We start from the raw sequence: 225,902 nt of genomic DNA on the forward strand, positions 1-225,902 counted from the left end.
AAGCCCCAAGCCCCAAGCCCCAAGCCCCAAGCCCCAAGCCCCAAGCCCCAAGCCCTACTGCCTTGAGCCCCGCCCCATGCCTGAACTGCCCGAAGTCGAAACCGTCCGCCGCGGCCTCGAGCCCGTCCTCGTCGGGGCGCGGCTGACGGCGGTGCGCCAGAACCGGCCCGACCTGCGCTTTCCCTTTCCCGAACGGTTCATCGCGCGGCTGGACGGGGCCACCGTCCTGCGCATCGACCGCCGCGCCAAATATCTGCTGGCGGCCCTGTCGACCGGCGAGACCTGGGTCACCCATCTGGGCATGACGGGACGCTTTACCCTTGGCGGTGCTGTTCCCGGTGACTTTGCCCAGTCCGCCCCGGTCACCGGCAAGCATGAACATATGAGCCTCGACGCCGTCGCCGGTGCCGTCGTCACCCGGGTCGGCTACACCGATGCCCGGCGCTTCGGCTTCATGGGGCTGATCTCGGCCGGGGCGCTCGACACCCATCCGTGGTTCGCCGGTCTCGGCCCCGAACCGCTCGGCAACGGCTTCTCCGGCGTGCATCTGGCCGAGGCCTTCGCCGGTCGGAAGCCGTCGATCAAGGTCAGCCTGCTGGATCAGCGCCATGTCGCGGGTCTGGGCAATATCTATGTATGCGAGGCTTTGTACCGCGCCCGGATCTCGCCCCGGATCGCGGCGGGCAAGGTCAGCCGCCCCCGGCTGGAACGGCTGGCCGCCGTGGTCCGCGACGTCCTGACCGAGGCCATCGCCGCCGGTGGCTCGACCCTCAAGGATTTCGCCAATGCCGAGGGCGGCCAGGGCTATTTCCAGCATCGCTTCGACGTCTATGGTCGCGAGGGTCAGTCCTGCCTGTCCGACGGCTGTACCGGCACGATCACCCGCATCGTCCAGGGCGGTCGCTCGACCTTCTTCTGTCCCGTCTGCCAGAAAGGCTAGGTGACTGAAATAGAAGGGGAACGAATATGGGGAGGGCTTTTCCTCGCCGTCATTTGGTTCCGGGCGGGTATTTTTTCTCGCTAGAAATCTCTAACAGTTCTTGAAATGGAGCATTTTTCCTCGTTCGAATTCTAGACGAATACATTTCTTCTCGCTTGCGAAGAAAGATTCATACGGCAAACTGAGAGCGAAAGGAGACAAGCAATGAGCAATCCCAAGCGATCTCGTGGCCGGCCCAGAGGGTCAGGTATTGACGACAGCGCCTCCCTGAATTTGGTGGCTGATATGATGCTCAAGAATCCTGGGCTGCGGGCCACAACCGCGATGAAGCGCCTTTCTCCTCCACCAAACGAAGCCCTCATCCGCCGACTTCAGGAGAAATGGAAAGTGGACAAGGGCGTCTTGATGAAGCGCGCAGAGGAACGGCTTGAGGATCAAAGGTCCGACGCGCGCGCTCGGGCGTCTGAAATGGCGAGCGGAGGTGGTGCCGGTTGGGCCGGACTTGATCGGCAAATGCGACTCGTGGATGAGGTGCAGCGTAGGACGAGGGCTACTGACGCAATCGACCGGCATATCCGGGCGATTGATCAGATGTCTTCCATCCTTGAGGGCCACAAGTCGCTTGCAGACTACAATTCTCCGACCATGAAGTTGATGCGTTCGATCGAAGAGAATCCTGCAGTAAAAATGGCCCGGCAGCTTGAAGAAAGCCCTACGCTCAGGGCTATTCGGCAGTGGGAAATGATGCAGAAGCGCTTGGGTTTCTGAGTTCACCCTTGCACCATCGCATCATCCTGTTCCGCGGCATGAACACCGGCGGTATCCGCTGGCCCGTGGCCGAGCAGCGCGCCATGGCCACCGACATGGGCCTAGCCAATCCCCGCACCCTGCTCGCCAGCGGCAATCTGGTGGTCGACAGCGATGCCGATCCGGCCGAACTGGAAACCAGACTCGAAGCGGGCATCGCCGCCCGGTTCGGCCGCCCCATAGAGGTGATGGTGCGCACGCCGGATCAATGGACCGCCCTGATCGCCGCCAACCCCTTCCCGGATCAGGCCGCCGCCAACGGCAGCCGGCTGCTGGTCATGGTCATGAAGACGACCGTCGCGCCGGGGGCGATCGAGACGCTGCAGGGGCTGGCGACCGGCGATGAACGGGTCGCCGCCGTCGACGACGCTCTCTATCTCTGGTGCGCCGACGGGATCGGCCATTCGAAGATGGCCGAAAAGGCCGTGCCGCGCCTGACCGGCACCGGCACCGGGCGCAACTGGAACACCGTCCTCAAGCTGGCGGCGATGGTCGGGCTCGCCCCGGTGTTCCCGTCAGACGACTGACGCGCTAGACGTCGCCCCCGACCCAGAGGAGCACCATCATGTCTGACAGCTATTCCACCCTGCTGATCGAACGCCATGCCGACGGCTATGCGCTGGTGACCCTGAACCGGCCCGAGGCGCTGAACGCGCTGAACTCGACCCTGTTCGCCGAACTGGCCGCCTTCCTCGATACCGTTGAGCAGGACGACAGCGTCCGCTGCCTGATCCTGACCGGTTCGGGACCCAAGGCCTTCGCCGCCGGGGCCGACATCAAGGAGATGGCCGACCAGACCTATGCCCAGATGTATACGGGCAATTTCTTCGCCCTCGGCCACGACCGCATCGCCCGCTTCCGCAAGCCGATCATCGCCGCGGTCAACGGCTTCGCCCTCGGCGGCGGCTGCGAGCTGGCCATGCTGTGCGACTTCATCCTCGCCTCGGACAAGGCCAAATTCGGTCAGCCCGAGATCAACCTCGGCGTCGCCCCCGGCATCGGTGGCTCCCAGCGCCTGACCCGGGCCGTCGGCAAGTCCAAGGCGATGGAGATGGTCCTGACCGGCCGGATGATGGATGCGGACGAGGCCGAGCGTGCCGGCCTGGTGTCCCGCGTCGTCCCCGCCGACACCCTGCTGGACGAGGCCCGCGCCGTGGCCGCAAAGATCGCGGCCCAGTCGATCCTCGCCGTGATGGCTAACAAGGAAATGGTCGGGGCCGCCTTCGAGACCACCCTGACCCAGGGTGTCCAGTTCGAGCGTCGCCTGTTCCACTCCCTGTTCGCCTTCGAGGACCAGAAGGAAGGCATGTCGGCCTTCGTCGAAAAGCGGAAGCCGAATTTCACAGGGCGCTGACTCGCGTTGACCCCCTCCGCCCTTTCAGCTATATCCGCGCGCTCTTGAGATTTCACGCCGTGGACGCTTGGTCTGCGGCGTTTTCCGTTGAAGGTTTTTTCAGATGGCTAACAACCCCGGCGCCCGGAAGGCGGTCCGCAAGATCGCGGCCCGTACCGAGGTCAACAAGGCGCGACGCACGCGAGTTCGTACCTTCCTCCGCAAATTCCAGGAAGCGATCACCTCGGGTGACGCCTCCGCCGCCAAGGGCGCCTTCATTGAGGCCCAGTCCGAGCTGATGCGCGCGGTCTCCAAGGGCGTGGTTCACAAGAACACCGGTTCGCGGAAAGTGTCCCGTCTGGCTGCCCAACTGAAGAAGTTGTCGGCCGCCTGACTTAACACGTCTCCGGACGGCCCTTCGCCGGACCGTCATGCGAAAATTTATGGATTTCAACGGCGAGGGCGCAACCGCTCCCTCGCCGTTTCCATGTCCGCGGGTAAGTCCCCCGCGAGGATTCGGCGCTCGCCCGAACGGGGAATTGAAGTTTTCCTCAACGCTGCTTTGGCTTTAGCGGAGTCAAACAATTTACTTGCTGTTTGAGTCGCGAATCAGCGTTGACCCAACCCGCCGTGAGGGTAAGTTTTGGGCTCTAACGCACCGTCATCCCGAAACGGATGAAGGCAGCGCGGAACCTGTGTATCGCGTCGGCGTAAGACGTCATTTCGAGAGTATGACCCCGCCTGCAAAGCACCACGCTTTGCGGGGCAGGAGAAGTCGTCCTCGGTTCTGGCGACGATGAAGTGCCTTCTGTTTGTTGGATTTAGTTTGGTGGGTGATTGATATGGCGGGGGGCGTGGCAATGGCGAGCATGACGGATCCGGATCGCATCTGGACCGAGGCAGCGGGTCGTCTTCGTACCGAAATCGGCGAAGGTCCGTTCAGCTCCTACATCGCCCCTTCGGCCGTGCGGGTCGACGGCGCGGGCCAGCTGATCCTGGTCACCCCGACCGCCTATGCCCGTGACTGGGTGCGCAAGAACGCCCTGCGTCGCATGAACGAGCTGTGGCTCGGTCTCGACGGCCTGTCGCGTCACCTCGACGTCCGCTGCCGCGCCGAGATGAGTTCGACCCCGCCCGCCTCGGCCGTCAGTGCCGCCCGCGGTGAGCTGGCCGCCGTGATGCCGATGCCGCGTCCGACCGTGGGACCGGTCGCCGATGGTGCCCGCGCCGTGCGCGCCGCCGGCCTGCAGGACCGTTTGACCTTCGACAGCTTCGTCGAGGGCCAGGGCAATGCCTTCGCCCTGGCCATCGCCCGCCAGGCCGCCGGCTGGGCCGACGGTCATTTCAACCCGATCTTCTTCTGCGGTCCCTACGGTTACGGCAAGACCCACCTCCTCAACGCCATCGCCTGGGAGGCCCAGCGCCTGCGCCCTGACGCCAAGGTCGTCTACCTGACCGCGGAACGCTTCCTGTCGACCTTCGTGCGCGCCATGCAGGACCGTTCGACCGCCGCCTTCAAGGACAGTCTGCGCAGCGCCGACATGCTGCTGATCGACGACGTCCAGTTCGTCGGCGGCAAGGCCTCGACCCAGGAAGAGCTGCTGTCGACCCTGACCGCCCTGATCGAGGACGGCAAACGCATCGTCCTGTCGGCCGACCGTCCGCCGATGGCCCTGACCGAGGTCGAGCCGCGCCTGCGCAGCCACCTGGCCTCGGGTCTGACCTGCCCGGTCGAACCGGCCGATCGCGTGCTCAAGCTCGCCGTGGCCCGCAACCGCCTGGCCGCGCTGGGCCGTCTCGGCGTCGTCTCCGGCGACGTCCAGCCCGAGGTGCTCGAACATCTGGTCGACCGCACCCCCGGCTCGATGCGCGAGCTCGAGGGGGCCGTGAACACCCTGGCCGCCGTGGCCGGAGCCCGCCTGTCGGCCCTGACCGTCGAAGAGGCCCAGGTCCTGCTGGGGGCCGCCCTGCGCGGCGGACCCGAGCGCCGCATCACCGTCGACGAGATCCAGAAGACGGTGGCCGAGCATTTCAACATGAAACAAGCCGACCTGCTCAGCGAGCGGCGCACCCGTTCGGTGGCCCGGCCGCGCCAGATCGCCATGTGGCTGTGCAAGCAGCACACGACCCGCTCCTATCCGGATATCGGTCGCCGCTTCGGCGGGCGCGATCACACCACGGTCCTGCACGGTGTGCGCAAGATCGAGGAACTGATGCCGCAGGACGATCAGATCGCCCGCGACGTCGAGGCCCTGACCCGCAAGCTCAGGGGGTAGGGCGTAGGAATTAGGGCCTGGAGGGGGGGGCGTTTACGCGATTATCCCCACCTGCCTGTCGGTCCCTCCTGAGCCCCCAGCCCAAAGCCCTACAGGGTTCCTTGCCCCGCGCCGCCAATCCGCTAGTGTCCAAGGCCTTCTATTCGCGGCGACGATCCTGAGTCGTCGCACCCCGGGCGAGACGACATGCAGCTGACCATCGAACGATCCGCGCTCCTGAAGGCCCTCGGCCATGTGCAGAGCGTGGTCGAACGCCGCAATACCATTCCGATCCTGTCGAACGTCCTGCTCAGTGCGGGTCGCGACAAGCTGGCCTTCGCCGCCACCGACCTCGACATGGAGATGGTCGACGAGGCCGAGGCCGTGGTCCAGGTCGAGGGGCAGATCACCGCCCCGGCCCACACCCTGTACGAGATCATCCGCAAACTGCCCGAAGGGGCCGAGGTCTCGCTGACCTACAACAGCGACGATCCGCGCCTGACGGTCTCGGCCGGTCGCTCGAAATTCAACCTGCCGGTCCTGCCGGCCGGCGACTTTCCGGTCATGTCGACCGACACCGGCGGCACCCGTTACGCCGTGGCCAAAGACGACCTGGCCCGGCTGATCGACAAGACCCGGTTCGCCGTCTCGACCGAAGAGACGCGCTATTATCTGAACGGCCTGTATCTGCACACGGTGGCCGAGGGCGGCGTGCCGCTGCTGCGCGCCGTGGCCACCGACGGCCATCGTCTGGCCCTGGCCGAGACCCCGGCCCCCGACGGCGCGGCCGGCGGCCCCGGCGTCATCGTGCCACGCAAGACCGTCGACCAGGTCCGCCGTCTGCTCGACGACGGCTCCGGCCCGGTCGAGGTCCAGGTCAGTCCGCAGAAGATCCGCTTCGAATTCGGCCAGGCCTCCCTGACCTCCAAGGTCATCGACGGGGCCTTCCCCGACTATATGCGCGTCATCCCCAAGGGGAACGACAAGCGCGCCGATATCGACAACGCCACCTTCAAGAACGCCGTCGACCGCGTCGCCACCATCTCGGCCGAGAAGAGCCGCTCGGTGAAACTGGCCTTCGAACTGGATCGCGTCACCCTGACCGTGCGCAATATGGAGGCCGGCCAGGGCGTCGAGGAGGTCGAGATCGGCTATTCCGAAGAGCCGTTCGAGATCGGTTTCAACGCCCGCTACCTGCTCGACGTCGCCGGCCAGATCACCGGTGAGAACGCGACCTTCATGTTCGCTGACCCCGCCAGCCCGACCCTCGTCCTCGATCCGGGCGATCCCGGCGTCCAGTATGTGCTGATGCCGCTGAGAGTCTGATGCAGACATTCCTCCCCCATCGGGGGAGGGGGACCATGCGCAGCATGGTGGAGGGGGTCGAACCTGCGCTGCGCTCAAGCCCCCTCAGTCCGCTTCGCGGACAGCTCCCCCAGAGGGGGAGCAATACGCCTTGATCCAGTCCCTCACCCTCACCGACTTCCGCTCTTATGCGAGCGCCACCCTGCCGGTCCCGGCGGGGCCGGTGGTGCTGTACGGGCCCAATGGGGCGGGCAAGACCAACCTGCTCGAGGCGCTCAGCCTGTTCACCCCCGGGCGTGGCCTGCGCGCGGCCACGGCGGTCGAGATGGGTCGACGTGAACCGGGCGAGGCCGGCGGTCGGGCCTGGGCCGTGGCCCTGACCCTCGATGCCGGTGACGGCGACGACGTCCGCCTCGGCACCGGGGTCCAGTCGGCCGGGGCCGCGCGTCGCATCGTCCGCATCGACGGCGAGACAGCCCAGCCGGGGCGACTGCTCGACTATCTGCGCCCGGTCTGGGCCACGCCCGAACAGGACCGGCTGTTCTCTGACGCCCGCGCCGCCCGGCTGAAATTCTTCGACCGGCTGGTGTTCGCCGCCGTGCCCGACCATGCGGCGGTGGTGGCCGGTTATGAAAAGGCCCTGCGCGAGCGGCTGCGCCTGCTGACCGACGGGGCTGAAGGCCGCGAGGCTGATCCCCTGTGGCTGGACGCGCTGGAACTGCGGTTGGGCGAGGCCGGGGCCCGCGCCGCCATGGCCCGCGTTGCGGCCCTGACCGTGCTCCAGGCCGGGATCGACGCCCGTGGCGACCGTCCCTTCCCTCAGGCCGACCTTGGTCTGACCGGCGAGGCCGAATCCATGGCCGCCGCCGGGGCCGAGCTGGACACCATCGCCGCCGCCATCCGCGAGGGGCTGGTGCGATCGCGCGGTCGCGACACTGCCGCCGGTCGCTCCCTGTTCGGTCCGCACCGTTCGGACCTGACCGCCCTGCACCGCGAGAAGAACCGCCCCGCGGCCGAGGGCTCATCGGGCGAACAGAAGGCTTTGGTGCTGAACCTGATCCTGGCCCAGGTGACCCGGCTGCGCACCGTCTCGGCCGTGCCCCCCGTCCTGCTGCTGGACGAAGCCCCGGCCCACCTCGACGCCCGCCGCCGCGCCGCCCTGTTCGAGGAAATCGTCGCTCTCGGCCTCCAGACCTTCCTGACCGGCACCGAAGCCGACCTGTTCACCGACCTCGCCCCCCACGCGACGTTCGTAAAGGTTGAGAGCGGCGGGTTCGGGTAGGACAAAAGCCCCTCTCCCGGCGGGAGAGGGGTTGGGGAGAGGGCTTACGGTGGCACCTGCGTCGCACCGTGACCCCTCACATCTTGACGCTTCGCGCCGCCCTTCGGATCGCGCTGGCGCTTCCTTCTGCTGTCGTCATCCTCCGGTAATCCGCGCTTGCGCGGCGCAGACCGGGGGACCCAGCGGCGCGCGGAGCGCGATCTGTTCAGGCACGGGCGGTGCGGACAGGTTTCGCCTTCGCTTCGCTGCGGTGCCGCTGGGTCCCCCGGTCTCGGCTGCGCCTCGCCGGAGGATGACGACAGCAGGAAAGTGCGAGGTCGTCGCCAAAAATCCGCCTATTGGCGCTACTCAAATCCCTTCCTATTCAACCCCTTCCGCTTTTCCATCCGCAATCTTCCCGCCCTGGTTCCATCCGCACCGATAATACCCCCTGTCCCGTCGCACGGGGGCTCGCTCGGCCGGCGATCCGCAGCGGCGGCGGGAGCGGATGGAGCGGGCGCAACCCGGAGCCAGACCCTGCGGGGTCGCTTGCCGAGGGGATGCGAGGTCGAGCCGGGTGGAAGGCCGGACGGCCGAGGGGGCGGGGAGGATACCCGCACCGGTCCAGGAGATGGTCGCTGCCATCCCTGCCCGCCGTGTGCAGAAGGACCCCTCGTCAACAGCGAGGCCCACGGTCCGCGCATGTGGAAGCCCGTCCGCGCGGAGCGTCTGACGTTCGCCGAAACACTATCCCCTACGGTCTCCGGGCGTTCGCCCGGCGCTCCGCCAAGGCTCCCCGTCACCGCGGCCGGACCGGCGCGCGGCGCCTGCGCGCGCGCGGCATGCCGCAGACCCGAGGCCCAACCCTGCTCTCCCGTATCTGCTCGCTTTTGCCGTGCGAATTCCTATATAAACAGCAGATCGGAACGGCTGGAATCGGCCCCCTTCCGAAAGCCTCTAACGGCGGGCCGGGTCCGGGATTCCAGACCCTACCGGTGCCCGCGTCTCCGGACGATTGAATGACCGACCAGAACGATACGGCGCGCAACGAAGACACCGCCGAAGAAGCCGCTTACGGCGCTGAATCCATCAAGGTTCTCAAGGGCCTGGATGCGGTGCGCAAACGGCCGGGCATGTATATCGGCGACACCGACGACGGTTCGGGCCTGCATCACATGGTCTATGAGGTGGTCGACAACGCCATCGACGAGGCCCTCGCCGGTCACGCCGACCTCGTCCAGGTCATCCTCAATGCCGACGGATCGGTCACCGTGACCGACAACGGTCGCGGCATCCCCACCGATATTCACGAGGGCGAAGGCGTCTCGGCGGCCGAGGTCATCATGACCCAGCTGCACGCCGGCGGTAAATTCGATCAGAATTCCTACAAGGTCTCCGGCGGCCTGCACGGCGTCGGCGTCTCGGTCGTCAACGCCCTGTCTGACTGGCTGGAACTGAAGATCTATCGCAACGGCAAGGCCCACCAGATGCGCTTCGAGCGCGGCGACACCGTCTCGCCCCTGCGCGTCATCGGCGACGCCCCGATGCGTGACAACGGCAAGGTGCTGTCCGGCACGGAGGTCAGCTTCTATCCGTCGGTCACCACCTTCGCCCACATCGATTTCGATCTGAAGACGCTGGAGCACCGGCTGCGCGAACTGGCCTTCCTCAACTCGGGCGTGGTCATCCGTCTGGCCGACCTGCGCGGGGCCGAACCGGTCGAGCAGACCCTGCACTACGAGGGTGGAGTCGAGGCCTTCGTGCGCCACCTGGACAAGTCCAAGACGCCGATCCTCAAGGACGTCATCGTCATCCGGGGCAAGAAGGAAAACATCGAGATCGACCTCGCCCTGTGGTGGAACGATTCCTACCACGAGACGATGCTGTGCTTCACCAACAACATCCCCCAGCGCGACGGCGGGACCCATTTGTCGGCCTTCCGCGCCTCCCTGACCCGGGTCATGGGGGCCTATATCGAGAGCTCCGGCGCCGGCAAGCGCGAGAAGATCTCCTTCACCGGGGAGGACGCCCGTGAGGGCCTGACCTGCGTGCTGTCGGTCAAGGTGCCGGATCCCAAATTCTCGTCCCAGACCAAGGACAAGCTGGTCTCGTCCGAAGTCCGTCCGGCGGTCGAGGGCCTGTGCACCGAGGGCCTGTCGCAATGGTTCGAGGAACATCCGCTCGAGGCCAAACAGGTGGTCAGCAAGATCATCGAGGCCGCTTCGGCCCGCGAGGCCGCGCGCAAGGCGCGTGACCTGACCCGGCGCAAGTCGGCGCTGGAAATCAGCTCCCTGCCGGGCAAGCTGGCCGACTGCCAGGAACGCGATCCGGCCAAGTCCGAACTGTTCATCGTCGAGGGCGATTCCGCCGGTGGCTCGGCCAAACAGGCCCGCAACCGCGAGAACCAGGCCGTGCTGCCCCTGCGCGGCAAGATCCTCAATGTCGAACGCGCCCGCTTTGACCGGATGCTGTCGTCAGAGCTGATCGGTACCCTGATCCTGGCGCTCGGCACCGGCATCGGCCGCGACGATTTCAACGCCGACAAGCTGCGCTATCACAAGATCATCCTGATGGCCGACGCCGACGTCGACGGCGCCCACATCCGCACCCTGCTGCTGACCTTTTTCTACCGCCAGATGCCGGAACTGATCACCCGCGGCCACGTCTACATCGCCCAGCCGCCCCTCTATAAGGTCTCCAAGGGCAAGCAGAGCCGCTACCTGAAGGACCAGGCCGAGATGGATTCCTACCTCATCGAGGAAGGGTCATCCGAGGCCGAGCTGGACCTGCCGACCGGCGAGCGCCGCACCGGCCTCGACCTGCAGTCGCTGGTGCGCGAAGCCAAGGCCTTTAAGGCCGGCGTCGACCGTCTTAGCCAGCGCGCCCCGGTGTTCGCCATCGAACAGTCGGCCCTGGCCGGCCTGTTCACCGACGACGGCACCGACATGGCGACCAAGGCCGCCGCCGCCGCCGCCCGCCTCGACCTCTATGCCGAAGAAGGCGACGGCGACTGGTCGGGCGTGCCCGGCGAACAGGGCGCGGTGGTGTTTGAACGCGTGCGTCGCGCCGTGTCTGAACGGGTCGTGCTGGAAGAGGCCCTGATCCGCTCGCTGGACGCCCGCCGTCTGGCCGAACGGGCCACCGCCTTCGAGGGCCTGTTCGACGCTCCGGCCGTGTATCGGCGCAAGGACAAGACCACGACGGTGCGCGGTCCCATCGACCTGCTCAACGCCGTGCTCGAGGCCGGCAAGAAGGGCCTGGCGATCCAGCGCTACAAGGGTCTGGGCGAGATGAATCCGGAACAGCTGTGGGAGACCACGCTCGATGCCAACGCCCGCACCCTGCTCAAGGTCGAGGTTGCGCACGAGGAAGACGCCAATGACCTGTTCGCCAAATTGATGGGCGACGTGGTCGAGCCGCGCCGCGAGTTCATTCAGGAAAACGCCCTCGACGCCGCCGTCGACGTCTAGGGAGCGGCCTTCCTAGCGCCGACTGCTGTCCACATAGTCGGTGATCGACGGCCACGAGCCCTCGCTCGATCGGGCCCCGTCGCAGGCGATGGCCTTGAGGAAGTCCAGATAGCTGTCGCGAACGACATCGTCCCAGGGAGCCTCGGCGTCATCGAACCGGTCGGTCTCGTCGCCGCCGGCCCCGTAGTCGATCGACAGGATCGACCGCACCTGGCCGGCCGCGCAGCGGAAGGTGAACAGATCGACCGAATGTGAATAGTTGCCGGCGGGGCCGGAACGCGGCACCTTGGCGGTGTGGATAGAGGTCACATCGCCTTCCACGCCGATACTGTCGACATCGGCCAGGTAGGCGGTCGTGCCGCTGTACGAGAATTTGTGCCAGTTTTCGGCGGCCGCAGGTCCGGCGATCAGCGTCACGGCCGCGAGCGCCAGCGATAGCAGGGTTCTCATCGGATCCTCCCCAAACGATGTTCCTCCCATGATCGCCCTCAGGCGCGAATTGGCAAGGGGTCCCGCGCTTGCCGCCCCTTCCCGGGAGGGATGACTAGCCGCCCAACGCCTGCAACACGGCCTTGCCGTAGCGATCCAGCTTGGTCTGGCCGACGCCCGAGATATGGCCCAGCGCATCGAGACTGCCCGGCTCGGCCAGGGCGATCTCCAGCAGAGTCCTGTCCTGGAAGATGACATACGGCGGCACCTTCTGCTCGGCCGCCCGCTCACGCCGCCAGACCCGCAGCAGCTCGAACCGGGCCCGGACGTCCGCGTCCATCGCCTCGACCGCGGCGTTGCGACCCGTGCGGGTCCGCTCCCGCGGCGCGCTGGCCCGCGTCGGCACCTGCCGGACCTCGATGACGCGTTCGCCGCGATAGACGCCGCGCACGGCTTCCGCCTCTCCCAGCCGGATCAGCGGCTTGCCCTCGTTGGGATCCTCGACCAGCAGCCCCTCGAACTGCAGATGGTCGAGGACGTCGCGCCAGGCGGGTCGCGACAGGTCGGCCCCGATGGCCCAGGTCGACAGCGCCGTCTCCCACGACTGCGGGTCCTTGGTCCCACCCAGCAGATGGTCGATGACCCGGTTGCGCCCGAACCGTTCGCCCAGTCGCTGCACCGCAGCCAGCGCCTTCTGGGCCGGAACGGTGGCGTCGACCAGGGCCGGCGGATCGCCGCAGATGTCACAGACGCCACACGGTCCGGCATCGGTCTCGCCGAAATAGCGACGCACCGCCTGCGGTCGGCACACGGCCCCGTCCAGCATGGCGAACAGCTGGCGGGCCTTGCGCACCTGCACCGCCTTGACCGCCTCGTCCATCGGTCGACTGTCCAGCCGCTTCAGCGTCCAGGCGATGTCCGACGGCCCGTACAGGGTGATGCCCTCGGCCGGTTCGCCGTCGCGTCCGGCCCGGCCGATCTCCTGCCAGTAGGCTTCCAGTGACCCGGGCGGATCGGCATGGATCACGAAGCGCACGTCGGCCTTGTCGACCCCCATGCCGAAGGCGATGGTCGCCACCATCACCGCCCCGTCCTCGGCGAGGAAGCGGGCCAACAGCCGGTCGCGCTCCCGGGCGTCCATCCCGGCGTGATAGGCGATGGCATTGGTGCCGGCATCGCGCAGCGCCCCGGCCACCCGTTCGCAGCCGTCGCGCGAGCCGCAATAGACCACCCCCGACTTGCCGCGCCGCTCACGCACCAGGGCGATGACATGGGCATCGGTCCGGGCCCGCGAGGCCGACTCCTTGCGCTCGGCCGACAGCTGCAGATTGGGTCGGGCGAAGCTGTCGACGAACACCCGGGCGTCGTCCAGCCGCAGCGATTTGACGATGTCCTCGCGGGTCCGGGCATCCGCCGTGGCCGTCACGGCAATGCGCGGCACGCCCGGAAACAGTTCGGCCAGACGGCCCAGGGTCCGGTAGTCAGGACGGAAATCATGACCCCACTGGCTGACGCAGTGGGCCTCGTCGATGGCGATCAGGCTCAACGGCAGCTCGTGCAGCCGATCGATCAGATGCGGCTGGGCCAGCCCCTCGGGCGACACATACAGCAGGTCCAGCTCCCCGGCCCGGGCCTGCCGCCAGATCGCCGACCGGTCGTCCATCGACACACCGGAATCCAGTCGCGCCGCGGCCACGCCCTGCTGTTTCAGCGCCTCGACCTGATCGGTCATCAGGGCGATCAGCGGTGACACCACCAGACCCAGACCGGGACGCAGCATGGCGGGAATCTGGTAGCAGACGCTCTTGCCGCCGCCGGTCGGCAGCACCGCCAGCACGTCACGCCCGGCCATGATCTCGGCCACAACGTCGGCCTGCAGTCCCCGGAAATCCGCATGCCCCCAGACCCGCTCCAGCGTCGCGCGGGCCGTCTCCAGCAGGGCGGTATCGGTGGCGGGCGGGGCAGTGGGCGAGTCGGCGAGCATGGCCGGGTTGTGCACGATCTGTTCCGGGGTGTCACACGCCTTCTGACCGGCCCCGGCTCAGGTCGGCACGGGGCCGTAACGGTTGGGCCCGGGCCGGCCCTTCCGCACGCCGATGTCGATGAAGCCCCAGACATAGAAGGCGAAGGCTGCCAACACCGCGACGCCGGTGGTGATGAAGACAGGCGATGACGGCTCCCCGGGAAGGCCTCCGTTCCGGGCGAGCAGGACACAGGAGAAGGCCAGCGGCGATGAGTAGATCATCAACCACCAGCCGCTGCGGCCGCGATCATGCAGGCGGCGAACGCCAAGGGCGATGCTGGCGACATAGACATACAGGATGGGCACCAGACCGACCGCGGCGGTCCACTGGGGCAGGGGGCTGACAAGAAGGCCCATCGCGAGGGCAATGCCCAGCATCAGGAACCAGATCAAGGCGCGTTGCGCGCGCCAGTATTTGAGGACCCCGGTGCGACCGGTGAAATCGAGCGACCTGTTCACATAACCACTCATGCGGGCCTCCTGCGTTTGCAGACCATCACGGGTAGAAAATGTCGTCAATCCCGCAGCAACTCGTTGACCCCGGTCTTGGCCCGGGTCTGGGCATCGACGCGTTTGACGATCACCGCGCAGTACAGCGACGGCCCGCCCTTCGGATCGGGCAGGGCCCCGGGAACCACGACGCTGTAGGCCGGCACCTCGCCGCGGAACACCTCGCCGGTGGCGCGGTCGACGATCTTGGTGGAGCCCGACAGATAGACGCCCATGGCCAGCACCGCCCCTTCGCGCACGATGACGCCTTCGGCGACCTCGGCGCGGGCCCCGATGAAACAGCCGTCCTCGATGATGGTCGGATTGGCCTGCAGCGGTTCCAGCACGCCGCCGATTCCGGCTCCGCCCGACAGATGCACATTTTTGCCGATCTGGGCGCAGGAGCCGACCGTGGCCCAGGCGTCGACCATCGAGCCCTCGTCGACAAAGGCGCCGATGTTGACGAAGCTGGGCATCAGAACGACGTTGCGACCGATGAAGGCCCCCTGACGCACGATCGATCCCGGCACGGCGCGGAAGCCGGCGCTCTGGAAATCAGCCGCGCCCCAGTCGCCGAACTTGTTGGGCACCTTGTCCCAGAACGGGCCGAGCCCGGCCGCATGATCGGACGACAGCGGGCTGGCCGGGCCGCGCTCACCGGCGCGCATGATCCGGTTGTCATTGAGGCGGAATGACAGCAGCACCGCCTTTTTCAGCCACTGGTGCGTGGTCCAGACACCGTCTGCGCCGCGCGAGGCGACACGGGCCTGGCCGGAATCCAGCAGGGCCAGGGCCGCGTCGACGGCGTGACGAACCGCGCCCTGGGTCGCAGGAGAGGCCTCGCCCCGGGCTTCCCAGGCGGCCTCGATGACGGCTTCCAGATGGGTGCGATCGGTCAGGTCGGTCATGGGGCAAGGTCTCCCGGCGTCAGGACGGCTGTGGCGAGAAAGGTATCGAGAGTCTTGGTACGATGGTCGACAAAGTCGGCCTCGACGTCCAAGGCGTGCGCGCCGACCAGGACGGTGGTCATGCCGACGGCCTTGGCAGGGGCCAGGTTTCTGACCGTGTCCTCGAAGAAGGCGGCACTGATCGGATCGACCCCGAACCGCTCCGTCATTCGCGCAAACGTACGCGGGTCCGGCTTCGGTATCAGATCGGCGTCCTCGAGGGCGAACAGGCCGTCGAACAGATCGGTCAGCTCCAGCCGCTCAAGCACCCGCTCGGCATGGGCGAGCGAGCCGTTGGTGAAGATCAGTCGGGGCCCCTCGAGACGCTCCAGCCCGGCCCGCAGACCCGGGTCGGGGATCAGGGCGTCCAAGGGCACATCATGGACCTCCGCGAGAAACTCGTGAGGGTCGACACGGTAGTTGGCCATCAATCCGGCGAGCGAGGTGCCATAGTCGCGCAGATAACCCTTCTGCACGACCATCGCGGCGTCGGATGCCATGCCGGATGTGCGCACGACATACTGATTGATGCGCGTCTCGACCAGTTTCATGAACTGGCTTTCGGGCGGATACAGGGTGTTGTCGAGATCGAAGATCCAGCTGCGGATATGGCTCAGGTCCGCGCTGATCCCGGGCAGCGGGACCGCCTGCCGGGCCGTCCCTGCCGTCACGCCTGCACCAGGGTCCCGGCCCCATGCTCGGTGAACAGCTCGACCAGCATGGCGTGTGGCCGTCGGCCGTCGAGAATGACCACGGCCCCGACCCCGGCCCGAACCGCAGCGACGGCGGTCTGCAGCTTGGGGATCATGCCGCCGGTCGCCGTGCCGTCGCGGATCAGCGCCTCTGCGTCGTCGATACTCATCTGGCGGATGATCTGGCCGTCCTTGCCCTTCACACCGGGCACATCGGTCAGCAGCAGCATGCGTTTCGCGTTCAACGATCCGGCGATCGCGCCCGCCACCGTATCGGCGTTGACGTTGTAGGTCAGACCGTCCTCGGCCACCCCGATCGGGGCGATGACCGGCACCCAGTCGGCATCACTGTCGATCAGCCGCACGATCAGCTTGGCGTCGACCTTGGTCGGCTCGCCGACGAAGCCGAGATCGACCTCATGTTCGATCATGCTGTCCGGGTCGCGGCGGGTCCGTTTGGTCCGCTCGACCGTCAGCAGGCCGGCGTCTTTTCCGGACAGGCCGATGCCGCGCACGTCGGCCTCCTTGCCTGCCACCGTGATCCAGTGGGCGATCTCCTTGTTGACCGCGCCGGACAGGACCATTTCGGCAACCTGCATCGTGTCCTTGTCGGTAACCCGCAGGCCGTCGACGAAGCTGGACTTGACCCCCGCTTTCTCTAGCATGGCGCTGATCTGCGGCCCGCCGCCGTGCACCACGACCGGGTTCACCCCCATCAGCTTCAGCAGCACCACATCGGCCGCGAACTGGCGCGCCACGGCGCTCTCGCCCATGGCGTGGCCGCCGTATTTGATGACGACGGTCTCGCGGTCATAGACCTGAATATAGGGCAGGGCCTCGGCGAGGGTCTTCGCCGTGTCCCAGCCGCGGTCTTCGGATTGGCGTTCGGTCTCGTCCATGATGGCGGCTCGATAGCGGTCGGGGGGGGCTCTGTCACGATCAATCCCTGTATCGTCGGTTGTCGGCGGGTTTCCGGCGCTGTCGCCACGAGAACGTGAGCGGGCCCGAGCCGCGCGAACCCTTGTCGTTTCGCCTCGGCACGCTAGGGTGATCGCTGTATTTTACCGACCGGGAACATCAACATGCTGGACACAGTCGGCGCCCCCTCCAGGAGTGGTAGCGCAGGATTTGTCGAGGGCGACAATGTCATCTCCGGTTCGGGCGGCGGTACGGTCTCCTATTTCGGGGACGTTTCCAGCTATGCGATATGCGGCTGCTGCGGCCGCTTCCATGCCGTTTCAGATGGTACGGGCGACGGCCAGGGCGTCCTGCTGAACGGCGATGACCGCGGCGGCTTCGGGCCCAACGGCAAGACGTCGTTCAGTGTAACCGATGCTGGGATCCAACTGACGCGTAACAGCGACGGCTGGTCCGGCGTGGTCGGTGGGGCCGCCACGGTGACCTTTGCCTTCCGCAACACGGCTCCGGGCACCATGCCCAGTGACACGGGCGGATTCTCCCAGTTCTCCAACCTGCAGATCAACGCCACCCTGCTGGCCCTGGCGGCCTGGTCAGATGTCGCCAACGTCACTTTCCAGCGCGTCAACGACGGTGCCGGCTATTCGAACAACGCCACGATCCTGTTCAGCAACTTTTCGACCGGATCGGACGGCGCGGCAGCCTTCGCCTATCTGCCGGGTAACGCGTCGACGTCCTCCAACTCCGGCGATGTCTGGATCAACAATACGCTGAGCTACAATGCTACGCCCGTGATCCTTGGCTACGGCCAGCAGGTGCTTCTGCACGAGATCGGCCACGCGATCGGCCTCAGTCACCCGGCGGCCTATAACGCCAGCGCCGGCGGCAGCATCACCTATGCCAACGACGCGGTCTATTTCGAGGATTCGCGTCAGTATTCGGTGATGAGCTATTTCAGTGAAACCAATACCGGTGGCGACTATCTAACCGGCGGCGGCACCCGGCAGTATGCCGCCGCCCCGATGCTCGATGACATCGCGGGGGCCCAGCGCCTGTACGGGGCCAATATGGGCACCCGGACCGGCGACACGGTCTATGGCTTCAACTCGACGGCCGGCCAGCCGTGGTTCAGCGCCAATACGACAAGCGCCCTGATCTTTGCCGTCTGGGATGCCGGGGGTACCGATACGTTCGATTTCTCCGGCTATGCGATGGGTCAGACCATCGACCTGCGCCAGGGAGCCTTCTCGAATGTGGGCGGTCTGGTCGGGAACGTGTCGATCGCCATCGGTGCGGTGATCGAGAACGCTATTGGTGGAGGTGGGTCGGACCTCTTTCGCGGCAATTCCGCCAACAACCGGTATACTCCAAACGCTGGCACGGACGTGGTCGACGGCGGCCTTGGCACAGATACGGTCGTGCTGTCAGGTGCCCGGTCCGCCTATTCAGTCACCTGGAGCGGCCAGACCGGCACAATCGCTGGCAACGGTCAGAACGTCACGGTGACCAATGTCGAATTCCTGCAGTTTACCGACCAGACGATCGCCGCAGCCCCGACCGGCGGGATCACGGTAGCCGGCGACGTCACCAGCGAGACCATCACCGGAACCGCCTTTGCCGACACCATCGGTGGCCTCGGCGGCAATGACGTCATCCACGGGCTCGCGGGCAATGACTATCTCGACGGTGGGTCCGGCAACGACACCCTGAACGGTGGCGACGGCGACGACGTCCTGGTCGGCGGCCTGGGCGACGATATGCTGAACGGCGGCAACGGCTGGGATATTGCCGACTACACCGGAGCTGGGGCGGCGGTCACCGTCAGTCTCGCCTCGGGGATTGCCTCCGGGGGTGCCGGTAACGACATCCTGGCGTTGATCGAGGAGATCCGGGGATCTGCCTATAACGACGTTCTGACCGGTGACGACAGTGCCAATATCCTGCGCGGTGGCGGCGGCATCGATACCCTCTACGGCGGTGCCGGTGACGACAGTCTCTATGCCGGCGCTCCGGGCCAGACCGGCGGTGCCCCGGATATCATCAAGGGACAGGGTACAGCCAACGCCAGCATCCTTTCCGCCGTGTCGCTCACGGGTGGCTTCGACCTGCTGGCTCGTCTCGACGTGGCCAACTCGACGACCATCCCCCATGCGACCGTGGTGGCGGCCGGTCACGGCGGCGTCGAATACTATGCCTTCACCGTTCAGGCGGGCGACACCGTCACCTTTGATATCGATGGCACAACCTTTGACAGTACCCTGCGACTGTTCACGGCCGGTGGGGTCGAACTGGCCAACAATGACGATGCCGGGTCTGACAGCGCCCGCACCGATTCCGGCCTGACCCACACCTTCACGTCCGCCGGAACCTATTACATCCAGGTCGCCGAATGGGTCGCTAACGTCGGCGACACCTTCACCAGCGGCGGGGTACCGTTGGGCGAACGTTACACCCTGCACGTCTCCATCCCCAGTGCGACTGTGGTGCCGCTCACCTTGATGGGGTCAACCCTGTTCGGCCAGGACGGGGCAGACACCCTGTACGGCGGGGCCGGCCCGGACACGCTCAACGGCGGGGCAGGCAACGACCATTATGTGGTCAGCTCCCAGTCCGCGGTTATCGTTGAGAGCCTCGGCGGTGGGCGTGACACCGTCACGGCGTCAGCCGGCTTCTACCTGTACGACAATGTGGAAGACCTCACCCTGGCGGTCGGCGCGGGCGATATCTACGGCGTGGGTAATGGTCTTGCCAATGTGATCGTCGGTAATGAGGGTCAAAACCTGCTGATCGGCGGCGGCGGCAACGATACGATCTCTGGCGGTGCGGGCAACGACTCCCTGTTCGGCGAAAGCGGCGACGACATTCTGAATGGTGACGCCGGTGTAGACTATCTGGTTGGCGGAGCCGGAAACGACACGCTGAATGGGGGAGCTGGTGCTGATGCCCTGTATGGCGAGGACGGTGACGACATCCTGATCGGCGGGCCCGATTTCGTGACGGATATTCTCGTCGGCGGTGCCGGCAATGATATTCTCCGCGGCGACTCGGGGCTGGGTGACTACGACCTGATGGATGGTGGTGCCGGCGACGACACCTACTGGGTGGATACTGGCGATGATCTCACCTTCGAAGCCGTGAACGGGGGGATCGACACGGTCCATGCCGATGTGCGCGTCCCAAACGGCGGGGTCTACCTCTATGCCAATGTCGAGAACCTGGTCCTCGAGGGCACCACGGCGTTCGGGGTCGGCAATGAACTCGACAACAGCCTGACCGGCAATGCGAGCAACAATTACCTGCTGGGTGGTGCCGGCAATGACCGTCTCAACGGCAAGGGCGGAAACGACGTCCTCTTCGGCGAGGGCGGTGCCGATATTTTCGTGTTCGAGATCGGCACGGGTGGCGATGTCATCGGCGACTTCCAGATCGGGGTCGACCGGATTGACCTCACCGGCTTCGGCTTTGCCAACTTCAGTCAGGTGGTGGTCAATTTCAGCCAGGTCGGCGCCGACGGTGCCATCAATCTGGGTGGTGGCGACTTCATCGTTCTGCACAGCGTGACAATGGCCAACCTGACCGCTGCTGACTTTATCTTCCCGGGTGGCGCTGCAGCATCCGCGCTCGCCGCGCCCCAGTCGGCTCCGGCGCAGCCCGAGGCCGGCACGAAATCGGCCGGCGACCTGCCTTGGGTGCTGCCAGGGCTGGATGGTGATGGCGATGACGCCTTCATTGAAGGGGTCTCGTTCAGCGGCGTTGCAGGGGAGGTATCCGACAAACACGGCGACCAGGCTCCGCTGGTGTTGCCGGCCCTGACCGATGACGAATTCCTGTCAGGCGTGGTCGACCAGGTGCAGGGCATCGTTCAGCCGATGATAACGACCGGGGCGGACGCGGACCATATGATCAGTGATGTCTTGCCGGGACTGGAGCATTGGCAGGCCGCTCCACTGCCCCATGGCGATCCGTTCCTGACTATGGCCGGTGGCAATGATGCGGTCACGCCCTGGGTCCACGATGGACACATGGGTGGCTGGGCGTTCTAGCGAGGGACGCCCGTCCCGATCATCCGTCCGGTAACCGGAAAGCGGCCTGGGTCAGGATTCAGCCACGGCAATGCCGGCAGGCACCTCCCGCGCCATGACGACATCACAGGCTGGAAGGGTCGGCATGTCGGCTGCCGGAATGCTGAGCAATGTGGAGTCGTACTGGATGCTCCAGTAGCGGAAGCCGAGGCTGGATAACCACTCGATCAGGGCCTGGACGTCGGCGCGAGCCGACATCTGCACCACGTCCCACTCCATGCAGACCACGATGTCCGGACGTTGCAGCAACCGCTCTGCACCGCGCAGGATCAACGGCTCCGACCCTTCGGCATCCATGCGGATGAAGCGCACGCCCTCGGGCGCAATCGAATCGAGTGTGACGGTCTCGACGGTGACCAGGACACTGTCCGGTCCCAGCGCCCCGGGCTCCGTCGAGATGGTACCGCCCCCCGCATTGCGTCGGGAGGTGGCGAAACTCAGGGTCCCGGCCTTGTCAGAGGCCGCCTTGGCAATGACCTTCACCGTCGGGCTGTAGCCATTGAAATGAACGGACCGTCGGACCAGATCGGCCAGTCCGGTGTTGGCCTCGAAGGCGAGAATCGACCCGGTCGGCCCGGTTTGCAGGGCCATGGCGACGGTATAGTAGCCGAAATTCGCTCCCACCTCGATGATGTGATCTCCGGGTTGGACAAGCGCGCAGACGACCTTGTGTATCCAGTTTTCCCAATAGCCGCGGGCGATCAGGTGCGCGGCAACGGCCTCGTCCATCGGGTCGACATAGAGGAAATGGCCATCCTGAAGCCGGGTGAGTCCCAGGTCCTGTCCCAGGGTGAAATAACGCTGCGGTTCGGCCGAACAGATCATGACCGGAGCGACGGCCGGCGGAACTTCGGGTGAGACTATGGCCGGTGGCAGAGGTGTTTCCGGCTCGGCCGGCATCTCCAACTCGGCCAGCGTTTCGGTCTCAGCTGCCGTTTCGGTCGAGACCTGAATGACACGCCAGTTTGCCGGCAGAACGGCATTGGCCAGGCCAGCCAGAATTGTACCCAAGCTCATGTAAACCTCGTCGTTGATCAGCCACCGTTATCAGGCCGCCCCGACGGCGACCAGAACCGGGGTCAGGCGATACGAACGACCGACAGGCCTGTGAAGGTAAGGGTCCCGTCGATGGCTCCGTCCGCAAGAACCAGCCGGACCTCGGCGGGCGTGGCGGCGGTCCAGCGGTAATCGATAGTCAACTCATAGAGCCCGGCTCGACCGGGCGTGAAGCGATGTTCCGTGAACGCTCCCAGATCGCCCCACTCCAGCCGATACCGATGACGCGCGCCGACGCTATCGACCGCAAATCCAATTCTGGCGCGCCACACGCCCGGCGGCAGGGCGATGTACGGCCCGTGGATCAGGATTCGCGGGGGGCCTGTCAGGTCCTGGACGGCAGGGGCGGCCGGGTCCTCTTCGCTACGTCGATCGAAGCTGAACAGGCTGGTCGGCCAATCCGCTGCGGTTCCGATGTCCGGCATTCCCGTGGCGTAGAGGCTTAGGGCCGAGGCCGCAGCATCCCTGCCGACGTCGTGTTGGTCGGGAACAGGTGCCCGGACCCTCAGCCCCGGGAGCAGTTCCAGGGGGTTCGACGACCTGCCGCGGTTCTCATCGGTCAGACGCGTCGCGTCGCCGGGCACCAGGCAGGCCCCCGCCAACAGGCGTGAAGCGACCCACACGCCCTGGCCAGGCGGAGTTTGGAACTGGGATTCTGCGGCGACCGCAGCGTTGGTGGTTCCGGTCGTGATGACCGCCCAGTTTCGCGGCTCCAGTGCCAGGGCGGCGACCGCGTCACTGACGATCACCGCCAGAAGTCCCTTGTGTTCTGCAGGGGGCGGCCCTCCACTCCAGTCCTCCACGGTCCAGCCCGCCTCCCGCGCGCCGGAATGTATCGCATCGACCCAGGCCTCACGCTCCAGAGACGGCGTCAGGACGATGCAGCCATCAATCCCATTCATGCAGCGCGCAACCAGGTATAGATCTCGACTGCCTCGTGAACGTCGTCGAACAGCTTGGCCTTGCCGCCCTCGATCACCAGGGCCTTGCGGCAATGGGCACCGATCAGGTGAACGTCATGCGAGGCCATGATGAAGGCGCGGTCGGCGCGCTGGGCGAACAGTTCCTCCTGGCATTTCTGCTGGAAGCGGGCGTCGCCGACGGCGACCAATTCATCGATCAGATAGCAGTCGAACTCGATGGCCAGGGACAGGCCGAAGGCCAGGCGCGCCCGCATGCCGGATGAATAGTGTTTCACCGGCCCGGTCAGCTGGTGGCCGAGTTCGGCGAAATCGTCGACCCGGTCCCGCAGCTCGGTAAAGTTCCGGTCGTAGAGGCGTGCCAGGAAGCGAATGTTGTCCAGACCGGACAGGCTGCCCTGGAAGCCGCCGCCAAAGCCGATCGGCCAGGAGGCGGTCATGCCCCAGTTGACCCGGCCGGTACTGGCCGGCAGCACGCCGCCGAGGATCTTGATCAGGGTGGACTTGCCCTGGCCGTTGCGCCCCAGAACCGCCAGCCGGTCCGTAGGCCCGAGCGCGAAGGCCAGATCCGAAAAGACCGGTCGGCTGGCCTTCCGCCAGGTCTTGCCGAGTCCCTCGACAATCAGGCCCGGCGCGTTCGGCGGCATCAGTCCTGACCGTGTTCACGCACCCCGGCCCAGACCATCCAGCCGATTCCATAGATCAGCAGGGTGCTGGCCAGAACGGTCAGCAGGGACAGCCAGCGACGCGGCTCAAGGGCTTCGTCCGGACGGCTCGGATTGACGACCCGCTCCAGATAAAGGGTCTGTCGTCGGGACTCCTGGCGCGCCATGACCAGGGCCGCGGCGGCCTCCGTCAGTTGCGCGCCGGCGAACTCGCGTTCCTGGACCAGATCCTCATAGGCGCTGACCTGGGGGGCCAGCGAACCGGCATCGCCGGCGATCTTGGCGCGTTCGAGCGCGATCTGCCGCTCGAAGGCGGCGATCCGGCTGTCGATACCCGGCAAGCGCGGGCTCTGGGGAGCCTCAGCGGCCAGTTGGGACCGGTCGGCTTTCAGGCTGGCCACAGTCGCCATCAGGTCACCGATCAGCTTGCCACCTTCGGCCGCCGTCCGGGCGGGATCGATAAAGCGCTCCCGGTTGCGAAAGGCGATCAGCCGTTGCTGGGCCGTGTCGAGGCGGAGCCGGGCCTCCGTCTGGGCCTGCTCGGCCGAGGCGACGGCATCGGTTGCTGCGCGGACGTTGAGCCGGTTGACCAGCCCTTCGCCGCCTTTCAGCAGCGCCTCGGCCATGCCCTGGGCCTCCTCGGGCGTGAAGGCCTCAACGCGCAGGGTGCTGATACCCGTGGTCGAGTCGTAGCCGACGGTGACGAAGCGCTGGTAGCCGCGATGCAGGCCTTCGAAGGTCCGGCTCTCCCAGGGACGCGGATAGCGGGACAGAATGTCGGTTCCCGGCCGACCCAGCAGGGCGGCGACGTCGTAATGCCTGCCCAGGTCCCTGAGGCCGTCTCGCGAACGGATATATTCGTGCACGGCAAAAGCGTCGGTCAGGGCACCTGGCAGGCCGACGCCCTGCAGGGCCACGCCGAGGGCGGACGGTTGGGCCTGGGCCGGCGCGCGCACGATGAACCGGGCTTCCGAGACATAGCGGGGCGAGGCGATCAGCAGATAGTAGATCGCCGCCAGCAGGGTCGGCAGGATAACCACCACACCAAACGGCCATGGCAGCCCGGTCAACCGCTTGACGAGCGAGGGGCGCGCACCCGGTTCCGGGCCGGGCAGGGGGCCGAGATAGTCAAGGCGCGGTTCGGTCATGTCAGGCGCGCATCCCGCAACTCGGTCTATTCGGCATCGATACGGTCCTTGGCCCCGGCCAGCAGGATCAGGCCGGCGAAATTGAATACGGCGCTCCACCCCAGGGCATAGAGCGCATCATAACGGGTAGCCACGAATTCCCCGAATACGCCAGCCCGGACCATCTCGATCGGGTGCGGGAACGGCAGCAGAAGATAGGCGTCCTGATAGGGAGCCGGTATCCACGAGACCATGAAGAAAACTCCCGAAACCGGGATCAGCGCATAGGTGAGCAGGGGGACGACACGCTCCATGACGTCGTATCGCAGGGCCAGGGCGCTGAGCATGATGGCCAGGCCCATCGACATCCACCCCAGAAGCAGCCAGCCGCCGTATAGCAGCAGCCAGTCATGCGGAGCCGAGACCTGACCCAGGCTGGCCAGGAAAACATAGACGATGACGAACGCGCCCGTGGCCCCACCGAATTCCAGAAGGTTGCGCGCGAGATATAGGTGCAGGACGGTGATCCGGCGGTGGTGAAGCAGTCCGATGTTCGCCTGGATGGCGGACAGGCTGTAGGAAATCTGGTGCCGCATCAGCAGCAGGGCCATGTAGCCGGTCATGACAAACGGGCCGAGCCGCACACCGTGTTCATAGTCGGGCTTGATGATGTGCCACATCAGCAGCACGCCCAGGCAGAACATCAGGGGCTCGCCGATCAGCCACAGGAAGCCGAGCCCTTCGCGACCGTATCGCGTGATCAGTTCGCGCATCATCAATGCGCCGACGATCCGGCCGTGTTGCGGAAAGAAACCGACGCTCATTTCACAAGTCTATCATGATCCAGGCGCGTTCCGCGACGTCCGGTCCATGGCTACCGAGTGATTTTGACCGGCACGGTCGGGCCGCCGGGTGACCCTTTGATGCATCCTCCGGTGAGCGAAAATTCCTCTGTATCTTCAGCGCCACGCTCCGCCGGGAAAAGAGAGGTGGGCCGCGTGGTTTCTCGACGATATCGACTTTAGGTGGTAGCGGTCCCGATGTGCGGCATGTCCGCTGGACTTCTCATTTCCTGCCTGCGGAGGGCTTCACCTATGCGCGTTAAGACTTTTATCCTCGCATCCAGCGCAGCGGCGGCTCTCGCCCTGTCCGCGGGTGCTGCGGCGGCCGAGCCGAACGGCTGGTACGGTGCGATTGACGCCGGCTGGCATCAGGCCGACGCCGAAACCGACCGCGGCGTCGACATCGAAACCGACGGCAAATGGGCGAGCTTTGCCCGCCTTGGCTTCCGGTTCGACCAGAACTGGCGCGTCGAGGTCGAGGGCGGCATGCGCAGAGGCCCGCTGGCCGATGTGACCCTGGCCAGCTCGGGCGCGGACTTCGCCTGCAACGTCACCCCGGCGGCCGGTGCCTGCCTCGCCCCCGAGGGCGAAATGGAAGCCGTCACCCTGATGGTTAACACCATCTATGATTTCGACTTCGGTGGCTCGGCCCTGCGGCCGTTCATCGGTCTCGGTGCCGGTGTCAACAAGGTAGACACCCGCATTGCCGGCACACTCGCCAGCAATCGTGCGCGTGGGTTCTCCACCAACGACACTTCGAGTGAACTGGCCGCTCAAGCCCTGGCCGGCGTGGCCTGGGCTTTCAACGATCGTGGTCACGTTGACCTGACCTACCGCTACCTCGTCTCGAACATGGCGTTCGATGCCTCGACCACCGGTCCGGCGACGACAGCTGAATACAAGGGTCGCTACACCGATCACTCGGTGACCCTGGGTCTGCGCTATGCGTTCGGTGCCTACGCACCGCCGCCGCCTCCGCCGCCGCCTCCGCCGCCCCCGCCGCCGCCTCCCCCGCCGCCCCCGCCTCCGCCGCCCCCGCCGCCTCCGGCTCCGGCTGCCCGGCAGTTTGTGGTGTATTTCGACTGGGATCGCTCGGACCTGACCAGCGAAGCTGGTGCCGTGATCACCCAGGCGGCGAACTACGCCAAGTCGGGTCGTCCGACCCGCGTGCTGGTTGTCGGTCACGCCGACACCTCCGGCTCGGCTGCCTATAACGTGGGCCTGTCGAACCGCCGTGCGCGCACCGTGGCTGATGCCCTGGTCGCTCAAGGCGTCAACGGCGGCGTCATCGCGCTCGACGGCAAGGGTGAAACCGCCCTGGCCCGTCCGACCGCCGACGGCGTTCGTGAGCCTCTGAACCGTCGTTCGACGATCGACATCAACTTCTAGGAACCGAGGCCAGGGGGTCCGTCAGCCGGACCCCCGAACCCCGGATCGGACGAAGCGTCGATCCCGACACACGATTGAACCGCCGGCCCCCGCAAGGAGGCCGGCGGTTTTCGTTTGAGGCCGGTACGCTTGCCAAGGCTGTGTCGCGCACCTTAGGAACGGTCGTCTGGCCAACTAGTCAAGAAGGGACCGGTCTTTGCTCGCCACGACCGATCCCCAGTCGACACCGCCGAAAACGGGTCGTCTGACCCTGACCGGGCGACGCTTCCTCATCGTTACCGCGCCATTTGGTCCGTTCGCCGGGCGTCTGGCGAACGCCATCGAAGCGCGCGGCGGAACGGTCGTCCGGATGATCTTCAACGCCGGCGATCTGCTGTCATGGCGACGGTCGAACGGACAGGTGTTCCGGGACGGCCCCGATGTCTGGGCGACACGGTCGGTCGCGCTCACCGCCGGGTTCAGCGACCTGATTATCTTCGGCGAGGGCGGGCCCTACAATCATGCGATTGTCGCCCTGGAGAAATCCACCGGGACCCGGGTCTGGGTCCTTGAGAACGGCTATTTTCGCCCTGACTGGATCACGCTGGAGCAGGGCGGGGTCAACGCCTGCAGCCGCCTGCCGCGCCGCCGCGCCGATTATGATGACCCGGTGCCCGAGGTGGTTCCCCCCCGGTCACTGGGACGCATCCTGCCCTATCACGTGCTCAACATCAGCCTGCACCATCTGGTCCAGGTGCCGGGTCGCATCCTGTTTCCGCGCTACGCACCGGCCTATACGGCCCCGGCCTGGCTGCAGTGCGCCGGTCACATCGGCCGCTATCTGCGGGGGCTGGTCGCATCGCGGCGCGCCTGTGATGCAGAAGAAATCGCCGCCCGGGGTGCCTATTTTCTTGTCTGCCTGCAACGCGAGGGCGACACCCAGCTGCTGCGCTATTCGCGCCTGCCCGACAATGCGGCCTTTCTCGCCGGGATTATGACCAGTTTCGCCCGCTTCGCGCCTGCGGACGCCCGACTCGTGGTCAAGAACCATCCGCTGGATCCGGGCCTGCTGGACCTGCGGCGGGTAACCCGCTCCCTCGCGGTCGAACGGGGTTTGGCGTCGCGGGTCGATTTCATTGACGGCGGGCAGCTGTCGGACCTGTGCCGGAGATCGCGGGGACTCGTGGTCAACAATTCCAGCGCTGCCCTGTCAGCGCTTGGTTTCGGCACGCCGGTCAAGGTTCTGGGGCAGGCTTTTTTCGATTTCGACGGCCTCACCGATCAGCAGCCATTGGATGGGTTCTGGACCTCGCCGACCGCCCCGGATCCGGACCTGTTCCACCGGTTCCGGGCCACGGTCATCGCTCGCACCCAGATCAACGGCAGCTTTCACGCCCCCGCCGCGATAAACGCCACCGCGGCAAGATTGGCGGAAATATTCGCTGGACGGGGAAACCCTGAACGCAACGGCACCTGACGCCCGATCCAGTGATCGTAGGGCTACCGGCCGCATGGCGGCACCCGAAATCGGATCCGTCCACCAGTGTGGCCTTCCGGTCACCCTTTGCTGTCGTCACATCACCGTCACACGACTGTCGCCGCAGCTTCCGACTGCCGCCGTAGATGGAACGTGATTTTGACAGGCTGCAGCTTGCCGCGGGCCTTAATGCCTTCACCATCTGGGGAAAGATGACAATGATGAACCGCAAACGCGTGTTCTGGGCGACGACCGCCCTGTTCACAGGCCTTATGGCCGCCGGTGCCGCTTCGGCCCAATCGACCGGTACGGAGGCTTTCGAGGCGTCTAGGGTTGATGACGTTGTCGTGCAGGGGCGTCGCGGTCCGTTGACGATCGAAGGCAACATCGTTGCCGAGAACGCCTCCAAGTCGCGCGCCACCATCACCGAAGAATACATTCAGACCCAGCCGGCCGGTCAGTCGATCCTCAACTCGATCAACCTGATCCCGGGCGTCAACTTCACCAACAACGATGCCTATGGCTCGTCGGGCGGCGACCTGACCATCCGTGGATTTGACGGTGCCCGCGTGTCGCTGACCGCCGACGGCATCCCGCTGAACGACACCGGCAACTACGCCATCTATTCCAACCAGCAGCTCGACCCCGAGCTGATCGAGCGCGCTACCGTCAACCTCGGTACCACCGACGTCGACAGCCCCACGGCCTCGGCCACCGGCGGCACGGTCAACTACAACACCCGTCGGACCCGCAGTGATTTCGGCATTATCGCCCAGCCGTCGATCGGCGAGGAAGACTATCGCCGTCTGTTCCTGCTGATGGACACCGGTGCGTTCGGCCCCTGGGGCACCGAAGCTTGGGTCGCCTATTCCAGCACCGAATACGATCACTTCAAGGATCCGGGTGGCATCAACAAGACCCAGTACAACGGCCGCATCTATCAGGCCCTGGGTGACAACGGCGACTTCGTCGCCCTGACCGGTCATTACAACCGTAACCGTAACAGCTTCACCCGTCGGGTGACCCTGGCGGACTTCAATGCAGGCACTGCTTTCGACGTCTCCAACTCGGTCGCTTCGTCCTACACGGGCATCAACCCGTCCAACACGGGCAACATCCGCGGCTCGTCGCGCTTCACCCTGTCCGACAGCCTGACCCTGACCGTCGACCCTTCGTTCCAGTACGTCCTCGCCAACGGCGGCGGCACCAGCAACTGGAGCGAGACCGACCGCCAACTCCGCGGCAACTCGGCTGCGGCCGGTGTCGACCTGAACGGCGACGGCGACATCCTCGACACGGTCACCCTGTACCGCCCCAACACGACCAACACCCACCGTTACGGCCTGACCAGCTCGCTGGTCTGGCGCCCGAATGACAACAACACGGTTCGTCTCGCCTACACCTACGACTACGGGCGTCACCGTCAGACCGGTGAAGTCGGCTACATTGAGGCTAGCGGTCGTCCCGAAAATCCGTTCGCGGGCCGCAACGGCACCCCGATCGCCCTGCCGGACGGCACCCTGCTGCGTCGCCGGGATCGCCTGTCCTACGCCGAGCTGAACCAGATCGCCGTCGAATACCGCGGCTCCTTCGTCGACGACGCTCTCAGCGTTTCACTGGGTCTGCGCGCTCCGTTCTTCAGCCGTGAGCTGAACAACTACTGCTACCAGCGCGACACCTTCAACGCCTACTGCACGACCCAGACCCCGGCCGTCACTAATGCCGACGGTACGGTCCAGTTTCCGGCCTCGGCCCTGAACTCGAGCGCGAACAATCGCTACCGGCCTCCGGTTTCGTTCGACAAGAAGTACGACGCTGTCCTGCCGAACGCGGGTGCCACGTGGCGCTTCGCCGACCACCAGTCGTTCTACGTCAGCTATGCCGAAGGCTTCTCGGCTCCGCGGACCGATGACCTCTATGATCGGGTCGACGTCAATCCGGAACCGGAAAAGACCAACTCGTACGACCTCGGCTATCGCTACCAATCTTCGGGTCTGATCGCGTCCTTCGCCCTGTGGCACACGGACTATTCGAACCGCATCCTGCGGACCTTCGATGAAGCGGCCAACCTGTTCCTGACCCGCAACATCGGTGAAGTCACGCTGCGGGGCTTCGACGGCCAGATCGGGTTCTCGCCGTTCGAGAATTTCAGCTTGTACGGCTCGGTCACCTACACCGACAGCGAAGTTCAGAACGACCTGCCGAACGGCGTGGTCGGTGGCGTTCCGGTGTTCCTGCCGACCGCCGGCAACCAGCTGGTGGAAACGCCCGACTGGCAGTACGCCATGCGTGCGGACTGGAAGCTGGGCGACTGGGACCTGGGCATCCAGGGCAAGTATGTCGGCGAGCGTTTCGCCAATGACATCAACACCGAGGTCGCCCCGTCCTACACCCTGTGGGACCTGGACGTCCGTTACACCTTCAACAGCATCGGTGCGCCGAACTGGTGGATGCAGGTCAACGTGACCAACCTGCTCGACGAAGAGTATCTGGCCGACATCTCGACCAGCACCTCGGGTTCGGCCCAGTACCAGCTGGGCGCGCCGCGCACGGCCATGGTCACCTTGCGGACGGCCTTCTAGGACCCGTCTACAGTTGTTCAATGAGGGGGCGGACCGGCAACGGTCCGCCCCCTTTGGCGTTTTGGTCCTCCGTTCGCCTTGGGGGCGCTGTTGAACTCCGGTGTCGCGGTGTCTATCTGGCCGGGCTGGCCCGCTTGGCCCCTGTCCGGATGTTTGCCGTCGCCATGACCTCTTCGCTCCCGCCGATCCCGGCCGAATGGACTTCGCACCGCGCCATGTGGGTGGGCTGGCCCAGTCATGCCGAGCTGTGGCTGGACCAGCTCGAGCAGGCCCGCGATGAGGTCGAAGCCCTCGTCCGTGCCCTGACGGGGCCGGGCCGCGAACAGGTGCGGCTGATGGTTGGAACCGACGGAGCGCTGGCCGAGGTTCAGGCCCGGCTTGACGGCGTCGACGGGGTCGAGATCGTGCCCGGCCGGTTCGGCGATATCTGGCTGCGCGACACCGGCCCGGTCTTTGGCCCGGGGTCGCGCACGGCCCATGCCTTCCGTTTCAACGGCTGGGGCGGCAAATACGACTTCCCGCACGACGATGAGGTCGCCGATCAGATCGGCACCGCCGCCGGTGTGCCCCTGACCCGACATGATTTCATCCTTGAGGGTGGAGCCCTGGATCATGACGGGGCCGGCACCCTGCTGACCACCCGCCAGTGCCTGCTCAATCCGAACCGCAACCCGGGCTGGAGCGAGGCGGCGGCCGAGTCTGCCCTGGGCGCGGCGCTGGGTGCCCGCAAGGTGCTGTGGCTGGGTGACGGCCTGCTGAACGACCATACCGACGGTCATGTCGACAACCTCGCCCGCTTTGTCGCGCCGGGCGTAGTCGCCTGTCCCGTCGCTTGGGGCCGCGGCGACCCCAATGACGACGTTTATGACGCCACGGCCCGAGCCCTGTCGGCGATGACGGACGCCGACGGGCAGCCGATCCGGGTGCTGCGCATCCCGTCGCCCGGTTTCGTTCCCGACGAGGATGAGAAACCGATCCCGGCCAGCCACATGAATTTCCTTATCGCCAACGGGGCCATTATCGTGCCGACCTATGGCGACGACCGCGCCGCCGATCTGGCCGGTCAGGCCCTGGCCACGGTGTTCCCGGACCGCGAGATCGTCCTGCTGCCGTCGCTCGCCATACTCAGCGGTGGCGGATCCTTCCACTGCATCACCCAGCAGGAGCCCGCCTGATGGCCCGCACAATCTCCGTCGCCGCCCTGCAGACCGCCTACGGTGAGGACATGCAGGCCAACATCGCCAAGACCATCGACCTGGTCCGACAGGCCGCCGCCCGGGGTGCGCAGGTGATCCTGCCGTCGGAACTGTTCCAGGGGCCCTATTTCTGCGTCACCCAGGAAGAGCACTGGTTCGCTACCGCCCATCCGTGGCGCGAGCACCCCTGCGTCACCGCCCTGGCCCCGGTCGCCGCCGAACTGGGCGTGGCCATTCCGGTGTCGATTTTCGAGCGCGAGGGGCCGCACTATTATAATTCGATGGTCATGCTGGACGCTGACGGCTCGCCGATGGGCGTCTATCGCAAGAGCCACATCCCCGACGGTCCCGGCTATCAGGAGAAATACTATTTCCGGCCGGGCGATACGGGCTTCAAGGTCTGGGACACCCGGTTCGGGCGGGTTGGCGTCGGCATCTGCTGGGACCAGTGGTACCCCGAATCCGCCCGGGCCATGATGCTGATGGGGGCCGAGGTCCTGATGTATCCGACCGCCATCGGCTCCGAGCCGCATGACAGCGAGCTGGACACCGCCCTGCCCTGGCAGCGCGCCATGCAGGGCCATGCGGTGTCGAATGTGGTCCCGGTCGTCGGGGCCAATCGTATCGGCCATGAGCAGGTCGCCGGGGCCGGGCAGGACTTCTATGGTTCGTCCTTCATCGCCGATCACCGTGGCGATCTGGTCGAAAGCCTCGGGCGGACCGAAGAGGGCGTGCTGGTCCACACCTTCGATCGCGACTTCCTCGATCGGCATCGCGCCGCCTGGGGCTTTTTCCGGGATCGTCGGACGGACCTCTACGGCCCGTTGGTCGCGCCACGTCCAGCCTGAGTCCGTCTACCGGGACTGAGCCGGGAACAGCCGGCGTTCGGCGGCACAGCCCGGGCTTTCCAGGCCCGGTGCACGGGCCGCGGCCACCTCGATCCGGGCCAGGGCGAGATCGGCCTGGAATTCCGGCGTCGCCGCCGCTGCGTCATGGACGGCATGGCCCAGCTGCTGGCCCGCCGACACGTCACTGGGCCAGTCCAGGGCGCAAACCGCGCGGCTGACGCCGATCTCCTGGCCGATCCTCTGGATCGCGTCTGACCGCGCCGGAACCAGATTGCTGAACAGGTCGCCATAGGCGGTGCCGACGGCCGCGGCGATCGACGGCCAGGAGGGGGATGTCCGCCCGGCCTCGGTCAGGCGCAGGCAGACGCGGCGCTGCGGATCGACTGCTGCTGGGCGAAGACGGGGACTCCGGTCCCGGGCGATGCTGCCCACGGCCACCGCATCAATCTGCAAACGGGTCATCAGCCGGGTCAGGGCCGGCATTGGCCGGGCCGTCATCCGGGCCCCGATGGCGCAGTCAAAATGTTGCGCGGCGTACGGGGGTCTCAACTCGGTATGGGTGATCGCCATCAGCCAGCGATCCCCACCTTCCAGCGCGCGATAGCCCTCGGACCCGGCGCGGTCCTGCGATGAGATATCGGACGGGCCCGGCAGCATGGTCGCTGCCAGTTGTTCGCTGATCGTATCCGGCAGATAGCCGGTCAGGGCCACCTCGGGCACGGGGGCCGTTTCAGGCAGGTTGGCACAGGCGACCAGCAGCAGCGCCGCAACCGCAAGGGTCGCGCCGCTCTTCGGAGTCACCGCCCGGTGCTCCAGGTCAGCTGGACCGACGTGGAATCGTCGTCGATGGGGTCGGCCACGACCCTCAGGCTCGTGCCCGCATTGTCGGCCGCCGCAGCGCCATAGGCGCGGGCCTTGCCCTGGTTCATGCCCATGATCGAAGACAGGCCCGCAGCTTCGGCCTTCTGGCGATACCAGGCGACGACGGTGTCCGGATCGGCGTTGGTCGTGAATGAAACAATGCCGCCGGAACCGTCCGGGCCATCCGCCACGGTCGGTGCGCCGGAGACCTGTCCCCCGGGATAGACGGCAGCGAAGGCGGGAACGTCGGAAGTCTTGACCGCCGGGGTCGGGGCTGCGGCCGCGGGACCGGCGGGTTCAGCGGTCACGGTCGCTGAAGTGATCGTCGCGGCGGAGGCTTCGGGCGCGCTCGGGCGCTCGGCCGACGCGTCGCCGTTTCCGCAACCCGTGAGCGAGGTTGCCATCGCCACGAAGGCGATTGCCGTGCTCCGCTTCATCCGCTGTACGCCCTTGAGACTGTTCTGATTATGAGATCACCGTGGCCCATCGATGCGGCGACGACAAGGCGGCACCGTGTCGTCGCTGATCTCACCCTGCGTCGTGATCCCGATCCGCAGCCGCCGCCTGCCCCTGTTTGGCCAGGGCGGCGTTGATCCGGTCCTGGTCCGGATCGATGTCCGAGCCGGAGGCCGAGCCACCGCGCAGGGAGCCGGCGCGGGTATCCGATCCGCCGTCGGAGCCGGAAAGCGCCAGGGTCAGCGCCTCTGCTCCCATGTCGGGTTCGGTGTGCGGGGCCGGCTGGTGGGCGGCGGGGCGGGGTGTGTCGGGCATGGTCAGTATCCTCTCGGGACTCTAAGCCGTCGCCGGTCGGTGAGTTCCCGATACAGAAAGGGCCGGAACAGAGTCCCGGCCCCTTGTATGGCGTACCCGGAGTTCGCCTCAGCCCTTGGCGAAAAGCTTGTTCCAGCGGCGCTTGTCGCGGTTCTTCCAGCTTCCCCGGTGATAGGCGTCCGAGCCGATCAACGGCACTACCGTGGTGGCTTCGGCGAAGACCATCTGCTCATGCGTGGTCTGGACCTTGCCCCAGGAGGCGGCCTCTTTCAGCGTCGAAGATGAACAGGCCCCGTCGCGCACATCGGCGACGGTGATCTGGACCGCATAGCGGTGCATCTCGGCCTCGACGCCGAGGATCTCGGCGCAAACCACGGTGTCCTGGGCAAAATTCTTCGGCACGCCGCCACCGACCATGAACAGGCCGGTGACGCCCGCCGCGATCTTGATGTCGGTCAGTTCGCGGAAATCGGCCACGGCGTCGATCATCAGATAGGGTTGTTTGGCCGCAATCCGCTCCTTCTGGTGCTTGACCAGACCGAAGCCGGCCGAGGAGTCGACGAAGGCCGGGCAGAAGATCGGCACGCCCTCTTCATAGGCGGTCTGGATCAGCGACCCTTCCTTCTTGGCGTTCCCTTCAGACAGCCACTTGCCCATCTCCCAGATGAACTCGCGCGAGGAATAACCGCGCGGCTCCAGCCGGTTGCAGATCTCCAGAATGGTGTGATCGCAGGCCTGGAGCTCTTCCTCGTTGATATAGGTGTCGTAGATTCGGTCGATATAGTTATCGCGCAGGACGTTGTCGTCCACCTCGCCGGCGGCCTGGTAGTGTTTGAAGCCGAGGGCCTCGAAGAAGTCCATGTCGACAATCGAGGCCCCGGTGGCGACCACGGCGTCGATCATGCCGAATTTCACCATGTCGCGGTACACGTGCATGCAGCCGCCGGCCGAGGTGGAGCCGGCCAGGATCAGCCACGGTGAGCAGTCCTTGTCCTCGATGGCCATCGAGAAGATGTCGGCGGCGCGGGCCGTGTCACGGCTCGAGAACGACATCTTGCGCATGGCGTCGACGATCGGCCGCGCGTCGAAGCTGGTGATGTCGATGTGCTCGACCGTGTTCTGAAGCAGCTGGGCCTTGGTGTTGGACTGGACGGGTGCGGTCATCTCGCGGGGTTCCCTGGATTTGAGCGCCCGTCTGAAAACTGCAGCGGCCCGGACGGAGCGACGGGCCGCTGCTTGGTTAGATAGCTGAGGGACGCTTACGCGTCAGCCTGGGATCAGCGTTTACGCTTGCGTACGCCGGCCTTGCCCTTGGGGCGCGACAGGCGAACGATCTTGCGGGCCTGCTCTTCGGCCGTGGTGCGCACGGTCGGTATGGAGCGGGGTGCGAGGCCGTAGAGCGAGGCCATCGGGGCGTCCTCGACCATGGCCAGCTCATGCTCGCCATAGCCGTTGAAACCGGTCGACATGGCGACGCCATAGGCACCCAGCATGCCGATCTCGATGAAGTCGCCTTCACGGATATCGGCCGGCAGCCAGAACGGTCCGGGCATGTGATCGATCGAATCGCAGGTCGGTCCATAGAACTGGAACGGCTTGAGATCGCTCGCGGCCTCGGCATCGCGCACCAGCTTGACCGGGAAGGGCCAGCGCGAGTGCGTCGCATCGAACAGCGAACCATAGCTGCCGTCGTTCAGGTAAAGGGCGTCGCCCTTGCGCAGGTCGACACGGCACAGGACCGACGAGGACTCGGCGACCAGTGCCCGGCCGGGCTCGCACCACAGTTCGGTCGTCTCGGACACCGGCATGTCGTTGAAACCGCGGTGGATGGCGTCGGCGTATTCGCTCATGTCGGGCGGAACCATGCCCGGATAGACCGAGGGGAAACCGCCGCCGACATCGACGATGTCGACGAACACACCGGCGCGGCTGATCGAGCGTCCGACCTGGGCCATGGCGGCCTGGTAGGCGCTGGGGCGCATGCACTGGCTGCCGACGTGGAAGCTGACGCCCATCAGGCCGTCGACCACAGCGCGACGCGTAGCCAGCAGCAGGGCGGGGGCCTGGTCCGGCGTGACGCCGAACTTGCCCGACAGCGTGTAGGCAGCACCGTCGGTGGCGACGGCCATGCGCACGATCAGATTCAGGTCCTTGGCACCACCGGTGGCGTCGAGGATCTTCTCCAGCTCATCATGGCTGTCGAGTGCAAAGGTGCGCACGGCCAGATCGAAATAGGCGCGGGTGATGGCGTTGCGGCTCTTGACCGGATGCATGAAGGCCAGACGCGCGTCGGCGCTGACCGAACGCACCAGTTCGATCTCGGCGAGCGAGGCGACGTCGAACGCGTTGACGCCTTCCGCGACCAGGGTCTCGATGACCCAGCGCGAAGGGTTTGCCTTCACCGCATAGAAGACGTCCGCTTTCAGATTGTCCTGGAACCAGCGCGCCGCTACGGAAACCGAACGCGGCCGCACAAGTGCGACGGGACGCTCGGGGGACCGCTCACGGACCAGGTCCAGGGGAAATGGATACGTGCGCAATTCACGTAAACCCCTGTAATTGTTGAACCCAGCCGGCGTTAGCAGCGCAAGATCAGACCACGGGGTCCGCCGGAAAGGGCCATGTAGGGTCGTGAGGCCGGAAAGTAAAGCGGCGATTTTGTGTTTCAGGGCCGGAGTCGACCCTCTCACCCTGTATAGAACCCTCCGTGTGCCGGCGCGTTCCCGTTGTTCCGGGCCCGTCGGAAAGGCGGCGTCGGGGCAGGGGGAGAATGATGAATCGTTGGCTGTTTGTCTGGAGACGTACGACCCAGGAGTTATGGTTTCGCGCCGGGCTCTATGCGGTGTTCGGCGTCGTCGCGGCCTTGGCTGCGGTCGTGGCGGCCCCGCTGGTCCCGAGCGAAATGGCGGATCGCTTCGGCGGGGAGTCGGTCGAGCAGGTCCTGACCATCCTGGCGTCGAGTCTGCTGGCGGTCGCGACCTTTTCGCTCGGGGCGATGGTCACGGCCTATACCGCAGTCTCGAGCGCCGCCACGCCGCGCGTGGCCTCCCTGGTCACCGGCGACGACGCGACGCAGAAATCGCTCGCCACCTTCGTCGGGGCCTTTCTCTATGCCATCGTCGGGGTCACGGCGATCAACGCCCACTACTATGCGGCTGCGGGACGGGCGGTGCTCTTTCTCACCAGCCTGGCCGTAGTCGGCCTCGTCGCCTTCCGTCTGTTGGCCTGGATCAACCGCCTGTCCAGCCTGGCCCGGTTGGGACACATGATCGAACTCGTTGAGGAACGCGGCACCCGGGCTCTGCTTGAAGCGGCCGCCCGTCCGCATCTTGGGGGGCGGGCCGGGACCCTGGGGCCGCAGGCAATGGCCATCCTCAGTCCAAAGACGGGGTATGTCCAGAATGTGGATCCGGACCATCTGCAGCGCGCCGCCGAGACGGCCGGTGCCGATGTCGAGGTGGTAGCCGGTCCCGGCACCTTCGTGCGCCGCGGCGAGGTTCTGTGCCGCCTCGACCTGGCCGAGGCGAATGACGACCTGCAGGGCCGGTTCTGCGCCGCCTTCACCCTGGGACGATCACGGTCGTTTGATCAGGACCCCCGATTTGCCTTGACGGTCCTCGGGGAGATTGCGGGCAAGGCGCTGTCGCCCGGTGTCAACGACCCGGGAACCGCCGTCGAGATTGCGACCACCGGTGTGCGCTTGCTGGACGCGTGGTGCCAGGCCCGGGAGGCCGTGCCTGCAGAAGCGGAGGTGACGCATGATCGCCTGCGCGCCCGCCCCCTGCTGGAAGTCGACATGCTCGATGACGTCTTTGGCCCCCTGATCCGCTATGGAGCGGGCGATCTACTGGTGGCGACCCAGCTGCAGCTGGCGCTGAATTCACTCGGATCGGAGCAGGCCCCGTTGGGCCGTGCTGCAGCCCAGCTCGGCAAGGAGTCCCTGAAACGATCGATGGCGGCGCTGGGGTCTTCGCATGACCGGGCGCGGCTCAAGGCAATCATTCCCTGACTTCGATGCGTCGCACTGGACGAAATCGACGCCGCCGTGTCATTAAGACTTGCCGAAGCGCGTTTCGCGCGTCATGCGGCGCAGCCCTGCAACCGCCATCAGCGAGTCCATGAGCTCATCCGCCGCCGCCGTCGCTTCCGTGCGCGATGTGTCAAAGACCTTCGGTTCCCGCAAGGCGCTCAACGGTGTGTCCGTCGAGGTTGCCGCCGGAGAAATGGTCGCCCTGATCGGTCCTTCCGGTTCCGGCAAGTCGACGCTCCTGCGTTCAATCACCGGCCTGCAGAGCATTGATCCCGGCAAGGGCACGATCGAGGTGTTCGGCGAGGTGGTTCAGAAGAACGGTCACGTCACCGGCCGGGTTCGTGCCGCGCGCGGCAAGCTGGGCATGATCTTCCAGCAGTTCAATCTGGTCGGCAGACTGTCCCTGTTCTCCAACGTCATGCTGGGCTCATTGGGCCGTCTGCCGGGTTGGCGCTGCATGCTGGGTCTGTGGCCCGCTGCCGACAAGGCCACGGCCATGGCTGCCCTGCACAGGGTCGGCGTTGCCGACTACGCCGGACAGCGGGCGAATACCCTGTCGGGTGGCCAGCAACAGCGTGGGGCCATCGCTCGCGCCCTCGTCCAGGGCGCCAAGGCTATTCTCGCAGACGAGCCGGTCGCTTCCCTTGATCCCGTTTCCGCCCGCAAGGTCATGGAACTGCTGGTCGAGCTCAACAAACGCGACGGTCTCGGCGTGATCGTGACCCTGCACCAGGTCGATTATGCCATCCGCTATTGCGATCGGGTCATCGCCCTCCAGGAGGGCAAGATTGTGTATGACGGCCCGACGACGGGCCTCGACACCAACCGCCTTATCGACATCTACGGTCCCGAGTTTGAGGACGCGTTCTGGGAAGCCAAGGCATGACCCATACCCTGTTCACCCGCCGCCTGGCCGCTGTCGCCGGTGTTGCCGTCCTGGCCCTGGGCCTCGCGTCGTGCGGCAAGGGCGAAGACACGGCCGCAGGTGCACCGACGGAAATCACCTTCTCGATTCTGTCGGCCGAGGGCCAGGCGTCCTCGGGACCGCTGTGGCAACCGTTGCTTGACGACATGTCCAAGGCCATCGGTGTGCCGGTGAAGCCCTTCTTTGCCGGCAACTACAATGTTCTGATCGAGGCGATGCGCTTCAACCAGACCCAGGTCGCCTGGTTCTCGGCCAAGCCGGCCCTTGAGGCGGTCGACCGGGCCCAGGGCGAGGTGATCGCCCGCATCGTCGATCCGGAAGGGCGTGACAGCTATCAATCTACCCTGATCGTCAGGAAGGGCTCTGGCATCACGCTGGACAAGGTTCTGGCGTGCGGCAAGGTCTATGATTTCGGCATCGGTGACGCCCAGTCGACCTCGGGCACGCTCGCGCCCATGACATTCCTGTTCAATCCCCGCGGTATTCAGCCCGGTCAGTGCTTCAAGACCATGCGTTCGGCCAGCCACCAGGCCAACGCCTTTGCCGTGGCGACCGGCGTCGTGGATATCGCCACATCGAACACGATCAACACCATCTTCATGATGCGGGAAAACCCGCACCTGGCCAGCCAGCTGCAGGACATCTGGATCTCGCCGCCGATCCCGGAGTCCGGGATCGTGATCCGTGAGGACCTCGACCCGGTCCTCAAGGAGAAGATCCGCAGCTTCTTCCTGACCTACGGCCAGGGCGACGGCCCCGATGCCGAGCGTCAACGCCAGGTTCTCGCGACGCTGAACTATTCGATGTTCCGCGCCGCCGATGACGGCTACCTCGACCCCGTTCGCGAAATGATTGCGGACCAGCAGCTGTCCGAAGCCCGTGCCAAGGGTGACCAGACGGCCGTCACCGCCGCTGAACGCGCCCTGGCGGCCTTGCGCTCCAAGCGTGAGGTCCAACCTTGAGCGAGACCCCGAAAACCGCTGCCGCTGCGGCGGCTGTGGGCGGTCGGCCCGTGGGCGCGACCGGCGAGGTCCCGCGGCCACCGTCGAAATCGCTGTCGGCCTGGCTGATGGACCTGCTGTTGTGGGGCGGTATTGCCGTCGTGCTGCTGATCAGCTTCGACAAGGTCGACATGGCCAATCTGCCCAAGCTGGTCACCAACCAGGAAAGCATCCGGACCTACGGGCGGGAGCTACTGAAGCCCGACTTCAGCAATTGGCAGCATCTGGTCGGCCTGATGTGGCTGACTGTGCAGATTGCCCTGTGGGGTACCTTCATCGCCGTGTTTATCGCCGTGCCCCTGGGTCTGGCGGCGGCGCGTAATATCGCGCCGCCCTGGGTCGTCTGGCCGGTCCGGCGGGTCATGGACCTGCTGCGCTCCATTCCCGACCTGGTGATCGCCACCCTGTTCATTGTCGCCGTGGGCCTCGGCCCGCTGGCGGGTGTCCTGGCTTTGGCGCTCAATACCGGCGGCGTTCTGGCCAAGCTGTTCTCGGAGGCCGTGGAGTCGATCGACAAGGGCCCTGTCGAGGGCGTGCGCGCCACGGGGGCCACGCCCCTGCTCGAGATCGTCTGGGGTGTGATCCCGCAGGTGGCCCCGCTGTGGACCTCGTTCGCCCTCTACCGGTTCGAATCCAACAGCCGGGCGGCGACAGTCCTGGGTCTGATCGGGGCCGGTGGTATCGGCCAGCTGCTGTTCGAGGATATCCAGGGCTTCAAATACGCCGAGGTTTCGGCGATCGCGATCGTCATCGTCGTGGCGGTGACCCTGATCGACACCCTGTCGCAGATCATGCGCAAACGCTTGCTCTGAGTGTCACAAAGGCGCGCGCTGGCCGTCATATATGTCTGATCTAAGCCTGTCTGACATATAATGTTCGGAGAATTGATCATGACTTCCAAGCTTATGATGGCCGTCTCGGCCGTGGCCCTGCTCGCCGTGGCGGGTTGTGGAAACGGTGGCAGCGGTGGCGACGGGGCCCGCGCAGGCATCTGGGCAGCGGGTTCATCGACCGTCTTTCCGTTCGCGACCCGCGTGGCCGAGAATTTTGCCCGCGCCTCGAGCGGTGCTGCGCCTCGCGTGGAATCGCTGGGCACCGGCGGCGGCATTCAGGCGTTCTGCCAGGGCATCGGCCCGACCACGCCGGACATCGCCAATGCCTCGCGGCCAATGAAGGCCTCCGAGTTCGCGATGTGCCAGGCCAACGGCGTCACAGACATTGTAGAGCTGAAGGTCGGCTTTGACGGGATCGTCATCGCCACCGCGCGCGACGGCAACGGCTTCAACTTCCGTCTTCAGGACCTGTATCAGGGCCTGGCCAAGGAGGTGCCCGGCGGCGACGGTTTCGTTGCCAACCCCGCGACGACCTGGAACATGGTCAACCCTGCCCTTCCGAACCAGCGTATTCAGGTCTATGGCCCGCCGCCGACCTCCGGCACCCGCGACGCCTTCCTTGAACTGGGCATGGCGCCCGGTGCGGCCCTAATCCCGGCGTTGGCTGCGGTCAAGGCGTCTGACAAGGACCGCTTCGAGGTCCTGGCCCACACCCTGCGTGAGGACGGTTCCTGGATTGATGCCGGCGAAAACGACAACGCTATTGTTCAGACGCTGTCGCGCACACCGGGGTCGCTGGGCGTGTTCGGCTTCTCGTTCCTTGAGCAGAACATGGACACGGTGAAGGCCGAGACCATCGACGGTATCGCGCCGACTGTCGAAACCATCGCGGACGGCAGCTATCCGCTGGCCCGCAGCCTCTACATCTACGTCAAGAAGGCCCACATCGGCGTAACGCCGGGCCTGCAGCAGTTTGTGCAGGAGTTCATGTCGGAGGCTTCAGCCGGGCGTGGCGGCTATCTGCAGGATCGGGGACTGGTGCCGCTGCCGGTTGACCAGTTGGCTGCGCAGCGGGCCATTGCCGCGGCCATGACGCCGATGACCGCTCCGGCAAAATAGACGCCCCAAAAACGGACGGTGAACAGCGCCGCGGGCCTCTGGGTCCGCGGCGTTTTTCGTGTCGCCACCGGCACTGTCATCAAACCGCCGGACCCCTGTAACGCGGACGAAACACCAGCCTCGCATTTCGGTCACGCGATCCTCACCAACCCGTCGCCGGACTGGAAAAAAACCGTCGTCGGTGCCGGCTAAACCGGGACTGTAGCCGGTCGCGAAGCGCCGGACGGGGCAACCAACACAGGAGTCCGCTTGATGCGACATCACACCCTTACGGCGAGCGTCGCGCTCGTCCTCGCCACGGCGCTTGGGGGCGTCGCCCAGGCCCAGGATACTGCGCCGGCCACCACCATCACCTGGAAGGGCGCGCCGCAGTTTCAGTGGGGCGAGTTCACCTTCAAACCGCGCGGACGGGTCTATTTCGATTACGTCAGCCAGGACGTCGACCGCGCCACGGGCACGGATTTCAGCGCCTCGGAAAGCCGACTGCGCACCGCACGCCTCGGCGTTCAGGGCACCTACAGCGATCAATGGGCCTATGTCGCCGAGGTCAGTATCGGCAACGGCGAGGCCACCTGGGACGATCTGGCCCTGACGTATTCGCCGTCGGACCACACCGAAATCAAGGTCGGCAACTACAAGAGCCTGTCGCTCGAGAACCTTACCTCCTCGCGCTACACCACCTTCATGGAGCGCGGGCCATTCAACGACCTGATAGGTGCTGGCCGGGTCATGACCCTGTCGGCCCGTACCGGCGGCGACAACTGGTCGGTGACCGGCGGCATTCATGGCGATTCAATCAATGACACCTCGGTCGCCGGTGACGAACAGACCGGTGCCTTCGTGCGCGGCCATTTCGCCCCGGTCGTCAGCGATGACGTCAAGATCCACCTCGGGGCCTGGGCCCGGATGCGCGACCGTCACGACGACTCGGCCTTCCGCTATCGCGTGCGCAACAACACCAACTACGGCGACCGCTACACCGACGCCGGTTCGTCCCCGCTCGGGGCCGGAGACAAGGACACCACCTACGGGCTGGAAGCCGCCGGTGTGTGGCGCAGCGTCTCGCTCCAGGGTGAATGGGCCGGCGTCAACGCCGACCTGACCGGCGGCGGCAAGGCCGACGCGCGTGGCTACTACGTCATGGCTTCGTTCTTCCCGACAGGCGAGCAGCGCAACTACGACGCCGCCGATGGCAAGTTCGGCCGGGTCAAGATCCGCCGGCCTGTTACTCAGGGCGGCCCCGGCGCGGTCGAGCTGGCCGTGCGCTACGACAATGTCGACCTGACCGGGTTCGCAGGGGTCGCCACGGCGGGCCAGTACTCCGCCGTGACCCTCGGCGCGACCTGGTACCCGTTCCCTTACGTCCGCTTCATGGCCAACTACACCGACGCAAATAACGATGCCCAGGTGGCGACCGCCGACGTCGATGTGAAGACGCTGCAGCTCCGCGGTCAGTTCGACTTCTGAGCTGGTCCGCGTTCAACCTCGCACGGCGAGGTCACGCTCGAAAAGGCCCCGAACGGCTTACCGTTCGGGGCCTTTTGACGACAGGATCAGGCGGCGACCTTGCGGCGGAGGCGGGCGATGCGCCGCAGACGCCGCCAGAAGCGGCCGCGCTCGGGTTCGGGGTAGGGCTGCAGGTTTTCGACGAACTGTTCTGCCGAGGCGCGCCAGCTGAATTTCTCCGCATAGGCCCGTACGTCGGCACGATCACATTTCAGAGCCTCCAGGCAGGCGGCCTGCAGATCGTCGCCGATCGCGCCGGCACCCGAGCCGGGAATGATGTCGATCGGTCCGTGCGCGGGAAAGGCCGCGACAGGTGTGCCGGTGGCCATGGCTTCGAGGATCACCAGTCCAAAGGTGTCGGTCCAGCTGGGGAAGACGAAGACGTCGGCGTCCCGGAAACAACGCGCCAATTCCTCGCCGAACCGGGCTCCGAGGAATTTGGCCTCGGGATAGCGGGTCGCCAGGTCGGCGCGGGCGGGTCCGTCGCCGACGACGATCTTGGTGCCCGGAAGATCGATCTCGAGAAAGGCCTCGATGTTCTTTTCGACCGCCACGCGGCCGACGTTGAGGAAGAAGGGGCGGGGCCAGTCCTTGCCGCCCATTTCGTCGTAGATACGCGGCAGGTCCGGGTTGAACTGTTCGGTGTCGACGCCGCGCGACCACGGCGAGACGTTCCTGAAGCCGTGCTCGACCAGTTCGTCACGCAGGGTCGGGGTCGCCACCATCAACCGGCCGGACGGCTTGTGGAACCATTTCATATAGGCGTAGCCGACCTGGACCGGGATCGGGAAACGGGCCGAAACATATTCCGGGAATTTGGTGTGGTAGCTGGTGGTGAAGGGCAGCTTCCACTCGACACAGATCCGTCGGGTCGCGATGCCGATCGGCCCCTCGGTGGCAATGTGAACCGCTTCGGGTTCAAAGGCGCGCAGGCGTTCGCGAATCTCTTCCTCCGCGCCTAACGCCAGCCGGATCTCCGGATAGGTCGGGCAGGGAATTGTCTTGAACTGGTCGGGCCGGATGACCTCGACTTCATGGCCCATGGCGCGGCATTCAGCCACGGTCCGGGTCAGGGTGCGGACGACGCCATTGACCTGGGGTTCCCAGGCGTCGGTTGCCAGAACTATGCGCATGGACGGGCAGCGAGCTTTCACCATCAGCGAGGAGGACAGCCTTAGCCGCTCCTGAGGTCGATGGCGAGACTTCTGAACGAGTATGGCGTCGATCAGGTCCGACGGGGAAAGCCGCCGGCACGACTGAGTGCCGATGGCGCAGGTCGACCGAGCTTCTCGCCCATCCAGCCCGCCGCGGTGATCAGGGAATCCAGATCATAATCGGTCGAGAATCCCGCCCGCTCCAGCATGTAGACGAGGTCTTCCGTGGCGATATTGCCGGTGGCCCCGGGCGCGAACGGGCAGCCGCCGATGCCGCCGGCCGAGGCATCCAGCACATCGACTCCAGCCTCGACGCCGGCATAGGCATTGGCCAGGCCGGTATTGCGGGTGTCGTGGAAATGCAGACGCAGTCGCGCGTCCGGTGCCGCCTTACGGGCAGCCTCGATCACCCGCGTCACGGCCCACGGGTCACCGGCCCCTATGGTATCGGCAAGGGCGATCTCCTCGACCCCGAGCGCAGCGACCTGACCCACGAGATCGGCCACCTGTTCGACTGGGACCTCGCCCTCGAACGGGCAGCCCCAGACGCAGGACAGGGTGGCGGACAGGGATGGTGCAGCGCCGACCCGGCCGGCCGCGTTGTGACGCCGCCCGACGATGTCGCCGAGCATGGCCACCTGATCCTTTACCGTCAGACCCTGGTTCTTCAGCCCGAAGCCGTCGGTCACAGACAGGGAGACGTTGACCTCGTCCACGCTGGTTTCGAGGGCCCGGTCATAGCCGCGGCCGTTCAGCACCAGCCCGATACGGCTATGGCCGGCCCGAGGCGGCAGCAGGGCCATCACCTCTTCTGCCCCGGCCATCTGCGGCACATATCTGGGATGGACGAACGAAACGGCTTCGATCCGTCGTGCTCCGGCCGCTTCCAGCTTCTGTACGAACGCCGTTCGCACAGCGGGCTCGAACACCGTTGGCTCGTTCTGCAGACCGTCGCGCGGCCCGACTTCGACGATGGTAATGTGACGGCGGCTCATCGCCCGTCTCCGGTGGTGTCCGGCGCGCCGGGCGGCGCATAGACGGTCAGGCTGACGTCGTCGCCGTTGGAATAGTTGTGCCCGGTGACAACGCCGACCGCACGGCCGGTCACCCCGAGCCGGGCACTGGACTGGTGGAAGGCGTCGGCATCGTGAGCCTCGACGATGGCCGGACGGCCCTCGGCCAGCGCGCGCGCCGCACCGTCGGCGTCGGTCAGCTCGGTACTGCGGCCGGTCAGGAAGACGAAACTGGGCTCATGAAAGCCGGTAATGGCCACAGGACCGGTGATGCGGCCCTGTCGGGGGTGCAGGGCCGCGTGCTCGAGGGTGGCCTCCAGACGCGGCGCAACGGACAGCGGGCGCAGCTGGCGCAGGGTTCCCGCCAGGGCGGCGTGGGCGATGACGCCCAGCACGACCGAGGCGATAACGGCGGACGTGGCTGCGCGGTTCAGCAGCAGGAAGGCACCGATCGCCGCGGCTCCCGCGGTAAAGGCGATGGTCAGGGCGGCCCAGGTCTGGGCTGTCGATGTGCCGAATTCCGTCAGGCCGTACAGGGTGATGCCGATGATCAGGGTTGCCGCGAGGACCGTCAGAAGGGCCCCCACCCGTCTTGAAATTACGCCGATCGGCTGGGTCAGGGCGGCGGCAGCGAGCAGGGCTACGGCCCCGAAGGTCGGCAGGGTATAGTGCCATAGCTTGGTCGGGGCGGCTTCGAAGATCAGCCAGGCCGGGACCAGCCAGCAGACCATGAAGCGTACCGCGGGTTCGGACCGTCGATGCCAGGCCGTCGACAGGGCGGCAGGCAGCATCAGGGTCGCCGGAAAAAACAGCAGCGGGGCCAGAGCCAGATACATGCCCGGAAATCCGCCATGGCTTTCATGGGCCCCGGTCAATTTTGGCGCCAGGTCGCCCCCGATCGCCTCACGCCAGAACCCCCCGTCGGTGGCGATGGTGATGGCGATGGCCCACGGGCCCACGATCAGGGCCACCAGCGGCAGACCCCAACCCCAGCCGAGGCGACGCATCCACGACAGGTCCCGATCCCAGACCGAAAGGGCGATCATCGCCGGAACGATCACGATCAGGCCGATCGGACCCTTGATCAGAATCGACAGGCCCAGTCCCAGCCAGAACAGCAATTTATGCAGCCTCTGTGGAGGCTTGTCGGCCCGCGCCGCCATATAGATTCGGGCCAGGGCCGCCATCGACAGGGTGACGGCCCCGCATAGCATGGCGTCGGTCTTGGCGATGCCGGCTTCGGTGGACAGCAGGAAGGTGGCTCCCAGCAGAATCCCGCCCAGGAATCCCGCCCGCTGACCGAACAGGGCTGCGCCGGCCCAGGCACCGGCGGCTGCGGCCAGAATCGCGCCCAGCAGGGATGGAATGCGATAGGGGGCGATGTCGCGGTTCTCGACCTGGGAGGTCGTCGCGACGGCGACGGCCTGCATCCAGTAGATGCCCACCGGCTTTTTCCAGCGCGGCTCGTCCTGGAAGCGGATGTCGACATAGTCGCCGCTTTCCAGCATCTGCGACGTCGCCTGGGCATAGCGGCTCTCGTCACGGTCCAGCGGCGGCAGCAGCAGCAGACCGGGCAGGCCGGCGACCAGGGTCAGCAGCGCCGCCAACAGGGGGCCGCGCCAGCCGGCGATATGGTGATCCAGGTTCGGGCGCATCATGCCGTCATTCCTACCATGCTGTTTCGCGCGACGTCAGTCATCGTGAGCCTCCCGGCGGATGGCGACGCTTGTGCCAGCTTGTGGCTCCCGCCGGCCAGCAAACTCGGCTATTGAGCGACAATGACAAGCAAGGAAACGCCTGAAATCTCCGTCGTCGTGCCGGTACATGACGAGGCCGGTGCCGCCGGACCGCTGGCACGCGAGATTGCCGCGGCTTTCGCCGGGCGCGCCTATGAGATGATTTTCGTCGACGACGCCAGTCGCGACACGACCCTGGCCGAGCTTCAGGCATTGATGGGCGAGTTGCCTGCCCTGCGGGTACTCGGTCATGCCCGCAACGCCGGTCAGAGCCGGGCGGTCCGCAGCGGCGTGATGGTCGCACGCGGATCGATTATCGTTACCCTCGACGGCGACGGCCAGAACCCGCCGGCGGATGCACCGAAACTCGTCGACGCCCTGCTCGCGGCCCCGCCCTCGGTGGCCCTGGTCGGCGGCCGACGGGCTCGACGCCAGGATTCCCAGGCCAAGCGCCAAGCTTCGCTCTGGGCCAACCGCATTCGCAAGAAGCTGCTGCGGGACGATGCCGACGACACCGGCTGCGGGCTCAAGGCGTTTAGGCGCGAGATTTTTCTGCGTCTTCCCTATTTCGATCACATCCATCGCTACCTGCCGGCGCTGATCATCCGCGAAGGCTTCGAGAACCGGTATCTGGACGTCGATCACCGGCATCGGGAGACGGGACAATCGAAATATACCAACTGGGGGCGGCTGATGGCCTCCGTTTCGGACCTGATGGGGGTGATGTGGCTCAAGTCTCGGTCTCGACAGCCCGGTGTTGTTCGCGAAGTCGGGACATCCTGATCGTCTGACTCGCCTGCCGGGCGAAGTGGCGTAGCCGCCGGGAGCGAACGAGGGTATTCGTCGTTAACAAGCGCGGCCATTCGACCGGCCGCCTGTCGAGGACCAAACCATGCTGATCGCCCTGCCGCTGCTGCTGATACCCGTCGTCATCTACAACATCGTCGTGCTGTCAGGCATGATGGGCAGTTCCGGTGCCCTTCAGGCGGACGCCGTGCTGCGCGACCCGATCTTCTCGATTCCGATGACTTCAGGCGCGAACTGGGACGTCGGCGTCGGCGATCTGATCCTGTTCATGGCGTTGATCATGCTGTTCTTCGAACTGCTGAAGTCGACCTCGAGCCAGAAGGTGGCGATCATCAATCACGCGCTGTCGATGATCCTGTTCGTCGCCTGCCTGGTCGAGTTCCTGCTGATCAAGGGCTTTGCCACATCGACCTTCTTCCTGATCGTGGTGATGGTCATGCTGGATGTGCTGGCCGGATTCATCGTCACCATCATCGCGGCCCGCAAGGATCTGGATTTCGGCGGCGGCTGACGCCGTTCGTCGCCTAGCTGAAAGCGGTGAAGATCAGGGCGACGACCGTGACGTCAAATACGCGGGCGGCGATGGTTAGAACCGTGGACATGGCGGGCGATCCGGAAAGCGGGACAGGGTCCCCTGCACAGCAAGGACCGTGCCGCCGGATGTCGCCGCATCAGACGTCCGTGCGCTTGCCCTTGCCGGCTCCCGGGCGACGTTCGTTGGGCCCGGAATATTCAGTGCCCAGATAGGTGGAGCGGGCTGCGCCGAGAACCGGCGGTCCACCTTTCAAACCTTTGCGCTGGCCGGTCTGGCCGATCATCTGGGCAGCGAATGCGGTCGCGCCGGGGTCGGCCGCGGGCTTGGGGGCAGGTCTTGCCGGGCTGTCCTCTGTCGGGGTGGCGTGATCGGCGGCTTCCCCCAATGGTACGAGTTCACGCGACGTCGAGCCGGCCCGGCGTTCGGCCGCGCGTCGGTCGCGATCGCGGCGATCCTGCCGCTCGACCGGACTGATGGGGCGAACGCCGTCCGTCATGGCGAGCCCTTGCCGCCGGCCAGCCGGTCGATCTGGGCCTTCATCTCATCCATCTGCTTTCGCATTTCGGTGAGCGGGTCGCGCGGTGTCTCGTCGCCGGCGGGCTCGGTGGCCTTGTCCGGCCGGGCTGCAGGATTGCCCATGGCGAAGCCGGGCCACATCGTCATGGCCTTTTCGAACAGGGCCATGTTGCGCTTGACCGCCTCGTCCATCAGCCCGGCCCCGGGGGTGGCTCCGAAGGTGCGGCTGAACTGGCTGCGCAGTTCCTCCTGCTGGCGGGAGAAGGAATCCAGCGACATTTCCAGATAGCTGGGCAGGACACCCTGCATCTGGCCGCCGTAGAAGCCGATCAGCTGGCGCAGGAACTGGACGGGGAGCAGGGCCTCGCCGCGGCTTTCCTCTTCGAAGATGATCTGGGTCAGGATCTGACGGGTCAGATCGTCGTTGCTCTTGGCGTCATAGACGACGAAATCGGTGCCTTCGCGGACCATGGTCGCCAGGTCTTCAAGCGTCACATAGGCGCTGGTGGCGGTGTTGTAGAGCCGCCGGTTGGCGTACTTCTTGATGATGACGGTATCGCCGTCCTTGCCTTTTTCGCTTCCGGACTTTTTCTCGGCCACGCGTCGCACCCGTCTTTGTTGCAATGCCGCACTATCCCGCAGGGCGGCGGCGGACGCCAGCCCCCTTGCGGTGGTCAGCCCGCCGGAGCCAGAACCACGCCGACCAGTACGGCTGACCAGTGGGCGGCGGCCCCGGCGACGACGAAACCGTGCCAGATCGCGCGACGGAACCTAACCCGAGGACTGATGAAGACGAAGACGCCGGCGGTGTAGATCAGGCCGCCGATGACCAGCAGGGCCAGGGCCGCCGGATGGACGGTGTCGACCAATGGCTTCAGAGCCAGCACGGCCAGCCACCCGAACAGGGCGTAGACGACGCTCCAGAAGCCATCCGACAGGCGCGGCGCGATCAATTTGGTGAACACCCCGGCGAACGCGATCAGCCAGACCGCGAGGGTGAATCCGATCGCCCAGGCCCCTTCGAACCGCTGGGTGGTGAAAGGCGTGTAGCTGCCGGCGATCATCAGAAAGATGGCGGCTTCGTCCAGCCGCCGCAGCACCGGCCGGGCGGCGCAGGGGCGGGCCTGGTTGTACACGGTTGAGGCCGTCAGCATGGCGATCAGGCACAGGGCGTAGATGGCGGTCGAGACCGAGGTGCCGACGCCGGCATAGAGGGCGGCCAGGACGGCGAGGACCACGCCACCGGCCGCGGCCAGGCCCAGACCGACGATGTGCACCCACAGGTCGGCGAGGCGTTCGCCGCGCGTCTGATAGTGTTCGATCATGTCCAGCTCATCCGGAGTGCAGAGCCGGGTCAGCAGTTTTTTCAGTTCCATACGCATGGTTTCCTAAGCAGGTCAGGCCGCCAGTTGTTCCCGGACATGATGCCGATTCAGGGTGACTATTCGCTGAACGGTCCGGCGAGAGCGTGACGAAGGGCGACGAATGCGGCAGAAACGCCACGCAACAATTTTGCCCTGGAGTTCCCATGTCTGACGCCCGCCCTGATGTCGTGATCGTGTCCGCCGCCCGTACGCCGGTCGGATCGTTTCTGGGAGCCCTGTCAAGTCTGCCGGCATCGAAACTGGGCGAGATCGCCATCCATGGGGCGCTGGAGCAGGCGCGGGTCGCGGCGGCAGACGTCGACGAGGTGATCCTGGGCCATGTGCTGCAGGCGGCGGCGGGGCAGGGACCGGCGCGTCAGGCGGCGATGGGCGCGGGCATTCCGAAGGAGACGCCGGCGTGGAGCCTGAACCAGATCTGCGGCTCGGGCCTGCGGGCCGTGGCGCTGGCCTATCAGCAGATCGCCATGGGCGATGCACGCATCGTGGTCGCCGGGGGGCAGGAGAGTATGAGCCAGGCCCCGCACGCGGCCAATTTGCGCAACGGCCAGAAGATGGGCGACCTGGCCTTTACCGACACGATGATCAAGGACGGGCTGTGGGACGCCTTCAACGGCTATCATATGGGGCAAACCGCCGAGAACATCGCCGACCAGAACCAGATCAGCCGCGCGGCCCAGGACGAATTCGCGGTGGCCAGCCAGAACAAGGCCGAGGCGGCGCAGAAGGCGGGCCGGTTTGCCGATGAGATCGTTCCGGTGACGATCCCAGGGCGCAAGGGCGATGTGGTCGTCGATCAGGACGAATACGTCCGGCACGGCGCAACGATCGAGGCGATGGCGAAGCTGCGACCGGCATTCACCAAGGACGGCTCGGTCACGGCGGCCAATGCGTCCGGCCTGAACGACGGCGCTGCGGCCCTGGTGCTGATGAGCGGCGACGAGGCCCGCAAGCGTGGACTGAAGCCACTGGCGCGGATCGTGTCCTGGGCCAGTGCCGGGGTCGATCCGGCGATCATGGGCACGGGCCCGATCCCGGCCTCGCGCAAGGCGCTGGACAAGGCCGGCTGGACCGTCGCCGATCTGGATCTGGTCGAGTCCAATGAGGCCTTTGCCGCTCAGAGCCTGTGCGTTCTGAAGACGCTGGATCTCGACCCGGCCAAGGTTAACGTCAACGGCGGGGCCATCGCCATCGGCCATCCGATCGGCGCGTCCGGGGCCCGCATCCTGACCACCCTGCTGCACGAGATGAAGCGGCGTGATGCGAAGAAGGGTCTGGCGACCCTGTGCATCGGCGGCGGCATGGGCGTGGCCCTGTGCGTCGAACGGGACTGATCCCGACTGTCGACGGGCCGATTGTCCCCGGTCCCTGCGCAATAATTTTCGCTGCGACGGAGCCAGGGGGATTTATCGCCCCAAGGTCGCACCGCAGACGACGTTTGAAATCCCGTAACCTGGTGGCGGTGACGGGGTGGGAACCCTGATTGTCAAAGACCGGGCGGCCCGTCGGCCGGTCGGCGGCGGGGCGCTGGGTCCATTGTAGACCAGCCCTGGACCCCCGCGGATTTTTTGCCGGGAACAGGCTGTGAGTCCGGGGCAGATGTCCCCTGATTGTCCCCGAATGTGCTCCCCGGGCGCAGGATTACCTGTCCCCGGAGTCCCCACTGATCGCCGTCCTGTGGGGAGGCTCGACTTCGCGAATTGGGCGGAAGGGGCTAAGGCGACGCGATGACGACAGATATTCTCCATGGCCGCCCCCCGCTGGTGTTCGATCCGCCGGGGGCCGCGATCCAGACCTCGCCCCTGATCCCCGGTTCGACGGCGCTGGAAAGCTTCGCGCCGAAGTCCGTGGACACGGCCATGATCTATGCGCCGCCGGGCGTGCTGGAGCGACGCTATCTGCTGGCCCTGGCCCTGCAGGCGCTGAAGGTCGGCGGCCGGCTGGACGTGATGGCCGCCAAGGACAAGGGCGGATCGCGGCTAAACAAGGAACTGAAGGCCTTCGGCGTCGAACTGGCCGAGAGTTCCAAGGCCCATCACCGCCGCTGCGTGGTGATCCGGCCCGAAACCCTGACCGGAATTGACGAGGCCATTGCGGCGGGTGCCCCGCGGCAGGTCGAGGGGCTGGAGGCCTGGTCGCAACCGGGCATCTTCGCCTGGGACCGGGTCGATGCGGGTACGGCCCTGCTGGCCGAACATCTGCCGCCGATGAAGGGGCTCGGCGTGGACCTGGGCTGCGGTTACGGGGCGCTGGCCACGGTGGTGCTGCGCTCGCCGACGGTGACGCTGCTGAAGCTGGTCGATGTGGACCGGCGGGCGATCGAGGCGGCGCAGAAGAATGTCGACGACCCCCGTGTGAGTTACGACTGGATCGACGCCCGCAATCTGGACGCGGCCGGAGATCAGGATTTCGTGGTCAGCAATCCGCCCTTCCACGATGGCGGGACCGAGGACAAACGACTGGGTCAGGCCTTCATCCAGAAGGCCGCGGCCTTGCTGCACAAGGGCGGCGTGGCCTGGATCGTGGCCAACCGGCATCTGCCCTATGAGGCCGAGCTGAACGCCGCCTTCAAACGAGTGACGATGGTCGCCGACCGCGGTGGCTACAAATTGTTCGAGGCGGTGAAATGAGCCAGCCCTCAAGCAGTCCGAAGGACGTTAGGGCGACGGGCAAAGTCCCGACATCCCGCGTCGACAAGCTGCTGGGCGGGATGGGCTATGGCTCGCGCAGCGAAATGGCGCGGCTGGGCAAGGCTGGCGGCATTGTGCTGGACGGGGTCGATCTGGTCGACGTGTCCAAACGCATCCCGGTGACCCGCGACCTGCCGCAGCGGATGATGATCGACGGCCGTCCTGTCGATCCGCCGCCGGGTGTGGTGCTGCTGCTGAACAAGCCGCTGGGCATGACCTGTTCGCGCAAGGAGGAGGGGGCCCTGGTCTATGACGTGCTGCCGTCGCGCTGGCGGCATCGCGACCCGGCAATCTCGACCATCGGACGGCTGGACAAGCAGACCTCGGGCCTGCTGCTGCTGACCGACGACGGTGACCTGCTGCATCGGGTGATCTCGCCGCGCCGCCATGTGGCCAAGGTCTATCACGCGACGCTGGCGCGGCCGCTGGCCGGGACGGAACAGGCCCTGTTCGCGGCCGGGGGGCTGGTGCTGGAGGGGGAGAACAAGCCACTGGCCCCGGCCGAGCTGGAGGTGTTGTCGCCGACCGAGGCGCGGCTGACGGTGACCGAGGGCCGCTATCATATGGTGCGGCGCATGTTCGCCGCCGCCGGCAACCACGTGGAAGCGCTGCACCGGGAACGACTGGGTGGCTTGACCCTGCCCGACGACCTGGCCCCCGGTGAGTGGCAATTGCTGGATGAGGCCGAGGTCGAGCAGATCTTCGCCTAGCATTCCCTGTCCGGCGCGGTGAGGCCGGGAACCCCGCCCGCGTTCGGGCTCTATCGCTCCGCCATTTGAACGGAGACGACATGACCGGGGCGACACGGAAGCGCGATCTGAGGACCGGCCGTCCGGTCTGGGCCGACAGCTACGGGCTGGGCGTCCCGGTGCGGACGCTCGACGCCGCGATCAGCGTGGATGTCGTCATCGTCGGGGCCGGGATCAGTGGGGCCTTCATGGCGCATGACCTGAGCCGGGACCATTCGGTGGCGGTACTGGACCGTCGCCCGCCCCTGACCGGATCGACCATGGCCTCGACGGCGCTGCTGCAGTGGGAAATCGACCTGCCACTGACGGTGCTGGCCGAGAAGATCGGGGCCGAGAAGGCCAAGCGGGCGTATCTGCGCTCACGTGCGGCCGTTGAGGATCTGAAGCGGATCGTGGCCCATGAGCGGATCGTCTGCGGACTGAAGGACAAGGACAGCCTGTATCTGGCGGGCGACACCTATGGCTATCGCGCGCTGGAAGCCGAGGCCGGGGCAAGGGCGGCGATTGGACTGGACAGCGAATTTATCGGCCCCGCGGACCTGCGCGAGCGGTTCGGCATCGACCGGACCGGGGCCATCATCTCCAGCGGCTCGGCCAGTGCCGACCCGGCCCGACTGGCGGCCGGACTGCTGCGTCGGGCCCGGGCCAATGGCGCGACGGTCTATTCGCAGGTCGAGGTATTGCAGGCCGCGTCCGATCCGGAGGGGGTGACGCTGATCACCGACGCGGGCCATGCGGTCCGGGCGCGGCAAGTGGTGTTCTGCTGCGGCTATGAATTTCCCAAGGGGGTGCCGACACCGGGGGCCAAGGTGATCTCGACCTGGGCTCTGGCGACGAAGTCGCGAACCGCCTGTCCAGCCTGGTTGCGCGACACCTTGGTGTGGGAGGCGTCCGACCCCTATCTGTATTTCCGCATGGGTGGCGACGGGCGGTTGATCGTCGGCGGTGAAGACGAGGATTCACCCGATGCCCATCAGGACGAGGCCCGGTTGAAACGCAAATGCGCGGCCATCGCCGCGAAATTGCAGGCGCTGGTCCCGGCTCTGGATTTCGAGGTCGATTACAGCTGGGCCGGGGCCTTCGGCGAAAGCGCCACCGGCCTGCCGTCGATCGCGCCAGTGCCGGACATGGACCACGCCTGGGCGGTGATGGGGTTCGGGGGCAATGGCATCACCTATTCGGTCATCGCCAGTCAGGTGGTCGCGGCGGCGATCCGCGGACAGGTTGATCCCGACGCCGATCTGTATCGGGTCTGAGAGAGTCGACGGCACGACGGTTCGCCCCGGCGATTGCCGACGACCGGACTCTCCGAGCGTGATGCGACTATCCAGTTTGACTGGACGATAGCCATCAAGATGGCTATCTTGCGGACATGAGCACCTACACTGTCGCCCAGGCGCGGGACAATCTGTCGAAATTGATCGCCGCTGCCCAGCGCGGCGAAGACGTGAGAATCGCGCGAAACGGTCAGCCTGCCGTGCGCATGATCAGTGATGCGCCGAAGGGGTTGGTCATCGACGTGGCCGAACTGAAGCGGCGGCGGATCGTGCCCAAGGCCGGGCCGACCGATATCGTCCAGCTTCTGGAAGAGATGCGCCAGGAACGGCCGTGGTAAACGTCTATCTTGATGCCAGCGTCCTCTATTCCATCCTGATCTCTGACGCCCATTCCGACCGCGTGAGGGACTGGCTGGTCGGTGAACCTGTGCTGACCTTCAGCCTGTGGACCCTGACCGAGACCTCGTCAGCCCTGTCCCACGCCCAGCGCACCGACCGGATCACGGCGGCCGAGCGCCGTCGCGCGGAGGTCGAGATGGACAGGTTGTTCAGTCCGACACGGCCGGACGCGGTGATCGGCCCCGACGACTTCCTGCAGGCGCGCCGTCTGCTTGAACGCCATGAAGCCCTGCGTGCGCCCGACGCCCTGCATCTGGCCATCGTCGAGCGGGAGTCCTGGGCGCTGGCCACCCTCGACCGGCGTTTGGCCGAGGCGGCGGTGAAGCAGGGTGTGGTGTTGGCCCTGTCATGACCCCCGTAAAGATCTGTGGCCTGACCACGCCCGAAACCCTCGACGCCGCGCTGGACGGCGGGGCGGCCTTTGTCGGGGCGGTGATCTTTCCGCGCAGCCCGCGCCATCTGGAACCGCTGCACGCGGCGACCCTGTTCGACCGGGCTCGGGGGCGGGCCAGGGTGGTGGCGGTGACGGTCGATGCCGACGACGCGCGGCTGACCGAGATCGCCCTGATCCTGAAACCGGACCTGATCCAGTTGCACGGGCGGGAGACGCCCGAGCGAGCGGCGCGGGTGCGCGAGTTGACCGGCGCCGGGATCATCCGGGCCTTGGCTGTGTCCACGGCGGCGGACATCGAGGCGGCGGCCGCGTGGGAGCCGGTCGTCGATCATCTTATGTTCGATGCCCGTCCCCCGGCGGGCGCGGACCTGCCGGGCGGGGTCGGGGCCCGGTTCGACTGGTCGCTGCTGGCCGGGCGATCGTTCGCAAGGCCGTGGTTTCTGGCCGGGGGCCTGACGCCGGACAATGTCGCTGAGGCCGTGGCCATCAGCGCGGCCCCGATGGTCGATGTGTCCTCTGGTGTGGAAAGCGCACCGGGTGTTAAGGACACGGACCGGATTGCGGCCTTTCTCAGGGCCGTGTGACGCCCCATTTCCGACGCCTCCCCGCGAGAGAAACGCCTGTGAACGCCATCCTGCCCAATGCCTATGCCCTGCCGGACGCCGAGGGCCGGTTCGGTCCCTACGGGGGCCGGTTCGTGGCCGAGACCCTGATGCCGCTGGTGCATGAGCTGACCGCGGCCTATGCGGCAGCCCAGGCCGACCCGAGCTTCCAGGCCGAGCTGGACGACTTCCTGACCCATTATGTCGGTCGGCCCAGCCCCCTGTATCTGGCCGAACGGCTGAGCGCCCACTACGGAACGGCCGATATCTGGTTCAAGCGCGACGAGCTGAATCATACCGGCGCGCACAAGATCAACAACTGCATGGGCCAGATCCTGCTGGCCATGCGGATGGGCAAGACCCGCATCATCGCCGAGACCGGGGCCGGCCAGCACGGGGTGGCCACGGCGACCGTCTGCGCCCGCTTCGGCCTGAAATGCGTGGTCTATATGGGCGCGACCGACGTGCAGCGGCAGTCGCCCAACGTGTTCCGCATGAAGCTGCTGGGGGCCGAGGTGATCCCGGTGACCAGCGGCCGGGCGACGCTGAAGGACGCCATGAACGAGGCGATGCGGGACTGGGTCACCAATGTCGAGGACACCTATTATCTGATCGGTACCGCCGCCGGGCCGCACCCCTATCCGGCCATGGTCCGCGACTTCCAGTCGGTGATCGGCAAGGAAACCAAGGTCCAGATGCAGGCACGACGCGGCAAACTTCCGGACGCCTGTGTCGCGGCCATCGGCGGCGGATCGAACGCCATCGGCCTGTTCCACCCCTTCATCGACGATGCCTCCGTGCGGCTGATCGGGGTCGAGGCGGCCGGGCGCGGGCTGGACGGGCCGGACCATGCGGCCTCACTGCAGGGCGGACGGCCCGGCGTGCTGCACGGCAATCGTACCTATCTGCTGCAGGACGACGACGGCCAGATTCTGGAAGGCCATTCCATCTCGGCCGGGCTCGATTATCCGGGCATCGGACCGGAACACGCCTGGCTGAAGGACATCGGCCGTGCCGAATATCGCGCCACCACCGACGCCGAGGCGCTGGAAGCCTTCCAGCTGTGCTCGAAACTGGAGGGGATCATTCCGGCGCTGGAGCCCAGCCATGCCCTGGCGCGGGTCGGCGAAATCGCGGCCGAGGTCGGCAAGGGCGGCGACGTGGTGGTCAATCTATGCGGCCGCGGCGACAAGGATATCTTCGCCGTGGCGGAACATCTGGGAGTTGAGCTCTAGGGCTCCGGGAATCTGAACATGAAACGCTTCATCGCAATGACGGCCGTCGTGTCGCTGGCCCTGGCCGGCCCGGTCCTGGCGCAGAGCCAGGGGCAGCCGGCGGCGGATACGCCGATCCTGGCCGGGGCCACCCTGGCCCCCGACTGCGGCAATCTGTACGCCCTCGCCGGCAAGGCCTTCTGCGTCAGTGCTCCGCTGGCCGGCGTCGGCACGCTGGCCGATGCCTATGTCGCCCATTTCGAGGGTCAGGGCTGGCTGGCCGCGGGCGGCGACAGCAATCGGGTGGTGCTGGTCAAGCGTCGCGACAGCGGCGGCTGCGACGGTATCCAGATGATCGCCTTCTATGACACGACGCGTCCGACCGGACCGACCTCGACCGGCTATCTGGGCTTCGCCACCATTCCCGGGGATGTGTGCACGGCGGCGGCCGCGGTGCCGGCGACGCAATGACCACCGCTCGTATCGACGCCCGTTTCGCCGCGCTGAAGGCCGAGGGCCGGGCCGGGTTCGTGACCTATGTGATGGCCGGTGATCCGACCCGGGATCAGGCGCTGGAGATTCTGCGCGGCCTGCCGGCGGCCGGGGCCGACCTGATCGAATTGGGCATTCCGTTCTCGGATCCGATGGCCGAGGGACCGCCGATCCAGAAGGCGGCGATCCGCGCGCTGAAGGCCGGGCTGACGCTGAAGGGGACGCTGGCGCTGGCGCAGGCGTTCCGGGACGGCGACACCGACACGCCGCTGATCCTGATGGGCTATCTGAATCCGATCGAGAGCTATGGCTATGACGCCTTCGCCCGCGACGCTGCGGCCAGCGGCGTCGACGGCGTGATCGTGGTCGACTGCCCGCCGGAAGAGGCTGATCCGCTGTCGGACGCGCTGGACGCCCACAAGGTGGCGCTGATCCGGCTGGCGACGCCAACCTCGGACGATGCGCGGCTGAAGATCATCGCCCGGCGCACCTCGGGCTTTGTCTACTATGTGTCCGTGGCCGGGGTGACCGGGGTCAAGGAGGCCCAGGCCCTGTCGGTAGCCCCGGCCGTCGAGCGGGTGCGCAAGGCCTCGGGCCTGCCGGTGGCGGTCGGCTTTGGCGTGCGCACGCCGGAGCGGGCCGCCGAGATCGCCCGCGTCGCCGATGCGGTGGTGGTCGGCTCGGCGCTGGTCGACGAAGTCGCTGCGGCGCTGGAATCCGGCGAATCCGCGCCGGACCGGGTGCTGGCCCGGGTTCGGGCCCTGTCCGACGCCGTCAGGGCTGCACGCGTGACGGAAACCGTCTAGAGACACGTTCATGGCCGAAAAGAACACGCCCCCGATCAAGACCCCGCCGGAACGCCGTGGCGGCTGGCTGTCGCGTTTCGCCCCCGGCGTGCGCAAGATCGTCAGCCGGCGCGACACGCCCGACGGCCTGTGGGTCAAGGATCCCGACACCGACGAGATGCTCTATCGCCCGGACCTCGAGACCGCCCTGTGGGTGACCCCGTCCGGTCGGCATATGCGGATCGGCGCAGCCAAGCGGCTGGGCTACACCTTCGATGGCGGCAAATATGAGCCGATCAGCAGCCCCGAGGTCGAGGAAGACCCGCTGAAGTTCAGCGACGGCAAGCCGTATCGCGAGCGGCTGGCGGCGGCGCGCAAGACCGTGGGCACGCGCGACGTGATGTCGATCGGCTTTGGCGAGATCGACGGCACACCGGCCGTGGCCATCGTGCAGGATTTTGCCTTCATGGGCGGCTCGCTGGGCATGGCTGCCGGTGAGGGCTTCATCGCCGCCGCCCGGGCCGCGGTCGAGCGCAAGGTGCCGATGGTCTGTTTCACCGCCGCGGGCGGGGCCCGGATGCAGGAGGGCGCGCTGAGCCTGATGCAGATGGCGCGCACCACCCTGGCGGTGCAGGAACTGAAGGCGGCGCAGCTGCCCTTCGTCGTGGTGCTGACCGATCCGACCACCGGTGGGGTCACCGCCAGCTATGCGATGCTGGGCGATGTGCATCTGGCCGAGCCTGACGCGCTGATCGGCTTTGCCGGCCCCCGGGTGATCGAGGCCACGATCCGCGAGAAACTGCCGCCGGGCTTCCAGCGTGCCGAATATCTGGAACAGAAGGGCATGGTCGACCGCGTGGTCAACCGTGCCGACCTGCCGAAGACGCTGGGTCAGGTCCTGTCGATGCTGATGGACGGCAAGCGTCGGGCCGCCTAGGTCCGGACCATGGATCCGATCTCGGCCCGGTTGTTGGCCCGACATCCCCAGAAGATCGACCTGTCACTGGACCGGATGCGGGCCCTGTGCGCTGCGCTGGGCGATCCGCAGGACGCCCTGCCGCCAGTCATTCATGTGGCCGGGACCAACGGCAAGGGCTCGACCGCCGCCCTGCTGCGCGCCATGGCCGAGGCGGCGGGGTTACGGGTCCACGTTTATACGTCGCCGCATCTGGTGCGGTTCAACGAACGTATCCGCCTGGCCGGGACCCTGATCGACGACGCAGCGCTGAATGCGGCGCTGGACCGGGTCGAGGCGGCCGGTGAGGCGCACGGCATCGGGGCCACGGTGTTTGAGGTGGCGACGGCCGCGGCCTTTGTCGCCATGGCCGGGGTGGCCGCCGATCTGGCCATCATCGAGGTCGGGCTGGGCGGGTCGCTGGACGCCACCAATGTCATCGACCGGCCGTTGCTGAGCGTGATCACGCCGATTGCCCTGGATCATGCGGAGTTTCTCGGCACCGACCTGTCGGGCATCGCCGGAGAGAAGGCTGGCATATTGAAGCCCGGCGCGCGCGGGCTGGTGGCGCGCCAGTCAGAGGCGGTGATGGCGGTGATCACGGCGCGGGCGGCGGCGCTGCTGGCACCGCTGACGGTGCTGGGCAGCGATTTCGACGCCTGGGGCGACCGGGGTGGCCTGTCGTACCAGGACGAGGAACGGTTCCTCGACCTGCCTGCCCCGGCCCTGGCCGGCCCGCACCAGATCGACAATGCCGGGCTGGCGGTGGCCGTGGCGCTGGAGCTGGACCTGCCCGAGGCCGCGATCGTCCAAGGTCTGGAGACGGTGAGCTGGCCGGCACGGATGCAGCGGCTGACGGCGGGACCCTATGGCGAGACGGCGCGCTCGGCGGAAGCCGAGCTGTGGCTGGACGGGGGGCACAATCCGCATGCGGCGCGGGCCCTGGCCGAGACCCTGGCGGCGCGGCAGGCGCGCGCCCCGCGGCCGCTGGCCCTGATCGTCGGCATGCTGGCCAACAAGGATTCAGGCGGCTTCTTCGAGGCGCTGAAGGACAGTGGCGCGGCCGTGTTCACCGTCGGCTTTGATGGAACGGCGGCCGAGCCCGAGGCGCTGGCAGCGGTAGCACGCGGCCACGGGCTCGGAGCCCAGCCGGCGGGCTCGGTCAGCGGGGCGCTGGATCTGGCGCTACGGCTGGGAGCCGGGCGGGTGGTGATCTGCGGCTCGCTCTACCTCGCGGGCGAGGTGCTGGGCGCGAGCCGCGAGACCTGGCCCATTTAGCATTGGGCCTATCGCGCTTTGCGCTACTTGAGGCCATGTCGCTGGGCCTATCGCCCTTCGGGCTACTTGAGGCCAAAGCACTGACCCGGCGGCCCCTCCGTACGGGAGGGGCCTTGGGACATCAGGCGGTGATGCCGGCCTCGGCCAGCCATTCGACGATCTTGCCCTTGGGCATGGCACCGACCTTCATCGAGGCCATCTCGCCGTTGCGGAACAGCATCAGGGTCGGGATGCCCTTCACGCCCAGCTTGGACGGGATCATCGGCGAATCGTCGATATTGACCTTGGCGATCACGACCTTGCCCGACAGTTCGTCGGCGATCTGTTCCAGCGCCGGGCCGATCTGTTTGCACGGGCCGCACCATTCAGCCCAGAAATCGACCAGCACGGGGACCGACGACTTGAGGACGTCGGCGTCGAAGCTGGCGTCGGTGACCTTGACGGTGGCCATGGGGGAATTCTCCTGCTGCACCGGGGGCGGTGCGGGGTTGGGGCGTGATCGCAACGGTCGGCTGTTGCCGCAGATGTGGGGCGATTCCTGCCGAAATCAACGCCCGGCGGCCAGGGCTTCGTCCATCAGGGCCTGGGGCACCGGCATCAACCGGGGGCCGTCGGTCCAGACCAGGGCCGCCTCGACCGCACGATCGGGGTACAGCCGCCCGAGCACGGCGATATAGACGGCCAACTGCAGAACATAGGCGGGATCAGCGTTCTCGATCCGGTCGGGGGCCGGACGATTGGTCTTGTAGTCAACCACCAGCACGCGCTCGGGGGTGATCACCAACCGGTCGATCCGGCCGGAAACCGTGACCCCCGGCGGTAGGCCGGGGGCCCCGCCGGTCAGGGCCACCTCGGCGCGGGAGCCGGTCCCGAACACCGGGGCGAAGCGGGGGTCGTCCAGTACCGTGAAGGCGGCGTCGATCATCTCGCCGCGCTGGGCCGCGTCGAGGTCTGGCTCGCGCGCCAGCATGCGCACGGCTGCGTTGGCCCGGGCGGCGGCGTCGATTTCGGGCAGACGCTCCAGCAACCGGTGGATCAGATCTCCCCGACGGAAGCGGCCGAGCGGTGCGCCCGGCCCGGCGGTGGTGGCCAGCGGCGACGGGGCGGGGATGCGCACGGTCTCGTCCATGCGCGAGGGTGAGGCGTAGCGGGCAGAGGCCTCGGCCGGAGGGCGGGTGAGGGCCCAGGCGGGGGCCGCGCCGACGGTGGCGCCGGCCGCAGTCTGGGGCGGCAGGATCTGCGGATCGACACCGTAGCGCAGGGTACCGTCGTCCAGTTCGTGCGTGAGGCCCGCCTCGGTCAGACGGTCGAAGGTTTCGGTGACGATCGCCCACCAGCTGCCGGCTTCGGGGCCGCGCGTGCCGGCGCGACCCATGATCACCAGCCGGTCACGGGCCCGGGTCAGAGCCACATAGAGCAGGCGCAGGGTCTCGTCGTCGGCGCGTTTGGCCCGGGCGTCGCGGGCCTCGGTCGAGGCGGGACAGTCGTCGCCCGACCTGCCCGGACACATCAGCCAGGCCTCGCCGCCGTCAGGCAGGGCGACCGGCATCAGCGACGGGCCCTGCGGCTTGGCTCTGGCGGTGGTGTCGGGAAGGATGACGATCGGGGCTTCCAGCCCCTTGGCCCCGTGTACGGTCATGACCCGGACCTCGTTGCGCGCCCCTTCCAGCTCGCGCTTGACCTCGACGTCGGCGGCCTCAAGCAGGGCCACGGCGGTCTCGAGGTCAACGCCGCCGCGATCCTCGGCCGAGAGGATCTGGGCCAGGGTCTCGTCGATGGCTTCCTCGGCCTCGTGGCCCAGCCGGGCCAGGATGCGGGCGCGACCGGAACGGCCGGTGTCGTCGACGCGGTTCAGCAGGGTCGAGAAGAAGGCGAAGGGATCGCGCTCGCGGGCGTCCAGGGCTGCCTGCAGCAGGTCACGGGCCCGTCTCCACGACGGATGTTCCTCGGCGCGGGCGCACAGTTCGCGCCACAGGCCGCCACGCTTCTCGCGTCCGGCCAGGGCGTAGAGGCTGTCGTCGGGACCGAAGTCGGGCACGTCGCAGAAGGGACTGCGCAGGATACCGGCGAGGCTGAGGTCATCGTCCGGGAACAGGGCGAACCGGGCCAGGGCGACCAGATCGTCGAAGACGATATGGCTGGACAGTTTCAGCCGGTCGGCCCCGGCGACGGGCACGCCGGCCGTCTTCAGCGCCCGGATGATTTCCTCGAAGGTGGCATCACGTCGCCGCACTAGCACGAGGAAGTCGCCATAGTCGCAGGGCCGCAGGGCCCCGGTCCTGCGGTCGTGGACGGCGGATCCGGCCAGGACCTGGGCGCGGATGTTGCGGGCCAGGCGGGCGGCCAGCTGTTTGCGCCCGCTGACCACACTCTCCTGATCGACCGGATCGTCCCAGGCGTCGCGCTCAGCCGCCTTTTCGTCGGAAAACAGCGGGATCAGATCGACCGTGCCCTGATGATCGACCCGGGTGGCGGTGTGGGTCGGGATGGCGGCCACGTCCTCGCCGACGAGGGCGGTCTGACGGTCGAAATCGTCGAACAGTTGATCGACGAAGCTGAGGACCTCGGGGGTCGAGCGCCAGGATTTGGCCAGTTCGACAGCCTCGAATTCCCCGCCGCTGCCACGCACCAGGGCGTCATAGACCTGGGACTCGCGCCGCAACCGTTCCGGCCGGGCCCCCTGGAAGGAGTAGATCGACTGCTTCTCGTCGCCGACGGCGAAGACGGTGCGGCCGTCCGGCTCTCCCGCAAAGAATTCCCCGGTCAGGGCGCGGACGATGGCCCACTGGTCGGGGGCGGTATCCTGGGCCTCGTCGATCAGGACATGGGCGATGCCGCCGTCCAGCTTGTACAGCACCCAGGCCGCGGTCGAGCGTTGAGTCAGCAGGTCGACCGTGCGAGCCACCAGGTCGGCGAAGTCCAGCGCCCCTCGGGCGGCCTTGGCGGTTTCGTAGAAGGCCGCGTGGGCCCGGGCCAGGGTCAGCAATTTGATCGTGTCGTCGGCGATCTTCGCCGCGCGCAGACTGTCGCGGGCGGACAGGTATTTGAGCTGGAGGGTGGTCAGATAATCGACCGCCACGGACGGGGCCGATCTGGTGCCCATCTTCGCGCGCGGATCACCGGCCCCAGTCAGGAAGACGTGGCCGAGGTCGGCGAAGGTCCAGCCCGGCGGGGACGCAGCCCGCATGGCTTCGGCCCGCTTCTGGTCGTTGGTCGAGCCGGTGGCCATGGAATCCGCGGTGTGCCGCCATTCGGCCGGATCGAGCCCGCCGAGGAAGTCAGCCTCGATCTGGTCCGGCGAGGAGTCGGGATCGGCTCCGGTCAGGGCGTGGGGGCCGGGCATCTGGCCGGATTCGACCCCGTCGACATAGGCCAGCAGCTTGGCCCGATCGGACTCGATCATGGCCAGCAGGGACTGGAAGCCGTCCCAGTGCAGCTCGATAGCGAAATGGCTGTAGGCCTGTCCGATCGGTCCCGCGGGATCGCGGAAGGCGGCCAGAGCCAGATCCTCGCGCGCCTCGCGCGTCAGGGCCAGCGCGGCCTCGTTCTCGAGCACGGTGAAGCGGGGTGAAACCCCGGCCTCGAGCGGGAAGCGCCGCAGCAGCTTTTCGCAGAAGGCGTGGATGGTCTGGATTTTGAGCCCGCCGGGGGTTTCCAGAGCCCGGGCGAACATGCGCCGGGCCGAGGACAGGTCGGCCGGCGACAGACCCGACGGATCACGCCCGTCCAGCTCGGCCAGCGAGTTCGACAGGGCGGCGTCATCCATCACCGCCCATTTGCCCAGGGTCTCGAACAGCCGGGCCTGCATCTCGGCGGCGGCGGCCTTGGTATAGGTGACGCACAGGATTTCACCGGGCGTGGCTCCGCCCAGCAGCAACCGGGCCACGCGGTTGACCAGGGTGGTGGTCTTGCCCGACCCGGCATTGGCGGTGACGAAGACCGAGCGGCCGGGATCGGCGGCGCGGGCCTGATAGTCGATGTCGGCGGAGACCGTCATTCGCCGTCCTCCGTATCGTCGCCGACGACGTGCCATTCCCAGACCCGGGCCAGATGGTCGTAGTTGCCGCCGAAATTGCCCATGAATTGGGGCGCGGCCCAGCTGACATAGGGGGTGGATTCGCGGTCGAACCGGGCCACGCGGCGCTGCAGCCCCTCGAGGGCGGCACGGGCCAGGTCAGCGGCCTCCAGCCCGGCGGCGCGCACGGCGACCTCACCCGGCTTGCGACGGCCGACGACGCGGACATAGGTCAGTTCCTCGGGCTCAACCGGACCGTTGGTGTCGGTGAAGCCGCCGTCGGCGAGGATGGCGGCGGTCAGGGTCAGCTGCGGCGCGAAGCCGGTCTTGACCTGTCTGGCCGAGGGCGCGGCCCCGGTCTTGAAGTCGATCACGGCTGCGCCGGTGGCTCCCAGTTCGATACGGTCGGCATAGGCCTTGAGGGTGAAGCGGCCGCCGGGCGCGTCGAAGCCGGACTCGCCCTGCTGCTCGATCAGCAGGGTGATACCGCGGGCCCGGCGCTCCGCTTCAAAGCCGGTCAACCAGCGGGCGCAGTTGCGGGCCAGCGGGGCCTCGCGGGCCATGGCGGCATCCTCGAATCCGTGGGCGGACAGTTCCTCCAGCAGCAGGCTGTGAAGCCGGGCCTCGGCGTCGTCGGGCAGGGTGTCGGGGAAGGCCTCGGTCATCCGCTCAATGGCCTTGTGCACGGCATTGCCGCGCGCCATCGCCTCGGCCTCGGCACCGGGGCGTTCCAGCTTGTCCAGCCCCAGCACCCAGCCGGCATAGACGGCATAGGGGTCGCGCACCCAGCGTTCGATACGGGTGACATAGAGGCTGCGCGGACGGCGCGCGACCGGAGGGCGTGGCTCGGGACGTCGGGCATATTGCGGCGGCCCGGACGGTGGCGCGTCCAGCGCCCGCGCCTGGGACAGGGCCAGCACCGGACGCTCCAGCACCACAGGCGTGGCCTCGGCATTGGCCCCGCGGGTCAGCATCTCCAGTCGCCACAGCCAGCGTGACTTGACCGCCGGCTGACCACCGCGCCGGTCGGCGTGGATCAGGACAGCCTCGTCGGCGCAGGCGGCCTGGACGAAGTCCTGGGCGGTCTGGCCGAGGCGGCGCTCGGGCGGGGGCAGGCCCAGGGTCTTGCGCATCGGCCGCGACAGGAAGGGGTCGACCGGAGCAGCATTGGGCCAGGCCCCTTCCTCCAGACCGGCCAGGATCATGCGGTCGGCGCGCACTAGTCGGGCCTCGATGGCCCCGAGGATGCGCAGGGACGGATGGGTGGCTCCGCCGGTGCGCACGGTCTCGTCGCGCAACAGGCCGTGGACCAGATCGGCCAGGTCGGTGCGGCTGACCTCGCCGAGGGCGTCCCCCCCGGCGATCAACGCGGCCATCAGGGCAGCGGCGGCCTCACCGTCGGGTCCGGCCCAGACCGACTGACCGGTCAGGGCCTCGACCAGACCGGTCAGGGCGCGCGCGGCGTCGTCCAGCGGGGCGGTGTTGTTGAAGGGCGTTCGCGCCGTGCCGATCAGGGTCTCGAGCCGGTCGGTCAGGGCGGTGGCTGTGGTCAGCCGGGCCTGTATCCAGTCGGGCGCGGGTTTGCCGCCCCGGCGCGGCTGGGCCGCGGCCAACAGACGCTGGCGGACCATGGCCCAGTCGCGGGGGCGGGGCCCGCGCAGGGCGTGCAGCTCCAGGGCCGTGGCAGCGTCGGGGTCGATACCGCACAGCGGATGTTTGACCAGCGCCAGCAGGGTCTGGGGCTTGAGCGGGTCGGCGAGGAAGCGGGCGCACAGGTCGATCAGCACCCCGGCGGGCAGGCGCAGCAGCGGCGCGCCGGACGAGGAGTCGGCGATCACGCCCCAGCGTTCCAGCCGGGCGGCGACGCGGCGGCCGAGGCCGAGATCGGGGGTGACCAGGGCACAGGTACGACCGGGGATTTCGAGCGTCTCACGCATCATCAGGGCGATGGTGGCGGCCGCGTCCTCTTCGGTGCGGACGGTGACCACCGACAGCCCCTGCAGCCCTTCAGCGATCGGGTCGGCGGCCTGTCCGGCGGTGGCGGCGGTGGCGCGGATGCGGGCGATCTCGCGGCGCCAGTCGTCGGTGGCCCCGGCCGGGCGCAGGGCCTCGTTGAGCAGGCGTTGGCGGGCCAGACCGCGCGACTCGCGCACGGGGTCGAGCGGCGGCTGGAACCAGGGGCGGACGGATTCGCGCGAAACCCCGGCGCGGTCGAGCAGCCGCCACAGGGCGTTCTGCGGATGCTGTTCCTCGGCCCCCAGGGCGGCCCAGACGGTGGCGTCGAGATCGCGGTCGAGGCCGGGCAGGACGACACAGCCCTGCGGGGCCGCGGCGACGGCGCGCAGCACGTCGGCGGCGGCGGGGGCGGTGCCGGTCGAACCGGCGGCGATGACGGGGCCGGTGGGTGGGTTTTCGCTCCAACGTTCGGCCAGCAGGCGCAGCAGCCGGGCCCGTCGCCAGGCCGGATCGACCAGACCCAGTTCGGCCAGTCGCTCGGGCCAGGCCTCGACGGCGAGACCGAGGAATCGGGCCGAATCCTGCCAGTGTTCGGCCAGATCGCCCTCGACCAGATGGGCGACGCGGCCGGGGTCCTCGACCTCTTCCAGCTGGCAGGAATCGAGAAAGCTGCCCAGCGCGTCGGCCATCTCCAGCGCGCGCAGGGGTTTCAGCCCCGGCTCAAACCGGTCGGTGATCATCCGAGCCATCTCGAACCGGCGGGTCAGCGGGGCGATGGCGGGCGGCAGGTCCAGACCCAGTTCACCGGGGGCGAAAGGGGCCTCGTCCTCTTCCAGATCGCCGAGCGGCCGGACCTGGGGCAGCAGGACCGGACGGTCGCCGCCCAGCCGCGACAGGGCGGCGGTAAAGGCGCGGGCGGCGCGGCGGTTGGGCAGCAGCAGGGTGGCGTCGGACAGGGTCTCGGGTGGCTGGTCGCCCAGCCAGGCCAGCACTCCGGCGGCGAGGTCGTCGAGAAACGGTCGGTGCGCGGGAATGGCGTACCAGCGGGAGGTAGTTCCGGAAAATGGATCGAAGACGGCGGTCATGCGCCCGGCGGTTCGGTGGCCAGTTTGGCCTCGGCGGCGTCGCGGGCCTGCGGGTCGCCGACATGCATCCAGTCGCCGTCCAGCACGCAGCCGTACAGCCGGCCGGCGGCGGCCGAGGCGCGCCACAGGGGGCTGAGGGAGAAAGGCCCCTCGGGACCGCCGTCGGCGTAGTCGGGCCGGGTGATGTGCACGCCCATATAGGCGAAGGGGGCTTCGGCTGCGTCGCCGCGGAAGGTCAGGCGGCCATCGTCGGCGAGGAAGAAATCACCGCCGCCCTCGAAGCCGATCGACCCCTCGCGCCGGGTCAGCAGCAGGACGGCGTCCATCCGTTCGGAATCCCACAAGCGGGCCAGGTCGCCGAGCGCATCGCCGCGGTCGGTCCAGACACTGTCGATATTGGCGACGAACACCGGATCGGGGCCGAGCAGGGGGGCGGCCTTCTTCAGGCCGCCGCCGGTTTCCAGCAGTTCGGCGCGTTCGTCCGAGATGGCGATGGCCGGGCCACGACCGCGTGCCGCCAGATGCGATTCCAACCGGTCGGCGAACCAGTGGACGTTGACCACGGCGCGGTCGACTCCGGCGTGGGCCAGCCGGTCGAGCACATGGTCGATCAGGGACTGTCCGGCCAGATCGACGAGGGCCTTGGGCCGGTCGTCGGTCAGCGGGCGCATGCGGGTGCCGAGGCCGGCGGCGAGGACCATGGCTGTCTTTGGAACGGTCATCGGCGGCTGGCCTCCGGCACGTGGCGATCGAACCAGGCGGCGACGCCCTCGAGACCCGGTGCTTTCAGATTGGCGTTCAGATGGGCCCACATGCGCGGCATGAAGGCGCGGTAGCGGGGCTTGCCGTCGCGGGCGATCAGCCGGGCGAAGATGCCGAGGATGCGGGCTTCGTTGACGGCGGCCAGACCGGCATAGGCCTGCAGGAACTCAGCGCGGTCGATCTCGGGACGCAGGGCGAAATAGTGGTCCAGCGCCAGCCGTTCGAGGTCGGGTGAGACATCGCGGCGGGCGTCCTGCAGCAGGGAGTGCAGGTCCCAGGAGGGGTGGGCGCGGACGGCGTCCTGGAAGTCGATCATCCCGGCCCGGGCCGGACCGGCGCGGCCGGGCAGCCAGATCAGGTTCTCGGCGTGATAGTCGCGATGGGCCATCACGGTCGCCCCGGCGGCACCCGCCCTGACGACCGGGCCCCAGGCGGCATGCCATTCGGCCACGGCGGCGCCGTCGAAGCTCAGGGCCGGGTCGAGTTTGGGCAGCCAGTCGACGAACAGATCGGCCCCACCCTGCAGGGCCGTCTCGTCATAGGGCAGCAGCGGCCAGTCTCCGGCGGGCCCCTTCAGGACCTCGGGAGTGGGTGCGGCATGGATGCGCGCCAGGGTCTCGACCGCGGCCAGATAGAGGGGGGCTTCGTCCGCCCCCCGATCGATGGCGTGGGCGAACAGGTCGTCACCGAAATCCTCGAGCACAGCCAGACCGGCGGGGGCGTCGAGGGCGACGATGTCGGGGGCCGACAGGTCCAGCGCGCGCAGGTGGGCGGCGACGGCGGCGAAGGCCTCTATCCGCCCGGCCGACAGACGGGCCACGGCGTTCCAGCCCTCGGCCCGGCGGCGCTCGGGCGACCATGTCGGGTCGCAGGGCGCGCTCTCTGCGGCGGGCGGCTGGTCCATCAGCATCAGGGAACTGCCGGCCGTAGTGGTCAGCCGCTCGTAGCGCCGGGTCGAGGCGTCGCCGGGCAGGGGCGCGCGCACGGCGGCCGCGAGGCCGGACGCCTTGAGGAAGTCGAGACGCTGGTGTTCGCGGTCAGACATGGACATCGGTGAGTTTGGCTTCCCATGAGCCTGCGCCGGAAACGGTCGCAAGGCGACCGTCGACGCCGTCGAGGCTCTGTTCGGACAGGGTGATGGTCAAAAGGTCGGAGCCCAGCATGGCGGCAGGATCGTCGCCGAGTCGTTCGGGCCATTCGATCAGGGCGCAGCCCTCGTCGAGGGCCTCGTCCAGACCGATCTCGAAGGCTTCTTCCGGCCGGGTCAGGCGGTAGAGGTCGAAATGGGCCACCGGCGGGTCGCTGTCGTAGAACTGGACCAGGGTGAAGGTCGGCGACGGCACATCCTCATCGGGCGTGGTCAGGGCCCGGATCAGGCCACGCGCCAGGGTCGACTTGCCCATGCCCAGCGGGCCGTACAGCAGCACCGCATCGCCGGGGGCCAGCAAGGGGGCGATGGCCGCGCCCAGACGGGCGGTGGCGGCGGCGTCGGACAAATCGATCCTCATGCGAACTCGGCATCCGGCTGATGGGCCAGAACCCGTTCGGTGAAGGTCTTCAGCGCCAGCGTGGCCTCGACCGGGTCGGCGGACAGTCTGGCCGGATCGACCGGGCGGCCGACATGCAGGCGGTAGGCCTTGCCCTGCTTGTTCAGCAGCTCGTGGAACAGGGTGATGTCGCGCAACTCGTCGGAAATGCGGTGGAACAGGTGGAACAGATGCGAGCGCGGTCCGGCGACGTGGATCGGCACCACCGGGGCGGCGTATTTGCGGGCCAGGGAGGCCGCAGTGGCAGCCCATTCGGGATCAGACAGCGCCCCGTCCGGACCGACGCGCGAGATGCGTCCCGCCGGGAACAGGACGATGCAGCGTTCGGCTTCGAAGGCCGTCCTGGCAGCCAGCAGGGTCAGCCGGGTCTTTTCGCGGGTGCGTTTGCTCACGACCCATTCGACCGGGATGACGGTCTCGAACAGGCGTGGCGCGACTCGCAGCGCGTCGGCATTGGCGAAGAAGATGGCGTCGGGCCGGCGGCGGCTGACCGCGTCATGGACGGCGATGCCGTCGGCGATGCCGGTCGGATGGTTGCAGACCACGACACAGCGGCCGGTGGCCGGGATACGATCGAGATTGAGCGCGTCGACCTCGAGATCCAGCAGGCGGGACATGTGGCCGAAGGCGTCCAGCCCCGACAGCGGCCCTACGGCGTCGGCCATGGTGCGGGCGTGGCGATAGCCCAGCAGCCGGTAGAAGAAGGGGCGCAGCGCCGGCCAGAATACGGACCTGGTCAGCCGGGGCGCGCGCTCGGCGATCAGCACATCGCAGATGTGGGCGTCTGGCGCGATTATGGGGGGAACGGGCTGCATACAGACTGGTTGTCGCCGGTCGTGGCGCGGCGGGCAAGCGGTCCGTGCGGGTTCGGTGCGATGGCCGCCCGGCATTGACGTATCCGGGACGGGTGCTACCCCTGCGCACCGGATCTGTGACCGATGCCAAGGATATCCTGCATGCGCCGTCTGCCCCTCCTGCTTTCCAGCCTCAGCGCCGCCGCCCTGTTGAGCGCCGCCGCCCTGCCCGCCATGGCCGAGGCTCCCGCCGCCGCTGCGGTGCCTGCGGCTGCGAACGCTGTCGCCGACAATCATTCGGCCTTCACCTATCGCGACATGATCGGCCTGAACCGGTTGGGCGACCCCCAGGTGTCCCCGGACGGTGCGTGGGTGATCTATTCGGTCACGGCGACCGACGTCGAGGCGAACCGCCGGTCCGGTAGCCTCTGGATTCGTCCGGTCGATGATGATGGTGCCCCGCGCCGCCTGGCGATTTCCGACGGTGGAGCCAATACGGCGCGCTGGGGCTCGGACAACCATATCTATTTCCTGTCGAGCCGGTCCGGTTCCAGCCAGGTCTGGCGGGCCGAGGCCGACGGCACCGGTGCGATGCAGGTGACCGATCTGCCGGTCGATGTGAACGCCTATCGGCTGAGCCGGGCCGCCGACAAGCTGGTGATGTCACTGGCGGTGTTCCCGGACTGCGCCGATCTGGCCTGCAGTGTTGAGCGTGCCCAGGCCGAGGCCGAACGCCAATCGACGGGACGGGTCTATGACCGCATGTTCGTGCGGCACTGGGACACCTGGAACGACGGGACCCAGAACCACCTGTTCACCCAACCCATTGCGGCCGACGGTCATGCCAGCGGCGACCCGGTCTGGGTCAGCAAGGGCTTCGACGGGGACACGCCGTCCAAGCCGTTCGGCGACGAGAGCGAATTCACCTTCACGCCCGACGGCGACGCGGTGGTGTTCTCGGCCCGCGAGGCCGGTCAGAGCGAACCGTGGAGCACCAATTTCGACCTGTGGCGCACCAACGGCCTGTCGGGTGACGGGGTGTTCGAAAACCTGACCGAAGCCAACCATGCCTGGGACACCGGGGCGGTATTCTCGCCCGACGGGCGGACCATGGCCTATCTGGCGATGTCGCGGCCGGGCTTTGAGGCCGACAAATTCGGCGTCTTCCTCAAGGATGTGGCCAGCGGCCAGACCCGTCAGATCGCCGCCAACTGGGACCGGTCGCCCGGCGGCCTGCAGTGGGGCCCCGACGGCAATACGCTGTATGCGACCGCCGGAGATGTCGGCCAGACCCGAATCTTCGCTATCGACACGCGCAACGGTGCAGTGGTGCCGATCACCGGGCCCGGACATGTGTCCAGCTTCGGCCTGACGCCTTCGGGCATCGTCTTCGCCCGCGATGCGCTGGATGCGCCATCGGACCTGTATTTCAAGACCTATCGTGGCCGCGAGATGCCGCGTCGTCTGACCAATGTGAATCCATCGCTGGACGACAAGACCTTCGGCGAGGCCGAGCAGTTCACCTTTGACGGCTGGAACGGCGAGACGGTGCACGGCTATGTGATCAAGCCCGCCGGCTATGTCGAAGGCCGCAAATATCCCGTCGCCTTCCTGATCCACGGGGGACCGCAGGGCTCGTTCGGCAACAGCTGGTCCTATCGCTGGAACCCGTCGAGCTATGCCGGAGCCGGCTATGCGGTGGTGATGATCGATTTTCACGGCTCGACCGGTTACGGCCAGGCCTTCACCGACTCGATCAGCCAGCACTGGGGCGACCGCCCGCTGGAAGACCTGCAGAAGGGCTGGGCCGCGGCCCAGACCCGGTACAGCTTCCTCGACGGTGACAATGCCTGTGCGCTCGGCGCGTCCTACGGCGGCTATATGATCAACTGGATCGCCGGCAACTGGCCCGACGAGTTCAAATGTGCGGTCAACCATGACGGGGTGTTCGACACCTTCAGCATGGGCTTCGCCACCGAGGAGCTTTGGTTCACCGAGTGGGAAAACGGCGGCACGCCGTGGGACAATCCCCGCGCCTATCAGGAATTCAATCCGGCCAACCACGTCCGAAACTGGAAGATGCCGATGCTGGTGGTCCAGGGCGAGCTGGACTATCGCATCCCGACCGCGCAGGGCCTGTCGACCTTCACCGCGCTGCAGCGGCGCGGCATAGACAGCCGGCTGCTCGTCTTCCCCAACGAGAACCACTGGGTGCTCAAGCCGCAGAACAGCCTGCAATGGCACAATGAGGTGTTCGGCTGGCTGGACAAATACCTGCGCCCGGCTGACTGACCCGGCGCAACAGCCTATCCATGAGACGGGACGCGGAGCGATACCGTGTCCCGTTCTGGTGTCGGAGTCCCGGGCTTGCCAGCGTCGGTTGAAGCCAAAGTGGTCCGTCAGGCGTTGATGGGTTTCCGCCGGAGACGATCACGTGGCCAAACCCCTGGACTGGAAGTCCCACTGGAGCGCCGTGCGCGAGCGCGCGCTGATTCCCGCCGGGGCCCGGGTCCGGGGCGGCTACGCCTGGATTCAGAACAATGATCCGGTCTATCGCGCGCTTCGGTCCCCCGGCCGGGCGGAGATCTGGGCCGCGAGTGTCGCGTTGTTGCTCGTCGTCGCGACAGTGGTCTTTCTGCTGCTGTTCGACTGGAACTGGCTGCGTGGACCGATCGGGCGCTGGGCCTCGACCACCTATGACCGCGAGATCGAGCTGAACGGCGACCTGGACGTCAACCTGTTCAGCTGGACGCCGTCGGCCCGGGTGCGCGACCTGCGCATCGGCGGGCCGGACTGGGCGTTGGCGCGCGACACGGTTCAGGTCGAAGATCTGCTGGTGATGGTGCAGATGCGACGCCTGTTCGTCGGGCAGATCGAGATGCCGCTGCTGTCGATTATCAGGCCCAATGTGGTGCTGATCGCCGACAAGGAGGGCCGCACCAGCTGGACCCTGCATCCGGACCGGCCGGACGACGGCCAGGGCATGAAGCTGCCGCCGATCCACCGGCTGATCATTACCGACGGCAAGCTGTCGCTGGACGAACAGCGACGCAATGTGAAGCTGGAGGCAACGGTCAGCGCGCGCGAGGGCTCGGACGAACAGGCCGGATTTCACCTTCAGGGCGACGGCACCATCAACGGCACACCCCTGACCCTGACCGTGCGCGGGGGGCCGTTCATCAATATCCGTCGCGACCACCCCTACGACTTCATCGCCGAGCTGTCCGGGGTCAATTCGCGGCTCAAGGCCGACGGCGCGATCACCCGACCGTTCGATCTGGGTCAGTTCAACGCCACTCTGAGCCTTGAGGGGCGGGACATGGCGGACCTGTATCTGCTGACCGGGATCACCCTGCCCAATACGCCGCGCTATCGCCTGAGCGGGGCGTTGAGCCGCGACGACGCCCTGTTCCGGTTCAAGGATTTCAGCGGCCGGGTCGGCTCTTCGGACCTGTCGGGCGATATCAAGGTCGACAAGGTCGGGGACCGGCGTCGGGTCGAGGCGATGCTGCACTCGCAGTCGCTGGATATCGCCGACCTGATGACGGTGCTGGGCGCGCAGCCGCAGGTCAGCGCCGGTGGCACCACGGTGACCTCTGGAACGCCGGGTCGTCTGCTGCCTGACGCCCCGCTGCAGACGAGCCGCCTGCGGGCGATGGACGGCACGCTGAGCTATCGCGCGGCCTCGGTGAAACGCAACGATCTGGAAATCCGCCGGGTGCGGCTGGATGCCGGGCTGGACGGGGGGGTGCTGAAGCTGGATCCGGTCGCCTTTACCTTCAGTCGCGGCGAGTTGAACGGGACGGCACGGATCGATGCGCGCAAGGACGTACCCTACAGCACGGTCGATTTCCGACTGTCCGGCTATCCGCTGGAATCGATCATCCCCGCCCGCAACGGCGCGCCGACGGTCACCGGACTGGCGCTGGGCCGGGCCAGATTGGAAGGGCCGGGAGCCTCGGTCCACGACCTGGCGGCCAACGCCAAGGGTACGGTCAGCCTGGTCGTGCCGCAGGGGCAGATCCGCAAGGCCTTCGCCGAATTGCTGGGTATCAATGTCGGGCGGGGTCTGAGCCTGCTGCTGTCGGGTGACCGGTCGACGACGGATATTCGCTGCGCGGTGGCGGATTTCGACGTGGTCGGGGGGACCGCCACGGCCAAGACCTTCGTCATCGATACAGACGTGGTGCTGGCCAAGGGAACGGGCACGATCAATCTCGGGTCCGAAACCATGAACCTGCGCATCGACGGGGAAACCAAACAGCCGCGCCTGCTGAGGGTGTGGGCCCCGATCACGGTCAGGGGTCCGCTGGTCGCGCCGAAGCTGGGCGTCGACGGGGCGGCGGTGGCCGGACAGGTCGGACTGGCCGGCGTGATTGCCGCGCTCGTCAATCCGCTGGCGGCGATCCTGCCCTTCATCGATCCGGGTCTGGCCGAGGATGCCAATTGCGGGGCGCTGGTCGCCGGGGCGCGATGATCCGGAGATTTGAGCCAATTTGTCGTTTCATGCGTATCTAGCCGCATTGACCCTTCGACTGACGAGATCGCATGACCCGTAGAGGATTCCTCGCCCCCGCGCTCGGTGCGCTGGTCACCGCCTGTTCGCCGCTGGGACTGCTGAACCAGTTCGGCCCGCGCGATGCCGGGGTGCGCCGGGTGGCGCAGGACCTTCCCTATGGCGATGATCCGCGCCAGCGCTTTGATCTGCATGCGCCGGTGAACACCGGGGGCCGCCCCCTGCCGACTCTGGTCTTCTTCTACGGCGGAGGCTGGGATTCCGGGACGCGGACCGTCTACGCCTGGGCGGCCCAGGCGCTGGCGGCGCGTGGATTCGTGGTGGCGGTACCGGATTACCGGCTGGTACCGGACGTGCTGTTCCCGGCCTTCATCGAGGATGCGGCGGCGGCCACGGCGGCGGTGGCGACGGCGGTCGGCGACCATGGCGGCGATGCCGGGCGGCTGGGCGTGATCGGCCATTCGGCCGGGGCCCATCTGGCGATGATGATCACGCTGGACCGGCGCTATATGGCCGCGGTCGACCGTCCGGCGTTGATCCGCGCCGCCGCGGGCCTGGCCGGGCCCTATGAGTTCCTGCCGTTCGACGTGCCGGCCTCGGTCAATGCCTTCGGACGGGCCCCGGATCCGACCCTGACCCAGCCGGTGACCTTTGCCCGGGCCGACGCCCCGCCGCTGTGGCTGGGTCACGGCACCGCCGACACGGTGGTGCACGATGACGACACGGTGATCCTGAACGACCGGATGCAGGCGCTGGGCGGGCGGTCGGAGGCGCATCTCTATCCGGGGCTGGACCATGCCGGGATGATCGCGACCTTCTCGCCGCTGTTCCGCAAGAAGGCCGCGGTGCTGGATGACGTCACCCGCTTCTTCAGCCGGGAACTGGCCTGACGCCCGGCAAGCGCCGCCGTCTCGCCAAGGTCACGAACTTCCGCTAGTGGAGGTCATGACAAAAGCCATGACAGCCCAGGCGGCACTGGACCGCCTCGAAGCCCACTACAATCAATCGGTCGCCAACCTGCGGGACGCGGTTCGCACCTTTCTCACCACCGGCGAGCGCCCGACGCCCGAGGCCCGGGCGACCGGCCTGTTCGCCTATCCGAAGCTACGGGTCAGCTGGTTCGGCGAGCGGCTGGAGGTTCAGCCGATCCGCGCCTATGCCCGGCTGTCGCGGCCCGGCATCTATTCAACCACGGTGACCCGGCCCGACCTGTTCCGCACCTATCTGGAAGAGCAGCTGACGCTGCTGGAACAGGACTATGGTGCCACCTTCGAGGTCGGGTCGTCGGAGCAGGAAATCCCCTTCCCCTATGTGCTGGACGGTTCGGACGTGGTGCTGGACCGCAGCCAGACCGCGACTATCGCCCGCTATTTCCCGACCACTGATCTGGCCAATATCGGCGACGAGGTCTCCGATGGTCTGTTCGATCTGACCGGGGACTTTCCGCTGTCGCAGTTCGATGCCCTGCGCACCGATTTCTCGCTGGCGCGGTTGCGCCACTACACGGGCACCCCGGTCGAGGACGTTCAGTCCTACATCCTGTTCACCAACTACCATCGCTATGTCGACGAATTTGTCCGCTGGGCCTGTGTCCAGCTGGCCGATCCGGATAGTCCGTACGAAACCCTGTCCTGTTCCGGGGGCGTGGTAATCACGCGTGACAATCCGGACCCCGAACTGGCGGTGATGGACACGGCCTCGCGCAAGCACCAGATGCCCGCCTATCACCTGACCGCGCCCGGCTGGAACGGCATCACCCTGGTCAATATCGGCGTCGGCCCGTCGAACGCCAAGACGATCTGCGACCACCTGGCGGTGACCCGGCCGCACGCCTGGATGATGATCGGTCACTGCGGCGGTCTGCGCCCCAGCCAGACCATAGGCGACTATGTGCTGGCCCACGCTTATCTGCGTGACGACCATGTGCTGGACGCGGTGCTGCCGCCGGACATTCCCATCCCGTCGATCGCCGAGGTGCAGCGCGCCCTCTATGACGCGGCCAAGTCGGTCAGCGGCGCGCCGGGCGAGGAGGTCAAGCGTCGCCTGCGCACCGGCACGGTGGTCACCACCGACGACCGGAACTGGGAGCTGCGATATTCCAAGTCGGCGCTGCGCTTCAACCAGAGTCGGGCCGTGGCCATCGACATGGAGAGCGCCACCATCGCCGCCCAAGGCTATCGCTTCCGGGTGCCTTACGGGACGCTGCTTTGCGTGTCGGACAAGCCACTGCATGGCGAGATCAAGCTGCCGGGGCAGGCCAACCGCTTTTATGAGGGGTCGATTTCCGAGCATCTGCAGATCGGCATCCAGGCGGTCGACCTGCTGCGGGCCGAGGGCGACAAACTGCATTCCCGCAAGTTGCGCGCCTTTGACGAGCCGCCGTTCAGATAAGCGGTTTGCGCAGCAGATAGAGGCTGAAATCGACAAAGTCGTTGCCGAACTCGAACGTGATCTTCACCCGGTCAGCTGCCGCCCGGACGGCGGCGGCCTCGGGAGCGTCCGGATGTTCGGCCAGCCAGGCGCGGGCCTCCCGATCCGCCGTTCCGATATAGTGGTCCATTGCCGCCTGCGGCGAAATCCCGGCGCTGACGACCTCCAGTCCGGCGGCACGGGCGGCCTCATGGGTGCCCTCATGGGTCGTGAAACGATTGGTCAGTTCGAAGATCTGACGCACCGGTACCGGCGGCTCCGCGGTCCAGATCAGGTCGCCCCATAGCAGCCAGCCGCCTGGCTTCAGGTGACCGGCAAGGGCCGCGAGGATGGCGGCGGGTTCGAGCTGACCATCCCCGACCGGATCGGTGGTTCCCGTGGCGACGATCAGGTCCAGCGGGGCGATGTCAGCCAGCACTGCGCCCGAGGATGTCTGGCGCAGACGGATGCGGTTCGCCGCCGCAGACGCGGCGATACGGCCGCGCGCAATGTCGGCCATGGCCGGGTCCAGTTCGACGGCGGTCACCTCCAGGCCGAACGCTTCGGCCAGCCGGACGGCGATAGCCCCGTTGCCGGTCCCGATGTCCAGGGCACGGGCTCCGGGGCGCAGGCCGGTGCGGGCCACGGCGGCATCGACCGTCGGCATGTCGAGCGGGTTGCAGACCTCGAGCGCGGCATAGGCGAGGCAGTGATAATTGATCGATGAGGCCATGGCCGGACGCTACGACGGGGGAGGTCATCTCGCCATGTGAAAAGTGCTTTACAATGCAAAGTAACGGTGGCACTGTGACGGTGAACAGGAGGTGACGACCATGACCAATGACCAGATGAAATCCGTCCACGAGGACATCGCCTATATGCGGGCCCTGGCCCACGAGGGGAAACATGCACCGCTGCTGGCGGGGCCGATACTCGTCACCGCTGCCTTCGTCTTCGGCATCGCCAACCTGGGTCAGTGGGCCCTGCTCAGCGGCGTGATCACCGCCAGTCCGTGGGCTCCGCTCTGGCTCTGGATCGGCGCGGGTGTGGTGTTCACCCTGGCGCTGTTGATGTTGATCGGTCGGATGAAGGGCAAGCCTGGCTGCAACTCGGCCGGCAACCGGGCGGTGGGAGCCGCATGGTCGGCCGTCGGCATCGGCATCTTCGCTACCTGGCTGGGACTCATGGCCATGGGGTTCAAGACGGGCAACTGGTCGATGATGAACGTCATGCCCATCGTCGTCTTCGTCGCCTACGGCTCAGCCTGGATGATCGCAGGGGCCATGACGGGTGTGCGCTGGATGACGGCCGTCGCCGTGCTGTCTTTCGCCGGTGCCATCGCCGTGGGCTGGTTTGCGGATGGAGCGGGCCTCTATCTGGTGTTCACCGCAGTGCTATTCCTGGTTGCTTTTGTTCCCGGGTTGATTCTGATGCGGCAGGAACCGTCGGAGATCGTCTGATGGCGGACGATTTCGATATCAACCTGATTGATGACGTCATTCATGGACGCATCCGACTGGGCATCATGGCCTATCTGTCCGGGGCCGAATCCGCCAACTTCAATGAACTGAAAGCGCGTTTGCAGACCACGGACGGTAATCTGTCGGTGCATCTGCGCAAGCTGGAGGACGCCGGATTCGTGGCGGTGACCAAGACCTTCCAGGGCCGCAAGCCGATGACCCGGGCAAGCATGACCGACACGGGACGCACGGCCTTCGTCGCCTATCTGGACGCCATGTCCGGACTGGTTGCCGACCCGGGGTGACCCCATAGGTGGCCGGTGGTTCCAAGCGGACCACCGGCGGTCTATGCAGGAGCGATGAGCAGCCGCATCCTCCGCTTCGACGCCCTCGACAATTTTCGTGACTACGGGGACTACGCGACCGCGGCGGGTGCGCGGGTCCGGCCGGGCCGCCTGCTGCGCTCCGCCCATCATGCGCGATTGAGCCCCGCCGATCTGGCGCGGTTGGCGGCGCTGGACATCGGGACCGTGGTCGATCTGCGCCGGCCGGTGGAACGGACGAACCAGCCGTCGCGGCGACCGGACGGCTTCGGTGGCACGGTGATCGAGAGTGATCTGGATGCCGTCGGTGAGGCCCCGCACATCACCTTCCTGAAGACTGCCGACCTGACGCCCCAGTCCGGGCGGCGCTTCATGACCCAAACCTATCGCAAGCTGCCGTTCGCCGATGCCCACCTCGACCTGTTCAGCCGCTATTTCCGCGCCTTGGCCGACAGCGACCGGCCGGTTCTGATCCATTGTGCGGCGGGCAAGGACCGGACCGGCGTGCTGGCGGCGCTGACCCATCATCTGCTGGGTGTCGAGCACGACGACATGGTCGAGGACTATCTGCTGACCAATGTGGCCGTGGACCTGGAGGCGCGTGCGCCGGCCATCGCCCGTCAGCTGGAAGCCATGACCGGCCGCCCCGCCGCCCATGACGCCGTCGTGGCCTTCATGGGGGTAGAGCCCGCCTATCTGGAGGCCGCCTGGGCAGCGATCGACGAACGCTACGGCTCGACCGACGCTTACCTGGCCGAGGCGCTGGGGGTCGATGCGGCGCTGCGCGACCGGATCGGCGCGCGCCTGTCGGCATGACCGTCCCGCTCCGCGCCAGCCATGCGCGGGACCGGCCGTGGAGTGAGCCCCTGGCCGTGGCCGCCGGGCTGAGGAATCGGGACGGATCCCTGGCGCTGCTGTCGGACGGTGGGCCACTGGGTCGCTGGTCGTGGGTCGCTTGTGATCCGGATCGGGTCCATGTCGGGCCGGTCGAGGCTGCGGCCCCGTTCGCCGCCCTGCGACGACCCGAATTCGCCACCGGGACCGTGGGGCTGGTCAGCTATGACGCGGGTGCCCGCCCGGCCACTGGCGCGCGCACCGAAGTCTGGCCGGACCTGATGCTGGCCCGCTATCCGGCGATGCTGGGGTTCGATCACCAGACGCGTCGGGTGCGGGTCATCGGGCGCGGCGTCGATGCAAAGGCGGCCGAAGCGTCCGCCGATGTGGCCGAGGGCTGGCTGGCGGACGCGAGCCAGCCGCCGGTACCGGTCGCCCCAGCGCTGGATTTTGTCGCCGAAACCCCTGATCCGGCCTATCGCGCGGCGGTGGCGGATGTGGTCGCGCGGATCGCCGCCGGAGAGCTGTTCCAGGCCAATATCGCCCGGGCCTGGCAGGGTGAACTGGCTGCGGGAGCCGAACCGTTCGATGTGATGCTGCGCCTGGCCGGGACCCGGGCCGCGGCCTACGGGGCCTACTGGCGGCTGGGGAACCGGGCGCTGGTATCCAATTCTCCCGAGTTGTTCCTGGCCTTTGAGGCCGGGACCGGGCGCATCGAAACCCGCCCGATCAAGGGTACCCGGTCACGCGATGGCGACCCGGATCGCGACGCGGCGCTGGCGCGCGAACTGCAGGCCAGCGCCAAGGACCGGGCCGAGAATCTGATGATCGTCGATCTGATGCGCAACGACCTGTCCCGCGTGGCCCGGCCGGGCACAGTGCGGGTCGAGCGCCTGTTCGAGATCGAAACCCTGCCGACCGTGCATCATCTGGTGTCGACGGTGACCGGGGCGGCGGGTCCGGACGTCAGCGCTGCCGATCTTCTGGAGGCAACCTTCCCGCCGGGCTCGATCACCGGAGCCCCCAAACATCAGGCGATGAAGGTGATCGCGGGCCACGAGCCGCCGCGTGGACCCTGGTGCGGTTCGCTGTTCCGGATCGATGAGGACGGCGGGCTGACGGCCTCGGTCCTGATCCGGACCGCGAGCTTCGAGCGGCGTGAGGGCGTCTGGCGCTACCGCACCCTGGCCGGGGCCGGCATCGTCGCCGACAGTGACCCGGAGTCCGAGCTCCAGGAAACCACCGCCAAGATCCGGGCTCTGCGCGAAGCCCTGGTCGGCGATCAGTTGGTGTAGCCGACCTTGTCGACGGTTCGCGGACGCAGATAGTAGGTCTGGCTGAAGCGGGTGACCGACGGCATCAGATAGTCGACCGGCGAGTCATAGTCATAGGTCGCCTCGGTCATGATGACGCTCTCGCCGTTTTCGATCAGACCGTCGGGAATGACCACCGTGCTGCCGGCGTTGCGAGCGGCCATGCCCGAGGCCTGGCTCCAGTCGACCTTGACCACGCCGTTGGTGTCGCGGGTCAGGCTGGAGGCGCGCTGTTTCAGGGGCGTACTGGAAAAGGGCTTCATCACCAGGTCGCCGACCCTGAACATGTCCGTCATCTGGCTGGATCTGATCGAGTCACTCTGGGCCACCAGGTCTGCGACCACGGCCGAGACGTGGCCCATACGCTTCTGGGCCATATAGCCTTGGCAGAATTCAGCGAGGCCGAAATAGAAGGCGATCATGACCGGGGCCAGCAGGGCGAATTCGACCGCTGACACGCCGCGCGGATCGTCGCGCAGCCGGGCGAACAGGGATTTGCGCCGGGCGGCCATCAGATGAACGGCTCGTTGCGGAACACGGCGGTCGAGGTGAGGTAGGCCGAGCCATCCTTCAACCGCGAAAGACCTTCGTTCATGAACGGGGTGACCAGCGGCTGCTTGTACCAGACGCGGATCAGCATGGTGCTGCCGGCGGTGCCGTCGTCGTAACCCAGATCGCTCGTCTGGAAGCTGCCGGAGGCCATGGGGTCGGGCGGGTTCGGCGTGCTGAAGTTTGGAATAACCCGGACATCGACGGTCGCCCGTGCGTTGCAGTCGGCCTGGAAAATGCTCATCCGGCCGCACAGGGAGGTCTTGAACTGTTCCGCCGTCATCCCCGAGTTCTCGGCCCGACCGGTGCGGATCAGCCGCGAGGTTTCGGCCGTGGCGTTCTCGAGGACCGAGTCGATGACAAAGACCAGGCCCAGCTCAAGGATGGCGAACATCATGAAGAAGAAGGGCAGGGCGACCATGGCGAATTCAACCGCCGTCGACCCGTCCCGGGCGCGCCAGAAACCGGTGCGCCGGCGGCGGCCGGGTCGGGACGGAGCGGTCGGGCGGGTCATGGAGACAGTCGCTCCGGCGTTCAGGGGGTCGGGGTCGCGCGCACCGAGGGCGAGCAGGACGAGGCGCAGGCCATTTCGGTGGCCTGACCACCACGCCAGACACGGACCTGGCCCGAACCGCTGCCGGCGGTGACGACCACCTGACTCTGGAAGACGGTGCGCCCGATGCTGTCGACAGCGACGATCTCGGTCACGCCATAGCCCTTGCCGGTGATGTAGAGGGTGTTGGCGTCGACGACGGTGACGTCGGCGATCTGCGGGTTACCGACAATCACCGAACCGGCCGGACCGCTCAGCTGGACCCGGGTCGACTGGTCGATGCCGACGTTCAGGGGTTGCGCCTGGGCCAGGGTGATCCCCGGCAGGGCAAGGACGGCGACGGCCAGAACGGCCAGCCGGGCGAGGGGGCGTGTGGCGACGGATCGGGACATGGCGGCGGGGTTCCACTTTATCGAGGGCGCGCGCGAGGCGACGCGGCCGAAGGTGCCTGCCAAACCTCAATAAAGTCTGAAATGGACCATCGGTATAGTAAACGCAGTGTAACCAAAAACAGGTAGAGTTTTCGTGGGCACTTTACTCGACTTTAATCAAGCTAGGGCATTGTTGGAATGTAAGTAGGGGTCAAGCGGGCAAACCGATGGCTCTCCTGGTGGAAATCGACTGCTCGCTCAAAGAAGGATACTGACCATGACAAATTTTGTTTCGCGCTTCATTTCGGATGAATCCGGCGCCACGGCCATCGAATATGGCCTGATCGCTGCCCTGATTGCCGTCGTGATCATTTCGGCCGTGACCGCTCTCGGTTCGACGATCAAGGAAAAGTTCAATGCCGTCGTGACCGGCATGGGCGGAACCGCCGGCGCCTAAGGCACCGACCAACGTCTTGAAACCGGGAGGGCCGGAGCGGAAACGCTCCGGCCCTTTCGCTTGTCGGGCCTGGTGATGATTTTGAGTAAAAGTTCAGTAACCACGCCTGGCGACCCGACCTTAACCCACATGGGGGATGGTGATCCTGCGTTTTGGGGGTCAGGCGGGCTACCGGCTCCCCCGCCAGTTGCTCGCTTCACTTCCCTTTTAAGGAAAATCCAGATGACCAAGTTTGTTTCGCGTTTCATGTCTGACGAATCCGGTGCCACGGCCATCGAGTATGGCCTGATCGCTGCCCTGATTGCCGTCGTGATCATTTCGGCCGTGACCGCGCTCGGCTCGACGATCAAGGAAAAGTTCAATGCCGTCGTGACCGGCATGGGCGGAACCGCCGGCGCCTAAGGCACCGACCAACGTCTTGAAACCGGGAGGGCCGGAGCGGAAACGCTCCGGCCCTTTTGGCGTCCGGTGCCGGGCCGAAACCCCGCTTTAACCGGCGCGCGTGCACAAGGGTCCCATGGACACCCTGACCCTGCTCCTGCTCAGCATTCTTCCGGCCCTGGCCATTACGGCCGGGCTGAAGGACCTGATCAGCATGACCATCCCGAACTGGATTTCGGGCGTCCTGGTCGTCGGGTTCTTTCCGGCGGCGCTGGCGGTCGGCCTGGCTCCCGTGGCAATTGGTATCCATGTCGGGATAGCGATCGCCGCCCTGTTCGTCGGGGCCGGAATGTTCGCCCTGCGCTGGATCGGCGGCGGTGACGCCAAACTGATCGCGGCCGCCTGCCTGTGGCTGGGTGTGACCGGTTCGGGCATGTTCCTGCTGTGGACCGGACTGGTCGGAGGGCTGTTCTGTGCGGTTCTGATCTTCGCCCGCTTCTATTCCCGTCCCTATTTGATGGGGGCGCCCGGCTGGGTGGTTCATCTGATGGAGCCCCGCGGCGACATCCCCTACGGCGTCGCCATCGCGATCGGGGCCTTGATGGCCTATCCGTCCAGTGCGCTGCTCGAGAGCTTTTCGGCCGGCCTGTGACCCGGTTCGGCCCCGCATACGGGCCAGGGCAGGCTTAGGGGCACGTTAACCCGCGCGCTTCATGGTCATTAACGGCAGGGGCCGGAACCCGAATCCGCGTCCGGGCGCGCCTGCCGGAGACCTTCGATGAAGCCCGCCCGTATCGTTGTCATCTGTATCGCCGCCGTTTCGGCCATCGGCCTCGCCCTCGTGGTGCGGTCAATGGGTTCCGGCGCGCCGACTGCCGTCGCCACAGCTGCGCCGGCCGTTGCGGTCGTCCCGATGGCCAAGGTCCTGGTAGCTGCCCGCAATCTGGAGCCCGGCCGCCGGATGGCCGATTCGGATATGGAGTGGAAGGACTGGCCCGCCGCCGACGTCAATCCGATGTTCATCACCGACGGCACCGTGCAGGTGCCCGGCGGCGAAGCACCTGAGGACAAGCCCGAAGGGGCGGTCGCCAGCGTCACCCGCGCCGCCACCAACCTGGCCACCGGTGGTGCCAAGGCCGACTATGTCGGCTCGGTCGTGCGCGAACCCATTCTGGCCGGTGAGCCGATCGTGGGCCGCAAGATCGTTCGCGCCGGCGACAGCGGCTATATGGCCGCCTATCTGGAACCCGGCATGCGGGCCATGGCGATCCGCGTGACCGTGGAAACCGCCGCCGGCGGTTTCATCCTGCCCGGCGATCGCGTCGATGTGCTGCTGACCCGCGAGACCAATCTGTCGAATGTCGGCAGGGAGGACGGAGACCGCTCCAAATTCACTTCCGCGACCGTGATGCAGAACGTCAAGGTTCTGGCCATCGACCAGTCGACCCGCGCCGGGGACGACGAACAGGCTGTGGTCGGTGCCACGGCCACCCTCGAACTGGGGCCGCGCGACGCCGAGTCCCTGGCCCTGGCCAAGTCCGAGGGCGAGCTGTCGCTGGTTCTGCGTTCCTATGCCGATACGGCCGGCCCGTCCGGCGGCGTCGGTGCGGCGGCCCGACAATCCCAGGCCGTCCGCGTCTATCGCGGCGGTGCCCCTGAAGTGGTGGTGGTCCAATGACGCGCCTGACCCTGCCCCGTATCGCCACAGCTGCCTGTGCCGCCGTCCTGGCCCTGGGCGTGCTCGCGCCGGCGCCCTCCATCGCCCAGACCCGCTCGACCGTGGCGATGGGCGCGGCGCCGCAGCTGATCAACCTGCCGCGCGGCTCGTCGATGGCTATCGACCTGCCCAGCGACGCCCGCGACGTGATCGTGCCCAATCCGGTCGTCGCTGAGGCCATGCTGCATTCGCCGCGGCGGATCACCATCATCGGCCTGCAGCCGGGCGAGACCGACGCGGTCATCCTCGACGCCACCGGCCGCACCATCCTGTCGCTGCGCATCCGCGTCGATGCCGGGGTCTCGGCCCTGCAGGACACGCTGGACCGGGTGCTGCCCGGCTCCAATGTCCATGCCGAGGCAGTCAATGACAGCATCATCCTGACCGGATCGGTCACCAGCCCGGGCGAAGCCGACCGGGTGACCCAGATCGCGCGTGCCTTCGTGGCGACACCCGAGAAGGTGTTGAACATGATGACCATCGCCGGCTCCGACCAGGTCATGGTCAAGGCCCGGGTGGTCGAGGTGCAGCGCACCGCGATCAAACAGCTGGGCCTCGACGTCAGCGCCGTGCTGAACAATGTCGGAGATGGCCTGAGCTTCGTCCAGAGCGCCACGTTTGGCGTCGCGGGCAGTCAGTTGGGCGGCGGTGTCGCCACCTATACGGACAATGCCGGCAACGGAAATTCGCTGGCCGGAACCCTGCGCGCGTTCGAACGTGCCGGCCTGGTGCGCATCCTGGCCGAGCCCAATCTCACCTCGGTCAACGGCGAGAACGCAGAATTCCTGGCCGGGGGTGAATTCCCCGTTCCCGTCGGTCGCGACAAGGACGGCAATGTTACGGTCGAGTTCAAACCCTATGGCGTCCGGCTGGCCTTCCGCCCGATCGTTCTGTCCCAGGGCCGCATCTCGCTGCAGCTGTCGACCGAAGTGTCCGAACTGACCACCTCGGGGGCCTTCACCCTGGGCGGTACGGGCCCCAATGCACTGGTTGTCCCGGCGCTCAACGTACGTCGTGCCTCGAGCACGGTGGAGCTGCCTTCGGGCGGTTCGCTGATGATCGCCGGCCTACTGCGCGAGGACACCCGCCAGAATATCGACCAACTGCCCGGCGTCGGCGATCTCCCCATCCTGGGGGCCCTGTTCCGGTCGCGCGATTATCTGTCGGGCGAGACCGAACTGGTGATTATCGTCGAGGCCTACATCGTTTCGCCGACCTCGCCCGGCCGTCTGCAGACCCCGGCCGACGGCCTGCAGACCGCCAGTGACGCCCAGACCATCCTGTTCGGCCAGCTCAACCAGCAATACGGCCGCGCCGCCGATGCCGCCCCCGCCACCGCCCAGTCCGGCTGGCAGGGCCCCGTGGGCTATGTGATCGAATGAGGACGCCCGTGACCATCGTCAGATCCCCTGTGACCGTTGCGGCCGCCCTCGCCGCCGTTCTCGCCGCCGGCCTGGTCGTGACCGGGTGTGGCGGCGTCGCCGCGGGTGGCTCGGCCATGCCGCTGACCCCGATCTCGCGCTATTCGCTGCAGGTCGAACCCGGTTTGGACCGGATCGCCCTGGCCGTTCACGACAGCGGCCTGTCCGGGACGCAGCGGGCCGCCCTGACCGCCCTGGCCGGTCGTTTCAATGTCGCAGGGGCCGACCACATCCGCATTGAGGCTCCATCAGGGGACGATCCGGTTTCGGGCCAGGCCGCCTGGGGCGCACGCGCCGCCCTGGAGCAGGCCGGCATCCCCGGCGATCGTATCCGGGTCGCCGCCTATGCCGCCCCTGACCCGCGGGCCCCGGTGCTGGCCGGGTTCGAGACCTTTGCGGCCCATGTACCCAACTGTGCCAACCGGCAGGGTGACATGAGCGGACGCTTCTCGAACCAGTCGTCGGCCGGCCTCGGCTGCGCCATTACCGCCAATATGGCGGCCCAGATCGCCGATCCGCGTGACATCGTGACCCCGCGGGCCATGACGCCATCCGACTCGGGCCGGGCCGCCGTGATCTTCGACAATTACCGCAGCGGCCAGCCGACCTCGGCCCCCCAGGACTCGCTGGTGGCCGGCCGGATCGCCCGAGCGGTGGAATAGCGACACCATGAGCAGCGCCTTCGCTCCCACCCCCTTCGAAGTCTCGGACGATGAGTTCGACCTCGACATGGATTTCGCCGCCGACGCGGACGGAACCCCGGTCGGGGCCTTTCCTGACGAGCCCTCCGGCGACATCAATCCGCGTGAACCGCTGCAGTTCACCAGCCCGACCGAGACAGCCGCAGCGGTGCCGGCGGTGGCCGGGTTCAATCCGGTTGGCGAACTTGTGGCCGGCGCTTCGGCGGCCTTTTCGGCCCCGGTCCCGTCCGGTCCGGCGGGTTCACCGAGCATCGGCGAGGTGTCGGTGCCGCGCATCGCTATCCATGTCTTCGCCGAACGCCAGGACACCCTGGCCGCCGCCGAGCGTGCGGGTCAGGACCGACGCCTGTCGCGCGCCACGACCCAGATTCGTATCGGCGGCGTGGCCGCCGCGGTCGAGGCCTATCAGCACGAGCCGACGCCGCCGCTGATCATCGTCGAATGCCTGACCGATCCCGCCACCCTCCTGCACGAAGTCGACCTGCTGGCCCAGGTCTGCGACTCGGGCACCAAGGTGGTGGTCATCGGCGCGACCAACGACATCCTGCTGTTCCGCGAGCTGATGCGGCGGGGGGTGAGCGAGTATCTGGTGGCCCCGGTCCAGCCGTTGCAGCTGATCTCTGCGATCGGCGGGCTGTTCGCCGACCCGGCCCAGCCCTTCATCGGCCGTTCGATTGCCTTCGTCGGAGCCCGTGGCGGCACCGGCTCGTCGACTGTCGCCCACAACACCGCCTATGCGATGAGCGAGCGGATCGGGGCCAATACGGTCATCGTCGATTTCGACCTGCCGTTCGGCACCGCCGGCCTGGACTTCAATCAGGATCCGCTGAACGGCGTGGCCGACGCTCTGAGCCAGCCGGACCGGCTGGATTCTGTGCTGCTGGACCGGATGATGGTGCGCTGCACCGACAAGCTGAGCCTGTTCGCTGCGCCCGCGACCCTGGACACCGACTGGGACATCACGCCCGAGGCCTTCGAGGAAGTCACCACGCGGATCCGCTCGACCGCCCCCTTCGTGGTGCTGGACCTGCCGCATACCTGGAACGCCTGGATGCGCCGCAGCCTGATCGCCGCCGACGAGGTGGTGGTTGTGGCGACGCCTGATCTGGCCTCGCTGCGCAACGCCAAGAACATGATCGACCTGATCCGCAGTGGCCGTCCCAATGACGCTCCGCCGCGGCTGGTTCTGAACCAGGTCGGCGTGCCCGGCCGTCCGGAAATTCCGGCCAAGGATTTCGGGGCTGCCCTGGGCGTCCACCCCAGCCTGATCATTCCGTTCGAGCCGAAGGTGTTCGGGGCTGCCGCCAATAACGGGCAGATGATCCTCGACGCTGCGGGCAAGTCCAAGGCGGGCGAGGCCTTCCAGACCCTGGCCCAGATCGTTTCACGTCGCGAGCTTCCGCTCGTCGCCGGGCCCAAGGGCAAGGGGGGGGCTGCGCGCTCCGGCTCGCTCTTCGGCAAGATGTTCAAGAAGCGCTGACGGGATCACGAGTGTTCGGTAAACGCACAGCTCAACCCGGGGGTGACGCCCCCGCACCGCGTCCGGCCCCGAAGCCGGCCGCGGCGGCGCAGCCGACGGCCGGTGTCCAGACCGAATCGTTTGGTTTCGGTGACGAGGACGCTGCGTCCGCGCCGCAGGCTGCCGCCAAAACGGCCGCGGCCAGTTCGGCCGCCTCTTATGCCGCCAAGCCGTCTTCGCCGGCGGCTGATCGTCTCGATGCCCTGGCGGCCCGCCCGAAAACGGCAGACCAGCCCGAGGCCAAGCCCGGGGCCCCGGGTCCCAAGGCCACGCCGGGCTTTGAACAGCTGAAGAAGGCCCAGGCGGTCGAGGTCGTCCGCGAGCAGTCCGACTATTACCACGCGACGAAGACCACTATTTTCAACGCGTTGATGAACACCATCGACCTAGCCCAGCTGGCGCAGCTGGACACCAAGGCCGCCTCGGAAGAGATCCGCGACATCGTCGCCGAGCTGGTGGCGATCAAGAACGTCTCCATGTCGGTCGCCGAGCAGGAGCATCTGGTCCAGGACATCGTCAATGACGTCCTCGGCTACGGGCCGCTGGAACCACTGCTGGCCCGCGATGACATCGCCGACATCATGGTCAACGGAGCCGGCCGGGTGTTCATCGAGGTCAACGGCAAGGTCCAGCTGACCAATGTCCGTTTCCGCGACAACACCCAGCTGATGAACATCTGCCAGCGGATCGTGTCGCAGGTCGGCCGCCGCGTCGACGAGAGCTCGCCGATCTGCGACGCCCGCCTGCCCGACGGTTCGCGCGTTAACGTTATCGCCCCGCCGCTGGCCATCGACGGTGCGACGCTGACGATCCGGAAGTTCAAGAAAGACAAGCTGACGATGCGCAATCTGGTGGAGTTCAACTCCATCAGTCCCGAAGGCGCGCGCGTGCTCGGCGTCATCGGGGCCTCGCGCTGTAATCTGGTCATTTCCGGCGGTACGGGTTCCGGCAAGACAACGCTGCTCAACACCCTGACGGCCTTCATCGATCCGACCGAGCGGGTCATCACCTGCGAGGACGCGGCCGAGCTACAGCTGCAGCAGCCTCATGTGGTGCGACTGGAGACGCGTCCGCCCAACCTCGAGGGTCAGGGCATGATCACCATGCGGGATCTGGTGAAGAACTGCCTGCGCATGCGTCCCGAGCGAATCATCGTCGGTGAGGTGCGCGGCCCGGAAGCCTTCGACCTGCTGCAGGCGATGAACACCGGCCACGACGGCTCGATGGGCACGCTGCACGCCAACAGCCCGCGCGAGGCTATCAGCCGGATGGAATCGATGATCACCATGGGCGGCTACGGCCTGCCGTCCAAGACCATCCGCGAGATGATCGTCGGCTCGGTCGACGTCATTATTCAGGCCGCCCGCCTGCGCGACGGCAGTCGCCGCATCACTCACATCACCGAGGTGGTCGGGCTGGAGGGCGATGTGATCGTGACCCAGGACCTGTTCGTCTACGAGATCACCGGCGAGGACGAGAACGGCAAGATCGTCGGCCGTCACCGCTCGACCGGCATCGCCCGGCCGCGCTTCTGGGACCGCGCCCGATATTACGGTCTGGAACGCGAGCTGGCCGAAGCTCTCGACGCGGCGGAGTAGGCGGATGCTGCCGATCCTCGCTGCTGTCCTGGCCTTCATCACCATCGGCGGACTCGGTTGGGCCTTCGTCGGTGGTGACGATTCCAGCGGCGAGGCCGTCAAGCGTGCGCAAGGCTTCGGCGGACCCAAGGCAGCCAATGCCCGCAAGGCCGCGACCGCAGTCAACACGCCCGAAGCTCGCCGCAAACAGATCATGACGCAGTTGCAGGACGTCGAGCGCAAGGAGCGCAAGGCCCGCATGACCATGGCCGCCAAGCTGAAACACGCCGGGCTGGCCATGAGCATCCGTACCTTCTGGATCGTCAGCGGTGGTCTCGGGATCAGCGCCCTGCTGCTGGTTCTGCTGTTTACTTCCAACCTGCTGCTGGCCCTGGGAGCCGGAATTGTCCTGGGTCTGGGCCTGCCGCGCTGGGTGGTCGGCTTTCTCGGCAAGCGGCGGATGAAGAAATTTTCGTCCGAGTTCGCCAATGCCGTCGACGTCATCGTGCGCGGCATCAAGTCCGGCCTGCCGGTTCACGACTGTTTCAAGATCATCGGCCGCGAGAGCCCGGCGCCGCTGGGCCCGGAATTCCAGCATCTGGTCGAGGGTATGGGCGTCGGCCTGACCCTGCCGCAGGCGCTGGACAAGATGTACGAGCGGATGCCGACCCCCGAGCTGAAATTCTTTTCCATCGTCATCTCGATCCAGCAGAAGACCGGCGGCAACCTGGCCGAGGCCCTGTCCAATCTGTCGGCGGTTCTGCGGGCCCGGCGGATGATGGGCGAGAAGATCAAGGCCCTGTCGTCGGAAGCGACCGCGTCGGCCGGCATCATCGGCTCGCTGCCGCCCGCAGTGATGATCCTGGTGACCATGACCACCCCCGCCTACATGATGGTGCTGTTCACCGACCCGCGCGGCCAGTTCATGCTGTTCGTGGCCGCCTCGATGATGGGCTTCGGCATCTTCGTGATGAAGAAGATGATCGCGTTCAAATTCTGATGGGCAGGTCCTCGACATGATCGCGTTTTTCACCGACCCGCGGAACCTGCTGAGTCTGGGTGTGGCCATCGCGGTGTTCGCGACCCTGGTCAGCCTGCTGGGTTCGATGGGGGGCGAGGTCAAGCTGGAAAGCCGGATGAAGGCCGTCGCCCTGCGTCGCGACGAGCTGAAGCGCCGGTCGCGCCAGGCCATGGCCAGCGGGCCCGGTGGCCTGCGCCACACCGACGAGGGCTTCAAGAAGCGCGTCGTCGACCGGCTGAACCTGAGCAAATTGATCGAGGACCCCAAGGTCGCCGAACAGATGGCCCAGGCCGGATATCGCGGTCCGAAACCGTTGACGACCTTCTATTTCTTCCGCTTCTCCATGCCGTTCGCCTTCATGGCCTTCACGGCCTTCTATCTGTTCGTGTTCAATGATTTCGGCCTGCCGACGATGACGCGGGTGACCGCGGTGATGGCCTCGGCCCTGGCCGGTTTCTATGCGCCAAACATGTATATCTCGAACCGGATCTCGCAGCGTCGCACCTCGATCATGCAGGCCTTTCCGGACGCGCTGGACCTGCTGCTGATCTGCGTCGAGGCCGGTATGTCGATCGAGGCCGCGATCCAGAAGGTCAGCCAGGAAATTGGTGGCTCGTCGATCGATCTGGCCGAGGAGCTGACCCTGCTGTCGGCCGAGCTGAGCTATCTGCCCGACCGGCGCATGGCCTATGAGGGCCTCGCCAAACGCACCAACCACCCGGGTGTCCGTTCGGTGGCAACGGCCATGACCCAGGCTGAAACCTACGGCACGCCGCTGGGCACGGCCCTGCGCACCATGGCCAAGGAAAACCGCGACCTGCGCCTGTCGGCGGCCGAGAAGAAGGCCGCGGCCCTGCCGGCCAAGTTGACGGTGCCGATGATCCTGTTCTTCCTGCCGGTGCTGTTCATCGTCATCCTGACCCCGGCGATCATCAACATCCAGGACACGATGGCCAAGGGCGGCTAGGCAGGCGGTTGGTCGGCGATCAGTTGCCGGCCAGGGCCTCGCGGCGCAGGCCCTCGGCCACCGCATCGCAGGCCGCGCGCAGGGTCTTGCGGTGCTTGTCGTGGAACAGTTCGCCGCGCAGGCCGGTGAAGATGAAGCCGTTGGCGACGATACAGCTGCCGGGCACCAGCTCCTCAATCTCGAAATAGCGGATCACATTGAAGGCCCAGCCGCGTTTCTCGGCCCAGATCAGCTGCGCATAGGGCTGCCAGTCGGCGATGCGCACGATGGTCGGCCGCTCGATCAGACCGGGCACGGACTCGGTCAGGCTGAGCTGGCCGCCGAAGGCGATGGCACCCTCCAGGCCGGTCTCTACCGGATTCCAGCGATTCCAGCCTGGCAGGTCCGACAGAACGTCCCAAAGCCGCTCGCTGCTGGCCTGGACTCCGACGCGTTTCTCGATCTTGGTAGTCTCCATGGGCGGGGTTTCGCACGGCTCCGTTGCGGAAGGAAGATGCTCAGCGGTTGCCTTCCGGACCCGGTTGCGAGGCCGGCGGAGTCGCGGACGAGGGGGCGTCGGCACGCCCGGTCGAGGCCAGCGTCATGCGGCGCAGCTGCGGGCTGGTGAAACAGATGATGAAGGCGAACGCCAGCAGCAGGCTGTTGGCCAGGAACGGGGCGGGTATCGCCAGCTGGTAGAGGGCGACTCCGATCACCGGCGGGCCGAGGAAGCTGAGACCGGCGACCGACATCATCAGACCGGCGACGGACCCCTGCTCATGCGCATCGACCGCCAGGGACGATCCGGCGGTGAAGCCGGGCCGGGCAAAACCGATCCCCATCGAGATCACCGCATAGCCGACCATCGCGCCGAAATAGCCGGGCGCTGCGACGCTGAGCAGGTTGCCGAGCAGGGCGATGGCCGCTCCCCAGCGCATCAGGGCGTGCGGCTGCAGCTTCAGCAGCGGGATCAGGCCCCACTGCACCATCAGGGTACCCAGCGCCCCGGCGAACATGGCGAGACCGATGAAGGGCTGGGCGGCGCTGATGCTGGCCCCGGTCCGGGCCATCTCGTCGATGACGTGGAAGCCTAGCACCGAGATGTTGACCGCCTGGGTGCCGGTGACCAGAAGACCGTAGATCAGGAAGTCGCGGACCCGACGGTCCTTCCACAGACCGCGACCGGCTGTGTGCCGGGGCTGGCCGCTGGGCGACGGGATGCGCACCACCTCGCCGCTGGGCAGCTTGCGCCAGACAAGGATCAGCACCGCGGCCCCGAGGGCGGCAAAGGCATACATGGGCCCGGCCAGGCCGATCAGGGGCAGGACGAAGAAGGGGGCCAGAACCGGCCCGGCGACCGTGCCCAGACCCTGGGCCGAGGCCAGCAGCGACATGGCCTGGGTGCGGTCTTCGGGTCCGGTCCGGTCGGCGACATAGGCCTGGGAGGCGATCGGCGCGGCCGAGCCGAACACGCCATAGACGGTTCGCGCCAAGGCCATCAGCACGAAGGCCACGCCGACGCCGAGCCAGCCCTCGATCCCCGAGGTCGCGGCCAGACCAAAACCGGCCATGGAGACGGCGAAGCCGCCGAGGCCGATCATGATAACCCGCTTGCGGCCCAGACTGTCCGACAGCCGGGCCCAGAAGGGCGAGAACAGAGTCCACATCAGGGCCGAGATGGCGAAGGCGGCGGCGACCAGGGTGTCGGCCAGGCCGAACTCGCGGCCGATGGCGGGCAGCACCGACTGCAAGCCCATATTGCCGGCCGCCGCGACCAGGCTGACGGCGAACAGGATCATGAAGGCCGGGGAGCGGGCGCTCAGACGCGTGGAGGCGGCGGGGACACTCATCCCACGGCGCTGTCGCCGACGGTCGACGGGCTCGGGCGGCTGTCAAAACAAAGCGCGTGAACCATGGCCGACGTCATCTCCCGGTCCTCGCCGGTCTTCAGATCAAACCGAAGCGGAGTCTTCAGCATAGGGTTCCCCTGGGGACGACGGCCATCGGGTCAAGATCGGTGTTCGGCGCGCCTTGCACAAGGGATCGCGTGCGGCCCATCATCGCCGCGAACCGGGAGATATCGATGTCCATCCATCAGCTGATCACCGGGACCGCGCTCGCGTTGGTCCTGTCCGCCGGAGCCGCTCAGGCCCAAGCCGTCGATCCGGTGGTCGAACGCGCCGCCGTGGCTGCCGCGGTCGAGGCGGTCCTGCCCGAGGTGGTGGACTGGCGTCGCGACTTCCACCGCCATCCCGAGCTGGGCTTCGCCGAGACCCGCACCGCCGCGGTCATCGCCGCCCATCTGGAATCACTGGGGCTGGAGGTGCGCACCGGGGTCGGGCGCACCGGCGTGGTCGGCATCCTCAGGGGTGCGCGGCCGGGCCATACGGTGGCGCTGCGTGCCGACATGGACGCCCTGCCGGTGCTGGAGGCCACGGGTCTGGCCTTCGCCTCGACCGACACCGGCCAGTATATGGGCCAGACCGTGCCCGTCGCCCACGCCTGCGGCCACGACGCTCATATGGCCATGCTGATGGGGGCGGCCGAGGTGCTGGCCGGGATGAAGGCCCAGATCGCCGGCACAGTGGTGTTCATCTTCCAGCCGGCCGAGGAGGGCGCGCCTCCGGGCGAGCCGATGGGCGGGGCTGCCCTGATGATCGCCGAGGGGGCCCTGGCCGACCCGAAGCCTGAGGCCATCTTCGGCCTGCATGTGGTGCCGGGCCGACCGGGCACGATCTTCTACAAGCCCGAGGGCTTCATGGCCGCCTCGGACCGGATCGACATCAGCCTGCACGGCAAGCAGACGCACGGGGCCTGGCCGTGGCGGGGTATCGATGTGATCGCCGTGGCCGGTCAGGTGGTCGAGACGCTGAACACCTTGACGGCCCGCACCGTCGACCCGACCACCACCCCGACCGTCCTGACCATCGCCACCATCAACGCCGGGGTGCGCTACAACATCATTCCCGACGAGGCGGTGCTGTCAGGGACACTTCGGACCTTCAACATCGCCCAGCGCGACGCCCTTGTGGCCCGGGCTTCGGCGGCGGTCGGCCATGTCGCCGAGGCCTATGGGGCGACGGCCGAGTTCGCGGTGAAACAGAACGCGGCCCTAGTCTACAACGACCCGGACCTGTCGGCCTGGATCGCGCCGGTGCTGGTCGAGGCGGCCGGCGAGGGCCAGGTCAATCCGGCCAGCCCGCCGACCACGGTGGCCGAGGATTTCAGCTATTTCCAGCACGAGATCCCGGGCGTGTTCTGGCATCTGGGCGCCAGCCCCGACGGAGTCGACCCGGCCACCTCGGCCCCGAACCATTCGCCGCAGTTCGACGTCAATGAGAAGGTGTTGTCCGTCGGCGTCCGCGCCCATGTGCTGACGGCACTGCGGTTCCTTGAGCGTCAGCCGAGCCGTTCGAACACGGTGGTGATGACGCGCTGGTAGACCTCGGTCAGGGCCTCGATCTCGGCCACCGGCACCCGTTCGTCGATCTGGTGCATGGTCTGGCCGACCAGACCCAGTTCCAGCACCGGGCACAGGGCGCGGATGAAGCGGGCGTCGGAGGTGCCGCCGACGGTCGAGGCCTCGGGGCGATGACCGCAGACCGCCTCGACTGCATCCTGGACCGCGTTGATGAAGGGGCCGGGCTCGGTCAGGAAGGCATTGCCCGAGCACAGATGCTCCAGCTCGATCCGCTGGCCCGAAGCGACCTGGGCCAGCCCCGCCTGGATGTTGAGCCAGGCGATCAGCTCATCGCCGGTATGGGTCGGGTTGAAGCGGATATTGAGTCGCGCCTTCGCCTCCGCCGGAATGACGTTGCTGGCGTCATTGTCTATGCTGATGGTGGTGATCTCGAGGTTCGACGGCGAGAATTCGGGATAGCCCTCGTCCAGCACGTGATCGTTCAGCCTGGTCAGCAGTCTGGCCAGTACGGGGGCCGGATTGGCGGCGCGTTCGGGATAGGCGACGTGGCCCTGTTTGCCGTGGACGGTGATCCAGCTGTTCAGCGAGCCGCGCCGGCCGATCTTGATCATGTCGCCCAGATGCATGGACGACGACGGCTCGCCGACAACGCAGGCGTCGATGGTCTCGCCCTCGGCCATCAGGGTCTGGACCACCCGTTTGGTGCCGTGCAGGGCCGGGCCCTCTTCGTCGCCGGTGATCAGGAAGGACAGCGAGCCTGCCGGCTCACCTTGGGCCAGCAGGCGCGACACGGCGGCGATCCAGGCAGCGATGCCGCCCTTCATGTCGACGGCCCCGCGACCGTACAGGATGCCATCGTGGACCTCGGCGTCGAACGGGGCGGCGGTCCAGGCGGCGGCCGTACCGGTCGGCACCACATCGGTATGGCCGGCGAAACACAGGTTGGGCGAGGCGGAGCCGCGCCGGGCGTACAGGTTCTCGACACCCTCAAAAGGCATGCGGCGGCAGTGAAAGCCGAGGCCGGTCAGCAGGGACTCGATCATGTCCATGGTCCCGGCGTCGACCGGCGTCACCGACGGTCGGCGGATCAGGTCGCGGGTCAGTTCGACGGGATCGATCAGGGCAGGGGGTGCGTCGCTCATGGTCCTATGCTTTAGGGACAACGGACCAGCGCGAGAAGGGGTGACCCGACATGCCGAAGATCGATATCGACGCCGCACCGACGGTGAACGGCACCACCTACCCCGAGGAATTCGCCGGGCCATGCAAGCCGCGACGCCGGCAGCGCTTGGGTGACGCGGTCGGGCTGGACCAATTCGGGGTCAATCTGCTGCGCCTGCCGGCCGGGGCCTGGTCGAGCCAGCGCCATTGGCACGAGACCGAGGATGAATTCGTCTGGATCCTGTCCGGTGAAGTGGTGCTGATCGAGGATGACGGCGAGACGGTGCTGACGGCGGGCAATTGCGCCGGCTGGAAGGCCGGGGTGGCCAACGGTCACGTGCTGCAGAACCGCTCGGACACCGAGGCCGTGCTGCTGGAGGTGGGCTCGCGCATGCCGGGGGGCGACTCGGGCGTCTATAGCGACATCGACATGGTGTTCCGCCCCGGCGGCTATTTCCATCGCGACGGAACCCCCTATCCCAAACATGACCGACGCAGCTGAGCCGGCCCCGCCGGGGGCGTCCGGCAGCGATCCGTGGAAGCTGCGCGACTTCCGCCTGCTGTGGCTGGGGCGACTGGCCGCCGTGTTCGGTATCCAGGTCCAGTCCTCGGCCCTGTTGTGGCAGGTCTATGAGATCGCCCGGCGCGACCATCCGATCGAACAGGCCAGCCTGTATCTGGGTCTGGTCGGTCTGGTGCAGTTCCTGCCGATGCTGGCCCTGACCCTGCCGGCCGGTGAGATGGCCGACCGTCGCGATCGACGCATGACCGTGGTCGCCTCGATCACGGTCGAGGGTGCCTGCGCCGTCGCCTTCCTGGCCATGGCTATCCACGGGTCGCCCCCGCTGTGGGGGCTGCTGGTCGTGGCAGGTGTGTTCGGGGCGGCGCGCGCCTTCTTGGCCCCGGCCAGCCAAGCCTTCCTGCCGATGGTGGTGGGGATGAAGGCCCTGCCCAAGGCTATCGTGGCCCAGTCGCTGGCCTTCCAGGCCGGGGCCATTGCCGGCCCGGCGCTCGGCGGTGTCATCGTCGGCGTCTCGACGCCGCTGGCCTATGGCGTGTCGCTGGGCATGTTCGGGGTCGGGCTGGCAGCCATGCTGCTGATCCGCACCAGTGGCCGGCCGGTACGGCTGCCCGGATTGATCCGGCGCTGGGCCGCGGTCAAGGAGGGGCTGAAATACGTCTGGTCGACGCGCATCGTGCTGGGCGCGATCTCGCTGGACCTGATCGTGGTGCTGCTGGCCGGGGTGGCGCTGCTGACCCCCGTGTTCGCGCGCGACATATTGATGATCGGCCCCGAGGGCTTCGGCCTGCTGCGGGCGTCGTTCGGGGTCGGGGCCCTGGTCATGGCCCTGTATCTGGGGCGGTATCCGATCCTGCGGCGCGGCGGCGTGTGGATGTTCGGGGCGGTGGCCGTGTTCGGCCTGTGCACGCTGATTTTCGGCCTGTCGAAGGTCGCCTGGCTCAGCGCCCTGGTGCTGTTCATCGGCGGGGCCGCCGACATGATCAGCGTCAACATCCGCCAGACCCTGATCCAGATCGCCACCCCCGATCACATGCGCGGCCGAGTCTCGTCGGTGTCGATGCTGTTCATCGGGGCTTCCAACGAACTGGGCGAGGCTTATTCCGGCGTCATGGTCCGGCTGATGGGCCCGATCGGGGCGGCGGTGTTCGGCGGGGCCGCGGCCCTGGGCGCGACCGGCCTCTGGGCCAAGCTGTTCCCGGGCCTGCGCAAGGCCGACCGGCTGGGCTAGGGCGGACGGCTAGGCCGGGGCACCGGGCCTGAGCGTCGGGACGGCCCTGGAGTCAGTCGTCAGGATCGCCCCGATGGAGGCCACGACAATACAACCGATGGCCAGCCACTGCAGGCCGCTGAGCATCTCATGCAGCAGGAACAGGCCGGCGACCGCGCCGATGGCCGGCTCGGCCGACAGTAGGACGCCGAAGGTCCGCTTGGGGATGTGGCGCAGGGCGATCATCTCCAGCGAATAGGGCAGGGCGCTGGAGACCAGGGCCACGCCCAGCCCCAGCAGCAGGACCGACGGGGCCAGCAGGGCAGGGCCCGCGCTGATGACACCGAACGGCAGGATGACCACGGCGGCGGTGCTCATGCCCAACGCCACCGACTGTCCGGCGTGCATGTGCGAAAGCCGTTTGCCGAAGATGATGTACAGCGCCCAGAACAGGCCCGCCGCGGCCGCGAAGGCGACGCCGACCGGGTCCAGCGCATGGATGCCGCCGCGCAGTGGCAGCAGCAGGCCGAGGCCGACCACGGCGCAGGCGACCCAGACGAAATGGATCCAGCGCCGGGAATGAACCAGCGCCAGGGTCAGGGGGCCGGCGAACTCGATGGCGATCGCCGGCCCCAGCGGAATGGTCCGCAAGGAAATATAGAAGGTCAGGTTCATCAACCCCAGAACCAGGCCGTACAACAGCACCCGTCCGGCATCGACCCGGCTGAGCCGGAACCGCCAGGGTCGCCAGATACAGACCAAGGCCAGGGCCGACAGGCCGACCCGCAGGGTCGAGGTTCCCTCGGCCCCGACGACCGGGAACAGATGTTTGGCGAACGACGTCCCGACCGACAGCGACACCATCCCGCCCAGCAGGGCCAGATAGGGCATGGCCGTCAGAAACGGCTGCGTCAGGAACGGATTGGGGCGGCGCGTCGACATGGGCCCCGATATAGCGGGCCGGACGGGCGTTGCACGGTCGAAATCATCCCCGGGTCACACCCCTCACCAGGGCCGGAAATGCTTGCTCAGCTTCAACCCCTGGCTCTGGTAATGGCTGCCGCCCTCGCCATACAGGCGGGTCGGGCGTTCGATCAGCGGCTCATAGACCAGCCGGGCGACGATCTGGCCGTGTTCCAGCAGGAAGGGGGTGTCGTGGGTGCGCACTTCCAGCACGCCCTTGGAGCCCGCGCCATGCGCCTCGTCGGTACCGAAGCCGGGGTCGAAGAAGCCGGCGTAATGGACCCGGAACTCGCCGACCGACGGATCGATCGGGGTCATTTCGGCGGCCTGGTCGACCGGGATCTCGACGTCGTCGCTGGAGGCCAGGATGTAGAATTCGCCCGGATCCAGCAGCAGCTGGCCGGCGCGCAGGGTCAGCGGCTCCCAGAAGTCGCGCGGGTCGTGGCCGTCGATATGGTCGAGGTCGACGACGCCGGCGTGACGACGGCCGCGGAAGCCGACGATGCCGTCGGTGGTGCCGTCCAGATCGACGCCGACGCTGCGGGTCTCCAGCTTGGGCGGTTCGCCGGCCTTGAGGCGCAGCTGGTTCAGCCGGGTGCCGGGCCGGACCAGGATGGAAAAGGTCTGGGGTGCGATCTCCAGATACAGCGGCCCGTCATAGCCCTCGGCGACATCATCGAACCGGGCCCCGGAATCGGTCAGCAGCCGCACGAACACATCGACCCGGCCGGTCGAGCTCTTGGGGTTGGCGCGGGCGATCAGGCCTTTCGGCAGGGTCAGCCGCTCCTGCAGGCGGGCGATATAGACGCAGCCCTTCTCCAGCACGAAGCCGCCGGACAGGTCGACTGTATGCATCGACACGTCGGCGATCCGGTCCTCGACCTTGCGGCTGCCGGGCAGGAAGGAGGCGCGCACGCGCCAGGCCTGGTCGGACAGGCGCAGGTCCAGACTGGCCGGCTGCACCTGATCGGCGTCGAAGGGCGTGTCCGAGGTGATCGCGCCGCCGGCGATCAGGGCCTCGATCGACTGGCAGGGCAGGATGCCGGGCGGGGTGTTTTCAGAGAACTGCATAGGCTCTGATTACACGTTTTCGCGGCGGGTCTAACCCCCGGGGTGCTTGACGGCGGCCCCGGTTGCGGGACCATGGGGCCATGTATGATGCCCACGCCTATGAAGCCGAGACCGACGGGATCATCGTCCGGGTCCGCCCGTCCTATCTGGCGGGCCAGTCCGACCCCGATTCCGGGCGCTGGGTCTGGGCCTATCAGGTCGAGATCGAGAACCGCGGCGCGGCGACGGTGCAACTGATCGCGCGCCACTGGATCATCACCGACGCCCGCGGCCAGATCGAGGATGTGCGCGGCCCCGGCGTGGTCGGGGAACAGCCGACCATTCCGCCGGGTGACAGCTATTCCTATACCTCGGGCTGTCCGCTGGGCACGGCCTCGGGCTCGATGGCGGGCAGCTACCAGATGACGGATACCGAGGGGCGCACCTTCGAGGCGGCCATTCCCGCCTTCAGCCTGGACGTACCCGGCGAGCGGCGGGTGCTGAACTAGGCCCCGGCCTTAAGCAGCCCGATCGGACGGCAGGCCCAGCATCAAGCCTCGAAGGGGCGGGGTGAGGGGCTGCGTCAACCCGGAAAAGCGCAGCCCCGCCCCTGCACTCAAGGCCGCATTCGCATGCGGCCTTGAGGCGGACGGCGGCTCTCTACGAGCCGTTCATGACAGCCGTGTGGCTGAAAGGGATTAGATATACCGACGCAGGCTGCGGGCCAGTTCGGTGGCACCGTCCTTGTTGCCGCGGCGAACCTGGGGCTGGTAGGCGACCCGGGCGTGCTCGATGCAATAGACGCCTTCCGAGGCGCGGCGGCCGCAGAAACTGAACTCGCGCGACGACGGATCGCCGATCGGCCATTTGCACATGTGAGCCCCCAGGGTCATCACCGTGGCGGTGCCGGGCATTTCCGGCGGACGCTCGGGCGTCGGCGGCACCGGAACGTTCGGGCGCAGCTGGGCCGTTTCGATGCGGCGCGGGGCCGACGGCTGGGCCGGGGCGGCCGGCCGCGGACGGGCGGCGCGGAAGGTGGTGCGCGCGGGCTGCGACGGTGCGGCACGGCCCGACAGGCCGAGGCGGTGCACCTTGCCGATGACGGCGTTGCGGGTGACGCCGCCACCCAGTTGTTTGGCGATCTGGCTGGCTGACTGGCCCTCGAGCCAGAGCTTCTTCAGCGCGCCTACGCGGTCTTCGGTCCAGCCTGCGGTCATGCCACCCTCCCCGGGGTAATCAGATCAATATCTAGTGTGTCGGCTCCGTTTTGGGGCCAGCACCTACCACTACTTGTAAACGAGACGTTAACAGACGCAATATCTGCGAATCAGTGTGTCCACAGAAACCACATGTTGAATCGTCGGTATGTGAAACGCCCTGTGGACCGCCCCGCCTTGCGCCGGGGCCTCGCCGGGGGCATCTGGCGGGGATGACTGATCTTTCGTCCATGAATGCGCTGGGCCGCCCGTCCGGCCTGCCGCAGCCCCGCCGCTTCAACGGCGTCAACTGGGTCGGGATGCGGACCCTGTATTTCCGCGAAGTGCGACGCTTCTGGAAGGTGGGCGGGCAGACCGTGGCCGCCCCGGTGGTGACGACCCTGCTCTATATGCTGGTGTTCGTGGTGGCGCTGAAGGATGCACGCCCCCCGTTGCACGGTACGACCTTCGCCGAGTTCGTGGCCCCGGGCCTGATCATGATGGCCATCCTCAACAATGCCTTTGCCAATGCGGCATCCAGCCTGACCCAGGCCAAGATCATGGGCACGGCCACCGACTTCCTGACCCCGCCGCTGAGTCCGCTGGAACTGACCATCGGCTTTTCGCTGGGCGCCGCGACGCGCGGCATCGTGGTCGGGGTGGTCACCGCCATTTGTGTGCTGCCGTTCGCCAGACTGGGCATGGCCAATCTGTTCGCCATCCTGTGGTTCGGGATCGTCGCGTCGCTGTTGATGGGCATGATCGGCGTTCTGGCCGGCCTGTGGTCGGAGAAGTTCGACCATCTGTCAGCGGTGCAGAATTTCGTGGTCATGCCGATGACCTTTCTCAGCGGCACCTTCTATCCGATCGACCGCCTGCCGGAGCCGTTCGTGACCATCAGCCATTTCAATCCCTTCTTCTATCTGATCGATGGATTCCGGGCGGGCTTCATCGGCCGTGCCGACGGCAGCCTGCCCATCGGGGTGGCGGTCAGCGCGGTCCTGACCCTGGCCCTGGCCGTGGCCTGCTGGCTGGTGTTCAAGTCGGGCTGGCGGCTGAAGAGCTGAACCCGGCCGCGCACCATCGATGGTTAGGGGTTCTTTAGCTCTGCGCGCTCAAGCTCACGCGGTTCTGCTTTGAGGGCCCAGACCATCACCGGTGCTATTCAGATGTCCAATCCCGTCATGGCCGCTCTGGCTGTGCTCGCCTTGGCGACGGCAACCGTATTCGTCGGCCTCCTCTGGCTGACGCGGGGCCAGAGGCGGCCGACAGCGCAACCGCGCTGGCTGGCGTGGGCCGGGGGGATCGGCCTGATCGCCGTCTGGGGCTTTCTGGTCCCGGTCAATGTCTGGAGTCACCTGACCGGTGACCAAGACGCGTGGATCTTCGGCGCGGAGACGTTCGACGGCGGCATTGTCGAGAATCTGACCGTCCTGTTTTACGGGCTGGCGATCGTCGTCTGTGGCTGGATGTTTGCCCGGGCGTCGCGATTGTACGGAGCCGCCTCGGCCGGTCTCTGGCGCGTTCTCGTGGTGGTGATGATCGTCTGTTTCGCGGCGATGATCGGCGAGGAAATGAGCTGGGGCCAGCACCTGTTCGGGTTCCAGACCCCTGCGGACCTGGCCGCGGTCAATCTGCAGGGCGAATCCAACCTGCATAACCTGGTGTCGCCACGCCTCTATGACCTGATCTACCAGGGGCTCGGTTTCGCCCTGATCCTATTGCCCCCGGCCGCATGGTTCGCGTTGCGGGGACCGAGCCTGCCCAGTCCGGTGCTGTTTCTTCAGGACCTCTACACCAACCCCTGGGTCTATAGCCTGTTGGCGTCGGCCGGGGTGCTGCTGCAGCACGAGGTGTTCGAGGAACTGGCCGAGATGGTGCTGGCCTTCGCCATCCTCTACGCGCTGACAACGCTGGCCGGTCGAGCCGGGCGGGGACCCGTGCCGACGTCGTCCTGATGCCGTTTTCCCGCCGGGGCCGGTGTTGACTAACCCCGGTGCCGGGTCGACAAGGAGAGACCCTTTTTTCAGCGGTCCCGGCGCATCCTGCGGCGGGGCCGTCTCTCTTTTGGAGGTCCAACCGTGTCCAGCCATCTCATGGGTGTCTATAATCGTGCTCCGGTCGAGGTCGAGCGCGGCGAGGGGGCCCGGCTGTATGCGGCGGACGGCACTGTCTACCTGGACTGCGTCTCCGGCATCTCGACCAATGCACTGGGCCATGCCCATCCCAAGCTGGTCCAGGCCCTGAAGGACCAGGCCGAAAAGATCTGGCACGTCTCCAACATCTTCAAGATCCCGGGCCAGGAGGCCCTGGCCGACCGGCTGTGCGACAACAGCTTCGCCGACGTGGTCTTCTTCACCAACTCCGGCTCGGAGTCGGTCGAGTGCGCCCTGAAGACCGCGCGCAAATATCATTCGGCCAACGGCCAGCCCGAGCGGATCGAGATCTACGGCTTCGACGGCTCGTTCCACGGGCGCACCTACGGCGCCATCAACGCCGCCGGTAACCCGTCCTATGTCGAGGGTTTCGGCCCGCGCCTGCCGGGCTACAGCCAGCTGGTCTGGGGTGACCGCGAAGCGCTGGAAGCGGCCTTCAAGAACCCGACCACGGCCGCCGTCATCATCGAGCCGGTCCAGGGCGAGGGCGGCGCGCGCGCCATCCCCGAGGAGGACCTGCGCTGGATGCGCGAGATGGCCGACGCCAACGGCGTGCTGATCATCTTCGACGAGGTCCAGTGCGGCATGGGCCGGACGGGCAAGCTGTGGGCCCACGAATGGGCCGGTATGACCCCGGACATCATGGCCATCGCCAAGGCCCTGGGCGGCGGCTTCCCGGTCGGAGCCTGTCTGGCCACGGCCGAGGCAGCCAAGGGCATGACCGTCGGCGTGCACGGCTCGACCTTCGGCGGCAACCCGCTGGCCATGGCCGTCGGCATTGCCGCCTTCGACGAAATCTCCAAGGCCGAGACCCTGGCCAACGTCAACGAGATCGCCGGCTATCTGAAGCAGCAGCTGCACGGCCTGCAGCAGCGCTTTCCCGACGTCATCGCCGATGTGCGTGGCAAGGGCCTGCTGATCGGCATCAAGATGATTCCGAACAACCGCGAATTCATGGCCTGGGCCCGCGACGAAAACCAGCTGCTGGTCGCCGGGGGCGGTGACAACTGCGTGCGCCTGCTGCCGCCGCTGATCCTGACCCGCGACGATGCGGCCGAGGCGATCGCCCGCTTCGAGAAGACCTGCGAATTCGCGCGCGGCAAGCTGGCGGGCTAGGGCGATGGTGCGCCACTTTCTCGATATCCATCGGCTGTCGGCTGAAGACCTGCGCGGCATCCTCGATGACGCCCACGCCCGCAAGGCCGCCCGCAAGGGCTGGCCCAAGGGGCGGGTCGACGCCGATGCGCCGGCGGCCGACCATGTGCTGGCGATGATCTTCGAGAAAAATTCGACCCGCACCCGCTTCAGCTTCGACGCCGCGATCCGCCAGTTGGGCGGCGCTTCGATCATCGCCAATGCCGGGGACATGCAGCTCGGCCGTGGCGAGCCGGTCGAGGATACGGCCCGGGTGCTGTCGCGCATGGTCGATGCCGTGATGATCCGCGCCAACAGCCATGACGATGTCGAACGGTTCGCCCGCGTCGCCACCGTGCCGGTGATCAACGGTCTGACCGACCGCAGCCACCCGTGCCAGATCCTGGCCGACCTGCAGACCATCGAGGAACAGCGCGGACCGATCGCCGGCAAGACGCTGGCCTGGGTCGGGGACGGCAACAACGTCTGCCACAGCTTCATGCATGCGGCCCCGAAGTTCGGTTTCAAATTCAACGTCGCCTGCCCGGCTGACTATCATCCCGACCTGCGCGACCTGGCCCGGGGTGGCGATCACGTCGCCCTGACCAGTGATCCGCGCGAGGCAGTGGCCGGGGCCGATGTGGTGATCACCGACACCTGGGTGTCGATGGGCGACGGCGACTATGAGGACCGGCTGGCGGCGTTCGAGGCCTATACGGTCGACGAAGCCCTGATGGCCACGGCCGCCCCTGACGCCGTCTTCCTGCACTGCCTGCCGGCCCACCGCGGCGAGGAGGTCACCGATGCGGTGATCGACGGTCCGCAGTCGCTGGTCTGGGACGAGGCCGAAAATCGCATCCACGCCCAGAAGGCGGTTCTGGCCTGGTGCCTGGCGGGCGATTGATCCGCGTCGGCAGTCAGTAGGGTCGCTGCGGCACGCCGAGAACGGTGCCCAGGTGGATCGCCAGAATGAAGACGGTCGCCGCCGACAGCAGCATGATGAAGCGCCATGGGGCCATGCGCACGCCGCGACGCGGATCCCAGGGGCGCGCGCCGCGCCAGCCGGAGAAGACGGTCATCGCCACGGCGGCGGCCAGCAAAATCAGGGTCAGGGTCAGGTCCACGCGCCAGCAGATGGCGCGCACCGGGTCGCGGCGCAAGGGCCGGATTCCTTGCCGGAAGGTTAATCTTCACGTTCGGTTAACCATGATCAGGCGAGAAATCGGCGGGGCGGGAGCGCTGTCCACAGGAACATGGGGTGCCCCCTACATCTTGGGGTTAACCATGCGTTTACACCCCTGATCTGGACGTCTAGCGTCCAGACTACAGGTCGGGAGTCGAATCAGTGAGCGCAGCCGCGCCGTGGAGCGTGAAGGGTATCGAGCCCAAGGCGCGTGAGATCGCCAAGGATCTCGCGCGACGCTCGGGCATGACGCTCGGCGAGTGGCTGAACACGATGATCCTCGAAGACGATGACGACGGGGTCGTGCCCCTGTCGCGTCGCGACCATGCTGCAGAAGCCATTGATCGCCGGGGCCGCTACCGGCGCGTCGACGACGCCTACGGCACCGAGGAGGCGCCGTGGGATCGGCTGAGTGCCTCGGTCGACGCCATCGCCGCCCGACTGGAGGCCTCCGAGCGCCGCTCGACCGTAGCCATTCAGGGGGTCGACCAGGCGGTGACCGGGCTGGTTCGCCGGCTGGAAAGCCAGGATCAGAAGGGCGACGCCACCGGCCGCCGCATCGACGACATCGCCGAGGAACTGCGCGAGGGCCACAAGCGGCTGCGCCGGTTCGAACAGGAGGTCGGGCCGCGCACGGTCGAGACCTTCGGCAAGGTCGAGACCACGCTCGGGAACCTGGCCGGCCGTCTGTATGACATCGAGGAGCGCCAGCGCTCGGGCGTGAACGAACTGCGCCAGCGTATGGACGCCGTTGAAAAGGTCGCCGGTCCGGGTGCGGGAACGGACGTCATGGCCGCCGTCGCCGCCCGTCTGGACGCGGCCCAGGCCTCGACCGGAGAGGCCCTGCGTGGTCTTGAGCGGGCCTTTGCCGGCCTCGACCAGCGGCTGCGTGCAGCCGAGACCCATGGCGGGCCGGACAACTCCCGCGAGGCCGCCCGGTTCGAGAAGCTGGCCGAGACCCTGTCGCGTCAGGTCGAGACCAACCGCGCCGAGATGATGCGTCGGCTGGACACCGCCGAAACCGAAAACCGCATGGCGCGGATCGAACAGACGGTCCTGTCGATCGGCGAGCAGGCCAAGACCGCCGAGCAGCGCTCGGCCCAGGCCGTCGAGGCCATGGGTCGTGAGGTGCTGCGCATCGCCCAGAACCTGAACGGCCGGGTCGGTGCCATCGAGACGGACGTCCCGGCGCGGATGGAGCGGCTCGGGGTCACGCTGAACCAGAAGGTCGAGCAGGACATCGGCCGCTATGCCCAGGCCGTGGATCACAAGCTGGTCGCCGCCGAGGACCGTCACGTTCTGGCGCTGGAGAAGCTGGGTGGCGAGATCACCCGCATTTCCGACCGGCTGAGCGACCGCATCGCCCAGTCCGAGCGCCGCTCGTCACAGGCGCTGGACGACATCGCCAAACGCCTGACCGACAGCACCTCGACCGTCGAACAGCGGTTCGAGCGTACCTCGGGCGAGCTGGCCGAACGCGTCCGGCTCAGCGAGCAGCGCACCGCCCAGCTTCTGACCGACGCCCGCGACAGTCTCGAGCAGCGCACGGCCGCCGCCGCCGAGAAGGCTCCGGCCGTTCGCCCCGACTGGCGCGCCACCGCCTTCCAGGACGACGATTTCACCGGCAGTTTCGAAGACGATGCCGCCTGGACCGACGCTGCCATCACCGGCGAGCCCGAGCCGACGCCGTTCCCGGCACCTTTCATGGAGGCTGCGGCAGACCCGGCAGACTTGGCAGCCGCGTCTGTCGACACGGCCCCGGCCCCGGTCCTGGCTCCAACCGCCGCCGCCGTGGCCGCCGAGGTGGTGCGCGAGGCCGTGCTGCGCGCGCCAGAGCCCGACCCGATCGCCATGGCCGAGCCCGAGCCCGTCAATGTACCGTTCGGTCGGCCGACTGCGGCGGCGCCGCCGATGGCCAGTTTCGGCGGTGCCGATGTGTCGGACGCGCTGGAGGCGACCGCTGCGGCCTCGGCCGGGTCTGACGTCGAGACGGACGACTTCGCGGCCGAGACCGACTTTGTTGATCCGCGGGCCCTGCGCGCCGCCGCCGCCGCCGGACGGGCCAGCACGACCCGCCAAGCGATCGAGGCTGCCCGCGCCGCCATGGCCCCGGCCGAGGCCGAGGCTCCGGCTCGTTCCGGTTTCGGCCTGAAGCGGGGCGGCAAATCCCGGCTGCAGGAGCGGCTCGACAAACAGGCGACCCGTGACGGCGGTACGATTCGCAAGGCCCTTGGGGCCTCGGCTGCCGCCGTCTTTCTGGTGGCCGGCGGTACCTATGCCTTTGGTCAGCTGACCGGAGAAGGCGGTCTGCCGCAGTTTTCGCTTGGCGGGTTCGGCGGTGGATTCGGCGACAAAGCCGCAGCAGGTCCGCTGCTGTCCATGGTCACCAGCCCGACCACCAACCTACCGCCCCCGCCCGCCGGTCCGGTGTCGGAAGAAGAAGCCCTGTACGCCAGTGCGCGGGAACAGCTGGATGCCGGCGACGTCCTCGGAATCGAAACCCTGACCCGGGCCGCCAGCCTGGGTTATGCCCCGGCCCAACTGCATTTGGCCGGCCTGTTCCAGACCGGCGACAACGGCGTGGCCGTCAACCTCGAGGAAAGCCGGATGTGGGCCCGCCGCGCGGCTGAGAGCGGCGACCCGCGCGGCATGCATGCCTACGGTATGTATCTGTTCGACGGCGTCGGCGGCCCGCGCAATCGCGCCGAGGCCCTGGACTGGTTGCTGAAGGCGGCCGGACGCGGCCTGATCGACAGCCAGTACAATGTCGCCCGCATCTATGAGAACGGCGAAGAGGGCGTGGCTCCCAACGCCGGTGAAGCCTACAAATGGTATTTGATCGCGGCGCGCGCCGGTGACGATGACGCCCGGGCCGCCGCCGACCGGCTGGGCGTTTCCGTCCCGGTTCCGGCCCGCCGCGTCGCCCGCGCCGCCGCAGAAAATTTCAAAGCCGCGCCTCTGGCCTAGGTTTCGACCGAATATTGATCGATGACACCCCCCTGTGGCGTGCATCGGGTGGCGAGTAGCTTCCCGGACCGCTAAGAGGTTTTCACCGTCGCCTTTCCGGCGCCTAGCGTTCGTTCCAGCCGAAGGCGCGTCCTTTGGATATCTATCTTCCGATCGCCGAGGTTTCGGTGAACTGGCCGTTCCTGGTGATCCTGGGCGCAGTCGTTGGATTCGTGTCCGGTCTGTTCGGGATCGGGGGCGGGTTTCTGATGGCCCCGATCCTGGTGTTCATGGGCATCCCGCCGACCGTGGCCGTGGCCAGTCAGGCCAGCCACGTCGTGGCCTCCTCGACCTCCGGCGTGATCAGCTATTCCGGCCAGGGTCTGGTCGATTATCGCATCGGCGGAATCATGGCCGGCGGCGGTGCGCTGGGCGCGCTGCTGGGCGTCGAGATGTTCCGCTATATGCGCCTGCTCGGCCAGGCCGACCTGGTGGTGGCCGTCTCGTATCTGTTGTTCCTCGGCGTCATCGGCTCGCTGATGCTCAACGAGAGTCTGACCGAGATCATGCGGCGACGGCGCGGCGAGACGCCGCCGCGCAAGGTGCGGCGTCGGCCGATGTGGCTGTATGGTCTGCCGTTCCGCATGCGCTTCCCGCGTTCGGGGCTGTACATCAGCGTCATCCCGCTGGTCGCCCTGGGCGGATTCGTCGGCATCCTGTCAGCCATCATGGGGGTCGGCGGCGGCTTCATCCTGATCCCGGTCATGCTCTATGTGCTGCGCATGCGGGCCAGTGTGGTGGTCGGCACCAGCCTGTTCCAGATCATCATCACCACCGCCATCACCACCGTGCTTCAGGCGGGCCGGAACCAGACGGTCGACATCGTCCTGTCCAGCCTCCTGCTGTTCGGCGGCGTGGTCGGCGCTCAGTACGGCGCGCGCCTGTCAGGCCGGTTCCGCGCCGAGTCCCTGCGCGCGGCCCTGGGCTTCATCGTATTGGCCGTTGGCGTCTATATGGGACTGGAGCTGTTCGTGCGGCCCGGCGACCTGTTCAGCCTCGCTCCGGGGGTGGCGGACTGATGATGCAGCTGCCTCCACCGCCCCCGGCCTATGAGGCCCCCGCGCCCGAACGGTCCGTTGCGACCCAGAGCGACCTGCGGGTCGCCGCCGCCCTGACCAACGCCAGGGTGCGGGTCGACTCCAGCTTCAGCGGAGCCTCGATCGTCCTTTACGGAGCGGTATTCAACCCCAGTGACCGACCCGCCGATGTGGTGGTGGTGGTGCGTGGACCCGACGCCCCGGTGCGCCTGGTCAAGCGCTCTCGCAACCTCGGTGTCTGGCTCAACAGCCGCCCGGTTCTGTTCGAGGGGGCCCCCGGCTTCTACATGACGGCCTCGACCCGGTCGCTGAGTGATATCGCCGACTTCGGCCAACTGCGCCGTCTGGGTGTCGGTGTCGACCACCTGCGCATCGACGCCCCCGAGGAAGCCAGCACGGTGACTCGCTACGGCGTTCGCGACGTGGTCATCAGCCGGCTGGGCGAGGACTATCTGGACTGGCGCCGGGCCGTGATCCGGCTGCGCGAGGCGGCGGCCCTGTACAATACCGATCCCGACGGGGTTCAGTTCGTCGACAAAGGCTTGTTCCGGGCCGAGGTCGAGCTGCCGACCGTGGCCCCGACGGGCCAGTATTTCGCCGAGGTCTGGCTGTTCCAGGACGGGGCCCCGGTCTCAGTCTCCAACCTGACCCTGACAGTGGAGAAGGTCGGGTTCGAACGTGAGGTCTATGAGTTCGCCCACCGCAGTCCGTGGCTGTACGGGATTCTGAGCGTGCTGCTGGCGGCCTTTACCGGTTGGGGTGCGAGCCGGGTCTTCCGGCGCAACTGATCCTGTCCGCCAAGGCTGAGGCGAGGTCTCCGTGCCCGACCACCTCGACCCGGTCCAGACCCAGCCATCGCGCGGTCAGGCGCAGCTCCTCGGCCAGGGCGTCTGGCGTCTCGGTATTGGTGCCGACCTCACGCCAGGCGGCCTGCACCCGCAGGACCCCGGCCTTGCGATCGGCCTTCAGGTCGACCCGAGCGGTGATGGCCTCATCCTGCAGGAAGGGCAGGACATAGTAGCCGTGCACCCGCTTGTGCGCCGGGGTGTAGATCTCCAGCCGCACCCGGACCCCGAACAGCCGTTCGGTGCGTTCGCGGAACCAGATCAGATTGTCGAACGGCGACAGCAGGGCCCGGGCGGAAATGCTTCGGGGCTTGCGGCAGGTCGGGTCCATGAAGGCGGGCCTGTCCCAGCCCTCGACCGTGACCGGCAGCAGCTCGCCGCTCTCGACCAGTTCGCCGATGCGCGCCCGGGCGTCGACCGGCGGCAGGCGGAAATAGTCGCGCAGGTCGGCGGCGGTGGCCACGCCCATGGCGCGCGCAGAGGCCCGCACCAGATCGCGCTGGGCGTCGGCCGGGTCCGGGGTCGGGCGGTTGACGACGGCGGCGGGCAGGACCCGCTCGGTCAGGTCATAGACGCGTTCGAAGCCGCGCCGCGTCGCCGTGGTGATCTTGCCGGCCCAGAACAGCCACTCCAGCGCCCGCTTGCCGTCGGACCACGACCACCAGCCCGGTGCCCCGCGCGGCCCGGTGGCGAAGTCGCCGCCGGTGACGGGTCCACGGTGTTCGATCTCGGTCAGGATGCCGTCGATATAGGCGCGCCGCTCGCGTCCGAACCGGGACGTACCGCTCCACAGACCCTGACCGGCCTCGGCCCGGGCCATGCGCCAGCGAAACAGCGGCTGGCTCTCCAGTGGCAGCAGCGAGGCCTCATGGCCCCAGTATTCGAACAGACTGGGCGTCTTGCCCCAGGCCTCGGCCTCCAGGGTCTCGCGTGGATAATGGCCCAGGCGCGAGAAGACCGGCAGATAGTGGGTGCGGCTGACGACATTGACGCTGTCGATCTGGATCACGCCCAGATCGCGGGCTGTCTTGCGCAGATGACGGGCCGCGGCCATGTCGGGCCGGGCCACGCCGAACCCCTGGGCCGCCAGGGCGATGCGCCGAGCCTGGGCAGCCGACAGGTGCACCGGCCCGGTCATGCCGGGGCTAGCGGGCCGCGAACTCGCTGAGCGCGTCGATCACCGCCCGGTTCTGGTCCTCGGTGCCGATGGTGATGCGCAGGCAGTCGGGCAGGCCATAGCCACCGACCGGGCGGACGATGATGCCCTTGCTGTTCAGATACTCTCCGGCAGCAGTGGCATTGCGCGCCTCGTCCGGAAAGCGGACCATGACGAAATTACCGGCGCTGGGCATGACCTCGAAACCGAAGCCACGGATGGCCTGGGTCAGGCGCGGCCGCCAGGTCTGGACCAGTTCGCGTGAGGCCTTCTGGTGGGTCTCGTCACCGAGGGCGGCGGTGGCGGCCTCCAGCCCGGGCACCGAGACATTGAACGGCAGGCGGATACGGTCGACGGCTTCGGCCACCTTCAGCGGGGCATAGCCGAAGCCGATGCGCAGGCCGCCGAGGCCGTGGATCTTGGAGAAGGTGCGGGTGACGACGATGTTGGCGGCGTCGCGGGCCAGCGGAAAGGCAGTCTCCCAGTCCGGCTCGACCACATATTCGGCATAGGCTTCGTCGACCACCAGCAGGATGTGCGCCGGCAGGGCCGCGTGCAGGCGACGGATCTCCTCGCCGCTGTTGTAGCTTCCGGTCGGGTTGGACGGGTTGGAGACATAGACGATGCGGGTGCGGTCATCGACCTGCTCCAGCAGGGCGTCGACCTCAGCCTTGTAGCCGGGCTCGGGGGCCAGTTTGACCTCGGCCTGGCTGGCTTTGGCGCTGATGCGATAGGCGAGGAAGCCGTACTGGCCGGTGACGATATTGTCGCCCGGGGTCAGATAGGTCTGGTTCAGCAGGGCGAACACCTCGTCCGACCCGTTGCCGAAGATCAGCCGCTCCGGCTCCAGCCCGTGATGCTCGGCCACGGCGGCGCGCAGCTTGGCGGCCCGGCCGTCCGGATACAGGTGGATATTGCCGACGGCGGCGGCATAGGCCTCACGCGCCTTCTCGCCGGCCCCCAGGGCATTCTCGTTCGACGACAGCTTCATCGGCTCGGCGATGCCGGCGATGGCGGACTTGCCCCCGACATAGGGGGCGATGTCGAGGATGCCGGGCTTGGCGACCGGACCCTCGGCGGCGGCAGCGGTCGTATCGTCAGTCATGCGGGAATCCCTGGACTCAGAAGACGGGGGCCGCACCGATGATGCCGGTGAGACTGCCCGGAGCGCCGGTCAGGCGCGGGTCGTCTGCCTGCACATAGCCCGCCAGCATGAACAGCTTCAAGCCACCCGACGTGATCAGAGGCGAGGCGACCAGTCCGGCGGCTTCCAGCGCAGCGACGATCCGGCTGTCGGGAAGGGGGCTGTCACTGACCCAGAAGGTGCGGTCCTCGCCGGTGGGCCCCGACGGACGCGTTTCGATCATCAGGGCCAAGGGATGACGGTGACGGTCATCGGGCAGGGCGCCGGTGACGCGCAGGCCGGGCCGGGCCAGCAACTGACCCCACCATGGCTTGCTGCCACCCAGATCGATCAGGGCGCGCCCACCCTCATGGCCACGCTTGCGACCGCCTTCCTGCACCGCCGCCAGCGCCGCATCGGCATCGGCGGCAACCTGGACCGTCAGGCCGTAGCGGTCGACGGCCAGGGTCCGGGCGGCCGGTCCCCAGACGGTTACGAGGGCCCCGGTGGCGGCATCGACCCGCCCCAGCAAGGCTCGCAGCAGGGGAATCTCGGCCGCCTCGGCCTTGTCCAGCTGGGCGCGAAGGGCGAGAATCTCGGCATCGACAGAGCCCCGGGCCCCGGCCTTGATCCGGGCCCGCAATGCCGCCAGCAGAGCCCGGTCCAGGGCGTCCAGCGTGGCATCGACGGGCGGTTCGACCAGCATCAGAACAGCTTTGGCGCCGGAGCCACGGCGAACGGGCCCAGCCAGGTCCGACCGTCGCGGAACACCAGCGGCAGGCTGACGGCCGAGGTTTCACCCGTCAGGGCCGTCGCCGTGGCCGCACCGGTGGCGGCGACCCGGTCGACGCCGGGAACGCCCGATCGGGCCAGCCCGGCCAGCGCCGGCAGGGGCTTGTCGGCGGTCAAGGCGAGTGCGCCCTGCAGGCGACCGTTGGTGTCGGCCGTCAGGGTGTCACTGGAAAAGGTCGCGGTGCTGACCCCGGCCTTCAGTTCGCCGCGCACGGCGGTGAAGCGGCCGCCGGCACGCGCCCAGCTCCCGAGATCTCCGATCATGGCCCGGCCGCGCAGGTGGTCGGCCCCTTCAATCGTGGTCTCGATCCAGCCGCCGACCGGCTTCTGGACAGCGAGACCGTCCAGCACCCCGCCCGGCCGGGCCCGGGCCTCGGTCAGGCGGAACAGCACATCGACGGTGCCGGTCGTCGCATCTTCGGTCGTGCCGTCAGCCATATGCGGTCGGGCGTTGATCTGCAGCTGGTCGGCCCGCAGGATCGGGAAGGGCGCGGCCCCGGGGTGGGGGGTGAAGACCGGCTTGTCCAGCTGGATGCGCAGGTCGGGGAAGCGGGCCTCGAGGTGACTGACGCTCAAACGCAGGGCGTCGCCGCGCACCGCTACCTTGCCCATGTCCGGCCGGGTCAGCACCAGGCCGTCTGGGGCGATGATCACCCATTTGTCGGGATTGTAGGTGTTGGCCTCGGCGACCAGCGCCGGGGCCGAGAGCGCGTGCCCGTCCGGCGCGGTGACGGTGGGATAGGCGATGGCGATCCGGGTGCGGAAGGGCCAACCGGTGGTGGTGATCCGGCCGTGGCCGATGTCCCAGCCCGCCGCCCGCATCTCGACTGCGCGGCTCTCGATGCCGGTTTCGATCCGGTGGGTCAGATAGAACCACCAGCCGGTCCAGGCGGCCAGCAGGGCCAGGGCGATCAGCAGCGGGACGTACAGGCCCATGCGGCTGTGGCGACGGATCGGCGGGGTCACGGTCATGGCTGCTGATTATCAGGCGACCACGGCCAAAAAAAGCTGGATTTCATCTCAGGCGGGCGGCGACGATCCCGGGACAGGCAGGAAGCCGGCGACGGTCTCGACCGCCTCGGCCAGACCCATGCGCAGGACCTCGGTCCCGGGCGGCAGGCCGGCAAATAGTCGGGTCGGGGTGGCGGCGTCCAGCATCACGAACACCCCCTTGTCGTCGCCGCGCCGGATCAGCCGGCCGAAGGCCTGGGCGATACGGGCCCGGGCCAGCGCGTCGTCATAGGCCCGGCCCCGCGCCCCCTGTCCGCCGAAGCGTTCGCGTCGGGCCCGGTGCAGCAGGTCCGGCCGGGGCCACGGCACCCGGTCGAAGGCAAGAATCCGCAGCGAACGGCCCGGCACATCGACCCCGTCGCGCACGGCGTCGGTGCCCAGCAGGCAGGAATCCTGTTCGGCCCGGAACACATCGACCAGGGCCCCGACCTCGAGCGGATCGACGTGCTGCGCATAGAGAGGCAGACCTTCACGCGCCAGGTCGGGCCCCAGCCGCTCATAGACCGCCTTCAACCGCCGGATGGCTGTGAACAGGCCCAGACCGCCACCGCCCGCGGCCAGGAACAGCTCGCGCATCGCCGCCGCCGTCTGGCGGGCATCATCCTTGACCAGATCATTGACGACGATGACCCGGCTGTGGGCCGCATAGTCGAACGGGCTCTCGACCTTCAGCGTCCGGGCCGGTTCGATCAGCCGTGCCGCGCCGGTGCGCATCCGGGCCATGTCGAACGGGTCGCCGTCCTCGGCTACCGTCAGTGGGTCGGACAGGGTGGCACTGGTCACCAGCACCCCGTGGGCGGGCATGATCACAGCCGCTTCCAGCGGCACGGTCGGATCGATCCAGTGCCGACGCAGGGCCACGTCATGGATGCGGCCGAACGCGGCCTCGGCGGTCAGCCAGTCGACGAAATCGGGATCGGCTTCGTCACTGCCCTCGTCCAGCGCCGCCAGCATCGAACGCCAGCCGGGCAGGGTCATGCGTGCCCGGCGATCGAGACCGCGCAGGGCTCCCTCGATGCGCGCGCGCTGCGATCCGTCCAGATCGGCGGCCTCATCGTCCAGCACGTCTTCCAGATGGCGCGACAGGGCCAGCAGTGGGGCCTCGACCGCGGCCAGGGCCTGGGCGGCGGCCCGGGCGGCCTCCAGCACCGGCTCGGTCACCGGCCGCAGCGCGCATTCCAGGCCGAATTCGGTGCCGCCGGAGCCATTGCCGTCACCGGCGCGGGCCCGCAGCTGTTCCAGCGCCGCCAGCAGGAAGGTCTCGATCGGGCCGATCGGATTGACCTCACCCGAAGCCGGGGCGATGCGGCCCGAAACGCCTTCGCCCGGCAGTTGCGCTGCCGCGCGCACGGCGTCGTTCAGGGCCTTCTGCGCTGCTTCGTTGTCGGCGCACAGGTCACCCAGCCGTTGTTCCAGACCCCGTCCCCGACGCCCGCGCCCTTCCGGTCCGCGAATCCAACGCCGCAGCTCGGCCGATTCCTGGCCTGACAGACAGGCGGAGAAGGCACTGTCGGCGGCGTCGAACAGATGGTGGCCCTCGTCGAAGACGATCCGCTTCAGCGCCGCCGTTTCGCCGTCCTGCTTCAGCCCCCGGGCCGAGCGGGCCCCGTCAAAGGCGGCCTGGGTCATCACCAGGGCGTGGTTGGCCACCACCAGATCGGCGCGGCGGCTGGCGCGGATAGTCTTTTCGACAAAGCACAGTCGGTAATGGGGACAGGCGGCGTGGACGCATTCACCGCGCCGGTCGACCAGATTGGCGGCGCTGGCCTGCTGGCCCGATCCGACCGCGAAAAGGCCCGGCAGCCAGCCGGGATAGTCGCCGCCGGTCATGTCGCCGTCGCGCGAATACAGGGACCAGCGCGCGGCCAGCGCCATGCCGATCAGGTCACCGTTACCCAGCTGGGCCGCCTGAACCATGTCCTGCAGATTCAGCAGACACAGATAGTTCTCGCGGCCCTTGCGCACCACGGCCTTGCGTTTGCGCTCGGCCGGGTCGGGCCACAGGGCGGCGCTCTCGCGGTCGATCTGGCGCTGCAAGGCGCGGGTATAGGTCGAGACCCAGGCCGCCCCCTGATTGCGCTCGGCCCACAGCGAGGCGGGGGCCAGATAACCGAGGGTCTTGCCGGTGCCGGTCCCCGCCTCGGCCAGCAGCATGCGCGGACGACCCTCCTCGTTGCGCGGTGAGAAGGCATAGGCGGCTTCGGCGGCATAGTCGGACTGGGTCGGGCGGGTCTCGTCCAGACCCGAGGCCTGCAGCAGCTTCTCCAGCCGGATCCGGGCGGATTCAGAGTCGACCGGGGCGGACCCGGCTTCGCCGCGCGGGGCCTCGTCCTCCCACTCGGTCATCCGGCTCCAGACATCGAGGCCCGAGCCGCGATACTGGCGCGCCCGCATCGGCTGGTGCTGCAGGGCCCCGGACACCCGCCAGCTCCAGCCCCAGCCCGCTTTCGACAGGGTCTCGTTCAGGGTCATCGCGTCTTCTCGACGCGGATAGGCGGGGTCGGCCAGTTCGCGCAGCAGAGCGTCGGCGGCATGACGCAGGGCCACGGCCTGGGCCTCAGCCCCCTTGGGTTCGCTCATGCCCAGCGCCAGGGCCAGGCCACTGGGTGACGGCGCGCAGAACCGGGCCGGTCGTACGAAGGCGAACAGCTCCAACACATCCAGCAGATCGGCCGAGCGCGGCGGCGGGGCCAGACCCAGACGGCGCGCGGTCAGGCTGGCGTGGGCGACCATGACCGGGGCGGTGGTAAAGGCCCCCTCGGCCGCGCCGCGCCCGATCCGCCGCGCCCCGGCCTCATCGCAGATCGCCCCCGCGCCCGGCGGTATGGCCAGGGCGGGTGGCAGCACCAGCCACGGCTCCTCACCGGTGACGGCGGGACGGACGGCGGCGTCGAGGGCGGATTCGTCGGACACAGACGACAGATAGCGGTTCAACGCGTGAAACGGAACGGGAACATGTTATAGGCCGGATGTGATCCCCGTGGCCGCTCCCGCAACGCTTCCTCCCCTGTTCGCCGACTGGTTCGCGTCGCGTGGCTGGTCGCCGCGTCGGCACCAGATGGAGATGATCGCGGCGGCGCAGGCCGGGTTGCATGCCCTGCTGGTGGCCCCGACCGGGGGCGGCAAGACGCTGGCGGGATTCCTGCCCAGCCTGATCGAGCTGAGCGAGCGGGGGCCGCGCCCGGCGATCGGTCCCGGCTCGGGCATTCACACCCTGTATCTGTCGCCGCTGAAGGCCCTGACCGTCGACGTCGAGCGCAATCTGATGACGCCGATCCGCGAGATCGGGCTGAACATCCATGTCGAGAGCCGCACCGGCGATACGAAGCAGTCCAAGAAACAGCGCCAGCGCGAGTTCCCGCCCGACATCCTGCTGACCACGCCGGAACAGCTGGCCCTGTTCTGTGCGTGGGAGGGCGCGCGCAGCTATTTCGCTGATCTGCAGTGCGTGGTGCTGGACGAGATCCATGCCATCTGGAGCGGCAAGCGCGGCGACCTGCTGTCGCTGGGGCTGGGGCGGTTGCAGCAGTTCGCACCGGACATGCGGCGGGTGGCGCTATCGGCGACGGTCGATGATCCGGAGATGATCGCAGGGTGGCTGGCCCCGACGAAATCAAAGTTTGAGGCCTTCCCCTCCACCGCTCCGCGGTCCCCCTCCCCATTTCATGGGGAGGAGACGGAACGGCCTGTCTCCTCCCTGTCGCGCAGCGATGGGGAGGGGGACCGCGAAGCGGTGGAGGGGTATTCGACCGAAGAAAAGGTACAGATCATCCGCGGCGATCCCGGAGCGCCGCCGGTGGTCGATGTCCTCGTCTCCGAGGGCAAGGTCCCCTGGGCGGGGCACACCGGCCAGCACGCCATCCCCGAGGTTTATGCCGCGCTGAAACGCTCGGGGATGACGCTGATTTTCGTCAACACCCGCTGGCAGTCCGAGTTCGTGTTCCAGTCGCTGTGGGCCATCAACGATGACAATCTGCCGATTGCCCTGCACCATGGTTCGCTGGCGGCCGAACAGCGGCGCAAGGTCGAGGCGGCGATGGCGCGGGGCGAGCTGCGGGCCGTGGTCTGCACTTCGACGCTGGACCTCGGCATCGACTGGGGCGACGTCGATCTGGTGATCCAGCTGGCCGCGCCCAAGGGAGCGTCGCGGCTGGTGCAGCGCATCGGTCGGGCCAATCACCGGCTCGACGAGCCCAGTCGCGCCCTGATGGTGCCGGCCAGCCGCTTCGAGATGCTGGAATGTCAGGCCGCGCGCGAGGCGGTGGCCGAGAACGCCTTCGACTGGGAGCCGGTGCACACCGGCACGCTCGACACCCTGGCCCAGCACGTCATGGGCTGCGCCTGTTCCGAGCCGTTCGCCATGGACGACCTGTACGCGGAGGTGTCCGGCTGCGGCCCCTATCGCGGGCTGACATATGAGCAGTTCGAGGAGGTGGTCGATCTGGTCGCCACCGGCGGCTATGCGCTGCGCACCTATGACCGGTTCGCGCGGATTGTGCGCACCCGCGAAGGCACATGGAAGGTGCGCAACGCCCAGACAGCCCAGCGTCATCGCATGAATGTCGGCACCATCGTCGCAGCGGCGACCCTGAATGTGCGCATCGCCTCGCGGCGGGGCGGGGCCGCGAAACAGCTGATCGGCGGGCGCAAGGTCGGTGAGGCCGAAGAGCATTATTTCGAACCGATGACGCCGGGCGACACCTTCGTCTTCGCCGGGCAGGTCTGGGCCTTCCAGGGCATCAACGGCATGGACGCCCTGGTCACCCATGCGACCGATCGGGACCCGAAGATTCCGTCGTGGGGCGGATCGAAATTCCCCATGTCGACCTCACTGGCCGACCGGGTCCGCGCCATGATCCAGGACCGCGACCACTGGCGCGTGCTGCCGCCCGATGTGCAGGAGTGGCTGGCGCTGCAGGAGACGCGCTCGATCATTCCGGACGCAGAGACCCTGCTGGTCGAGACCTTTCCGCGCGGCTCGCGGCATTTCCTCGTCGCCTATCCGTTCGAGGGCGGCTTGGCGCACGCTACCCTGTGCATGCTGCTGACGCGGCGACTGGACCGGCTCGGCGTCGGGCCGCTGGGCTATGTCTGCACCGACTATTCGCTGGCCATCTGGTCGATCAAGCCGATGGACGGCCTCGACCTCGACGCCCTGTTCGAACCCGACATGCTGGGCGATGATTTGGAGAGCTGGCTGGCCGAGAGTTTCATGATGAAGCGCAGCTTCCGCAATTGCGCCCTGATCTCGGGCCTGATCGAGCGCCGCCAGCCGGGGACCGAGAAAACGGGCCGACAGGTGACCTTTTCGACGGACCTGATCTACGACGTGCTGCGCCGCCACCAACCCGATCATCTGCTGCTCAAGACCGCCCGCGCCGATGCGGCGGCGGGGCTGCTCGATGTGGCGCGGCTGGGTCAGCTGCTGGCGCGCATCCAGGGTCGGATTCGCCATGTGCCGTTGGAGCGGCCGTCGCCCTTCTGTGTGCCGGTGCTGGTGCAGATCGGGCGCGAGCGCGTCGGCGGTGGTCAGGCGGCGGAGATGATCCTCGACGCCTCGGCGTACAGGTTTGACGAGGAAGCGCTGATCGCTGAGGTGATGGCGGATGCGCCTGTTGTGGAGCCCGTTTCATGAATGCGGCCCTGCGCCAGACCCTGTCCCCCGCCCGCTGCGCCAGCGGCGGCCTGCGCGTGCGGATCGAGGGCGAGGCCTGCGTGCTGCGCTGTTCGGGGGCGTTGTGGGTGATCGAGCACCGCACCCTGATCGCCGCTGACCTGCATCTGGAGAAGGGCTCGGCCTATGCCGCCCGCGGCCAGATGCTGCCACCCTATGACAGCCGCGCCACGTTGGACCGGCTGGAGGCCGATATCGACGCCCTGCAACCGGCGGCGGTGGTGCTGTTGGGCGATAGTTTCCACGATGCGACCTCGGTGGGCCGGATGGCGGCGGACGACAAGGCGCGACTGCACCGACTGGCGGCGGGCGGTGACTGGATCTGGCTGGAAGGCAACCATGACATCGCCGCTCTCGCGGGAGCCATGGATGATCTGGTCGGCGAGGTGGTCGAGACCATGGCGCTGGGCACCCTGCGCCTCATCCACGAACCGCAATCGGGCGTTCAGCCGGGCGAGGTTGCCGGCCACCTGCATCCGGCGGCTCGGGTCTCGGCCCATGGGCGCGGTGTGCGCCGGCCCTGTTTCGTTACCGACGGCCGGCGCGTGGTGCTGCCCGCCTTCGGGGCCTTCACCGGCGGGCTGGACGTGCGCGACCCGGCGATTGCCGGCCTGTTCCCGGAGCCGCCCATGGCTGCGGCATTGGGGCGGGATCGGGTGCATGCGCTGGCATGGGAGGCGCTGCGGTAGCGCGGCGGCTTGGCTTCGTCTTCATTATTGCGTATTCTGAAGACGCAACAGGAGGCTCGCCGTGTCCCGCACCACCACGATGACCGTCCGCCTGAGCGGCGCGCTGAGCGAGTTCGTGGCCTCGAACGTCGGCGAGAACGGGGCCTATGAGAACATCAGCGAATATGTGCGCGACTTGGTTCGCCGCGATATGGATCGCCGCGAGCAGGAGGCCTTCGATCGCTTGAAGGCCGAATTGACTCAGGCCTTCGCCGCGCCGGAGTCATCCTATGTCGCGTTGACCGCGGCCGAGGTCATCGCCCGCAACCGGGCCTGATCCGGGTGGCCGCCGTCCGCGTCCAACAGGCGGCCTCGCACCGTCTCGACGCCATCTACCGCTACACGCGGGATCGCTGGGGCGAGGCCCAGGCGGATCACTACATCACCGGCCTGTTCGAGGCTTTCGCGCGGATCGAGACCCACGGCGTCGCGTCCCGGCCGATCCCCGCCGCCTTCGGGGTCGAGGGCTATGTCTTTCGCTACGAACGCCACCTCGTCTACTGGCGACACCTGTCGAACGGCGACATCGGCATCGTCACCGTGCTGCACGAGCGGATGCACCAGATCGGCCGGTTGCGGGAAGATTTGGGGCTGTAGGAGGCTCGGCTTGAGTCCAGGTGTTGCTCAGTGGCGCTGAATGCTTGTGCGGATATCAGCTACTGCGTCCGAGAACCCGACAGCGAATTCACCAACCTTCGCGTTTTCGCATGCGACCGCGTGGAGGTAGAAGAATGGTGGAAAGCTCAATTCGAGCGGCTCCCATTCGGCCGGAGTCTCGTCCGATGATTTGACAACCTCTGTGCGATCAATGCTGCGGACGGAGAGCGCCCGGAATTGGGCTGTGTCGCAGTTGATTTCGAGGACACTCTCGCGGCGCGCCGTATCGTACGGTTCTTCTCCAAGTGCAAAAATCTCTATGAGTTCGCCTCGCCAAACAGAACCGTCCCTGGAGGCCGATTCGAGGGGGAGAATGAAACCGGTATCGCTACTGACGGCGAGGACGACCACGGACCGATCGTCAGCGAGTGGAGATAAGGAGCCCCAAAGCAGAGCTCCTGCCAGCAGGACAGGGGTCATGGGATGGATGACCGTTCAGGAGCCAGCAACACCGTGCTCGCCGCCTCCAGCTCCCGCTCCAGCCGCTCCATGAACACATCGCGTTTCAGCCCCGCGGGGATCGCCGGCAGGAACTCATAGACGATGGTCCCCGGATAGCGCCGGAACCCGTGGGCGGGCCAGTGCACACCCGAATTCGTGGCCATCGGTGTGCAGGGGCAGTCGAGGTCGCGGTACAGGGCGGCGATGCCGGGCTTGTAGTCGGGTTCGGCCCCGACCGGGGTGCGGGTGCCTTCGGGGAAGATCAGCATCTGCCGGCCCTCGGCGAAGCGGTCGCGGGCCTGGCGCACCATGGCCTTCAGCGCCTTGGAATGGGCCGAGCGGTCAACGGCGATCATCTTCGTCTTGGTCGCGAACCAGCCGAAGAAGGGCAGGGGGGCCAGCTCCTGCTTCATGATGAAACAGTTGTCGGGCAGGATGGCGAACGGGGCTATGACGTCCAGCATGCTCTGGTGCTTGCCGGCGATCAGGGCCGCGCCGGTCGGACGATACTCCAGACCGTGGAACTCGACCTTGACCCCCGCGATCCAGCGCAGGCCGAACAGGCAGAATCGGGCCCAGTTGCGGATCACCCACATGGCCGGGCGGTAGGGCATCAGCAGGGCCGGCGACAGGCCGACGGCGAACACGGCCAGCGACAGGTACAGCCAGACGACGAACAGCAGGGAGCGGACGCTGGTCACGCGGGCGCGGCTTCGGCGGACGCGACTTCGGCATCGGCATCGGCCGGCGCGGGATCACCGGTCAATTTGTGCACGCCGGCCCGCGTCAGGGCAGCGAGATATTTCATATATTCCAGGGTCATGCGCCGCGCCGTAACGGCCGCCTTCCACCAGCGCGAATCATCCAGTGACGGGGTCGAGATAGCATAGGGCGTCAGGGTCACACCCGGCGCGGCCGAGCGGATCTCCACCAGACTGCGCGGCATATGATAGTCGGACGTGACCACGATCAGGCTGTCATAGCCCTTGGTCTCGGCCCAGGCGGCGATCTCGCGGGCATTGCCGGAGGTGTCTTCGGCCTCGAAGCCCAGGTCGACGCAGCAGTTGAACAGCCGGTTGGACCCGGGGGTCAGGGCGCGCAGTTCCTGGCGGCGCACCTCGCGATTGACGCCCGAGATCAGCAGCCGCTTGCCCTTGCCCTGTTCCAGCAGGCGCACGGCGGCATTGACGCGCTCGGCCGAGGGGCCGGTCAGGGCCACGATGGCGTCGGCGCGGGCCGGATCGTCCGCCGGGGTCAGGTTGCGCACCCGGTCCGCAAAGGCAAACAGGCCGACCAGCCAGACCAGGGCCAGAATCGCGATGAGAGTCAGAAACTTCATAGCCCTTCCTAACGCCGCCGCCGCAGGCTCGCCAGCGCTGTAATGCGCGCGGCGATAACCGCTACCGTAGCCGCCAGAAGCGGGCATGGCGAGAGTAGCCAAAGGTCGCTCCATGCGAGAGGCAGGGCCGGGCTGATGCCGTCGCTGCCGCCGAGGCCGCGCAGGCCCGCGATCAGCACGGCGGCGGCGATGGCCCCGGCCGCGCCGGCCCCGGCGGCGAGCAGGCCGAATCGGGTCTGGTACAGGCGAGCGATCGTGCCGTCGGTGGCCCCGTTCAGGCTCAGGGTCTCGATCACCGGTCGCTGGGCGGCCATGGCGGCGCGAGTGGCATAGGCGATGGCCGCACCGGCCGCGAGCGCGGTCAGCAGGAAGGCCGCCCCGGCCAGCAGGGTGATAATCATGGCCGCCCGCTCGACCTCGCCGCGCCACAGGCTGTGATCGTCGACACTGGCATCCATTCCGGCCTCGGCCAGGGCCCGGCTGAGCGTCACGGCGCTGGCGGGGGCGACCGGGTCCAACCGGACGGTCACCAGATGAGGCAGCGGCAGGTCCGGCAGGACGGCATCGCCGATCCACGGCCGTAGCAGGGCCTCGGCCGTCTCGCGATCCATGGCCTCGGCCTCGGCCACGCCGGTGACCCCGGCCAGGGTCTCGGCGGCGCGGGCCGCGGCCCCGGCTCCGGTCTCGCCGACGCGGGGCCGCACCTGAACCGTGGCCTCCGCTCGTAGCTGGCCGGCCCAGCCGTGGGCGGCCCGGTCAGCCGAGGCGGCCCCGACGGCGGCGAGGCAGGCGAGGAAACAGAGGATGGCGATCAGCGCGGCCAGCCACGGCTCACCGGCGCTGTCGCGCGGCAGCAGGCCCGGCGCGGTCCTGTGGGCCCTCATGCGCGGTCTCCGATCATACGACCGCCTTCGAGACGCAGGATACGGGCCCCGGAACGGGCCGCCAGCGCTTCATCATGACTGGCGATCAGCACGGTGGTGCCCAGCTGGTTCAGCGACTGAAACAGGCGCAGCAGCCGTTCGCCCATGGCTGCGTCGATACTGCCGGTCGGTTCGTCGGCCAGGATCAGGTCCGGACGGCTGATCACGGCGCGGGCGATGGCCAGCCGCTGCTTCTCGCCGCCCGACAGGGACGGCGGCGCGTCGGCCATGCGGTCGCCGAGACCGACCCAGTCCAGCATTTCGGCGACATTACCGACGTAGTCGGCGCGTTTAAGGCCCGCCAGTCGCAGTGGCAGGGCGACATTGTCGAAGGCGCTGAGGTGATCCAGCAGACGAAAGTCCTGGAACACCACCCCCATGCGCCGGCGCACGGCCGGAATGGCCCGGCGTGGCAGGGAGGTGACGTCGTCACCGAACAGGCGCAGCCTGCCTGTCGTCGGGCGTTCGACCAGGGTCAGGAGCTTGAGCAGCGATGATTTTCCAGCACCTGACGGGCCGGTAAGGAAGTGGAAAGAGCCGTGCGGCACTATGAGGTTAATGTCCCGAAGCACGCCGGGCGCGTCCGCATAGCCGAAGCCCACGCCCTCAAGGCGGACGGCGGCGGAAGCGGTGTCGGGTTCGGCGGTGCGGCGGGGCGATTCGGGCATAGGCTACTTATGGAATCGGGGCGGAATGTCGCCTCGACGGGAGGGGGCTCAACGCCTCGCTGTCAGACCACATGATACTGACCTGCCCGTCCTGCGCCACCAGCTATTTCACCCCGGACGATGCGATCGGTCCGGGCGGGCGCCGCGTGCGCTGCAAGAGCTGCAGCCACGTCTGGCATGCCAGTTCCGACGAACCCCTGGAATTGAACGCCGCTGCGGTCCTGATCGCGGACGCCGAACAGGCCGCGACCGTGGCCGCGGACCCTGAACCGTTGCCAACGGCTGCGGCCGGGTTCGGCAAGCGTGACGACAGTACGGAAACCCTGGCCGAGACTCCGGCCCCCGAACTGCCCAAGGCCTTCCGGGCCCGGGCCGAGCAGCAGCGCCGCCTGCGCCGCGCCGCCGCCCACGGGGCCGTCTGGGCCGGGATCGCCTCGGCCTTCGTCGCCCTGTTGACCGCCGGTTGGCTGTTCCGGATCGAAGTGGTCGAACTGTATCCGCGCGCGGCCGCCGCCTATGCTGCTGTCGGATCACCGGTGAATCCGACCGGGCTGGAGTTCGAGGCCATCACCGCCCGCGCCGCTCCCGGGACCCCCGACCGGGTGCAGGTCTCGGGCGCGTTGCGCAATGTCCGCTCGGACGAGATCGTCGCCCCGCCGGTGCGTCTGGCCCTGCTGGACGCCCACGGGGCCGAGGTCGGCCATGCGGTGGTGCGGATCGACGCGGCCCCCGTCCTGCCGGGCAAGGTTCAGGGGTTTGCCGTGCTGATCGCCGATCCGGGCAGCAAGGCCGCCGGCGTCGATGTCATCTTCCTGGCCCGCGAAACCGTTCGCCGCCCCGCCCCTGCGCCGCATGTCGCGCCGACCCCTCCGGCCCCCCGCCCGCTGCCCACGGCGGACGAGGGCGGCCTGCGTCCGGCCCTGGTCCCGGTGCCGGACCGCGGCGACCTGTATCCGCTCGACGCCGTGCCCGTGCCGACGCCGACCCTCGACACGACCGGGCCCGAGGCGGTATCCGCCTCCCATCATGGCTGATGACCCCCAGGCCCTGCCGGCCACCCCGACCGTTCTGCTGCCCGAGGCCGAGATTCAGCGCATCGTCGCCGATCTGGCCGCGCGCATCGCTCCGGTGATCGATGACGAGACCGTGGCCGCCGTGCTGTTGACCGGCGGGTTGTGGTTCGCCGCAGATCTGACCCGGGCCCTGTCGCGGGTTGGCCGCAACGTCCGGTTCGACGCCCTGTGGCTGGCTTCCTACGGCGACGAACAGAGCAGCCGCGGCCGGATCGACGTTTACGCCCCCTATCAGCGGCCGATCGCCGGTCGCCGCGTGCTGATCCTCGACGATGTGTTCGATACCGGCCTGTCGCTGGCCGAGGCGGTGCGCATTACCCGCGAGGGCGGTGCCGCCGAGGTGCTGACCTGCGTCTTCGCCCGCAAGCCCTGGCCCCTGCCGCGTGCGCCCGAGCCGGACTTTGTCGGATGGGACGCTCCGAACCGTTTTCTGGTCGGCTATGGCCTCGACCACGCCGGGGCCCTGCGCGGCCTGCCCGACGTCTGCGCCCTGGACTGATTCGCCCTTTTGCCGCGGTCTGGACGGGTGACGGACCCTGACGGTGGCGCTAAACCATCGGCAGGGAGACACGCACCATGACGACTCGCGCCAATGCGCCCCACTACCAGTCCGGATTCGGCAATCATTTCGCGACCGAGGCGGTGGCCGGTGCCCTGCCCGAGGGGCAGAATTCGCCGCAGAAGGCCCCGATGGGCCTCTATGCCGAACAGCTGTCGGGCACTGCCTTCACCGCCCCGCGCAGCGAGAACCGCCGCAGCTGGCTGTACCGGCTGCGGCCCTCCGCCCAGCATCCGGCCTACAGCCCCTTCCCCCAGGGGCAGGTGCGTTCGGGCCCCTTCACCGAGGCCGACCCCAATCCCAACCGCATGCGCTGGGACGCCCTGCCCATGCCGGACACCCCGACCGACTGGGTCGAGGGGCTGATCACCTACGGCGGCACCGGCGACCCCGAGGCGCTGAACGGCGTCGGCATCCATCTGTATGCGGCCAACCGCTCGATGGTCGACCGGGTCTTCTACTGTGCCGACGGCGAGCTGCTGATCGTGCCGCAACAGGGCGAACAGGTCTTCGTCACCGAGATGGGCCGTATCGACGCCCGCCCCGGCGAGATCGTCGTCATTCCGCGCGGCGTGCGCTTCCGCGTCGAGGTCTCCGGCCCGGTGCGCGGCTATGTCTGCGAGAATTACGGTGCCGCCTTCCGCCTGCCCGACCTGGGGCCGATCGGCTCCAACGGTCTGGCCAATCCGCGCGATTTCCAGGCCCCGGTCGCGGCTTTCGAGGACGTCGACCGCCCGACCGAATGCATCCAGAAATACGCCGGCCGGCTGTGGACCACCACCTTCGACCACAGCCCGATGGACGTGGTCGCCTGGCACGGCAATCTGGCCCCTTACAAATACGACACGGCCCGGTTCAACACGATCGGCACGGTCAGCTTCGACCATCCCGACCCGTCGATCTTCACCGTCCTGACCTCGCCCAGCGACACGCCGGGCACAGCCAATGCGGATTTCGTCATCTTCCCGCCGCGCTGGATGGTGGCCGAGCACACCTTCCGGCCGCCGTGGTTCCATCGCAATGTGATGAGCGAGTTCATGGGGCTGGTGACCGGCGAATACGACGCCAAGGAGGGCGGCTTTGCCCCCGGCGGGGCCAGCCTGCACAATTGCATGAGCGGCCATGGCCCTGACCAGGCCAGCTATGACAAGGCGGTCAAGGCAGACCTCAAGCCGGTCAGGATCACCGACACCCTGGCCTTCATGTTCGAGACCCGGCTGCCGATCCGCACCACCCGCTGGGCCCAGACCACACCGCTGATGCAACTGGACTACGATGAAGTCTGGACCGGTTTCGACAAGGGAGACGTGACATGAGCTTGCGCCTGATGATGGCGGCCGCCGCCGCCCTGCTGCTGACAGCCTGCGCGCCCGTGGCCCCGATCTCCGACGGGCCGGTAACGGTCGACCAGACCCCGACTGCCGCCGCCTGCACCGCCCGCGGTGGCGAACTGCGCCCGGTCGGCCGGATGCAGAGCCTGCAGTGCGTGATCAAATACGCCGACGCCGGTAAGCGCTGCACCGACGGGGATGATTGCCTCGGCGACTGCCGGATCGAAGGCGCGGCCCCGGCCCCGCGCGAGGGCGCGGCGGTCGTCGGCCAGTGTCAGGCCAACAGCAACCGGTTCGGCTGTTTCACCACGGTCGAGAGCGGCCGGGCCGAGGCGACCCTCTGCATCGACTGACCGGGTGCATCCAACGCGGGTCTGGATCCGTTTCTAAACCATGACCCTGACCCAGATTGCCGTCTTGCTGTCCGTAAACCTGGCCCTGATCGTCGGGGTGATGGTGGCCCTGTGGCTGGTCGCGCTGAAGGTCCGGGACGTCAGCTTCATCGACGGCGTCTGGCCGCTGGCCATGCTGTTTCTGGCGCTGGTGACTTGGCCGCGGACCGAGGGCGATCCGGGCCGTAAATGGCTTCTGCTGGGGATCGTGACGCTGTGGGCCTTGCGACTGGCCTGGCATCTGTTGCGGCGCTGGCGCGCGAACGGGGCCGACGCCCGCTACGTCGCCATCCTGAAGGACCGCAGCGACAAGGGCTGGAGCTTCGGCAAGACCGCCCTGCTGATCGTCTTCCTTCCGCAGGCGGTGCTGGCCTGGCTGACGTCGTTGCCGGTGCAACTGGGCCAGGTCTCCGCGACGCCGGCGCTCGGGGCGATCGCGGTGATCGGCGCGATACTGGCCGTGACCGGACTGGTGTTTGAAACGGTCGGTGACGCCCAGTTGGCCGCCTTTCGCAAGGACCCGACCACCCGGGGCACGGTGCTGGACACCGGCCTGTGGCGCTATACCCGCCATCCCAACTATTTCGGCGATGCCTGCGTGTGGTGGGGTCTGTGGCTGATCGCCGCCGAAAGCGGGGCGGTGGGCCTGTGGTCGATTGCCGGGCCGCTGTTCCTGACCTTCACCCTGACGCGCTGGTCAGGCATCGGCATCACCGAGAAGGCGATCTCGAAATCGCGGCCGGGCTATGCCGACTATGTGGCGCGCACCAGCGCCTTCATTCCGTGGCCGCCGAAGCGGGCCTGAGGCCGGACACGGAAAACCCCCGCCGCGTGCGCGACGGGGGCTGACCGTTCTGAAGGTGCCGGGGGTCATGAAGCCCCGACGGGCCGTATTACTGGGCCGGGATCGAAGGCGAGGTGTTCGGCGTGTTTTCGGTGGTCATGCCACCGTCAGCGTTGCCGGCCTGCTGTTCAATGCGGTCGGCCTCGGCGTTCAAGGCAGTTTCTTCGGCTTCGGTCGGAGCGGCGGCAGCCTGGGCTTCCAGGGCGTCGGCCTGGGCCTCGGCCTGCTTGTCGGCGGCGCTTTCGCCACAGGCGGCGAGGCCGGCGAAGGCAAAGGTGGCGGCGGCGGCGATGATCAGTTTACGCATGTTTAGCTTCCTTAGCTGAGTGGAACCCCGATAACGCCGCCTTCCGCATTGGGTTCACGCTTGCGTGATAAAAAATCGATGTCACTGGCTGAAATCGGCGAAGCCTACCCGTCCCGCGCCCAGCAGGGCCGCGTGTTTGTGCAGGATCACCTGGGTCGGGATGGCCGCCATATAGTCCTGGAACCGGCCTTTGCGCTCGAACCGCTCGCGGAAAGGGCTGGCCTTGAGGAAGGGCAGGATGCGTGGGGCGATACCGCCGGCGATATAGACGCCGCCGCGGGCACCGGTGGTCAGGGCGATGTCGCCGGCCACAGCCCCCAGGATGGCGCAGAAGCGGGCCAAAGTCGCGCCGCAGACACTTTGTGGGTCGGCCATGGCCGCCTCGGTGATGGCCGCGGGATCCTCGATATGGTCTTCGCGCCCGTCGATCTCGGCCAGGGTCTTGTGCAGGTTCAGCAGGCCGGGACCGGATATCAGCCGCTCGATCGAGACCCGGTCATAGCGACGGCGCAGGATCCGCAGCATCTCGTCCTCGATCGGGTCGCCGGGCGCGAAACACACGTGACCGCCTTCGCTGGTCATGGCCACCTGTTGCCCGTCGCTGTCGCGGATCAGGGCCGAGACGCCGAAGCCGGTGCCGGGGCCGAGCACCGCCAAGGTGGCATTTGGGTCGCCCGCCTCGGGACCGCCGAGCGAGGCCAATTGGTCCGGCGGCATGATCGGCGCACCCCAGGCCTGGGCCACAAAATCGTTGATCAGCCGGATCGGGTTCAGGCCCAGGTCGGCCAGCTCTCGTTCCGAAACCCGCCACGGAGAATTGGTCAGGTCAATCTCGCCGTTGGTGACCGGTCCGGCCACGGCGATGACGCCGCCGCTTGGTTTGATCGTGCAGCCCTCGATGAAGGCGGCGACCGCGGCCAGCAGGGTCGGAAAGCGCGTGGCCGGAAAGCTCTCGACCCGATCCAGTACCGGGCAGCCGTCGACCAGATGAACCGTGGCGAACCGGGCATTGGTGCCGCCGACGTCGCCGACCAGCAGGGTGGGGGGGCTCATGCGTCGACCGCGGCATTGACCCAGTTGGGATCGGACACGTCCCGGATTTCGGGCTTGCCGCCCCCGTGCAGGCCGCTGAAACAGACCGACGCCCCCTGTTCGGCCGGGCTGACCCCGGCGCGGAAGGCCCCGAACAGTTCGCGCCCATAGCCCCAGTCCTGGGACTCGGTCGGCCGGGCCCGCTTGCGCGCCATCAGCTCGTGCATCTCCATCCGGATGTGCAGTTCGCCGGTCTCGGCATCGACGCGGATCACGTCGCCGTCGCGAACATAGGCCAGCGGTCCGCCGTCGAGGGCTTCGGGCGTGACGTGGATGGCGGCCGGAGTCTTGCCCGAGGCCCCCGACATCCGGCCGTCGGTGACCAGGGCCACCTTGAAGCCGCGGTCCTGAAGCACACCCAGACCCGGCGACAGGCTATGCAGTTCGGGCATGCCGTTGGCGCGTGGTCCCTGAAAACGGACCACGGCGATGCCGTCATGATCCAGCTCGCCGGCCTTGAAGGCGGCCAGGAAGCCTTCCTGGCTGTCGAACACCTTGGCCGGGGCCTCGACGATGCGATGCTCGGGCTTGACCGCCGAGACCTTGATCACGGCCCGGCCCAGATTTCCCTGCAGCAGGCGCAGTCCGCCCTCGTGATCGAACGGGTCCGAGGCGGGGCGCAGGATGGTCGTGTCCAGACTCTCGGTCAGGCCGTCGCGCCAGACCAGCTTGCCGTCGAGCATCATCGGCTCCTGGAAATAGGCGGCGATGCCCTTGCCCATGACCGTGGTGACGTCGGAATGGATGTGGCCGGAGCGGGCCAGTTCGCGGACGATAAAGGCCACCCCGCCGGCGGCCTGGAAGGCGTTCACATCGGCGGTGCCGTTCGGATAGATGCGCGTCAGCAGCGGCGTGACCGACGACAGCTGGTCCATGTCGGTCCAGTCGATGATGATACCGGCCGCCCGGGCCATGGCGACCAGATGGATGGCGTGGTTGGTCGAGCCGCCGGTCGCCAGCAGGGCGACGATGCCGTTGACGATGGATTTTTCGTTGATGACGTCGGCCATCCGCCCCTTGCCGGTGCGGGCCAGCTCCACGGCCCGCTGCGCCGCCGCCGCCGTCAGGGCGTCGCGCAGACCTGTGTCGGGATGGACGAAGGCGGTCGAGGGCAGATGCAGCCCCATCAGCTCCATCATCATCTGGTTGGAGTTGGCGGTGCCGTAGAAGGTGCAGGTCCCCGGCGAATGGTAGGAGGCGATCTCGGTTTCCAGCAGGGTGGCGCGATCGACCTTGCCCTGGGCGTATTCGGCCCGCACCAGGGCCTTTTCGGCATTGGGGATACCCGAGGGCATCGGCCCGGCCGGGGCGAATATCACCGGCAGGTGGCCGAAGGCCAGGGCCCCCATGAACAGGCCGGGCACGATCTTGTCGCACACGCCCAGACACATGACCGCATCAAAGGCGTCGTGGGTCAGGCCGATCCCGGTCGACATGGCGATCACGTCGCGACTGAACAGCGACAGCTCCATGCCGGGGCGGCCCTGGGTGACGCCGTCGCACATGGCCGGGGTACCGCCCGCCACCTGGGCGGTGGCGTCGACCTCACGTACCGCGTCGCGGATCACCTGGGGAAAGCGTTCGAACGGCTGATGGGCCGACAGCATGTCATTGTAGGCCGTCACCACGCCGAGGTTCGGCTGGGTCCCGGTCATGGCGGTGATCTTGTCCTTGATCGGGGCCCCGGCGAAGGCGTGGGCCCAGTTGGCGCAACTGAGCTTGGCCCGCCCCACTTCGGCACTCCCGGCGGCGTCCATGCGGCGCAGATAGTCGGCGCGGGTGGCGCGGCTGCGGTCGACGATGCGGGCGGTGACCCCGGCGACGACAGGATGAATCTTGGGCTTGGCAGCGGCCATCAGGCAGTCTCCGTCCACAGGACCTGAAGCGGAACCCCGGCTTCAATCAGGGCAGCGATGGGCCGGTTGACAGGGTCGCCGACGGCTTCGCTCTCGAACACCGCCCGCTTGGTGTCGCCGGTCAGGGCCAGAATGACCCGCTCGGCCCTGACCAGATAAGGCAGGTTGATGGACAGGCGTTCCATCGACGGGGCCGCGCCGTCGCGACCGGCCGGGACGCCGAGCACGGTCGGCTGCAGGTGTGGGCTGAGCAGGCTTTCCAGCGTCGGGCTGCCCGGGAACATCGAGCAGATGTGCCCGTCCTCGCCCATGCCCAGCAGAACGACATCGATGCCCCTGACCTCGGCACCCAGCGCCCTGGCGGCGATCAGGGCCGAGCGGTCGACGGTGATCGACGGGTGATACAGGGGCACGAAACGGGCCGCCGCGGCCTTGCCGGTCAGCAGGGTCCGCTTCAGCAGGCGCGCATTCGAGTCGGGCGACGACTCCGGGACGTAGCGCTCGTCGATCAGGGTGATGGCGATCTTCGACCAGTCCAGGGCGGCCTCGGACATGACCCGGTAGATCGGCGTCGGTGTCGAACCGCCTGAACCCGCGAACACGGCCCGGCCGCGCGCCTTGACCGAGGCGGCGAGTCCATCGGTCAGCCGGGTGGCACAGGCCCTGGCCCAGGTCGCGACAGTGGGAAAGGTCTCGATGGCGGGGATCACAGGCGTCGTCCAGATCTGGCAGAAGGCAGGCGGTCGTCAAACATCATTCTTGTTCCAGGCCCGACCGGTGTCGGTCAGCAGCTTGCGCGCCGAGGCCGGACCCCAGGTGCCGGCGGTATAGGGTTCCAGCCGGACAGCGGCCCCGGCCCAGGCGCGGGATACATCATCGACCCATTCCCACGCCTTTTCCGCCTCGTCGCGGCGCACGAACAGGGTCGAGTCTCCGGCCATAGCGTCCAGCAACAGACGCTCATAGGCAATGCGACGGCGCGGCGCAGCCTTGCCGTTGCCGTTCATGCCCCAGGACAGGGACATGCGGATCGGCTGCAACTGCATGCGCAGGTCGAGGCCCGGACGCTTGTTCATCACCGTCAGGGAGATGTCCTCGTCCGGCTGGAGTTCGATCACCAGTCGGTTGTCGCTGATGTCGCTGCGGCTGTCGTCGCGGCCGAAGATCGAATGGGGCACAGCCTTGAACTGGATGACGATCTCGGTGCGTTTCTCCTTCAGCCGCTTGCCGGTGCGCATGAAGAAGGGCACGCCCGCCCAGCGCCAGTTGTCGATATTGGCGCGAATGGCGACGAAGGTTTCGGTGTCCGACGGCTGGCCGCGATCCTCGCTGTAGCTGGCGGCCGGTGCCCCATCGGCGGTGCCGGCGATATATTGGCCGCGCACGGTGACGGTCTCGGCGTCTTCCGGCGTGATCGGCCGCAGCGAGCGCAGCACCTTGACCTTCTCGTTGCGCACCGAGTCCGGGTCGAGATCCGACGGCGGCTCCATGGCGACCAGGCAGAGAAGCTGCAGCATGTGGTTCTGCACCATGTCCCGCAGCGCGCCGTACTCGTCGTAATAGGGCCAGCGGTCGCCGACCCCGACGGTCTCGCCGATGGTGATCTGGACGTGGTCGATGGTCAGATTGTTCCACAGCGGCTCGAACACGGTGTTGCCGAAGCGCAGGGCGATCAGGTTCTGCACCGTCTCCTTGCCGAGGTAGTGATCGATGCGGAACACGCGGTCCTCGGTAAAGGCGCGGCGCACGGCCTCGTCGATCTCGAGAAAGGACTCCAGGTCGCGGCCGACCGGCTTCTCAATGACGACGCGCGAACGCGGGCCGGCCAGTCCGGCGGCGGCCATGGCGTCGACGATATGGCCGAACAGCGAGGGGGAGACCGCGAGGAAGGCAGTCAGGTCCTCATCGTCGCCGAGCCGGTCCTTCAGGGCCTTCAGGCTTTCGGCACTGGTGGCGTCAACCGCCAGATAGTCGAGGCGTGCGGCCAGCCGGTCCCAGCTGGCCGTGTCCCAGCCACCATCGGCCTGGGCCCGGGTCTCGACCGCCTCACGGGTGCGGGCGACAAAGGCGGGCACCGTTTCTTCGCTGCGGGCAGCGGCGATGATCTTCAGTCCGTCCGGCAGCAGACCGTCGCGTTCGAGGAAATACAGCGAGGGCAGCAGCATCCGCATGGCCAGGTCGCCGCCGCCGCCGAATAAAACCAGTGCCGCCATTGCCTATGTCGCTTCCCGCCAATTTCCGTCTGGGTCAGTGTTTGGCCGCTTCGGCCCTTTGCGCCAACACGTCGAGGACGTTCTGAAACACCAAGTTACGCGATCTCAGCAGCACAAGCAGATGATAGATCAAATCCGCGGCCTCGGATGTGAGTTCCGTATCCGGGCCGGCGGCCCCGGCCAGGGCCGTCTCCACGCCCTCCTCGCCGACCTTCTGGGCGGCGCGTTTGGGCCCTTCGGCGAGCAGGCGCGCGGTCCAGCTGATGGCCGGGTCGGCCCCGGCCCGTTCGGTGATCGTCGCCTCCAGCCGGGCGATGCGGCCCAGACCCGGCGCATCCTCGTCGCCGAAACAGCTGGTCGTTCCCAGATGGCAGGCCGGGCCCATCGGACGCACTGCCAGCACCAGCGCGTCGTTGTCGCAGTCCGGCGTGATCGCCACCACCTTCAGCCGGTTGCCCGAGGTCTCGCCCTTGCGCCAACGCCCGCCGCGCGAGCGCGAGAAGAAGGTGGCCTCGCTGGAAGTGATCGTTTCGTCGAGGGCGGCGCGATCCATATAGGCCAGGGTCAGCACCTGCAGGGTGTCGGCGTCCTGCACCACGACCGGGATCAGGCCGTCGCCCTTGGCGAAATCAAGCGTGTCGGGATCAAGGGTCACAGCCGCATCTCCTGGCCGGCGTCGGAAAGAAAGGTCTTCAGGTCGGGAATGGTCAGGGCCCCGGTGTGGAACACGCTGGCCGCCAAGGCCCCGGACACGTCCGCGTCGCGAAACACGTCGAGGAAGTGACTGGCCGCTCCGGCTCCGCCCGAGGCAATCAGCGGGATGGTCAGCCGCTCACGCGCCACCTTCAACTGGGCGATGTCATAACCGGCGCGGACTCCGTCCTGATCGATGCAGTTCAGCACGATCTCTCCGGCCCCCAGCGACTGGGCCTCGACGATCCAGTCCATCGTCCGCCGCCCGGCGGCGCGACGCGCGTCGGGGTCGCCGGTATATTTGTGCACGACCCATTCGCCGTCCTCGAGCCGGCTGTCGACGCCCAGCACCACGCACTGGCTGCCCAGCCGCGCCGCCATCTCGCCGATCAGTTCGGGCCGTTCCAGCGCCGGGGAATTGATCGAGACCTTGTCGGCTCCGTTGTCGAGACAGCGCGCGGCCTGGTCGACGGTACGGATGCCGCCGGCGACGCAGAACGGGATGTCCAGTAGCCGGGCGATATCGCGCACCCAGCCATAGTCGAGCGTGCGGCCCTCGGGCGAGGCGGTGATGTCGTAGAAGACCAGTTCGTCGGCCCCCTGGTCCCGATAGCGGGCCGCCAGCTCGGCGGCGTCGCCCATGTCGACATGGTTCTCGAAGCGCACACCCTTGACCACCCGGCCGTCGCGCACATCGAGGCAAGGGATGATGCGACGCGCGGTCATGCGACGCTCGCGAGCGCTTCCGCGACGGTGAACCGCGCTTCGTAGAGCGCCCGGCCGACAATGATCCCGTCACAGCCGATGGCTTTCGCGGCGGTCAGATCGGTCAGGGTGCCGACGCCGCCGGAGGCCTGAATCCGCAGATCGGGACGCCGGGCCCGGACCTCGGCCAGCAGTTCGAGGTTGGTGCCGGTCAGGGCCCCGTCGCGACCGACGTCGGTGATCAGGACGTGGCTCAGGGTGTCCGGCGGATAGCGATCCAGCGCGGCCCACAGGTCGATGCCGGCGGCTTCGGTCCAGCCCTTGAGGGCCGGCACCCAACGCTCGCCGTCCGCCTTGACGTCGAGCGCCAGGGTGATGCGTTCGGGTCCGAAATGTTCCAGCCAGCCAGCGACCGCCTCGGGTCGGCTGATCGCCAGTGAGCCGACCACGACGCGATCAACCCCGGCCGCCAGCAGGGCGCGGATGTCGTCATCCGAGCGTACGCCGCCGCCGGACTGGATGCGGATGTCGACGCTGCGGGCGAGTTCGCCGATCAGGCCGTGCTGCATGGCGCGTCCGGCTTCGGCCCCGTCCAGATCGACGATGTGAACCCAGGTCGCGCCGGACAGGGCGAACCCGGCCAGCCGCGCGGCGGGGTTCTCATCGTAGCGGGTGACCTGGTCGAAACGGCCGTGCATCAGGCGGACGCAGACACCGCCCTTCAGGTCGATAGCGGGATAGACGATCATGCGGAGAGCTCCAGGAAGTTCTGCAGGATGCGGGCCCCGGTCGCCGCCGAGCGCTCGGGGTGGAACTGGCAGCCCCAGCGGTTGGCCTTGCGGACCACGGCGGGGACGGCGGTGCCGTAGGCGGCGGTGGCCAGGGTGGCGTCGCCGTCCGGGCAGACGAAGCTGTGCACGAAATAGGCATAGTCGCCATCGCTGACCCCGGCCAGCAGCGGGTCGGGTTTCACGATCTTCAGTCGGGTCCAGCCCATGTGCGGTACCGGCAGGTCGGACCCGCCCTCCAGCTGCCGTACCTCCCCGGGGATCAGACCCAGCAGGTCGACCCCGCCGCCCTCGTCGCTGCGCTCGAACAGCAGTTGCTGGCCCAGACAGACGCCCAGCAGCGGGCGCTCAAAGGCCCGGATCGGCGCGACCAGGCCCAGCGTCTTCAGCCGCTGCATCGCATAGGCGGCCGCCCCGACGCCGGGCAGGATCAGCCGTTCAGCGGCGGCGATCTGATCGGCATCATCGGTGATGACGACCGACGCCCCCAGACGCTCCAGCGCGAACTGGACCGAGGCGGTATTGCCCGCGCCGTAGCCGACGACGGTGACCGTGCTCACAGCACCCCCTTGGTCGAGGGAATGGCGTCGCCCTCGACGCGGATGGCCTGACGCAGCGCCCGTCCGAAGGCCTTGTAGACGGCTTCGGTCTTGTGGTGGTCGTCGTCGCCGGTGACCGTGACATGGATGGCGGCCCCGAGGTGTTCAGCCAGCGAGCGGAACACATGGGCGGTCAGGTCGGTGCGATAGTCGCCGATGAACGGGGTGGTGAACTCACCCTCGAACACCGGATAGGGGCGGCCCGACAGGTCGATCGACACCGCCGCATTGGCCTCATCCATCGGCAGGACGAACCCATAGCGGGCGATGCCGCGGCGTTCGCCCAGCGCCTGCTTCAGGGCCTGGCCGAGGGCGATGGCACTGTCCTCGATCGTGTGGTGCGGGTCGGTGTGCAGGTCGCCTTCGCACGCCAGCCGGATGGAGAATCCACCGTGGGCCGCGACCTGTTCCAGCATGTGATCGAAGAAACCGACCCCGGTGTGGATGGCGACCGGCCCGGGCGCGTCGAGATCGACGGTACAGACGATGCGGGTCTCCTTTGTATCGCGCACGGCCTGACCGGTGCGGGCCGCCCGGCGCGGGGCCGGACCGACACCCAGGGCGGTCAGCAGCCGGTCATTGACCTCAGGCCGGATCGACAGCGGCAGGCGCAGGCGGTCACCGGACACGTCGACGGCAACCCCGAATTTCTCCAGCGCACCGACGGCGGCGGTCAGGTCGACCGGGCGGGCCATCAGTACCGGGCCGACCCCGGCCTCGATCGTCATCGCCCGGCCGAGAGCAGTGGCGACCCGTTCGCGTTCGGCACGCACGGTGGCGATCCGTTGGCCGGTCTCGACCATGCGCGACGGGTCCAGCGCCTGCAGCGCCAGTCGCACCGACGGTTCGGGCAGGGCGTAAGGCTCCAGCATCGCCGCCAGTCGGGCCAGAGTGGCCGGCTGGGCCAGGGCCGCACCGATCCGGGCTCCGGCCAGGCCATAGGCCAGCGACAGGCTCCGCAGCACGACCAGATTGGCGTGTCCGGCGATGGCCTCGGTCGCCGACGGCGCGTCCGCGAATTCGATCAGACCCTCATCGACCACCAGCAGGGCCGGGGCGACCCGCTCGGCCATTTCAGCCACGGCCTCGGGCGAGCCGAGGGCGCGGATGATGACGGCCCCGACCTCGCGCTCTGTTCCGGGGCGCGCATAGATCGCCGCTAGGCCAATATAGGGCTGGGCCTCGGGCGCGGTGACAGTCAGGCCGTCCCGCGCCGCCAGACGCCACACCAGTTCCAGCCCATGCGACAGGCCGCGCACCGGCAGCACCTGTTCCACCGGCACGGCATAGATCTGCGCCATCCGCGCGGCGAGGGCGGTCGGGTCGGCCGGATAGCGGTCCAGACCGTCGGCCCCGGCCACCAGCGGGACAAAGGGGGCGGGCAGGTTGATCATGACGCGCACCTCAGATCGGCGGCCCGGGCGTGGGCCTCCAGACCCTCCAGCCGGGCCAGTCGGGCGGCGACGGGCGCCAGGGCGGCGGCCCCGGCGACCGTGACCCGCTGCACCGACATGGTGGTCATGAAGCTGGCCGTGGTGATGCCGCCCAGCGTCTTCGCCCCGCCGTCGGTCGGCAGGACGTGGCTGGGTCCGGCGGCATAGTCACCCAGGGTCTCGGCGGCGCAGTTGCCGACGAACACGGCCCCGGCGGCCGAAATCTGCGCCACCAGCGCCTCGGGGCTTTCGGTCTGCAGCGACAGGTGTTCCGGGCCGTACAGGTTGGACACGGCGCAGGCCTCGGCCAGGTCACGCACCTTGATGGCCCGGGCCTCCGACAGGGCGGCGCGGGCGATGTCGGCACGGGGCAGGGACGGCAGCTGGGCCTCGACCTCCTCGACGATGGCGGCGATGGCGGCCTTGCTGTCGGAGACGAGGATGACCTGGGCGTCGGCGTCGTGCTCGGCCTGGCTCAGCAGGTCGGCGGCGACGATGACCGGATCCGCCGCCAGATCGGCGATGACCAGCAGCTCGGACGGTCCGGCCGGCATGTCGACGGCGGGCCCACCCGGCAGGGCCGCGGCCTGGCGTTTGGCCTCGGCGACCCAGGCGTTGCCGGGGCCGAACAGCTTGTCACAGGGCGCGATCTCGCCCTCGTCGAGGGTGACGCCGAAGGTCAGGGCGGCGATGGCCTGGGCCCCGCCGATCAGCCACAGATCATCCAGTCCGCCCTCTGCCGCGGCCAGGATCATGGCCGGGTGCGGCTCCCCGTCCTTCGTTGGCGGGGTCACGGCCACGCGGCGTTTGACCCCGGCGGCAGTGGCGGGAATGGCCAGCATCAGCAGGGACGAGAACAGTGGGGCTGAACCGCCGGGCACATACAGTCCGGCCGAGGCGATCGGCCGCCACACCAGCTGCGAGCGCACGCCCGGCGTGGTCTCGATGATCGCCGTGTCGACCGGCACGGTCAGCTGGTGGAAGACGCGAATATTGGCGGCGGCCATGGTGATGGCGCGGGTGTCGGCGGGCGACAGCCGGTCACGCGCGGCGGCGACCGTGTCGCGGGTGATGGCGATACGGCGCGGCGCGGCCCCGTCCAGCTTCAGGCTCCAGTCGGTGACGGCTGCGCCGCCGCGCGCCTGCACGTCGTCAAAGATCGCGCGCACACCGTCGGCGACGCGCGTCTCGGTGCGGCGCTGTGGGCGAGCCAGGGCGGTGCGGCGGCCGTCAGCGTCGAGGGAGGACCAGTCGATCAGTCGCATCACATCATCTTCTCGATCGGCAGGACCAGGATGGCCGAGGCCCCGGCGGCCTTCAGCTTCTCCAGCGTCTCCCAGAACACGGCCTCCTGACAGACGGCGTGGACGGCGACGGCGTCGTCACGGCCCGATAGCGGCATGACGGTCGGCGACCCGGCTCCGGGCAGGATGGCGGTGATGGCGTCCAGCGCCGAGCGCGGGGCATTCAGCATCACGTATTTGGCCCCCTGTGAGGACACGACCCCGCTCATCCGTTCGATGATGCTGTCCAGCAGGTGTTGCAGTCCGGGCTCGGGCGGTTGCGGCGCACGGATCAGTACCGCCTCGCTTTCCAGCACCGTTTCGCGCGCCATCAGGCCGTTGGCCTCCAGCGTCGCCCCGGTCGAGACCAGGTCACAGATGGCCGCGGCCAGCTTCAGCCGGGGCGCCACCTCGACCGCGCCGCGCATGACCACAATGTCGGCCTTGATGTTCTGCGCATCGAGATAGCGGCGCAGGATTTTCGGATAGGAGGTGGCGATACGCAGCCCTTCCAGCGAGGTGGGTCCGGTGTAGTCCAGCGTCGGCGGCACGGCCAGTTTCAGCGTGCAGCGCCCGAAGCCCAGCGGCATGATCACCTCGGCCACGGGCCCGCCGTTGCGGGCCTCCTCCAGCACATTCTCGCCGACGATGCCCAGATCGCAGACGCCGTCGGCGACAAAGGTCGGGATGTCGTCGTCGCGGACCCGCAGCAGGTCGATCGGATAATTTTCGATCCGATAGAGCAGGTCGTTGTTGCCCTTGACCACCCTCAGGCCCGCGTCGCGGACGAGGTCGAGGCTGCGGTCGGCCAGGCGGCCGGATTTCTGCACGGCGATTCGAAGTCGCCCCTGGACGGTACTCATGATCGGATACTCAGGCTTTCGTTTTCAGGCGGTCGAGTACAAGGCGATAGCCTTGATGCGGCATGTCTTTCAGGGACCGGGCGACGCGCACGACCGTGGTCGGACTGGCCGGAGCCTGGGCGGCGATCTCGCGATAGGATTTGTCGCCAGCATCGAGCAGGCGCGCCACGTCCCAGCGCTCGGCAAAGGCGCGCAGTTCCGCCGGCGTGCACAGGTCGGCGAGGAAGGCATCCACCTCCTCGCGCGAGCGCAGGCACAACAAGGCGTCATACAGGGCGATGCGGTCGTCGGCGGCCTTGCGTACGGCCTTGGGTGAGGGGGCGTCGGTCATGATGCGTTCCACTATGCTGTAACGATGGTACAGTCAAGGGGCGTGGAGACTGAGGTCACCCTGTGTTGCAGACCTCGCATCCTCCGCTGAAAAATACCCGGTCATCTCAAAGGGCTGCGAAATTGTTCGCCCGATCTGTCAGCATCGATTCCCCTTGCCCTATAATGGCGGCGAGCAGGGATGGGCGGTTCCGTCGCTGGCAGGTTTGGCAGGGTTGGCACCCCGAATTCGCAAAACCGTGCCACGATCAACGGCCCGGACCCGGGGCGAGACTCGAGGCGTGTATTGAAAATTCTGATCATCGGCGCAGGGCACGCGGGCGGCACGGCGGCAGCCCTGCTGCGCCAGTACGGGCATCAGGGACCGATCGTGCTGGCGGGCACGGAACCGGCCGCCCCCTATCAGCGACCGCCCCTGTCCAAGGCCTGGCTGAAAGGTGAGGCCGATCTGGAGGCGCTGCTGTTGCGGCCGGAAAGCTTTTACGTCGAGCACGACATCGACCTGCGCACCGGGGTGACCGCCACCGCGATCGACGCGGCGGGCAAACGCGTGGAGTTCGCCGACGGTACGGTGGAAACCTATGACGCCCTGATCCTGGCCACCGGCTCCACGGCACGCAAACTGGCCGTCCCCGGAGCCGACCGGCCCGATCTGCTGGAGCTACGAACGCTCCAGGATGCAGAACGTCTGAAGGCCGCCCTGCGGCCGGGATCGCGTCTGGCCATTGTCGGTGGCGGCTATATCGGGCTGGAGGCCGCGGCCTCGGCCCGGGCGCTCGGGGCCGAGGTGGTGGTGCTGGAGCGGATGGACCGGGTACTGGCCCGGGTGGCCTCCGAGACCCTGTCGACCTTCTTCACCGACCTGCACCGGGCCCGGGGTGTCGACATCCGCACCGGGGTCGAGGTCACGGCCTTCGAGGACGGCGGCGTGCGGCTGGCCGACGGGTCCATGGTCGCGGCGGACGTGATTCTGGTCGGGGTCGGCGGGCTGGCCTGCGACGGCCTGGCGCGCGCGGCGGGGCTGACCTGTGACAATGGCGTGGTGGTCGATGAAAACGCGCGGACCTCGGACTCGTCGATCTATGCGCTGGGCGACATGACCTATCGGCCCCTGCCGGTCCATGGCGGCCGGATGCAGCGGCTGGAAAGCGTACCCAACGCCCTCGAACAGGCCAAACAGGCGGCGGCGGCGATCACCGGCCGTCCGGCCCCTGCACCCGAGGTGCCGTGGTTCTGGTCGGACCAGTATGAGATCAAGCTGCAGATCGCCGGCCTGCCGCACGACGCCGACCATCAACTGGTGCGCGGCGATCCGGCCGGGGGGCAGTTCGCCGTCTTCCATCTGGCTGGCGACCGCATCGTCAGTGTTGAGGCGGTCAACGCCCCGGCCGAATTCATGGGCGGACGGCAGCTGATCGGCCGCGCCACCCCGGTCGATACGGCGAAGCTGGTCGATCCGGCGGTGTCGATGAAGGCGGTGGTGCTCTAGGCTGAGCGCGTCACGGCGTCGGTGACGGCCGGACCGTCCAGCCGCTGGATCAGGGCGGCCAACGGCATAGGGCGGCCGATCAGATAGCCCTGGGCCATGTCGCAGCCCATGCCGCGCAACAGGGCCAGGGCGGTCTGGGTCTCGACCCCTTCGGCCGTGACCTTCAGGCCCAGGCCGTGGGCGAGGTCGATAGTCGATTTCACCAGCAGACCGTCGCGCGCCGACTGGTCCAGGGTCAGGATGAAACTCTTGTCGATCTTCAGCTCGTCGGCGCGGATCTGTTTCAGATAGGCCAGGGAGGACAGGCCTGAACCATAGTCGTCGATCGACACCGCGACGCCGGCCGCGGCGAACCGGTCGATGATGGCCAGCGCTACCTTGGGGTTGTCCATCACCGCGGTCTCGGTGATCTCGAAACACAGACGGGCGTCGGACGCCGCGATCTCGGCCAGGGCGAAGTCGGCGAAACTGTCGTCGGCCAGCAGCCGACCCGAGATATTGACCGACAGGATCAGATCGTGGCCTGCCGCCCGCAGGGCCGCATGGTCACGGATGGACTGGCGCACGACCCATTCGGTCAGGGGGCGGATATGGCCTGTTTCCTCCGCCATGGACACGAACAGGTCGGGGGCGACGACGCCGCGCCGCGGATGGGTCCAGCGGGCCAGGGCCTCGACCGCGGTCACGGCCTCGGCCCGGAAGTCATATTTGGGCTGATAGTTGAGCGAGAATTCGCCGTTGTTCAGCGCCTCCATCAGCTCGCTGATCAACGACAGATTGCCGCCGGGATCGCCATAGGCGCGGCTGTCGAACACGGCCGCCGGACGCCGGGCGGCCCGGGCCTGATCGACGGCGACGGCAGCTCGGTCGACGGCCGAGGCAATGTTCGGATCACTGCGGCCGGTACAGGAAAGGCCGGCGGTCAAGGCGATGTCCACCGGGGCCCCGTTCAGCAGAATCGGGGTGTCGGCCGCTTCGCAAAGGGCTTCAGCGAGGGCCTCGGCGGCCGCGTCGTCATCGGCCTCGACGATCATCCCCAGGGCTCCGGCCCCGACCCGGGCCATCGCCGCGCCGTCGCCGAGAGCGGACAGTCTCTCGCCCAGCACGCCCAGCAGTCGGGCCATCGAGTCATAGCCGATCGCATTGCGGACCACCTCGAAGCGGTCGACGCTGAACAGGATGACCCAGGCCCCGTTCTGGGCGGCGGCGCGACGTTCCAGGGCCAGGCGGTTGGGCAGGCCGGTTTCCTGATCGTGCAGGGCCATCTGGGTCAGCCGCACCTCACGGTCGCGGATATCCCCGGCCATCACGTTGAAATTGGCGGCGAGGCGGCCGATCTCGTCGTTTGATGTGACCGGAACCTCGGCGTGTTCGCCCTGCTGCAGCCGGTGCACCGCCTTGTCGAGGGCCGAGATTGGACGGGTCAGGCCCAGCGCCAGGCTCCAGGTGCCGATCAGCAGGACCAGCAGGCCGGCGCTGCCGATCGACGCCAGCCAGAACATCATCGCGCGATAGGGCTGCATCGCCAGCTTCATCGGATAGGTCAGCAACAGGGCGGCCGGGGCGTCGGGGTCAAAACTGGGCAGAGGTCGAACCAGGGACATCGCCTCCCCTTCAGCCGTGCGGACCGTGCCCGCGCGACGGTCGGTCCGGACCATCGCTTCGGCGATGCCGCGACTGCCGACCTTGGTCGCGGTGGAATTCTGCCAGCCGCCGGCGCTGCGGGTCAGAACCCGGGCGGTCAGAGGAATGGCCGACAGACCCTCGAGCTGCTGCATCTGGCCCGCATCCAGCTTCTGGGCAAAGACCACCCAGCCGATCAGGGTCGGGGCCATTACCGGGGCTGCCACCGCCTGATAGGGCTGGGCGTCGATGGTCAGGACACCGGCGTCGATCTCGCCGGACCTGAGCCCGGCCAGCAGGGTGTCGCTCGCAGCGTCATCGAGGATCAGACCGGTCGCCGTGGCCTGACCGTCCATGCCCAGAAGCAGCGCCCCATCGACCTTCTGCCGACGGCGCAGATCGTCTAGGATCGACCGGACGGTTGTCTCATCGCCGGAGGTGATGGCCTGGCGGAAGCCGGAGTCCCGGGCCAGGACCGTTGCTCCCTGGCCCAACTGGGCCGAGCGCGACTCCCAGACCTGGCCATAGACGGCCCCGGAGGCGGTCATTTCGCTCTGCACCACCTGACGGGCGCTGGCCGTGACAGCCGTGACCACGGCCAGGGCGACCAGCAGCAGGGCAGCCGCGAACAGGCCGGTGTAGAGCACGGCCAAACGGGTGCGCAGATGCCGGAAATGGATCGACCGGGCCATCAGATCGCGATGTCCCGGGTGCGAGCACGGCGGGCCCTGTTGTGATCAGAGGCAAGGTCGTGACGGCTCACGACCCAGCCGCCCCCCCGAGCCGGAGCGATACACCGACCGATAGCGGCGAGGGCGGGCGCGATACGCATGAAGCCCGGTCTACTCTCACTTGATGAAGTCAGGGTGAATCCGCCCCGGTGTGATCTCCGGCTGTGCGGCGGGTCGCCGTGAAGGTCTACCGGGTCAGCCGCAGGCCCACACCCACACTGCGCGGCGGGCCGAAGCCGGTGACGCCGGTCGCCGTCTGGGCCACTTCGACGTCGGCGTCGAACAGGTTCTCGGCCGCCAGCCACACGATCATGCCGGGGGCGATGACCCAGTCGGCGCGCAGGCCCAATGTCGTTGCCGCAGCCAGGGTGCGGCTGTTCAGGTCGTCGTCGAAACGGCGACTTTCATACTGGACGGTGCCCGCCAGCGTCAGCCGCGACGAGGCCTGCCAGTCCAGCCCGGCGGTCGCGCTCCAGATCGGGGCCTGGGCCGGACGCAGCCCGGTCAGCTGCGGGGCCTGATTTCCGCCGTCGAGACGGGCGTCGGTGACCGACACCGCCCCTCTCAGGCGCAGGTGGGTCCACAGCTGCCGGTCGCCGGTCAGCTCCAGCCCGGTCGCGGCGACGGTGCCCGCGTTCTGCCGCTGACGCAGGACCCCGCCGGCCGGGACGAACCCGGCGCGCGGGAACGTCCCCGGCCCGGCCCCGATGGTGACATTGACGATGGCGTCCTCGATCACATTGCGGAACAGGGTGACGGTCCAGCCGCCGTCGTCGCCGGTGTGGGACAGGCCGGCCTCGATACCGGTCAACCGCTCGGGCACAAGGGCGGCGTTGGCCTCGGTCAGGTCATTACCGACCCGGAATGGACGATAGAGCTCGTTCAGGGTCGCCGGCCGGAAGCTGGAATAGGTCGCGGCCCGCACGGCGTAGTCTCGGCCCAGCTCCCGACGGACGGCAAAGCGGGCGCTGGTCACGGTGCCGGATCGATCGGGGTCGGTTTCGTCCAGGGTGGTCAGGCCGGTGGTCAGGCTCCGTTCCAGACGCCGTCCGTTCTCGCTGGTCCAGTGATCGAGCCTGAGCCCCCCGGCCAGCAGCCAGTCGCTGCCGCGCCAGGCCCCCTCGCCATAAGCCCCGGCCACACTGGTTTCACCCCCCGCGCGGCGACTGCGGGTGAAGCCGGATCCGAAATTTCCGGACTGTTCATTGGTCTCGCCTTCAGCGCTGCGAGCATCGAGGCCCAGTTCCCACTCCAGCCGGCCACCGGCGATCGCCACGCCGGTGCGGCGCAGGGCGGCGTTCAGGCCCTGACCCGTCGCCGGGGTGTGGACCTGGTCATTGGCGGCGGTGGTCGCGCTGCGGTCGGCGGCGACGGCGACAAAGCCGTTGGTCAGGTTGCTGCGGGTCTGCCACGCCTGCAGCCGCCAGCCGGCCCGGTCAGCGGCGGGCTGACGGGCGAGGGTGGCGCTGAGACTGGAGCCGGAGGCATTGGCCCGCGCCCCGGCCAGACCGGACCCGCGATCCTCTTCCCAGGTCGAGGCCCGCAGCGACAGGGCGGCATCCCCCAGCGGCACATCGGCCCGCAGGGCGGCGCTGCGGGCGTCCAGATCCAGCGGCGTGTCGGCCGCCCCGGCCTGATCGCCACGGACGGGGACGTAGCCGTCGCTGGTGTCATACAGACCCGAGGCGACCAGACGGACCGGGCCCAGATCGGCGGTCGCGGATCCGGCGACGCGGCGACCCCCGCGGCTCGACACACCGGCGTCCAGAACGCTGTCCTTGTCGTCGCGTTCGCGCAGGGCGATAACCCCCGTCAGGGCCCCCGCCCCATAGGGACCGGCTCCGGCCCCGCGCACGATGTCGAGGCCGCTGAGGCTTTCCGGTGCCACCCTCGACCAGATGACCCAGCCACCGAACGGGTCGTTCAGCGGCACACCGTCGAGCGTGACCAGTGTGCGTCCGGCCCCCGAGGGGGCGATGGCGCGCAGCGAAATGCCCTGGGTCGTGGGATTGGCGGCCAGACTGGAGGTGCGGCGAAACAGGGACACCGCCGGAACCGTGGCCAGGGCCTCGTCGAGGCGTAGCGCACGACCCAGCGACTCATCGCCCAGACGCACCACCGAGAAGGCGGCCTCACCGGCGGCAGGCGGCAGCCGGGCGGCCGTGACGATGACTTCGGGCAACGGGGCGGGCGGAGCCTGGATCATCACGGCGTCACGCCCGCAGTCGGGCCAGCAACCCGGCGGCGAAGGTCGACAGGGTGTCGTCACGCGCGCCCATGACGATGATGCGGTCGCCCGGGCGAACCATGTCAATCAGCCGGTCGCCGCAGGCGTCGCGGGTCGCCAGGGCCTCGGCGTTGGCCCCGGCGGCGCGGATCCCGGCGGCGATGTCTTCGCTGCCGACGCTGCGGTCGGTGGTGCCGCCGTAATAGACCGGCTCGGGCATCAGCAGCACGTCGTCGGCCTGCATGCGGGCGGCGAAGACCTGGATGAACTCACGCTTCATCAGCTTCAGCGGCCCGAACCCGTGCGGCTGGAACAGGATCAGCAGACGACCTGGAAAGGCGTGCAGGGCATCAAGGGTGGCGGCGATCTTGTCGGGGTTATGGGCGAAGTCGTCGAGGATGGTGATGCCGGCGGCGCTGCCGACCACCTCCATGCGGCGGCGGATGCCGGCGAAGGTCTCGAGCGCCGCGACGGCCTCGGCCAGGGGTACGCCCAGCGCGCGCACGGCCCCCAGCGCGGCCAGGGCGTTGGCAACATTGTGGGCCCCGGGGACGTTCAGGGTGACCGGGACGCGGTCGTTGCCGGGACGCTCGACCAGGTTGAAACCCATGCCGGCCGGCAGCGGGCGCAGGTCGTGGGCTGACAGGTCGGCGGCGGCATTGTTGATCGAGAAGGTCACCGCCTTGCCCGCGTCCAGTCCGGCGGCGAGGTCTGCGGCCTCGGCATTGTCGAGGTTAAGGATGGCCGTGCGGGCCCGGTCGGCGAAGCCACCGAACAGGTCGCGCAGTTCTTCCATCGACTTGTGGTCCAGCGAGATGTTGGAGACCACGGCCACGGTCGGGTTGTAGCGGGCGATGGAGCCGTCGGACTCATCGACCTCGGATACGAACAGCTCGGGCCCGCCGATCAGGGCGCTGGCGAAGGGGTGATCGGCGTCGACGAAATTGGTCATCACCGCCCCGTTCATCACCGTGGGCTTGCGACCCGCACGGTCGAGGATCCAGGCGATCATGCCGGTAATGGTCGACTTGCCGCTGGTCCCGGCCACGCCGACGGACTGGGGGGCGGCATTGAACAGCTGCGACAGCAGTTCGGGGCGGGTGACGATCCGGGCCCCAACGCGGCGGGCGGCGGCGATGTCGGGCACCGTGTCCTCGACCGCACCGGTTGCGACGACGATCTGATCGGGATCTGTCAGGCCCGAGCCGTCCTGCGGATGCAGGGTAACGCCGTGCGCGGCTAGCCAAGCGAACTTGTCCGGGGTGCGGCCCTGGTCGCGCGAGCGGTCCGAGCCGTCGATACGACCACCCCGGCTCTGGACGATCATCGCCAGGGGCAGCATGCCGGATCCGCCGATGCCGCAGAAGAAATAGGAGGCGTTTGTGGTCATCTGGCTTGATCTGGAGGGCGAAACCGCGAAGGCTGGAACGGCCTGACTAGCACGGGCCCAGCGTGAGGCCAGCGGCCCAGTATGAAGATCGGCATAGTCAACGCCAGTTCGCGGCTGGACCCGGCCCGGGCCGAGGCGGTCCAGGGCTGGTTCGCCACCCATATTCCGGATGGCTCGGTCTCGGTGGTGTTTCACCCGGCCAGCTTCGGCAAGCACGGCCATTTCGGCGGCGACGACGCCAGTCGGGCCAGTGCCTTTGTCGAATTCGCCAACGACCCGCGGCTGGACGCCGTCTGGTTCGCGCGCGGCGGCTACGGGGCCTGCCGGATCGCCGAGGCGGTGCTGCCGCGGCTGGGGCCGGCGGCGCGCAAGAAGCGTTATCTCGGTTATTCCGATGCCGGCAGCCTGCTGGCAGGGCTGTACAAGGCGGGCTTTCCCCATGTGGCGCACGGGCCGATGGCGTCGGATTCGGTGCGGCGTGACGAGACCGCCTGGCGCGCAGTCAACTGGCTGGTGAGCGGCGACCCGACGTCCCTGGAGCCGTCGCTGGCGACGGACTCCCGCCCGGCCGTGGCCTTCAACCTGAGTATCCTCGACGCCCTGGTCGGGACCTATCTGGAGCCGGACCTGAGCGGCCATGTGCTGATGCTGGAGGATGTGTCGGAGCCTCTGTACCGGATCGACCGGATGATGTTCCACCTGACCGCCCAGCCGTCGATCCGACGCGTGGCGGGCATCCGGATGGGGCGGGTCTCGGCCATCGTCGAGAATGATCCCGAGTTCGGCATGACGGCCGAGGAGATCGCCCGCTACTGGTGCCAGCGGTCGGGGATCCCGTATCTGGGCGCAGCCGACATCGGCCACGATCGCGACAACAAGATCGTGCCCTTCGGCCCGCGGTGAGGCCGCGTTAAACCCCGCTGAACGTGTCGCACACAGCCGGGTCGCCGGACTGGTAGCCGCGCCGCAGCCATTCGACGCGCTGGGCCGAACTGCCGTGGGTGAAGCCCTCGGGGCTGACGCGACCGCCGCCACGCTGCTGCAGGGCGTCGTCGCCGATGGCGTTGGCGGTCTTCATGCCTTCCTCCAGATCGCCGGATTCGAGGGCGACCGCGCCGTTGGAGACGGCCGCGGCATTGGCGGCCCAGACCCCGGCGTAGCAGTCGGCCTGGAGCTCGAGCGCCACGGAATAGCGGTTGGCCTCGGCCTGGCCCCGGGCGCGCTGCTGGGCGGCCTGGACCTGTTGCGAGGCACCGGTCAGGGTCTGGACGTGATGGCCGAACTCATGGGCGATGACATAGGCGCGGGCGAAGTCGGCCCCCGAGGCCCCCAACTGGGTTTCCATGTCACGCCAGAAGCCCAGGTCCAGATAGACGGTCTTGTCTGTCGGGCAGTAGAAGGGGCCCATGGCGGCCTGGCCGAAGCCGCAACCGGTGTTGGTGCCCTGTTCGTAGAGTACGACACGAGGAGCCTGATAGCCCTGCAGGTTGGCGGTCCAGACGTCGTTGATATTGGCCCCGACGACGTCGACGAACTGACCGGCCTGGTCTTCCGGGGTACCGGTGCGCCCGGCTTCCTGGACGCCGGCCCCTCCGAACTGGCTGGCCAACTGGGTGGTGGTCGAGGGGTCGATGCCGAACACGAAATAGCCGATCGCCGCCAGCACCATGACGCCGATACCGCCGCCGGCCATGGCCCCGCCGCCCATGCCGCGTCGATCCTCAATGCCGCCACCGCGACGTCCACCCTGCCAACGCATCTGATCGCTCTCCCTGCCCTGCCTTGCCGCAAGCTAGGCTGGAACGCCGCAGAAGGCCAAGGGATGCAACGGGGTGTGCCTAGCGCGGATCGCGGTCCAGCCAGGCGTCGATCTGGGTGGTTCCGCTGACCCCGGCCTCGCGGCGGGCCCGGGCCTGTTCGGGGGTGACGGGCGGGCGGGGCGTCCAGCTGTCGACCGGCGGCACCGGCTGGCGTGCGGCCTGAAGGTCCATCACCCGCAGCCGGGTCTCCAGCGCCTGTTGCCGGGCGAAGGTCTCGCGTTGGTCAGCCTCGAGCCGCAGCCGCTCCATCTCATAACGGTGGCGGTCGGCTTGGTAACGCGCCTGATCAGCGGAGTTCGACCACGGTTGGCCGGCCAGGGGCGCGACCTGGGCCGCGACCGGCCAGACGCAGGCGAGCATGGAGACCGTGACGGGGATGAGGGCAAGTCGGGTCATGGTGTGAAGATGGGGGCGAACCCGGCGAGGACCAAGCGCGGCCGCGGGGGGCACCTTTTGCGAGCCACCTGCAACCCCGGACCGACCCGGCCATTGTTTGGGATCATCCCCCACAGTGAGGTGCGCCATGACTGAAGTGACTCCCAAGGCCCCCGGCTTCGGCCGTGACGAGGATATGGAACAGTCGCGGCCGTCGCACCGTCCGGCCAAAGCCGATCTGGACGGGGACGCGGCGGCGGCGGCGGACAAGCCGATCACCGTCTCGCCTGACCCGGACGAAGACGAGCGTCCCGAAAGCTAGGGCAGGGCCCAGACGCGGGTGCGCTTGATCTCGAAATCCTCGAGCTCGCGCGTGGTCGGAACGCTGTATTCGGCCAGCAGGTCGAGCCCCTCGCGCGGGAAATACGTGCGTTTCGGGTCGCCGATCAGCACCCGGGTGCCGCGGGCACGCGCCGCCGCCAGCCAGGCCAGCACCTCGGCCGCCATCGGCTGTTCGTAGCAGACGTCCCCGGCCAGGATGACGTCGACCTCGGGCGGTGGCCCGGCCAGCAGGTTGGCGGCCGTGAAGTCGACGGTCACGCCGTTCAGGGCGGTGTTGGCCGCCACCGCCGCGCCGCAGAAGGGGTCGATGTCGGCGCACAGTACATGGGCCGCCCCGGCGCGGGCGGCCGCGATGCCGACCAGTCCCGAACCGGCGGCGAAATCCAGCACCCGCCGCCCGGCGACTTCCCGCGGATGGTCCAGCACCCAGCGCGCCAGGGCCTGACCGCCGGCCCAGGCGAAGGCCCAGAACGGCGGCGGCAGGCCCAGCGCGCCCAGCTCGTCTTCGGTCAGCCGCCAGATCGGCGTCACCTCATCGGCCAGCCACAGCGAAATCTCGGGCGCATGCGGCACCGGCTGAATCCGGGTGTTGGCGGCGATGAAGGCGGCAGGGTCGGGAATGCGGGTCATTGAGCCCGGCTGGTGGGCGGCGACGGGCGGCGGGTCAAGAGGCGGAGAGACCGCGGTGGTCGGCGTGCAGCCGACTTCCGGTCGTGGACTTGAGACGCCAGACTCAGCCCGCCCGCCTTGCGAAATGGCCGGCGCGCCAGGCCAGCCAGATCACCGCGAGACCGACGGCGGTGCAGACGACCAGTCCGGGTAGCGAGGCCTCGGGACCGAATGCACCGCCCGTCAGCCATTCAGGAACGCCCGGTCGCGCCGTACTGCGGGCGATCGAAGGCCCGAAGTCGCCGCCGGAGACCGCCGCGCCGAACAGATAGCCCTGGGTGAAATTCCAGGCCGCATGCACCCCGATCGATACCCAGATCCGGCCGGTGAGGGCATAGAACGCCCCCAGCATGATCCCGGCCTCCAGCGCGATACTGACGGCGGCGAACACGGTCGCGTTGGGATTGGCGATATGGCCGAAGCCGAACAGGGCGGCGGACAGGGCGAAGGCCACCCACGGGCCGAAGGCGCGCCAGATCAGGCGCAGCAGGACGGCGCGGATCATCAGTTCCTCGATCACGCCCGACTGGATCGCCTTGCCGGCGGAGACCCAGGCCGGGGCCAAGCCGAGAGACTGGATGTCATAGAGACCGAACACCGCCATCAGGCCCATCACTGCGGCGAACATCAGTCCCCCGACCAGCAGGCCGACACCCAGTTCCGGCACCAGCGGCCGCAGGGCGATTTCGGTCGGCCTGCGGCCCTCGGCCAGCCACACCGCCAGACCGTAGACGACCAGGGCGACGACAGCTCCGATGACGGTGGCCGCCAGCTGCGCCATCCCTGACGTTTGCGGCCACCATTTGCCCAGCGCCTCTGACGTCGGCAAGGAGGTCAGCGCGATCAGGAAGAACAGGGCCACCGCCCAGCCGACGGCCCTCAGCCAGCGCAAGGGCCCGGGATGCAGGAAGCGCCGCTCACCGAGCTCTATCGGATGCACACCCTGGCCAGCCGTGAGGGCGCGCGTCAGTCCGGGCACCGAAAACAGTTTCGAACGCATGGGGATCTCTATTGATCAGGATGTTTCAGGAATGGTCGGGGGCGGAGAGTGCTTCGGCCGCGGCCGTGATGCGCACGCCGAAAGGACGCTGGTTCAGAGCGTCGATCGCTTCGCCGAGAATTGCGGAAAGCGGGGCTGAAAGTTCCGCATCCAGCTGGTTGGCTGCGTTGTTGGTCGCGGCCCACTGGCGTTGCAGGGCCGGGATCATGGCCTCGGTCTTCGGTGTCAGGGCCACGATTCGCTCGCGCGCATCGGCACCGGGACTCAACACGACCAGTCCGTTCCTGGACATCTGGGAGATCGTCTGGCTGACAGCGGAATGGCTGATGCCGATCTCGGCCGCGACGGCCTTGATGGAGGTCGGCCCCAAGCTCATCAGGGCGCGCAGAACGGGCGTGAAGCGCGGTCGCCATGTCAGACCTGACGCCGCATAGGCAGACTCGACCTCGCGGTCGAGCCGCTCGATCAGGCACCGCACGAGCGTGCCAAGAGTGGGCGAGGAAGGCGACATGAAGGCGATGTATAAGCGCTGTTGTATGCTGTCAACATACTGCTGGCGCGAAAACAAACATTAACTGCGGTGTGTCCTGAGGTTCGCGCTCGGTCGATATCAGACCGCGAGACTCGGCCGGGGCTTTAGGGTGCGTTCGGCCTCCGGATGACCGTCGTCCGGGCCGGGCGAGGCTGGGGGGCGATTTGGGGCGGGCTGTCCGGCAGGGAGAAGGAAATCGGCCGGGAACACCCCTCGCCCGACCGCTCCAGCAACAGATAGCCGCGGACGCTGCCGTCCGCCCGGTAGAGGGGGTCCGGCTGCAGGCGGGCTTCCGGTTCGCCCGCCGCCTGCTGGAATCGGCCGTTGGGGCATTCGGGTACGGCCGTCAGGATCGTTTCACCGTTCGGCGACCGCTGCTGATGGATGGTCAGGCGGTCGCCCGGCGACTGGGGCAGCGGCTGGGCGACAAGCAATAGCAACAACGGGAGCATCGGCATACCTCCTTGCCGGGTGACGATAGCGTATGACAACCGATCCGGCAAAGGCGGTTGCCGCCCTCTCCCGGTCTTCGGTGCTCTGTGCCACAGTGGCGATCGAGACCCGCCACAGCCGCGTGATCCAGGGGCCCGCATGCCGACCGATCTGATCGACCGCATCTATGAATGCTCCGTTGTGCCGGAGCTGTGGCCGACCGTGCTGGACGACCTGGCCAACCTGACCGAGGCGCGCGGTGGCCTGCTGTTCTCGGCGCACAAGGCCCTGTGCTGGACCGCCTCGGGCTCGGTGCGGGACGTGTTCGACGAATACGTCAACGAGGGCTGGTTCAAACGGTGCAGCCGCCGGGTGTGTCTGATGAGCCAGTCGGAACCGTCCTTCTTCGTCGAGCAGGATTTCTGGAGTGAGGACCAGCTGGGCGCTGATCCCATCTACCGCGACTTTTTCCGGCCGCACGGCCTCGGCTGGTCGGCGGGGACCGGACTGCGAGTGCCGAGCGGCGACAATATCGTGTTCAGCATCGAGCGGGCGTTCGAGCGCGGGCCGATCGAGATCGAACATGTCGAACGCCTGAACACCCTGCGCCCGCATCTGGCACGCAGTGCCCTGGTCAGTTCGCGGCTGGGGTTGCAGCGGGCCCGCGGCGCGGCCGAGGCGCTGACGGATATGGGGCTGCCGGCCCTGTTGCTGGACGAGGACGGGCGGGTGGTCGAGGCCAATGCCTTGATGGAAGCCATGCCCGGGCGGGTCGGGCTGGGCGCGAACGATCGCCTGGTGCTGGCCGATCGCGGTGCCCAGGCGCGGTTGACCGAAGCCATGTCGACGATCACGGCCACGGCGGGGGTGACGCCCTGCACCGTTCCGCTGCGTGACGAGGTCGGTCGGGCGACCATGGTCCTGCATCTGATGCCGGTTCGACGCTCGGCCCATGACATTTTCGGCCGGGGCTATGCCCTGCTGCTTATCACCCCGGTTGCGGCCGACCGGGCCCCGTCGCTGGAGCTGATGCGCTCGCTGTTCGACCTGACGGTGTCCGAGGCGCGGGTGGCGCGTGGTCTGGCCATCGGCAAGTCTCTGGAGATGATCGCAACCGAGGGGGACGTGGCCATTACCACCGTGCGTTCGCAGCTGCGCCGGGTGCTGGAAAAGACCGGCTGCACCCGTCAGGCCGAGGTCGCCGCCCTGTTGGCCAGCGTGGCGGTGGCCCCGGTCTGAGCGCCCCGACCGCACGGCGGTTGCTCTGAGAAACCCTGTTCGTTTCATCTGTTTGGATGACGACCGCGCGACCCCTGACGGTCAGGATGCCCTCATGTCGCGGCCCGGCCGCGTGTTCAGGGAGACAGACCGATGCAGACGTTCATCCGTACCGCCGCCGCGACCGGACTGGCGCTGGCCATGGCAATTCCCGCTCCGTCGTTGGCCCAGAACCGCAGGGAGCCGCAACTGCAGGTCTCCTACCCGACTGATGGCGCGATGACCTGTGACCAGCTGCTGGTCGAGATCGGCCGGATGGAGCAGATCGCGGGTACCTCGGCGGAGAACGCCCAGAACGCCCAGAACCAGGGTGCGCTGGCGGATGGGGCGGCCGGGGTGGCCATCAACGCCGCCGCCTATTCCGGGGCGCTCGCTGCCGTGCCCGGCCTCGGGGCCTTCGCCAATATGGCCGGCGGGGCCGCGCGCCGGAACGCCGAAGCCCGCGCCCGGGCCGAGGCCGAACGGATCCGTATCGCCGACCAGCGCCGAAGCCTGCTGAGCGGCATCTATCAGGGTCGGCAATGCGGTGTGCCTGCGGCCCCACCTGTGGCCGCGGCCACCGCGACCACGGAGTCCGCAACGCCCGCGGAGACGCCGGTGCCCACAGCGGGCGACTGACGAGCCATCTCTCCCCGGTTGCCATATCGGACCTTGCCCCGTCCGGTACCCCCTTGGCTGGTCCCGTCCGGGCCCACGGACTGACGTCGGTGATCCGCTACTGAGGGACGGGGGTGGCGCTGCTCGCCTGCCTCAACACCGCGGCGTAGCCGCTCGCCACCTCCATGCCCGCGCCCTGCGGCCTGGCGCGCACCGCCCGGTGCAGGTCGGCCAGCTTCCAGCAGGGCACGTGCATGAACAGGTGATGTTCGGCGTGGAAATTGACCCAGTAGGGGGCGATCAGGATGCGCTCCCACCAACTGGCGCGGGTGGTGCGGGCGGCGCGGAAGGCGTCAGTCGCCGAGCCCTCGACACAGGCGTGTTCGGCGATATTGCGCAGCCGGGTGACCAGCGGGAACCAGGTCGCCAGCGGCAGCAGCCACAGGGCGAAATACGCCCACCAGACCCCGGCCAGGGTCAGGGCTGAGAGCATGAGCGCATTGACGATCAGGAAGGGGGCGACGGATTTCCCTGTTACCACGGCCCCCTCTGCGGTGTCTTCGTCCCGCTGCGACGCATAGGCCCGGAAGGCGAACAGCACCCGCTGCTTGAAGAAGGTCTGGCCGGTCAGGTCGCGGATGATCTTTCGCCGCAGCGAGGCGCGGGTGACCGGGAAGGGGGCCGACAGGACCAGGTCGGGGTCCTCGGGGTTCTGGGCGTATTTGTGATGGCTGAGATGATAGGGGCGATAGTCACCCAGATCGGCCCCGATCGGCACCGCGCACAGCCAGTGGCCGAGAAAATCATTATGCTTGAGGTCCTTCGCCAGGGCCCCGTGGGCGGCCTCGTGCATCAATATCGCCAGACCCAGTTGGCGGGTACCGATGACCATGACGCAGAGCGGGATCAGGATCGGCCAGATGACCCCGACCAGCACAGCCAGGGCGATGACGCCCCAGGCGTGGGCCACCAGCAGCGGACCGCGCCAGGCCGACCGCGTCTGGAACGGGGCCCATTCGGCGGTAGTGAACAGCTGGGTCGGGGAGACGCGGGGCGCGGCAGACATGGGTCCAGTATAGGCCGTTTTGGCGGGTCTTCAAAGACAACGCGCTTTGTCAGGCGTATCTGACAAAAAGTCAGGTTGACATGACGTCGCGGTATTGTAAGGTAGCCCTGACATCACGTCAGGAGAACATGTCATGTTGGCTCTCGGAAAATCCACCACCGCCGCCCACCGCAAATATGTGTGGCGAACCATGGCCTTCATGAGCGGCTATGTCGCCGTGATGGTGGCCACCATCTTCGGGGCCTTTGACGATATCCAGGGTCAGCCGTCCGCGTGGATCCTGGCCGCAGCGGTCACCGCCCCGATCGTCGGTCAGATTTGGGCCACACTGATGATGATGCGCGACTCCGATGAGTTCGTGCGGGCGGTCACGGCCAAACAGTTCATCATCGCCGCCGGGGTGGCCATGGCCCTGTTCACCGGCTGGGGTTTCGGTGAGTCCTTCGCCGGTGCGCCGCACGCCGAGGGCTGGCTGATCTATCCGCTGTTCTGGGGCGTGCAGGGCGTGATCGCCCCGTTTGTCCGGACCTCGAACTGATGCGCAATCAGCTGAAATTGCTGCGCACCGAACGCGGCTGGACCCAGGAACAACTGGGCCAGCAGCTGGGGGTGTCGCGTCAGGCGGTCAATGCGCTGGAGACCGAGAAGCACGACCCCTCGCTGGACTTGGCCTACCGCATCGCCGTGCTGTTTGACCGGCCGGTGGAAGCGATCTTCGACAACCCCCATAGCTGACCAAAAGTCAGATTAACCTTACACAACTGGAGACGATCATGATGTTCATGTCCCGACATGGCGGCGGTCGCACGCTGCGCGCTTTCGCCCTGGTTTCGGCCGTGCTGCTGGGAGCCGGAGGTCTGGCCCTGGCGGCCCGGGCCGAGACTGCGCCGGCGGTCCAGACCGCGTCGGACTTCACCTCGGACCGGCTGTCGGTCGAGGTGATCGGCTCTGGCCCCGATGTGATCCTGATCCCGGGCTTCGGGTCGTCGCGCGAGGTGTGGCGGGCCGAGGCCGAACGACTGGCCCCGACGCACCGGGTGCATCTGGTGCAGGAGGCCGGGTTTGCCGGTGAGCCCTGGAGTCACGGTGACGACGCCTTCGTCCAGCCGGTGGTCGATGCCCTGGCCGCCTATATTGACGCGGCCGGGCTGGAGCGGCTGGCGGTGATCGGCCATTCGATGGGCGGGCTGGAGGCCCTGATGCTGGCCCAGCAGCATCCGGACCAGGTCGGACGGGTCATGAGCGTCGACAGCCTGCCGTTCTTCAGCGCCATGTTCGGACCGCAGGTCACAAGCGCCAGCGCCCGACCCTTCGCCGACCAGGCGGCGGCGACGATACTGAACGCCGACGAAGCAGGCTTCCGCACCGGTCAGGAACAGACAGCCGCCGGCCTGGCGCGGGATCCGGCAACGCGGACGGCGATGGTGGAATGGTCAATGGCCTCGGACCGGCAGGCCATGGCCGCCGCCATCCGTGACGTGATGATCACCGATGTCCGCCCGGGACTGGCGACGATGACCACGCCGGTCTGGGCCATCTATGCCGCCGACGCTGACGGCGGCACACCGGCGGCCATGGCCGACTCGATGTGGGCCGGCCAGTACGCCGACCTGCCGGGGGTGACCCTGATCCGGGTCGACGACAGCCGCCATTTCATCATGGCCGACCAGCCCGCGCGGTTCGCGACGATCGTCGATCGCTTTCTGGCCGACTGAGGAAGATCAGTTCGCCGGTGCGGCCACAGGCTGGCCGGCGAACTCGTCGGCGTAGGCTCCGGCCAGCAGGGTGCGGAACTGCGTCAGCGGCAGGGTGATCTCATAGCCGCCCTCGGCATAGGGGCCGACCTGATAGGGGCCGATCAGGAAGGTCAGGCCGCCGGCCTTGCCGTCGACCGTGCCGGGCGTGAGGACGAACGGCGTGGCCGCGGCGCGCGGACAGGCCCAGTCGCGGGCCCCGAGCGCCACGGGCGCGGTGTTGGGGCTGCGCGCCTTCTTGGCCGCGTTGATCGCCGCACACAGGGCCTGGTCGAGACCCGCCAGATCGGCTCCACGCCGGAACAGGGTGACCGGGGTGACCATCTGTTTCAGCGCCTTGTCCCAGAGAATGCCGGTGGTCTGGGTATTGGGATGGGCCCCGCCGGAAAAGTCGAAAGCCTCGCGCTTGAGGCTGAACAGTTTGCCCGTCTCCGCGGCCGGGGTCAGGGTGATCCTCTTTTCGTAACGGCCGATGGCAGAGTCATTGCCGGCCTCGCTGCGGTCGGCCTGGGCTCCCTCGGTGAACTGGCGCAGGCGACGGACTTCCTCGGCATACAGGCGGGCATGCAGGTCGGTCTGGGGCTTGATCGCCTCGGGCAGGACCAATTCGACTTCGGCGTATTCGGTGGTCAGGGCGAAGCCCATCGGCGCGGCGGCGTCCGCCGGGGTGATCTCGGCGGGAGCTTCGGCCGCGGGCAGGGGCGCGGGGTCCGGCTCCGCCTCGCGTCGGTTGCAGCCGGCGAGGGCGGTGGCGACGGCTGCGGTCAGCAGCAGGGCGCGGAGTGCGGTCATGGAACGGTCCTTCATGTCGGCCACCCTACAGTACCCAGGATGATGGCGAGAAGCAGGATCAACCCCGCCTCGCGATTGGATCGGAACAGGCGCAGGGCCAGAACCGGGTCGTCGGGGCGCACATCGCGCGCCTGTCGGAACAGGTGCGCCGCCCACGGCAGCAGGGCCACATAGAAGACCGGGCCGAGGCCCGCGGTCAGGCCTACGGCGACGGTCAGGATGACGGTGACGATGTAGAAGAACCCGACGCCCCGTTGCACATTGGTGCCCAGCCGTCGGGCCGAGGATTTGACCCCGACCATGGCGTCATCCTCGATGTCCTGCAGGGCGTAGATGGTGTCGTAGCCCAGGGTCCAGAACACGCCCCCGAGGTAGAGGAGAAGGGCGGCCGGGGTGATCGTGCCGGTAACGGCGGCGAATCCCATCAGCGCCCCCCAGTTGAAGGTCAGGCCCAGCCAGGCCTGGGGCCACCAGGTGATGCGCTTCATGAACGGATAGGCAGCGACGAGCGCAAGAGAGCCGACGCCGAGCAACACGGCCGTCAGGTTCAGGGTCAGCAGGATCAGCAGGCTGACCAGCGAACAGCCGATGACGAAGGCCCAGGCCTGTTTCACCGAAATCTGGCCCGACGGGATCGGGCGCAGGGCGGTGCGGGCGACCCGGGCGTCGATGTCGCGGTCGACGATGTCGTTGAAGGCGCAGCCCGCCGCCCGCATCAGGGTGGCCCCCAGCGCGAAGGCCAGGACCAGCCAGGCGTCATACAGGTCGGGCGTCTGGCGAAACTGGCTGAGGGCCAGGGCGATGCCCGACCATCCCGGCAGCAACAGCAGCCAGATGCCGATCGGGCGGTCGAACCGGCCCAGCTTCAGCCACGGCTTCAGACGCTCCGGCGCGTGACGGTCGACCCAGTTGGCACCGGCGTCGGGGAGGGGGGCTGAACTCATGGCACAGCACTAGCGCGTCCGGCCCCGACGGGTGAAGGGGCCGCCAATTGAAAACGGGCGCGAAACCCGAAAGCCCCGCGCCCGTCTGATCTCAACGTCCGAAGGGACGCTCGGCTCAAAGAACCTTGAGGTCGATCGCGGAGGTCTTGCCGCGCTGGGATTCCAGCTCGTACTCGACCTTGGCGTTCTCATCGAGGCCCTGCAGACCAGCCTTCTGAACGGCGGTGATGTGGACGAAAACGTCCGCGCCGCCGCTGTCGGGCTGAATGAAGCCGAAGCCTTTGGTGGGGTTGAACCACTTGACCGTGCCGGTCGCCATATCTGCGCTCTCCATAAACGCGCTTCTCCAGGCGGGTTCTCACGCGGAGAAACCCGACAATCCATCTGGACGGCTCGTTCAGGCGAAGGAGCAAGACATGGGTTTGGACCCCACGCAAAATCCGGACTGCGAGGGTGTTTTCTCGCGTCTGCCGACCATGGTCAAGCCGTAACGATTCGCGTGTGCGGTGCAGTCAGGCCGGAACAGGTCAGGCACACAGGCCCCGAGGGGCCCCGTCGAGGTGCAGATGGTCGTGATGCTCGCGGTTGTAATCCGGACTGAGAACGGTCGAAAAGACGCGGCAGGCCCCGGTGCGGATGCGTTTGAGAAAGCGGCGGGCGTCCTGGCCGGATCGCCCCTCGCCGGTCCAGTCGCCGGCGATGGAGATGACCCGCCCGTCCTCAAGAGTCACCGCCGCGACGTCGAGGGCATTGGCCCGGGCGTGTTCGCTGGGCCGGGCATCGGTCTCCGTCCGGCCGTAGATGCGACGGCAGGCATAGCTGCCGTAGTTCTGTACGCTGGCGACCGGAGAACGGAGGATGTCGCGGGCGGCCGGCTGCAGCACCTGACGGTCCCAGATGACGTAGCGCATGGCCATCGGGCACTGCATGACCAGACCCCCGGGGGCCAGGGGGGTGACCGCCCCGCCGGTGATACGCACCGCGCCGCGGACCACGCAGAAGCCGCCATCGTCACGATCCGGGACCCGTTCGACGGTGACCCCGGCCTCGCGCAGCACCTGCATACAGGCGTCGGTGACGGCCTTGGTCTCTTCCGCGGCGGCGGTACGGGGGATGTCGAAGTCGGCGACCTTGGCCGCGGTGGCCTGGCCGATCGGATGGCTGAGGTCCAGCGGTTTCCACGGCAGGTCCTGATGCGGCGCGAAGGCATTGAGCAGGGCAAAGCCGGCGCAGACGCCCAGCGCCAACTCCCACAGCAGATTCCAGAAGTCAGCGAAGTCCCGATCCATGTTCGGTCAGACTAGCCTCCGCCTGTGACGGCGGAAAGGCGGTTCAGGCGGCGGCGATCGGCACCAGACGTTCGGCGAGGGCCTGGACGGCGGCTCCTCCGACCCGACCGTCGTTGCACAGGATGATGATACCGACGCCCTTCTGCGGCGCGAGCAGAATCAGGGCCTGCCAGAAGGTGTTCGACCCCTCGTGGGCCAGGATCGGTCCGGGACCGTCGATGCCGGCCCAAGGCACGGTCCGGGTCAGCCAGCCATCAGCATAGCCGGGGGGCGGCCCGTCAGCCGGGGTGGTCAGCCAGCCTATGGATTCAGGCGTCAGCCAGTCGTCACCGGTCGTCAGGAAGGTTTGGGCGAAGCGCGCATAATCCGCCAGGCTCATATGCACGGTGCCGGCCGGGCCGAGCGCCAGGGGGTTGTCGGAAAAGGGACTGGTGGGATCCATTGGTGTCGTGCCCGCAGTGTGGCCCCAGGGCGCGGGGTCCGGTGGCGGCCCGAAGCCGGCGCTGCCCAGTCCCAGCGGCGTGAACACCTCGGCCCGCATGGCGTCTTCCCACGATCGGCCGGTGGCGGCCTCGATCGCGGCACCGACGACGATATAGTTGGCATTGCCATAGGCGAAGGTCCCGACCGGTCCTGAGGGCGGGCGGGAAAAGGCCTGAGCTGCGATGGCGGCACGCTGCTCCATCAGGGATCGGGGGTCGTCGCGGGCGGTCATCAGCCACGGCAGGCCGATGACATCGGCGTCCATCAGTCCGGCGCGGTGATGCATCAGGGCGGTCAGCGGCACGTCGGTCCAGGCCGGGTCGACGCTCAACGCGGGAAAGGCACCGCCAACCGTCAGGTCGGGACGCATCCGGCCCTGTTCCACCAGCCGGGCGATCACGGTGGCGGTCATGGCCTTGGTGTTGGACCCCAGGTGCCAGCGATCCTCCAGTGTTGCCGGTTCGCTTCCCCCGTGCCGCCGCACACCGCGCACACCGGACCAGGTCAGACCTTCACGCGAGATGATCCCGGCCGCCAGGGCCGGGGGCGCAGTGCTCTCGAACACCGCGTCGAGGGCGGCGTCGGCGGTGCCGCTGTCGGACCTGGCGAAAGCCGGCAACGCGGCGAGGGTGGGCAGGGCGGCGAGACCGCCCATCAGGACGCGGCGTGTGGTGAGCATCGTTGGGGTCCCGTCCATGGTCATGGCCCAAGGGTGGCCCGAAAGCCTGCCACACGGCAACCACGCCGGAGGCTAGAAGGCGAAGCGGAGCCCGGCCATGACCAGCCGCGGCGCGCCGGGGCGGGCTCCGGCCGGGGCGAAGCCGACATTGTAGACTTCGTCGGTGGCGTTCTGGACCGTGGCGAACAGGGCGGCTGACGGGGTCAGTTCGACCTCGGCGGCGAGGTCCAGCAGGGTGCGGGCCTCGACCCGCTCGCTGGCCGGGATCGGGCCGGACCCGGCAACGCCGCGCGCCGCGCTGACGTGGTTGAGGGTGGCGTTGACGCGCCAGGTGCCCGCGTCCAGTCCGGCATTCAGGGCCAGCTGGTGGCGCGGCAGATAGGGGAGTTCGTCGCCGGTCACGACATTGCCCCACGGCTCGTAGCCGGAGTTGAAGCTGCTCTGGAAGGCCCCGTCGCTGAGGGTATAGACCAGCGACAGCGGGGCGCTGAGACGCCAGCCAAGGGCGTCTCCGGCGTCCCAGCCGGCGGTAACCTCCAGCCCCTTGACCTCGACCTCGCCGCCCGAAAATTGATCCCCGATGGTGCAGGCCCCGCCGGTCGAGGCGGTGCATGTCCCCAGAAGGTTGTCATAGGCATTGAGGAAGCCGATCGCCTCGAACGACAGGAAGCCGCGATCGAAGCGCAGACCTGCCTCATAGTTCCACGACGTCTCGGGGTCAGCGCTCGAGCCCGGGGCGGCGTTGGCGAAGCCGCGGTGCGCACCCGCGACCAGTTTGAGTTCGCTGGTCAGGTCCCAGGTCGCGCCGATCCCCGGCAGCCAGACGTCGACCGCGTTCTCGACCACCGAGGTCGGGGCGGTGCGTGACGGCAGAGAGGTCGGATAGTTGGCGCGGGTCAGGTCGATGGTTTCGTAGCGCAGACCCGGCGTGACCGTCAGGCGGCCGGTGGTGATGGTGTCGCGGACGAAGAAGGCCCAGGCCTCGGCCGAACTGACCCGGTTGGCCTGGGTCCCATCGATGCCGCGCGCGGTCAGCTCCATCAGGCCGTTGTTCATGCGATAGACGTCATCGCGCTGGAACCGGTCCTCGCTGTCCTCGTGATAGCGGGCCGACAGCTCCAGTTGGTGGCCGAGGCCACCGGCGTCGAAACGCGCGGTCAGGACCGTCTGAATCCCCTCGGCCCGGTACTGGCGATTGTTGTTACGGACCCGCAGGCCGCGGTCGGCGCTGGTGAAGCCGGGCGCGCCCCGCACGATGTCCATTGAGGCGGCGTTGGCCACCGGATCAGCGAGCACGCTGCTGATGCCGACCCAGGCGGTGTCGGTGCCGTTGCGCACGTCGTTCAGCTTGTACCAGGCGCGGGCGGTGTCGTTGCGATAGGCGATGGTGGTCAGGTTGAGAGCGGGGCTCAGGTCGAGGCTGTGGGTCAGTTGCAACGTCTCATGGGTGACGTTCATCACGTCCTGCTGGCTGCCGGCATAGCGACGGTAGGGGTCCGCTGCGAAATCCTGCAGGGTCAGGCCCAGATAGGTCTCGTCCGAGCGTTCGTCATAGGTCTGGTATTTCAGTTCCAGACGTTGGGCCAGGCGGGTGCCGGGCGTGGTGCGCACGGCCAGTTTCAGCACAGTGTCGTCGATGTCGAACCCGGTCGGGCCGCCGGAATCGAGGCGTTTGAACCCGTCGGATTCCTCATGCAGATGTTCGAGCAGGCCGCCGACCTGCCAGCCGCCTTCGGTGGGCATCCAGCCACCGAGGCTGCCGTGGACGCGGACCCCACCGAAGTCGCCGGCCGCCGCCTCGATCTGGCCGGAGAGGCCGCCGTCGGCCGTTCCCGGGATCGGGGTGGTGAACAGGTTGATCGCGCCGCCGGTGGTCATCGGGCCGTATTTGATGGCCCCCGGTCCTTTGGTGATCTCAACGCCGGTCATCCGGGCGACGCGCGGGAAATAATAGGCCGAGGGGGCCGCATAAGGAGCCGGGGCGATCGGGATGCCGTCCTCGAGGATGGCGATCCGGGCCGAGCGATCCGTGCCCGAGCCGCGGATGCCGATGTTGGGTCGCAGGCCGAAGCCGTCCTCTTCCTGGATCACCACGCCGGGGGCCTGACGCAGGACCCGGTTGATGTCGGAATAGTGGAAGGTCTGCAGCAGTTCCTCGTCGAGGAAGGTGGCGGCTCCGCCGATGTCGCGGGCCTGGGCGCGCGAGCCAGTGATGATGACCGGGGCCAGAACCGTCGGATCGCCGCCATCCGCCGCTGCGGCCATCGGGGCTTCGGCAGCGGCAGCGGCAGCGGCAGCGGCAGGGATCAGGGCGGCGACGGCGACAGAGGCGAGCAGGCGGATCATGCAGAAAGTCTCATACGGGGGTGGCTGCTCGCGAGTGCGAACCGTTCTCAGAATGGGGGCGGTTTATACGACTGAGATCGATTTGCAAGTGCATCTTGTTCGCCCGGTCGGGTTCGTCTTGATCCCGGTCTGAGGACGGATCAGGATCGGGCATGGGCAAGAAAAAAGACGGCTACCGCAAGACGCTGGAACGGCTGCAGGGGCTGCTGGTGGAGACCCAGGCCTGGGTCATCGCCGAGGGTATCCGGCCGCTGATCGTGTTCGAGGGGCGGGATACGGCCGGCAAGGACGGGGCGATCAAGCGGATCACCGAATTCGCCGCGCCACGCCAGACCCGCGTGGTGGCCCTGCCCAAACCGACCGACCGCGAAACGACCCAGTGGTATTTCCAGCGCTATGTGCCGCACCTGCCGGCGGCGGGGGAGACGGTGATCTTCAACCGCTCCTGGTACAACCGGGCCGGGGTCGAGCCGGTCATGGGTTTCTGCACGCCGGGCCAGTACGAGAGTTTCCTCAAGGACGCGCCGCATTTCGAGCGGATGCTGACCGACGACGGCATCGTCCTGATCAAGCTGTGGCTGGACATCAGCAAGGGTGAACAGGCCAAGCGGCTGGAGGAGCGGATCGAGGACCCGTTGAAGCGGTTCAAGGTCTCGCCGCTGGACAAGGAGGCCCAGGCCCGCTGGGCCGCCTATTCGCTGGCGCGCGACCGGATGCTGTCCGAGACCCACGCCCATGGGGCCGGCTGGACTGTCGTGGCCACCGACGACAAGAAAACCGCGCGACTGAACGTCATCCGCCACATCCTGCGCACCCTGGGCGGACCGGGAGCCACGGCTGAACGGCCGGACTCCGATGTGGTCTTCCCCGCCGACGGGGCCGATGGGCGTCTGGCCCCCTGATCAGAAGCCGAGCTCGGAACGCAGGGCGTCGGGGCTGACACCGGCGGCCCGGATTTCGGCCAGGGTCACCGCCCCGTCGCGCTTGGCGAAACGTTTGCCGTCGGGCCCGAGCAGCAGGGAATGGTGGCGATAGACCGGGGTCGGCAGGTCCAGCAGCGCCTGCAACACCCGCTGGACCGAGGTGACCGCAATCAGGTCCTCGCCCCGGATCACATGGGTCACACCCTGGGCGGCGTCATCGATGACGGTGGCGATGACATAGCCGGCCCCGATGTCCTTGCGTCCCAGCACCATGTCGCCAAGAACTTCAGGATGGGCCCTGTGGCGACCGGGGTCGGCGGTCTCCTCCAGCCAGTCCAGATTGCCGAACCCGCCCAGATGGTCGCGGGCCCGGTCCAGCGACAGCCGCCAGGCGAAGGCCTCGCCCGCGGCCAGACGGTCGGCTTCGTCCCGGGGCGTATGCGGGCCGCCGTCGAAGGCGCGGGCGTCGGCGGGATCATCGGCGTGGGGCGCGACCCCGGCCAGCGCCAGCCGTTCCTTGCGGGTGCGGAAACAGCGATACAGCACGCCCATATCGCGCAGCCGTTCCAGCGCCGCGTCATAGTCGGCCCGGTGGTCGGACTGGCGGCGTACCGGCGTCTCCCAGTCGAGGCCGAGCCAGGTCAGGTCCTCGAGCACGGCCGCCTCGAACTCGGGGCGACAGCGGGTGAAATCGGTGTCCTCGATGCGCAGCAGGAAACGCCCGCCGGCGTCGTGCGCCGCCTGCCAGGCGGTCAGGGCCGAAAAGGCGTGCCCCTTGTGCAGCCGCCCGGTCGGGGAAGGGGCGAAACGGGTGGTGAAGGCCAAGCGCTCAGACTCGCTTCAACGTGCCGTCAGCCTCGGCCGCGGCCACGGCGGCGCGTAAGGCGGTCTCGTCCACGGTGTCGAACTCGGCGCACAGGTCTTCGAGGGCGAAGGTCGGCTGGCTGAAGGCCCATTGCAGTGTCTCGCCCAGCGGGCCGGTCGCAGGGGGCGGCGCGCCGGTCGGTCGTAGCAGGGTCAGGGGCTTGCGCACCGGCAGGCCGTAGGCGGGCAGGCGCGGGGCCAGCTCCGCCTGTTTGCCGGCGATGGTGTCCCGGAAACCGGGAGAGGCCGCCAAGGCAGACAGTCGCTGTCCGAGATCGGCCAGATGTCGCTGCAGCGCCGCGCCGCCGTCGACGTGGGCGGGCGGCATATAGGCCCGAAAGGCGGGGTCCTGCATCGCCGCTGTTTCCAGCAGGCCGAACATGATCCGGCCGTACAGGGCGGCGACCGAGAAGGTCACGTGCAGCGAGGCGTTGCCACCGTCGACCGGACCATCAGCCAGGGCGTCGTGATACCAGCCGCGCGGCAGATACAGGACGTCGCCCGGTCGCATGCGGACCGATTGCAGCAGCGGTCCCCGGGTCTGCTGGTAATAGGGGCGTGGATCGCTGCCGCCGCCGGGCATGGCGATGGGGGTGTCGGCGCGGGACTCATAGAGCTGCCAGGTCTTTTCGCCGCTGATGTGGACGGCGAACACATCGTGCAGGTCGAAATGGGTGCCGAAGGCCTGGACCCCGCCGAACGAGCCATAGGCATTGGCCCCGACCGATGCGCCGAACGTTCGGGCCAGCATGTCGGACAGGGCGGCCAGCTCGGGGGTCAGCGACTGAATGTCGTCGGCGATCAGACTGGCCCCGGTCGACAGGAAGACATCGACCCGGGCCGGGGCGGGGCGCAGGACCTCGCCTGTCGGGGTGCGGGCCCGGGTGCAGTACTGATCCGGCGGGATCGGCGCGCCATCCCGCACCAGCTTCAGATTGGCGGCGGTCCAGATCGCGCTCTGGGCCAGAAGGCCGTTGAGCCGGTCCCAGTCGAAGATCCCGGCCTTGGTCGGACGCCCGCCGGCGGGAATGTGTAGCGGTTTGCGGTCGTGATAGTCGGCCATGAAGCGATCAGGGGTGATCGGATGCAGAAGTTCGGCCAGGGTGAGCATGGATCGACGCTAAAACCGTCCGTCGTCGCTGTCGACTGAGGAACCATGAACACCTGTCCGGGCCCGAGCGAAATCGCTGCCGCACGCGCCGCCCTGGCCGCGGTCGATCCGCGACTGGCACAGGCCCACGCCCAGACGCCGGTGTTCGCCTGGCGGGCGCGGACCGGGGGCTTCGAGGGGCTGTTGCGGATGATTGTCGAACAGCAGGTCTCGGTGGCCTCGGCCGCAGCCATCTGGGGGCGGGTGCGTGACGGCCTGGGCAAGGTCACGGCCGCGCGGGTTCTGGCGCTGGACATCGAGACCCTGCGCGGCTTTGGCCTGTCCGGGCAGAAGGCCCGCTACGGCCACGAGATCGCGCGGGCCCAGGACGAAGGGCGGATCGATTTCGACCATATGGCCGGGCTGGACGACGCGGCGGCTGTGGCGGCCCTGACCGCGATCAAGGGCGTCGGCCGCTGGACGGCCGAGACCTGGCTGATGTTCTGCGACGGGCGCACGGACCTGTTTCCGGGCGGCGACGTGGCGCTGCAGGAGGCGATGCGCTGGGTCGACCGGGCCGAGGTGCGGCCCAATGAAAAACAGGCCTATGCCCGGGCCGACATCTGGCAGCCGCATCGCGGTATTGCGGCACATCTGCTGTGGGGATGGTATGGCGGGGTCAGGCGCGGTGAGATTGCGCTGGAGGAGCCCCTGCCGTGATACCGACGCCCGACCTGGATGCGATCAGCCAACCGATCCTGCCGACCCTGTTCCTGCTGGACTATGTCGGGGTGCTGGTGTTCGCCGCCACCGGGGCGCTGGCCTCGGCGCGTGAGAAACATGACCTGGTGACCATGGGCTTTTTCGCCGCCATCACCGGCGTCGGCGGCGGCACGCTGCGCGATCTGCTGATCGGCGCGCCGGTGTTCTGGGTGCAGGACTGGAAATACATGGCCGTATGTTTTTCCGGGGCGCTGGCGGTCTGGTTCCTGGGGCGTCGCGAATGGCGGTTCCGCGCCCTGCTGTGGCTCGATGCCATCGGTCTGGCCTCCTATGGCGTGATGGGCGCGGCCAAGGCCGGTGCCTATGGCGTGACGCCGCTGGTCTGTATCGTCATGGGCACGCTGACCGCCTGTTTCGGCGGTATTGTCCGCGATCTTCTGGCCGGTCAGCCTTCGATTCTGCTGCGTCGCGAAATTACTGTCACCGCAGCGATTCTGGCGGCTGGATCGTTCGTGGCGATGAAGGCGCTGGGCCTGTCGAATGTGGCCGCGGCCCTGGTGGCCATGCCGCTGGGCTTTGGCCTGCGGGCCGGGGCCCTGGCCTGGGGCTGGAGCCTGCCGGGCTTTCCGGGCGCGCCGTCGCGGGGGTGATGTCGCCCAACGGACACGCAGACATCATGGCGGAGCCGTCGAATCGCGGCTAGGCTGCTTTCTGCCTGACAAGGGAAGGAGACGTGTCTTCAATCCTGTCGCCTCCCTTTCCCTCCAGCATGCTGGCAGGGCCTGATGCAGGTCCAGTCCCGCTCCCCCTCCGGCTGGCCCGCGCTGGTGCTGAACGCTGACTTTCGTCCGCTGTCCTACTACCCGCTGTCGATCTGGCCGTGGGAGGAGGTGGTCAAGGCCGTCTACCAGGAGCGGGTCGATGTGGTGTCCACCTATGACAAGGTGGTGCGCAGCCCGTCGATGGAGATCGTCCTGCCCAGCGTGATTGCGCTGAAGACCTATGTCGACCAGGATCGCCAGCCCGCCTTTACCCGCTTCAACGTCTTCCTGCGCGACGGCTTCACCTGCCAGTACTGCGGCGACATGCGCGACCTGACCTTCGATCATGTGATCCCGCGCAGTCGCGGCGGGCGCACGACCTGGGAGAATATCGTCGCCGCCTGCTCACCCTGCAATCTGCGCAAGGGCGGACGCACGCCGCAGCAGGCCAGTATGCCGGTCCACCGCGAACCGCACCGACCCAACTCATGGGAATTGCAGCAGCGGGGACGGAAATTCCCGCCGCATTTCCTGCATCAGAGCTGGCTGGACTACCTGTACTGGGACATCGAACTGGAGCCGTAGGCTTCGGACGGCTTTACGCGCGGGTTGCAGGCGACGGTCTGGACCGATACGGGCGCAGCGGCGTTGATGATGTCATCTCCCCGTTCCGCACAGGCTTCCATGAAACTCCGCGTCCGTTCCGAGCTCGTCTATCGCTTCGATCCGCCGACGGACGCGATCTTCCAGATCCACGCCGCCCACTGGCCGGGACAGAAGATCATCGAGGAGTCGCTGGTCTTCACCCCGGCGGTCCCCTTTCGTCTGGACGAGACGGTCGATTTCGGTACGCGGCCCTTGCGGGCCCGCCTGTCGGGTGAGGTGACGGTGCTCTATGAGGCGCTGGTCGACAACGGTCAGCTGAAGGGACTGCCGCCCGGCGCGGTCCAGAACGCCTGGACCGACCTGCCGGTCGACGTACTGACCTATCTGTGGCCCAGCCGCTATTGCCCGTCTGACCAGTTCGGCCGGTTTGTCGAGCGCGAGTTCGGCACCCTGTCCGGCGGGGCGCGGGTGCTGGCCATCGTCGACTGGATCGCCGGCAACGTCGATTATCGCTTCGGCGTGTCCGACAGCGAAACCACCGCCGCCCGCACCTTCATCGATCGCGCCGGCGTCTGCCGCGACTTCACCCATCTGGGCATCACCCTGTGCCGGGCCGCGGGGATTCCGGCGCGCGCGGTCAGTGCCTATGCCGATCAGCTGGCACCGCCGGACTTTCATGCGGTTTTCGAGGTCTGGCTGTCGGACGGCTGGTGGCTGATCGATCCGACCGGCCTGGCCCCGATCGCGGGTCTGGTACGCATCGCCAGTGGCCATGACGCGGCCGACATCGCGTTTCTGAGCACCCATGGCGTGTGCGAAATGGTCCGTCAGGCGGTCACGGTGGAGGCGATGTGATCCGAGGGGCCGGCTCACAACTTGCTGAAGGATTTGGATCCGTCAGTCACTACCAGGCCGGAGTTCGGACAGTCGATGTCCTTCGCTGATGATTGCCGCGCCCACGAACGGGCGGAAATGGGTGGCGTCATAGAAGGCGCAGTCGGCCGCGGCAGCCTCGCAGTTTGCAGGCAGTTCTGGCAGGGAATCGAGAAAGTCCGGCCGGTCGACAGGGACCAGGACGGCCCCCTGTTCACGGGCGGTGCGCACGATTTCCGTGCGCCAACGCGCCCTGAAGTCGACCAGGCCGGCCTCGGCAACCAGGCTATCATAAGCCGGATGGGTCGGGCCCACATATAGGATGACAGCAATATCCTGGTGTTTCAGGTCAGCCAGCAAGCGGGTGAAGCGCGCCATTTCGCGGGCATAAAGGGCCTCGCGATTGGGCGGAGATCGTCCCCAGGCACCCAATAATCGAGACCGGGCTGCGGGGCCGGGCAAAACGGCAACGCTGCGGGCGTGGACCGGCGCGGTTCCAGGGTTCGCAAAGCCGAACCGGTCAAACGGGGGCTCGGCGCAGGTCTGCGGGTGACGCACCATTTCTAGGGTCGCTCGCAATGCTCCGGGGGAAAGAAGGCCGTGGCGTATCGCCGCCAGCCGGGGTGACGTCCGCTCGGTCGGGAGGTTTGCCGCCGGAAAGCGCGACTCCGCGAGGGCCACGGCCCCGAAATCCAGTCCGATCCATACACGTTCAAGTGTCGGGCTCGCCGCCGCGGCCCGGACAATGCGGTCGATGTCCGGCATGGTCGCGCCGGACAGTCCCACGTTCAATACCGTTGCTGCCGCCGGATTCAGCATGTCCGTCTGCCTGAAACCCCAGATCACCCGCGACGAGCCGGTGATGATCTCTGTGGGCGGGTAGGCCTGCGGCATGGACAGTACCAGCTCGACCCCCTCGCGGTTCTTCATCCCCGGGGCGCACGCCACCCTTGGTCCGTCGGCCCCGGCCAGCATGCCATAGGGATCTATCAGGGCGGTGGCGGCGACCACCCCACTAAGCATCAGCAGGCCGCTGCCCAAGGCCGTGACCAGGAACCGGCGGCCTGCGCGGGATGGATCAGAACTGGACATAGACAAACCTGCGAGCGTCATCGATCAGGCAGAGGCAGAGCACCAGGGTCGCCGCCGTGGTGAGGGCCCAGACCGGGGTCAGGCGGAAGCCGGCCAGCCGGTGCGGCGGCGAGGGTGTCGGCTCGGGCCTGAGGTCGAGTGCGTTCCAGTAGCGGCCGAAGAACTGGGCGCTGTTGGGCAGCCCCCAGGCGACCAGCATGCACAACGGCAGCATCATTAACCCGCGCCGCCCGATGGCCGAGATGTCCCAGGTCGCTCCCAGTCCGAGCAATGCGCCATAGACATGGGCGGCGCTGTCGAGCGTCGGGGCGCGGAACATGGCCCCGAGCAGGGCGCTGCTCAGGAAGGTCAGGGCGATGGCCATCCAGCGCCCGAAGCCATCGGGGTTGCCGGCCCGGCGGTTGCGGCGGCGGCGCTCGTGCACGACCAGCAGGATCGCCGTTTGCATCAGCCCCCAGACCACAAAGGTCCATCCCAGACCATGCCACAGACCGGAAAGGATACCGGTGATGGCCAGGGCTGTGACCACGGAGACGCGCCGTCGGCGCACCAGCGGTTGGAAAACATGGGTACGCATGAAGATGGCGAAGGTGATGTGCCAGCGTCGCCAAAGGTCGAAGCGGTCGGTGGCGAAGAGGGGGCGGTCGAAATTGATCGGTAGGCGGATGCCGAACATCCGCGCCAGGCCGATAGCCATGTCGCCGTAGGCGACGAAGTCGAAATAGAGCTGCATCTGGAAGGCGACGATACCGAACCAGCTTTCGAACGGCGAAATCGGCCCGGCCTGTGCCGCTTGGAATATTCGGTCGACGGCCGGGGCGATCTGGTCGGCCAGCAGGACCTTCTGGGCCAGGCCGAAGACGAAGATGGACAGGCCGGTGGAGACATCGACCGCCGTGACCCGGGACAGGCAGCGTTCGCGCAACTGATCCGCCATGTCGCGGAAACGGACGATTGGTCCCATGATCAGGTGGGGGAAGAAGGTGATGAAGAACAGGTAATCGCGCAGGGATGGGGCGGTGATCTGGCGACGACGGCAGGCGACGATGAAGCCGATTTGCTGGAACGTCACATAGGACAGGCCCAGCGGAATCAGGATGTGTTCCTCGGTGCGGAAGCCGTCGGCATTCGACAGGTCCATGGCGCTGATCTTGAAGGCCGCGAGCAAACCGATATTGGCGGCGACGCCCAGCCACATCAGTCCCCGCCGCAGTGGCTCTCGCCCGGAATCGAGTCGGGTGAGTAGACGGCCGCACGCAAAGGTCACGGTCAGGCTGAAGGCGAGAACCGTCGCATTATGGAGGCCCGTCCACAGGTAGAAGGCCACCGAGGCGATGATCAGGAAGCCCGCCCTCAGGTTGTTGGCGGTCGGGCCGCGGATGGCGTGGAAGGCCAGCATCACCACGGGCAGGAACAGGAGGATGAAGAGCGGGCTGGCGAAATTCATCCGCGAGTCAGCGGGACTGACGGTCGGCCGCGGACCCGTGGGAGTCGAACCAGTGGTGCGCTCCGGTCTCGGCGGCGGCGATACAGGCCTGCTGCGCCTGTGCCGTTACGGCGCGGTCCAGCACCAGGTCCAGCGCCTGTTGGCCGTGCTCGGCGTCAGCTTCGATGTGAACGGCGAAGAAGGCGAGGTCGCGATCGCTGAATCCCTGCTGTCCAAGCGCCTTGAGCAGCGGTTCGGCGGCGGTGGCGAATTTCAGTTCCTGGCCGATCAGCAGGAATGCCACGGCCTCCAGCCAACGACCTTCCGCCAGCATGGCCCGACCCGGGCCGGTCGCGTGCATGGCGTTTCCGAACGCATCTTCTTCGGTCCCGTCTTCCACTCCCGTCGCGCGCAGGAAGCGCAGGGCCAAGGCGGGATGCCGCGCCTCGGGTCGCACGATCAGGCCGCGCCGGGGGTTCAGATGGATACCCTCCTCTTCAAGCATGTTCTCAAGCAGGGTGAGACGGGCTTCCCTGTCGGGGGCCTTGTCCACCAGTTCGGCGATGGTGGCGCAGAACAGGGTGGCCGATAGATAGGTCGAACGGGCGTAGCGCTGCAGCAGGGATAGCGGGCAGCGACGCGTGGTCAGGGCCCGATAGAATCGGGTTCCTTCCAGCGGCCAGGGAGCAATGGCCTTGAGCAGGGCCTGCTCGAAGGAGCCGCGGTCCAGTGGGGGCTCAGTAGTGGAATTCATTGGCCGCAATGCTCTCGAACATCGGCTCGACCTGACCATCCGGCGCGATGCGCCCGCGTGTCAGGCTGCCGAGATCAGGCCACTGGGTCAGCTGGAAACCGGCGCGACCGAAGCGGAAATCGCGGCTGGAGCCCTCGGCACTGCTCAACGTCAGCTCACCGGCGCGGTCGCCGAGAGCCTGGCGCAGGCAGGTTTCCAGCCCGTCGAGATCGAAGGGTTCGCCTTCCATATGCCGGCCCATTTTGCCAACCGACCGCAGGTGGATGTCGCGCACGCCCTTGCCCAGCAGAAAGTCGAGGAATTCAGGCAGGTGATCATCGTTTAGGCCGGGAACCAGGATCATGCCGACAGTGACATTCATCCGCGCGGCCAGCAGATTGTCGAGTGCCTTGAGCTTGCGTGCGGCGCAGGCGGCCCCGTCGATCTCCTCATAGAGGTCGTCCCGCAGGCCGCCATTCAGCGACAGATAGACGGTGCGCAGACCGGCGGCCCGTAGTCGGTCAGTGTATGATCGACGTCCCAGCTTCAGCCCGTTGGTCAGGATGGTCGGGATGTGGCCCAGACTCCTGACCTTGGCGATGATTTCGGGCAGATCCTCGCGCATCGTCGGCTCAGCCCCGACCAGACGAATCCGGGTGCGACGCGGCAGCCGTTTAAGGATGGCATACAGCCAGTCAACCGGCAGGTCCGGCAGGTCGCGGACCGGAATGTAGCAGTTGGCGCAGGCCATGTTGCACCGATGGGTGATGTCGGCGAACAGGACGCGGAAGGGTGAATCCTCCGGAGCGTACCGCAAGGCACCGGGCGTATAGGCATCAAGCAGCAGTTCGAGCGCCTCGTCCGCCGGGCCGGAGGCGCGTTGCAGAGCAGTTTTTGTCGACATTTCGTTAGCTTATAGCAAAGCTGGTCACGCCAGAAGCCGGGATTTCGGTGATGTCCCAATATTGGGACAGTCCAGCAAATGACGATTAGCCGCCCGCGTCAGCTGCCTCGCGCGCCTTCCAGGCCTCGATATGCTCGAGGCGGCGCAGGACCCTGTCAGTGGGGTCGATCAGGACGTGGGCTCCGGTCGGCACCGTGATCTCGCCGCGGTTACCGGTCATCGGCAGGGTCGTCACCGTGCCGTTGATTTCGATGTCCAGCGGCATGGGGAAGGCTCCGCCGTCGCCGGTGACCCACTCCAGTGTCAGCCGGTCGCCGCTGCGGGTCTGGCGCAGGTCGGGCAGGGCTGCCTGGTACAGATAGGCGCGGAAGAACCAGGTCAGGTCCCGGCCGCTCTCGTCATTGACGAGGGCGAGGAAGTCGCCGGTCGAGGCGTAACGCGGACTGAAATTGCCCGGGCGCGGATCGGGGCGGCCATAGACCAGCCGCCGGACTGAATTGAAGAAGGCCTCGTCACCGATCAGCAGGCGCAGGGAATGGGCGATCAGCGAGCCCTTGTTGTAGATGTCGAGGCCCGGCCCGATGTCACCGTCATAGACCTGATCCTCGGTGCGCCGCTCGCCGGACACGACCGGGTGCCGGTTGAGCAGGGCCTGACGCTGTTTCAGCAGCGACGCCTGCATGGCCCGGTCGCCGTGTAGCCAACGGTCGTAGAGGGGCTGCATATAGGTGCCCAGACCCTCGTGCAGCCACATGTCGTCGGCATTGACGTTGGTCAGCTGGTTGCCGAACCATTCGTGTGACAGCTCATGGTGCAGCAGCCAGTCAAATCCCCGCCCATCCAGTTTGTAGCCATTGCCGTAGGCGTTGATGGTCTGGTGCTCCATGCCCAAGTGCGGGGTCTCGACCACACCCATCTTCTCGTCACCGAACGGGAACGGGCCGACCGTGGCTTCGTAGAAGTCCAGCATGCGCGGGAATTCGTCGAACAGGGCCCGGGCTCTGTCGGCATTGTCGGTGGGCAGATACCAGTAGGTCATCGGCACGGTGTTGCCGTAGCGACTGGCGTAGTCGGCCTCGAGCTCGACATAGGGAGCGATGTTCAGGGCCACGGCATAGGTGTTGGGCTGTGTCGCGCTCCAGCTCCAGGTTGTCCAGCCGTCGCCCTGGTCGACGATGCCGGTCAGGCGGCCGTTGGCCGGGGCCGACAGGCCCGTGGGCACGGTGATGTGCAGGTCGACGCGGCTCGGCTCGGCCAGCGGGTGGTCAACGCACGGCCAGAACAGGTCGCAGCCCTCGCCCTGGACGGCAGTGGCGATCCACGGTCGGCCGTCAGGCGTGCTCGACCAGATGAAGCCGCCGCCCCACGGCGGATTCGGCGCGATCCGGGGCCGGCCGGCATAGGCGATACGCAGGGTGACCGACTGACCGGCGGCGAGAGGGCTGGGCAGGTCGACGGTCAGCCGCCCGTCGGGATTGGCCCAGCGGTCAGGTGACACGGGTGCACCGTCGACGGCGACTTCGGAGATGTCGAACCGCGTGTCCAGTTCGACCGCCAGCCGCACCAGCGGGGCGGTGGCCGTGAAGTCGAGCGCAGCCACGGCGCTGATGGCGCGGGCCTCGGGGCTGACGCGGAACGATAGATCAGCGCGGTCGAAGCGCAGGACCAGCTGTTCGGCGGTGCGCGGCTGGTCGGTCTCGAGGGTGAAGGCAGTCGAGACGCGCGGCACCGGCATCGGCGGCGGGGTCGAGGCGCAGGCAGCCAGGGCCAGGGCGGCGGCCACGGAGGCGGCAAGTCGGGCGACGATGGCGGACACGGCGAACTCCGGAGACGACCGGGGCGAGCGTAGGGCGGTGCGGCGTGGGCGCAAGGGAGATCGCGGGCAAAGAAAAAGGCCGGTGTCGCCACCGGCCTCATTCAAATTCGGGAGTCAGGCACCGATCAGGCGGCGGTCTGTTCCGCCAGCTTGGCCTTGACCTGACGCTTGATGCGCTGGGCGGCGGTCGAGAGCTTCTCGTCGCGCGCCTTGACGATGAAGGCGTCCAGGCCACCCTTGTAGTCGAGGGTGCGCAGCGCGGCGTTCGAGATCCGCAGGCTGAACGACTGGCCCAGCGACTCGGAGGCCAGCTTGACCGTCTTCAGCGACGGCAGGAAGCGGCGCTTGGTCTTCACATTCGAGTGGCTCACGCTGTGGCCGACCATCGGGCCGATACCGGTGAGTTCGCAACGACGAGACATCGTCAGATCCTTAAAGATCACATCCGGAAACAGGGAGCCGGATGCATGAAACAGGAACGCGCGGGCAAATGTCCCGCGCGAGAGGGGGCCGTATAGAGGAAGGGCACTCCGCGCGTCAAGGCCGAACCGGCCTGTCCGGAGTCGAACGACCCTGTTCAGCCGCCGTTCAAATGCCACCTTGTAGAGAGTGTATGTATGACATCGTTTTCAAACCGAGGGGCGACCATGAAACCTTCTGCTCTGCTGACCCGCACACTGGCGACCGCTGTGCCGGTTCTCGCCGGTGCCCTGATGCTGGGTGCATCCGCTGCGGCCCCCCAGACGCCGGCTGCGGCCCAGACCGTGCTGCCCGGCTACTGGGAATATACGACCAGTGCCCTGGGCATGGGCGATACCGAGACCAAATGTGTCCGGCCCAGCGAGATCAACCGCTTCTTCGGTGGCCTGTCGACTCGCCGCTGGCAGTGCACCTATCCGGTGCGTGTGGTCGGAAACGGCCAGGCCCGGTTCGAAGGGGTCTGTCGTGATCCCAAGGGCCGCAGCGTTAATGTCCGGCTGAACGGCCCCTATGATGCGGAGAATTTCCGCTTCCGCGGGGGGGCCCAACTGGCTCGCGGCACGCCCTATATTCCGGCCAGCATCACGGCGCATCGGATCAGTGCTGAGTGCCCGGCCAACGCCGAATATTTCTGAGCCCCGTCTACCGGGATCCAGAACAGGAAAAAGGCCCGGTCTCGCGACCGGGCCTTTTGTCTGTCACGACGATGGCCTGACGGATCAGGCGGCTTCGGCCTCGGCCTCGGCTTCGGCGGCAGCAGCGGCAATGGCGGCCGGCGACAGCACGGCCTTCTTGGCGCTGAGCGACTTGGCCAGCAGCTCGACGGCAGCCCCCTTGTCGATGCGGTTGGCCGCGGCGACTTCACGGGCCATGCGGTCGAGCGCCGATTCATAGAGCTGGCGCTCGGAATAGGACTGTTCCGGCTGGCTGTCGGCGCGGTGCAGGTCGCGGACGACCTCGGCGATCGAGATCAGGTCGCCCGAGTTGATCTTGGCTTCGTATTCCTGGGCGCGACGGCTCCACATGGTGCGCTTGATACGGGCCCTACCCTTGAGGGTGGTCAGGGCCTTGGTCACCACATCGTCGGCCGCCAGGGTGCGCAGGCCGGCCGTCTTGGCCTTTTTGGTCGGAACCCGCAGCGTCATCTTCTCGTGGTCGAAGGTCACGACATAGACTTCCAGTTCCATGCCCGCGACTTCTTGGACCTCGACGGCGGCGACCTTGCCGACACCGTGCGCCGGGTAGACGACCGCGTCGCCAACCTTGAATTCCAGACCGCTCTTGCTCGTCATGTCATTCCTTTCCCGGCAACAGGGGCGGGCAAAACGAAACGCAGAGACGTCAAATCCTCTCCGTCGGCGGGGGCCGTCGGAGGGGACAGGCTTAGACGTCAATGCGGAAACGGATCACCAAACCTCTGGCCGACCCAGCCTTCGTGGGCGGGGTTCTGTCGCAAACGCGGGCGGGGCGAATAATTCGCTGACCGCCCGACCCAATGTCGATGAACCTATCACAAAATGCCGGAATTTCAAAACATCCACAGCCCCGGCCCCGGAAGGGGGCGTCACCGGTCCGGCGTGGTTCGGTGGATCAGGAGCCCTTGCCCGGTTTGGTGGAGAAATATTTCTCGAACTTGCCGGTCTCACGCTCGAATTGTGCAGCATCGGCGGGGGCCGTGCCCTTGACGGTTATGTTGGGCCAGACCTTGGCATATTCGGCGTTGACCTGAAGCCATTTGCCGTCGGGCTCGTCCTCGGTGTCGGGGACGATGGCGTCGACCGGGCATTCCGGCTCGCACACACCGCAGTCGATACATTCGTCCGGCGCGATGACGAGGAAATTCTCGCCCTCATAGAAGCAGTCCACCGGACACACCTCGACGCAGTCCATGTATTTACATTTCACGCAGGCGTCGGTGACGATGTAGGTCATGGCGAGGCTGGAATACCGGCGGACGTTGGGGAGGGAATGGCCTGCGCACATGACCCCGGGCCGGGGTCCTGTCAACCGCGGGGCATGGTCGGGTCCACCGGGACATAGAGGCCGCGGGCCTCGGCCGAGCCCCCGCGCCGGGTGCCGAGCGCGGCGATCGTCAGCTCGACCAGACGGCCATTCAGGGCGAAGACCAGGGTGTCACCGACCTGCACCGGTCGAGCGGCCCGGTCGAGGCGGGATTGACGCCCGTGGCGGGTCAGGCGCACGCCACCGCGGTCGACGAAGGCCGTCGCCAGCGACCGGGTGCGCAGGAAGCGGGCCTGCCACAGCCAGATATCAATACGACAGCCGGCGGCGCTCATGCCTTGGGCGCACTGCGTCGACGGGTCGCGGCCTTGCGGCGCGGCGCGCGTGTCGGGCTCGGGGCGAGGGCGGCCAGAGCGGCGAAGGGTGAGTCCTTTGGCAGGGCCGCTGGTCGTCCGGGCCGATCCGGCATACGCGCGCGCGTCGGTCGCAGGGCAGCCGTCAGGGCCTTGGCCTCTTCGGCGGTCCAGCCCAGTTCGGCCAGGATCTCGGCACTCAGGGTGCCGTCCTTGCCGCGCTGGTCGGCGGCCCGCTCCAGTGCCTCGACCGGCACCGCCCAACGTCCGACCGCGCGCACACCCCAGGCCGACAGGGTGCGGACCGTCGGCGGCGGATGGGGCAGCAGGGTCAGGCCTTCGGCCTGTGGACGAAACGGTTGATCGGCGACGAAGGCGAGGGCCAGGGCGCGGGCGCGGGGCTTCAGGATGTCGGGCAGCCAGACGGAATGGGTGCCCATGCGCACGGCGAAGGTGCGCAGCGTGCGACGCTCGGCCGGGCTGAGGGCGTGGAGATCGCGCTCGACCTCGGCCCGGTCGATCAGCCCGCCGGCCTCAACCAGCCGGAAGGCCAGGCCGCGCGGCAGACCCTTGAGCGTGCCGCTGTCGAGGGCGCGGCGCAGGCGACGCAGGGACTTCAGCGCCCGTCCGGCCTCGGCCGCCAGCCAGGCCTCGACACGCTGGCGGGCGCGGTCGCGCGTGGCGACGGGGCCGAGGTCGCCGAGCAGTCGCACCCGGGGGGCGAACGGGTCGCCGCCGATGATCCGCGCCGCCTGGGCCCCCTGCCACAGGACGATGCCGTCCGGCGTGACGGTGAAGGCGTCGTCGCCGTCGGCGGTCAGACTGCCCAGCCGTCGGGCGATCTCGGGCCCGACCGCGCGACCGGCGGCGGCCTTGAGGGTGCGGTCGGCCAGGGTGGAGCCGCCCTTGTCGGGGGCGAAACGCACGCCGTCCAGGTGGCCGACCACCTCGCCCTCGACCGTGACCCGACCGTCCTCGGCCACCTCGGCGGCCAGGTCGGGGCGGTCATTGAGTGAGCGCATCAGGGCGGTGGTGCGGCGGTCGACGAAACGGGCGGTCAGCCGCTCGTGCAGGACGTCGGACAGTCGCTCTTCCAGCACCCGGGTCTGGTCGCGCCAGTCGCGGGCCTGATCCAGCCAGTCGGCCCGGTTGGCGATGTAGGACAGGGTGCGGACCCCGGCGAGACGGGCCGAGAGCTGGTCGATCTGGCCGTCGTCACGGTCCAGCCGGGCGAAGCGCGGGGCGATCCAGTCATTGTCCAGCCGTCCGCGCGGCCCGGTCAGGGCCTGGAAGATCTCCTTCGACAGACGGGCGTGTTCGTCGAGGGTGGTCTTCTGGAAGTCGGGCAACTGGCAGGCTTCCCACAGCCGCATCACGGCCCCGCGTGAGCGGCCGATGCGTTTGACGTCGTCATCGACCATGGCCCGACGTAACAGGGTCTCGTCCAGGGCCGGGGCTGCCAGTTTCAGCCCCCGCGTACCGGGCGTCTCGACCAGCGAACGCAGCAGGTCCGGCAGGGTGTCGAAATCGAGCCGGGCATTGCGCCATTCGGCGGCCACGACCGGCTCGAAACGGTGGTCGATCACTTGATCGACCAGATCCGAATCCAATTCATCGCATTCGCCGGTGACGCCGAAGGTGCCGTCGCGCAGGTGGCGACCGGCGCGGCCGGCGATCTGGCCGATCTCATGGGCATGCAGCCAGCGGGTCCGGGTGCCGTCGAATTTTCGCAGGCCGGCGAAGGCGACATGGTCGACGTCCATGTTCAGCCCCATGCCGATGGCGTCGGTGGCGACGAGGAAATCGACCTCGCCGGACTGGAACAGTTCGACCTGGGCGTTGCGGGTGCGGGGCGACAGGCTGCCCATGACCACGGCGGCCCCGCCGCGCTGGCGCCGGATCAGTTCGGCGATGGCGTAGACCCGGTCGGTCGAGAAGGCGACGATGGCGCTGCGCCGCGGCAGGCGGGTCAGCTTCTTCGAGCCGTCATAGCTGAGGGTCGACAGCCGCTCGCGGGTGACGACCTCGAGGTCGGGGATCAGGGCCCGCATCAGCGGGGCCATGGTGCCGGCCCCCAGGAACATGGTCTCGAACCGGCCGCGGGCGTGCAGCAGCCGCTGGGTGAACATGTGGCCGCGCTCGGGATCGGCGACCAGCTGGATCTCGTCGACCGCCAGGAATTCCACCTGCCGTTCCAGCGGCATGGCCTCGACCGTGCAGACGAAGAAACGGGCGCGGGGCGGGACGATCTTCTCCTCGCCGGTGATCAGGGCCACGGCCGCTGCGCCACAGCGTTTGACGATCCGCTCATAGATCTCGCGCGCCAGCAGCCGCAGCGGCAGGCCGATCATGCCCGAGGCATGACCCAGCATCCGCTCGACCGCCAGATGGGTCTTGCCGGTATTGGTGGGGCCCAGGACCGCGACGACGCGCGAGGGGGCCAGACCCGTGGGGCGGTCACTCATGATGGACCCAAGGTGGCAACTCGCGGCCCGTTGCTCAAGTCTCAAACACCGGACGTCCGGGTCGCAGGCCGGAGGGTGAATTTCGCTTGCTGATCACCGCCCGGACCGCACATTGGAGGTCACCCCTTATCCGGAGCCTGACCTTGACTGACACCGCCGCCCGCAAGCCGATCGCCTGGCCGATGCTGATCCGCAAGGCGCACCTGTTTCTGGGCATGCTCATCGCGCCCAGCGTGCTGCTGTTCGCGATCACCGGCGGTCTGCAGATTTTCCGGCTGCAGGAAAGTCATGAGGGCTACACCCCGCCGCCCATCGTCGAGAAGCTGGGCCGGATGCACATGGATCAGGTCTATGCGCTGAAGAAGAAGCGGGCCGAACCGGCGGCGGCTCCGGCCGAGACGGTCGCCGCGCCCGTGGCGGTCGAAACGGCCACGCCGGAACCCAAGCCGGCCCCGCCGCTGTCTAAACAGCTGCTGCAGTGGTTCTTCACCCTGGTCGCCGTCGGCCTGGTGCTGTCGACCCTGCTGGGTGTGTGGATGGGGGCCATGGTCAGCCGGTCGCGGGTCACGGCGCGCTGGCTGTTGCTGGCCGGGGTCGTTTTGCCGGTGCTGATGCTGCTGGTCTAGGGCATCCGAGCGGTCGGTCTTAACGGGGCGTGGTTAACCGGCGGAACAGGGGCGAAACGAATCAGGACCGAATCACTGACACCGCCGTATTCAGGGTTTGTTCCCTACAAGATGTTGTATCTTAAGGGTGATTAACCACAATCACGAGGTCGGGCCGGATGATCAGCGCTTTGGCGCTGACGGGGAATTCCATCGCATGGCGGTGAGAGGTGCTTCCCCCGCGCCCATCGAGCCGCTAGGTCAGCGTCCGTGACCCCGTAGCTCAGCCGGATAGAGCAAGGCTTTCCTAAAGCAGAGGTCGGGGGTTCGAGTCCCTCCGGGGTCGCCACCTCCCTTGTTTTCATCTGATAAAACATGGGGTTGCAAAAGGTTTGACACTGGCGGGTTTGACGCCCCCAAAATCGGACCCCGCAACGGCCAATCGGGAGCCTCTTGGCAGCGAACAACTCCGTTTTCCAGGTCCATCAAACCGCGAGGGGTTTCCACCTCCCTTGGGTAGAACTGAGTCCCCATTGCAACAGTTCGGCGCCAATGAACTTGGTTACGGCGCTCTTAACCAATCGCTGACGCAAGCAGCGCCGGATGGCTCTATGGAGGCACCAATGGATATCTTCACGATCGGCTACGAAGGAGCGCACATCGACGCGTTCGTTGCGACCTTGGCGGCCGCCGGGGTGGAGACGCTTGTTGATGTCCGCGCGGTGGCTGTCAGCCGACGACCCGGCTTTTCGAAAACGGCACTGGGGTTGCGCCTTACCGCCGAGGGTATCCGGTACGTTCATCTCAGAGACCTCGGTGACCCCAAACCGGGCCGGGAGGCTGCGAGGGCTGGCCGGTTCCGGGCGTTCGAGCGGATATATGATGCTCACCTCGCCACTCCAGCTGCTGTTGACGCGCTAGCGGAAGCTGGCCGGCTAGCAGGACAATCACCCATTGCTCTCATGTGTTTCGAGGCTGACGCAAGTCACTGCCACCGAACGGTGATCGCTCGACGCCTTGCCAAGGCGATGAAACTACTGATTGTGGACCTTCGCGTTAACAATCCGGGGGCGGCATTTGGAGCTCGAGCGATCAGTCATTCTGGTGAAGGCTTGGCCGCAGCCTAGCGCGAAGTATGGCGAGACCGTTTGCTGTGCGGGCGTGACCCCCGACGGCGAATGGCGTCGGCTGTTTCCCATTCGATTCCGCCATCTCACTGGCGACAGGCAGTTCAGCCGCTGGGACACTGTCGAGTACGTGCCTCGACTACCGGTTTCCGATCGGCGCAAGGAGAGCCGCACGATCGAGGAGAATCGCCTCAAGCGCGTCGGACAGTTGAAGCCGGCATCTCGCGGCGACTTCCTCGCGAGTCTAATTCGTCCTTCGATCTTTGCTGCAGCGGAGCGGGGAGAGTCGTTGGCTCTGGTCAGACCCGACAGTTTCGAGTTCGTTTGGAAACGGAAGGCAGATGCTGAGATCGAGGCAGATCGAGAGAAGCGCGGGCGGACTCTTAGCCAAGGGAGCCTGTTCGATAAAGAGTTGGCAGCGATCGAGCCGTGTCCCTTTGACATCCGCATGCGGTTCACAGACGAAACAGGGCGGCACGACATGGCCTGTGGGGATTGGGAAACCGCCGCGACCTTCTTCAAGTGGCGTCGAGAATACGGCGAGGACTCCGCCCTCTTGCGGCTCAAGAATCGCTACGAAGGTGAGTACGCTGACGCCGGCGTCGCCTTCGCGTTCGGAACCATGGCAAAGCATCCGACGACTTGGATCCTTCTCGGGATCATTCGCCTAGACGAAAGTCACCAGATGAGGCTGATCTAGTCCTCGCAACCGCCGGTGTGGAGTCGCCGCGGGCCCGGCGTGGCTATCGCGCCGTCAGGACCACGATGATGACCGAAGTCTTAGGACGACGTTGGGTGCACGATCTCGCACCCAACCGTAGGAGCCGGTCTGTCCAAGTTTAACGCCGTAGTTTAACCTGTTGAATTCATTGAGAGTAGTGCTGAAGGTTGACATCTCAGCTCATTGAAATGGTTTGGCAGGACGGTGTCCTCCGGGGTCGCCACCTCCTCCGCGACAGACTTCAGTCCGGGCGGCGACCGCGGGGGCCGGTGCCGACACCATGTTTGCCGACGCTCGCCCACTCCGCCTGCTCAGCCTTGTGAATGAACTGTTCCGAAACCATCCAGCCCTTGAACGGGCGCAGGGTGGCCAGGCACATCAGGGTCAGCAGCGGCAGGGTCACGACCAGATGCATCCAGATCGGCGGATGCATGATCAGGTCGAAGGCCATCAGACCGATCATGCCGATCAGGCCGACGGCGGACATCACGAAAAAGGCCGGGCCATCGGCCGGGTCGGCGAAGCTGTAATCCAGACCGCATTCCGGGCAGGACTCACGGATCGTCAGATAGCCGATCAGCAGCGGGCCTTCGCCGCAGCGGGGACAGCGGCAGCGCAGGCCGGTCGACAGGGTGCTGAGACGCGCATGCGGAACGTTGGTCATGCATGGGGTGTCTGCCCCGGACGGTGGGGTTGCAAGCGTCGTCAGTGTCGCGGGGTGGGCGACCGCGACCGGTGATCGGTCATCCTCCGTTAACCGCGATTAAAGGGCTTCACGCGAGTGTGCGCGCGTATGTCCGGGGTCTCATCCAGCAAGCGCATCCTCAGAACGACCGTGGCGGCTGCCGCGGCGGGTGCCGTGGCCTTGTCGCCGCTGGCACCGCTGGCCAAAGAGATCGGCCCCGGGATCTCTCCCGTCGATATTCGCGTCGGAGCCAATCCGCGCTTCACCCGGGTCGAATTCGCCGGGGTGATCGGGGCGCGGTCGCAGGTCCGGCGCGAGGGCCAGACGGTCATTGTCCGGATCGGGGCCACTGCCGCCCCCGACGTCTCGCGCCTGCGGGTCGATCCTCCGAAGGGGGTCGAGAGCGTCGAGACCCGGTCGGTGCCCGGGGGCACGGAACTGGTGCTGACCCTGGCCGAGGGGGCCGATGCCCGCACCGGCAGCGCCGACGGTGCCGTGTGGTTGAACCTCTATGCGCCGGGCAAGGCACCCCCGGCAGCCCCGGGTGCCGCAGCCGCCGCCGCCGCCATTCCGGTGACGGCGACCGCAACGACGGACAAGGTTTCGCTGAATTTCGCCTGGACCCAGCCGGTCGGCGCGGCCGTGTTCCGCCGTGGGGCGGCGGTCTGGGTCGTGTTCGACACGGTCGCCCGTCTGGACATGGCCGGTGCCCGGACCCTGGGACCGGCGACCGACGCACGCTGGGCCGCCGGAGCCGACTATACGGCCGTCCGCATCGCCGCCCCCGACAACCTGCCAGTGTCGGTGGTCAGCAACGGGGCTGCGTGGACGGTGGTGATCGGTGGCCAACGGGTTGCGGCCGACGGGGTCGAGGTGACGCGTGCCGACAGCGGTGATCTGGCGCTGGTCGTGCGGATGGCCGGGGCGACCCGGGCTGTCTGGCTGACCGATCCGCTGGTCGGCGATCGATTCGCGGCGGTCACCGCCTTGGCCCCCGGTAAGGGTCTGGGCCAGCGACGCCAGTCGGTCGACCTGACCCTGCTGCCGACGGCGCACGGGTTGGCGATCGAGACCCCGACCGACGACCTGCGTGTCACGGCGGACGGCGACCTGGTGTCGCTGACGCGGCCGGGCGGGCTGATCCTGTCGCCGCCGTCGGTGCTGCTGGCGGCAGCCCATGTGCCGAACGGCGCGCCGCAGAAGGCCCGGTTCGCCGCGCTGATCCTGCCGGCGTGGAGCGAGACCGGTCCGGGCGGCTATGCGCCCCGCTTCCGCGAGTTGCAGATTCGCGCCGCCGAAGAGTCCTACGCCGCCGGTGAGAATCCGCGCGCGCCGATCGAGGCCCGGCTGGCCCTGGCCCGTTTCCTGGTCGCCTCGGGCCTGGGCTATGAGGCCGTCGGCATCCTGAACGCAATCATCGACCAGGCCCCGAACATGGCCGGAGAGGCCGAAGTTCGCGGCCTGCGCGGTGCGGCCCGCGCCTCGATCGGCCGGATTCAGGAGGCCCAGGCCGATTTCGCCGCCGGAGCCCTGGCCGGTGATCCATCGGCACCGGTCTGGCAGGGCTATATCGCCGCCCAGCAGGGCGACTGGGCCGAGGCACGGCGGGGCTTTATCGCCGGCGCTTCGGTGATCGACAGCTTTCCCGAGGTCTGGCGCGCGCGTTTCGGGGCCGCCCATGCGCTGGCAGCGTTGGAAACCGGCGATCTGGACGCGACCAGATCCCTGCTGGCCTACAGTTTCAGCCAGCCGACCAGCGCCGCCGACCAACTGACGGCGCGGCTGGTCCAGGCACGGCTGTTCGAGCTGCAGGGCGAGGGTGACCGGGCTCTGGCCGTCTACAAGGCCGTGGCGCGGGCCCCGCTGGACGGCATCGCGACCCCGGCCAAGCTGGCCGTTGTGCGCATGGAGCTGGACCGTGGCACGCTGAAGCCCGACGCGGCGGCCGACCAGCTGGAATCGCTGCGCTGGCGCTGGCGCGGAGACGCCACCGAACTGGCCGTGATCCGGCAACTGGGCAGCCTGTATCTGTCGCAGGGCCTGTACCGCGAGGCGCTGACGGCCCTGCGCGGGGCGGGCACGCGGATGGCCGACCTCCCGGGTGCCATCGACCTCCAGATGGACCTGTCCAATGCTTTCCGCAGCCTGTTCCTTGAGGGCGGGGCCGACGGGTTGCAGCCGATCCAGGCCCTGGGGTTGTTCTATGATTTCCGGGAACTGACCCCGATCGGTGCCGACGGCGACGAGATGGTGCGCCGGCTGGCACGGCGGCTGGTCAACGTCGACCTGCTGGACCAGGCGGCCGAGCTGTTGAAACACCAGGTCGACAACCGGCTGGAGGGCGTGGCCAAGGCCCAGGTCGCGACCGACCTGGCCACGGTCTATCTGATGGACCGGCAGGCAGAGAAGGCGTTGCAGGCGATCTGGAGTTCGCGCACGACCCTGTTGCCCACTGCCCTGAACACCGAGCGACGGGCACTGGAGGCCCGGGCCCTGATGGATCTGGGCCGCTTTGATCATGCCCTGGAGGTGCTGGATCGTGACACCACGCCGGCGGCGGCGGAGGTGCGGGCCGAGGTGTTCTGGAAACAGGAAAACTGGGCGGCGGCGGCGGCGGCCTATGACAAACGCCTGGGCGAGCGCTGGAAAGCCTCGACGGAGCCGCTGACACCGGCCGAGGAAAGCCTGCTGATCCGGGCCGGGGTCGGCTATTCGCTGGTTGATGACCAGGGGGCGCTGGCGCGCCTGTCACGGGACTATGCGCCGCTGGTGCCGGGTGCCCGTTCGGCCGGAGCGCTGCGGATCGCCCTGGCGGGTCCCAACGGCGGCGACGTCGATCCCGCCCAAATCGGTACGGCGGCCGGTGGGGCCGATACCTTCGCTGGATGGGTTTCGGCGATGAAGGCCCGGTTCAGACAGCAGACGGGCGAGACCCGCACTGCTGCGACCCCCGCCCGTCCTCAAGCTCAGGTTCCGGCACCGGCGGCCGCCGCGAGACCCGCGGCCGCCGCCTGACCGGAAAACGTCCTAGCTGTTGACCGCATCCTTGAGCGGCTTCGACACGCGGAAGCGCACGGCCTTGGAAGCGGCGATCTTGATGGTGGCACCGGTGGCCGGGTTGCGGCCTTCACGGGCGGCACGGGCAGCGGTGTCGAAAACACCCAGGTTCGAGATGCGGACGTCGCCGCCGCCCATCAGGCTTTTGTGGATGTTCTTGACGATGGCTTCGAGCACGCGGCCGGCGTCGGCCTGCGAAACGTTGGCGTCCTTGGCGACGGCAGCGATGAGTTCAGCTTGTGTGGTCATGGGTCGTTTCCAAAAAAGGCCACCCGATTCCCGGGCGAGACCACCCGATCAACACGTGTTTTGGTGTTCTTGGCAAGCGGTGCTTGCCGCTTGGGTCACTGACGGTGGGGATTCAGCCCGTTCCGGAGGCCCGCTGGAAGCTCTCGACCAGGCTTCCGGCGACCAGTCTCCAGCCGTCGACGAGCACAAAGAAGATCAGCTTGAAGGGCAGGGAAACCACCACCGGCGGTAGCATCATCATGCCCATGCTCATGAGCACGCTGGCGACCACCAGATCGATCACAAGAAACGGAACGAAAAGAAGAAATCCGATTTCGAAGGCCTTCTTCAATTCACTGATCATGAAGGCCGGCGTGACCACCCGCAGGGGCAGGTCGGGGGCGGCGGTATCGGCCTCCACCTGGCTCAGTCGGGTGAACAGCGCGAGGTCGCTGCGGTCCACCTGGGCGAGCATGAAAGTCTTCACAGGTTCGGAGGCCGCATCGAAGGCCTGGGGCAGCTCCATCTGCTCATCCAGCAGGGGGCGGATGCCCGAATCATAGGCGTCCTGCCATGTCGGAGCCATGACGATGGCGCTCAGAAACAGGGCCAGGGAGACCAGAACCGCGTTCGGCGGCGACTGCTGCATGCCCAGGGCGGTCCGCAGCAGGGACAGAACCACGATGATTCGCACGAAGCTGGTGGTCATGATGACGATGGACGGGGCCAGTGACAGGACGGTCATCAGCCCGACCAGTTGCACCACCCGCGTGGTCAGGCCCGCCCCGGTGCCGAGGTCGACATTGATGGCGGCACCGCTCTGGGCCGCCTCCTGGGCCAGGGCCGCCAGCGGCCACAGCAGGCACAGGACGGTGGTCAGCAGGGACAGCAGGGCCGCGCGTTTGAACTCGGCCCGGGTCGGCACGGCGAACAGGGCTGGCCGTGGCGCGCGCGCGGTCACGCGTCGATCTCCGGCAAGGGCGGGGCAGGCTGACGCGGCTCGATCAGCTCACGACCCTCGCCCAGCAGGATCAGCCGTTCTTCATCGTCGATCCGGACCAGAACCAGACGGCGGGCCGGATCCAGCACCAAGGTTTCAACGACCCGCAGGCGGCGCTCGCCGCGCTCGGCACTGATCCGGGCCATCAGTTGCGGCGCATAACGCCGGGCGGCCCAGGCGGCTAGGCCGATGATCCCGAGGGTGAAGGCCAGACCGAAGACGGCGCGGGCAAGGTCGAGGAAATTCATTCAAAATGGCCCTGCCGGCGACTCCTCCGCGATCGGGGGCCGGCGCATGGAGCCTTGCCGATCGTGGTTAACGGGTCGTTTAGATAACTCCGCGTTAACCATGCAGGCGGCATTTTCTGCCCATCTGAACGGGCGCGCCGCGTCTGACAGGAGGAAGCCATGGGCTTTTCCGACCTGCCCCTGCTGGACCAGATCAAGGGTCGCATGTCCTGGCTGGACGAACGTCAGCGGGTCATTGCCCAGAACGTGGCCAATTCGGACACACCGGGCTACGTGGGTCGCGACCTCAAGGCCCCGCCCGATTTCGCCGCGGCCCTGCGCGAGGGCGGGGCGCTGCAGATGACCCGGACCAGCGCGAATCACATCGCACCCGCCGCGCCGCAGAGCCGGTTCCACACCAGTGCCGCCCCGGATTCCGAAACCACGCTGGACGGCAATACGGTGGTGGTCGAGGAGCAGATGCTGAAGATGGCCGAGAGCCGCATGGCCTATGACGCCGCGATCAGCTTCTACCAGAAGTCGATGAACATGCTGCGGATGGCCGCCCGCGGCCCGGGTCGCTGACGCCATGAGCGAGGATCAATAGATCATGCCAGACCCCGTCGCCCGCAACAGCGCCATGGCCGTCGCCGCTTCGGCCCTCAAGGCCCAGCAGTCGCGCATGCGCGTCATCGCCGAGAACATCGCCAACGCCGAATCGACGGCGCAGACGGCGGCCGGCACGCCCTATCGGCGCCAGATCCCGGTGTTCGAGGCCCGCACCGTCGACGGGGCCACCGGCGTGACCCTGGCCGAGGTGCGGCCGGATCAGAGTGACTTCCGCAAGGAATACGACCCTTCGCACCCGGCCGCCGACGGCGAAGGCTATGTGCTGCGGCCCAATGTGAACTCGCTGGTCGAGGCCATGGACATGCGCGAGGCGCAGCGGGCCTATGAGGCCAACCTCAATGTCATCGAGACGGCGCGGGCGATGGACGCCCGCATTCTCGACCTGCTGAAGAAGTGAGGCGCTAGATGATCAATCCGGCAATGGCGGCGCGCGCCTATTCCTCGGTTCAGGGCGGGGCCATGCCGACCGAGCTGACCTCGGCCACGGGTGGGGCGGGCGCGGCCCAGGGCGCGGGCTTTTCCGACCTGCTGCAGAACGTCATGGGCGACCTGACCCAGTCGACCAAGGCGGCCGAGACACAGATGGCCAGCTCGGTGCAGGGCCAGGGCAGTCTGATCGATGTGGTCACCGCCGTGACCTCGGCCGAAGCCTCGCTGGAGACCGTCATGGCCGTCCGAGATCAGGTGATTCAGGCCTACCAGGAAATCATGCGGATGCCGATCTGATCGGCCGCTCGCCCGGCCCCTAGCCCTCCAGCGACACCACCGGCTGGGTGACCCCTGACGGGCGGCGGCTTCGGCCCTTGAGCCAGGCGCGGATGTGGCCCTGCATCGGATTGTCGAGCAGGAAGTGGAAGGCGAAGGCGAAGACGAAGGCCGCCGCCACCCCGGCGACCCACAGCGCCCATTGTGCGCCGACCGGCAGGGCGAAGCGGGCGATGGCGACATTGGCCACGCCGAACCAGGCGATGCGCACCACCTCATTGGTGATGAACATCGAGAATGACACCTGCGCGGCCTTCTCGACCCATTTCGAGGGGCGCGGCGTCGGTGTCGCGCCCGCCGCCAGAATGATGACCGAGATACAGGCCAGTGAGACGAGGGCGTGCTTGTCGAAATACTGCACGAAGGCCAGAGCCAGCGCCGCGCCGATGCCGGCCCATCCGGCCAGCTTCGGGCTGATCCAGACGTTCTGGGCGAACCAGGCCAGGGCCATGCCCAGCACGAACAGGGGCAGGGCGCGGACGAAGCCGAAGCCCATCGGCATCTGGTAGACGGGATAGCCCAGCAGGTTCCAGCTCATCTGGTTGACGACCAGATAGCCGCCGATGCCTAGCACCAGCACCGTCCACGGCTTCAGCCGCATCAGACCCTTCAGGATCCACGGGAAGGCGAGGTAGCAACCGATCAGGGCCGAGATCGACCAGCTCGGCGCGTTCCAGCCGTAGCCGCCGGGTACGCCATAGGCCTGGGTCAGACTCAGCTGGGCCCACAACTGGTCCCAACGGAACCATTCGGGGGACCGCGGGGCTACGCCCAGCAGCCCACCGCCGACGACCAGCGTCACGAGGCTCAGCCCCATGAACAGATGCGCCGGCACGACTCGCAGATAGCGCTTGAGAAAGAAGTCGCCCGCCGACATGCGGCCGCTCGCCACCGAGGCGGCGTAGACCCGCATCAGCACATAGCCGCTGTCGATCAGGAAGAAGTTGGTGAGCAGGAATCCGCCCCGCTCAAACACGGGATGCACACCTTCGGCCAGGGCCACCGGCCCCGCGCCCTGGAAGTGATGCAGGATGATCAGCGAGGCCACGATGAACCGCAGGGCGTCGAGCCACCCGCCGCGAACGATGGGCGTTGTCTCTTTTTGGGTCGAAATGGCGGTCCAGGTCATGATTCCGGCCCTCCCGACCGGTGTTCAGACCTGTTGGAGCAAGGGCCGGGCCATTTATCGCAGGATTAGCTGCGTACCAGCTGGAGGAACTCCTCGCGGGTGCGGGGATCATCGCGGACGACGCCGAGCAGGGTGCTGGTGGTCAGGGTGGCCCCCGGGACGTCGACGCCGCGCAGGGTCATGCAGCTGTGTTCGGCCTCGATCACCACGCCGACCCCGGCGGGCTTCAGAACCTCCTGAATGGCGTCGGCGATCTGGGCCGTCATCTTCTCCTGGATCTGCAGCCGCTTGGCATAGCCGCGCACCACCCGGGCCAGCTTGGAGATGCCGACGACGCGGTCGGTCGGCAGATAGCCGACGTGGGCCACCCCGACGACCGGCAGCATGTGATGCTCGCAGAAGCTGACGAAGCGGATGTCCTTGAGCACGACCAACTGATCGTAGCCGCCGACCTCCTCGAAGATGCGCTCCAGATATTCGCGTGGCTCGACCTCATAGCCGGAGAACAGCTCGCGATAGCTGCGTGCGACGCGGGCGGGCGTGTCGAGCAGGCCTTCGCGATCAGGGTCATCGCCGGCCCAGCGGATCAGGGTGCGGACGGCGGCCTCGGCCTCGGACTGGGGGATGGCGGTTTCGAGCGGAGAGTCGGTCATGCGATCAGCCATAGTGCGGGATGCGGCGAAAGGGGAGCGTTGCCGCTCAGATGATCGGCTGCGGCCGGTCACGAATCCACTGCGAAAGCAGCCATTTTTCGCCGGTGGTCGGCGGCAGGCCGGCGTGCAGGGTGCGTGGATCGACGCGTCCGTCGGGCTCGACGTTGAAGAACAGAAGGGCGTCCCCGGTCTTGCCGCCGAAGCGCCAGTCCAGCTCGGGAAAGGCCGTCTCACCGCCCGCATAATCTTCGTTGAGATAGGTCAGGAAGGTGGCCTGACGCTGACCCTGCTTGGCCAGGGACTCGGCCAGGGCCGGGGCTTCGGGATTGAGGAAGTCGAAATGCGGCTCGTAGCGTTGGCCGATGTCGTAGCGCAGGATGTTGCAGGGCTCGAAGGTCGCAGGATCCAGACCCGGGCCGGCGGCAGCCATGCGGGCCCGCATCAGGGCCAGGATCAGGTCCGTGTCGAGCAGGCTGAAACCCGCCCCGCTGCTGGTGCGCATGCCGTCCGGGCGACGGCCGCCCTTGTCCGCGTCATAGACCCGGGCCGGGACCAGACGCGCGCTGGCGCGCTGGATGATCCAGGCGCAGACGGCCGGGGTGGCGAAGCCCTCGAAGACCTGGATGCGCGGCGAGTCCGAGATGGTGCGGGCGACCGGCGGGGTCAGCCAGGCCGCGAGATTGACCGCCTTGCGGGCTCGGGCCCACAGCGCAGATTTGGGGTCGGGCCGGTCCGCGGCTGCTGCCACGCCGTCATCGTCCGTCAGCAACACCAGCTGCGCGCGCGCGGCGGCGTCGCCCCGTTCGGCGGCCGTCTGTAGCCAGTCGAGGGCCGTCTCCCAGCTCTGCGGGCGCCCGATGCCGACAGCCGCGAGCACAGCGAGCCGGGCGGCGGCCTCGGCATGGCCCAGTTCAGCGGCGCGGGCCAGCAGGATCGCCCCCTCGTTCGGCTGGACCGGGGCTGCGCGGCCGACCAGCAGGCGCGTTCCCAGCCATGTCATCGACGGGACGTGACCCTGACGGGCGGCCCGGTCCAGCCAGGAGACGGCAATCTCGTGGCGGCCTTCGCGGTCGAAGATCCGTGACAGGGCGAACTGCGCGTCCCCATCACCAGCGACGGCGCGGCGGTGAATGTCTTCAGTGGCCAGCGAACTCATGGTCTGGAGCCATATCACCGGTGTCGCCGGAGTGCAGCGGATTTTGCGGCGGAGCAGGGGCCCCGGCCGTCAGCCGGGAAATCGTCCGCTCGGCAGCCGTTTCCTAACTCCGCATTAACCATGGTCCCGGCATTTTCTGCCCAGTATCGTTGGAGCTGAGAATGAACGGCGCGGAAGTTCTGGATGTCGGGCGTGATGCCCTTTGGCTGACGATTCAGCTGAGTGGTCCCATGCTCCTGGTCGCCCTGGTGGTCGGCGTCAGCATCGGCCTGTTTCAGGCCCTGACCCAAATTCAGGAACAGACCCTGGTCTATGCGCCCAAGATCATGGCGATCTTCGTTTCCCTGTTGCTGTTCCTGCCGGTCATGGGGTCGCTGCTGGGCGGCTTCATGCGGACCATCGCCGCGCGCATCGCCGGGATGTGAGCCCGAGGTGGAACCCTACGCCACCGCCGATCAGGTCTGGGCCGGCGGTCTGATTTTCGCGCGCATCGGCGCGATCCTGATGATGATCCCCGGCGTCGGCGAAACCTATGTCCCGCCGCGTATCCGCCTGGCCCTGGCCCTGTCAGTGTCCCTCGTTGTGTGGCCGATCGTCGGCGGGGCCCTGCCGGGCCTGCCGGCCAGCATCGGCGGGATGGCCGGATGGGTCCTGCGTGAGGTCATCACCGGTCTGATGATCGGGGCCCTGCTGCGGGCCTTCATGACGGCCCTGTCGACGGCGGGTGAGGTGGTGTCGATGCAGACGACGCTGAGCTTCGCCCAGACCGCCAATCCGATGCAGGCGCAGCAGGGCTCGACGCTCGGAGCCTTTCTGATGCTGTTCGGTACCACCCTGATCTTCGCCACCAACACCCACCATCTGTTCATCGCCGGCTTGGTGGGGTCGTATGAGCTGATCGCGCCGGCCCGGCCGCTGATGGTCACGGATTTCGCCACCCTGGCCATTCGCACCATCGCCGACAGCTTCGCCCTGGGGGTGCAGCTGGCGGCGCCGGTCATCGTCTTCGCCCTGGTGTTCAACATGGCGTCGGGTCTGGTGGCGCGGGTGATGCCCGCCTTCCAGATCTTCTTCGTCGCCTCGCCCCTGAGTGTAATTCTGGGCCTGTCGATCTTCGCCCTGTCGCTGGGGGTGATCGGAACGGTCTTTATCGACCGCTACCGCGCCCTGGCGGGTATTTTCGCGGGGACGGCCGGTGTCTGACGCGCCCGATCCCGAGTCGAAAACAGAAGAGGCGACACCGCGAAAACTCGCGGACGCGCGAAAAAAGGGTGATTCCCCCAAATCCCCGGATGTCGCCTCGACCCTGAGCCTGATGGGGGCGACGGCGGTGATTTTTATCAGCGGCGGCTGGTTCGCCAGTCGGCTGGCCGAGGACCTGCTGCCCTTCATCGCCCGACCGCACGCCCTGATGGGCGCGCTGAACGCGGGCGGTGGGGCCGAGATCGGCTATCGCGCGGTCTGGGCCGCGGCCCCCTTCCTGGGCGCGGTAATGCTGGCCACGATGCTGGGCGGGGCCGGCGGCAACCTGGCCCAGTCGGGTCTGGTGTTCAGCGCCGAGAAGATGAAGCCGAAGCTGGAGAAGCTGAGCCCGATCGCCGGGTTCAAGCGCATCTTCGGGCCCGACGGCCTGATGCAGTTCGTGAAGACCTTCTTCAAGCTGCTGGCGATCGGGGTCATCTGTTGGCTGGTTCTGAAATCCCATTTCCACGACTTTGAAACCATGGCGGCGCTGAGTCCGGCGGCCATCCTGCCGGCGGCGCGGGACCTGGTGATCGCCCTGCTGACGGCGGCGCTAACCTTCCTGGCCTTCACCGCCGGGGCTGACTACCTGTGGCAACGCTACCGCTTCGCCAAGCGGATGAAGATGACCAAGGAAGAGACCAAGGAAGACTATAAGCAGGCCGAGGGTGACCCCCATGTTAAGGCCAAGCTGAAGCAGATCCGGGCCCAGAAGGGCCGGCAGCGGATGATGCAGGCCGTGCCGACGGCCACGGTGATCGTGACCAACCCGACCCACTATTCGGTGGCCCTGCGCTACGAGCCGGACAAGGGCGACGGCGCGCCGATCTGCGTGGCCAAGGGTGTCGACGCCCTGGCCCTGCGCATCCGCGAGGTGGCCCGGGAACACAAGGTGCCGATCATCGAGAATGTGCCGCTGGCGCGCGCCCTGTACGCGGCGGTCGAGGTCGACGACACCATCCCGCGCGAGCATTTCGAGGCGGCTGCGCGGGTCATCGGCTTTGTCATGCAGGGGCGGAAGAAGCGGTAGGATGGAAAAGGCGTATGCTGCCGCTAGCGAATCGGCTCCGCGAGGCCCCATGCAGACCAAGAGTTGGCAGGCGCAAGCCCGTCCCCCGTTCGACCCCCTGCTGATCGTGATGGCCGTGGGCTTCGTTCTCGCGGTTGGAGCGCTGGCCTATCCGGCCTTCCGGGCCAATCCGTACAGCGCGCCGGGTCTGATCCTGATCTTCACCGCGGTCGCCGTGGCCCTGACCGGTCTGTTCGCCTTCGGCCGCAGTGAGGTGCGCAAGCCGACCGGTGACGTCTGGGTCGAGATGCTGGATGCGCTGGGCGAGCCGGCGGCGCTGGTCTGGACCAGCGGCCAGGTGCTGGCATTCAACGGCGCCTGGGCCGAGGAGAACGGGGCCATGGTCGCCCTGCCCAAGGGGCGTTCTGTCTCGGCCCTGTACATGGCCTTCGCCCAGGCGCGTGAGGGTGAACAGGCCCGGGCCATCGTCACCATCGGTGCCCGTGAGCTCGAGGTCCTGATCAGCCATGCCGGCGGCGGGCGTTTCCTGGTCCGGGCCGCCCCCGAGGCGGTTCTGGGTCTGGCCCATGCCCCGGCGATGCAGGTCGGCAGTGGTACCAGCGCCGGCGAGGGGCGGGCCATGGCGGCCGGCGCGCCGTTCGGTTCGGCCGTGATCGCTCATGAGGACATCTTTTCCGGCCAGGTCGAGGAGCCCAATGCGGCCCTGGCCGTGCTGACCGGCCCCGCCTCGGCCCGCGACGCGGCCTTTGGCCATCTGTTCGAACCCAACGGCATGATCGAGGCGCGCTCCAAGCTGACCACCGGCTCCAGCGGACCGATCGAACTGGTGGCGCGCGCCCATCCGGACCGGATGCTTCACCTGTATGTTGCACCCGAAGGCGACAAGCGCCGCGTCTGGCTGTTCGACGTCTCGGCCCAGAAGTCGATGGAGCTGCAGCTCAGCCAGGCCCAGAAGATGCAGGCCGTGGGTCAGCTGGCCGGGGGCGTGGCCCATGACTTCAATAATCTGCTGACCGCCATCCAGCTGCAGCTGTCCGGGCTGCTGGAGCGGCATCCGGTCGGGGACCCGTCCTATGAGGGGCTGAACGAAATCCGTCAGACGGCGATCCGGGCTGCTGATCTGGTGCGCAAACTGCTGGCCTTCTCGCGCAAGTCGACGGTGCGGCGCGAACGGCTGGATCTGGGCGAGCTGGTCGGGGAGTTTGCGGTCCTGCTGCGCCGCCTGCTGCGCGAGGATGTGCGGCTGGAGACCGACTACGGCCGCGACCTGCCGGTCGTGCTGGCTGACAAGAGCCAGCTGGAGACGGCGGTGATGAACCTGGCCGTCAACGCCCGTGACGCCATGCGTGGCGTGGTCGAGCCGGGAGCCGGGGTGGTGACCATCCGCACACGGCGTCTGACTGGTGACGAGGCCCGGGCGATGGGCTGGCACGACGCCCCGGTCGAAGAACTGGCCCTGATCGAGGTATCGGACACGGGTTCGGGTGTACCGGTCGAAATCCTGGACAAGATCTTCGAACCCTTCTTCACCACCAAGGCGGTCAACGAGGGCACCGGCATGGGGCTGGCCACGGTCTACGGCATCGTCGAACAGGCCGGCGGCCACATCAATGTCGTCAACCTTGAGGGCGCGGGGGCGGCGTTCCGCATCTTCCTGCCCGCTGCCGCCGAAGCCGAGCTGGCCGAGGTCGCGCCGGTCGAGGTCAAGGTCAAGACACCGCGTGACCTGTCCGGGGCCGGGCGTATCCTGTTCGTCGAGGACGAGGCGGCCGTGCGCGGCATCGCCGCCAAGCTGCTGCGCCAGCGCGGTTACGAGGTGATCGAGGCCGCCGACGGCGAGGAGGCCCTGGAGCTGGCCGAGGAATGGGCGGGCAAGATCGACATGATGATCTCGGACGTCATCATGCCGGGCCTGGATGGACCCAGCCTGCTGAAGAAGGCGCGTCCCTTTCTGGGGGATGTGCCGGTGATGTTCATATCGGGCTATGCCGAGAGCGATTTTTCGGACCTGTTGCAGGATGAGGCGGGGGTGTCCTTCCTGCCCAAGCCGCTGGACATCAAGATCCTGGCCGAGCGGGTGAAGCAGGAATTGCGCGGCGAATAGGCCGTCGGAATTCGCGTCTGCGGCCGGACATTGCCGATGTTTCACTTGCAGCTTCGGCCGTCAGCGCCTTTGTTGCACCACACTTTTTCGGAGACCAGTGCCATGATCGATCGTCGCCGCCTGCTTCTTTCCGCCGTTGCCGGGGTCGCCCTGGCAGGGCCGGCCGGGGTCGCTCTGGCCCGTGTCGCCGCGCCGGGATCCGATCCCGCAGAAGCCGCCAAGTTGAACGGCATTCTCGATGCGATGTTCGCGATCATTCTGGCCAAGTCGGCCATGGCCGCCAGCTATATGGGCCTCGACAAGGGTGACAATGCCGCCGCCAAGGCGCGGCTGGACATGCTGACACCGACCGATCTGGCCGAGCGGGAAGCCTTCAGCCGCGAGTTTACGGACAAGCTCAAGGCCGTGGATGCGTCCAAACTGGCCGGGATGGATGCAGTCAATCTGGCCACCGTCCTTTATGACGGTGAGACCACCAACATCGGCCTCGACAACTACCGGTTCGGCAATACCGGTTCGCCCAATCCCTACCGGATCAGCCAGCTGGGTGGGTCCTATCGCGACATCCCTGACTTCCTCGACACCATCCACGGGATCGAGACCGAGGCGGACGCGGAGGCCTATCTGTCGCGGCTGGACGATTTCGGCGATCTGCTGGACCAGGAGACGGCCCTGGTGGCCGAAGACTTCGCCAAGGGCATCGTGCCGCCGGACTTCGTCATCGACCGGACCCTTGAGCAGATGAACGCCGGGCTTGAGCCCGCGCCGGCCGAGGCCGGCCTGGTGACGTCGCTGACGCGCCGCGCCGCCGAGGCGGGGCTCGCGGGCGACTGGGCCGCCCGGGCCACGGCCATCGTCACCAACAAGGTCTATCCGGCCCTGCGGCGTCAGGTTGCCCTGTTCGAGCGGGCCCGCCCGACAGCCCGTCACGACGCCGGGGTGTGGGCTCTGCCGCACGCTGAAGGCTATTATGAATACGGGATCCGCAACTACACCACGACCCGACTGACCGGGGCCGAGGTGCATCAGCTGGGCCTGACGCAGGTGGCCGAGATCACCGCCGCGGCCGACGCCATCCTGAAAGCCGAGGGGATGACCGAGGGCACGGTGGGCGCGCGTCTGGCCGCCATGGCCAAGGATGCACGCTTCATCTATCCGAACACCGACGCCGGCAAGCAGCAGCTGCTGGACGAACTCAACGTGCAGACGGCCGCCATGCAGGCCCGGTTGCCCGACTATTTCGGTATTCTACCCAAGGCTTCGGTCGACATCCGCCGTGTGCCGCCGGCGATCGAGGCCGGTGCGCCGGGCGGTTATTATCAGGGCCCGAGTCTGGATGGCTCGCGCCCCGGGGCCTATTACATCAACCTGCGCGATACGGCTGAATGGCCGAAATGGACCCTGCCGACCCTGACCTATCATGAGGCGGTTCCGGGTCACCATCTGCAGATCACCCTGTCGACCGAGGCCCAGGGCATTCCGACGATCCGCAAGCTGATCGGCTTCTCGGCCTATTCAGAGGGCTGGGCCCTGTATTCGGAACAACTGGCTGACGAAATGGGCGTCTATGCCAACGATCCGTGGGGCCGGCTGGGCTATCTGCAGAGCCTGTTGTTCCGGGCCACCCGTCTGGTCGTGGACTCGGGTCTGCACCACAACCGCTGGAGCCGCGAACAGGCGATCCAGTATATGGTCGCCACCCTGGGCGATCAGGAATCGAGCGTCACCACCGAGGTCGAACGCTATTGCGTCTGGCCGGGTCAGGCCTCGAGCTACAAGGTCGGCCACACCGAATGGGTGCGGCTGCGCGAGGAGGCCAAGGCGCAGCTGGGTGACCGGTTCGACATCAAGAGCTTCCACGACACTGCCCTGGCTTCCGGCGGCATGCCGCTGGAGGTGCTCAAGACGGTGGTCGGGGAGTGGGTGGCCTCACAACAGGCCTGAAGCTGCCGCCTCGCGCGAGATCGTCGGGTCGTTCTGCGACTCGGCGACCAGCCATTGTCTGAAGCGCACGATCTTGGGTGAGCGTCGGCGATCGATGGGCCAGCAGAGCCAATAGCCGTCGGTGAGCGGCACAGTCTGGGCAAACAGGCGAACCAGCAGCCCGGCCTCGATCTCGCGTCTGAACAGAATGGGCGACGCCAGGGCGACGCCCTGGTCGCCCATGGCCGCTGCCACTTCCAGCCCCTGATTGTCGGCCGTCAGCGTCAGGGCGGCCCGTGTCGGTGCCTCGACTCCGGCGGCGGTGAACCATGCGGACCACTCACTTTCCAGCCCGATGCGCGGGGCGGTCAGCAGGTCCGACGGCCTTTTCAGCGCCAGCCGTTCTGCCATCGCCGGGGTGCACACCGGGGTGAATGTGGCGGGCAGCAGCCGGACACTCTCCAGCCCAGGCCATTCACCGGATCCGGTTCGCAAGGCTACGTCGAAACCCTCCCGGGTGAGATCGATCAGCTGCGGGGCTGTGTCCAGCCGTACGGCCAGCCCGGGATTGTTCAACTGGAATCGACCCAGCCGGGGGGCCAGCCACTGGGTCGCTATTGTCGCCAGGGTGGTGATCGACAGGACCCCTTCGTCCGCCTCCGTCAGGTCACTCACGGCCCGACGCAGCAGGTTCATCGCCTCCGTCGCCGCGCGCGACAGGCGCTCACCCGCCTCCGTCAGCGCAACCTCTCGCGGCAGGCGACGAAACAGGCTTTGGCCCAGCCGTGTTTCCAACGACTTGATCTGCCAGCTGACGGCCGCCTGGGTCATGCCCAGTTCCCCGGCGGCGCGCGTGAAACTGAGCAGCCGTGCGGCCGCCTCGAAAACGCGGATGGACGCCAGAGGAATGCCGGTGAGTGGATCGACCATAAGGACGCCTTATGTGTGCGCGTAGACTTCTGGTTTGTCAGTAAACCGGCTCAACCCCATATGGCGGATATCGAAGCAACGCCAGCAAGGAGGCTGACATGGAAGAAATGCATCGCACTCATAAGGACACCAACTGGTCATGGATGTCAGCCGTATGGCGCTGGCTCCATCAGAATGCCGCGGATCGCATTCGCATGCAGCGTCGTCTCGTCGAGAGATAGTCGTCTTGCGGATCGGGCGGGGCTGCTCCCCCGGGGTCCCGCCCAATAGCCTCAGCGCGCCTGTCGGTTCGTGGGCGTGATCATTGGCTGCGCCACAGCGTCGGCCAGAACGGCGGGGGAATGCCGACGCAGTCCGCCATCGCCCGCTCGGTCTGGAGCCGGAAGGCGCTGCCCGTCCAGAGCCAGGTCTGCGACCGGCCGCAGTGCCCCCATTTGTTGCCCCAGAGGTTCTGGGTCAGTGTCCGCGTCCCGGCATCATACGCGGGATTGACGAAGGCGTCGGTCCCTTCCAGAGCTGCGGCCAGCGCCAGCCGCTGGGGATCGCGTCCATCAGGGCCGGTCAAGTACAGCAGATAGCCGGCGTTGTAGGTGGTCATGGAACACTGCGCGCCCCAGAGCTCGGTCGCGGCGTCCAACCGGGCGGAGATGCTGTGGGCAGGACGGTCCATTTCGCCCCAGTCGGTGCGGCAGGCGATCAGATCGGGCATGGACTGAACCGCGGCCGGGACAGCCACACCGTCGCCAAAGCCGATCTGCTCGATCGCCGCGGCCCCCCGGACTGACGGCAAAGGCGGCGGCGACGGCACGGTCGTCGCGGGTTGGTCGCCCCGATTCAGCAGTGCCGTCACCGTCCGGTCGCGTCCCTGATGTCCGTCAATCCAGCCGAGCGCCTGCGTGAACCCGGTCAGCGAGATGTCAGACGGGGTGTCTCCGCCGGTGACCTGTGTCGAGCGCGCCCCGGCGAGGGCGTCGATTGCGTCGCGCGCGGCCGCGCCCTCCAGGGTGCCGACCCAGCCGGAATCCGGCTGGGTCGATGGTGTCATAGTGAACGCACGATCGTTGATGCGCAGGCCGGTCGATGACGACGGGTCGACGTTCAACGATCCGGCGGCGATCCTGGGCCGGGCGTCCGGGCCGGCGGCCATGGTGATCAGGACCCATCCGCCCGCGTCATCGGATCGCCCACTCCAGGCAGAACAACCGGCCCCATTATCGCAGGATACCCGCCAGTCCTCGAAATTGCGTTCGACCGGAGCGGAGGTGTCCGATGCCATGGCGCGGTGGGGCGACGGATCTTCAGCGCTGACACCGTCGGCCAACGGCGCGTCCGTGACCTGGCTCGAACGCGTCCTCCACAGAGTCGGCCACAGGCGAGCGGGAATATTCCAGAGGTCCCGGGTGGCGCGTTCCGACTGCAGGGCGAAGGTGGTGCCGGTCCAGACCCAGTGCTGGACCTGGCCCGCACTGCCGGTGCCGCCCGCCCAGAGGTACTGGCTGAGGGTACGGGTGGCCGGATCATATTCGGCGTTGACGAAATCCACGGTCGGTTCGAGGGCCCCGGCCGGCGTCAGGGGGCGGGGGTCGCGTCCGCCCGGTCCCGTCAGATACAGCAGATGGCCAATATGGGAGGCCGCCAGGAAACAGTTGGGGCCCCAGAGTTCAGTCGAGGCATCGAGGCGAGCCGACAGGGCCAGGTCGGGGCGTGACGACTCCGGCCAGTCCCGACGGCAGCTCCGAATCTGTGGCATGGCATCGACGGACGGCGGTACCGGTACCCCCACACCGAAGCCCGTCTGATCGACGGCCGGGGCCGCCGTGATCAGCGGCAGGACCGGCGCAGGCGGCACAGACGTCTCAGGCCTGTCGCCGCGCAGCAGCAGGGCCGTGGGGGTCTGGTTGCGACCTTGATGGCGATCGACCCAGGACAGGGCCTGTGTCAGGCCGGACAGGGACACCGGGGCGTCGTCTTCACCGCCTGTCAGGGTCATGGACCGCGCGGTCGCCATGGCGGCGATCAGGGCGCGCGCGCCGTCACCGTCGACGCGACCGAGTCCGTCTTCCGGGGCCAGGCTTGACCAGGCGATGGGAACGCCCGAGTCGTTGATGCGAGGGACAGGACCCGTACCGTCTTCGCCGGGGTCAACGCCGACCGTGATGTCGGGAGCGGCGTCCGGACCTGCGGGCATGGTGATCAGGACAAAGCCGGTCACATGGCCTTTGTTGCCCGTATAGGCCGTGCAGAGCCCGCCATTGTCGCAGGCAACCCGCCAGTCCCGAAAGGAATGGGTGACCGGAACAGACATCGCTGCCGTGTTCTGTGCCAAGGCCGGCGCGATGCCGACGCCAGTGACCAGTAACAGCACGGCCGCCGCCGTGATCAGGAGCCGCATCGTCTCTCCCCGGTTTCTCGCCCGGTTCGTGTCCGGGCGGATGATGCCGGTACAAAACCCCACCGACGGAGGTCAGGCTACAGCACATCTGGCGATGTGACGATTCCAGCCTCACGGAAGGCAGACGGAGATCAGATATCCGGCCCCCGAATTCAGACAGTCAGTCCGTCGGCCTGACGCAGGCGGTTGTGAATGTCTGTGGCGGCGACGGCGGCTTCGGCGGTGGCCACGGCGATCTGGTTGAGGCCACGTACCACGTCACCGGCGGCATACAGGCCGGGTACGCTGGTGGCCTGGTGCAGATTGACCAGCAGGCGGCCGTCCTCGTCCGCATCGGCGGTCAGGCCGTCGGCCAGGGCGGTGTTGGCGGAGGTACCAAGCGCTGAATAGACCAGATCGAAGGTCTGGAACTGCCCGCCCCAACCCAGGGCGGTGACGCGATCGCCCCCAATCTTGACGTTCTCGATCGGGGTCTCGACCAGGGCGATGCCGAGCCGGGTCAGGGCTTCACGATCAGTCAGGGCCCCGGGTCGACCGGTGTGGATCAGGGTGACCCGGTCCGAATAGGTGCGCAGGAAGGCCGCTTCGCGCACGCCCCTGTCGCTGTCGCCGATGACGGCCACGGCCTTGTCGACGGCTTCGTAGCCGTCACAGATCGGGCAGATGCGGACCAGGGATCGCTGAATGGCGCGCTCCACCCCGGGCAGGTCGGGGTGATGATCAACGACGCCGGTTGCGAGCAGGACGGCGCGGATAGTGAAAGTCCGGCCGTTGAGTTCAGCCATGAAACTTTCCCTGTCGCGGCTCAGGTGCTCGACGCGGCCCTCTTCGATCACGGCACCGTACTCTCCGGCCTGTTCACGCATTCGGTTCAGGATTTGAGCGCCGGTGATGCCATCGGGAAAGCCCGGCATATTGTGACTGACCGGGATCCAGCCGGCCCGCGGTTCACCGCCGTCGGCGACCAGGACCCGGCGTCGGAACCGGGCCAGATAGGTGGCCGCGGTCAACCCGGCCGGACCCGCGCCGATGATCAGGATTTCGGGGGCGGCGTCCGTCATCGGGTGTCCCGGAGCCTCGCATGGCAATGGGTATCGATCGGACTCAACCCCTTCGACCCTGCCTGCACCTCATCGCGGCTCATCGTCTCGTCCAGCAGACCCCGCATCAGGGCTTCGTCGATCAGTACGGGCGGTTCGCCAAAGGTGTCGATCCAGCGCTGGACCAATGATCGGGTTTCCGGGGACATACGAATTTCCTCTGTTGTGGGGTGTGAGACAGGAAGTCCTGAGCGACCCGCGGGTTCAGCGTCACCGTGGTGGACTTTTCGGAGGCACGGTTAAGGCGGCCCGCCGGTTCACCGGTGTCGGGGTTTGCGCCCCGCGCCGTGACGGCTATACCCCCCGTCACCTGTTCCTTCCCCAATCAGAGGCGTAAACCGCATGGCCAAGATCAAGGTCGCCAATCCCATCGTGGACATCGACGGCGACGAAATGACCCGGATTATCTGGCAGATGATCAAGGACAAGCTGGTCTTCCCGTTCCTGGATCTGAACCTCGACTATTTCGACCTGGGCATGGAGAACCGCGACGCCACCGACGACCAGGTGACGATCGACGCGGCCCACGCCATCCAGAAGCACGGTGTCGGCGTCAAATGCGCCACCATCACCCCCGACGAGGCCCGGGTGGAGGAGTTCGGCCTCAAGAAGATGTGGCGGTCGCCGAACGGGACCATCCGCAACATCCTCGGCGGCGTGGTCTTCCGCGAACCGATCATCTGCTCGAACGTGCCGCGGCTGGTGCCCGGCTGGACCCAGCCGATCGTGGTCGGTCGTCATGCCTTCGGCGACCAGTACAAGGCCACCGACTTCCTGGTCCCCGGACCGGGCAAGCTGACGATGAAATTCGAGGGCACCGACGGCAAGGTCATCGAACACGAGGTGTTCCAGTTCCCGTCGTCCGGCGTGGCCATGGGCATGTACAATCTCGATGACTCGATCACCGAGTTTGCCCGCGCCAGTCTGGCCTTCGGCCTGCAGCGCAATTTCCCGGTCTATCTGTCGACCAAGAACACCATCCTGAAAGCCTATGACGGCCGCTTCAAGGACATCTTCCAGAAGGTGTTCGACGAGGAGTTCGCCGACAAGTTCAAGACGGCCGGGCTGACCTATGAGCACCGTCTGATCGACGACATGGTCGCCGCGGCGATCAAATGGTCGGGCGGTTTCGTCTGGGCCTGCAAGAACTACGACGGTGACGTTCAGTCCGACGTCGTCGCCCAGGGCTTTGGCTCGCTGGGTCTGATGACCTCGGTGCTGATGACCCCGGACGGCAAGATCCTGGAGTCGGAGGCGGCGCACGGCACGGTCACCCGCCACTATCGTCAGCACCAGAAGGGCGAGGCCACCTCAACCAACTCGATCGCCTCGATCTACGCCTGGACGCGCGGCTTCAACCATCGCGGCAAGCTGGACGGCAACCAGCCCCTGATCGACTTCGCCCAGACGCTGGAGCGGGTCGTCGTCGAGACGGTCGAGGCCGGCTACATGACCAAGGACCTGGCCCTGCTGGTCGGCGACCAGCAAAGCTGGCTGACCACCGAAGGGTTCATCGACAAGGTCGCCGAGAACCTGACCAGGGCGATGAAGTAGTCGTCTTCTCCCGGGGCGCTACGCTCGCAACGCGGTCGCTCGCGGCTTGAGCACTTCTCTTGGGGCGCTATCGCTCGCGACGCGGTCGCTCACTGCTTGAGCGCGGCGCGAAGCGCCAGGCCGCGTCGGGTCGAGAAGGCGGAGCCTTCTGACCGCGGCCCAAAAACAAGCCCGCCGGATTCGCGTCCGGCGGGCCTTTTGTTTGCGACCGGGCCGGCATGGTGCAAGGTCGCCGCGAACCTGACGGGAGTCCGCCTGTGAAGCGCCTTTTCGGCAATCTGTTCGTCATCGCCCTGTTTGCGGTGGTCGTATCCTTCTTTGTGGCCCCGGCCGTGGCCTTCTTCGCCATCCGGTCGGCGGCGGACGCCAACGATGCGGCCGGACTGGAACGGCTGATCGACTATGGGGCGGTGCGCCAGTCGCTGCGTCCGCAGTTGTCCGGCAATCCGGCGGCGATGGCCCCGGCCCCGTCCTTTCTGGAAGATCCGATCGGAGCCGTGCGCCGGCAGCTGGAGCCGGCCGTGGTCGGTGCGCCGGATCCTGACGTCTATCTGACGCCGGCGGCGCTGGGGGCATTGACCCGGGGCGAGGGGCGCTTTGCCTCACAACGCACCGGTGCCGCGGCGGCCGTCGAGGCGGCCGACCCGATGCCTAAGCCGGTTTTCTGGGGCATCAACCGGGCGCGCATGGCGGTGAGCGACGACGGGGGTTCGGCAACGGTTTTCACCTTCGAGCGCAAGGGGCCGTTCGAATGGAAGCTGGTGCACGTCGGCCTTCCGGACGGGGTTTCGCCCGCTGTGACGCCGACGGCGGCCGCGCAATAGGCCGGACTGGCGGACGGGCCCGAGTCAGGGCAACCCTAGCGACGGGTTGGCGTTGTGTGCCCGGAGGGTCCGTATGAACCGCAAGCTGCTGACCGGTGGTCTGACCGCCCTGATCGTCGCCTTTCTGGTCGCCTATTTCGCCTCGCCGGTGCTGGCGGTGCGGGGACTGACCGAGGCCGCAAGGACCGGCGATGAGACGGCCCTGCGCGAGCGGGTCGACTTCCCCGAGTTCCGGGCCAGCCTCAAGGAGGAGCTGAACGCCGAATTGGTGGCGCGGATGCGCGAGGACCCCCGCAGCGACAATCCCGTGCTGTCAGGCCTGGGCATGCTGCTGGCCCCCAGCCTGGTGTCGGGCATGGTCGACGCCTTCGTCACGCCCCAGGCCATCGCCACCATGGTGCGCTCGGCCAAGGCTCCGGATCCGATGGACCGGCCCGACCGGGTCGAGACCTCAGCCCCGGCCCCGGCTGCCGACGACAAGGACACGGTGAGCCAGTCCTGGGCCTATCGCGACCTCGACACCTTCGCGGTGACCCTGACCAACAGCCGCCAGCCCGATCAACACCTGGCGCTGCTGATGGAACGGCGCGGCCTGTTCGGCTGGAAGCTGGCCGGGATCGACCTGACCGTGCCGTCCGAGGACGACGCGATCTAGGTGTCTCGATCTAGCCCTGTAGCGCGGCGCGGATTGCCGTCAGGCCGTCTTCGGCCCTTGAGCCGTCCGGCGCGCCGCCCTGGGCGAAGTCGGGTTTGCCGCCCGCGCCCTTGCCGCCCATGGCGACGACCGCGACGCGCGCCAGATCGGCGGCATTGACGGTTCCGGTGATGTCGGAGGTCACGGCCACGGTGATGGCGGCCTTGCCGTCGGTGACGCCGATCAGGGCGACGACGCCGGAACCGACGTGGGTGCGGAAGCCTTCGGCCACACCACGCAGCCCCTTGCCGTCGACCCCGTCAAGGACGCGGGCGATCAGCTGGACGCCGTTGATTTCTTCCACCACGACATTGCCGTCGTCAGCCCCGCCGAGCGCTAGCTGCTTCTTCAGTTCGGCGACCTGTTTCTCGAGCGCCTTGCGGTCGGCGGTCAGGGCCTCGACCCGGGCCGGGACGTCCAGCGGCTGGACCTTGAAGCTCTGGGCCAGCTGGCGGGCGACATTGGCCTGGCCCAGCAGGTACTGACGTGCGGCTTCGCCGGTCAGCCCTTCGATGCGGCGCACGCCGGCGGCGATGCCGGTCTCAGCCGTGATCTTGAACAGGGCGATGTCGCCGGTACGGGCCACATGGGTGCCGCCGCACAGTTCGACCGAATAGGCCTTGTTGGCTGTCAGGGAGTGACCAAGCGTCAGGACCCGGACCTCGTCGCCGTATTTCTCGCCGAACAGGGCGATCGCCCCGGCCTCGATGGCGGCCTCGGGGGCCATCAGCTCGGTGGCGGCGGGCAGGTTCTGGCGGATGACCGCGTTCACCTCATCCTCCATCCGGGCCAGTTCGCTCTCGGTGACGGGGGCGTTGTGGCTGAAGTCGAAACGCAGGCGGTCGGCGTCGACCAGCTGGCCCTTCTGGGCCACGTGCGGACCCAGAACATTCTTCAGGGCCGCGTGCAGCAGGTGGGCGGCGGAGTGGTTGGCGCGGGTGGTCAGTCGGGCGTCGGCGTCGGCGTGCAGTTGTACGGTCGCGCCGATGGCCAGGGTGCCGGAGGTGACGGCGATCTTGTGGGCGAACAGGTCCTGGGCGTGTTTCTGTACGTCGAGCACGGTGCCCGCGCCCTGCTGGCCCGAGGCGTCGGTCCATTCGATTTCGCCGCGGTCGCCGGCCTGGCCGCCGCCTTCGCCGTAGAAGGGGGTCTTGTCGAACAGGACCTCTGCGGTCTGGCCGCTCTCGAGGGTGTCGACCGAGGCGCCATCCTGGACGATGGCCAGCACGTCACCGGTGCCGTCGGTGGTGTCATAGCCGGTGAAGTCCGTGGCCCCGAGACGATCGCGCAGGGCCAGCCATTCGGCGGTCGAGGCGGTTTGGCCCGAGCCGGTCCAGTGTTCGCGGCTGCGCGCCTTTTGCTGGCTCATGGCGGCGTCGAAGGCCTCGGTATCGACCGAGAAGCCGCGACGGCGGGCCTCGTCCTGGGTCAGGTCGAGGGGGAAGCCATAGGTGTCATACAGGGTGAAGGCGGTCTGGCCCGACAGGACGCCGCCCTCGCCGAGGTCTCTGGACGCGTCTTCCAGCAGGCCCATGCCGCGCCCGAGGGTGGTGCGGAAGCGGATCTCTTCCTGCTTCAGGGTGTCGGTGATGAAGGCCTCGGCCCGCTTCAGCTCGGGATAGGCCTCGCCCATCTCGGCCACCAGGGTGGGGACCAGACGGTGCATCAGCGGATCGGCCGCGCCCAGCAGGTGGGCGTGGCGCATGGCGCGGCGCATGATGCGACGCAGGACATAGCCGCGGCCCTCGTTCGAGGGCGTGACGCCGTCGGCGATCAGGAAGGACGAGCTGCGCAGGTGGTCGGCGATGACCCGGTGGCTGGGCGCGCGATCGCCCTCGGCCGAGGTGCTGGTCGCGTGTTCAGACGCGGCCATCAGGGTGCGGAACAGGTCGGTGTCATAGTTGGACTGGACGCCCTGTAGCACGGCGGCGACGCGTTCCAGGCCCATGCCGGTGTCGATCGACGGCTTGGGCAGAAGCGAGCGGGAGCCGTCCGCCTGCTGGTCGAACTGCATGAAGACCAGGTTCCAGATCTCGACCCACCGGTCGCCGTCTTCTTCCGGGGTACCCGGAGGGCCGCCCCAGATGTGGTCGCCGTGATCGTAGAAGATTTCGGTGCAGGGGCCGCACGGTCCGGTGTCGCCCATCGACCAGAAATTGTCCGAGCCGGCGATGCGGGTGATGCGGCTCTCGGGCAGGCCGGCAATCTTCTTCCAAAGCTCCACCGCCTCATCGTCGTCGATGTAGGTGGTGACCATCAGCCGGTCCTTCGGGATGCCGAAATCCTTGGTGATCAGGGTCCATGCCTTCTCGATGGCGTGTTCCTTGAAATAGTCGCCGAAGGAGAAATTCCCCATCATCTCGAAGAAGGTGTGGTGGCGGGCCGTGTAGCCGACGTTGTCCAGATCGTTGTGTTTGCCGCCGGCGCGCACGCATTTCTGGGCCGAGGTGGCGCGGCTGTAGGGGCGCTTCTCCTGGCCGGTGAAGACGTTCTTGAACGGGACCATGCCGGCGTTGACGAACAACAGGGTCGGGTCGTTCTGCGGCACCAGCGGCGACGACTGGACCTTCGCGTGACCGTCGGCCGCGAAATAGTCGAGGAAGCTGGAGCGGATCTGTTTCAGGCTGGACATGGGCGTACGTTCGGTCGTCGGGGAGGGAGGGCGAACCGGCGTCATATAGGGGTTTTGGCCGGAACGCATCACCCGCGCGTGATCCGGCCCACTGTGGCGTGCGCCTAGGTGACGGGTGCGGGCGTGGTGTCGTCTTCGTCATCGTCCTCGAGCAGGGCCACGAGGGCGTCGATGACGGCGTCCAGCTGCTCGGGGGTGGCGGAGACGGTCATCGCCTGACCGTCGGCGGCTTCAAGCTGCAACAGATAGCCGTCCTGGGAGTCAGACAGGCTGAACTGGGTCAGGGCGGGGATGTCGGCCATCACGGAATTCCTGGAGGTAAAGAGACGTCGCGCCAGCCTTCGGCTGATCCGGACGCTGTAACAGAAAAAGGGCCGCCCGGCGTCGGAGCCTGAGGCTCCGGGCCGGACGGCCAGCCTCGTCCGGACCGAACCCCGCGGGGGTCGGTGGCGGGTCGCAGGGACCGGCCGGACGGGGTGTTCGGTCAGACTCCCCCGGCGGGGGAGGCCGGATGGATCAGCCTTCGAGATCCTGGCCCTCGTCGGGCTCGGGCGCACCCAGCAGTTCGTCGGCGATCTTGTTGGTCGATTTCCGCACCTTGTCCTCGATCGAGGCGGCCATGTCCGGGTTCTGTTTCAGGAATTCGCGGACGTTCTCACGGCCCTGACCGATCCGGGTCGAGTCGTAGGAGAACCAGCTGCCCGACTTCTCGATGATCCCGGCCTTGACCCCCAGGTCGATGATCTCGCCCAGTTTGGAGATGCCCTCGCCGTACATGATGTCGAAGATGACCTCGCGGAACGGCGGGGCGACCTTGTTCTTGACCACCTTGACCCGGGTGGTGTTGCCGACGACCTCATCGCGGTTCTTGATCGCGCCGATGCGGCGGATGTCGAGGCGGACCGAGGCGTAGAATTTCAGCGCATTGCCGCCGGTCGTGGTCTCGGGCGAGCCGTACATGACGCCGATCTTGTGACGGATCTGGTTGATGAACAGCACGATGCACTGCGACTTGTTGATCGAGGCGGTCAGCTTGCGCAGGGCCTGGCTCATCAAACGGGCCTGGAGGCCGGGCAGGCTGTCGCCCATCTCGCCCTCAATCTCGGCCCGCGGCGTCAGGGCGGCGACGGAGTCGACCACCACGATGTCCACGGCCCCGGACCGCACCAGGGTGTCGACGATCTCGAGCGCCTGTTCGCCGGTGTCCGGCTGGGACACCAGCAGGTCATCGAGATTGACGCCCAGCTTCTGGGCATAGCCCGGGTCCAGCGCGTGTTCGGCGTCGACGAAGGCAGCGGTGCCGCCGGCCTTCTGGATCTCGGCCACCGTATGCAGGGCCAGGGTGGTCTTGCCCGAGCTTTCGGGACCATAGACCTCGATCACCCGGCCACGGGGCAGGCCGCCGATGCCCAGGGCGATGTCGAGCCCCAGCGAGCCGGTCGAGACGGACGGGATTTCCGCCACCACGCCGCCCTTGCCGAGCTTCATCACCGAGCCCTTGCCGAAAGCCCGGTCAATCTGTGCGATCGCCGCTTCCAGCGCCCGCTGCTTGTCGCCGTCGTCCTTGCCTACCAATTTCAATGCCGCCTGTGCCACTTTGACCTTCTCCCTTGCCATGATTCCCATCTGGTTCCGGGAGAGACCCGCCTGGACCCGCTCCCTGTGTGAGGCGGACTATGTGCACGGTTTGTTCCGGTTGCCAATATGTTCTTTTCGAAGGGGTTGGGGGATAGAGCCACCGGCCGGACGAGCCGCACTTTGGGCACTACCAGTTCAGATCGGCTCCCGGTGCCGTTCGCGACGTTTTTGCCTCGCGACAGAACGTTGATCGCCATTCATCGGCAGTTTAAGTTGCGACGAAAACCTTGGCTGTTTAAACAGCGGTGCTGTGCCGTCGCGGGGGAGAATTCTGGGATGAAGAGGAACAAACGAACGGCTGTGACCGCAATGTCGGCCCTGGCCGGCGCGATGGCCTTGGGCGCGGCCGGGCCCGTCATGGCCCAGATCAGCTTCATCGAATGTAGCTGGCGGGGAACTATGACGAGCTCGTCTGGTCGGGTTCTCTCTACGAATTATTCGGGCCGGGAAAAGTTCCGGCTCGGGTCCGACTCTTTCGCGCGCTTCACGACTGACGGCTGGGAAAATTTTTGCCCTGAGGAAACGATTGACCACGAGACCGGCACCCGAACGAGAACCTGCCAGATCAACTCCGACACAATCCGTGCCCGCTCTGTCACCGTGTTCGCGGAGGGTGGGCGAAACGCCTACACCTCTTATGTGATTAGCCGGGTGAACGGGACAATCCGCTTTAGCGAGGGGTACGAAGGTTCTGACAGGTCTCTCAGGACCGCTGAGGGCACGTGCCGCCCCGTCGACAACCCAGATTCTGGGCAGCGCATTTTCTGAGTGACCTACCCCGCAACTCTTGATGCAGCGAGTATCAGTGAGTGGTGGCGTCGGATCAAACTTCTAGTGCTTCCGTCGGCGGCGCGGCTCATTTCCTGCCGGCCTGGCGGTCTCTGGTGCGGCGACGTAAACCACATCGGAGAAAGGTTAAGGTGTCGCTGATCTCTGTCGCCGTTTTGGTCCCGCTAGTCGCCGCAGGTTTTGGTGTCGGAGGCATCGCGGAAACTGCGGGCCGGTGGGGCTGACAGAGAATCCGCCTCCCTATTCTGGAAGCGTCCGCGCAACACGCAGGCCCGTCGAGTTTAACCGGGTATTCGGCCAGCCATAGGAGCGCTGGGCGGAACGCAGGGAGTTCGGATCACTGTCCCAGGCGCCGCCTCGGACGACACGGTCGGGACAATCATCTCTCGTGAGAGCTGAACCGTCAGTGGGCGCGTCTTCATAGCTGTCGGAATAACAATCCTCGACCAGCTCCCACACATTGCCGTGCATGTCATGAAGGGCAAAGGCGTTGGGGAGCTTGCGGCCAACAGGATGCGTGCTGCCGTAGGGGCGGAAGCGGTCGCGACTATACCAGCCATGATCAACCAGCTGGCTGTCATCATCGCCAAAGCTGTAATCGGTGTCTGTGCCGGCCCTTACGGCGTATTCCCATTCCGCCTCGCTCAGCAGGCGGTAGCGGTCCGCACGGTTTGTGAAGCCCGTCTTGTGGTTCAGCCAGGCCACATAGGCCTGCGCATCATGCCATGAGACGCATGTCACCGGATGATCGCCTGACTGCTCGAACCCGGGTGATAGCCAGCTCGTTCCGGGCATTGCGCGCACTTGACCGCTGAACCATCTCAGGCAGAGCCCGTCCGGACTCCAGCCGGTCTCTTCCGCGAAGGCGCTGAACTCATCCACGCTCACTTCGTAGCGGCCGACGGCCAGGCGATATTCGATCTGAACCATACGCTGGGGGCCTTCATCACCAGATCCCCTCGGCTCCGACGCCGGCGAGCCCATTGTGAAACGCCCCGGGGGCAGAACCACCATCTCCGGTCCCTGGCCCGACCCGGATGTGAACGGGTCGCGGAACACATCGCCTGTTCGATGCTGCGCCTTGGCAGCCGTATCGGTCAGAGCGAGCGCGCCAAGCGCACACATGAGTGCGGCCCACGGCTTGAGCCCTGCTGATAGTCGGATAGCGACTGCCATGGTCTCCAAACTCCCTGAACATTCCCCGTGATCAGGGGGATCGCCCCGGCTGGGCGGCGTGATCGGCTGAAGGTATGCATTTTGGTCGAAAAGTCGCAAATCGACGCTTGGCTGAAAGACCTCATCCTTCTTTCAAAGTCTGTCCGCTCAGGGCCACCGGGTTGGCCTCGGGCGTTCGCCCGCTGACCAACCGATGATTTTTGTTCATCAACGGTTCAGGTTGAGAACCCAACCTTGGCCGTTGTATTGAGAAGACGCGGGTCTTTGTGAGGTGTTGCGTGGTCAGTCGCGTAAGGTGTGTTCGAGGGATCGTCGTCGCCGGAGCTGCTCTCGGCCTGTCGGGCTGCGTGACCGATCCGGCCTTCCTGGAAGGCCTTGCGATCGCGACCGAGTCCATCGCGGCCGAAACCGCACAGATGGCTGAGGATGCCCGCTGCTACAGGCATCTGTCCACATCGGGGCAATGGGTAACGCTGTGTCCCTTGCCCCCCGGCGTTGTGGTCTACCCGCCCTATAAACCGCCGTCACCCTATGACCGTTACCGAAATCACGACCGCGATCCAACCGATCGCTGGAACCACCCGCGCAGGCCGCGCCGGTGAGGTTGAAGCCTGCAAGCTTTTCCCATGAGCAAGGAGAACCGAGGATGAATAAGAACAAACCAAACCTGTTGGCCACCGTATCAGGCCTCGCGGGCGTGATGGCGCTCGGCGCGATCGCCACGAACGCTGTGGCCCAGGACCGCGTCAACTTCAGGTTTGCGGATCACAGCGTGGGTCGGACGGTGAGTCGCACGGCTCCGCCCCTCAGGATCACGCTTGAAATCCGGCGCACCGGGCTCCGGATTTCCGGGGCCGACCGCAGCGAGATTTGCGCCAGCTTCGAAAACCAGACCCGGTATGACTGGAGCGGCGGCTATCGTCTGACCGACCGCGAGGTGCGCGACACCCATGCGTCGCTGCGCGTGCCCGCCTACGAAACCGTCCGGCGCTGCGAGACGCTGAATCCGCAGATGGTCTACTACGTCGTGCTGCGGGACGACTGAGCGCGAGTGAGTCCAGGTGATTGCTATCGCGCCCAGAGGGAGCGCCATGGAATCGTTAGATCAGCCGAACTGTACCGTATGTCGTGAGGCCGAATGTAGTTGGGTCCAGAAATGCAAGTCGACAGGAATGAATGAATGATAAATGCTTTAACTAAAAGGCCAGCACTTTCAGCATTGGTTGCAGCCTTCGTAACGCTCACTGCATCCGGCGCGGTAGCTCAAACCAGCGATGGGACACTCTGGCTGGAATGCACAGAGACATCCAGCACTCGCCCGGGAAGCTATGCCTTCGGCTTCTACAGTATCGGCCCGGGCAGCATTATCAGGTATGATCGGCCTGGTGCCGGCCACGACAGCCCGAAACGCTGGGACGACTATTGCCAAAGACGCGATGCGACTTGCCAAATAGACGACGACTATATTTCCGCATCATACCGAAACATACGCTGCGCCAGCTGCCGCCCGCAAGAATTCGAGGAAGTCAGCCTCAGGATTGACAGGCGTACGGGCGAAGCCAGCTACAGCAAAATGGGTGGAAGGATAGAAAATCGTGCCAGGGCCCTATGCCGCCGCACCACCGACCCGCGCCCGCCGGCGGCCTTTTGAGGTTGACGGCGACGCGCGAGCGAACATGACGCCGCAAACTGGAGTTCCAAGAATGAGCAGCACTCTGAGCAAGGCCCTGATTGGCGCTGGAGCTCTCTTCCTTACGAGCCAGCCGGTCCACGCGCAGGACAGCGAACTCTGGCTTCAGTGCCAAGAAACGTCTAATGAAGGTTGGGATCTCCATGGAAATCCGCGCCCCAGAAACTGGGTGAGTGGCTACGATTACTTTCGGATTGTATCCCAAACTTCGATTACAGGTTATGCGCGTTCGACGAGCGGGGAAATCAACAGTATGGGAGACATCTGTGCTCAATCTAGTTCATCATGCAGCTTAGATGATGATCGTATATCCGTTCGGTATCAACCGCACCACCGCGAACGCCATGATGTTTTTATCAATCGAAGAACCGGTGAATTAACGGTGACGGCCCGATACGCAAGGTCTGGATCGAGTTTTGATGGCGCCCGCACAGCGCTCATGCGCGCTTCCTGCACCCGTACCACTGACCCGCGCCCGCCAGCCGCGTTCTAGGCCAGCGCTACTCACGGCCATGCCGGACGATCGACCTGACATCTGTGGAATGGTGAACCCCATGCAAACCTCAACCCGAAATACCCTTGCCGCTGTGATGGCGGTCGGAATGGCTCTGGCAACACCCGCCGTGGTACAGGCGCTGCCGACGGCCGGGCCGGGTCCAGCACAGGCATCCACACCCCACGCCTACTGCTGGGCGACCCGGGAAACCGAGGGCACGGCCCGGCGGACCTATTATTTCTCGCGCGTCTGGTCGATGGGATGGGAGGGTCCGACGATTGGCTTTCAGCCGCAGTTTCAGAGCTTCGTCAGCGGCCGCTATTCGAGCCGGGGCGGTTCGTCCGCTCAATGTATCCGGTTCTTCGGCCGGCAGGAGACCGAACAGCACCTGAACAACCTCGCCGCCCGAGCCCGTCACGAGGACAATGAGGTGGTGTTCACGAACTGGTGGCCCCGGTAGATATCATTCCTCTGGGCTTGTCGGGGCGCTTAGCAGGGCGATCAGTCTTTCGCTCAATGGCTTTCGACCGTTCAGCACCCTGTGCATGTACGGCCTGCTGACCCCCAACAAATCTGCGAGCTTGTTGCCGCTACCGAGCTCGTCGCGAAGCCGCCGGCCGATCTCAAGCCACTTTTGCTGCTCTCCCGCCGCCGCCATCTGCTTTTGGCGAATTCCCTCCAGCGCGCACATGACCGCGAACATCGAACGCATCGTGACGCGCCCGCCGGCCCGCAGCGCCGTGAGCGTGTGATGCGACACCCTCGCCTGCGCAGTAAGCTGCCGATCGCTGATCCCGAACTCAGTCTGCAACGCCGCCATGTCGGCTACCAGCTTTCGCCGATCCTCGATGGCGACCCCGTAGACCAGTGGATCGTCGCCTTCGCCGAACGCCTCCCGCTCGTCGAGATTGTCGGCTTCCTTGCCGATCGCAGACGCTGCCCAAGCCTCGACATGGCGACGCGATAGCGTGCCGTGCTCTGCATCTTCACCGCCCCGGAACTTCGACTCCGAATGCAGGTGATGCCGCGACAGCGTGCGGCGATAGGATCGCAAATGCTCCCACGCGATGGCCTCGCCGGTCTGCCGATCAAACACCTCGGGTCGATCAGAAATCAGGTCTGACGAATATCGGGACGCCGGCTTGGGAGATCGCTTGCGCCAAAGCGAAGAGCTCAACGCCTCGGGATCAACCGACGCCATCTCCAATCGCGACTTGGCTTGGTAGGTCAGCAGGAAGTTGAACGGCCACACCCGGTCCCGTTCAGCGACGCCGGCGTTGTAGCCTTTGAACCAGTTCAGAAGCGTTTGATTGGTGACGCCGTATCGGGTCGCCGCGGCCTCATCGATCCCCGGCAAGCGATCAAGGTCCGGGCTATCCGGTTTGCCGGCGTCATGGGCACGAATGATCTCCGTCCATAGGTCCGACTGCCACAGCTGGACCCCGATCCGACCGGTGCGCGTCGGGTCCGGGTCTTTGTACGGCGCGATCAGATGCCCCAGGCCATGCCGGGACGCCTTGCGGATCACAGGCTCGCCGGCTTCGTCGCGATCAAACAGCACATAGCGTTTGGCGGATATCGCGAGGCAGTTCACTGGGCGCAGCGTGTCGGGCTCTTTGTGCTGGCCGGGTGGGAAGTTCACCTTCTCAAGCTGAAGGATCGATCCCTTCACCTCGTAGGGATTGAGCGGTTCAAACCACTGCCGCACCGTTTGAGCGCGACCCTTGAACTCATCGTTTGGCAGGCCCGCGACGTTGGCGATGGCAAGACTGTCCGTATCGCAGAGCGCCCATCCCAGCCCTTGATCCAGAGCGTTTCGCTCCGCTAGCGCCAGCATGAGGCGCGCGCCACCGGTGATGAGCGCGCCTAGCAGCGGATGGAAATACCGCCCCGGCTCTTCAATCTTTGAGGTCGTGATCCGGCGTCCTGTGCCGCGATGGTCGTAACAGATGAAGGCTCGGGAGCGTTCAAGCGACTGGACATTGAGCTCGGCAAAAATGCCGTAGCTCGTGGCGTTGACCAGAATTTTCAGGCCGTGTTGGTCAGCGTCCAACCGATCCCATTCAGGCCCGATGGCGTCATTCTGACGAGCCTGAATCTCGCGACGCATATTGATGATGGATGCGTAGAAATCACCGGTCACCGGATTGAGCTCCGCGCCCGCGAGGGTGACGGTCTTGAGCCCGGTTTGAGGCGCGCGCGGCGAGAACCGGATCGCGGAGATGATCTCTGGCGTCTTGCCGCCCAAGAGCTTAGCGGCGATCACATCGGCCAGGGTGAACCATAGCGGCTCCCAGCTCGACAGCCGGTTCACGCCAATCGTTGCCGGTTGATCCGGTTCGTAATGCGCCCGCACCGGAAACACGTCGTCGCTGGCGCTCACCTGAACAATCATGTGCAGCCGCCGCCACGTCGCCGGATCGCGCAACATGGCGAGGTCGCATGTCTCGACGAGGGCCCGGCATTCGTCCGTCGCATCCGCCCGGTCCATGCCTTCGGCGATGACGAATTTCCACAGGCCCATGAGCGTGCAGACCGTCGGATACATCGACATGAAATCGCAGTGGATCACGGGCGTGATCTCGCGCCGGATATGCACCTCCGCCCGCCCGCCGAAATAGGCGCTCATGATCTGCCCGATGATTTCGGGCGGGAAGTCGGGCTGCGCTTCCGTCCAAGGTTGGACGCCCATCGCTTGGAGATAGGCCTTGCCCAAACTGGCTTCGCTGTAGAGCTCGTTCAACCCCGTCTGCGACAAGCCCAAGGCCTGATAGCGTTTGGCCAGAACGTCGAAACACTCCCACGTCACCTGCACATCGTTCAGGCAATAGGCGACCATCTCTGGCGTCAGCCGGCCTTCGTAGGAATCGAGCGGGCTTTTGGGCGTCGTCTTCAGCAGGGCTGACAGGCTGGCCAGTGAATGGGATTGGCCCAAAAGCGACGCAGCAAGCGTCTTCACATCGACGAAGAAGCCGCGATCCGGCGACACGTCGGCGCTGCCTTTTCCAGCGAAATTGATGAAGGCGGCGCGTTGGGAGAGATGTTTGATCCGGATATTCGGGCGTTTGTCGGCGTAGGTGAAACTGAACCCGCCCTTCATCGATCCCTTGCCGTAGGTGTGGGCCGTTGCGAGGCGTGACAGATCGAAGGGCAGGTTGAAGCCGACGATCATTGCGCCGACTTCCTGACCCCAGCCGAACAGCACATGCTGGATGAATTCCGCTCGAGTGATGAACTCAAGTAGCTCGCCGTCTTCAGTGGGGCGTAGCGTCCGAAAGGCTGCCCTCAGGTCGGCGTAATCTTCTTTTGGGGCGTCGTCGGCATGGAACAGACCGCGTGCAATCAGCGTCCCTCGATCTCTGATCTGGTAAGCTCCAAAACGCAGCCGTTGCGAAGGATCGGTCGTGGTCTCGGTATCGAAGATGATGCAGATGCCCGATGTCCAGGCGGACCTCTTGCTCTGCCGCTCGCGCCGACGAGGACTAGCTACATAGGCGCGCAACTGAATGATGAGCCGATCGATCGGATCTTCGATCGATGGCTGACTGTCTGAAAACATGTGGCATCAGTCGTCTGACGGTCTGCCTTTAGCCGCAAGCCGGAACATGAGTTCCGCTGACTGGTCCAAATGGCCGGCGATGAATGTGAGGTAGTCGCGCACGCCTAGCAGCAGATGGCCCTGACGCTCTAACGGATCGCCTGCTGCGCAGCCGACTTTGGGATGTTCGGACTCCGCTCGCGCACTTCGTTTGCGATGGCAGTTCACGCAGATGCCCCAGCACGCACCGTCCAGCTCGCGCCGATAAATGTGATCGGCCTCGAATGAGGTCGCATCAGTTTCGCCGCAGATGCACCGGACGTTCAGGACCCCAAGTCGGCGAAGGCTGCGGTGCCGGACAGCGAGGCGGCGACGATAAGTTTCGCTCTCGTCCATCACTGTACGTCCGCGTAGATTTCGATGAAGTTCAAATCATCAACCGCTTCCATTCTTCGAAGCACGTTCGGACGCGTCTCATAGGGATGGTACCGCGCAGCCACGTCATAGACACCATTGCCTTCAAACGGGAAAAGGTGCTCATCCTCGTTAGTGGCAAGAAAGCGGTCGACCGCGCGCCAATAGGCGCTCACCTGGCTGCCCTCCTCGTTTGCCAGGGTAACGGCGACAAGTTTTCCTTGCGATGCGATCCAGAACGCCTGTGGTCGGAGATCGAAGATGACCCATTGCCGCCCCTCTCGCAGCGACTTCGTATTGAGGAGCCGATGCCGTCTGAGTGCTTCGACCGATACGCCGGATACCTTGGCGGCAGCGGACTGCGAAAGGCCACGCCTCATGTGGCCCAATGCGCGCTCAAGGGCAGAATCCCGATCGATCGCTACCTGGTCTGGTTTCGGCAGATCAGCGGCGCGAGGGTGACCGCGTGCCGCCGATCGGCTTCGGCCCTTCGATAGGCCGGCGGTAATGCGGCGTTGGTATTCAAGCTTGTAGTTTCGGTTGCGAGCCATCGTCGCGCTCCCAAATGCTTCAGGGAGCGGGAACATGAAGTGCACGAATTGGCGGGAATCGACGTTTGACGGGGAGCTCATACAATCCGACCTCCGGCCCGGTGCCGCAGGCTCAGTTCCGCAGCCTGCTCAGTCACCTCGGAAGCGGCGTCACCGACCGTCAACTTGAGCGCTGGCGCAATGAAGGGCTTCTGCCCAAAGCGATCCAAACTCCTACCTATGGTCATGACGGTCGGGTTGCTGGGAGCACGGTTAAGCAACTGAGGTCCGCAGCTCTGCAGGTCATCGCTATCGAGCGGACCCTTGGAACAGTTCGTTCGATAGACCGTGCAGGCGCGGTACTCTGGACGGCTGGCTATGAGGTCGATGAGCGGTACTGGCGACCAACCCTGGTTCATGCCGACAATACAGGTCGCTTGGTTAGCCGTTGGGCCAGCGCGCTCCTAGGTCGGATGGATTACGGCCCAACTTTCGGCGAACGCGTCGCAGAGATGCATAGCTTCAGCGGCGTGCTGCACACCGTCGCGCGGAAGGCTGGACGAAGGGGTTTAGCTCGCGGCGCTGATCTTGCCGTAGAGGTCGCCGGTGGTGATTTTGCCGGGTTTGCATTGCCTGCGTCCGATCGAGATGAAGCAGATCGAAAGCTAGCTGAGCGGGCTTTGGGATTTGATGCGGGTGGCGGACACAACATCAACGGCCAAAGGCTTCAGTTGGGAACTGATCTCGCTGCAATACTAAAGGCAATGTCCGGTCATATGCCGTTGGCAGAGCTCACAGATAGCGAGATCGACACGGCGCGAGACGACGCGCGCAACACGTTGAAGGTTGTCTATTGCCTCTATGGCGCGACCGACTGGATTTTCGGGCGCAGAGCTTTTGGACTTCTAGTCGGAGCTGGCCTAGTCCGAGCTTGGCCGTTGGCTCTAATCCAAGCGCTGGCTATCAGCTTTGCCCGCCTACGACGCAAATCAAAAACTTTGCTTGAAAGCCGCGAAATCGCCGACCTCGCGACTGAAGCCGAAAGAGTTTGGCTCATGTCGATGTGGCTACGCGACATCTATGAAGGCAACTGCGAAGGCGCAAAGATTGTCACGCCAAAACGGATGAGATCGGCTCTTACGGATTCCGCCTCGCATCGGAATTTGCTAAGAGAATTAGCGAGCCACGAGCTCGCTAAGCGCGAGTTTCGACCGTGGGATCAGTGGCGGAAATCAGCGGGCAAGACGATGTCGCCTGGGCTGCTCGCAATGAGTATTGGAGCGCCCGAAACGATCGCATTCGACGACCTCGTGGGAAGCATGAGCGCCCGCGCGATCCGCTGATCTTGTGTGGCCATGGCGTCTCGCTGAAGATCGACAAAGGCACCCTTCTGATCCGCGACGGCTTCACGCATTGGCCACAGGAGCGAAGGGAAATCCGCCTGTTCAAAGGGGCTCGTGATCTGCCGCCCCGGATCGTGATGCTGGACGGAAGCGGCTCGCTGTCATTTGACGTGGTGAGTTGGCTCTCGGAACAGGGCGTGCCCCTCGTTCGGGTGAGTTATCAGGGCGACGTGGCCAGCGTCATCGGCGGGGCCGGCTTTGCGATGTGTCCGGACAAGGTCCGCTGGCAGATCGAAACCCGCGACGATCCCGAAAAGCGGCTGGCGTTCTCCTGCGATCTGATCGGACGCAAACTGGAAAGCAGCCTCGAAACCCTGCGCCTCGTCATCCCCGCGAAATCAGCAGCGCCAGCGATCAGCCGGGTCGAAGCGGCGTTGGACAAGGTTGGTAGTGGTTCGGTGGCCAGCATCGACGAGTTGCGCATGATTGAAGCGGTCGCCGCAGGGGCATACTTCGCATCCTGGCAGGGATTGCAGTTGGAATGGCGCTCGCGTCGTTGCCATCCGATCCCAGATGCATGGCTGACGATCAATGGCCGCAACTCAATCGGCAGTGGTCGATCGCTGTCCAATCGCAACGCCAAACATCCACTGAACGCAGTGCTGAACTACGCATATGGAACGCTCTACAGTCAGGTGCAGATTGAACTGGTCGCGGAAGGTTTCGACCCCCGCCGGGGGATCATGCATCACGATCGCAACGAAGCCGGCGCACTCGCCTTCGTATTCGACATGATAGAGCCGCGCCGCGCCGTCATCGACGCGAAAGTGCTCAAGTTCATGCTGTCGTCGGCTTTTACGGGAGCGGATTTTGTGATCCGGGTGGATGGGGTTTGTCGTCTTGCACCGCAACT

The 225,902-nt window shown here is 67.2% G+C and carries 215 protein-coding genes and 1 tRNA gene (1 of these 216 running past the window's edge); 107 read left to right on the forward strand and 109 right to left on the reverse strand.

Going from position 1 to position 225,902, the window contains the following annotated elements; all coding sequences use genetic code 11:
* Positions 1-76 precede the first annotated feature (76 nt).
* The 9 genes from mutM to gyrB all read left to right on the forward strand — a co-directional run bounded on the left by mutM (position 77) and on the right by gyrB (position 11,371).
* Positions 77-940, forward strand: a complete 864-nt coding sequence (gene mutM / locus AAC067_RS06975; protein WP_339930911.1) for a bifunctional DNA-formamidopyrimidine glycosylase/DNA-(apurinic or apyrimidinic site) lyase — start codon at positions 77-79, stop codon at positions 938-940.
* Positions 941-1,144: 204 nt separating this feature from the next.
* Positions 1,145-1,708, forward strand: a complete 564-nt coding sequence (locus AAC067_RS06980) for a hypothetical protein (RefSeq protein ID WP_339930913.1) — start codon at positions 1,145-1,147, stop codon at positions 1,706-1,708.
* 8 nt (positions 1,709-1,716) lie between these two features.
* Positions 1,717-2,274: a DUF1697 domain-containing protein gene (locus tag AAC067_RS06985; protein WP_339930915.1), complete on the forward strand. Its 558-nt coding sequence runs from the start codon at positions 1,717-1,719 to the stop codon at positions 2,272-2,274.
* Between the two features lie 38 nt (positions 2,275-2,312).
* Positions 2,313-3,101 carry an enoyl-CoA hydratase-related protein gene (locus AAC067_RS06990; RefSeq protein WP_339930917.1) on the forward strand — a complete coding sequence of 263 codons (789 nt, stop codon included), beginning with the start codon at positions 2,313-2,315 and terminating at the stop codon, positions 3,099-3,101.
* A gap of 103 nt (positions 3,102-3,204) precedes the next feature.
* On the forward strand, positions 3,205-3,474 hold the full coding sequence (gene rpsT, locus AAC067_RS06995) for a 30S ribosomal protein S20 (RefSeq protein ID WP_339930919.1): 270 nt from the start codon (positions 3,205-3,207) through the stop codon (positions 3,472-3,474).
* Positions 3,475-3,922: 448 nt separating this feature from the next.
* Positions 3,923-5,356: a chromosomal replication initiator protein DnaA gene (gene dnaA, locus AAC067_RS07000; protein WP_339930921.1), complete on the forward strand. Its 1,434-nt coding sequence runs from the start codon at positions 3,923-3,925 to the stop codon at positions 5,354-5,356.
* A gap of 186 nt (positions 5,357-5,542) precedes the next feature.
* Complete coding sequence (gene dnaN, locus AAC067_RS07005) at positions 5,543-6,661, forward strand: DNA polymerase III subunit beta (RefSeq protein ID WP_339930923.1); 1,119 nt, start codon at positions 5,543-5,545, stop codon at positions 6,659-6,661.
* A gap of 130 nt (positions 6,662-6,791) precedes the next feature.
* A complete protein-coding gene (gene recF, locus AAC067_RS07010; RefSeq protein ID WP_339930925.1) occupies positions 6,792-7,922 on the forward strand; it encodes a DNA replication/repair protein RecF in 1,131 nt (376 codons plus the stop codon).
* Between the two features lie 998 nt (positions 7,923-8,920).
* The gene (gene gyrB, locus AAC067_RS07015; RefSeq protein WP_339930927.1) at positions 8,921-11,371 is read left to right on the forward strand and encodes a DNA topoisomerase (ATP-hydrolyzing) subunit B; all 2,451 of its coding nucleotides are present in this window, start codon (positions 8,921-8,923) and stop codon (positions 11,369-11,371) included.
* Positions 11,372-11,383: 12 nt separating this feature from the next.
* Here the strand turns inward: gyrB and AAC067_RS07020 are convergent, their stop codons facing one another.
* The 6 genes from AAC067_RS07020 to argB all read right to left on the reverse strand — a co-directional run bounded on the left by AAC067_RS07020 (position 11,384) and on the right by argB (position 16,850).
* Positions 11,384-11,821, reverse strand: a complete 438-nt coding sequence (locus AAC067_RS07020; RefSeq protein ID WP_339930929.1) for a surface-adhesin E family protein — start codon at positions 11,819-11,821, stop codon at positions 11,384-11,386.
* Positions 11,822-11,915: 94 nt separating this feature from the next.
* Positions 11,916-13,784 carry a DNA helicase RecQ gene (recQ, locus tag AAC067_RS07025; protein ID WP_339931707.1) on the reverse strand — a complete coding sequence of 623 codons (1,869 nt, stop codon included), beginning with the start codon at positions 13,782-13,784 and terminating at the stop codon, positions 11,916-11,918.
* A gap of 57 nt (positions 13,785-13,841) precedes the next feature.
* On the reverse strand, positions 13,842-14,294 hold the full coding sequence (locus tag AAC067_RS07030; RefSeq protein ID WP_339930931.1) for a DUF805 domain-containing protein: 453 nt from the start codon (positions 14,292-14,294) through the stop codon (positions 13,842-13,844).
* 44 nt (positions 14,295-14,338) lie between these two features.
* Positions 14,339-15,211 (reverse strand): 2,3,4,5-tetrahydropyridine-2,6-dicarboxylate N-succinyltransferase, encoded by an 873-nt coding sequence (gene dapD, locus AAC067_RS07035; protein ID WP_339931709.1) that lies wholly within the window; start codon positions 15,209-15,211, stop codon positions 14,339-14,341.
* Between the two features lie 5 nt (positions 15,212-15,216).
* Positions 15,217-15,930 (reverse strand): pyrimidine 5'-nucleotidase, encoded by a 714-nt coding sequence (locus AAC067_RS07040; protein ID WP_339930933.1) that lies wholly within the window; start codon positions 15,928-15,930, stop codon positions 15,217-15,219.
* Entirely contained in the window at positions 15,927-16,850 is a 924-nt protein-coding gene (argB, locus tag AAC067_RS07045; protein WP_339930935.1) for an acetylglutamate kinase, read from the reverse strand. Before argB ends, AAC067_RS07040 begins: the two co-directional genes overlap by 4 nt.
* Positions 16,851-17,033: 183 nt before the next feature.
* Here argB and AAC067_RS07050 point away from each other — a divergent pair, with 183 nt between their 5' ends.
* Entirely contained in the window at positions 17,034-20,912 is a 3,879-nt protein-coding gene (locus AAC067_RS07050) for a M10 family metallopeptidase C-terminal domain-containing protein (RefSeq protein ID WP_339930937.1), read from the forward strand.
* A gap of 51 nt (positions 20,913-20,963) precedes the next feature.
* On the opposite strand, the gene AAC067_RS07055 is transcribed toward AAC067_RS07050, so the two are convergent.
* The 5 genes from AAC067_RS07055 to AAC067_RS07075 form a co-directional block, all read right to left on the reverse strand.
* Positions 20,964-21,968: an FkbM family methyltransferase gene (locus AAC067_RS07055; protein WP_339930939.1), complete on the reverse strand. Its 1,005-nt coding sequence runs from the start codon at positions 21,966-21,968 to the stop codon at positions 20,964-20,966.
* Positions 21,969-22,030: 62 nt separating this feature from the next.
* Positions 22,031-22,909, reverse strand: coding sequence for a hypothetical protein (locus AAC067_RS07060; protein ID WP_339930941.1), 879 nt, complete (start codon positions 22,907-22,909; stop codon positions 22,031-22,033).
* A complete protein-coding gene (locus tag AAC067_RS07065; protein ID WP_339930943.1) occupies positions 22,906-23,574 on the reverse strand; it encodes an ABC transporter ATP-binding protein in 669 nt (222 codons plus the stop codon). Before AAC067_RS07065 ends, AAC067_RS07060 begins: the two co-directional genes overlap by 4 nt.
* A complete protein-coding gene (locus AAC067_RS07070; protein ID WP_339930945.1) occupies positions 23,574-24,740 on the reverse strand; it encodes a chain-length determining protein in 1,167 nt (388 codons plus the stop codon). Before AAC067_RS07070 ends, AAC067_RS07065 begins: the two co-directional genes overlap by 1 nt.
* 26 nt (positions 24,741-24,766) lie before the next feature.
* Positions 24,767-25,543: an ABC transporter permease gene (locus AAC067_RS07075; RefSeq protein WP_339930947.1), complete on the reverse strand. Its 777-nt coding sequence runs from the start codon at positions 25,541-25,543 to the stop codon at positions 24,767-24,769.
* Positions 25,544-25,813: 270 nt separating this feature from the next.
* On the opposite strand from AAC067_RS07075, the gene AAC067_RS07080 reads away from it, so the two are divergent.
* The 5 genes from AAC067_RS07080 (at position 25,814) to aguB (ending at position 33,032) form a co-directional block, all read left to right on the forward strand.
* The gene (locus AAC067_RS07080; protein WP_339930949.1) at positions 25,814-26,950 is read left to right on the forward strand and encodes an OmpA family protein; all 1,137 of its coding nucleotides are present in this window, start codon (positions 25,814-25,816) and stop codon (positions 26,948-26,950) included.
* A 196-nt stretch (positions 26,951-27,146) separates the two neighbouring features.
* A complete protein-coding gene (locus tag AAC067_RS07085) occupies positions 27,147-28,406 on the forward strand; it encodes a capsular biosynthesis protein (protein WP_339930951.1) in 1,260 nt (419 codons plus the stop codon).
* 221 nt (positions 28,407-28,627) lie between these two features.
* The gene (locus AAC067_RS07090; RefSeq protein WP_339930953.1) at positions 28,628-30,988 is read left to right on the forward strand and encodes a TonB-dependent receptor; all 2,361 of its coding nucleotides are present in this window, start codon (positions 28,628-28,630) and stop codon (positions 30,986-30,988) included.
* A gap of 164 nt (positions 30,989-31,152) precedes the next feature.
* Positions 31,153-32,163: an agmatine deiminase family protein gene (locus tag AAC067_RS07095; RefSeq protein ID WP_339930955.1), complete on the forward strand. Its 1,011-nt coding sequence runs from the start codon at positions 31,153-31,155 to the stop codon at positions 32,161-32,163.
* On the forward strand, positions 32,163-33,032 hold the full coding sequence (gene aguB, locus AAC067_RS07100; protein WP_339930957.1) for an N-carbamoylputrescine amidase: 870 nt from the start codon (positions 32,163-32,165) through the stop codon (positions 33,030-33,032). The genes AAC067_RS07095 and aguB overlap by 1 nt, the downstream gene beginning before the upstream one ends.
* A gap of 6 nt (positions 33,033-33,038) precedes the next feature.
* Here the strand turns inward: aguB and AAC067_RS07105 are convergent, their stop codons facing one another.
* The 5 genes from AAC067_RS07105 to AAC067_RS07125 form a co-directional block, all read right to left on the reverse strand.
* Entirely contained in the window at positions 33,039-33,833 is a 795-nt protein-coding gene (locus AAC067_RS07105; protein ID WP_339930959.1) for a PA-phosphatase, read from the reverse strand.
* On the reverse strand, positions 33,830-34,201 hold the full coding sequence (locus AAC067_RS07110) for a hypothetical protein (protein WP_339930961.1): 372 nt from the start codon (positions 34,199-34,201) through the stop codon (positions 33,830-33,832). The genes AAC067_RS07105 and AAC067_RS07110 overlap by 4 nt, the downstream gene beginning before the upstream one ends.
* Positions 34,202-34,421: 220 nt before the next feature.
* Positions 34,422-34,664, reverse strand: coding sequence for a ribonuclease (locus tag AAC067_RS07115; RefSeq protein WP_339930963.1), 243 nt, complete (start codon positions 34,662-34,664; stop codon positions 34,422-34,424).
* 108 nt (positions 34,665-34,772) lie between these two features.
* On the reverse strand, positions 34,773-35,828 hold the full coding sequence (locus tag AAC067_RS07120; protein WP_339930965.1) for a deoxyhypusine synthase: 1,056 nt from the start codon (positions 35,826-35,828) through the stop codon (positions 34,773-34,775).
* Between the two features lie 113 nt (positions 35,829-35,941).
* Positions 35,942-37,204, reverse strand: a complete 1,263-nt coding sequence (locus AAC067_RS07125) for a type III PLP-dependent enzyme (RefSeq protein ID WP_339930967.1) — start codon at positions 37,202-37,204, stop codon at positions 35,942-35,944.
* 230 nt (positions 37,205-37,434) lie between these two features.
* Between AAC067_RS07125 and AAC067_RS07130 the strand changes: the two genes are divergently transcribed.
* From AAC067_RS07130 to AAC067_RS07155, 6 genes are all read left to right on the forward strand, one after another.
* Complete coding sequence (locus AAC067_RS07130; RefSeq protein WP_339930969.1) at positions 37,435-38,673, forward strand: DUF2254 domain-containing protein; 1,239 nt, start codon at positions 37,435-37,437, stop codon at positions 38,671-38,673.
* Positions 38,674-38,782: 109 nt separating this feature from the next.
* Entirely contained in the window at positions 38,783-39,580 is a 798-nt protein-coding gene (gene phnC / locus AAC067_RS07135) for a phosphonate ABC transporter ATP-binding protein (protein WP_339930971.1), read from the forward strand.
* Complete coding sequence (gene phnD, locus AAC067_RS07140; RefSeq protein ID WP_339930972.1) at positions 39,577-40,581, forward strand: phosphate/phosphite/phosphonate ABC transporter substrate-binding protein; 1,005 nt, start codon at positions 39,577-39,579, stop codon at positions 40,579-40,581. The genes phnC and phnD overlap by 4 nt, the downstream gene beginning before the upstream one ends.
* A 107-nt stretch (positions 40,582-40,688) precedes the next feature.
* Positions 40,689-41,432 (forward strand): phosphonate ABC transporter, permease protein PhnE, encoded by a 744-nt coding sequence (gene phnE, locus AAC067_RS07145; protein WP_339931711.1) that lies wholly within the window; start codon positions 40,689-40,691, stop codon positions 41,430-41,432.
* A gap of 78 nt (positions 41,433-41,510) precedes the next feature.
* Complete coding sequence (locus AAC067_RS07150; protein ID WP_339930974.1) at positions 41,511-42,572, forward strand: substrate-binding domain-containing protein; 1,062 nt, start codon at positions 41,511-41,513, stop codon at positions 42,570-42,572.
* 252 nt (positions 42,573-42,824) lie between these two features.
* A complete protein-coding gene (locus AAC067_RS07155) occupies positions 42,825-44,039 on the forward strand; it encodes a porin (protein ID WP_339930976.1) in 1,215 nt (404 codons plus the stop codon).
* A gap of 86 nt (positions 44,040-44,125) precedes the next feature.
* On the opposite strand, the gene AAC067_RS07160 is transcribed toward AAC067_RS07155, so the two are convergent.
* From AAC067_RS07160 to AAC067_RS07170, 3 genes are all read right to left on the reverse strand, one after another.
* Positions 44,126-45,211 (reverse strand): glycosyltransferase family 1 protein, encoded by a 1,086-nt coding sequence (locus AAC067_RS07160; protein WP_339930978.1) that lies wholly within the window; start codon positions 45,209-45,211, stop codon positions 44,126-44,128.
* Between the two features lie 92 nt (positions 45,212-45,303).
* The gene (locus AAC067_RS07165; protein WP_339930980.1) at positions 45,304-46,227 is read right to left on the reverse strand and encodes a hydroxymethylglutaryl-CoA lyase; all 924 of its coding nucleotides are present in this window, start codon (positions 46,225-46,227) and stop codon (positions 45,304-45,306) included.
* On the reverse strand, positions 46,224-47,903 hold the full coding sequence (locus AAC067_RS07170; protein WP_339930982.1) for a glycosyltransferase family 39 protein: 1,680 nt from the start codon (positions 47,901-47,903) through the stop codon (positions 46,224-46,226). The genes AAC067_RS07165 and AAC067_RS07170 overlap by 4 nt, the downstream gene beginning before the upstream one ends.
* Before the next feature lie 120 nt (positions 47,904-48,023).
* On the opposite strand from AAC067_RS07170, the gene AAC067_RS07175 reads away from it, so the two are divergent.
* Together AAC067_RS07175 and AAC067_RS07180 are read left to right on the forward strand one after the other, a co-directional pair.
* Positions 48,024-48,764 (forward strand): glycosyltransferase, encoded by a 741-nt coding sequence (locus AAC067_RS07175; RefSeq protein WP_339930984.1) that lies wholly within the window; start codon positions 48,024-48,026, stop codon positions 48,762-48,764.
* A gap of 109 nt (positions 48,765-48,873) precedes the next feature.
* The gene (locus AAC067_RS07180) at positions 48,874-49,299 is read left to right on the forward strand and encodes a hypothetical protein (RefSeq protein WP_339930985.1); all 426 of its coding nucleotides are present in this window, start codon (positions 48,874-48,876) and stop codon (positions 49,297-49,299) included.
* A 160-nt stretch (positions 49,300-49,459) separates the two neighbouring features.
* Here AAC067_RS07180 and AAC067_RS07185 read toward each other — a convergent pair whose 3' ends face one another.
* The 3 genes from AAC067_RS07185 to AAC067_RS07195 all read right to left on the reverse strand — a co-directional run bounded on the left by AAC067_RS07185 (position 49,460) and on the right by AAC067_RS07195 (position 51,221).
* The gene (locus tag AAC067_RS07185; RefSeq protein ID WP_339930987.1) at positions 49,460-49,819 is read right to left on the reverse strand and encodes a hypothetical protein; all 360 of its coding nucleotides are present in this window, start codon (positions 49,817-49,819) and stop codon (positions 49,460-49,462) included.
* Positions 49,816-50,439, reverse strand: a complete 624-nt coding sequence (phaR, locus tag AAC067_RS07190) for a polyhydroxyalkanoate synthesis repressor PhaR (RefSeq protein ID WP_339930989.1) — start codon at positions 50,437-50,439, stop codon at positions 49,816-49,818. The genes AAC067_RS07185 and phaR overlap by 4 nt, the downstream gene beginning before the upstream one ends.
* A 74-nt stretch (positions 50,440-50,513) precedes the next feature.
* On the reverse strand, positions 50,514-51,221 hold the full coding sequence (locus AAC067_RS07195) for a hemolysin III family protein (RefSeq protein WP_339930991.1): 708 nt from the start codon (positions 51,219-51,221) through the stop codon (positions 50,514-50,516).
* Positions 51,222-51,367: 146 nt separating this feature from the next.
* Here AAC067_RS07195 and AAC067_RS07200 point away from each other — a divergent pair, with 146 nt between their 5' ends.
* The 12 genes from AAC067_RS07200 (at position 51,368) to AAC067_RS07255 (ending at position 62,056) form a co-directional block, all read left to right on the forward strand.
* The gene (locus tag AAC067_RS07200; RefSeq protein ID WP_339930993.1) at positions 51,368-52,555 is read left to right on the forward strand and encodes an acetyl-CoA C-acetyltransferase; all 1,188 of its coding nucleotides are present in this window, start codon (positions 51,368-51,370) and stop codon (positions 52,553-52,555) included.
* Positions 52,556-52,948: 393 nt separating this feature from the next.
* A complete protein-coding gene (locus AAC067_RS07205; RefSeq protein WP_339930995.1) occupies positions 52,949-53,851 on the forward strand; it encodes a class I SAM-dependent methyltransferase in 903 nt (300 codons plus the stop codon).
* Positions 53,848-54,621 carry a pseudouridine synthase gene (locus tag AAC067_RS07210; protein ID WP_339930997.1) on the forward strand — a complete coding sequence of 258 codons (774 nt, stop codon included), beginning with the start codon at positions 53,848-53,850 and terminating at the stop codon, positions 54,619-54,621. Before AAC067_RS07205 ends, AAC067_RS07210 begins: the two co-directional genes overlap by 4 nt.
* Before the next feature lie 80 nt (positions 54,622-54,701).
* Positions 54,702-55,916, forward strand: a complete 1,215-nt coding sequence (locus tag AAC067_RS07215) for an FAD-dependent oxidoreductase (protein WP_339930999.1) — start codon at positions 54,702-54,704, stop codon at positions 55,914-55,916.
* 116 nt (positions 55,917-56,032) lie between these two features.
* Positions 56,033-56,275, forward strand: a complete 243-nt coding sequence (locus AAC067_RS07220; protein ID WP_339931001.1) for a type II toxin-antitoxin system prevent-host-death family antitoxin — start codon at positions 56,033-56,035, stop codon at positions 56,273-56,275.
* A complete protein-coding gene (locus AAC067_RS07225; RefSeq protein ID WP_339931002.1) occupies positions 56,269-56,688 on the forward strand; it encodes a type II toxin-antitoxin system VapC family toxin in 420 nt (139 codons plus the stop codon). Before AAC067_RS07220 ends, AAC067_RS07225 begins: the two co-directional genes overlap by 7 nt.
* Positions 56,685-57,314, forward strand: a complete 630-nt coding sequence (locus tag AAC067_RS07230; RefSeq protein WP_339931003.1) for a phosphoribosylanthranilate isomerase — start codon at positions 56,685-56,687, stop codon at positions 57,312-57,314. The genes AAC067_RS07225 and AAC067_RS07230 overlap by 4 nt, the downstream gene beginning before the upstream one ends.
* Positions 57,315-57,352: 38 nt before the next feature.
* Positions 57,353-58,567 carry a tryptophan synthase subunit beta gene (trpB, locus tag AAC067_RS07235; protein ID WP_339931004.1) on the forward strand — a complete coding sequence of 405 codons (1,215 nt, stop codon included), beginning with the start codon at positions 57,353-57,355 and terminating at the stop codon, positions 58,565-58,567.
* Between the two features lie 18 nt (positions 58,568-58,585).
* Entirely contained in the window at positions 58,586-59,017 is a 432-nt protein-coding gene (locus AAC067_RS07240; RefSeq protein WP_339931005.1) for a hypothetical protein, read from the forward strand.
* On the forward strand, positions 59,014-59,844 hold the full coding sequence (gene trpA / locus AAC067_RS07245; RefSeq protein ID WP_339931007.1) for a tryptophan synthase subunit alpha: 831 nt from the start codon (positions 59,014-59,016) through the stop codon (positions 59,842-59,844). Before AAC067_RS07240 ends, trpA begins: the two co-directional genes overlap by 4 nt.
* Positions 59,845-59,854: 10 nt before the next feature.
* Entirely contained in the window at positions 59,855-60,760 is a 906-nt protein-coding gene (locus AAC067_RS07250; protein ID WP_339931009.1) for an acetyl-CoA carboxylase carboxyltransferase subunit beta, read from the forward strand.
* Positions 60,761-60,769: 9 nt separating this feature from the next.
* Positions 60,770-62,056, forward strand: a complete 1,287-nt coding sequence (locus AAC067_RS07255; RefSeq protein WP_339931011.1) for a folylpolyglutamate synthase/dihydrofolate synthase family protein — start codon at positions 60,770-60,772, stop codon at positions 62,054-62,056.
* Between the two features lie 121 nt (positions 62,057-62,177).
* Here AAC067_RS07255 and trxA read toward each other — a convergent pair whose 3' ends face one another.
* The 7 genes from trxA to AAC067_RS07290 all read right to left on the reverse strand — a co-directional run bounded on the left by trxA (position 62,178) and on the right by AAC067_RS07290 (position 72,236).
* Positions 62,178-62,507 carry a thioredoxin gene (trxA, locus tag AAC067_RS07260; protein WP_339931013.1) on the reverse strand — a complete coding sequence of 110 codons (330 nt, stop codon included), beginning with the start codon at positions 62,505-62,507 and terminating at the stop codon, positions 62,178-62,180.
* A 96-nt stretch (positions 62,508-62,603) separates the two neighbouring features.
* Positions 62,604-66,053, reverse strand: coding sequence for a double-strand break repair helicase AddA (gene addA, locus AAC067_RS07265; protein WP_339931015.1), 3,450 nt, complete (start codon positions 66,051-66,053; stop codon positions 62,604-62,606).
* Positions 66,050-69,112 carry a double-strand break repair protein AddB gene (addB, locus tag AAC067_RS07270; protein ID WP_339931017.1) on the reverse strand — a complete coding sequence of 1,021 codons (3,063 nt, stop codon included), beginning with the start codon at positions 69,110-69,112 and terminating at the stop codon, positions 66,050-66,052. Before addB ends, addA begins: the two co-directional genes overlap by 4 nt.
* On the reverse strand, positions 69,109-69,834 hold the full coding sequence (gene murU, locus AAC067_RS07275) for an N-acetylmuramate alpha-1-phosphate uridylyltransferase MurU (protein WP_339931019.1): 726 nt from the start codon (positions 69,832-69,834) through the stop codon (positions 69,109-69,111). Before murU ends, addB begins: the two co-directional genes overlap by 4 nt.
* Positions 69,831-70,919, reverse strand: coding sequence for an N-acetylmuramate/N-acetylglucosamine kinase AmgK (gene amgK / locus AAC067_RS07280; protein WP_339931713.1), 1,089 nt, complete (start codon positions 70,917-70,919; stop codon positions 69,831-69,833). The genes murU and amgK overlap by 4 nt, the downstream gene beginning before the upstream one ends.
* A complete protein-coding gene (gene tsaE / locus AAC067_RS07285; RefSeq protein WP_339931021.1) occupies positions 70,912-71,382 on the reverse strand; it encodes a tRNA (adenosine(37)-N6)-threonylcarbamoyltransferase complex ATPase subunit type 1 TsaE in 471 nt (156 codons plus the stop codon). The genes amgK and tsaE overlap by 8 nt, the downstream gene beginning before the upstream one ends.
* Positions 71,379-72,236: a 1-acyl-sn-glycerol-3-phosphate acyltransferase gene (locus AAC067_RS07290; RefSeq protein WP_339931023.1), complete on the reverse strand. Its 858-nt coding sequence runs from the start codon at positions 72,234-72,236 to the stop codon at positions 71,379-71,381. Before AAC067_RS07290 ends, tsaE begins: the two co-directional genes overlap by 4 nt.
* Before the next feature lie 141 nt (positions 72,237-72,377).
* Between AAC067_RS07290 and AAC067_RS07295 the strand changes: the two genes are divergently transcribed.
* The 4 genes from AAC067_RS07295 (at position 72,378) to AAC067_RS07310 (ending at position 79,122) form a co-directional block, all read left to right on the forward strand.
* Complete coding sequence (locus AAC067_RS07295) at positions 72,378-74,507, forward strand: S9 family peptidase (protein ID WP_339931025.1); 2,130 nt, start codon at positions 72,378-72,380, stop codon at positions 74,505-74,507.
* 142 nt (positions 74,508-74,649) lie between these two features.
* A complete protein-coding gene (locus AAC067_RS07300) occupies positions 74,650-76,692 on the forward strand; it encodes an AsmA family protein (protein WP_339931027.1) in 2,043 nt (680 codons plus the stop codon).
* Positions 76,693-76,763: 71 nt separating this feature from the next.
* The gene (locus AAC067_RS07305) at positions 76,764-77,621 is read left to right on the forward strand and encodes an alpha/beta hydrolase (protein WP_339931029.1); all 858 of its coding nucleotides are present in this window, start codon (positions 76,764-76,766) and stop codon (positions 77,619-77,621) included.
* A gap of 55 nt (positions 77,622-77,676) precedes the next feature.
* On the forward strand, positions 77,677-79,122 hold the full coding sequence (locus tag AAC067_RS07310; RefSeq protein ID WP_339931031.1) for an AMP nucleosidase: 1,446 nt from the start codon (positions 77,677-77,679) through the stop codon (positions 79,120-79,122).
* Here the strand turns inward: AAC067_RS07310 and AAC067_RS07315 are convergent.
* Positions 79,115-79,873, reverse strand: a complete 759-nt coding sequence (locus AAC067_RS07315) for a class I SAM-dependent methyltransferase (RefSeq protein ID WP_339931033.1) — start codon at positions 79,871-79,873, stop codon at positions 79,115-79,117. The two genes, AAC067_RS07310 and AAC067_RS07315, sit on opposite strands and share 8 nt — an antisense overlap.
* Before the next feature lie 100 nt (positions 79,874-79,973).
* Here AAC067_RS07315 and AAC067_RS07320 point away from each other — a divergent pair, with 100 nt between their 5' ends.
* The 4 genes from AAC067_RS07320 to AAC067_RS07335 are packed head-to-tail and all read left to right on the forward strand — an operon-like array spanning position 79,974 to position 83,052.
* Positions 79,974-80,600, forward strand: coding sequence for a hypothetical protein (locus tag AAC067_RS07320; protein ID WP_339931035.1), 627 nt, complete (start codon positions 79,974-79,976; stop codon positions 80,598-80,600).
* Positions 80,600-80,905, forward strand: a complete 306-nt coding sequence (locus tag AAC067_RS07325) for a transcriptional regulator (protein ID WP_339931037.1) — start codon at positions 80,600-80,602, stop codon at positions 80,903-80,905. Before AAC067_RS07320 ends, AAC067_RS07325 begins: the two co-directional genes overlap by 1 nt.
* 54 nt (positions 80,906-80,959) lie before the next feature.
* Positions 80,960-81,739, forward strand: a complete 780-nt coding sequence (locus AAC067_RS07330; protein ID WP_339931039.1) for a tyrosine-protein phosphatase — start codon at positions 80,960-80,962, stop codon at positions 81,737-81,739.
* Entirely contained in the window at positions 81,736-83,052 is a 1,317-nt protein-coding gene (locus AAC067_RS07335) for an anthranilate synthase component I family protein (protein WP_339931041.1), read from the forward strand. Before AAC067_RS07330 ends, AAC067_RS07335 begins: the two co-directional genes overlap by 4 nt.
* Here AAC067_RS07335 and AAC067_RS07340 read toward each other — a convergent pair.
* From AAC067_RS07340 to AAC067_RS07350, 3 genes are read right to left on the reverse strand one after another with little or no spacing between them, the layout of a single operon-like run.
* Complete coding sequence (locus AAC067_RS07340; protein ID WP_339931042.1) at positions 83,040-83,582, reverse strand: TadE/TadG family type IV pilus assembly protein; 543 nt, start codon at positions 83,580-83,582, stop codon at positions 83,040-83,042. The genes AAC067_RS07335 and AAC067_RS07340 overlap by 13 nt on opposite strands.
* A complete protein-coding gene (locus AAC067_RS07345; RefSeq protein ID WP_339931044.1) occupies positions 83,582-84,133 on the reverse strand; it encodes a TadE/TadG family type IV pilus assembly protein in 552 nt (183 codons plus the stop codon). The genes AAC067_RS07340 and AAC067_RS07345 overlap by 1 nt, the downstream gene beginning before the upstream one ends.
* Positions 84,134-84,153: 20 nt before the next feature.
* Complete coding sequence (locus AAC067_RS07350; RefSeq protein WP_339931046.1) at positions 84,154-84,564, reverse strand: pilus assembly protein N-terminal domain-containing protein; 411 nt, start codon at positions 84,562-84,564, stop codon at positions 84,154-84,156.
* A 256-nt stretch (positions 84,565-84,820) separates the two neighbouring features.
* On the opposite strand from AAC067_RS07350, the gene AAC067_RS07355 reads away from it, so the two are divergent.
* The 10 genes from AAC067_RS07355 (at position 84,821) to AAC067_RS07400 (ending at position 94,304) form a co-directional block, all read left to right on the forward strand.
* Positions 84,821-85,000 carry a Flp family type IVb pilin gene (locus tag AAC067_RS07355; protein ID WP_339931047.1) on the forward strand — a complete coding sequence of 60 codons (180 nt, stop codon included), beginning with the start codon at positions 84,821-84,823 and terminating at the stop codon, positions 84,998-85,000.
* Between the two features lie 222 nt (positions 85,001-85,222).
* Positions 85,223-85,402, forward strand: coding sequence for a Flp family type IVb pilin (locus AAC067_RS07360; RefSeq protein WP_339931049.1), 180 nt, complete (start codon positions 85,223-85,225; stop codon positions 85,400-85,402).
* Between the two features lie 115 nt (positions 85,403-85,517).
* Entirely contained in the window at positions 85,518-86,033 is a 516-nt protein-coding gene (locus AAC067_RS07365) for a prepilin peptidase (RefSeq protein WP_339931051.1), read from the forward strand.
* A gap of 126 nt (positions 86,034-86,159) precedes the next feature.
* A complete protein-coding gene (gene cpaB / locus AAC067_RS07370; protein WP_339931053.1) occupies positions 86,160-87,059 on the forward strand; it encodes a Flp pilus assembly protein CpaB in 900 nt (299 codons plus the stop codon).
* Positions 87,056-88,480, forward strand: coding sequence for a type II and III secretion system protein family protein (locus AAC067_RS07375; RefSeq protein ID WP_339931055.1), 1,425 nt, complete (start codon positions 87,056-87,058; stop codon positions 88,478-88,480). Before cpaB ends, AAC067_RS07375 begins: the two co-directional genes overlap by 4 nt.
* An 8-nt stretch (positions 88,481-88,488) precedes the next feature.
* Entirely contained in the window at positions 88,489-89,181 is a 693-nt protein-coding gene (locus AAC067_RS07380; RefSeq protein WP_339931057.1) for a CpaD family pilus assembly protein, read from the forward strand.
* Between the two features lie 7 nt (positions 89,182-89,188).
* Entirely contained in the window at positions 89,189-90,700 is a 1,512-nt protein-coding gene (locus AAC067_RS07385) for a CpaE family protein (RefSeq protein ID WP_339931059.1), read from the forward strand.
* Positions 90,701-90,711: 11 nt separating this feature from the next.
* Positions 90,712-92,337 carry a CpaF family protein gene (locus tag AAC067_RS07390; RefSeq protein ID WP_339931061.1) on the forward strand — a complete coding sequence of 542 codons (1,626 nt, stop codon included), beginning with the start codon at positions 90,712-90,714 and terminating at the stop codon, positions 92,335-92,337.
* A gap of 4 nt (positions 92,338-92,341) precedes the next feature.
* A complete protein-coding gene (locus AAC067_RS07395) occupies positions 92,342-93,316 on the forward strand; it encodes a type II secretion system F family protein (protein ID WP_339931063.1) in 975 nt (324 codons plus the stop codon).
* Between the two features lie 16 nt (positions 93,317-93,332).
* The gene (locus AAC067_RS07400) at positions 93,333-94,304 is read left to right on the forward strand and encodes a type II secretion system F family protein (protein ID WP_339931065.1); all 972 of its coding nucleotides are present in this window, start codon (positions 93,333-93,335) and stop codon (positions 94,302-94,304) included.
* A gap of 19 nt (positions 94,305-94,323) precedes the next feature.
* Here AAC067_RS07400 and AAC067_RS07405 read toward each other — a convergent pair whose 3' ends face one another.
* A complete protein-coding gene (locus AAC067_RS07405) occupies positions 94,324-94,761 on the reverse strand; it encodes an SRPBCC domain-containing protein (RefSeq protein ID WP_339931067.1) in 438 nt (145 codons plus the stop codon).
* 40 nt (positions 94,762-94,801) lie between these two features.
* Positions 94,802-96,133 carry an MFS transporter gene (locus AAC067_RS07410; RefSeq protein WP_339931069.1) on the reverse strand — a complete coding sequence of 444 codons (1,332 nt, stop codon included), beginning with the start codon at positions 96,131-96,133 and terminating at the stop codon, positions 94,802-94,804.
* A gap of 233 nt (positions 96,134-96,366) precedes the next feature.
* Here AAC067_RS07410 and AAC067_RS07415 point away from each other — a divergent pair, with 233 nt between their 5' ends.
* Positions 96,367-97,725, forward strand: coding sequence for an amidohydrolase (locus tag AAC067_RS07415; RefSeq protein WP_339931071.1), 1,359 nt, complete (start codon positions 96,367-96,369; stop codon positions 97,723-97,725).
* Here AAC067_RS07415 and dapE read toward each other — a convergent pair.
* Positions 97,683-98,846, reverse strand: coding sequence for a succinyl-diaminopimelate desuccinylase (gene dapE / locus AAC067_RS07420; protein ID WP_339931073.1), 1,164 nt, complete (start codon positions 98,844-98,846; stop codon positions 97,683-97,685). The genes AAC067_RS07415 and dapE overlap by 43 nt on opposite strands.
* A gap of 50 nt (positions 98,847-98,896) precedes the next feature.
* Here dapE and AAC067_RS07425 point away from each other — a divergent pair, with 50 nt between their 5' ends.
* Both AAC067_RS07425 and AAC067_RS07430 read left to right on the forward strand, forming a co-directional pair.
* Entirely contained in the window at positions 98,897-99,367 is a 471-nt protein-coding gene (locus AAC067_RS07425; RefSeq protein ID WP_339931075.1) for a cupin domain-containing protein, read from the forward strand.
* On the forward strand, positions 99,351-100,616 hold the full coding sequence (locus tag AAC067_RS07430; protein WP_339931077.1) for an MFS transporter: 1,266 nt from the start codon (positions 99,351-99,353) through the stop codon (positions 100,614-100,616). Before AAC067_RS07425 ends, AAC067_RS07430 begins: the two co-directional genes overlap by 17 nt.
* Before the next feature lie 9 nt (positions 100,617-100,625).
* Here the strand turns inward: AAC067_RS07430 and AAC067_RS07435 are convergent, their stop codons facing one another.
* Both AAC067_RS07435 and AAC067_RS07440 read right to left on the reverse strand, forming a co-directional pair.
* Positions 100,626-101,537, reverse strand: a complete 912-nt coding sequence (locus AAC067_RS07435) for a DMT family transporter (protein ID WP_339931079.1) — start codon at positions 101,535-101,537, stop codon at positions 100,626-100,628.
* Positions 101,538-101,600: 63 nt separating this feature from the next.
* Positions 101,601-102,629 carry a 2'-deoxycytidine 5'-triphosphate deaminase gene (locus AAC067_RS07440; RefSeq protein ID WP_339931081.1) on the reverse strand — a complete coding sequence of 343 codons (1,029 nt, stop codon included), beginning with the start codon at positions 102,627-102,629 and terminating at the stop codon, positions 101,601-101,603.
* Between the two features lie 80 nt (positions 102,630-102,709).
* Here AAC067_RS07440 and apaG point away from each other — a divergent pair, with 80 nt between their 5' ends.
* Positions 102,710-103,117 carry a Co2+/Mg2+ efflux protein ApaG gene (apaG, locus tag AAC067_RS07445; protein ID WP_339931083.1) on the forward strand — a complete coding sequence of 136 codons (408 nt, stop codon included), beginning with the start codon at positions 102,710-102,712 and terminating at the stop codon, positions 103,115-103,117.
* A gap of 189 nt (positions 103,118-103,306) precedes the next feature.
* Here the strand turns inward: apaG and AAC067_RS07450 are convergent, their stop codons facing one another.
* Positions 103,307-103,825 carry a GcrA family cell cycle regulator gene (locus tag AAC067_RS07450; RefSeq protein WP_339931085.1) on the reverse strand — a complete coding sequence of 173 codons (519 nt, stop codon included), beginning with the start codon at positions 103,823-103,825 and terminating at the stop codon, positions 103,307-103,309.
* A 212-nt stretch (positions 103,826-104,037) separates the two neighbouring features.
* Here AAC067_RS07450 and AAC067_RS07455 point away from each other — a divergent pair, with 212 nt between their 5' ends.
* The 4 genes from AAC067_RS07455 (at position 104,038) to argF (ending at position 107,998) form a co-directional block, all read left to right on the forward strand.
* Entirely contained in the window at positions 104,038-104,871 is an 834-nt protein-coding gene (locus AAC067_RS07455; RefSeq protein ID WP_339931087.1) for an ABC transporter permease, read from the forward strand.
* Between the two features lie 102 nt (positions 104,872-104,973).
* Positions 104,974-105,762, forward strand: a complete 789-nt coding sequence (locus tag AAC067_RS07460) for a hypothetical protein (protein WP_339931089.1) — start codon at positions 104,974-104,976, stop codon at positions 105,760-105,762.
* 138 nt (positions 105,763-105,900) lie between these two features.
* Positions 105,901-107,076, forward strand: coding sequence for an aspartate aminotransferase family protein (locus tag AAC067_RS07465; protein WP_339931715.1), 1,176 nt, complete (start codon positions 105,901-105,903; stop codon positions 107,074-107,076).
* 4 nt (positions 107,077-107,080) lie between these two features.
* Positions 107,081-107,998: an ornithine carbamoyltransferase gene (gene argF / locus AAC067_RS07470; protein WP_339931091.1), complete on the forward strand. Its 918-nt coding sequence runs from the start codon at positions 107,081-107,083 to the stop codon at positions 107,996-107,998.
* A gap of 13 nt (positions 107,999-108,011) precedes the next feature.
* Here argF and AAC067_RS07475 read toward each other — a convergent pair whose 3' ends face one another.
* Positions 108,012-108,254: a hypothetical protein gene (locus tag AAC067_RS07475; protein WP_339931093.1), complete on the reverse strand. Its 243-nt coding sequence runs from the start codon at positions 108,252-108,254 to the stop codon at positions 108,012-108,014.
* Between the two features lie 185 nt (positions 108,255-108,439).
* On the opposite strand from AAC067_RS07475, the gene AAC067_RS07480 reads away from it, so the two are divergent.
* From AAC067_RS07480 to AAC067_RS07490, 3 genes are all read left to right on the forward strand, one after another.
* The gene (locus AAC067_RS07480; RefSeq protein WP_339931095.1) at positions 108,440-111,244 is read left to right on the forward strand and encodes a hypothetical protein; all 2,805 of its coding nucleotides are present in this window, start codon (positions 108,440-108,442) and stop codon (positions 111,242-111,244) included.
* A gap of 134 nt (positions 111,245-111,378) precedes the next feature.
* Positions 111,379-112,302, forward strand: coding sequence for a sulfite exporter TauE/SafE family protein (locus tag AAC067_RS07485; RefSeq protein WP_339931097.1), 924 nt, complete (start codon positions 111,379-111,381; stop codon positions 112,300-112,302).
* Positions 112,302-113,108: a TIGR02186 family protein gene (locus AAC067_RS07490; protein WP_339931099.1), complete on the forward strand. Its 807-nt coding sequence runs from the start codon at positions 112,302-112,304 to the stop codon at positions 113,106-113,108. The genes AAC067_RS07485 and AAC067_RS07490 overlap by 1 nt, the downstream gene beginning before the upstream one ends.
* Here AAC067_RS07490 and AAC067_RS07495 read toward each other — a convergent pair.
* From AAC067_RS07495 to AAC067_RS07515, 5 genes are read right to left on the reverse strand one after another with little or no spacing between them, the layout of a single operon-like run.
* Positions 113,068-114,303 carry a winged helix-turn-helix domain-containing protein gene (locus AAC067_RS07495; RefSeq protein WP_339931101.1) on the reverse strand — a complete coding sequence of 412 codons (1,236 nt, stop codon included), beginning with the start codon at positions 114,301-114,303 and terminating at the stop codon, positions 113,068-113,070. The genes AAC067_RS07490 and AAC067_RS07495 overlap by 41 nt on opposite strands.
* 7 nt (positions 114,304-114,310) lie before the next feature.
* Complete coding sequence (hisC, locus tag AAC067_RS07500; RefSeq protein ID WP_339931103.1) at positions 114,311-115,426, reverse strand: histidinol-phosphate transaminase; 1,116 nt, start codon at positions 115,424-115,426, stop codon at positions 114,311-114,313.
* Positions 115,427-115,442: 16 nt separating this feature from the next.
* Positions 115,443-116,150, reverse strand: a complete 708-nt coding sequence (locus tag AAC067_RS07505; RefSeq protein WP_339931105.1) for a hypothetical protein — start codon at positions 116,148-116,150, stop codon at positions 115,443-115,445.
* Positions 116,150-117,208 carry a DUF2125 domain-containing protein gene (locus AAC067_RS07510; RefSeq protein ID WP_339931107.1) on the reverse strand — a complete coding sequence of 353 codons (1,059 nt, stop codon included), beginning with the start codon at positions 117,206-117,208 and terminating at the stop codon, positions 116,150-116,152. Before AAC067_RS07510 ends, AAC067_RS07505 begins: the two co-directional genes overlap by 1 nt.
* 48 nt (positions 117,209-117,256) lie before the next feature.
* Entirely contained in the window at positions 117,257-119,980 is a 2,724-nt protein-coding gene (locus AAC067_RS07515) for an ATP-dependent DNA helicase (RefSeq protein ID WP_339931717.1), read from the reverse strand.
* 247 nt (positions 119,981-120,227) lie between these two features.
* Between AAC067_RS07515 and AAC067_RS07520 the strand changes: the two genes are divergently transcribed.
* From AAC067_RS07520 to AAC067_RS07535, 4 genes are all read left to right on the forward strand, one after another.
* Positions 120,228-122,882 (forward strand): ligase-associated DNA damage response DEXH box helicase, encoded by a 2,655-nt coding sequence (locus AAC067_RS07520; RefSeq protein ID WP_339931109.1) that lies wholly within the window; start codon positions 120,228-120,230, stop codon positions 122,880-122,882.
* Positions 122,879-123,610: a ligase-associated DNA damage response endonuclease PdeM gene (pdeM, locus tag AAC067_RS07525; RefSeq protein ID WP_339931111.1), complete on the forward strand. Its 732-nt coding sequence runs from the start codon at positions 122,879-122,881 to the stop codon at positions 123,608-123,610. The genes AAC067_RS07520 and pdeM overlap by 4 nt, the downstream gene beginning before the upstream one ends.
* A gap of 61 nt (positions 123,611-123,671) precedes the next feature.
* Positions 123,672-123,926 (forward strand): addiction module antitoxin, encoded by a 255-nt coding sequence (locus AAC067_RS07530; protein ID WP_339931113.1) that lies wholly within the window; start codon positions 123,672-123,674, stop codon positions 123,924-123,926.
* A 5-nt stretch (positions 123,927-123,931) separates the two neighbouring features.
* Complete coding sequence (locus AAC067_RS07535; RefSeq protein ID WP_339931115.1) at positions 123,932-124,246, forward strand: type II toxin-antitoxin system RelE/ParE family toxin; 315 nt, start codon at positions 123,932-123,934, stop codon at positions 124,244-124,246.
* A gap of 27 nt (positions 124,247-124,273) precedes the next feature.
* On the opposite strand, the gene AAC067_RS07540 is transcribed toward AAC067_RS07535, so the two are convergent.
* The 5 genes from AAC067_RS07540 to AAC067_RS07560 form a co-directional block, all read right to left on the reverse strand.
* Positions 124,274-124,657: a hypothetical protein gene (locus AAC067_RS07540; RefSeq protein ID WP_339931117.1), complete on the reverse strand. Its 384-nt coding sequence runs from the start codon at positions 124,655-124,657 to the stop codon at positions 124,274-124,276.
* Between the two features lie 65 nt (positions 124,658-124,722).
* Entirely contained in the window at positions 124,723-125,448 is a 726-nt protein-coding gene (locus AAC067_RS07545) for a lysophospholipid acyltransferase family protein (protein WP_339931119.1), read from the reverse strand.
* Positions 125,445-126,086, reverse strand: a complete 642-nt coding sequence (locus AAC067_RS07550; RefSeq protein ID WP_339931121.1) for a YdcF family protein — start codon at positions 126,084-126,086, stop codon at positions 125,445-125,447. Before AAC067_RS07550 ends, AAC067_RS07545 begins: the two co-directional genes overlap by 4 nt.
* A gap of 8 nt (positions 126,087-126,094) precedes the next feature.
* On the reverse strand, positions 126,095-126,970 hold the full coding sequence (locus tag AAC067_RS07555; RefSeq protein ID WP_339931123.1) for an FtsX-like permease family protein: 876 nt from the start codon (positions 126,968-126,970) through the stop codon (positions 126,095-126,097).
* On the reverse strand, positions 126,967-127,677 hold the full coding sequence (locus tag AAC067_RS07560) for an ATP-binding cassette domain-containing protein (RefSeq protein ID WP_339931125.1): 711 nt from the start codon (positions 127,675-127,677) through the stop codon (positions 126,967-126,969). Before AAC067_RS07560 ends, AAC067_RS07555 begins: the two co-directional genes overlap by 4 nt.
* Positions 127,678-127,748: 71 nt before the next feature.
* Here AAC067_RS07560 and AAC067_RS07565 point away from each other — a divergent pair, with 71 nt between their 5' ends.
* From AAC067_RS07565 to AAC067_RS07585, 5 genes are all read left to right on the forward strand, one after another.
* The gene (locus AAC067_RS07565; RefSeq protein WP_339931127.1) at positions 127,749-128,711 is read left to right on the forward strand and encodes an MJ0042-type zinc finger domain-containing protein; all 963 of its coding nucleotides are present in this window, start codon (positions 127,749-127,751) and stop codon (positions 128,709-128,711) included.
* The gene (locus AAC067_RS07570) at positions 128,704-129,249 is read left to right on the forward strand and encodes a phosphoribosyltransferase family protein (protein ID WP_339931129.1); all 546 of its coding nucleotides are present in this window, start codon (positions 128,704-128,706) and stop codon (positions 129,247-129,249) included. The genes AAC067_RS07565 and AAC067_RS07570 overlap by 8 nt, the downstream gene beginning before the upstream one ends.
* Positions 129,250-129,326: 77 nt before the next feature.
* A complete protein-coding gene (hmgA, locus tag AAC067_RS07575) occupies positions 129,327-130,625 on the forward strand; it encodes a homogentisate 1,2-dioxygenase (protein WP_339931131.1) in 1,299 nt (432 codons plus the stop codon).
* Positions 130,622-130,993: a hypothetical protein gene (locus tag AAC067_RS07580; RefSeq protein WP_339931133.1), complete on the forward strand. Its 372-nt coding sequence runs from the start codon at positions 130,622-130,624 to the stop codon at positions 130,991-130,993. The genes hmgA and AAC067_RS07580 overlap by 4 nt, the downstream gene beginning before the upstream one ends.
* A 40-nt stretch (positions 130,994-131,033) precedes the next feature.
* Positions 131,034-131,837: a DUF1295 domain-containing protein gene (locus AAC067_RS07585; RefSeq protein WP_339931135.1), complete on the forward strand. Its 804-nt coding sequence runs from the start codon at positions 131,034-131,036 to the stop codon at positions 131,835-131,837.
* 88 nt (positions 131,838-131,925) lie between these two features.
* Here AAC067_RS07585 and AAC067_RS07590 read toward each other — a convergent pair whose 3' ends face one another.
* From AAC067_RS07590 to AAC067_RS07650, 13 genes are all read right to left on the reverse strand, one after another.
* Positions 131,926-132,183, reverse strand: coding sequence for a hypothetical protein (locus AAC067_RS07590; RefSeq protein ID WP_339931137.1), 258 nt, complete (start codon positions 132,181-132,183; stop codon positions 131,926-131,928).
* Positions 132,184-132,264: 81 nt separating this feature from the next.
* Positions 132,265-133,236, reverse strand: coding sequence for a glucokinase (gene glk / locus AAC067_RS07595; protein ID WP_339931139.1), 972 nt, complete (start codon positions 133,234-133,236; stop codon positions 132,265-132,267).
* A complete protein-coding gene (edd, locus tag AAC067_RS07600) occupies positions 133,233-135,131 on the reverse strand; it encodes a phosphogluconate dehydratase (RefSeq protein ID WP_339931141.1) in 1,899 nt (632 codons plus the stop codon). Before edd ends, glk begins: the two co-directional genes overlap by 4 nt.
* Entirely contained in the window at positions 135,131-135,841 is a 711-nt protein-coding gene (gene pgl, locus AAC067_RS07605) for a 6-phosphogluconolactonase (RefSeq protein WP_339931143.1), read from the reverse strand. The genes edd and pgl overlap by 1 nt, the downstream gene beginning before the upstream one ends.
* Before the next feature lie 36 nt (positions 135,842-135,877).
* Entirely contained in the window at positions 135,878-137,344 is a 1,467-nt protein-coding gene (zwf, locus tag AAC067_RS07610; protein WP_339931145.1) for a glucose-6-phosphate dehydrogenase, read from the reverse strand.
* Between the two features lie 34 nt (positions 137,345-137,378).
* A complete protein-coding gene (hisIE, locus tag AAC067_RS07615; protein ID WP_339931147.1) occupies positions 137,379-137,999 on the reverse strand; it encodes a bifunctional phosphoribosyl-AMP cyclohydrolase/phosphoribosyl-ATP diphosphatase HisIE in 621 nt (206 codons plus the stop codon).
* On the reverse strand, positions 137,996-138,763 hold the full coding sequence (gene hisF / locus AAC067_RS07620; protein WP_339931149.1) for an imidazole glycerol phosphate synthase subunit HisF: 768 nt from the start codon (positions 138,761-138,763) through the stop codon (positions 137,996-137,998). The genes hisIE and hisF overlap by 4 nt, the downstream gene beginning before the upstream one ends.
* Positions 138,760-139,491 (reverse strand): 1-(5-phosphoribosyl)-5-[(5-phosphoribosylamino)methylideneamino]imidazole-4-carboxamide isomerase, encoded by a 732-nt coding sequence (gene hisA, locus AAC067_RS07625; RefSeq protein ID WP_339931151.1) that lies wholly within the window; start codon positions 139,489-139,491, stop codon positions 138,760-138,762. The genes hisF and hisA overlap by 4 nt, the downstream gene beginning before the upstream one ends.
* Positions 139,488-140,090, reverse strand: coding sequence for an imidazole glycerol phosphate synthase subunit HisH (gene hisH / locus AAC067_RS07630; protein WP_339931153.1), 603 nt, complete (start codon positions 140,088-140,090; stop codon positions 139,488-139,490). Before hisH ends, hisA begins: the two co-directional genes overlap by 4 nt.
* The gene (gene hisB, locus AAC067_RS07635) at positions 140,087-141,523 is read right to left on the reverse strand and encodes an imidazoleglycerol-phosphate dehydratase HisB (RefSeq protein WP_339931155.1); all 1,437 of its coding nucleotides are present in this window, start codon (positions 141,521-141,523) and stop codon (positions 140,087-140,089) included. The genes hisH and hisB overlap by 4 nt, the downstream gene beginning before the upstream one ends.
* On the reverse strand, positions 141,520-142,827 hold the full coding sequence (gene hisD / locus AAC067_RS07640) for a histidinol dehydrogenase (protein ID WP_339931157.1): 1,308 nt from the start codon (positions 142,825-142,827) through the stop codon (positions 141,520-141,522). Before hisD ends, hisB begins: the two co-directional genes overlap by 4 nt.
* On the reverse strand, positions 142,827-143,708 hold the full coding sequence (hisG, locus tag AAC067_RS07645; RefSeq protein WP_339931159.1) for an ATP phosphoribosyltransferase: 882 nt from the start codon (positions 143,706-143,708) through the stop codon (positions 142,827-142,829). The genes hisD and hisG overlap by 1 nt, the downstream gene beginning before the upstream one ends.
* 10 nt (positions 143,709-143,718) lie before the next feature.
* The gene (locus tag AAC067_RS07650) at positions 143,719-144,039 is read right to left on the reverse strand and encodes a YerC/YecD family TrpR-related protein (RefSeq protein ID WP_339931161.1); all 321 of its coding nucleotides are present in this window, start codon (positions 144,037-144,039) and stop codon (positions 143,719-143,721) included.
* Between the two features lie 285 nt (positions 144,040-144,324).
* Here AAC067_RS07650 and AAC067_RS07655 point away from each other — a divergent pair, with 285 nt between their 5' ends.
* Entirely contained in the window at positions 144,325-145,527 is a 1,203-nt protein-coding gene (locus tag AAC067_RS07655) for an FAD-dependent oxidoreductase (RefSeq protein WP_339931163.1), read from the forward strand.
* Here AAC067_RS07655 and AAC067_RS07660 read toward each other — a convergent pair.
* The 3 genes from AAC067_RS07660 to AAC067_RS07670 form a co-directional block, all read right to left on the reverse strand.
* Positions 145,524-147,842: an EAL domain-containing protein gene (locus AAC067_RS07660; RefSeq protein WP_339931165.1), complete on the reverse strand. Its 2,319-nt coding sequence runs from the start codon at positions 147,840-147,842 to the stop codon at positions 145,524-145,526. The genes AAC067_RS07655 and AAC067_RS07660 overlap by 4 nt on opposite strands.
* Before the next feature lie 226 nt (positions 147,843-148,068).
* A complete protein-coding gene (locus AAC067_RS07665) occupies positions 148,069-150,087 on the reverse strand; it encodes a TonB-dependent receptor (RefSeq protein WP_339931167.1) in 2,019 nt (672 codons plus the stop codon).
* A 7-nt stretch (positions 150,088-150,094) separates the two neighbouring features.
* Entirely contained in the window at positions 150,095-151,498 is a 1,404-nt protein-coding gene (locus tag AAC067_RS07670; RefSeq protein WP_339931169.1) for a Mur ligase family protein, read from the reverse strand.
* Positions 151,499-151,579: 81 nt separating this feature from the next.
* Between AAC067_RS07670 and AAC067_RS07675 the strand changes: the two genes are divergently transcribed.
* Complete coding sequence (locus tag AAC067_RS07675) at positions 151,580-152,401, forward strand: LD-carboxypeptidase (protein WP_339931171.1); 822 nt, start codon at positions 151,580-151,582, stop codon at positions 152,399-152,401.
* Positions 152,402-152,408: 7 nt separating this feature from the next.
* Here AAC067_RS07675 and AAC067_RS07680 read toward each other — a convergent pair whose 3' ends face one another.
* Positions 152,409-153,257, reverse strand: coding sequence for a neutral zinc metallopeptidase (locus AAC067_RS07680; RefSeq protein WP_339931173.1), 849 nt, complete (start codon positions 153,255-153,257; stop codon positions 152,409-152,411).
* Between the two features lie 79 nt (positions 153,258-153,336).
* Complete coding sequence (locus AAC067_RS07685; protein ID WP_339931175.1) at positions 153,337-153,714, reverse strand: hypothetical protein; 378 nt, start codon at positions 153,712-153,714, stop codon at positions 153,337-153,339.
* A gap of 127 nt (positions 153,715-153,841) precedes the next feature.
* Here AAC067_RS07685 and AAC067_RS07690 point away from each other — a divergent pair, with 127 nt between their 5' ends.
* Complete coding sequence (locus AAC067_RS07690; RefSeq protein WP_339931177.1) at positions 153,842-154,015, forward strand: hypothetical protein; 174 nt, start codon at positions 153,842-153,844, stop codon at positions 154,013-154,015.
* On the opposite strand, the gene AAC067_RS07695 is transcribed toward AAC067_RS07690, so the two are convergent.
* The 4 genes from AAC067_RS07695 to AAC067_RS07710 all read right to left on the reverse strand — a co-directional run bounded on the left by AAC067_RS07695 (position 154,012) and on the right by AAC067_RS07710 (position 156,688).
* Complete coding sequence (locus AAC067_RS07695; protein ID WP_339931179.1) at positions 154,012-154,665, reverse strand: methyltransferase; 654 nt, start codon at positions 154,663-154,665, stop codon at positions 154,012-154,014. The genes AAC067_RS07690 and AAC067_RS07695 overlap by 4 nt on opposite strands.
* 103 nt (positions 154,666-154,768) lie before the next feature.
* Positions 154,769-155,704, reverse strand: a complete 936-nt coding sequence (locus AAC067_RS07700) for a CPBP family intramembrane glutamic endopeptidase (protein ID WP_339931181.1) — start codon at positions 155,702-155,704, stop codon at positions 154,769-154,771.
* Positions 155,705-155,729: 25 nt separating this feature from the next.
* Complete coding sequence (locus AAC067_RS07705) at positions 155,730-156,272, reverse strand: MarR family winged helix-turn-helix transcriptional regulator (protein ID WP_339931183.1); 543 nt, start codon at positions 156,270-156,272, stop codon at positions 155,730-155,732.
* Positions 156,273-156,340: 68 nt separating this feature from the next.
* Positions 156,341-156,688 carry a hypothetical protein gene (locus AAC067_RS07710; protein WP_339931185.1) on the reverse strand — a complete coding sequence of 116 codons (348 nt, stop codon included), beginning with the start codon at positions 156,686-156,688 and terminating at the stop codon, positions 156,341-156,343.
* 139 nt (positions 156,689-156,827) lie between these two features.
* Here AAC067_RS07710 and AAC067_RS07715 point away from each other — a divergent pair, with 139 nt between their 5' ends.
* Entirely contained in the window at positions 156,828-157,907 is a 1,080-nt protein-coding gene (locus tag AAC067_RS07715) for a LuxR C-terminal-related transcriptional regulator (RefSeq protein ID WP_339931187.1), read from the forward strand.
* A 132-nt stretch (positions 157,908-158,039) separates the two neighbouring features.
* A complete protein-coding gene (locus tag AAC067_RS07720; RefSeq protein WP_339931189.1) occupies positions 158,040-158,564 on the forward strand; it encodes a hypothetical protein in 525 nt (174 codons plus the stop codon).
* A 97-nt stretch (positions 158,565-158,661) separates the two neighbouring features.
* Here AAC067_RS07720 and AAC067_RS07725 read toward each other — a convergent pair whose 3' ends face one another.
* Positions 158,662-159,609: a fatty acid desaturase family protein gene (locus tag AAC067_RS07725; RefSeq protein WP_339931191.1), complete on the reverse strand. Its 948-nt coding sequence runs from the start codon at positions 159,607-159,609 to the stop codon at positions 158,662-158,664.
* A gap of 133 nt (positions 159,610-159,742) precedes the next feature.
* Between AAC067_RS07725 and AAC067_RS07730 the strand changes: the two genes are divergently transcribed.
* From AAC067_RS07730 to AAC067_RS07740, 3 genes are read left to right on the forward strand one after another with little or no spacing between them, the layout of a single operon-like run.
* Positions 159,743-160,147, forward strand: coding sequence for a hypothetical protein (locus AAC067_RS07730; RefSeq protein ID WP_339931193.1), 405 nt, complete (start codon positions 159,743-159,745; stop codon positions 160,145-160,147).
* The gene (locus AAC067_RS07735; RefSeq protein ID WP_339931195.1) at positions 160,147-160,344 is read left to right on the forward strand and encodes a helix-turn-helix transcriptional regulator; all 198 of its coding nucleotides are present in this window, start codon (positions 160,147-160,149) and stop codon (positions 160,342-160,344) included. Before AAC067_RS07730 ends, AAC067_RS07735 begins: the two co-directional genes overlap by 1 nt.
* Positions 160,345-160,382: 38 nt before the next feature.
* The gene (locus AAC067_RS07740) at positions 160,383-161,324 is read left to right on the forward strand and encodes an alpha/beta hydrolase (protein WP_339931197.1); all 942 of its coding nucleotides are present in this window, start codon (positions 160,383-160,385) and stop codon (positions 161,322-161,324) included.
* Positions 161,325-161,330: 6 nt separating this feature from the next.
* Here the strand turns inward: AAC067_RS07740 and AAC067_RS07745 are convergent, their stop codons facing one another.
* The 6 genes from AAC067_RS07745 to AAC067_RS07770 form a co-directional block, all read right to left on the reverse strand.
* Entirely contained in the window at positions 161,331-162,155 is an 825-nt protein-coding gene (locus AAC067_RS07745; RefSeq protein WP_339931199.1) for an RsiV family protein, read from the reverse strand.
* Between the two features lie 11 nt (positions 162,156-162,166).
* A complete protein-coding gene (gene ubiA, locus AAC067_RS07750; RefSeq protein ID WP_339931201.1) occupies positions 162,167-163,099 on the reverse strand; it encodes a 4-hydroxybenzoate octaprenyltransferase in 933 nt (310 codons plus the stop codon).
* Positions 163,100-163,214: 115 nt separating this feature from the next.
* Positions 163,215-163,418, reverse strand: a complete 204-nt coding sequence (locus AAC067_RS07755; RefSeq protein WP_300445832.1) for a cold-shock protein — start codon at positions 163,416-163,418, stop codon at positions 163,215-163,217.
* 208 nt (positions 163,419-163,626) lie between these two features.
* Positions 163,627-164,388 carry an extensin family protein gene (locus tag AAC067_RS07760; protein WP_339931203.1) on the reverse strand — a complete coding sequence of 254 codons (762 nt, stop codon included), beginning with the start codon at positions 164,386-164,388 and terminating at the stop codon, positions 163,627-163,629.
* A 43-nt stretch (positions 164,389-164,431) separates the two neighbouring features.
* The gene (locus tag AAC067_RS07765) at positions 164,432-165,550 is read right to left on the reverse strand and encodes a serine hydrolase domain-containing protein (protein ID WP_339931205.1); all 1,119 of its coding nucleotides are present in this window, start codon (positions 165,548-165,550) and stop codon (positions 164,432-164,434) included.
* 72 nt (positions 165,551-165,622) lie between these two features.
* Entirely contained in the window at positions 165,623-167,896 is a 2,274-nt protein-coding gene (locus AAC067_RS07770; protein WP_339931207.1) for a TonB-dependent receptor, read from the reverse strand.
* Between the two features lie 152 nt (positions 167,897-168,048).
* Here AAC067_RS07770 and ppk2 point away from each other — a divergent pair, with 152 nt between their 5' ends.
* Complete coding sequence (gene ppk2, locus AAC067_RS07775) at positions 168,049-168,798, forward strand: polyphosphate kinase 2 (RefSeq protein WP_339931209.1); 750 nt, start codon at positions 168,049-168,051, stop codon at positions 168,796-168,798.
* Here the strand turns inward: ppk2 and gluQRS are convergent, their stop codons facing one another.
* Together gluQRS and AAC067_RS07785 are read right to left on the reverse strand one after the other, a co-directional pair.
* Positions 168,799-169,644, reverse strand: coding sequence for a tRNA glutamyl-Q(34) synthetase GluQRS (gene gluQRS / locus AAC067_RS07780; protein WP_339931211.1), 846 nt, complete (start codon positions 169,642-169,644; stop codon positions 168,799-168,801). It abuts the gene before it with no gap.
* A gap of 4 nt (positions 169,645-169,648) precedes the next feature.
* Positions 169,649-170,794, reverse strand: a complete 1,146-nt coding sequence (locus tag AAC067_RS07785; protein ID WP_339931213.1) for a cupin domain-containing protein — start codon at positions 170,792-170,794, stop codon at positions 169,649-169,651.
* 45 nt (positions 170,795-170,839) lie between these two features.
* Here AAC067_RS07785 and AAC067_RS07790 point away from each other — a divergent pair, with 45 nt between their 5' ends.
* From AAC067_RS07790 to AAC067_RS07805, 4 genes are all read left to right on the forward strand, one after another.
* The gene (locus AAC067_RS07790) at positions 170,840-171,493 is read left to right on the forward strand and encodes a DNA-3-methyladenine glycosylase 2 family protein (protein WP_339931215.1); all 654 of its coding nucleotides are present in this window, start codon (positions 170,840-170,842) and stop codon (positions 171,491-171,493) included.
* The gene (locus tag AAC067_RS07795) at positions 171,490-172,146 is read left to right on the forward strand and encodes a trimeric intracellular cation channel family protein (protein WP_339931217.1); all 657 of its coding nucleotides are present in this window, start codon (positions 171,490-171,492) and stop codon (positions 172,144-172,146) included. Before AAC067_RS07790 ends, AAC067_RS07795 begins: the two co-directional genes overlap by 4 nt.
* Positions 172,147-172,281: 135 nt before the next feature.
* Positions 172,282-172,842, forward strand: coding sequence for an HNH endonuclease (locus AAC067_RS07800; protein ID WP_339931219.1), 561 nt, complete (start codon positions 172,282-172,284; stop codon positions 172,840-172,842).
* Positions 172,843-172,941: 99 nt separating this feature from the next.
* On the forward strand, positions 172,942-173,718 hold the full coding sequence (locus AAC067_RS07805) for a transglutaminase family protein (RefSeq protein ID WP_339931221.1): 777 nt from the start codon (positions 172,942-172,944) through the stop codon (positions 173,716-173,718).
* 42 nt (positions 173,719-173,760) lie between these two features.
* On the opposite strand, the gene AAC067_RS07810 is transcribed toward AAC067_RS07805, so the two are convergent.
* From AAC067_RS07810 to rpmB, 6 genes are all read right to left on the reverse strand, one after another.
* The gene (locus AAC067_RS07810) at positions 173,761-174,828 is read right to left on the reverse strand and encodes a hypothetical protein (RefSeq protein WP_339931223.1); all 1,068 of its coding nucleotides are present in this window, start codon (positions 174,826-174,828) and stop codon (positions 173,761-173,763) included.
* Complete coding sequence (locus AAC067_RS07815) at positions 174,815-176,275, reverse strand: MBOAT family O-acyltransferase (protein WP_339931225.1); 1,461 nt, start codon at positions 176,273-176,275, stop codon at positions 174,815-174,817. Before AAC067_RS07815 ends, AAC067_RS07810 begins: the two co-directional genes overlap by 14 nt.
* A 7-nt stretch (positions 176,276-176,282) precedes the next feature.
* Positions 176,283-177,008 carry an iron-containing redox enzyme family protein gene (locus AAC067_RS07820; protein ID WP_339931227.1) on the reverse strand — a complete coding sequence of 242 codons (726 nt, stop codon included), beginning with the start codon at positions 177,006-177,008 and terminating at the stop codon, positions 176,283-176,285.
* Positions 176,992-177,891, reverse strand: a complete 900-nt coding sequence (locus AAC067_RS07825; RefSeq protein ID WP_339931229.1) for a radical SAM protein — start codon at positions 177,889-177,891, stop codon at positions 176,992-176,994. The genes AAC067_RS07820 and AAC067_RS07825 overlap by 17 nt, the downstream gene beginning before the upstream one ends.
* Positions 177,892-177,976: 85 nt before the next feature.
* The gene (locus AAC067_RS07830; protein WP_339931231.1) at positions 177,977-179,707 is read right to left on the reverse strand and encodes a M1 family metallopeptidase; all 1,731 of its coding nucleotides are present in this window, start codon (positions 179,705-179,707) and stop codon (positions 177,977-177,979) included.
* A 125-nt stretch (positions 179,708-179,832) separates the two neighbouring features.
* Positions 179,833-180,129: a 50S ribosomal protein L28 gene (gene rpmB / locus AAC067_RS07835; RefSeq protein ID WP_339871275.1), complete on the reverse strand. Its 297-nt coding sequence runs from the start codon at positions 180,127-180,129 to the stop codon at positions 179,833-179,835.
* Positions 180,130-180,354: 225 nt separating this feature from the next.
* On the opposite strand from rpmB, the gene AAC067_RS07840 reads away from it, so the two are divergent.
* Positions 180,355-180,822: a DUF3617 family protein gene (locus AAC067_RS07840; RefSeq protein ID WP_339931233.1), complete on the forward strand. Its 468-nt coding sequence runs from the start codon at positions 180,355-180,357 to the stop codon at positions 180,820-180,822.
* 84 nt (positions 180,823-180,906) lie between these two features.
* Here the strand turns inward: AAC067_RS07840 and AAC067_RS07845 are convergent, their stop codons facing one another.
* The 4 genes from AAC067_RS07845 to AAC067_RS07860 all read right to left on the reverse strand — a co-directional run bounded on the left by AAC067_RS07845 (position 180,907) and on the right by AAC067_RS07860 (position 184,967).
* Positions 180,907-181,479, reverse strand: a complete 573-nt coding sequence (locus tag AAC067_RS07845) for a CarD family transcriptional regulator (RefSeq protein WP_339871271.1) — start codon at positions 181,477-181,479, stop codon at positions 180,907-180,909.
* Between the two features lie 298 nt (positions 181,480-181,777).
* Positions 181,778-182,119: a ferredoxin FdxA gene (gene fdxA, locus AAC067_RS07850; protein WP_339931235.1), complete on the reverse strand. Its 342-nt coding sequence runs from the start codon at positions 182,117-182,119 to the stop codon at positions 181,778-181,780.
* 71 nt (positions 182,120-182,190) lie between these two features.
* The gene (locus AAC067_RS07855) at positions 182,191-182,484 is read right to left on the reverse strand and encodes an RNA-binding S4 domain-containing protein (protein WP_339931237.1); all 294 of its coding nucleotides are present in this window, start codon (positions 182,482-182,484) and stop codon (positions 182,191-182,193) included.
* Positions 182,481-184,967 carry a helicase-related protein gene (locus tag AAC067_RS07860; RefSeq protein ID WP_339931239.1) on the reverse strand — a complete coding sequence of 829 codons (2,487 nt, stop codon included), beginning with the start codon at positions 184,965-184,967 and terminating at the stop codon, positions 182,481-182,483. Before AAC067_RS07860 ends, AAC067_RS07855 begins: the two co-directional genes overlap by 4 nt.
* 143 nt (positions 184,968-185,110) lie before the next feature.
* Between AAC067_RS07860 and AAC067_RS07865 the strand changes: the two genes are divergently transcribed.
* The 4 genes from AAC067_RS07865 (at position 185,111) to AAC067_RS07880 (ending at position 187,399) form a co-directional block, all read left to right on the forward strand.
* On the forward strand, positions 185,111-185,593 hold the full coding sequence (locus AAC067_RS07865) for a hypothetical protein (RefSeq protein WP_339931241.1): 483 nt from the start codon (positions 185,111-185,113) through the stop codon (positions 185,591-185,593).
* Positions 185,594-185,844: 251 nt separating this feature from the next.
* Positions 185,845-185,921 (forward strand) — tRNA-Arg (locus AAC067_RS07870).
* Between the two features lie 184 nt (positions 185,922-186,105).
* Positions 186,106-186,699: a DUF488 domain-containing protein gene (locus AAC067_RS07875; RefSeq protein WP_339931243.1), complete on the forward strand. Its 594-nt coding sequence runs from the start codon at positions 186,106-186,108 to the stop codon at positions 186,697-186,699.
* A gap of 34 nt (positions 186,700-186,733) precedes the next feature.
* Positions 186,734-187,399, forward strand: coding sequence for a hypothetical protein (locus AAC067_RS07880; protein WP_339931245.1), 666 nt, complete (start codon positions 186,734-186,736; stop codon positions 187,397-187,399).
* A gap of 262 nt (positions 187,400-187,661) precedes the next feature.
* Here the strand turns inward: AAC067_RS07880 and AAC067_RS07885 are convergent, their stop codons facing one another.
* On the reverse strand, positions 187,662-188,084 hold the full coding sequence (locus AAC067_RS07885) for a DUF983 domain-containing protein (protein ID WP_339931247.1): 423 nt from the start codon (positions 188,082-188,084) through the stop codon (positions 187,662-187,664).
* Positions 188,085-188,213: 129 nt separating this feature from the next.
* On the opposite strand from AAC067_RS07885, the gene AAC067_RS07890 reads away from it, so the two are divergent.
* The gene (locus AAC067_RS07890; RefSeq protein WP_339931249.1) at positions 188,214-191,120 is read left to right on the forward strand and encodes a hypothetical protein; all 2,907 of its coding nucleotides are present in this window, start codon (positions 188,214-188,216) and stop codon (positions 191,118-191,120) included.
* 12 nt (positions 191,121-191,132) lie between these two features.
* Here the strand turns inward: AAC067_RS07890 and AAC067_RS07895 are convergent, their stop codons facing one another.
* The 3 genes from AAC067_RS07895 to AAC067_RS07905 form a co-directional block, all read right to left on the reverse strand.
* Entirely contained in the window at positions 191,133-191,411 is a 279-nt protein-coding gene (locus tag AAC067_RS07895) for an HU family DNA-binding protein (protein ID WP_300445855.1), read from the reverse strand.
* A 112-nt stretch (positions 191,412-191,523) separates the two neighbouring features.
* Complete coding sequence (gene fliP / locus AAC067_RS07900; protein ID WP_339931719.1) at positions 191,524-192,324, reverse strand: flagellar type III secretion system pore protein FliP; 801 nt, start codon at positions 192,322-192,324, stop codon at positions 191,524-191,526.
* A gap of 23 nt (positions 192,325-192,347) precedes the next feature.
* Positions 192,348-192,638: a flagellar biosynthetic protein FliO gene (locus AAC067_RS07905; protein WP_339931252.1), complete on the reverse strand. Its 291-nt coding sequence runs from the start codon at positions 192,636-192,638 to the stop codon at positions 192,348-192,350.
* Between the two features lie 159 nt (positions 192,639-192,797).
* Here AAC067_RS07905 and flgB point away from each other — a divergent pair, with 159 nt between their 5' ends.
* Genes flgB through fliE form a run of 3 tightly spaced genes read left to right on the forward strand, consistent with a single transcriptional unit; the run spans position 192,798 to position 193,973 of the window.
* Positions 192,798-193,202, forward strand: coding sequence for a flagellar basal body rod protein FlgB (gene flgB, locus AAC067_RS07910; RefSeq protein ID WP_339931254.1), 405 nt, complete (start codon positions 192,798-192,800; stop codon positions 193,200-193,202).
* A 25-nt stretch (positions 193,203-193,227) separates the two neighbouring features.
* Entirely contained in the window at positions 193,228-193,644 is a 417-nt protein-coding gene (gene flgC, locus AAC067_RS07915; protein ID WP_339931256.1) for a flagellar basal body rod protein FlgC, read from the forward strand.
* An 8-nt stretch (positions 193,645-193,652) separates the two neighbouring features.
* Positions 193,653-193,973 carry a flagellar hook-basal body complex protein FliE gene (fliE, locus tag AAC067_RS07920; RefSeq protein ID WP_339931258.1) on the forward strand — a complete coding sequence of 107 codons (321 nt, stop codon included), beginning with the start codon at positions 193,653-193,655 and terminating at the stop codon, positions 193,971-193,973.
* A gap of 19 nt (positions 193,974-193,992) precedes the next feature.
* On the opposite strand, the gene AAC067_RS07925 is transcribed toward fliE, so the two are convergent.
* The 3 genes from AAC067_RS07925 to AAC067_RS07935 form a co-directional block, all read right to left on the reverse strand.
* Complete coding sequence (locus AAC067_RS07925) at positions 193,993-195,141, reverse strand: acyltransferase (RefSeq protein ID WP_339931260.1); 1,149 nt, start codon at positions 195,139-195,141, stop codon at positions 193,993-193,995.
* A gap of 65 nt (positions 195,142-195,206) precedes the next feature.
* Positions 195,207-195,794: a GTP cyclohydrolase I FolE gene (gene folE, locus AAC067_RS07930; protein WP_339931262.1), complete on the reverse strand. Its 588-nt coding sequence runs from the start codon at positions 195,792-195,794 to the stop codon at positions 195,207-195,209.
* A gap of 46 nt (positions 195,795-195,840) precedes the next feature.
* Positions 195,841-196,950, reverse strand: coding sequence for a 2OG-Fe(II) oxygenase (locus tag AAC067_RS07935; RefSeq protein WP_339931264.1), 1,110 nt, complete (start codon positions 196,948-196,950; stop codon positions 195,841-195,843).
* A gap of 161 nt (positions 196,951-197,111) precedes the next feature.
* Between AAC067_RS07935 and fliQ the strand changes: the two genes are divergently transcribed.
* From fliQ to AAC067_RS07960, 5 genes are all read left to right on the forward strand, one after another.
* Positions 197,112-197,375: a flagellar biosynthesis protein FliQ gene (fliQ, locus tag AAC067_RS07940; protein ID WP_339931266.1), complete on the forward strand. Its 264-nt coding sequence runs from the start codon at positions 197,112-197,114 to the stop codon at positions 197,373-197,375.
* A gap of 7 nt (positions 197,376-197,382) precedes the next feature.
* The gene (gene fliR, locus AAC067_RS07945) at positions 197,383-198,153 is read left to right on the forward strand and encodes a flagellar biosynthetic protein FliR (protein ID WP_339931268.1); all 771 of its coding nucleotides are present in this window, start codon (positions 197,383-197,385) and stop codon (positions 198,151-198,153) included.
* Positions 198,146-199,222 carry a flagellar biosynthesis protein FlhB gene (flhB, locus tag AAC067_RS07950; RefSeq protein WP_339931270.1) on the forward strand — a complete coding sequence of 359 codons (1,077 nt, stop codon included), beginning with the start codon at positions 198,146-198,148 and terminating at the stop codon, positions 199,220-199,222. Before fliR ends, flhB begins: the two co-directional genes overlap by 8 nt.
* 49 nt (positions 199,223-199,271) lie before the next feature.
* Positions 199,272-201,326, forward strand: coding sequence for an ATP-binding protein (locus AAC067_RS07955; protein ID WP_339931272.1), 2,055 nt, complete (start codon positions 199,272-199,274; stop codon positions 201,324-201,326).
* Positions 201,327-201,428: 102 nt separating this feature from the next.
* Positions 201,429-203,270 carry a DUF885 family protein gene (locus AAC067_RS07960; protein ID WP_339931274.1) on the forward strand — a complete coding sequence of 614 codons (1,842 nt, stop codon included), beginning with the start codon at positions 201,429-201,431 and terminating at the stop codon, positions 203,268-203,270.
* Here AAC067_RS07960 and AAC067_RS07965 read toward each other — a convergent pair.
* From AAC067_RS07965 to AAC067_RS07980, 4 genes are all read right to left on the reverse strand, one after another.
* Complete coding sequence (locus AAC067_RS07965) at positions 203,256-204,179, reverse strand: LysR substrate-binding domain-containing protein (RefSeq protein WP_339931276.1); 924 nt, start codon at positions 204,177-204,179, stop codon at positions 203,256-203,258. The genes AAC067_RS07960 and AAC067_RS07965 overlap by 15 nt on opposite strands.
* 301 nt (positions 204,180-204,480) lie before the next feature.
* Complete coding sequence (locus AAC067_RS07970) at positions 204,481-206,571, reverse strand: DUF1176 domain-containing protein (RefSeq protein ID WP_339931278.1); 2,091 nt, start codon at positions 206,569-206,571, stop codon at positions 204,481-204,483.
* 152 nt (positions 206,572-206,723) lie between these two features.
* Positions 206,724-207,632 (reverse strand): NAD(P)/FAD-dependent oxidoreductase, encoded by a 909-nt coding sequence (locus AAC067_RS07975; RefSeq protein WP_339931280.1) that lies wholly within the window; start codon positions 207,630-207,632, stop codon positions 206,724-206,726.
* Complete coding sequence (locus tag AAC067_RS07980; RefSeq protein WP_339931282.1) at positions 207,629-207,820, reverse strand: hypothetical protein; 192 nt, start codon at positions 207,818-207,820, stop codon at positions 207,629-207,631. Before AAC067_RS07980 ends, AAC067_RS07975 begins: the two co-directional genes overlap by 4 nt.
* A gap of 193 nt (positions 207,821-208,013) precedes the next feature.
* Here AAC067_RS07980 and AAC067_RS07985 point away from each other — a divergent pair, with 193 nt between their 5' ends.
* The 3 genes from AAC067_RS07985 to AAC067_RS07995 all read left to right on the forward strand — a co-directional run bounded on the left by AAC067_RS07985 (position 208,014) and on the right by AAC067_RS07995 (position 210,704).
* Entirely contained in the window at positions 208,014-209,225 is a 1,212-nt protein-coding gene (locus tag AAC067_RS07985) for an NADP-dependent isocitrate dehydrogenase (protein WP_339931284.1), read from the forward strand.
* Between the two features lie 257 nt (positions 209,226-209,482).
* Complete coding sequence (locus tag AAC067_RS07990; protein WP_339931286.1) at positions 209,483-210,049, forward strand: DUF2939 domain-containing protein; 567 nt, start codon at positions 209,483-209,485, stop codon at positions 210,047-210,049.
* A 73-nt stretch (positions 210,050-210,122) separates the two neighbouring features.
* Positions 210,123-210,704, forward strand: coding sequence for a DUF2939 domain-containing protein (locus AAC067_RS07995; protein WP_339931288.1), 582 nt, complete (start codon positions 210,123-210,125; stop codon positions 210,702-210,704).
* A 10-nt stretch (positions 210,705-210,714) separates the two neighbouring features.
* On the opposite strand, the gene alaS is transcribed toward AAC067_RS07995, so the two are convergent.
* The 4 genes from alaS to AAC067_RS08015 all read right to left on the reverse strand — a co-directional run bounded on the left by alaS (position 210,715) and on the right by AAC067_RS08015 (position 216,978).
* Positions 210,715-213,375: an alanine--tRNA ligase gene (gene alaS / locus AAC067_RS08000; RefSeq protein WP_339931289.1), complete on the reverse strand. Its 2,661-nt coding sequence runs from the start codon at positions 213,373-213,375 to the stop codon at positions 210,715-210,717.
* 104 nt (positions 213,376-213,479) lie between these two features.
* Complete coding sequence (locus AAC067_RS08005; protein WP_339931291.1) at positions 213,480-213,677, reverse strand: hypothetical protein; 198 nt, start codon at positions 213,675-213,677, stop codon at positions 213,480-213,482.
* 214 nt (positions 213,678-213,891) lie between these two features.
* Complete coding sequence (recA, locus tag AAC067_RS08010; protein WP_339931293.1) at positions 213,892-214,992, reverse strand: recombinase RecA; 1,101 nt, start codon at positions 214,990-214,992, stop codon at positions 213,892-213,894.
* A gap of 1,050 nt (positions 214,993-216,042) precedes the next feature.
* Positions 216,043-216,978: a formylglycine-generating enzyme family protein gene (locus AAC067_RS08015; protein WP_339931295.1), complete on the reverse strand. Its 936-nt coding sequence runs from the start codon at positions 216,976-216,978 to the stop codon at positions 216,043-216,045.
* Positions 216,979-217,624: 646 nt separating this feature from the next.
* Between AAC067_RS08015 and AAC067_RS08020 the strand changes: the two genes are divergently transcribed.
* Positions 217,625-218,023 (forward strand): hypothetical protein, encoded by a 399-nt coding sequence (locus AAC067_RS08020; RefSeq protein WP_339931297.1) that lies wholly within the window; start codon positions 217,625-217,627, stop codon positions 218,021-218,023.
* A 1,247-nt stretch (positions 218,024-219,270) separates the two neighbouring features.
* Positions 219,271-219,624 (forward strand): hypothetical protein, encoded by a 354-nt coding sequence (locus tag AAC067_RS08025; RefSeq protein WP_339931299.1) that lies wholly within the window; start codon positions 219,271-219,273, stop codon positions 219,622-219,624.
* Positions 219,625-219,627: 3 nt separating this feature from the next.
* On the opposite strand, the gene AAC067_RS08030 is transcribed toward AAC067_RS08025, so the two are convergent.
* From AAC067_RS08030 to AAC067_RS08040, 3 genes are read right to left on the reverse strand one after another with little or no spacing between them, the layout of a single operon-like run.
* Positions 219,628-222,723 carry a hypothetical protein gene (locus AAC067_RS08030; RefSeq protein WP_339931301.1) on the reverse strand — a complete coding sequence of 1,032 codons (3,096 nt, stop codon included), beginning with the start codon at positions 222,721-222,723 and terminating at the stop codon, positions 219,628-219,630.
* A gap of 6 nt (positions 222,724-222,729) precedes the next feature.
* The gene (locus tag AAC067_RS08035) at positions 222,730-223,098 is read right to left on the reverse strand and encodes a hypothetical protein (protein WP_339931303.1); all 369 of its coding nucleotides are present in this window, start codon (positions 223,096-223,098) and stop codon (positions 222,730-222,732) included.
* The gene (locus AAC067_RS08040; RefSeq protein ID WP_339931305.1) at positions 223,098-223,667 is read right to left on the reverse strand and encodes a hypothetical protein; all 570 of its coding nucleotides are present in this window, start codon (positions 223,665-223,667) and stop codon (positions 223,098-223,100) included. The genes AAC067_RS08035 and AAC067_RS08040 overlap by 1 nt, the downstream gene beginning before the upstream one ends.
* 65 nt (positions 223,668-223,732) lie before the next feature.
* Here AAC067_RS08040 and AAC067_RS08045 point away from each other — a divergent pair, with 65 nt between their 5' ends.
* Positions 223,733-224,989: a hypothetical protein gene (locus AAC067_RS08045; protein WP_339931307.1), complete on the forward strand. Its 1,257-nt coding sequence runs from the start codon at positions 223,733-223,735 to the stop codon at positions 224,987-224,989.
* Between the two features lie 2 nt (positions 224,990-224,991).
* A protein-coding gene (cas1, locus tag AAC067_RS08050) for a CRISPR-associated endonuclease Cas1 (RefSeq protein ID WP_339931309.1) crosses the window boundary here: on the forward strand, positions 224,992-225,902 show its 5' portion. 34 nt of this gene lie beyond the right edge of the window; only the first 911 of its 945 coding nucleotides appear in the window; the start codon lies at positions 224,992-224,994; its stop codon lies off the right edge, out of view.

Origin of the sequence: uncultured Brevundimonas sp. (assembly GCF_963977465.1) — a bacterium.
In the GTDB taxonomy this organism is placed as follows: domain Bacteria; phylum Pseudomonadota; class Alphaproteobacteria; order Caulobacterales; family Caulobacteraceae; genus Brevundimonas.

Bases quoted from the DNA above. Each gene is read 5' to 3' on its own strand.
- AAC067_RS07410 (WP_339931069.1), bottom strand. From the start codon at position 96,133: ATGAGTGTCCCCGCCGCCTCCACGCGTCTGAGCGCCCGCTCCCCGGCC.
- AAC067_RS07205 (WP_339930995.1), top strand. From the start codon at position 52,949: ATGACGACAGATATTCTCCATGGCCGCCCCCCGCTGGTGTTCGATCCG.
- AAC067_RS07925 (WP_339931260.1), bottom strand. From the start codon at position 195,141: ATGACCTGGACCGCCATTTCGACCCAAAAAGAGACAACGCCCATCGTT.
- AAC067_RS07150 (WP_339930974.1), top strand. From the start codon at position 41,511: ATGACTTCCAAGCTTATGATGGCCGTCTCGGCCGTGGCCCTGCTCGCC.
- AAC067_RS07440 (WP_339931081.1), bottom strand. From the start codon at position 102,629: ATGCAGTTCTCTGAAAACACCCCGCCCGGCATCCTGCCCTGCCAGTCG.
- AAC067_RS07115 (WP_339930963.1), bottom strand. From the start codon at position 34,664: ATGCCCGACACACCCCGCCCCGCCGCCCACCAGCCGGCCCCGCACACC.
- AAC067_RS07755 (WP_300445832.1), bottom strand. From the start codon at position 163,418: ATGGCGACCGGCACGGTCAAGTGGTTCAACCCCACCAAAGGCTTCGGC.
- tsaE (WP_339931021.1), bottom strand. From the start codon at position 71,382: ATGAGGATCGATTTGTCCGACGCCGCCGCCACCGCCCGTCTGGGCGCG.
- AAC067_RS07170 (WP_339930982.1), bottom strand. From the start codon at position 47,903: ATGATGCGCCCGAACCTGGATCACCATATCGCCGGCTGGCGCGGCCCC.
- AAC067_RS07350 (WP_339931046.1), bottom strand. From the start codon at position 84,564: ATGTCCCGATCCGTCGCCACACGCCCCCTCGCCCGGCTGGCCGTTCTG.
- AAC067_RS07070 (WP_339930945.1), bottom strand. From the start codon at position 24,740: ATGACCGAACCGCGCCTTGACTATCTCGGCCCCCTGCCCGGCCCGGAA.
- hmgA (WP_339931131.1), top strand. From the start codon at position 129,327: ATGACGACTCGCGCCAATGCGCCCCACTACCAGTCCGGATTCGGCAAT.
- folE (WP_339931262.1), bottom strand. From the start codon at position 195,794: ATGACCGACTCTCCGCTCGAAACCGCCATCCCCCAGTCCGAGGCCGAG.
- gyrB (WP_339930927.1), top strand. From the start codon at position 8,921: ATGACCGACCAGAACGATACGGCGCGCAACGAAGACACCGCCGAAGAA.
- hisF (WP_339931149.1), bottom strand. From the start codon at position 138,763: ATGACCGCGCGTCGCATCATCCCTTGCCTCGATGTGCGCGACGGCCGG.
- hisG (WP_339931159.1), bottom strand. From the start codon at position 143,708: ATGAGTACCGTCCAGGGGCGACTTCGAATCGCCGTGCAGAAATCCGGC.
- AAC067_RS07890 (WP_339931249.1), top strand. From the start codon at position 188,214: ATGTCCGGGGTCTCATCCAGCAAGCGCATCCTCAGAACGACCGTGGCG.
- AAC067_RS07970 (WP_339931278.1), bottom strand. From the start codon at position 206,571: ATGCGGCTCCTGATCACGGCGGCGGCCGTGCTGTTACTGGTCACTGGC.
- AAC067_RS07710 (WP_339931185.1), bottom strand. From the start codon at position 156,688: ATGCTCCCGTTGTTGCTATTGCTTGTCGCCCAGCCGCTGCCCCAGTCG.
- AAC067_RS08035 (WP_339931303.1), bottom strand. From the start codon at position 223,098: ATGGACGAGAGCGAAACTTATCGTCGCCGCCTCGCTGTCCGGCACCGC.
- AAC067_RS07450 (WP_339931085.1), bottom strand. From the start codon at position 103,825: ATGACCGCAGGCTGGACCGAAGACCGCGTAGGCGCGCTGAAGAAGCTC.
- AAC067_RS07510 (WP_339931107.1), bottom strand. From the start codon at position 117,208: ATGACCGTGACCCCGCCGATCCGTCGCCACAGCCGCATGGGCCTGTAC.
- trxA (WP_339931013.1), bottom strand. From the start codon at position 62,507: ATGGCCACCGTCAAGGTCACCGACGCCAGCTTCGACGCCGACGTCCTC.
- AAC067_RS07185 (WP_339930987.1), bottom strand. From the start codon at position 49,819: ATGACGGACGGCGTTCGCCCCATCAGTCCGGTCGAGCGGCAGGATCGC.
- ppk2 (WP_339931209.1), top strand. From the start codon at position 168,049: ATGGGCAAGAAAAAAGACGGCTACCGCAAGACGCTGGAACGGCTGCAG.
- AAC067_RS07815 (WP_339931225.1), bottom strand. From the start codon at position 176,275: ATGAATTTCGCCAGCCCGCTCTTCATCCTCCTGTTCCTGCCCGTGGTG.
- recA (WP_339931293.1), bottom strand. From the start codon at position 214,992: ATGGCAAGGGAGAAGGTCAAAGTGGCACAGGCGGCATTGAAATTGGTA.
- argF (WP_339931091.1), top strand. From the start codon at position 107,081: ATGGTGCGCCACTTTCTCGATATCCATCGGCTGTCGGCTGAAGACCTG.
- AAC067_RS07385 (WP_339931059.1), top strand. From the start codon at position 89,189: ATGAGCAGCGCCTTCGCTCCCACCCCCTTCGAAGTCTCGGACGATGAG.
- AAC067_RS07075 (WP_339930947.1), bottom strand. From the start codon at position 25,543: ATGAGCGTCGGTTTCTTTCCGCAACACGGCCGGATCGTCGGCGCATTG.
- AAC067_RS07340 (WP_339931042.1), bottom strand. From the start codon at position 83,582: ATGGCCGCCCGGCGCAAATCCCTGTTCGCCCGGCTGCGCGACGATCCG.
- AAC067_RS07550 (WP_339931121.1), bottom strand. From the start codon at position 126,086: ATGAAGTTTCTGACTCTCATCGCGATTCTGGCCCTGGTCTGGCTGGTC.
- AAC067_RS07095 (WP_339930955.1), top strand. From the start codon at position 31,153: ATGACCTCTTCGCTCCCGCCGATCCCGGCCGAATGGACTTCGCACCGC.
- hisD (WP_339931157.1), bottom strand. From the start codon at position 142,827: ATGCGACTGATCGACTGGTCCTCCCTCGACGCTGACGGCCGCCGCACC.
- AAC067_RS07335 (WP_339931041.1), top strand. From the start codon at position 81,736: ATGACCGTCCCGCTCCGCGCCAGCCATGCGCGGGACCGGCCGTGGAGT.
- AAC067_RS07560 (WP_339931125.1), bottom strand. From the start codon at position 127,677: ATGCCCGAATCGCCCCGCCGCACCGCCGAACCCGACACCGCTTCCGCC.
- AAC067_RS07400 (WP_339931065.1), top strand. From the start codon at position 93,333: ATGATCGCGTTTTTCACCGACCCGCGGAACCTGCTGAGTCTGGGTGTG.
- trpA (WP_339931007.1), top strand. From the start codon at position 59,014: ATGACCACCGCTCGTATCGACGCCCGTTTCGCCGCGCTGAAGGCCGAG.
- AAC067_RS07700 (WP_339931181.1), bottom strand. From the start codon at position 155,704: ATGCGTTCGAAACTGTTTTCGGTGCCCGGACTGACGCGCGCCCTCACG.
- AAC067_RS07580 (WP_339931133.1), top strand. From the start codon at position 130,622: ATGAGCTTGCGCCTGATGATGGCGGCCGCCGCCGCCCTGCTGCTGACA.
- AAC067_RS07770 (WP_339931207.1), bottom strand. From the start codon at position 167,896: ATGATCCGCCTGCTCGCCTCTGTCGCCGTCGCCGCCCTGATCCCTGCC.
- flgC (WP_339931256.1), top strand. From the start codon at position 193,228: ATGCCAGACCCCGTCGCCCGCAACAGCGCCATGGCCGTCGCCGCTTCG.
- AAC067_RS07745 (WP_339931199.1), bottom strand. From the start codon at position 162,155: ATGACCGCACTCCGCGCCCTGCTGCTGACCGCAGCCGTCGCCACCGCC.
- AAC067_RS07165 (WP_339930980.1), bottom strand. From the start codon at position 46,227: ATGAGCCGCCGTCACATTACCATCGTCGAAGTCGGGCCGCGCGACGGT.
- AAC067_RS07030 (WP_339930931.1), bottom strand. From the start codon at position 14,294: ATGAGTGGTTATGTGAACAGGTCGCTCGATTTCACCGGTCGCACCGGG.
- aguB (WP_339930957.1), top strand. From the start codon at position 32,163: ATGGCCCGCACAATCTCCGTCGCCGCCCTGCAGACCGCCTACGGTGAG.
- AAC067_RS07290 (WP_339931023.1), bottom strand. From the start codon at position 72,236: ATGCAGCCCGTTCCCCCCATAATCGCGCCAGACGCCCACATCTGCGAT.
- AAC067_RS07220 (WP_339931001.1), top strand. From the start codon at position 56,033: ATGAGCACCTACACTGTCGCCCAGGCGCGGGACAATCTGTCGAAATTG.
- AAC067_RS07785 (WP_339931213.1), bottom strand. From the start codon at position 170,794: ATGCTCACCCTGGCCGAACTTCTGCATCCGATCACCCCTGATCGCTTC.
- AAC067_RS07760 (WP_339931203.1), bottom strand. From the start codon at position 164,388: ATGGATCGGGACTTCGCTGACTTCTGGAATCTGCTGTGGGAGTTGGCG.
- AAC067_RS07395 (WP_339931063.1), top strand. From the start codon at position 92,342: ATGCTGCCGATCCTCGCTGCTGTCCTGGCCTTCATCACCATCGGCGGA.
- cpaB (WP_339931053.1), top strand. From the start codon at position 86,160: ATGAAGCCCGCCCGTATCGTTGTCATCTGTATCGCCGCCGTTTCGGCC.
- AAC067_RS08025 (WP_339931299.1), top strand. From the start codon at position 219,271: ATGGCTCTGGCAACACCCGCCGTGGTACAGGCGCTGCCGACGGCCGGG.
- AAC067_RS07090 (WP_339930953.1), top strand. From the start codon at position 28,628: ATGAACCGCAAACGCGTGTTCTGGGCGACGACCGCCCTGTTCACAGGC.
- AAC067_RS07825 (WP_339931229.1), bottom strand. From the start codon at position 177,891: ATGTCGACAAAAACTGCTCTGCAACGCGCCTCCGGCCCGGCGGACGAG.
- AAC067_RS07055 (WP_339930939.1), bottom strand. From the start codon at position 21,968: ATGAGCTTGGGTACAATTCTGGCTGGCCTGGCCAATGCCGTTCTGCCG.
- recQ (WP_339931707.1), bottom strand. From the start codon at position 13,784: ATGCTCGCCGACTCGCCCACTGCCCCGCCCGCCACCGATACCGCCCTG.
- AAC067_RS07725 (WP_339931191.1), bottom strand. From the start codon at position 159,609: ATGTCTGCCGCGCCCCGCGTCTCCCCGACCCAGCTGTTCACTACCGCC.
- AAC067_RS07195 (WP_339930991.1), bottom strand. From the start codon at position 51,221: ATGCGTATGGAACTGAAAAAACTGCTGACCCGGCTCTGCACTCCGGAT.
- AAC067_RS07065 (WP_339930943.1), bottom strand. From the start codon at position 23,574: ATGCCGCCGAACGCGCCGGGCCTGATTGTCGAGGGACTCGGCAAGACC.
- apaG (WP_339931083.1), top strand. From the start codon at position 102,710: ATGTATGATGCCCACGCCTATGAAGCCGAGACCGACGGGATCATCGTC.
- amgK (WP_339931713.1), bottom strand. From the start codon at position 70,919: ATGTCTGACCGCGAACACCAGCGTCTCGACTTCCTCAAGGCGTCCGGC.
- AAC067_RS07230 (WP_339931003.1), top strand. From the start codon at position 56,685: ATGACCCCCGTAAAGATCTGTGGCCTGACCACGCCCGAAACCCTCGAC.
- rpmB (WP_339871275.1), bottom strand. From the start codon at position 180,129: ATGTCTCGTCGTTGCGAACTCACCGGTATCGGCCCGATGGTCGGCCAC.
- AAC067_RS07130 (WP_339930969.1), top strand. From the start codon at position 37,435: ATGATGAATCGTTGGCTGTTTGTCTGGAGACGTACGACCCAGGAGTTA.
- mutM (WP_339930911.1), top strand. From the start codon at position 77: ATGCCTGAACTGCCCGAAGTCGAAACCGTCCGCCGCGGCCTCGAGCCC.
- AAC067_RS07985 (WP_339931284.1), top strand. From the start codon at position 208,014: ATGGCCAAGATCAAGGTCGCCAATCCCATCGTGGACATCGACGGCGAC.
- AAC067_RS07740 (WP_339931197.1), top strand. From the start codon at position 160,383: ATGATGTTCATGTCCCGACATGGCGGCGGTCGCACGCTGCGCGCTTTC.
- AAC067_RS07765 (WP_339931205.1), bottom strand. From the start codon at position 165,550: ATGCTCACCACACGCCGCGTCCTGATGGGCGGTCTCGCCGCCCTGCCC.
- AAC067_RS07405 (WP_339931067.1), bottom strand. From the start codon at position 94,761: ATGGAGACTACCAAGATCGAGAAACGCGTCGGAGTCCAGGCCAGCAGC.
- AAC067_RS07720 (WP_339931189.1), top strand. From the start codon at position 158,040: ATGCAGACGTTCATCCGTACCGCCGCCGCGACCGGACTGGCGCTGGCC.
- AAC067_RS07515 (WP_339931717.1), bottom strand. From the start codon at position 119,980: ATGGTCGCCCACGCCAGCCTGACCGCGCGCCGTCTGGGTCTGGCCCCG.
- AAC067_RS07735 (WP_339931195.1), top strand. From the start codon at position 160,147: ATGCGCAATCAGCTGAAATTGCTGCGCACCGAACGCGGCTGGACCCAG.
- AAC067_RS07690 (WP_339931177.1), top strand. From the start codon at position 153,842: ATGACTGAAGTGACTCCCAAGGCCCCCGGCTTCGGCCGTGACGAGGAT.
- AAC067_RS07360 (WP_339931049.1), top strand. From the start codon at position 85,223: ATGACCAAGTTTGTTTCGCGTTTCATGTCTGACGAATCCGGTGCCACG.
- ubiA (WP_339931201.1), bottom strand. From the start codon at position 163,099: ATGAGTTCAGCCCCCCTCCCCGACGCCGGTGCCAACTGGGTCGACCGT.
- AAC067_RS07565 (WP_339931127.1), top strand. From the start codon at position 127,749: ATGATACTGACCTGCCCGTCCTGCGCCACCAGCTATTTCACCCCGGAC.
- AAC067_RS06980 (WP_339930913.1), top strand. From the start codon at position 1,145: ATGAGCAATCCCAAGCGATCTCGTGGCCGGCCCAGAGGGTCAGGTATT.
- AAC067_RS07375 (WP_339931055.1), top strand. From the start codon at position 87,056: ATGACGCGCCTGACCCTGCCCCGTATCGCCACAGCTGCCTGTGCCGCC.
- AAC067_RS07790 (WP_339931215.1), top strand. From the start codon at position 170,840: ATGAACACCTGTCCGGGCCCGAGCGAAATCGCTGCCGCACGCGCCGCC.
- edd (WP_339931141.1), bottom strand. From the start codon at position 135,131: ATGGCCGCTGCCAAGCCCAAGATTCATCCTGTCGTCGCCGGGGTCACC.
- AAC067_RS07695 (WP_339931179.1), bottom strand. From the start codon at position 154,665: ATGACCCGCATTCCCGACCCTGCCGCCTTCATCGCCGCCAACACCCGG.
- AAC067_RS07310 (WP_339931031.1), top strand. From the start codon at position 77,677: ATGACAAAAGCCATGACAGCCCAGGCGGCACTGGACCGCCTCGAAGCC.
- AAC067_RS07460 (WP_339931089.1), top strand. From the start codon at position 104,974: ATGTCCAATCCCGTCATGGCCGCTCTGGCTGTGCTCGCCTTGGCGACG.
- AAC067_RS07295 (WP_339931025.1), top strand. From the start codon at position 72,378: ATGCGCCGTCTGCCCCTCCTGCTTTCCAGCCTCAGCGCCGCCGCCCTG.
- alaS (WP_339931289.1), bottom strand. From the start codon at position 213,375: ATGTCCAGCCTGAAACAGATCCGCTCCAGCTTCCTCGACTATTTCGCG.
- AAC067_RS07180 (WP_339930985.1), top strand. From the start codon at position 48,874: ATGCTGATCGCCCTGCCGCTGCTGCTGATACCCGTCGTCATCTACAAC.
- AAC067_RS07415 (WP_339931071.1), top strand. From the start codon at position 96,367: ATGTCCATCCATCAGCTGATCACCGGGACCGCGCTCGCGTTGGTCCTG.
- AAC067_RS07060 (WP_339930941.1), bottom strand. From the start codon at position 22,909: ATGAATGGGATTGATGGCTGCATCGTCCTGACGCCGTCTCTGGAGCGT.
- AAC067_RS07965 (WP_339931276.1), bottom strand. From the start codon at position 204,179: ATGGTCGATCCACTCACCGGCATTCCTCTGGCGTCCATCCGCGTTTTC.
- AAC067_RS07810 (WP_339931223.1), bottom strand. From the start codon at position 174,828: ATGTCCAGTTCTGATCCATCCCGCGCAGGCCGCCGGTTCCTGGTCACG.
- fliE (WP_339931258.1), top strand. From the start codon at position 193,653: ATGATCAATCCGGCAATGGCGGCGCGCGCCTATTCCTCGGTTCAGGGC.
- AAC067_RS07730 (WP_339931193.1), top strand. From the start codon at position 159,743: ATGTTGGCTCTCGGAAAATCCACCACCGCCGCCCACCGCAAATATGTG.
- AAC067_RS07670 (WP_339931169.1), bottom strand. From the start codon at position 151,498: ATGACCACAAACGCCTCCTATTTCTTCTGCGGCATCGGCGGATCCGGC.
- hisA (WP_339931151.1), bottom strand. From the start codon at position 139,491: ATGATCGTCTATCCCGCTATCGACCTGAAGGGCGGTGTCTGCGTCCGC.
- AAC067_RS07905 (WP_339931252.1), bottom strand. From the start codon at position 192,638: ATGAATTTCCTCGACCTTGCCCGCGCCGTCTTCGGTCTGGCCTTCACC.
- AAC067_RS07715 (WP_339931187.1), top strand. From the start codon at position 156,828: ATGCCGACCGATCTGATCGACCGCATCTATGAATGCTCCGTTGTGCCG.
- AAC067_RS07120 (WP_339930965.1), bottom strand. From the start codon at position 35,828: ATGACCGCACCCGTCCAGTCCAACACCAAGGCCCAGCTGCTTCAGAAC.
- AAC067_RS07995 (WP_339931288.1), top strand. From the start codon at position 210,123: ATGAACCGCAAGCTGCTGACCGGTGGTCTGACCGCCCTGATCGTCGCC.
- AAC067_RS07980 (WP_339931282.1), bottom strand. From the start codon at position 207,820: ATGTCCCCGGAAACCCGATCATTGGTCCAGCGCTGGATCGACACCTTT.
- AAC067_RS07555 (WP_339931123.1), bottom strand. From the start codon at position 126,970: ATGAGGGCCCACAGGACCGCGCCGGGCCTGCTGCCGCGCGACAGCGCC.
- AAC067_RS07465 (WP_339931715.1), top strand. From the start codon at position 105,901: ATGGGTGTCTATAATCGTGCTCCGGTCGAGGTCGAGCGCGGCGAGGGG.
- addB (WP_339931017.1), bottom strand. From the start codon at position 69,112: ATGACCGCCGTCTTCGATCCATTTTCCGGAACTACCTCCCGCTGGTAC.
- AAC067_RS08015 (WP_339931295.1), bottom strand. From the start codon at position 216,978: ATGGCAGTCGCTATCCGACTATCAGCAGGGCTCAAGCCGTGGGCCGCA.
- AAC067_RS07505 (WP_339931105.1), bottom strand. From the start codon at position 116,150: ATGCTGGTCGAACCGCCCGTCGATGCCACGCTGGACGCCCTGGACCGG.
- AAC067_RS07975 (WP_339931280.1), bottom strand. From the start codon at position 207,632: ATGACGGACGCCGCCCCCGAAATCCTGATCATCGGCGCGGGTCCGGCC.
- AAC067_RS07570 (WP_339931129.1), top strand. From the start codon at position 128,704: ATGGCTGATGACCCCCAGGCCCTGCCGGCCACCCCGACCGTTCTGCTG.
- zwf (WP_339931145.1), bottom strand. From the start codon at position 137,344: ATGGCGGCACTGGTTTTATTCGGCGGCGGCGGCGACCTGGCCATGCGG.
- AAC067_RS07215 (WP_339930999.1), top strand. From the start codon at position 54,702: ATGACCGGGGCGACACGGAAGCGCGATCTGAGGACCGGCCGTCCGGTC.
- AAC067_RS07240 (WP_339931005.1), top strand. From the start codon at position 58,586: ATGAAACGCTTCATCGCAATGACGGCCGTCGTGTCGCTGGCCCTGGCC.
- argB (WP_339930935.1), bottom strand. From the start codon at position 16,850: ATGGACGAGACCGAACGCCAATCCGAAGACCGCGGCTGGGACACGGCG.
- AAC067_RS07455 (WP_339931087.1), top strand. From the start codon at position 104,038: ATGACTGATCTTTCGTCCATGAATGCGCTGGGCCGCCCGTCCGGCCTG.
- dapE (WP_339931073.1), bottom strand. From the start codon at position 98,846: ATGAGCGACGCACCCCCTGCCCTGATCGATCCCGTCGAACTGACCCGC.
- AAC067_RS07365 (WP_339931051.1), top strand. From the start codon at position 85,518: ATGGACACCCTGACCCTGCTCCTGCTCAGCATTCTTCCGGCCCTGGCC.
- phnD (WP_339930972.1), top strand. From the start codon at position 39,577: ATGACCCATACCCTGTTCACCCGCCGCCTGGCCGCTGTCGCCGGTGTT.
- AAC067_RS08030 (WP_339931301.1), bottom strand. From the start codon at position 222,723: ATGTTTTCAGACAGTCAGCCATCGATCGAAGATCCGATCGATCGGCTC.
- AAC067_RS07160 (WP_339930978.1), bottom strand. From the start codon at position 45,211: ATGCGCATAGTTCTGGCAACCGACGCCTGGGAACCCCAGGTCAATGGC.
- AAC067_RS07020 (WP_339930929.1), bottom strand. From the start codon at position 11,821: ATGAGAACCCTGCTATCGCTGGCGCTCGCGGCCGTGACGCTGATCGCC.
- AAC067_RS07935 (WP_339931264.1), bottom strand. From the start codon at position 196,950: ATGAGTTCGCTGGCCACTGAAGACATTCACCGCCGCGCCGTCGCTGGT.
- AAC067_RS06990 (WP_339930917.1), top strand. From the start codon at position 2,313: ATGTCTGACAGCTATTCCACCCTGCTGATCGAACGCCATGCCGACGGC.
- AAC067_RS07660 (WP_339931165.1), bottom strand. From the start codon at position 147,842: ATGGCCCGGTCGATCCATTTCCGGCATCTGCGCACCCGTTTGGCCGTG.
- AAC067_RS07685 (WP_339931175.1), bottom strand. From the start codon at position 153,714: ATGACCCGACTTGCCCTCATCCCCGTCACGGTCTCCATGCTCGCCTGC.
- AAC067_RS07355 (WP_339931047.1), top strand. From the start codon at position 84,821: ATGACAAATTTTGTTTCGCGCTTCATTTCGGATGAATCCGGCGCCACG.
- AAC067_RS07155 (WP_339930976.1), top strand. From the start codon at position 42,825: ATGCGACATCACACCCTTACGGCGAGCGTCGCGCTCGTCCTCGCCACG.
- AAC067_RS07210 (WP_339930997.1), top strand. From the start codon at position 53,848: ATGAGCCAGCCCTCAAGCAGTCCGAAGGACGTTAGGGCGACGGGCAAA.
- phnC (WP_339930971.1), top strand. From the start codon at position 38,783: ATGAGCTCATCCGCCGCCGCCGTCGCTTCCGTGCGCGATGTGTCAAAG.
- AAC067_RS08020 (WP_339931297.1), top strand. From the start codon at position 217,625: ATGAATAAGAACAAACCAAACCTGTTGGCCACCGTATCAGGCCTCGCG.
- AAC067_RS07955 (WP_339931272.1), top strand. From the start codon at position 199,272: ATGCAGACCAAGAGTTGGCAGGCGCAAGCCCGTCCCCCGTTCGACCCC.
- AAC067_RS07805 (WP_339931221.1), top strand. From the start codon at position 172,942: ATGAAACTCCGCGTCCGTTCCGAGCTCGTCTATCGCTTCGATCCGCCG.
- AAC067_RS07435 (WP_339931079.1), bottom strand. From the start codon at position 101,537: ATGTCGACGCGCCGCCCCAATCCGTTCCTGACGCAGCCGTTTCTGACG.
- AAC067_RS07250 (WP_339931009.1), top strand. From the start codon at position 59,855: ATGGCCGAAAAGAACACGCCCCCGATCAAGACCCCGCCGGAACGCCGT.
- AAC067_RS07800 (WP_339931219.1), top strand. From the start codon at position 172,282: ATGCAGGTCCAGTCCCGCTCCCCCTCCGGCTGGCCCGCGCTGGTGCTG.
- AAC067_RS07840 (WP_339931233.1), top strand. From the start codon at position 180,355: ATGAAACCTTCTGCTCTGCTGACCCGCACACTGGCGACCGCTGTGCCG.
- AAC067_RS07960 (WP_339931274.1), top strand. From the start codon at position 201,429: ATGATCGATCGTCGCCGCCTGCTTCTTTCCGCCGTTGCCGGGGTCGCC.
- AAC067_RS07050 (WP_339930937.1), top strand. From the start codon at position 17,034: ATGCTGGACACAGTCGGCGCCCCCTCCAGGAGTGGTAGCGCAGGATTT.
- pdeM (WP_339931111.1), top strand. From the start codon at position 122,879: ATGAATGCGGCCCTGCGCCAGACCCTGTCCCCCGCCCGCTGCGCCAGC.
- fliQ (WP_339931266.1), top strand. From the start codon at position 197,112: ATGAACGGCGCGGAAGTTCTGGATGTCGGGCGTGATGCCCTTTGGCTG.
- AAC067_RS07080 (WP_339930949.1), top strand. From the start codon at position 25,814: ATGCGCGTTAAGACTTTTATCCTCGCATCCAGCGCAGCGGCGGCTCTC.
- phnE (WP_339931711.1), top strand. From the start codon at position 40,689: ATGGACCTGCTGTTGTGGGGCGGTATTGCCGTCGTGCTGCTGATCAGC.
- AAC067_RS07175 (WP_339930984.1), top strand. From the start codon at position 48,024: ATGACAAGCAAGGAAACGCCTGAAATCTCCGTCGTCGTGCCGGTACAT.
- AAC067_RS07855 (WP_339931237.1), bottom strand. From the start codon at position 182,484: ATGAGCGCCGCCGGCTGTCGTATTGATATCTGGCTGTGGCAGGCCCGC.
- AAC067_RS07430 (WP_339931077.1), top strand. From the start codon at position 99,351: ATGACCGACGCAGCTGAGCCGGCCCCGCCGGGGGCGTCCGGCAGCGAT.
- AAC067_RS07885 (WP_339931247.1), bottom strand. From the start codon at position 188,084: ATGACCAACGTTCCGCATGCGCGTCTCAGCACCCTGTCGACCGGCCTG.
- AAC067_RS07325 (WP_339931037.1), top strand. From the start codon at position 80,600: ATGGCGGACGATTTCGATATCAACCTGATTGATGACGTCATTCATGGA.
- AAC067_RS07490 (WP_339931099.1), top strand. From the start codon at position 112,302: ATGATGCAGCTGCCTCCACCGCCCCCGGCCTATGAGGCCCCCGCGCCC.
- AAC067_RS07680 (WP_339931173.1), bottom strand. From the start codon at position 153,257: ATGCGTTGGCAGGGTGGACGTCGCGGTGGCGGCATTGAGGATCGACGC.
- AAC067_RS08005 (WP_339931291.1), bottom strand. From the start codon at position 213,677: ATGGCCGACATCCCCGCCCTGACCCAGTTCAGCCTGTCTGACTCCCAG.
- AAC067_RS07590 (WP_339931137.1), bottom strand. From the start codon at position 132,183: ATGCGTAAACTGATCATCGCCGCCGCCGCCACCTTTGCCTTCGCCGGC.
- AAC067_RS08040 (WP_339931305.1), bottom strand. From the start codon at position 223,667: ATGGCTCGCAACCGAAACTACAAGCTTGAATACCAACGCCGCATTACC.
- hisB (WP_339931155.1), bottom strand. From the start codon at position 141,523: ATGATCAACCTGCCCGCCCCCTTTGTCCCGCTGGTGGCCGGGGCCGAC.
- AAC067_RS07320 (WP_339931035.1), top strand. From the start codon at position 79,974: ATGACCAATGACCAGATGAAATCCGTCCACGAGGACATCGCCTATATG.
- AAC067_RS07820 (WP_339931227.1), bottom strand. From the start codon at position 177,008: ATGAATTCCACTACTGAGCCCCCACTGGACCGCGGCTCCTTCGAGCAG.
- AAC067_RS07665 (WP_339931167.1), bottom strand. From the start codon at position 150,087: ATGATCCAGGCTCCGCCCGCCCCGTTGCCCGAAGTCATCGTCACGGCC.
- fdxA (WP_339931235.1), bottom strand. From the start codon at position 182,119: ATGACCTACATCGTCACCGACGCCTGCGTGAAATGTAAATACATGGAC.
- AAC067_RS07255 (WP_339931011.1), top strand. From the start codon at position 60,770: ATGGATCCGATCTCGGCCCGGTTGTTGGCCCGACATCCCCAGAAGATC.
- murU (WP_339931019.1), bottom strand. From the start codon at position 69,834: ATGACCGTTCCAAAGACAGCCATGGTCCTCGCCGCCGGCCTCGGCACC.
- dnaN (WP_339930923.1), top strand. From the start codon at position 5,543: ATGCAGCTGACCATCGAACGATCCGCGCTCCTGAAGGCCCTCGGCCAT.
- AAC067_RS07895 (WP_300445855.1), bottom strand. From the start codon at position 191,411: ATGACCACACAAGCTGAACTCATCGCTGCCGTCGCCAAGGACGCCAAC.
- AAC067_RS07200 (WP_339930993.1), top strand. From the start codon at position 51,368: ATGTCTGACGCCCGCCCTGATGTCGTGATCGTGTCCGCCGCCCGTACG.
- AAC067_RS07305 (WP_339931029.1), top strand. From the start codon at position 76,764: ATGACCCGTAGAGGATTCCTCGCCCCCGCGCTCGGTGCGCTGGTCACC.
- dnaA (WP_339930921.1), top strand. From the start codon at position 3,923: ATGGCGGGGGGCGTGGCAATGGCGAGCATGACGGATCCGGATCGCATC.
- glk (WP_339931139.1), bottom strand. From the start codon at position 133,236: ATGAGCCCCCCCACCCTGCTGGTCGGCGACGTCGGCGGCACCAATGCC.
- AAC067_RS07425 (WP_339931075.1), top strand. From the start codon at position 98,897: ATGCCGAAGATCGATATCGACGCCGCACCGACGGTGAACGGCACCACC.
- AAC067_RS07675 (WP_339931171.1), top strand. From the start codon at position 151,580: ATGAAGATCGGCATAGTCAACGCCAGTTCGCGGCTGGACCCGGCCCGG.
- hisC (WP_339931103.1), bottom strand. From the start codon at position 115,426: ATGACTGACGATACGACCGCTGCCGCCGCCGAGGGTCCGGTCGCCAAG.
- AAC067_RS07650 (WP_339931161.1), bottom strand. From the start codon at position 144,039: ATGACCGACGCCCCCTCACCCAAGGCCGTACGCAAGGCCGCCGACGAC.
- AAC067_RS07330 (WP_339931039.1), top strand. From the start codon at position 80,960: ATGAGCAGCCGCATCCTCCGCTTCGACGCCCTCGACAATTTTCGTGAC.
- AAC067_RS07585 (WP_339931135.1), top strand. From the start codon at position 131,034: ATGACCCTGACCCAGATTGCCGTCTTGCTGTCCGTAAACCTGGCCCTG.
- AAC067_RS07860 (WP_339931239.1), bottom strand. From the start codon at position 184,967: ATGAGTGACCGCCCCACGGGTCTGGCCCCCTCGCGCGTCGTCGCGGTC.
- AAC067_RS07845 (WP_339871271.1), bottom strand. From the start codon at position 181,479: ATGACGAGCAAGAGCGGTCTGGAATTCAAGGTTGGCGACGCGGTCGTC.
- rpsT (WP_339930919.1), top strand. From the start codon at position 3,205: ATGGCTAACAACCCCGGCGCCCGGAAGGCGGTCCGCAAGATCGCGGCC.
- addA (WP_339931015.1), bottom strand. From the start codon at position 66,053: ATGACGGTCTCCGCCGACATCGACTATCAGGCCCGCGCCGCCGATCCC.
- AAC067_RS07315 (WP_339931033.1), bottom strand. From the start codon at position 79,873: ATGGCCTCATCGATCAATTATCACTGCCTCGCCTATGCCGCGCTCGAG.
- AAC067_RS07495 (WP_339931101.1), bottom strand. From the start codon at position 114,303: ATGACCGGGCCGGTGCACCTGTCGGCTGCCCAGGCTCGGCGCATCGCC.
- AAC067_RS07345 (WP_339931044.1), bottom strand. From the start codon at position 84,133: ATGACCCGCCCGACCGCTCCGTCCCGACCCGGCCGCCGCCGGCGCACC.
- flgB (WP_339931254.1), top strand. From the start codon at position 192,798: ATGGGCTTTTCCGACCTGCCCCTGCTGGACCAGATCAAGGGTCGCATG.